At 68.3% G+C, this 224,339-nt stretch carries 217 protein-coding genes and 2 pseudogenes; 107 read left to right on the forward strand and 112 right to left on the reverse strand.

Features of this window, described 5'->3' with window-relative positions:
• Positions 1–781, forward strand: a 781-nt coding sequence (metK, locus tag LR394_RS17540; RefSeq protein ID WP_231443219.1) for a methionine adenosyltransferase, incomplete at its 5' end; no start/stop codon positions are given.
• Between the two features lie 79 nt (positions 782–860).
• Here metK and LR394_RS17545 read toward each other — a convergent pair.
• Positions 861–1,637 (reverse strand): DUF268 domain-containing protein, encoded by a 777-nt coding sequence (locus tag LR394_RS17545; RefSeq protein ID WP_231443221.1) that lies wholly within the window; start codon positions 1,635–1,637, stop codon positions 861–863.
• A gap of 691 nt (positions 1,638–2,328) precedes the next feature.
• Between LR394_RS17545 and LR394_RS43670 the strand changes: the two genes are divergently transcribed.
• Both LR394_RS43670 and LR394_RS17550 read left to right on the forward strand, forming a co-directional pair.
• Positions 2,329–2,970 carry an alpha-1,2-fucosyltransferase gene (locus LR394_RS43670; RefSeq protein ID WP_407937075.1) on the forward strand — a complete coding sequence of 214 codons (642 nt, stop codon included), beginning with the start codon at positions 2,329–2,331 and terminating at the stop codon, positions 2,968–2,970.
• 79 nt (positions 2,971–3,049) lie between these two features.
• Positions 3,050–4,318, forward strand: coding sequence for an MATE family efflux transporter (locus tag LR394_RS17550; RefSeq protein ID WP_231443223.1), 1,269 nt, complete (start codon positions 3,050–3,052; stop codon positions 4,316–4,318).
• Between the two features lie 11 nt (positions 4,319–4,329).
• On the opposite strand, the gene LR394_RS17555 is transcribed toward LR394_RS17550, so the two are convergent.
• Positions 4,330–5,577, reverse strand: a complete 1,248-nt coding sequence (locus LR394_RS17555; protein ID WP_231443226.1) for an acyltransferase family protein — start codon at positions 5,575–5,577, stop codon at positions 4,330–4,332.
• Between the two features lie 160 nt (positions 5,578–5,737).
• On the opposite strand from LR394_RS17555, the gene LR394_RS17560 reads away from it, so the two are divergent.
• Positions 5,738–6,772, forward strand: a complete 1,035-nt coding sequence (locus LR394_RS17560) for an acyltransferase family protein (protein WP_231443228.1) — start codon at positions 5,738–5,740, stop codon at positions 6,770–6,772.
• A 1,454-nt stretch (positions 6,773–8,226) separates the two neighbouring features.
• Positions 8,227–9,018: an O-antigen ligase family protein gene (locus LR394_RS17565; RefSeq protein WP_231443230.1), complete on the forward strand. Its 792-nt coding sequence runs from the start codon at positions 8,227–8,229 to the stop codon at positions 9,016–9,018.
• Positions 9,019–9,666: 648 nt separating this feature from the next.
• Here LR394_RS17565 and LR394_RS17570 read toward each other — a convergent pair.
• Together LR394_RS17570 and LR394_RS17575 are read right to left on the reverse strand one after the other, a co-directional pair.
• A complete protein-coding gene (locus LR394_RS17570) occupies positions 9,667–10,866 on the reverse strand; it encodes an acyltransferase family protein (protein WP_231443232.1) in 1,200 nt (399 codons plus the stop codon).
• A gap of 55 nt (positions 10,867–10,921) precedes the next feature.
• On the reverse strand, positions 10,922–11,818 hold the full coding sequence (locus LR394_RS17575; RefSeq protein WP_231443234.1) for a beta-1,6-N-acetylglucosaminyltransferase: 897 nt from the start codon (positions 11,816–11,818) through the stop codon (positions 10,922–10,924).
• Between the two features lie 951 nt (positions 11,819–12,769).
• Between LR394_RS17575 and LR394_RS17580 the strand changes: the two genes are divergently transcribed.
• The 4 genes from LR394_RS17580 (at position 12,770) to LR394_RS17595 (ending at position 17,645) form a co-directional block, all read left to right on the forward strand.
• Positions 12,770–13,657, forward strand: coding sequence for a glycosyltransferase family 2 protein (locus LR394_RS17580; RefSeq protein ID WP_231443236.1), 888 nt, complete (start codon positions 12,770–12,772; stop codon positions 13,655–13,657).
• Positions 13,654–14,799 (forward strand): glycosyltransferase family 4 protein, encoded by a 1,146-nt coding sequence (locus LR394_RS17585; protein WP_231443238.1) that lies wholly within the window; start codon positions 13,654–13,656, stop codon positions 14,797–14,799. Before LR394_RS17580 ends, LR394_RS17585 begins: the two co-directional genes overlap by 4 nt.
• Positions 14,796–15,914 carry a glycosyltransferase gene (locus LR394_RS17590; protein ID WP_231443240.1) on the forward strand — a complete coding sequence of 373 codons (1,119 nt, stop codon included), beginning with the start codon at positions 14,796–14,798 and terminating at the stop codon, positions 15,912–15,914. The genes LR394_RS17585 and LR394_RS17590 overlap by 4 nt, the downstream gene beginning before the upstream one ends.
• Positions 15,915–16,322: 408 nt before the next feature.
• Positions 16,323–17,645 carry a hypothetical protein gene (locus LR394_RS17595; protein WP_231443242.1) on the forward strand — a complete coding sequence of 441 codons (1,323 nt, stop codon included), beginning with the start codon at positions 16,323–16,325 and terminating at the stop codon, positions 17,643–17,645.
• Here the strand turns inward: LR394_RS17595 and LR394_RS17600 are convergent.
• From LR394_RS17600 to LR394_RS17625, 6 genes are all read right to left on the reverse strand, one after another.
• Positions 17,634–18,068 carry a hypothetical protein gene (locus tag LR394_RS17600; RefSeq protein WP_231443243.1) on the reverse strand — a complete coding sequence of 145 codons (435 nt, stop codon included), beginning with the start codon at positions 18,066–18,068 and terminating at the stop codon, positions 17,634–17,636. The genes LR394_RS17595 and LR394_RS17600 overlap by 12 nt on opposite strands.
• A gap of 2 nt (positions 18,069–18,070) precedes the next feature.
• The gene (locus LR394_RS17605; RefSeq protein WP_231443244.1) at positions 18,071–18,496 is read right to left on the reverse strand and encodes a hypothetical protein; all 426 of its coding nucleotides are present in this window, start codon (positions 18,494–18,496) and stop codon (positions 18,071–18,073) included.
• A gap of 35 nt (positions 18,497–18,531) precedes the next feature.
• Positions 18,532–19,260: a hypothetical protein gene (locus LR394_RS17610; protein ID WP_231443245.1), complete on the reverse strand. Its 729-nt coding sequence runs from the start codon at positions 19,258–19,260 to the stop codon at positions 18,532–18,534.
• Positions 19,261–19,289: 29 nt separating this feature from the next.
• Entirely contained in the window at positions 19,290–19,550 is a 261-nt protein-coding gene (locus LR394_RS17615; RefSeq protein WP_231443246.1) for a hypothetical protein, read from the reverse strand.
• A gap of 270 nt (positions 19,551–19,820) precedes the next feature.
• On the reverse strand, positions 19,821–20,024 hold the full coding sequence (locus LR394_RS17620; RefSeq protein ID WP_231443247.1) for a DUF397 domain-containing protein: 204 nt from the start codon (positions 20,022–20,024) through the stop codon (positions 19,821–19,823).
• Positions 20,021–20,869 carry a helix-turn-helix domain-containing protein gene (locus tag LR394_RS17625; RefSeq protein ID WP_231443249.1) on the reverse strand — a complete coding sequence of 283 codons (849 nt, stop codon included), beginning with the start codon at positions 20,867–20,869 and terminating at the stop codon, positions 20,021–20,023. The genes LR394_RS17620 and LR394_RS17625 overlap by 4 nt, the downstream gene beginning before the upstream one ends.
• Before the next feature lie 318 nt (positions 20,870–21,187).
• Between LR394_RS17625 and LR394_RS17630 the strand changes: the two genes are divergently transcribed.
• Entirely contained in the window at positions 21,188–21,514 is a 327-nt protein-coding gene (locus LR394_RS17630; protein ID WP_231443251.1) for a hypothetical protein, read from the forward strand.
• Positions 21,515–21,519: 5 nt separating this feature from the next.
• Here LR394_RS17630 and LR394_RS17635 read toward each other — a convergent pair whose 3' ends face one another.
• On the reverse strand, positions 21,520–22,065 hold the full coding sequence (locus LR394_RS17635; RefSeq protein WP_231443253.1) for a TetR/AcrR family transcriptional regulator: 546 nt from the start codon (positions 22,063–22,065) through the stop codon (positions 21,520–21,522).
• Between the two features lie 80 nt (positions 22,066–22,145).
• On the opposite strand from LR394_RS17635, the gene LR394_RS17640 reads away from it, so the two are divergent.
• From LR394_RS17640 to LR394_RS17655, 4 genes are all read left to right on the forward strand, one after another.
• Entirely contained in the window at positions 22,146–22,880 is a 735-nt protein-coding gene (locus tag LR394_RS17640) for an SDR family oxidoreductase (protein ID WP_407937076.1), read from the forward strand.
• A gap of 82 nt (positions 22,881–22,962) precedes the next feature.
• Entirely contained in the window at positions 22,963–23,655 is a 693-nt protein-coding gene (locus LR394_RS17645) for a hypothetical protein (protein ID WP_231443256.1), read from the forward strand.
• Between the two features lie 400 nt (positions 23,656–24,055).
• A complete protein-coding gene (locus LR394_RS17650; RefSeq protein WP_231443258.1) occupies positions 24,056–25,213 on the forward strand; it encodes a hypothetical protein in 1,158 nt (385 codons plus the stop codon).
• A gap of 154 nt (positions 25,214–25,367) precedes the next feature.
• Positions 25,368–25,796: a hypothetical protein gene (locus LR394_RS17655; RefSeq protein ID WP_231443260.1), complete on the forward strand. Its 429-nt coding sequence runs from the start codon at positions 25,368–25,370 to the stop codon at positions 25,794–25,796.
• A gap of 95 nt (positions 25,797–25,891) precedes the next feature.
• On the opposite strand, the gene LR394_RS17660 is transcribed toward LR394_RS17655, so the two are convergent.
• Positions 25,892–26,044: a hypothetical protein gene (locus tag LR394_RS17660; RefSeq protein ID WP_231443262.1), complete on the reverse strand. Its 153-nt coding sequence runs from the start codon at positions 26,042–26,044 to the stop codon at positions 25,892–25,894.
• Between the two features lie 15 nt (positions 26,045–26,059).
• Between LR394_RS17660 and LR394_RS17665 the strand changes: the two genes are divergently transcribed.
• Complete coding sequence (locus LR394_RS17665) at positions 26,060–26,224, forward strand: hypothetical protein (protein WP_231443265.1); 165 nt, start codon at positions 26,060–26,062, stop codon at positions 26,222–26,224.
• Between the two features lie 57 nt (positions 26,225–26,281).
• On the opposite strand, the gene LR394_RS17670 is transcribed toward LR394_RS17665, so the two are convergent.
• Together LR394_RS17670 and LR394_RS17675 are read right to left on the reverse strand one after the other, a co-directional pair.
• A complete protein-coding gene (locus tag LR394_RS17670) occupies positions 26,282–27,541 on the reverse strand; it encodes an ATP-binding protein (protein WP_231443267.1) in 1,260 nt (419 codons plus the stop codon).
• 359 nt (positions 27,542–27,900) lie between these two features.
• On the reverse strand, positions 27,901–28,344 hold the full coding sequence (locus tag LR394_RS17675; RefSeq protein WP_231443269.1) for a pyridoxamine 5'-phosphate oxidase family protein: 444 nt from the start codon (positions 28,342–28,344) through the stop codon (positions 27,901–27,903).
• A gap of 81 nt (positions 28,345–28,425) precedes the next feature.
• Here LR394_RS17675 and LR394_RS17680 point away from each other — a divergent pair, with 81 nt between their 5' ends.
• A complete protein-coding gene (locus LR394_RS17680) occupies positions 28,426–29,409 on the forward strand; it encodes an AraC family transcriptional regulator (RefSeq protein WP_231443270.1) in 984 nt (327 codons plus the stop codon).
• A 26-nt stretch (positions 29,410–29,435) separates the two neighbouring features.
• Here the strand turns inward: LR394_RS17680 and LR394_RS17685 are convergent, their stop codons facing one another.
• The gene (locus tag LR394_RS17685; protein ID WP_231443272.1) at positions 29,436–30,242 is read right to left on the reverse strand and encodes a fibronectin type III domain-containing protein; all 807 of its coding nucleotides are present in this window, start codon (positions 30,240–30,242) and stop codon (positions 29,436–29,438) included.
• 225 nt (positions 30,243–30,467) lie between these two features.
• Positions 30,468–30,686, reverse strand: a complete 219-nt coding sequence (locus LR394_RS17690) for a helix-turn-helix domain-containing protein (RefSeq protein WP_231443274.1) — start codon at positions 30,684–30,686, stop codon at positions 30,468–30,470.
• 111 nt (positions 30,687–30,797) lie between these two features.
• On the opposite strand from LR394_RS17690, the gene LR394_RS17695 reads away from it, so the two are divergent.
• Positions 30,798–31,259 (forward strand): DUF6924 domain-containing protein, encoded by a 462-nt coding sequence (locus LR394_RS17695; RefSeq protein ID WP_231443276.1) that lies wholly within the window; start codon positions 30,798–30,800, stop codon positions 31,257–31,259.
• A 6-nt stretch (positions 31,260–31,265) separates the two neighbouring features.
• Here LR394_RS17695 and LR394_RS17700 read toward each other — a convergent pair whose 3' ends face one another.
• From LR394_RS17700 to LR394_RS17740, 9 genes are all read right to left on the reverse strand, one after another.
• Positions 31,266–31,730: a hypothetical protein gene (locus LR394_RS17700; RefSeq protein ID WP_231443278.1), complete on the reverse strand. Its 465-nt coding sequence runs from the start codon at positions 31,728–31,730 to the stop codon at positions 31,266–31,268.
• 9 nt (positions 31,731–31,739) lie between these two features.
• Complete coding sequence (locus tag LR394_RS17705; protein WP_231443280.1) at positions 31,740–32,354, reverse strand: hypothetical protein; 615 nt, start codon at positions 32,352–32,354, stop codon at positions 31,740–31,742.
• 126 nt (positions 32,355–32,480) lie between these two features.
• The gene (locus tag LR394_RS17710; RefSeq protein ID WP_231443282.1) at positions 32,481–32,909 is read right to left on the reverse strand and encodes a hypothetical protein; all 429 of its coding nucleotides are present in this window, start codon (positions 32,907–32,909) and stop codon (positions 32,481–32,483) included.
• A gap of 2 nt (positions 32,910–32,911) precedes the next feature.
• Positions 32,912–33,334: a hypothetical protein gene (locus LR394_RS17715; protein ID WP_231443284.1), complete on the reverse strand. Its 423-nt coding sequence runs from the start codon at positions 33,332–33,334 to the stop codon at positions 32,912–32,914.
• Between the two features lie 38 nt (positions 33,335–33,372).
• Positions 33,373–34,092 (reverse strand): hypothetical protein, encoded by a 720-nt coding sequence (locus LR394_RS17720; protein WP_231443286.1) that lies wholly within the window; start codon positions 34,090–34,092, stop codon positions 33,373–33,375.
• 33 nt (positions 34,093–34,125) lie between these two features.
• On the reverse strand, positions 34,126–34,386 hold the full coding sequence (locus LR394_RS17725; RefSeq protein WP_231443288.1) for a hypothetical protein: 261 nt from the start codon (positions 34,384–34,386) through the stop codon (positions 34,126–34,128).
• A 112-nt stretch (positions 34,387–34,498) separates the two neighbouring features.
• Positions 34,499–34,840 carry a hypothetical protein gene (locus LR394_RS17730; protein WP_231443290.1) on the reverse strand — a complete coding sequence of 114 codons (342 nt, stop codon included), beginning with the start codon at positions 34,838–34,840 and terminating at the stop codon, positions 34,499–34,501.
• A 437-nt stretch (positions 34,841–35,277) separates the two neighbouring features.
• Positions 35,278–35,637, reverse strand: coding sequence for a hypothetical protein (locus tag LR394_RS17735; protein WP_231443292.1), 360 nt, complete (start codon positions 35,635–35,637; stop codon positions 35,278–35,280).
• A gap of 184 nt (positions 35,638–35,821) precedes the next feature.
• The gene (locus LR394_RS17740) at positions 35,822–38,056 is read right to left on the reverse strand and encodes a choice-of-anchor J domain-containing protein (RefSeq protein ID WP_231443294.1); all 2,235 of its coding nucleotides are present in this window, start codon (positions 38,054–38,056) and stop codon (positions 35,822–35,824) included.
• Positions 38,057–38,306: 250 nt separating this feature from the next.
• Between LR394_RS17740 and LR394_RS17745 the strand changes: the two genes are divergently transcribed.
• The 5 genes from LR394_RS17745 to LR394_RS17765 all read left to right on the forward strand — a co-directional run bounded on the left by LR394_RS17745 (position 38,307) and on the right by LR394_RS17765 (position 41,268).
• Positions 38,307–39,338, forward strand: a complete 1,032-nt coding sequence (locus LR394_RS17745) for a hypothetical protein (protein WP_231443295.1) — start codon at positions 38,307–38,309, stop codon at positions 39,336–39,338.
• A gap of 43 nt (positions 39,339–39,381) precedes the next feature.
• Positions 39,382–39,948, forward strand: a complete 567-nt coding sequence (locus LR394_RS17750; RefSeq protein WP_231443297.1) for a hypothetical protein — start codon at positions 39,382–39,384, stop codon at positions 39,946–39,948.
• Positions 39,949–39,961: 13 nt separating this feature from the next.
• Positions 39,962–40,153: a hypothetical protein gene (locus LR394_RS17755; RefSeq protein WP_231443299.1), complete on the forward strand. Its 192-nt coding sequence runs from the start codon at positions 39,962–39,964 to the stop codon at positions 40,151–40,153.
• 41 nt (positions 40,154–40,194) lie between these two features.
• Positions 40,195–40,842 (forward strand): TVP38/TMEM64 family protein, encoded by a 648-nt coding sequence (locus LR394_RS17760; RefSeq protein ID WP_231443301.1) that lies wholly within the window; start codon positions 40,195–40,197, stop codon positions 40,840–40,842.
• A gap of 96 nt (positions 40,843–40,938) precedes the next feature.
• A complete protein-coding gene (locus LR394_RS17765; RefSeq protein WP_231443303.1) occupies positions 40,939–41,268 on the forward strand; it encodes a hypothetical protein in 330 nt (109 codons plus the stop codon).
• Here LR394_RS17765 and LR394_RS17770 read toward each other — a convergent pair whose 3' ends face one another.
• A complete protein-coding gene (locus tag LR394_RS17770) occupies positions 41,269–41,919 on the reverse strand; it encodes an NUDIX hydrolase (RefSeq protein ID WP_231443305.1) in 651 nt (216 codons plus the stop codon). It lies immediately after the preceding gene.
• Positions 41,920–42,065: 146 nt separating this feature from the next.
• Here LR394_RS17770 and LR394_RS17775 point away from each other — a divergent pair, with 146 nt between their 5' ends.
• Positions 42,066–42,884 (forward strand): sulfite exporter TauE/SafE family protein, encoded by an 819-nt coding sequence (locus tag LR394_RS17775; RefSeq protein ID WP_231443308.1) that lies wholly within the window; start codon positions 42,066–42,068, stop codon positions 42,882–42,884.
• 4 nt (positions 42,885–42,888) lie between these two features.
• Here the strand turns inward: LR394_RS17775 and LR394_RS17780 are convergent, their stop codons facing one another.
• The 3 genes from LR394_RS17780 to LR394_RS17790 form a co-directional block, all read right to left on the reverse strand.
• Positions 42,889–44,022, reverse strand: coding sequence for a GGDEF domain-containing protein (locus LR394_RS17780; RefSeq protein WP_231443310.1), 1,134 nt, complete (start codon positions 44,020–44,022; stop codon positions 42,889–42,891).
• A 280-nt stretch (positions 44,023–44,302) separates the two neighbouring features.
• Complete coding sequence (locus LR394_RS17785; RefSeq protein WP_231443312.1) at positions 44,303–44,641, reverse strand: tetratricopeptide repeat protein; 339 nt, start codon at positions 44,639–44,641, stop codon at positions 44,303–44,305.
• A gap of 35 nt (positions 44,642–44,676) precedes the next feature.
• Positions 44,677–45,450, reverse strand: a complete 774-nt coding sequence (locus LR394_RS17790) for a hypothetical protein (RefSeq protein WP_231443314.1) — start codon at positions 45,448–45,450, stop codon at positions 44,677–44,679.
• A gap of 412 nt (positions 45,451–45,862) precedes the next feature.
• On the opposite strand from LR394_RS17790, the gene LR394_RS17795 reads away from it, so the two are divergent.
• From LR394_RS17795 to LR394_RS17815, 5 genes are all read left to right on the forward strand, one after another.
• The gene (locus LR394_RS17795; RefSeq protein ID WP_231443316.1) at positions 45,863–48,181 is read left to right on the forward strand and encodes a putative bifunctional diguanylate cyclase/phosphodiesterase; all 2,319 of its coding nucleotides are present in this window, start codon (positions 45,863–45,865) and stop codon (positions 48,179–48,181) included.
• A gap of 9 nt (positions 48,182–48,190) precedes the next feature.
• Positions 48,191–51,304 (forward strand): ATP-binding protein, encoded by a 3,114-nt coding sequence (locus LR394_RS17800; RefSeq protein WP_231443318.1) that lies wholly within the window; start codon positions 48,191–48,193, stop codon positions 51,302–51,304.
• A gap of 189 nt (positions 51,305–51,493) precedes the next feature.
• Positions 51,494–52,690, forward strand: a complete 1,197-nt coding sequence (locus LR394_RS43025; protein WP_231443320.1) for a glycosyl hydrolase — start codon at positions 51,494–51,496, stop codon at positions 52,688–52,690.
• A gap of 52 nt (positions 52,691–52,742) precedes the next feature.
• Complete coding sequence (locus tag LR394_RS17810; RefSeq protein WP_231443322.1) at positions 52,743–53,852, forward strand: DUF2235 domain-containing protein; 1,110 nt, start codon at positions 52,743–52,745, stop codon at positions 53,850–53,852.
• Positions 53,853–53,883: 31 nt separating this feature from the next.
• Positions 53,884–55,203, forward strand: coding sequence for an ATP-binding protein (locus LR394_RS17815; RefSeq protein WP_231443324.1), 1,320 nt, complete (start codon positions 53,884–53,886; stop codon positions 55,201–55,203).
• Here the strand turns inward: LR394_RS17815 and LR394_RS17820 are convergent, their stop codons facing one another.
• From LR394_RS17820 to mmsA, 3 genes are read right to left on the reverse strand one after another with little or no spacing between them, the layout of a single operon-like run.
• Positions 55,204–56,307: a substrate-binding domain-containing protein gene (locus tag LR394_RS17820; protein ID WP_231443325.1), complete on the reverse strand. Its 1,104-nt coding sequence runs from the start codon at positions 56,305–56,307 to the stop codon at positions 55,204–55,206.
• A gap of 60 nt (positions 56,308–56,367) precedes the next feature.
• Positions 56,368–57,654 carry a multiple monosaccharide ABC transporter permease gene (gene mmsB, locus LR394_RS17825; protein WP_231443327.1) on the reverse strand — a complete coding sequence of 429 codons (1,287 nt, stop codon included), beginning with the start codon at positions 57,652–57,654 and terminating at the stop codon, positions 56,368–56,370.
• Positions 57,651–59,198 (reverse strand): multiple monosaccharide ABC transporter ATP-binding protein, encoded by a 1,548-nt coding sequence (gene mmsA / locus LR394_RS17830; protein WP_231443330.1) that lies wholly within the window; start codon positions 59,196–59,198, stop codon positions 57,651–57,653. The genes mmsB and mmsA overlap by 4 nt, the downstream gene beginning before the upstream one ends.
• A gap of 191 nt (positions 59,199–59,389) precedes the next feature.
• Between mmsA and LR394_RS17835 the strand changes: the two genes are divergently transcribed.
• Positions 59,390–60,616, forward strand: coding sequence for an ROK family transcriptional regulator (locus LR394_RS17835; RefSeq protein WP_231443331.1), 1,227 nt, complete (start codon positions 59,390–59,392; stop codon positions 60,614–60,616).
• Between the two features lie 9 nt (positions 60,617–60,625).
• On the opposite strand, the gene LR394_RS17840 is transcribed toward LR394_RS17835, so the two are convergent.
• The gene (locus tag LR394_RS17840) at positions 60,626–61,087 is read right to left on the reverse strand and encodes a hypothetical protein (protein ID WP_231443333.1); all 462 of its coding nucleotides are present in this window, start codon (positions 61,085–61,087) and stop codon (positions 60,626–60,628) included.
• A gap of 19 nt (positions 61,088–61,106) precedes the next feature.
• Between LR394_RS17840 and LR394_RS17845 the strand changes: the two genes are divergently transcribed.
• From LR394_RS17845 to LR394_RS17865, 5 genes are all read left to right on the forward strand, one after another.
• Positions 61,107–61,529, forward strand: a complete 423-nt coding sequence (locus LR394_RS17845) for a barstar family protein (RefSeq protein ID WP_231443335.1) — start codon at positions 61,107–61,109, stop codon at positions 61,527–61,529.
• 41 nt (positions 61,530–61,570) lie between these two features.
• Positions 61,571–62,776, forward strand: a complete 1,206-nt coding sequence (locus LR394_RS17850; protein ID WP_231443337.1) for an MFS transporter — start codon at positions 61,571–61,573, stop codon at positions 62,774–62,776.
• Positions 62,777–62,821: 45 nt separating this feature from the next.
• A complete protein-coding gene (locus tag LR394_RS17855; RefSeq protein ID WP_231443339.1) occupies positions 62,822–63,580 on the forward strand; it encodes an isocitrate lyase/PEP mutase family protein in 759 nt (252 codons plus the stop codon).
• Between the two features lie 56 nt (positions 63,581–63,636).
• The gene (locus LR394_RS17860; protein WP_231443341.1) at positions 63,637–64,809 is read left to right on the forward strand and encodes a GGDEF domain-containing protein; all 1,173 of its coding nucleotides are present in this window, start codon (positions 63,637–63,639) and stop codon (positions 64,807–64,809) included.
• A gap of 274 nt (positions 64,810–65,083) precedes the next feature.
• Positions 65,084–65,392: a DUF7455 domain-containing protein gene (locus LR394_RS17865; protein WP_231443343.1), complete on the forward strand. Its 309-nt coding sequence runs from the start codon at positions 65,084–65,086 to the stop codon at positions 65,390–65,392.
• Positions 65,393–65,463: 71 nt separating this feature from the next.
• Here the strand turns inward: LR394_RS17865 and LR394_RS17870 are convergent, their stop codons facing one another.
• On the reverse strand, positions 65,464–66,246 hold the full coding sequence (locus LR394_RS17870) for a hypothetical protein (RefSeq protein WP_231443345.1): 783 nt from the start codon (positions 66,244–66,246) through the stop codon (positions 65,464–65,466).
• Between the two features lie 94 nt (positions 66,247–66,340).
• Positions 66,341–67,186 (reverse strand): class I SAM-dependent methyltransferase, encoded by an 846-nt coding sequence (locus LR394_RS17875; RefSeq protein WP_231443347.1) that lies wholly within the window; start codon positions 67,184–67,186, stop codon positions 66,341–66,343.
• An 81-nt stretch (positions 67,187–67,267) separates the two neighbouring features.
• On the opposite strand from LR394_RS17875, the gene LR394_RS17880 reads away from it, so the two are divergent.
• Positions 67,268–67,840, forward strand: a complete 573-nt coding sequence (locus LR394_RS17880) for a dihydrofolate reductase family protein (RefSeq protein ID WP_231443350.1) — start codon at positions 67,268–67,270, stop codon at positions 67,838–67,840.
• On the opposite strand, the gene LR394_RS17885 is transcribed toward LR394_RS17880, so the two are convergent.
• A complete protein-coding gene (locus LR394_RS17885) occupies positions 67,837–68,565 on the reverse strand; it encodes a class I SAM-dependent methyltransferase (RefSeq protein ID WP_231443351.1) in 729 nt (242 codons plus the stop codon). The two genes, LR394_RS17880 and LR394_RS17885, sit on opposite strands and share 4 nt — an antisense overlap.
• A 101-nt stretch (positions 68,566–68,666) precedes the next feature.
• A complete protein-coding gene (locus tag LR394_RS17890; RefSeq protein WP_231443353.1) occupies positions 68,667–69,035 on the reverse strand; it encodes a hypothetical protein in 369 nt (122 codons plus the stop codon).
• A gap of 184 nt (positions 69,036–69,219) precedes the next feature.
• Here LR394_RS17890 and mprF point away from each other — a divergent pair, with 184 nt between their 5' ends.
• A complete protein-coding gene (mprF, locus tag LR394_RS17895; protein ID WP_231443355.1) occupies positions 69,220–71,859 on the forward strand; it encodes a bifunctional lysylphosphatidylglycerol flippase/synthetase MprF in 2,640 nt (879 codons plus the stop codon).
• Positions 71,860–71,884: 25 nt separating this feature from the next.
• Positions 71,885–73,102, forward strand: a complete 1,218-nt coding sequence (locus LR394_RS17900) for an alpha/beta fold hydrolase (protein ID WP_231443357.1) — start codon at positions 71,885–71,887, stop codon at positions 73,100–73,102.
• On the opposite strand, the gene LR394_RS17905 is transcribed toward LR394_RS17900, so the two are convergent.
• A complete protein-coding gene (locus tag LR394_RS17905; protein ID WP_231443359.1) occupies positions 73,089–73,487 on the reverse strand; it encodes a DoxX family protein in 399 nt (132 codons plus the stop codon). The two genes, LR394_RS17900 and LR394_RS17905, sit on opposite strands and share 14 nt — an antisense overlap.
• 186 nt (positions 73,488–73,673) lie before the next feature.
• On the opposite strand from LR394_RS17905, the gene LR394_RS17910 reads away from it, so the two are divergent.
• Positions 73,674–73,910 carry a hypothetical protein gene (locus tag LR394_RS17910; RefSeq protein ID WP_231443361.1) on the forward strand — a complete coding sequence of 79 codons (237 nt, stop codon included), beginning with the start codon at positions 73,674–73,676 and terminating at the stop codon, positions 73,908–73,910.
• A 340-nt stretch (positions 73,911–74,250) separates the two neighbouring features.
• On the forward strand, positions 74,251–75,282 hold the full coding sequence (locus LR394_RS17915) for a TerC family protein (protein WP_231443363.1): 1,032 nt from the start codon (positions 74,251–74,253) through the stop codon (positions 75,280–75,282).
• Positions 75,283–75,359: 77 nt separating this feature from the next.
• Here LR394_RS17915 and LR394_RS17920 read toward each other — a convergent pair whose 3' ends face one another.
• The 3 genes from LR394_RS17920 to LR394_RS17930 all read right to left on the reverse strand — a co-directional run bounded on the left by LR394_RS17920 (position 75,360) and on the right by LR394_RS17930 (position 80,028).
• Positions 75,360–75,962, reverse strand: a complete 603-nt coding sequence (locus LR394_RS17920; protein WP_231443365.1) for an HD domain-containing protein — start codon at positions 75,960–75,962, stop codon at positions 75,360–75,362.
• Between the two features lie 63 nt (positions 75,963–76,025).
• The gene (locus LR394_RS17925) at positions 76,026–77,573 is read right to left on the reverse strand and encodes an LCP family protein (protein ID WP_231443367.1); all 1,548 of its coding nucleotides are present in this window, start codon (positions 77,571–77,573) and stop codon (positions 76,026–76,028) included.
• 109 nt (positions 77,574–77,682) lie between these two features.
• Positions 77,683–80,028 (reverse strand): transglycosylase domain-containing protein, encoded by a 2,346-nt coding sequence (locus LR394_RS17930; protein WP_231443370.1) that lies wholly within the window; start codon positions 80,026–80,028, stop codon positions 77,683–77,685.
• Positions 80,029–80,350: 322 nt separating this feature from the next.
• On the opposite strand from LR394_RS17930, the gene LR394_RS17935 reads away from it, so the two are divergent.
• From LR394_RS17935 to LR394_RS17955, 5 genes are all read left to right on the forward strand, one after another.
• Positions 80,351–81,325 (forward strand): ABC transporter ATP-binding protein, encoded by a 975-nt coding sequence (locus LR394_RS17935; protein WP_231443372.1) that lies wholly within the window; start codon positions 80,351–80,353, stop codon positions 81,323–81,325.
• Complete coding sequence (locus LR394_RS17940; protein ID WP_231443374.1) at positions 81,322–82,119, forward strand: ABC transporter permease; 798 nt, start codon at positions 81,322–81,324, stop codon at positions 82,117–82,119. The genes LR394_RS17935 and LR394_RS17940 overlap by 4 nt, the downstream gene beginning before the upstream one ends.
• A 24-nt stretch (positions 82,120–82,143) precedes the next feature.
• Positions 82,144–83,358, forward strand: coding sequence for a sensor histidine kinase (locus tag LR394_RS17945; RefSeq protein ID WP_231443376.1), 1,215 nt, complete (start codon positions 82,144–82,146; stop codon positions 83,356–83,358).
• Positions 83,355–83,969, forward strand: a complete 615-nt coding sequence (locus LR394_RS17950; protein ID WP_231443378.1) for a response regulator transcription factor — start codon at positions 83,355–83,357, stop codon at positions 83,967–83,969. Before LR394_RS17945 ends, LR394_RS17950 begins: the two co-directional genes overlap by 4 nt.
• Positions 83,970–84,056: 87 nt before the next feature.
• Entirely contained in the window at positions 84,057–84,497 is a 441-nt protein-coding gene (locus tag LR394_RS17955) for a response regulator (protein WP_231443380.1), read from the forward strand.
• 56 nt (positions 84,498–84,553) lie between these two features.
• Here LR394_RS17955 and LR394_RS17960 read toward each other — a convergent pair whose 3' ends face one another.
• Positions 84,554–84,760 carry a cold-shock protein gene (locus LR394_RS17960; protein ID WP_231443382.1) on the reverse strand — a complete coding sequence of 69 codons (207 nt, stop codon included), beginning with the start codon at positions 84,758–84,760 and terminating at the stop codon, positions 84,554–84,556.
• Between the two features lie 184 nt (positions 84,761–84,944).
• Here LR394_RS17960 and LR394_RS17965 point away from each other — a divergent pair, with 184 nt between their 5' ends.
• From LR394_RS17965 to LR394_RS17980, 4 genes are all read left to right on the forward strand, one after another.
• Positions 84,945–87,686 carry a helix-turn-helix transcriptional regulator gene (locus LR394_RS17965; protein ID WP_231443384.1) on the forward strand — a complete coding sequence of 914 codons (2,742 nt, stop codon included), beginning with the start codon at positions 84,945–84,947 and terminating at the stop codon, positions 87,684–87,686.
• 91 nt (positions 87,687–87,777) lie between these two features.
• A complete protein-coding gene (locus LR394_RS17970) occupies positions 87,778–88,602 on the forward strand; it encodes an alpha/beta fold hydrolase (RefSeq protein ID WP_231443387.1) in 825 nt (274 codons plus the stop codon).
• Between the two features lie 30 nt (positions 88,603–88,632).
• A complete protein-coding gene (locus LR394_RS17975; RefSeq protein ID WP_231443389.1) occupies positions 88,633–89,433 on the forward strand; it encodes an alpha/beta hydrolase in 801 nt (266 codons plus the stop codon).
• A gap of 155 nt (positions 89,434–89,588) precedes the next feature.
• Positions 89,589–90,164: a hypothetical protein gene (locus LR394_RS17980; protein ID WP_231443391.1), complete on the forward strand. Its 576-nt coding sequence runs from the start codon at positions 89,589–89,591 to the stop codon at positions 90,162–90,164.
• Here the strand turns inward: LR394_RS17980 and LR394_RS17985 are convergent.
• Complete coding sequence (locus tag LR394_RS17985) at positions 90,132–90,914, reverse strand: helix-turn-helix domain-containing protein (RefSeq protein WP_231443393.1); 783 nt, start codon at positions 90,912–90,914, stop codon at positions 90,132–90,134. The two genes, LR394_RS17980 and LR394_RS17985, sit on opposite strands and share 33 nt — an antisense overlap.
• Positions 90,915–91,122: 208 nt before the next feature.
• Here LR394_RS17985 and cynS point away from each other — a divergent pair, with 208 nt between their 5' ends.
• The 3 genes from cynS to LR394_RS18000 all read left to right on the forward strand — a co-directional run bounded on the left by cynS (position 91,123) and on the right by LR394_RS18000 (position 94,681).
• On the forward strand, positions 91,123–91,581 hold the full coding sequence (gene cynS, locus LR394_RS17990) for a cyanase (protein ID WP_231443395.1): 459 nt from the start codon (positions 91,123–91,125) through the stop codon (positions 91,579–91,581).
• Positions 91,581–92,405 carry a formate/nitrite transporter family protein gene (locus LR394_RS17995; RefSeq protein ID WP_231443398.1) on the forward strand — a complete coding sequence of 275 codons (825 nt, stop codon included), beginning with the start codon at positions 91,581–91,583 and terminating at the stop codon, positions 92,403–92,405. The genes cynS and LR394_RS17995 overlap by 1 nt, the downstream gene beginning before the upstream one ends.
• 74 nt (positions 92,406–92,479) lie before the next feature.
• Positions 92,480–94,681 (forward strand): hypothetical protein, encoded by a 2,202-nt coding sequence (locus LR394_RS18000; protein WP_231443400.1) that lies wholly within the window; start codon positions 92,480–92,482, stop codon positions 94,679–94,681.
• 229 nt (positions 94,682–94,910) lie between these two features.
• On the opposite strand, the gene LR394_RS43030 is transcribed toward LR394_RS18000, so the two are convergent.
• On the reverse strand, positions 94,911–96,692 hold the full coding sequence (locus LR394_RS43030) for a sensor histidine kinase (protein WP_231443402.1): 1,782 nt from the start codon (positions 96,690–96,692) through the stop codon (positions 94,911–94,913).
• A gap of 121 nt (positions 96,693–96,813) precedes the next feature.
• Here LR394_RS43030 and LR394_RS18010 point away from each other — a divergent pair, with 121 nt between their 5' ends.
• Positions 96,814–97,677, forward strand: coding sequence for an ATP-grasp domain-containing protein (locus tag LR394_RS18010; RefSeq protein ID WP_231443404.1), 864 nt, complete (start codon positions 96,814–96,816; stop codon positions 97,675–97,677).
• On the opposite strand, the gene LR394_RS18015 is transcribed toward LR394_RS18010, so the two are convergent.
• A complete protein-coding gene (locus LR394_RS18015; RefSeq protein ID WP_231443406.1) occupies positions 97,665–98,681 on the reverse strand; it encodes a discoidin domain-containing protein in 1,017 nt (338 codons plus the stop codon). The two genes, LR394_RS18010 and LR394_RS18015, sit on opposite strands and share 13 nt — an antisense overlap.
• A gap of 159 nt (positions 98,682–98,840) precedes the next feature.
• Positions 98,841–100,661 (reverse strand): elongation factor G, encoded by a 1,821-nt coding sequence (locus LR394_RS18020; protein WP_231443408.1) that lies wholly within the window; start codon positions 100,659–100,661, stop codon positions 98,841–98,843.
• 252 nt (positions 100,662–100,913) lie between these two features.
• Between LR394_RS18020 and LR394_RS18025 the strand changes: the two genes are divergently transcribed.
• Positions 100,914–101,462: a QsdR family transcriptional regulator gene (locus LR394_RS18025; RefSeq protein ID WP_231443410.1), complete on the forward strand. Its 549-nt coding sequence runs from the start codon at positions 100,914–100,916 to the stop codon at positions 101,460–101,462.
• Positions 101,463–101,470: 8 nt separating this feature from the next.
• Here LR394_RS18025 and bdeA read toward each other — a convergent pair whose 3' ends face one another.
• The gene (gene bdeA / locus LR394_RS18030) at positions 101,471–102,397 is read right to left on the reverse strand and encodes a bis(hydroxyethyl) terephthalate hydrolase (RefSeq protein ID WP_231443412.1); all 927 of its coding nucleotides are present in this window, start codon (positions 102,395–102,397) and stop codon (positions 101,471–101,473) included.
• A 271-nt stretch (positions 102,398–102,668) separates the two neighbouring features.
• On the opposite strand from bdeA, the gene LR394_RS18035 reads away from it, so the two are divergent.
• A complete protein-coding gene (locus LR394_RS18035; protein ID WP_231443414.1) occupies positions 102,669–103,874 on the forward strand; it encodes a TolB family protein in 1,206 nt (401 codons plus the stop codon).
• Here LR394_RS18035 and LR394_RS18040 read toward each other — a convergent pair.
• Positions 103,871–105,949 carry an acyltransferase family protein gene (locus LR394_RS18040; RefSeq protein ID WP_231443416.1) on the reverse strand — a complete coding sequence of 693 codons (2,079 nt, stop codon included), beginning with the start codon at positions 105,947–105,949 and terminating at the stop codon, positions 103,871–103,873. The genes LR394_RS18035 and LR394_RS18040 overlap by 4 nt on opposite strands.
• Positions 105,950–106,253: 304 nt before the next feature.
• On the opposite strand from LR394_RS18040, the gene LR394_RS18045 reads away from it, so the two are divergent.
• On the forward strand, positions 106,254–106,850 hold the full coding sequence (locus LR394_RS18045; protein ID WP_231443419.1) for an adenylyltransferase/cytidyltransferase family protein: 597 nt from the start codon (positions 106,254–106,256) through the stop codon (positions 106,848–106,850).
• Positions 106,847–107,701, forward strand: a complete 855-nt coding sequence (locus LR394_RS18050; RefSeq protein WP_231443420.1) for a deoxycytidylate deaminase — start codon at positions 106,847–106,849, stop codon at positions 107,699–107,701. Before LR394_RS18045 ends, LR394_RS18050 begins: the two co-directional genes overlap by 4 nt.
• On the opposite strand, the gene LR394_RS18055 is transcribed toward LR394_RS18050, so the two are convergent.
• Positions 107,676–108,128: an HIT family protein gene (locus LR394_RS18055; protein ID WP_231443422.1), complete on the reverse strand. Its 453-nt coding sequence runs from the start codon at positions 108,126–108,128 to the stop codon at positions 107,676–107,678. The genes LR394_RS18050 and LR394_RS18055 overlap by 26 nt on opposite strands.
• A gap of 44 nt (positions 108,129–108,172) precedes the next feature.
• Positions 108,173–109,174 carry an alpha/beta hydrolase gene (locus tag LR394_RS18060; protein ID WP_231443424.1) on the reverse strand — a complete coding sequence of 334 codons (1,002 nt, stop codon included), beginning with the start codon at positions 109,172–109,174 and terminating at the stop codon, positions 108,173–108,175.
• 60 nt (positions 109,175–109,234) lie between these two features.
• Here LR394_RS18060 and LR394_RS18065 point away from each other — a divergent pair, with 60 nt between their 5' ends.
• Together LR394_RS18065 and LR394_RS18070 are read left to right on the forward strand one after the other, a co-directional pair.
• The gene (locus LR394_RS18065; RefSeq protein ID WP_231443425.1) at positions 109,235–110,854 is read left to right on the forward strand and encodes a sensor histidine kinase; all 1,620 of its coding nucleotides are present in this window, start codon (positions 109,235–109,237) and stop codon (positions 110,852–110,854) included.
• A 22-nt stretch (positions 110,855–110,876) separates the two neighbouring features.
• Positions 110,877–111,584, forward strand: coding sequence for a DNA alkylation repair protein (locus LR394_RS18070; RefSeq protein ID WP_231443427.1), 708 nt, complete (start codon positions 110,877–110,879; stop codon positions 111,582–111,584).
• 23 nt (positions 111,585–111,607) lie between these two features.
• On the opposite strand, the gene LR394_RS18075 is transcribed toward LR394_RS18070, so the two are convergent.
• The gene (locus LR394_RS18075; RefSeq protein ID WP_231443429.1) at positions 111,608–114,451 is read right to left on the reverse strand and encodes a methyl-accepting chemotaxis protein; all 2,844 of its coding nucleotides are present in this window, start codon (positions 114,449–114,451) and stop codon (positions 111,608–111,610) included.
• Positions 114,452–114,590: 139 nt separating this feature from the next.
• Here LR394_RS18075 and LR394_RS18080 point away from each other — a divergent pair, with 139 nt between their 5' ends.
• From LR394_RS18080 to LR394_RS18090, 3 genes are read left to right on the forward strand one after another with little or no spacing between them, the layout of a single operon-like run.
• Complete coding sequence (locus LR394_RS18080) at positions 114,591–115,118, forward strand: flavin reductase family protein (RefSeq protein WP_231443431.1); 528 nt, start codon at positions 114,591–114,593, stop codon at positions 115,116–115,118.
• Between the two features lie 41 nt (positions 115,119–115,159).
• Positions 115,160–115,546, forward strand: coding sequence for a superoxide dismutase, Ni (gene sodN / locus LR394_RS18085; protein ID WP_231443433.1), 387 nt, complete (start codon positions 115,160–115,162; stop codon positions 115,544–115,546).
• A 1-nt stretch (position 115,547) separates the two neighbouring features.
• Positions 115,548–116,135, forward strand: coding sequence for a hypothetical protein (locus LR394_RS18090; protein ID WP_231443436.1), 588 nt, complete (start codon positions 115,548–115,550; stop codon positions 116,133–116,135).
• 31 nt (positions 116,136–116,166) lie between these two features.
• On the opposite strand, the gene LR394_RS18095 is transcribed toward LR394_RS18090, so the two are convergent.
• Positions 116,167–116,532, reverse strand: coding sequence for a VOC family protein (locus LR394_RS18095; protein ID WP_231443438.1), 366 nt, complete (start codon positions 116,530–116,532; stop codon positions 116,167–116,169).
• A 249-nt stretch (positions 116,533–116,781) separates the two neighbouring features.
• Positions 116,782–117,807 (reverse strand): Clp protease N-terminal domain-containing protein, encoded by a 1,026-nt coding sequence (locus LR394_RS18100; RefSeq protein ID WP_231443439.1) that lies wholly within the window; start codon positions 117,805–117,807, stop codon positions 116,782–116,784.
• A 139-nt stretch (positions 117,808–117,946) separates the two neighbouring features.
• Between LR394_RS18100 and LR394_RS18105 the strand changes: the two genes are divergently transcribed.
• A complete protein-coding gene (locus LR394_RS18105; RefSeq protein WP_231443441.1) occupies positions 117,947–119,560 on the forward strand; it encodes a sensor histidine kinase in 1,614 nt (537 codons plus the stop codon).
• 39 nt (positions 119,561–119,599) lie between these two features.
• Here LR394_RS18105 and LR394_RS18110 read toward each other — a convergent pair whose 3' ends face one another.
• Positions 119,600–121,414: a glycosyl hydrolase family 28-related protein gene (locus tag LR394_RS18110; protein ID WP_231443444.1), complete on the reverse strand. Its 1,815-nt coding sequence runs from the start codon at positions 121,412–121,414 to the stop codon at positions 119,600–119,602.
• 237 nt (positions 121,415–121,651) lie between these two features.
• Here LR394_RS18110 and LR394_RS18115 point away from each other — a divergent pair, with 237 nt between their 5' ends.
• Positions 121,652–122,032, forward strand: a complete 381-nt coding sequence (locus LR394_RS18115; RefSeq protein WP_231443446.1) for a tetratricopeptide repeat protein — start codon at positions 121,652–121,654, stop codon at positions 122,030–122,032.
• A gap of 56 nt (positions 122,033–122,088) precedes the next feature.
• On the opposite strand, the gene LR394_RS18120 is transcribed toward LR394_RS18115, so the two are convergent.
• The gene (locus LR394_RS18120) at positions 122,089–123,066 is read right to left on the reverse strand and encodes a TerC/Alx family metal homeostasis membrane protein (RefSeq protein WP_231443447.1); all 978 of its coding nucleotides are present in this window, start codon (positions 123,064–123,066) and stop codon (positions 122,089–122,091) included.
• A gap of 135 nt (positions 123,067–123,201) precedes the next feature.
• On the opposite strand from LR394_RS18120, the gene LR394_RS18125 reads away from it, so the two are divergent.
• Positions 123,202–124,188 carry a Clp protease N-terminal domain-containing protein gene (locus tag LR394_RS18125; protein WP_231443448.1) on the forward strand — a complete coding sequence of 329 codons (987 nt, stop codon included), beginning with the start codon at positions 123,202–123,204 and terminating at the stop codon, positions 124,186–124,188.
• A 42-nt stretch (positions 124,189–124,230) separates the two neighbouring features.
• Here LR394_RS18125 and LR394_RS18130 read toward each other — a convergent pair whose 3' ends face one another.
• From LR394_RS18130 to LR394_RS18140, 3 genes are all read right to left on the reverse strand, one after another.
• A complete protein-coding gene (locus LR394_RS18130) occupies positions 124,231–124,950 on the reverse strand; it encodes a response regulator (RefSeq protein WP_231443449.1) in 720 nt (239 codons plus the stop codon).
• A complete protein-coding gene (locus tag LR394_RS18135; protein ID WP_231443450.1) occupies positions 124,947–126,566 on the reverse strand; it encodes a sensor histidine kinase in 1,620 nt (539 codons plus the stop codon). Before LR394_RS18135 ends, LR394_RS18130 begins: the two co-directional genes overlap by 4 nt.
• Before the next feature lie 113 nt (positions 126,567–126,679).
• Positions 126,680–128,692 carry a beta-galactosidase gene (locus LR394_RS18140; RefSeq protein WP_231443452.1) on the reverse strand — a complete coding sequence of 671 codons (2,013 nt, stop codon included), beginning with the start codon at positions 128,690–128,692 and terminating at the stop codon, positions 126,680–126,682.
• A gap of 282 nt (positions 128,693–128,974) precedes the next feature.
• On the opposite strand from LR394_RS18140, the gene LR394_RS18145 reads away from it, so the two are divergent.
• From LR394_RS18145 to LR394_RS18160, 4 genes are read left to right on the forward strand one after another with little or no spacing between them, the layout of a single operon-like run.
• Complete coding sequence (locus LR394_RS18145; RefSeq protein ID WP_231443454.1) at positions 128,975–130,300, forward strand: ABC transporter substrate-binding protein; 1,326 nt, start codon at positions 128,975–128,977, stop codon at positions 130,298–130,300.
• Between the two features lie 40 nt (positions 130,301–130,340).
• Positions 130,341–131,309: a carbohydrate ABC transporter permease gene (locus LR394_RS18150; protein ID WP_231443456.1), complete on the forward strand. Its 969-nt coding sequence runs from the start codon at positions 130,341–130,343 to the stop codon at positions 131,307–131,309.
• On the forward strand, positions 131,306–132,148 hold the full coding sequence (locus LR394_RS18155; RefSeq protein ID WP_231443459.1) for a carbohydrate ABC transporter permease: 843 nt from the start codon (positions 131,306–131,308) through the stop codon (positions 132,146–132,148). Before LR394_RS18150 ends, LR394_RS18155 begins: the two co-directional genes overlap by 4 nt.
• A gap of 14 nt (positions 132,149–132,162) precedes the next feature.
• The gene (locus tag LR394_RS18160; RefSeq protein WP_231443461.1) at positions 132,163–133,185 is read left to right on the forward strand and encodes a LacI family DNA-binding transcriptional regulator; all 1,023 of its coding nucleotides are present in this window, start codon (positions 132,163–132,165) and stop codon (positions 133,183–133,185) included.
• Positions 133,186–133,246: 61 nt separating this feature from the next.
• On the opposite strand, the gene LR394_RS18165 is transcribed toward LR394_RS18160, so the two are convergent.
• Positions 133,247–134,092: a YhjD/YihY/BrkB family envelope integrity protein gene (locus LR394_RS18165; RefSeq protein ID WP_231443463.1), complete on the reverse strand. Its 846-nt coding sequence runs from the start codon at positions 134,090–134,092 to the stop codon at positions 133,247–133,249.
• Between the two features lie 30 nt (positions 134,093–134,122).
• Positions 134,123–135,148: a LacI family DNA-binding transcriptional regulator gene (locus tag LR394_RS18170; RefSeq protein WP_231443464.1), complete on the reverse strand. Its 1,026-nt coding sequence runs from the start codon at positions 135,146–135,148 to the stop codon at positions 134,123–134,125.
• A gap of 31 nt (positions 135,149–135,179) precedes the next feature.
• On the opposite strand from LR394_RS18170, the gene LR394_RS18175 reads away from it, so the two are divergent.
• On the forward strand, positions 135,180–136,670 hold the full coding sequence (locus tag LR394_RS18175) for an MFS transporter (protein WP_231443466.1): 1,491 nt from the start codon (positions 135,180–135,182) through the stop codon (positions 136,668–136,670).
• 3 nt (positions 136,671–136,673) lie between these two features.
• Here LR394_RS18175 and LR394_RS18180 read toward each other — a convergent pair whose 3' ends face one another.
• A complete protein-coding gene (locus LR394_RS18180; RefSeq protein WP_231443469.1) occupies positions 136,674–137,834 on the reverse strand; it encodes a Fic family protein in 1,161 nt (386 codons plus the stop codon).
• Positions 137,835–138,537: 703 nt separating this feature from the next.
• Here LR394_RS18180 and LR394_RS18185 point away from each other — a divergent pair.
• Positions 138,538–139,386, forward strand: a complete 849-nt coding sequence (locus tag LR394_RS18185) for a pectate lyase (protein WP_231443471.1) — start codon at positions 138,538–138,540, stop codon at positions 139,384–139,386.
• Between the two features lie 37 nt (positions 139,387–139,423).
• Here LR394_RS18185 and LR394_RS18190 read toward each other — a convergent pair whose 3' ends face one another.
• Complete coding sequence (locus tag LR394_RS18190) at positions 139,424–140,434, reverse strand: helix-turn-helix transcriptional regulator (RefSeq protein WP_231443473.1); 1,011 nt, start codon at positions 140,432–140,434, stop codon at positions 139,424–139,426.
• Between the two features lie 83 nt (positions 140,435–140,517).
• Here LR394_RS18190 and LR394_RS18195 point away from each other — a divergent pair, with 83 nt between their 5' ends.
• From LR394_RS18195 to LR394_RS18205, 3 genes are all read left to right on the forward strand, one after another.
• Positions 140,518–141,081, forward strand: coding sequence for a DinB family protein (locus tag LR394_RS18195; protein ID WP_231443474.1), 564 nt, complete (start codon positions 140,518–140,520; stop codon positions 141,079–141,081).
• Positions 141,081–141,542: a VOC family protein gene (locus LR394_RS18200; protein ID WP_231443476.1), complete on the forward strand. Its 462-nt coding sequence runs from the start codon at positions 141,081–141,083 to the stop codon at positions 141,540–141,542. The genes LR394_RS18195 and LR394_RS18200 overlap by 1 nt, the downstream gene beginning before the upstream one ends.
• Before the next feature lie 603 nt (positions 141,543–142,145).
• A complete protein-coding gene (locus tag LR394_RS18205; RefSeq protein WP_231443479.1) occupies positions 142,146–143,369 on the forward strand; it encodes a hypothetical protein in 1,224 nt (407 codons plus the stop codon).
• Here the strand turns inward: LR394_RS18205 and LR394_RS43035 are convergent.
• Together LR394_RS43035 and LR394_RS18215 are read right to left on the reverse strand one after the other, a co-directional pair.
• Positions 143,360–145,294 (reverse strand): ABC transporter ATP-binding protein, encoded by a 1,935-nt coding sequence (locus tag LR394_RS43035; protein ID WP_231443481.1) that lies wholly within the window; start codon positions 145,292–145,294, stop codon positions 143,360–143,362. The genes LR394_RS18205 and LR394_RS43035 overlap by 10 nt on opposite strands.
• 92 nt (positions 145,295–145,386) lie before the next feature.
• Positions 145,387–146,010, reverse strand: a complete 624-nt coding sequence (locus tag LR394_RS18215; protein WP_231443483.1) for a hypothetical protein — start codon at positions 146,008–146,010, stop codon at positions 145,387–145,389.
• Between the two features lie 116 nt (positions 146,011–146,126).
• Between LR394_RS18215 and LR394_RS18220 the strand changes: the two genes are divergently transcribed.
• Complete coding sequence (locus tag LR394_RS18220) at positions 146,127–146,387, forward strand: hypothetical protein (protein WP_231443485.1); 261 nt, start codon at positions 146,127–146,129, stop codon at positions 146,385–146,387.
• A gap of 94 nt (positions 146,388–146,481) precedes the next feature.
• Here LR394_RS18220 and LR394_RS18225 read toward each other — a convergent pair whose 3' ends face one another.
• Both LR394_RS18225 and LR394_RS18230 read right to left on the reverse strand, forming a co-directional pair.
• The gene (locus LR394_RS18225) at positions 146,482–147,318 is read right to left on the reverse strand and encodes an SDR family oxidoreductase (protein ID WP_231443488.1); all 837 of its coding nucleotides are present in this window, start codon (positions 147,316–147,318) and stop codon (positions 146,482–146,484) included.
• 119 nt (positions 147,319–147,437) lie between these two features.
• Complete coding sequence (locus tag LR394_RS18230; protein WP_231443490.1) at positions 147,438–147,935, reverse strand: Dps family protein; 498 nt, start codon at positions 147,933–147,935, stop codon at positions 147,438–147,440.
• Between the two features lie 468 nt (positions 147,936–148,403).
• Between LR394_RS18230 and LR394_RS18235 the strand changes: the two genes are divergently transcribed.
• Complete coding sequence (locus LR394_RS18235; RefSeq protein ID WP_231443492.1) at positions 148,404–150,620, forward strand: EAL domain-containing protein; 2,217 nt, start codon at positions 148,404–148,406, stop codon at positions 150,618–150,620.
• On the opposite strand, the gene LR394_RS18240 is transcribed toward LR394_RS18235, so the two are convergent.
• The 5 genes from LR394_RS18240 to LR394_RS18260 form a co-directional block, all read right to left on the reverse strand.
• Positions 150,574–151,704 carry a hypothetical protein gene (locus LR394_RS18240; protein WP_231443495.1) on the reverse strand — a complete coding sequence of 377 codons (1,131 nt, stop codon included), beginning with the start codon at positions 151,702–151,704 and terminating at the stop codon, positions 150,574–150,576. The genes LR394_RS18235 and LR394_RS18240 overlap by 47 nt on opposite strands.
• Positions 151,697–152,848 carry a sensor histidine kinase gene (locus LR394_RS43040; RefSeq protein WP_231443497.1) on the reverse strand — a complete coding sequence of 384 codons (1,152 nt, stop codon included), beginning with the start codon at positions 152,846–152,848 and terminating at the stop codon, positions 151,697–151,699. Before LR394_RS43040 ends, LR394_RS18240 begins: the two co-directional genes overlap by 8 nt.
• A gap of 57 nt (positions 152,849–152,905) precedes the next feature.
• Positions 152,906–153,187 carry a hypothetical protein gene (locus tag LR394_RS18250; RefSeq protein WP_231443499.1) on the reverse strand — a complete coding sequence of 94 codons (282 nt, stop codon included), beginning with the start codon at positions 153,185–153,187 and terminating at the stop codon, positions 152,906–152,908.
• A 65-nt stretch (positions 153,188–153,252) separates the two neighbouring features.
• Entirely contained in the window at positions 153,253–154,173 is a 921-nt protein-coding gene (locus LR394_RS18255) for an NAD(P)-dependent oxidoreductase (RefSeq protein WP_231443501.1), read from the reverse strand.
• Positions 154,170–155,024, reverse strand: coding sequence for an NAD(P)-dependent oxidoreductase (locus tag LR394_RS18260; RefSeq protein ID WP_231443503.1), 855 nt, complete (start codon positions 155,022–155,024; stop codon positions 154,170–154,172). The genes LR394_RS18255 and LR394_RS18260 overlap by 4 nt, the downstream gene beginning before the upstream one ends.
• Before the next feature lie 128 nt (positions 155,025–155,152).
• Between LR394_RS18260 and LR394_RS18265 the strand changes: the two genes are divergently transcribed.
• Positions 155,153–155,497 (forward strand): winged helix-turn-helix transcriptional regulator, encoded by a 345-nt coding sequence (locus LR394_RS18265; protein ID WP_231443505.1) that lies wholly within the window; start codon positions 155,153–155,155, stop codon positions 155,495–155,497.
• Here the strand turns inward: LR394_RS18265 and LR394_RS18270 are convergent, their stop codons facing one another.
• From LR394_RS18270 to LR394_RS18280, 3 genes are read right to left on the reverse strand one after another with little or no spacing between them, the layout of a single operon-like run.
• The gene (locus LR394_RS18270; RefSeq protein ID WP_231443508.1) at positions 155,498–156,088 is read right to left on the reverse strand and encodes a hypothetical protein; all 591 of its coding nucleotides are present in this window, start codon (positions 156,086–156,088) and stop codon (positions 155,498–155,500) included.
• Positions 156,085–157,230 carry a PEP/pyruvate-binding domain-containing protein gene (locus LR394_RS18275; RefSeq protein WP_231443511.1) on the reverse strand — a complete coding sequence of 382 codons (1,146 nt, stop codon included), beginning with the start codon at positions 157,228–157,230 and terminating at the stop codon, positions 156,085–156,087. Before LR394_RS18275 ends, LR394_RS18270 begins: the two co-directional genes overlap by 4 nt.
• Positions 157,227–157,595: a hypothetical protein gene (locus LR394_RS18280; RefSeq protein WP_231443513.1), complete on the reverse strand. Its 369-nt coding sequence runs from the start codon at positions 157,593–157,595 to the stop codon at positions 157,227–157,229. Before LR394_RS18280 ends, LR394_RS18275 begins: the two co-directional genes overlap by 4 nt.
• Before the next feature lie 199 nt (positions 157,596–157,794).
• Here LR394_RS18280 and LR394_RS18285 point away from each other — a divergent pair, with 199 nt between their 5' ends.
• Positions 157,795–159,804 (forward strand): PhoX family protein, encoded by a 2,010-nt coding sequence (locus LR394_RS18285; RefSeq protein WP_231443515.1) that lies wholly within the window; start codon positions 157,795–157,797, stop codon positions 159,802–159,804.
• 55 nt (positions 159,805–159,859) lie between these two features.
• Here LR394_RS18285 and LR394_RS18290 read toward each other — a convergent pair whose 3' ends face one another.
• On the reverse strand, positions 159,860–160,303 hold the full coding sequence (locus tag LR394_RS18290; RefSeq protein ID WP_231443518.1) for a MarR family winged helix-turn-helix transcriptional regulator: 444 nt from the start codon (positions 160,301–160,303) through the stop codon (positions 159,860–159,862).
• On the opposite strand from LR394_RS18290, the gene LR394_RS18295 reads away from it, so the two are divergent.
• Positions 160,275–160,784, forward strand: a complete 510-nt coding sequence (locus LR394_RS18295; RefSeq protein ID WP_231443520.1) for a hypothetical protein — start codon at positions 160,275–160,277, stop codon at positions 160,782–160,784. The genes LR394_RS18290 and LR394_RS18295 overlap by 29 nt on opposite strands.
• Before the next feature lie 256 nt (positions 160,785–161,040).
• Here LR394_RS18295 and LR394_RS18300 read toward each other — a convergent pair whose 3' ends face one another.
• Positions 161,041–161,766 carry a DUF6461 domain-containing protein gene (locus LR394_RS18300; protein ID WP_231443522.1) on the reverse strand — a complete coding sequence of 242 codons (726 nt, stop codon included), beginning with the start codon at positions 161,764–161,766 and terminating at the stop codon, positions 161,041–161,043.
• A gap of 81 nt (positions 161,767–161,847) precedes the next feature.
• Between LR394_RS18300 and LR394_RS18305 the strand changes: the two genes are divergently transcribed.
• The 6 genes from LR394_RS18305 to LR394_RS18330 all read left to right on the forward strand — a co-directional run bounded on the left by LR394_RS18305 (position 161,848) and on the right by LR394_RS18330 (position 167,419).
• Positions 161,848–162,027, forward strand: coding sequence for a hypothetical protein (locus LR394_RS18305; protein ID WP_231443525.1), 180 nt, complete (start codon positions 161,848–161,850; stop codon positions 162,025–162,027).
• A 203-nt stretch (positions 162,028–162,230) separates the two neighbouring features.
• Positions 162,231–163,331 (forward strand): FecCD family ABC transporter permease, encoded by a 1,101-nt coding sequence (locus LR394_RS18310; RefSeq protein WP_407937073.1) that lies wholly within the window; start codon positions 162,231–162,233, stop codon positions 163,329–163,331.
• Positions 163,328–164,374: a FecCD family ABC transporter permease gene (locus LR394_RS18315; RefSeq protein WP_231443529.1), complete on the forward strand. Its 1,047-nt coding sequence runs from the start codon at positions 163,328–163,330 to the stop codon at positions 164,372–164,374. The genes LR394_RS18310 and LR394_RS18315 overlap by 4 nt, the downstream gene beginning before the upstream one ends.
• Positions 164,375–164,380: 6 nt before the next feature.
• Positions 164,381–165,190, forward strand: a complete 810-nt coding sequence (locus LR394_RS18320; RefSeq protein WP_231443531.1) for an ABC transporter ATP-binding protein — start codon at positions 164,381–164,383, stop codon at positions 165,188–165,190.
• Between the two features lie 57 nt (positions 165,191–165,247).
• Positions 165,248–166,267 (forward strand): iron-siderophore ABC transporter substrate-binding protein, encoded by a 1,020-nt coding sequence (locus tag LR394_RS18325; RefSeq protein ID WP_231443533.1) that lies wholly within the window; start codon positions 165,248–165,250, stop codon positions 166,265–166,267.
• Positions 166,268–166,420: 153 nt separating this feature from the next.
• Complete coding sequence (locus LR394_RS18330) at positions 166,421–167,419, forward strand: iron-siderophore ABC transporter substrate-binding protein (RefSeq protein WP_231443535.1); 999 nt, start codon at positions 166,421–166,423, stop codon at positions 167,417–167,419.
• A 61-nt stretch (positions 167,420–167,480) separates the two neighbouring features.
• Here LR394_RS18330 and LR394_RS18335 read toward each other — a convergent pair whose 3' ends face one another.
• Complete coding sequence (locus LR394_RS18335) at positions 167,481–169,112, reverse strand: MinD/ParA family ATP-binding protein (protein WP_231443537.1); 1,632 nt, start codon at positions 169,110–169,112, stop codon at positions 167,481–167,483.
• Positions 169,113–169,385: 273 nt separating this feature from the next.
• On the opposite strand from LR394_RS18335, the gene LR394_RS18340 reads away from it, so the two are divergent.
• Positions 169,386–170,471, forward strand: coding sequence for a PQQ-dependent sugar dehydrogenase (locus tag LR394_RS18340; RefSeq protein WP_231443540.1), 1,086 nt, complete (start codon positions 169,386–169,388; stop codon positions 170,469–170,471).
• A gap of 28 nt (positions 170,472–170,499) precedes the next feature.
• On the opposite strand, the gene LR394_RS18345 is transcribed toward LR394_RS18340, so the two are convergent.
• The gene (locus LR394_RS18345; protein ID WP_231443542.1) at positions 170,500–171,093 is read right to left on the reverse strand and encodes a TetR/AcrR family transcriptional regulator; all 594 of its coding nucleotides are present in this window, start codon (positions 171,091–171,093) and stop codon (positions 170,500–170,502) included.
• A 14-nt stretch (positions 171,094–171,107) separates the two neighbouring features.
• Between LR394_RS18345 and LR394_RS18350 the strand changes: the two genes are divergently transcribed.
• Positions 171,108–172,043 carry a pirin family protein gene (locus LR394_RS18350; RefSeq protein WP_407937074.1) on the forward strand — a complete coding sequence of 312 codons (936 nt, stop codon included), beginning with the start codon at positions 171,108–171,110 and terminating at the stop codon, positions 172,041–172,043.
• Here the strand turns inward: LR394_RS18350 and LR394_RS18355 are convergent.
• Positions 171,946–172,845 (reverse strand): annotated as a pseudogene (locus LR394_RS18355) (helix-turn-helix transcriptional regulator); the annotation flags it as partial. The gene LR394_RS18350 and the pseudogene LR394_RS18355 overlap by 98 nt on opposite strands.
• A gap of 150 nt (positions 172,846–172,995) precedes the next feature.
• Here LR394_RS18355 and LR394_RS18360 point away from each other — a divergent pair.
• Positions 172,996–173,808, forward strand: coding sequence for an SDR family NAD(P)-dependent oxidoreductase (locus tag LR394_RS18360; RefSeq protein ID WP_231443547.1), 813 nt, complete (start codon positions 172,996–172,998; stop codon positions 173,806–173,808).
• 61 nt (positions 173,809–173,869) lie between these two features.
• Here LR394_RS18360 and LR394_RS18365 read toward each other — a convergent pair whose 3' ends face one another.
• Positions 173,870–175,372, reverse strand: coding sequence for a flotillin family protein (locus tag LR394_RS18365; protein ID WP_231443549.1), 1,503 nt, complete (start codon positions 175,370–175,372; stop codon positions 173,870–173,872).
• A 48-nt stretch (positions 175,373–175,420) separates the two neighbouring features.
• Positions 175,421–176,092 (reverse strand): NfeD family protein, encoded by a 672-nt coding sequence (locus LR394_RS18370; RefSeq protein WP_231443550.1) that lies wholly within the window; start codon positions 176,090–176,092, stop codon positions 175,421–175,423.
• A gap of 365 nt (positions 176,093–176,457) precedes the next feature.
• On the opposite strand from LR394_RS18370, the gene LR394_RS18375 reads away from it, so the two are divergent.
• Genes LR394_RS18375 through LR394_RS18390 form a run of 4 tightly spaced genes read left to right on the forward strand, consistent with a single transcriptional unit; the run spans position 176,458 to position 179,408 of the window.
• The gene (locus tag LR394_RS18375; RefSeq protein ID WP_231443552.1) at positions 176,458–177,201 is read left to right on the forward strand and encodes a glycoside hydrolase family 16 protein; all 744 of its coding nucleotides are present in this window, start codon (positions 176,458–176,460) and stop codon (positions 177,199–177,201) included.
• 34 nt (positions 177,202–177,235) lie between these two features.
• The gene (locus LR394_RS18380; protein WP_231443554.1) at positions 177,236–178,174 is read left to right on the forward strand and encodes a 1-phosphofructokinase family hexose kinase; all 939 of its coding nucleotides are present in this window, start codon (positions 177,236–177,238) and stop codon (positions 178,172–178,174) included.
• 20 nt (positions 178,175–178,194) lie between these two features.
• Positions 178,195–178,947 carry a 5'/3'-nucleotidase SurE gene (gene surE, locus LR394_RS18385; protein ID WP_231443556.1) on the forward strand — a complete coding sequence of 251 codons (753 nt, stop codon included), beginning with the start codon at positions 178,195–178,197 and terminating at the stop codon, positions 178,945–178,947.
• Entirely contained in the window at positions 178,944–179,408 is a 465-nt protein-coding gene (locus LR394_RS18390) for a VOC family protein (protein ID WP_231443559.1), read from the forward strand. Before surE ends, LR394_RS18390 begins: the two co-directional genes overlap by 4 nt.
• Before the next feature lie 6 nt (positions 179,409–179,414).
• On the opposite strand, the gene LR394_RS18395 is transcribed toward LR394_RS18390, so the two are convergent.
• The 4 genes from LR394_RS18395 to LR394_RS18410 all read right to left on the reverse strand — a co-directional run bounded on the left by LR394_RS18395 (position 179,415) and on the right by LR394_RS18410 (position 182,705).
• Positions 179,415–179,942, reverse strand: coding sequence for a hypothetical protein (locus LR394_RS18395; protein WP_231443560.1), 528 nt, complete (start codon positions 179,940–179,942; stop codon positions 179,415–179,417).
• Between the two features lie 114 nt (positions 179,943–180,056).
• The gene (locus LR394_RS18400) at positions 180,057–180,503 is read right to left on the reverse strand and encodes a YdeI/OmpD-associated family protein (RefSeq protein WP_231443562.1); all 447 of its coding nucleotides are present in this window, start codon (positions 180,501–180,503) and stop codon (positions 180,057–180,059) included.
• Entirely contained in the window at positions 180,500–182,059 is a 1,560-nt protein-coding gene (locus LR394_RS18405; RefSeq protein ID WP_231443564.1) for a methyl-accepting chemotaxis protein, read from the reverse strand. Before LR394_RS18405 ends, LR394_RS18400 begins: the two co-directional genes overlap by 4 nt.
• A gap of 79 nt (positions 182,060–182,138) precedes the next feature.
• A complete protein-coding gene (locus LR394_RS18410; RefSeq protein WP_231443566.1) occupies positions 182,139–182,705 on the reverse strand; it encodes a GNAT family N-acetyltransferase in 567 nt (188 codons plus the stop codon).
• A gap of 70 nt (positions 182,706–182,775) precedes the next feature.
• Here LR394_RS18410 and LR394_RS18415 point away from each other — a divergent pair, with 70 nt between their 5' ends.
• From LR394_RS18415 to LR394_RS18425, 3 genes are read left to right on the forward strand one after another with little or no spacing between them, the layout of a single operon-like run.
• On the forward strand, positions 182,776–183,360 hold the full coding sequence (locus tag LR394_RS18415) for a (2Fe-2S)-binding protein (RefSeq protein WP_231443568.1): 585 nt from the start codon (positions 182,776–182,778) through the stop codon (positions 183,358–183,360).
• Positions 183,357–184,355 (forward strand): FAD binding domain-containing protein, encoded by a 999-nt coding sequence (locus tag LR394_RS18420; protein WP_231443570.1) that lies wholly within the window; start codon positions 183,357–183,359, stop codon positions 184,353–184,355. The genes LR394_RS18415 and LR394_RS18420 overlap by 4 nt, the downstream gene beginning before the upstream one ends.
• The gene (locus LR394_RS18425; RefSeq protein WP_231443571.1) at positions 184,352–186,415 is read left to right on the forward strand and encodes a xanthine dehydrogenase family protein molybdopterin-binding subunit; all 2,064 of its coding nucleotides are present in this window, start codon (positions 184,352–184,354) and stop codon (positions 186,413–186,415) included. The genes LR394_RS18420 and LR394_RS18425 overlap by 4 nt, the downstream gene beginning before the upstream one ends.
• Positions 186,416–186,500: 85 nt before the next feature.
• Here LR394_RS18425 and LR394_RS18430 read toward each other — a convergent pair whose 3' ends face one another.
• From LR394_RS18430 to LR394_RS18460, 7 genes are all read right to left on the reverse strand, one after another.
• Positions 186,501–186,872 (reverse strand): hypothetical protein, encoded by a 372-nt coding sequence (locus tag LR394_RS18430; protein ID WP_231443572.1) that lies wholly within the window; start codon positions 186,870–186,872, stop codon positions 186,501–186,503.
• Between the two features lie 197 nt (positions 186,873–187,069).
• Entirely contained in the window at positions 187,070–187,438 is a 369-nt protein-coding gene (locus LR394_RS18435) for a hypothetical protein (protein WP_231443573.1), read from the reverse strand.
• A gap of 430 nt (positions 187,439–187,868) precedes the next feature.
• The gene (locus LR394_RS18440; RefSeq protein WP_231443574.1) at positions 187,869–188,936 is read right to left on the reverse strand and encodes an NADH:flavin oxidoreductase/NADH oxidase; all 1,068 of its coding nucleotides are present in this window, start codon (positions 188,934–188,936) and stop codon (positions 187,869–187,871) included.
• Positions 188,937–189,042: 106 nt separating this feature from the next.
• A complete protein-coding gene (locus LR394_RS18445) occupies positions 189,043–190,665 on the reverse strand; it encodes a methyl-accepting chemotaxis protein (protein WP_231443575.1) in 1,623 nt (540 codons plus the stop codon).
• A gap of 219 nt (positions 190,666–190,884) precedes the next feature.
• On the reverse strand, positions 190,885–191,934 hold the full coding sequence (locus LR394_RS18450; RefSeq protein ID WP_231443576.1) for a YihY/virulence factor BrkB family protein: 1,050 nt from the start codon (positions 191,932–191,934) through the stop codon (positions 190,885–190,887).
• A gap of 121 nt (positions 191,935–192,055) precedes the next feature.
• Entirely contained in the window at positions 192,056–192,565 is a 510-nt protein-coding gene (locus LR394_RS18455; protein ID WP_231443577.1) for a DUF3618 domain-containing protein, read from the reverse strand.
• Positions 192,562–192,987 (reverse strand): phage holin family protein, encoded by a 426-nt coding sequence (locus LR394_RS18460; protein WP_231443578.1) that lies wholly within the window; start codon positions 192,985–192,987, stop codon positions 192,562–192,564. Before LR394_RS18460 ends, LR394_RS18455 begins: the two co-directional genes overlap by 4 nt.
• A gap of 146 nt (positions 192,988–193,133) precedes the next feature.
• Here LR394_RS18460 and LR394_RS18465 point away from each other — a divergent pair, with 146 nt between their 5' ends.
• Positions 193,134–193,736 carry a hypothetical protein gene (locus LR394_RS18465; RefSeq protein WP_231443579.1) on the forward strand — a complete coding sequence of 201 codons (603 nt, stop codon included), beginning with the start codon at positions 193,134–193,136 and terminating at the stop codon, positions 193,734–193,736.
• Here LR394_RS18465 and LR394_RS18470 read toward each other — a convergent pair whose 3' ends face one another.
• The 3 genes from LR394_RS18470 to cls form a co-directional block, all read right to left on the reverse strand.
• Positions 193,737–194,177, reverse strand: a complete 441-nt coding sequence (locus tag LR394_RS18470) for an SRPBCC family protein (protein ID WP_231443580.1) — start codon at positions 194,175–194,177, stop codon at positions 193,737–193,739.
• Between the two features lie 77 nt (positions 194,178–194,254).
• Entirely contained in the window at positions 194,255–194,677 is a 423-nt protein-coding gene (locus LR394_RS18475; RefSeq protein ID WP_231443581.1) for a ChaB family protein, read from the reverse strand.
• 75 nt (positions 194,678–194,752) lie between these two features.
• On the reverse strand, positions 194,753–196,204 hold the full coding sequence (gene cls, locus LR394_RS18480; RefSeq protein WP_231443582.1) for a cardiolipin synthase: 1,452 nt from the start codon (positions 196,202–196,204) through the stop codon (positions 194,753–194,755).
• A 244-nt stretch (positions 196,205–196,448) separates the two neighbouring features.
• On the opposite strand from cls, the gene phoU reads away from it, so the two are divergent.
• A complete protein-coding gene (gene phoU / locus LR394_RS18485) occupies positions 196,449–197,153 on the forward strand; it encodes a phosphate signaling complex protein PhoU (RefSeq protein WP_231443583.1) in 705 nt (234 codons plus the stop codon).
• 45 nt (positions 197,154–197,198) lie between these two features.
• Here phoU and LR394_RS18490 read toward each other — a convergent pair.
• Positions 197,199–198,178, reverse strand: a pseudogene (locus tag LR394_RS18490) (enolase C-terminal domain-like protein).
• A gap of 197 nt (positions 198,179–198,375) precedes the next feature.
• On the opposite strand from LR394_RS18490, the gene LR394_RS18495 reads away from it, so the two are divergent.
• Entirely contained in the window at positions 198,376–199,509 is a 1,134-nt protein-coding gene (locus LR394_RS18495) for a GGDEF domain-containing protein (protein WP_231443584.1), read from the forward strand.
• Here LR394_RS18495 and LR394_RS18500 read toward each other — a convergent pair.
• The 5 genes from LR394_RS18500 to LR394_RS18520 all read right to left on the reverse strand — a co-directional run bounded on the left by LR394_RS18500 (position 199,457) and on the right by LR394_RS18520 (position 203,052).
• Positions 199,457–199,978: a hypothetical protein gene (locus tag LR394_RS18500; protein WP_231443586.1), complete on the reverse strand. Its 522-nt coding sequence runs from the start codon at positions 199,976–199,978 to the stop codon at positions 199,457–199,459. The two genes, LR394_RS18495 and LR394_RS18500, sit on opposite strands and share 53 nt — an antisense overlap.
• The gene (locus LR394_RS18505; RefSeq protein WP_231443588.1) at positions 199,975–201,120 is read right to left on the reverse strand and encodes a hypothetical protein; all 1,146 of its coding nucleotides are present in this window, start codon (positions 201,118–201,120) and stop codon (positions 199,975–199,977) included. The genes LR394_RS18500 and LR394_RS18505 overlap by 4 nt, the downstream gene beginning before the upstream one ends.
• Positions 201,121–201,393: 273 nt before the next feature.
• Positions 201,394–201,741, reverse strand: coding sequence for an MmcQ/YjbR family DNA-binding protein (locus tag LR394_RS18510; protein WP_231443590.1), 348 nt, complete (start codon positions 201,739–201,741; stop codon positions 201,394–201,396).
• A gap of 262 nt (positions 201,742–202,003) precedes the next feature.
• The gene (locus LR394_RS18515) at positions 202,004–202,216 is read right to left on the reverse strand and encodes a DUF397 domain-containing protein (RefSeq protein WP_231443592.1); all 213 of its coding nucleotides are present in this window, start codon (positions 202,214–202,216) and stop codon (positions 202,004–202,006) included.
• Complete coding sequence (locus LR394_RS18520; protein WP_231443594.1) at positions 202,213–203,052, reverse strand: helix-turn-helix domain-containing protein; 840 nt, start codon at positions 203,050–203,052, stop codon at positions 202,213–202,215. Before LR394_RS18520 ends, LR394_RS18515 begins: the two co-directional genes overlap by 4 nt.
• A gap of 146 nt (positions 203,053–203,198) precedes the next feature.
• On the opposite strand from LR394_RS18520, the gene LR394_RS18525 reads away from it, so the two are divergent.
• The 3 genes from LR394_RS18525 (at position 203,199) to LR394_RS18535 (ending at position 205,093) form a co-directional block, all read left to right on the forward strand.
• Positions 203,199–203,651, forward strand: a complete 453-nt coding sequence (locus tag LR394_RS18525) for a hypothetical protein (protein WP_231443596.1) — start codon at positions 203,199–203,201, stop codon at positions 203,649–203,651.
• 2 nt (positions 203,652–203,653) lie between these two features.
• The gene (locus LR394_RS18530; protein WP_231443598.1) at positions 203,654–204,007 is read left to right on the forward strand and encodes a hypothetical protein; all 354 of its coding nucleotides are present in this window, start codon (positions 203,654–203,656) and stop codon (positions 204,005–204,007) included.
• 474 nt (positions 204,008–204,481) lie between these two features.
• Positions 204,482–205,093, forward strand: a complete 612-nt coding sequence (locus LR394_RS18535; RefSeq protein ID WP_231443600.1) for a dihydrofolate reductase family protein — start codon at positions 204,482–204,484, stop codon at positions 205,091–205,093.
• A 12-nt stretch (positions 205,094–205,105) separates the two neighbouring features.
• Here the strand turns inward: LR394_RS18535 and LR394_RS18540 are convergent, their stop codons facing one another.
• Positions 205,106–205,318 (reverse strand): hypothetical protein, encoded by a 213-nt coding sequence (locus LR394_RS18540; RefSeq protein WP_231443602.1) that lies wholly within the window; start codon positions 205,316–205,318, stop codon positions 205,106–205,108.
• Positions 205,319–205,428: 110 nt separating this feature from the next.
• Between LR394_RS18540 and LR394_RS18545 the strand changes: the two genes are divergently transcribed.
• On the forward strand, positions 205,429–205,737 hold the full coding sequence (locus LR394_RS18545) for a hypothetical protein (protein ID WP_231443604.1): 309 nt from the start codon (positions 205,429–205,431) through the stop codon (positions 205,735–205,737).
• On the opposite strand, the gene LR394_RS43045 is transcribed toward LR394_RS18545, so the two are convergent.
• Together LR394_RS43045 and LR394_RS18555 are read right to left on the reverse strand one after the other, a co-directional pair.
• Positions 205,738–207,399, reverse strand: coding sequence for a GMC family oxidoreductase (locus tag LR394_RS43045; protein ID WP_231443606.1), 1,662 nt, complete (start codon positions 207,397–207,399; stop codon positions 205,738–205,740). It lies immediately after the preceding gene.
• A gap of 91 nt (positions 207,400–207,490) precedes the next feature.
• Positions 207,491–208,909, reverse strand: a complete 1,419-nt coding sequence (locus LR394_RS18555; RefSeq protein ID WP_231443608.1) for an MFS transporter — start codon at positions 208,907–208,909, stop codon at positions 207,491–207,493.
• A 462-nt stretch (positions 208,910–209,371) separates the two neighbouring features.
• Between LR394_RS18555 and LR394_RS18560 the strand changes: the two genes are divergently transcribed.
• The 3 genes from LR394_RS18560 (at position 209,372) to LR394_RS18570 (ending at position 211,851) form a co-directional block, all read left to right on the forward strand.
• Positions 209,372–210,619, forward strand: a complete 1,248-nt coding sequence (locus LR394_RS18560) for a hypothetical protein (protein ID WP_231443611.1) — start codon at positions 209,372–209,374, stop codon at positions 210,617–210,619.
• A 132-nt stretch (positions 210,620–210,751) separates the two neighbouring features.
• Positions 210,752–211,342, forward strand: a complete 591-nt coding sequence (locus LR394_RS18565; RefSeq protein ID WP_231443613.1) for a TIGR03086 family metal-binding protein — start codon at positions 210,752–210,754, stop codon at positions 211,340–211,342.
• A 41-nt stretch (positions 211,343–211,383) separates the two neighbouring features.
• Positions 211,384–211,851 (forward strand): group II truncated hemoglobin, encoded by a 468-nt coding sequence (locus LR394_RS18570; RefSeq protein ID WP_231443615.1) that lies wholly within the window; start codon positions 211,384–211,386, stop codon positions 211,849–211,851.
• Positions 211,852–211,977: 126 nt separating this feature from the next.
• Here the strand turns inward: LR394_RS18570 and LR394_RS18575 are convergent, their stop codons facing one another.
• The 5 genes from LR394_RS18575 to dhaK all read right to left on the reverse strand — a co-directional run bounded on the left by LR394_RS18575 (position 211,978) and on the right by dhaK (position 217,738).
• Complete coding sequence (locus LR394_RS18575) at positions 211,978–212,262, reverse strand: hypothetical protein (RefSeq protein WP_231443617.1); 285 nt, start codon at positions 212,260–212,262, stop codon at positions 211,978–211,980.
• A gap of 10 nt (positions 212,263–212,272) precedes the next feature.
• Complete coding sequence (locus tag LR394_RS18580; RefSeq protein WP_231443620.1) at positions 212,273–213,517, reverse strand: inorganic phosphate transporter; 1,245 nt, start codon at positions 213,515–213,517, stop codon at positions 212,273–212,275.
• 107 nt (positions 213,518–213,624) lie between these two features.
• Positions 213,625–216,075 carry a phosphoenolpyruvate--protein phosphotransferase gene (gene ptsP, locus LR394_RS18585; RefSeq protein WP_231443622.1) on the reverse strand — a complete coding sequence of 817 codons (2,451 nt, stop codon included), beginning with the start codon at positions 216,073–216,075 and terminating at the stop codon, positions 213,625–213,627.
• 4 nt (positions 216,076–216,079) lie between these two features.
• Positions 216,080–216,736 (reverse strand): dihydroxyacetone kinase subunit DhaL, encoded by a 657-nt coding sequence (gene dhaL, locus LR394_RS18590; protein ID WP_231443624.1) that lies wholly within the window; start codon positions 216,734–216,736, stop codon positions 216,080–216,082.
• The gene (gene dhaK / locus LR394_RS18595; protein ID WP_231443627.1) at positions 216,737–217,738 is read right to left on the reverse strand and encodes a dihydroxyacetone kinase subunit DhaK; all 1,002 of its coding nucleotides are present in this window, start codon (positions 217,736–217,738) and stop codon (positions 216,737–216,739) included.
• A gap of 171 nt (positions 217,739–217,909) precedes the next feature.
• Here dhaK and LR394_RS18600 point away from each other — a divergent pair, with 171 nt between their 5' ends.
• From LR394_RS18600 to LR394_RS18610, 3 genes are all read left to right on the forward strand, one after another.
• Entirely contained in the window at positions 217,910–218,728 is an 819-nt protein-coding gene (locus LR394_RS18600) for a mycofactocin-coupled SDR family oxidoreductase (protein WP_231443724.1), read from the forward strand.
• 67 nt (positions 218,729–218,795) lie between these two features.
• Complete coding sequence (locus LR394_RS18605; RefSeq protein ID WP_231443629.1) at positions 218,796–219,998, forward strand: MFS transporter; 1,203 nt, start codon at positions 218,796–218,798, stop codon at positions 219,996–219,998.
• 60 nt (positions 219,999–220,058) lie between these two features.
• Positions 220,059–220,637: a TetR/AcrR family transcriptional regulator gene (locus LR394_RS18610; protein WP_231443631.1), complete on the forward strand. Its 579-nt coding sequence runs from the start codon at positions 220,059–220,061 to the stop codon at positions 220,635–220,637.
• On the opposite strand, the gene LR394_RS18615 is transcribed toward LR394_RS18610, so the two are convergent.
• Genes LR394_RS18615 through LR394_RS18625 form a run of 3 tightly spaced genes read right to left on the reverse strand, consistent with a single transcriptional unit; the run spans position 220,620 to position 224,190 of the window.
• Entirely contained in the window at positions 220,620–221,225 is a 606-nt protein-coding gene (locus LR394_RS18615; protein WP_231443633.1) for an LbetaH domain-containing protein, read from the reverse strand. The genes LR394_RS18610 and LR394_RS18615 overlap by 18 nt on opposite strands.
• Positions 221,222–222,604 carry a glycosyltransferase gene (locus tag LR394_RS18620; protein ID WP_231443635.1) on the reverse strand — a complete coding sequence of 461 codons (1,383 nt, stop codon included), beginning with the start codon at positions 222,602–222,604 and terminating at the stop codon, positions 221,222–221,224. The genes LR394_RS18615 and LR394_RS18620 overlap by 4 nt, the downstream gene beginning before the upstream one ends.
• A gap of 2 nt (positions 222,605–222,606) precedes the next feature.
• Entirely contained in the window at positions 222,607–224,190 is a 1,584-nt protein-coding gene (locus LR394_RS18625; protein ID WP_231443637.1) for a sugar transferase, read from the reverse strand.
• Positions 224,191–224,339: the final 149 nt, after the last annotated feature.

The raw sequence follows: 224,339 nt of genomic DNA on the forward strand, positions 1-224,339 counted from the left end.
TGAGAGGCTGACCGAGGTCCGTAAGAGCGGTGAGGTCCCGTACCTGCGCCCGGACGGTAAGACCCAGGTCACGATCGCCTACGACGGTGACCGGGCGGTGCGGCTGGACACGGTGGTGGTGTCGTCGCAGCATGCGGCGGATATTTCGCTGGAGAATCTGCTGCAGCCGGATGTGGTGGATCACGTGATCAAGCCGGTCCTGGACCGGGTGGAGATTGACACGTCGAACTACCGGCTGCTGGTGAATCCGACGGGCCGGTTCGAGGTGGGTGGCCCGATGGGTGATGCCGGCCTGACCGGGCGGAAGATCATCGTGGACACGTACGGTGGTTTCGCCCGCCACGGTGGCGGCGCGTTCTCCGGCAAGGACCCCTCAAAGGTCGACCGTTCGGCTGCGTATGCGATGCGCTGGGTCGCGAAGAACGTTGTTGCGGCGGGCCTGGCCAAGCGGTGCGAGGTCCAGATCGCCTACGCCATTGGTAAGGCGCAGCCGGTGGGTCTGTATGTGGAGACGTTCGGGACGGAGACTGCTCCGGTGGATCGGATTACCGCTGCGATCAAGGAGGTCTTTGACCTGCGTCCGGCTGCGATCATTCGGGATCTGGATCTGCTGAAGCCGAAGTATCACCAGACTGCTGCGTATGGTCACTTCGGCCGGAACCTGGACGGGATGACCTGGGAGCAGACCGACCGGGTCGACGCCCTGCGCTCGATCATCGGTGGTACCTCGATCGACCTCAGTGCAACTGAGCGTCTTGCACCCGGCCAGCGGTTGCTGTAAAACGCAAACGTCGAGGTCGGGAAGGCAGGATCCTGCCTTCCCGACCTCGACGTCTGCCGGTCTGGCAGCATGCGTGGGATCAGAGCTTCTCCAGAACAAAAATGATGCAACCACGGTCCACATCGAAAGACCTGAGTCCTGCTGCGGAATGCACATTCATGTCGCGGTGAAGTTCGCCGCTGTCGTCCACGACGGCGGCACTGAGGATGTTGTAGTGCGGTTCGATCATTTCCAGCAGATGCGGAACGCCGAAGAGTCGGTGCGCGTCGAACTCGATCCGCTGGTTCCGGCTCATTGGAACTGAGAAATAGAAGCGGCCACCGGCCTTCAGCATCCGGGTCAGGCTTTCCCAGCCCTTGAGATAGCCGTCGTAGTCGATCGGGTCGCCGTACCTACCTAGCCCAAAATGCTCCAAGGTATGCAGGCAGGAAAGTGAGTCCGTGCAGGCATCAAACGACGGATCCTCCAGCATGAGGTCCCGCTGTGTGAAACTGATGTTGGCGGCTGTGGTGGACAGTGGGCGGATATCCAGGATGTCGATCGGCCGGAAAGTTGCGACGTGGGCAACGAAACCATCCACTCGGGAGCCGACGTCCAGGTGCCGGACGGGACCGTGTTCATGGATTTTCTGAGCGACATACAAATCCTGGTGAAAGTATTGGCCGTTGGCTACACCACTATTATCGTAACGATCGGCCGGCCGGGGCCAGTCGCTACCGATCTCCCATTCCTTTCGGCCCCGGGCCTGGCGAGAGAATTCACGCCGATTGGCATAGAACTGGCCGAGTCCGCGAACGCTGTGGACAATTATTCGTGGATTAATGCCTAGGGCTCGCGCCGGGAACTTCAGATTCATGTCTTTGAGTTTGCCGTAACTGCCGCCCCGTTTCGCCCCGCGAAACTAGAATCGTCTGTTTGGCCGAGCATGCAGCATAAGCTACTGAACTGTTCGAACCGATCAAGGCTATTGCGGACTGGAGCGATCTTCTGGCCAGGACTGTCTCTGTCGGAAACCTGCGGTGCGGGGACACATTGTCGGAGCCAGAGGTGCGATCGGAGTTCGTGTGCAGGGTGAATCCAGGCCCGACTGCGCACGCCTGGGGTGAAAGTGCCATCTGTTGTCGTCCGAATGTCCGATGGGCAGCAAATGTTGCGACTTCTGCTGGACGGCGTGGTTAGACTCTCGGTTTCCGCGGCTGATCTGCGAACGGTGTCTGTCGGCTGTGACCTGACCGGAGCACTCGGTCCGCGAATCAACTCGGTGAGTGTCCATGGGGAGCGTCTGGCATCCCTGGAGCCGTCAGAAGGATGTCATGGGTAGCACTGAAGAAAAGTATGGTCAGGTTCAGATCGGCAGGGCAGGTCTGGGCAACGAACTGCTTCCCTTCGCAAGATGCGCCTCGTGGTGCGACTCGGAGTTGGGGACGATGCTTCCGGTCGGCTGGCGCAAGCTCCACGTCGGCCCATACTTGCGGCGCGAGAGTGACAAGCGCCAGTATCACCGTGAATTGCGAAGCCGGGTGTCGGGCCCGAACCCGGTACAGGCAATGCGGATAAAGCGGCGTTTGCCGTTGGTTTCGGAGGATCACGCATCTGAAGCTGGCTCGCATGTGCGGGTCTTCTCCGGCCTCGGCAGGTACTTTCAAGATCTTCTAGGTGCTGAGTCCGCAGTCCGAAGTGCGCTCCGGAGCCACTCGAAAGTGCGGCTCCCGTCCAAAGACGCGTGCCAGAGTCATGTCGCGGTACATGTACGTCGTGGCGACTTCGGCGCAGGGTCCCAGCAGTCGGCGCTTTCCGGAGTCAACAACACGGCAACACCGCTGTCGGTGTTCACCGAGGTCGTTCAGCAGGTGCGGGCGCATAGAGCGAAACAGAGGTTTTTGCTCTTCACTGATGAGCCGGACTCGGCTGAGATCCAGCAGTGGGCCGAGGAACACGTAGTCGAGTTCGCTCCCCGGGGAACAGCGCTTCAGCACATCTTTCTGATGGCGAGTTGCAGCGGTGTGGTCACGTCCAACTCGACTTTCAGCGGCTGGGGCGCGTACCTAGGTGAAGGACCTGCCTTGTGGTCGTCGAGTGAGACGAAGTATGCCCGCGGCAATGAGCAGGACTTCTTCTTGAACAGATCAGGTGCTGAGGAATTCTCTCGAGCACTTTCAGCCCGGGCGCGATCGTCCGAAGTTCGGTAGGTACGCAACCCTGATGTGGTGTCTTCAAAGACTTCGTGGTTCGTTCGGCTGGCACCTTCTGCGTAATACCGGCCTCATGATGGCAGCTGCCGTTCTTGGTCAGGCAGCCTTCGCCCTTCTCTTCGTGGTCATGTCGCGGGCGAGTAGTCCGGCCGCGCTCGGGACCGCAACCGCGTTCTACGGGTTGGCCCTGATTGTCACCGATGTGGTGGATTTCGGGACCTCTCCAAGAACGTTCCGGGATGCAGCTGCGCAGAAGATCGATGATGCCGGTATCCAAGCGATCTTTGACGGCCGGAATCTTATTGCGCTAGTCGTCGGCCTCGCCTGGATTCTCTCCAGCTACTGGACACCGCTGAACCTTTGGGAAAGTACCGCTGTCGCCAGCTTCATTCTGCTAAGGGTCAACGAGGTGGCGACCTTCGGACTGATTCAGGCTAATGAGCAGTTCGCCGATGCCTCTTGGGCCAGCGTCGCCGAGCGGGTAGCCACCTTGGCCGTTGGGTCGCTCTTTATCGGTGTTGGCGTGCCCGTCGTGCCGTCGTTCTTCTGGGCCCTGGCGATCGGCGCGCTCACGGGCCTTTTGCTCGCTCGCAGAAAGTGCCTGCGAGCGGTTAGGCTCCGCTGCTCGATCACAGCATTCAGAACCCTGAAGGACTACGGCAAGTATGGCAAGGTCTTTGCCTTCTCGGGGCTGGTTACCGACTTCTACATGCTCGACGGATTGCTGATCTCTTCGGTGGCCAGTTCGTCCCAGGCCGGCTACTTCGCGGTCGGATCACGTCTTACCGGGCCCTTCGCCGTGGTGGCAACCAGTCTCGGCTCGGCACTGACGCCACGGGTAGCCGCCGCCAAGGATCGGCGCAGCTTACTCAAGGGATTGTGGATCGCTTCGGGCATCACCTTGGCAGTCACAGCCGTGGCTCTGGGAATCGTCTTCGTCACGGCTCCTTGGATGGTAATAGCTGTGTTTGGGCAGGAGTACGAGGCTTCCATCGCTGTCGTCCAGGCGTACGCTCTGGCCGGGATCGTGGTCGCCGTGACGTATCCACTGATCAGCTATCTGCAGGCGTCCGGGCGAGCCACTGGCGTTGCCTGGGTGTTGGCTACCGGGGTCACCACGCATCTCGCGCTGGTGACGCACGGGGCTGCGGTCGGTGGCGCTTCAGGCGCCGCGAAGGGCTACTTGATCGCCAACTGTCTGGTCCTAGTCCTGCTGTTGATCCTTCTTCGCAGCAAGGAGAAGCCTTCAGAGCCGGTGAAGCCCATGCTCGCCATCTCTGCGACGAGAGAAGTGATCCTGGCATCGGTTGAGCAGACTGAGGACGCCAAGCCTTCGGCAACCTGACGGTTCGAGAGCTACCTGCGGGGTGCAGGGCGTTCGGCTGACTTCTCGGGGTCGATGACGATCGGGTTCTTCGGGGCAGGGCGATCCGGAAGATCGCGCTCTGACCTCTTCGAGAGGTTGAGCTTCGATAGGACGAGCCGAACCCAGCGACCGACAACGGCGGTATGCCGCTCGGTGCACGAGGCGAAGAGCCAGCCGGCTGCCATCAGAGCGATCGTGACGCCCAGCACAGCCGACCAGCCCACGAGATCAGCCGTCAGGGGGCCGTCGTCCACGGTCAGCATGGTGACGAGCAAGGTCATGAGCGGCGCGTGAACGGCGTACAGGGAGTACGAACTGTGCGCGTACGAGTTGGCCGACCAGGTGAAACCACGAGTGATCCGCCGCCGCGGCTGGACATCGCGTAGGTAGAGCACCACGAGGAGAGTGGTAACAGCAGCGACAATGAACGTGGAAGGCGGTGTCTTCTCAGGAGTTCCGTCTTGAAGCTTGTCCAGCACCATCGCACCTAGCAGGATGACCAGCGTAACGACACGAGCGATGTTCAAGGTCATCGGACGCAATTGGCTGAGCCAGGGAACGAGCCGAGGTTGTACATGGGCAACGGCTGCGCCAGCCAGCCAGGCCGGAAACAGCAAGACAGCGTTCGGGCCGGCCACGAACAACACGAGAGCCGCAAGTGCCAGATACCCGAGTCGGACTGATACCGATGTCGATCCGCTGCGGAAAGCGAGAACCAGCATCGGAAATACCAGGTAATAGCCGAACTCGTAAGCTAGAGACCAGAAAGGGCCGTTGGAGCCGAGAGCTTCTACAGTGTTTGACTGCAAGAAGAAGATGTTGCCCACGATATGGGCCAGCGAAGCACGTTCTGCGGCGTGGCTTCCTGGTCCGTAGTGCAAGCTGTCAGGCCACAGCATCTGGCCCACCTGATCCGCGACCAAAGTGATTGCGACCGCGGGGATGAGTACGAGCCAGAGGCGGGTGAGTCGGGCGCTCAGATAGGGAGCCCAACTGAATTCACTTCTGCTGAGAACGCTACCGCCTACCAGATAGCCGGAGAGCACGAAGAAGACGATGACAGCGCTGTGCCCGAAGGTCGTGCCGAGATAGACGATCTGGGTGATGGCCCCGCCACCGGTCTCGTCGAGCGGTACCAGCAGGTTGCCGCGAACGTGACCGATACACACCACGACTGCGGCGACAGTGCGCATGACATTCAGGGCTCGGTTCTCATGGCGATGGGACACCAGCGTCATTTTGGCGGATCGGTTGCTAGAAGGCCCTGATTACCGGAAGTTTTGGGGCGATCGGGGGATGCCAAGCACGCGCGATCAGTCCTCCTTTTCCATACCCGCCGGTTCGAGTCGCGGGTCTATCTAACTTGTGCTTGTGAATCCAAGGGGAGACCTCCCGTCGTTGACGGCCGTCCGAGCTTTCGCCGCCGGAGCCGTTCTGCTCTGGCATATGCGCTCCTTGCACCTGGGCGGTGTCTTGCACCCGCTGTTCAATGCCACGCAGGCGGGAGTCACCGTATTCTTTGTGCTTTCGGGGTTCATCCTGGCTTGGACCGCCCGGGAGAACGAGTCCGCATGGACCTTCTGGCAGCGTCGCGCTGCTCGCATCCTGCCGGCGCACTGGGTGGCCATGACGGTCTGTCTGAGCATTGCCCTTGTGATGGGACAACGGTCTGAACTGTGGCGTGCCGTTCCCGCTTGGTTCCTCGTGCAGTCGTGGGTCCCGGACATGGACTGGTTCTACGCTGGAAACTCGGTCGCCTGGTCACTGTCCTGCGAAGCGCTCTTCTATCTTTTCTTTCCGTTTCTGTTCCCCATCATTGCTCGTATGGGTGCGGTGTCGCGCACCAATCTGATGATCGCCGGGACAGTCCTGGCAGGTGCGCTGCAACTCGGCACCTATCAGATCGTCGGGCCGGCTGAGACGGCAGTAGATGGAACATTTGCCCACTGGCTGATCTACACGCTGCCCCTTGCGCGGCTTCCCGAATTCCTTGCAGGAATCTGCGTCGGCATCGCACTGCGCCGAGCGGAGTTCCCGCAGATACCGCTCAGCCTTTCGCTGGGAGTCTTGGCGGTAGCTGTCTACGGCGCCGGTTCATTGACAACGAGCGTGGCCGGGAACTGGCTATTGATTCTGCCGATCGCGGCTGTCCTGGTCGGCCTTGCCCAACGTGATGCCCGCGGCTGTAAATCCTGGTTGCACAGTGGACCTGTGCAGTACGCGGGTCGTGTGTCGTTCTGCGTCTACCTGACTCAGCTCATGTTCTTAGGAATCGTGAGTCGCGCGCTCGGGGAGACCATTGTGGCGAACGTTGTCTCCATAGTTCTCGGTCTTGGCTTCGCCGTCGCCCTGCACCACGCGGTGGAGGTTCCTTGTGCCAAGCTCTTTCGTCCTCGAAAGCGAATTGTGGTTGCAGTGGCACCTGCCGCGTAGCGGACCACTGCGAGCAGGATGTGGCTTCAGAGAGAACAGCGCCTGAGGCCGAGCGTCCATTCGATTGGCCGTATCGTAGTGGTGTCTCGTTGCCGCTTCAGCGTCCGAAATTATTCGAGAACTGCCAGGCCACGGTCTATCTGACTTATCCTCACCAGCGCAGCCTCTTCCTGCTTGAAGCGTCCCGAACGACATCGGAGTCGAGACCGAACCTGCCATGGTCGGAACCTTGACCGAGTAAGCTCTAGTCGCAGGCGCTCCAGCCGCGTCAGTGGGCGGTGACAGGGGCCCATACCAACGAACCCGACCTGCGCAGGCGGGAGTATTGACTACGTCCTGGCCGTGGCCAAACCACATCGGATCACCACCGGCATCGGCACCCGTAGGGCCATCGAAAAGGAAGCAAGCCTGAAGCCAAGCCATTGGAACAGCTTTCCGCTGGCGGAAGCGTCAAGGGCGGCCGCTGGTACGACTGTGCGTCGTCGGCAGCACCGACTCCGACGCTGCGCAACCTGACAGCACTGGGCTCTTTGCTCGGCCAACTCCTTATTCGATGCCATGCACGAATCTTCTCCGGCAAGCGATGGAAGAGGCCACTGGTTCTCGTCATGGTCCAAGCAGTTCATAAACTGAACAACAGTCCCCCGCGACGCAGGCTTCTCCCATTCAATCGAACGCGGGGGACCGAGTCGGTTAATCGTCGCGGATTCAACTAGGCGAATTAAACTGTAACATTAGGACCAGCTCTTCAGCTGATGACGAAACTCGGCTGTAAGGCGTATCTGGTCCCATATTCCAGCCGCGGGAACCGTATAACGGCAACACTCGGTCAAGTGTTCATGGGCAGCTCGCGCTCCATCCGGCAGCAGCGTACGGCGGAGACCGAAGTACTTGGCAAGCAGGCCACGCCGAGGGGGAGAGTCACTGTTGCTTTGATCCTATGCTTCTGTACCACGGTGCAGTGGTCAGGCGTTATGCTGGGGCCAGTTCAGGTCAGTGACATCGCTCTTGCCTTAGCCTTGGTCAGTATCGGCGTGGGCTCTCGAGTTGGATTCCGTCGCGCAGTGCCCACCGGGGCATGGATCCTCCTACTGGCCTTCTGTGCCGCAAACATTATTTCTCAAGTGGCGCCCCCAGATCCGAGTTGGCTCACGATGCGCCTTCACGGCGGTGGTGACGGCGACCGTGTTTCGGCCTCTACTAGGTCCGGGTTGGGCCAAGCTGGACTCGGCGCCTGGGCTGTGCCAGTGAAACTTGCCATCTCTACGGTGGGTGCCTGGGTGGCGATGAGTAGTCTGCATAACCTGCGCCCCCACAGAGCCAGATCACTCTTCGCGAGTGCGTGGCTGTTCGGAGCTACCGTCTCTGGCGCGGTGGCGTACGCCGAAACAAGAGGGCTGAATCTGTCTGACCACCTCGCACGGCCCCTTGGAGAGCAGACACGAGCCTCGGGTTTGGCTTTCTATCCCAATAGCCTCGCGCTCTACCTTGGTTCGGCAGTTCCGGTAGCTGCTTTCCTCCTGCGCCGCAAGCGCCTAATCATTCTTGCGGCTCCTTGTCTGGTCTCGATTTGGGCGGGGTTACTAGCCTCGGACTCTCGCATCGGAATTGCTAGTGCCGTGATCGCTACTGTGCTGATCCCGTTTTTGGCCGGCAAGAAGGCTAGTGGTACAACAATAGTTATTGGATTTATTGGAGTTTGCTTGACCGCGCCCCTGATTGTCCAGGCCATAGCATGGGTAGCGGCGAATACTCGTCTGGCGCCAGGGGCTGGTTCGGGCAGCGACTTTGGTCGCCAAAGGGTGAATGAGCAGTCCATGCTAGATTTTCTGCACTCCCCGGTATTTGGTATTGGTTTCGAGTTCGGTGGAGGGGGAATTTCCGTTCCGCTCGGCATTCTTTCCGCTTCTGGGTTGTTGGGTGCAGCAGGCGTGTTCTGTTTCCTGGCTTGGTGGGCCGGCAGCGCTCGTGCTGGGTGGGCAGATCCGGATATTCGGATTGTGGTGGTCATGACCCTCGTCATTCTTGCAGTGATGTGTTACCAGAACAATCTCGTTGACCGTGGTCAGTACCTGCCATTACTCCTGACGGTTCTGTGGGCCCGCCACTTTCGAGCGCCTAGCCTCGATTCGGTTCCAGCACCGCCGACCAGATCGTCCCGGACGGACGAAGCCCTGAGTCTCAGCGACCATCGGTCAAGGCCGCCGTTGACGGCAGCATCGCCGAGGCAGTCCACGTCGACCTGATGTCGTTGCGGACGACAGGTGTGGGCCATCACTTGGAGCTCGGGTCACCTGTACCTGCATCGAAGGCAGATCGAACACCTGAGCGCTGGAGGCCATCCGCCCCGGCCCCCGGTCAGACTCTCTCAGGCCCGCCGCCGCACCCCTCACGCTGCCCGGGCTTCAACCGCATCACCCGGTCCGGATCCACCACCCGGGCCAGGCCAGAATCCGTATGACAAGGCTGCCCGCCCCCGCCCTGTGCGTGCTTCTTGTCCGCCGCGATCGTCGTCGAATGCGCCTTCGTCCTGGCCTTCGCTTGGGCAATCGGGGGATCCCTGCTCAGCGATCACCTTCGCCTGCGCCGACACCTGAGCAGCAAGCTGCCCATACGACGGTTGCGAGGCATCGGACACCCCGCAGCAAAACAAAAGACAGACCATGCAAGCACCGACACGACCCGGAATACCTCAGCTCACAGCGGTGCCCGACTGGTCACCAGCAAGGATCGCACTCCTTGACAGTCAGGTGTCGGCCAAACTGGGGGCAGTCCCGAAGGCCTACCCTTCGTGTCTTCCCTCTCTGCTCGCTGCTCTGCGAGTACGGGTGCCGTAACAAGCAAGCGCAACCGCGCGGATCGTCTTTTCGACAACACGGCGACCAGCAGCTACGTCACCTCTGCCCGGATGCCCAGGTCACGATTCGTCGCACCAGCTCGGTCATGGAGTTGCTCGGCATGTAGAGAATGCGCGCCGGTGTCTTGATAGCCACGCCGTACAACAGGATCGAGGCGAGCACAGCCGGCGGTGTCAGGAGAACCGGCAGGACCCAGGCTGTTCCAGGGAGCGAGAGGTATCCGCTCACCGCGAGAGCGGGCGGGAGCAGCAGCGTCAGGAAGGTGCCGTGCGCGAGGTAGATGGGTAAAGTTCGAGCTCCGAGGTAGCGGATGAACCGCAGGTTCTGGGCCAGGGTGGCGAGCCCTACGCCTGCGACCAGGCCCATAATCCGAACGGTCACACCGATGCCTGGTAGGTAGATCGCCCCAGTGAGGTTCGTGGCGATTGCAATGACCAGCCATCCGGCCATCACCAGGAAGATCTTCGCGGTGTTGAGTTGCTCGGCCAGATGGATCAGAGCCGACCGGCAGTACACGCCAATCGTGAAGAACAGATAGTACTTCATCGCGCCCTCCCAGCCCAGGTTCGTGTGGGGCGCAAGGCTCGAGAACGCATAAATCCCCAGAGCGAAGCCCAGAGCGAGCTGTGCTTTGACCGGGACCCTTGAGAGCAGGCGGGAGACCAGAAAGAAGAGCGTCAGCGCCCAGAGGAACCAGAGCTCGAACTGCGGTACCACCGGTGTGTGAGCAAGGAGCACAAGTCGTTCCAGCACGGGGTTGCCCTGGACCGGACCGCCGACGAACACTTCTCTGATGTTGAAGATTGTCTGCCACAGCAGGAAGACCCAGAACAAGAAGAATGCCTTCTGGGCCACGAGGTCCGGCCAGGCAGCCCGGACCCATTTGGCCCCGAGGATGCCTGAGCACATAAAGAAGAGCGGCATCCGGAGCGTGCTGACCACCTCGTTGATCAGGTACCAAGGTGAATCGGTCGAAACCCGTTCTGTGGCATGCAGGAATACGACGAGAAAAATCGCCAAACCTCGAGCAGCGTCGATCCATTTGTGACGCTGCTTGGTAGTACCGCTGACTACTCGCCGAGCCTCTTGCCTGCTGCTCAGAGACTGCGTCTCGGCATTGCTCTTCAAGAGCGTCCGATCGTCCGATCGAAGTACATCCAACCCGTCGGAGACTGGTGGGAGCAGCTTCTGGCTGTCATGCGCTTGAGAGCCAAGGGAATGACGATCGTTCGGCATCGGGTTACTCCTGGATCTCGGTTCTTCGGGGCGCGCTTAACTCAGAAAGCGGACCTCAGCGAAGAAGCTCGGCATCGATACGGTCGGCAAGATCCGCGCTCTGGCTGGTGAATTTCCGGGCGAAGTGATGCGGGGACTCGGCTAGAAAATCGAAGTCCGACAGCTCGAAGATCTTGTTGAGCGAAGGATCAATCACATGGAAGTTCGCCATTCGGTACGTGCCGTTCCCGGCGAACGGTTCTGGAATTCCGCCCGGGATCTGGCTTGCGAAAGGAGAATTGGCCACCATGCTGTGTATGGTCTTCTCATCCGGCGCGAATGACCGGGAGGTGAAGCGTGCGGCCGGCGAGGTGGGAAAATTTTCCACGATCCAGGCCACGCAGGCGCCGGTCAGGGCAACCCACTGAGAGCCGAAGGTGAAGCGTGTGGCTGGTGGCGGTGTGCGCTTGCGTCGGCCGAGAGAATCCCGGACGAGGCGTAGGGCGATACGACGTATCCGGGGATGGTCCAGCGGACCCGGTAGATGCAGATCCTGAAGGTAGTGGCCAACCAGATGCCGGTGATACCTGGTCTGGTCGGGAGTGATCTCGAACATTCTGATGTGCTGCTGGTGTTCGGCCGTCTTCAGGTACCTGGCGAAGTCGGCTATCGGCTTGATTGGGTAGTCCTGACCGGACAGAAGCACCACATGATCATCGGCCGGAGTCCGGGGGAGAGCATGCCGGAATGCATTAACGGTGGCTTGCAGCATGCTGAACCCTGCCCAGTTCACAGCCACGCGATCGGTGTCGGACAGAAGGGTCAATTCAGGGATGCCGTGAAGCCCTCGTTGGAAGGACGATATCTGGGTTTTTCGGTCGACATGCACAACGACGGGAAAAGGGGAGAGGTGCCGTGCGAGCCGGGCGACTAGTTCCGGATCACGATGCGCCAGAATAACAAACGTTGGCATACAAGGTTCCTACGGTTTCGTTAAGTGTCTGCAGTCACACCCGAGTTCAGGGAGCGTCCAGAACGGGGTTGAGGCCGGCGTCATGAGATTCTTGGAAGAATCTTGCTGTCGACTGTGAGCGCGGTCAAAGCCACTTCTCGAGCAGTTCTTGAACAGCTGCGGCAGCATATACACGCAGAACATGGAGATGGCCTTCTGGGTAATAAGGCCATCCAAGGAAGTGTACACACTCAACGGGTTGCGATGATGCCGACGCATATGAAGAGCAGCAGCATACTCAGCGTCCCCGCTGTTGTCATTGACTCCTGCCCAGTTCGTGATTCGTAGTCACCGTTCGTTGTGCAGCGGCGCTACTAACGGAATGGCCAGGTCGGGAGTCGCATCCATCCAGGCGCAACGCACGTCGGCTGGCCTGTTCACAAGCGTTGCCGGGCTCCAGCAGTGTCATTCTTCTCCCGAATCGCAACCATCTGGCTCGGCGCCAGAAGCTACAGGTCAGAGTTTCAGATTGGCGTGCCCTCGACTGGCGACTTCGTTCACAGCGGACCGAAGAGCGGATGGGGCGGCGGGCCGAAGAGTTGGGCTCAAAGGCCTCACGCATCATCAACTGCCCTTGGCACCACATGCGCAGCATGGAAATAAATCACGACCAGGGGAAGCATGTTGCGGTGAGCGAAGAAAGTTCTGCGCTGGGCTTGGGTTGGAGCGCTGCAGAGGCAGGAAGTCATCCGTTTGGGGGACGATTGAACCGAGTATGGCCCATGAAGGCGCTGCGTCCGGTGCGCTTTCGCTCCACGAACAGCAGTCGATGCACTGCATCGAATGGCTTGCAGTAGTGTTCGAGCTATATTGAGTTGCTGTCGTAAATCGTCGTGACCGGTTCGAGAAGACGCCGCTGTCGTCGTCAGGTTCGGACGCTGTGTCTGACTTCCGAGGAGCAGGTGAACTCTGGTGAAGGCGCTTCCCCCTGGCTCCATCCCGATCTCAGTGATCATCATGACCATCAACGAAGAACGAGTTCTGGAGCACACGCTGCGAAGCGTGCTCCCGTTCGGGCAGGTCTTCGTGGCGGACAGTCACAGCACCGATCGCACTCTCGCAATCGCCGAGCAGTATGATTGCGAAGTCGTCCAGTTCACCTGGGACGGTGGTTATCCCAAGAAGAAGGAATGGGCCCTCCTTACTCTCCCGTTCAAGTTCGACTGGGTTCTCTACCTGGATGCTGACGAGATGGTCACGCCGGAGCTCGCCATGGAGCTCGCGAGTCTTATGCAGCGGCCGGAGCATGTCGCTTACGATGTGGAACTCGACTACTGGTTCATGGGCCGGATGCTCCGCCATGGTCATCGGGTGACAAAGCGGGTTTTGCTGGATCGCACACGCGCGGCTTGGCCGCACGTGGACGACTTAGGTGTGAAGAACATGTGGGAGGTTGAGGGACACTATCAGCCGACCATCAACGGTAGTATCGGTCGGCTCAACGGCACTCTTCACCACAACGATCGGGACCCGCTGTTCGACTACTTCGCTCGGCACAATCGATATAGCGACTGGGAAGCGCATCTGGCTGAACGGGACGCCTTGGCAACTTCTGTACAGGATTCGAGAACGAAACGGGGCAAGCGCTATGCCAAGCTCCCGTTCAAACCGCTGGTCTTCTTCCTCTATTCTTATGTCGCGCGCAGGGGCTTCCTCGACGGCAAGGCCGGCTTTCATTATGCCGTCGCTCATGCCTTTTATTTTTGGCAGATCGGTGTGAAGCGAACGGAAATCTCTTTGACCGAGCGCCAGCGAACAGTCGACCTGGCCAGCGTCGAGGCGCGGGAGCGGCATCAATGAAAATCGCTGTGATCACCACTCTCGCCGGACCGGGCTCGGTTGCTGGCGGAGTCTGGGAAGTGGTTGTCAACCAGGTCAGGTCGCTGCGCGAAGCCGGCCACGAGGTAACGTTACTGGCCGGCTGGCTGGGCAGCGATCCACCCGCTGAGCTGCGTGGGCTTCCGGTGAGATTGATCCAGGTCAGGCCTGTGGTCAAGTCGATGGGTCTTCGCTTCTTGGTGGGCTCAGGCTGGATTCGAGCAGTTCGGGAAACTCTGCGGGGAGTGGACCTGGTCCACGTGCACGTCTGCCGTGACTACCTCTCGCTGAGTGCGGTTCTGGTCGCACATCGTTCCAGGGTCCCCGTCGTTGCTCAGTCGCATGGAATGCTTTCCTACCCAAGGACTCTCACGTTTCTGGTCTTTGACCGTATCCTGACCCGACCTGCTCTGCACCGGGTAGCCCGGTTCATCACGCTGACCGACGACGAGGCCCCACACCTGACCAGCTTCGGCGCGAGGGACGCGGGTAGTACTACCGTGCACAATACGGTTCCTTTCCCAAAGGCAACGTGGTCACCACCAGCGGGGCCGGCGAGGCTGCTCTTTGCATCGCGTCTGCATCCTCGCAAGCAGGTCATGGTGTTCGCTCGGGCGGTGCTCCGGCTTCGCAGCGAAGGACACGATGTCGAGGGCATCATTGCCGGAACGGATCAGGGCGATCTGGCCGAGCTCAGGATGCTCTGTTCACAGTCACCGGACGGTCATGCGCTCCGGTACATGGGGGAACTCGGGCGCATTGAACTCGACACCGAGTTCGCCAAGGCGACTGCTTTCGTCTTTCCCGCTCGGAGAGAGCCTTACGGGCTTGTACTGGTAGAGGCGTTCTCGATCGGGACGCCTGTGGTTTCCACAACCGAGACACCTCTGCTGGAGGTGATCTCCGAGGCAGAGGCTGCTCGGTTCGCGGAACCGACGGTGGACGACTTCACGGCTGTTCTAGCGGACCTGATCTGTGACCGAGACGAACAGATCAGACTGTCCGAGCGCGGACATAGCCTCTTTCTAGACCAATGGACCAACGAAGTCATGGTCCGGCGCTTGACCGGCGTCTACGAGGAAGTTCTCGCTGAGCGTGAACTTGCTGTGCCAGGCAGGCCATGAGCATGCAGGTGTTGTATGTCCAACCGTATGTCCCGCACTATCGGGTTCCGTTGTTCAACAGCCTGGCCCAGCGTTTGGCGGAACGAGGGGATAGCCTCGTCGTAGCGGCAGGGCACGCTTCTGGCGCTCAGGCCAAGCGGTCTGACGAAATTTCAGACCTGCCCTGGCTTGTTCCGGTCGAGTCCTCGGTGTGGAATACGCCGGTAGGTGAGTTCAAGTACCGAGCCAAGCTGAACTCCCTGATGGGCCAGAGCCAGGTATGTGTCATGGAGTTGGACGTAGGAAACGTGAACGCTTGGCATTCGCTGTTCCTCAAACGCCAGTCTTCGATGGTGCTCTGGGGGCACGGCAAATCATACACCAAGCCACCGCGCCCTGCGGTCGAGCGGATCAAGTACCGGCTCGCCAGACGTGCGGACCACATCATGACATACACCGAGTCTGGACGGAAACATCTTGTCATCGGTGGAATTCCCGCCGATCGCATCACCGCTGTGGGAAATTCCACTGATACAAAAGTTTTGATCAAGGAGTTCCGCAGTCGTCAGAGACGAGACCTCAGATTCTCCGAAGCGTTCGGTGTGACAACGCATCAGCGACCAGTGGCTATGTATGCCGGGGGGCTGGACGGCGATAAAAGAGTCGATTTCCTTTGTGCAGCCGGTGCGGTTGCGCACCGTATGGATCCCGATTTTCTCTTGCTGGTGGCGGGATCTGGCGAGGATGAGGGCCTTCTGGAGCCCGGTATTCGGGCAGGGTACGTCCGGCATCTGCGGCACGCCGATGCCAAGAGCCTCGCTGATATGGCGACCGTCGCTCAGGCTCTCTGGATGCCAGGAAGAGTAGGCCTGGTTGCTGTCGATGCGATGGCTCTTCAGATACCGATCTTCAGTACGAACTTTCCTTTCCATGCCCCGGAGTACGAGTTCCTGACACCCGGCGTGAACCTCCAGGTTCTTGTTAATGATCCTGAAATGTTTGCGAAGCAGGCTTTTTCGTTCATGAAATCTGGCGCACGAGCCAAGATTTCTGTGGGAGACCCAGGGCTGCCTACCATCGATTCGGTGGTGAGCAGCATGGTGAACGTCATTGACCTTGTTGTGGGCCGGACCTGACCTGTTGCATGAGTACCCTCCAAACCGAGCCGAAGAGTGGACGTCCGGTTGATCGGATTTTCCCTCGGGCAGGCACAATGAACTAATTTATCCAGAAGTGGAAGTCAAACGTAATCTGAGAACGGCCGACGCATCGCATCTCTCAGAGAATCGATTCCCGGTTCAGTGATCGGATCCGTGTGATTGACCTGGCCAAACCTGAGAGGCCAAACCTTCGGTTACTGCCGGTCGGCGGACAAAGGAGGCAATCCCGACCCAGAGCATCGCGTAGTCGAGCGTGATTCCTCCCGTGATCAGGCATCGGCCAAACACCCCATAACTGGTCGGTAGTCAGAACTGGCTAGCTCTTGCCAGGCATTCTTGGTGGTTGCGGTCATAGGGATCGCACGCGGTCTCTGGGGGATATACATGCCTGAGCACCAACTGCGTACTCTCCCTGATAAGAATCAGCAGCCGGATCTGAATAAGACAGGACCTGACGCAGAGACGGTCGCTGACCACCTTCTACGCTGGACTGCTGTCGGTGCAGCCCTGGCTGGATGGACCAACATCACGGGCTGGTCCTGGCTGCCGATGAGCGCGATCTGGTACACGTTGGTGTTGCTGATCATCGTCAGCACCATTCTTGCGCCTCATATTGGGGCGGTGGAATATCGTCCGACTTTGACTATTCTGGCCCTGGCCTTCATTGGCTGGCGAGCTGCTGCTGGCGTTCTCGGATCTACCCTGGTCGCCTTCCCAGACTGGATACAGGCCCACAAGGCATTCATCTTCCTGATTGTCATTGGCTTCTTTGTCGGTCGGAGATGCTTCACAGGACCCGCCCTTGCGCGCACTATGAAGTTGCTGCTGCCGATTACACTTATCGACTACATAGTGACCACAGTCTCCACAGATGCCGGTGGAGGAAGAGGCGCAATTTGGACTGAGAACAATTTTGAACTCATGACAATCATTGGCCTCACCTACTTGGCCTGGCCACACCTAGGACGTAACCGCGCCTGGTGGATGGTCCTACTCGGTGTGATCGTCATCGGACTGTCCGGCTCGCGCTCGTCCATCGCCGAGTATGGAGTCATGCTTGCGGTCCTTCTGTGGAAGCCGCGAGACCCCAAGTTCTTGCTGTACCTTGCCAGCGGCGTGGTCGTCTTCTGGGCCTCTGGGCGGGCCTTCGCCGAGCGATCTACCGGTAAGAGGTCCGACCGGGAACTGTTCTTTGAGGTCTTCAGGCACGAGACTTACGACTTCACCGTGATTCAGTGGCTCTTCGGTCAGCCGGTTCTCACTCCCTTGAACTTCAGTTCGTGTGAGACACTTTCAGCCTGGTCAGGGCTCTTTTCCTCGGTGCATTCAGGTCAGTGCTACTCCGTGATCTTACACATGTATAGCGCCCGTCTGGTGCTCGACTTCGGGATCGCCGGCGGGATATTTCTGATTGTCTTCCTGTGGGCTGCGCTGGGGCAATCCGGAGCCTCCGCTCGTGAACGCCTAGCATTGATCGGTATTGCATCGGCTAACGCGCTGTCCGTTTCCTCGTTCAACAGCGAGTACATGCTGATCCCGCTGATAGTGGCCGCTGGTATGTCGTATCGAGATTCGCCTGAAGTCGTTTCGTCACAGCCGCGAAGTTTCAAGCGCCGTGTTCTAGGGGATAGACAAAATCAAACGGTGACCAACTCGGTAACCGGCCGCGGCGAAGTCCTTGGCAATAAGTGGCGGCTAACTCCGTGACGCTGCTGCCTGCATCGCAGGCAGCATCTCGAGAGCAATCTCCGTTGCTCGGCTGCGAAGCGCCTTGGCTTCGTCCTCGTTCAGGAAGTCGGCGCAGAGTATGGCGAGCGTGTGAGAGGGGATGGACGCGGCCATCTCAGGATCGGCAGCAACCATGGCCTCGTCGTCGCCTTCCGCGCTGCGGAACATGGCCTCGACCATCCAGACCGGAAACTCACCGGGATCTCTGGCGGCTATTCGTTGGCAGAGGTGGTAGCGGTCGCCCCAGTTCAAGGGCGTGACCGCATGATTGACCGCGGCGCCGAAGGCGCCCAGGATCGCCGCGACGACTTCAGGGCCAGGCTCCTGGGCGAACACGTCGTCGTACTTCAGCGGTAGGAGAAGGTTGACGAGGGCTGGCACGTCCTGCGAGAGCTCGGGCATGATCAGGTGTTCGCCGGGTCGTTCATAATCTCGATGACCTCATCCAAGAACGCTTCGAGTTCGGGGCCGTCCTTGATGCTCAGCTCACGCCGAATGCCGTACGCGAGAATGTTCTCCACCCGGGCCACTTCGACTGCCGGCACATCGGCCATGAGGTCGTCATCGGCGTAGGCGTTGAGGATGACCTGCTCGGCGAGCACCGGGTTCAGTGTCTCAGGCTGAGCAGACATGCTCCTGACTTTGGTAACCAGCGCCGCAGCCTCGGCCGGCGTGGGTACCTCTTCGGGGAAGTATCGGTCGAGAGCAGCTGTGAACAACGAAATTCCCGCTGCAGTAAGAGTTTTAAGGTCGTATTCTTCCGCGTTGTACTTGGGTGCCCCTTCGGCTCCCAGCAGCCACCGGAGGTAGGACTTCACGTGCTCAGACATTGAGATAGCTCCTTAGGGAATCGTGCAGTGCAGGATTATCGCCGGGTGTTTGGGGGCGGCTCATCTTCCCACGGGTAGCGGTGGCGAGGCGGAGGAGGAGCCTCCTCCGGTACTTGCTCCTCCATGAATATGCCGCGGAAGAAGCGTGTAGTGGCGTACTTTGCGCCGAAGAGCAGTATGCCTGCGGTGGTTAACCCGCTGGCTGCGGTAGGAATATCCGCTCCTGATGAAGCCGCTTGCGACGCGATCGGAGGCGATTCCGGGGTGCGCGTCCCAGCGCCGGTGATCTGAGGTGGTTCCGGAGGTCCGTCGAAGAAGGTCTTCGCGCCTTCGACGGCTTTCTCCCCGTACTCGGCCAGGTCGCTGGCGTCCTCGGACCTCTCGGTCGCAGACTTGAGTCGCTTGCTCGCCTTCTGGCGTGCTGGCGGCAATTTCTTCGCCGGTGGCTTAGGTAGATTCGCGGGATTGGTGCTCAGCCCACTGGGAGACGAAGCATCGCCGCTTCCGGAACCCGCACCCACCTTCTTTGCCAAGGCCTGGATGCTGCTGGCCTTGGCCGAAGCGCTTGTTAGGGCTGCTGACAGCGCTTTGAGTTCGTCTTTGACCTGGTCAAGCTTCTTAGCGATCGAACCGGCTCCGAGCGTATCGGCCGCGTTCGCCGCGTCCTCGGCATCCTGAGCCGTCGCCGCCGCTTCAGTGGCGGCAGCGTCAATCATGTCGCCCGTGCCCTTGATGCTCTCTGCAACCTTGTCTATGTCACCCACTCAACCGCCCCCGTGAACGTGTGCTGAGATCAGCCGTTTTCGGCCACGCTCAGGGCCAATGCCTTGATCTCTCGGGCCTTCTGTGAGGCTCCCTGGAGCAGGTCTGAAAGCGCGTCGAGTTGGGTCTTGACCTCGCTCATCCCCTCGACCACGCTTTCGGCTCCGAGCGCAGCGGCGGTGGAGCCCACTTGCTCGGCTTCCTGGGCAGAATCTCCACTGGCCGATGTGGCCTCGTCGATCTTGTCGGCGATGCCGACGATCAGCTCCGCGAGCTCATCAATCTTGGACACCAGACGCCCCTCCGCTGCGATCGATGTCGTGTAAGCCGCGAACGCTACCGAAACGTACGTCTTGGGACTACCTGATGTGGCGAAGTCTGACCTCTCGTGAACAGCTGCTTGCGGTAAGGCGGACTTAATCGGCTTCTACAGGATCTGGTCGTGGAAAGGGGGAATGCATCTGGTGGGTGCGAAGGACGCTCGAACCGGCCAGGAGGGGCCTTGGCCGGACGCAGCGGAACCCCCGGGCAAGGCGCTACGCCCGGGGGTTCCGCTAAGGAGTCAGTCTGAGAGGCGGTCGAACTCGTTGCGCTTCGCGCCATGAATCCAGGCCGCGACGCCTGCTGGCGCGCAGGTCAGGACCGGCCCCTGCTGATTCTTGCTGTCGCGCAGGTAGACCGCCGAAGCGTCGGCACCCAACTCGACACAGTTGCCCTCGTCGGCGGACTTGGTGGATTTGATCCAGGTGATGCTGTCGGTGCTCATGGGGTGTACTCCTTGAGTTGGATCGCCTGAGTCAACAGGCTCGCACACCTGACCCTCAGTTCGACCAGCATCGATGGCTTCACCGAGTAGTGCCCGGACAGGTAGGTCTCGACGTAGGCGATGTCGGGCTCCTTGGAGTCGTTGAACTCGAGGATAGTGACGCCGCCCTTGTGCGCGGCCGTGGCCCCGGAGGCGAAGGGTAGAACATGGATGGACACGTTCGGCTTGGTATCCAGTTCGCGCAGGTGAGCGACTTGCTCGGCCATGACTTTGGGCCCGCCGACTTGCCGCAGTAGTGCTGCCTCGTCGAGGAGCAACGTGACGCAGTTTTCGGTACGTCCAAAGACGTTCTGTGCGCGCTGCCCACGGATCGCGGCCAGACGGCGGGCGTAGTCCGGATCGTCGACGCGCTTCGGACTCTTGACAGCCAGGGCAGCGGCGTAAGCAGGGGTTTGGCACACGCCGGGTACAAGCGACTCGACGATGTGGATCCGGTCAGCCACAGCCTCCAGGTCGAGCAGCTGGACCAGCCACGGAGCGATGTCCTGACCGTACTTCTCGTGCCACTCGTCCTCGTCGGCCTGGTCGACCATCTCCAGAATGCGAGCGGTCTTCTCCGGCGCGAGCCCGTAGAGCCGACAAGCGCTTTCGACCAGCGTGTAATTGGGTTTGACCTCGCCGTTCTCCAAGCGGCGAATGGTGCGGGGATTGACGCGGAGGGCCGCGGCAGCGTCGGCGACGGGAAGTTCTTTGTCGGCGCGATCGGAGAAGCACTCTTCCCGGGCTGCCCTGAGCTGTCGCCCGACCGACCTGCGCTGTGTAGCAGCGCTTGCCTTCTGCGTCATGGCGGAATGATAAGCCCAATTGCAGAGGACATTTCACGGGCGACTTCGTGTCCAGGTCAGGCTGTCCAGGACTGAAAGCTTCGTTGTGCTGGCGTTTTTCCCGGTTGATTCTGGTCTCAGTTCTTCGAACGCGAAGGACTCAGAGGCCCGTCCACCGCGTCGTGAATCCCTCCCCGGCGCGGTGGACGGCTCCAGCGGCCGGATTCGTCTGACGGGGGACGGCCCGGCTGTAGGTAAGACGGGGCCGGTGTCCTGGCGGAGGTCGGGCACCGGCCCCAGCGAATTCTTGGAGGGGACAAGCGCAACGGGGGTAGGCGAATGCGCGAGGTACAGCATCCCGAGGGGCATCCCTGGGTGAAGACGTCCGTGGTGGACGAGGAGGCCATCGACCATGAGCGGGTGGTCGGCATGGTGGCCGCTACCGGCGAACTGATCAGCGTTCGAGTGGCTCAACGGGTTGATTTCGACCTGCTGACGGATCCGGTCGGCGTACGCACGAGTCCGGTCCGCATCACGGTGGGTGGGATGTTCGAGTTGAGCGCGACGCAGGCCGCTGAACTGGCCGAATGCCTGAGCGAGGCGGTGTCGCGCGCCGATGCGTTGCCCGGAAAGGATCTTCGGCCGAAGCTGGTGGTCGAAGGGTAAGAAGTTCAGGTAGTGGCGCGGAGGCCGTCCATCACCAGGTCCAGCAGGTGGGCCGTACGGCTCTTCCAGTTCTCGTTCGGCACACGCCAGAGGAAGCCGACCATCAGCAGAACGTCCTCGGCATCGACGTCGGGTCGTAGCAGGCCGGCCGTCTGGCCAGCCTTTAGCAGTTTGCCGATGGTGTCGACGGTTTCGGCGTAGTACTCCGCCGACAGGTCGGAGCGGGTCGCGGCGCGGACGGCCTGGGCGGCGCCGTGCTTGATCCGGCCGTAGGCGGCGAGGCGGTCGAGCCACGCGCGCAGGGCCTGGTCTGGAGGTTGTTGCTCCAGCAGGAGGTCGGCGGAGTCGAGTAGGTCTCGCAGGTCGGCGCGGTAGACCTCGACGAGCAAAGCCTCACGGGTGGGAAAGTGCCGGTAGAGCGTGCCCTGCCCGACGCCGGCTTCCTTGGCGATCGACTTGAGAGTGGCGTCGCTGCTGCGGGTCAGGGCTTCGCGCCCGGCCTCGACGATCCGGGCCCGATTCTGCTCGGCGTCCGCCCTGCGTTCCTTCACGCCGCCATCTTCGCTTGCTAAGCGGACACGCGTCCACTTATGGTCTTCATGGCTAACCGGACACGTGTCCACTTGGAGGTCTGATGAGCATCCAGAACAAGGTCGTGATCGTCACCGGGGCAAGCAGCGGGATCGGAGAAGCCACCGCATCTCTGCTCGCTGCGCGAGGCGCCCGAGTGATGCTGGCGGGACGCCGCGCCGATCGGCTCGAGCAGGTCGCATCTGCGATCGGTGGGGACGTTGCCTGGACGGTCACCGATGTAAGGCGACATACGGACGTCCGTGCTTTGGTTTCCGGGACGGTCGAACGTTTCGGACGCCTGGACGTCCTGGTCGCGAACGCCGGCGTCGCCACTGTGGCTCCGTTGGACGACCTGACCGACGAGCAGATCGACGACATGGTGAGCGTGAACCTCAACGGTGTCCTGCACGGAATCGCCGCTGCACTGCCAGTCTTCCGCAGTCAGGGTAGTGGCCACTTCGTGCAGACGGTCTCGACTTCCGGCCTACGGATCGTGGCCGGCCAGACGGTGTACGCCGGGGTGAAGAACGCGGTCCGCACGATCAGCGAGGGCCTGCGGCAGGAGGTGGGCCCGTCGATCCGAGTGACCGCGGTGTCGCCCGGCATGGTGCGCACCGAATTCGTCGGCGAGCGCCCGCCCGCGTCCAACCCCACTGCCCTGGCCACTTGGGAGCAGGTGCAGAAGGTTGCGATCGCACCGGACGCGATTGCCCGGGCCATCGCGTTCGCGATCGAGCAGCCAAAGGACGTGGACGTGAACGAGATCGTGGTGCGGCCCACGGCGCAGGGGTGACTTTCCTCAGCTCGTAGGTTCGAGACGGGCGCTTCTTGGGTGTAGGTCGGTGGCCGAGGCTGGGAGGTGAAATCATGATGGTGTGTCTCTCGCGGCTTACCTCTCGTCCTTCGCTCCGCCCGTCGATGCATCGGTTCTTGCCGACGCCAACGATCGCCTTCGGGATGCGGAGTTCTGGCCGGCGTTCCTGCTCAACACCCAAAGTTCCGAGACCGCGGTAGAGGCTTTCGGCGTAGATCCGGCCGATGTCGAGGAGTATGCCGAGGCGCTGGTCCAGGACGAGAACGTCTGGCCGGTCATCACGGTTGAACTGGCTCAGGGGCATACGTTGCTGATTCTGTTCCGGGTGTTTCCCGACGACGCGGGCATCGACTACCTGATCCAGCCCAAGGGCTCGGACGAGATGATTGCCTTGGCCCAGCTCGACGGCCACTTCTGCGGTCCGGGCCTGCGCTGGAGCGAAGTTCTTTCTGCGGCAGCGCAGGTCTCGACTTTGAGCCGGGCCGAACGGCTCTTGCTCTTGCTTCCTGCCTTGGGCGACGACGAGTTGCCAGCGGACGCAGAGGACGTGGTGGCAGCTGCCCTGGGCGAGGTCGGCGTTGTGCAGGTGGAGGATTGCTTGACGATTGCTCAGGAGATTCTGGAGGCGCCGGACTGGGGTGCGCAACCTTGGGGCGAATGGAAAGGCCTGACCGTATGTTTCGGGAGCCACAGCCTGCGCAGTACCGATACGCCGCCCGAGCGTCTTGCGTTGTTCTCTGAAGCGCTTGCCTAGCGCGCCCTGACCCACTTGTCGGTGTACTTCAGCCCGGGGCGGTGAGAGTCGATTCAGGCCGGGAACCGCTTGACTTGGTCCCGGTCGTGACCCTGACAGCGGGCACCGCGTGAGAACCGATCGATCGGTGCCGGGGCGTCTTCTACCGTTCGCCGCGGACGTCGGCTGCTGGTGCCGAGGCGAAGGCCGCAACCAGGAGGGGTTTTCATTCATGCACGGGTGTCGCCCAAGCATGACTTACGCCACAGCAAGTCCGTGTGATTCACTTCGGCCACGCACAGAATTTCGTAGGAGCGGATAGGTCCTGCCCCAGAGTGACTATCGGCGGCTCTCGATTGCTTGACCAGTCGATGTGAGGTTCCCCTACGCTGCCGTCCATTCAGGCGGAGGCGGAGGAAGAATGCGAACGAAGCTCAAGACCCTGACCTTGGGTACAGTCGCCGGACTGGTTGCGGGAGTGTGCTTTCCTGCGGCGGCGTCCGCGGCCGGTGATACTGATCCGCTGTTCTACAGCGGAGTGATTCGCGTGGAAGCCGATGGAGCGCAGTTGCGTGCCGCTGCGGTTCCGGAAACTCCCGTGAGCGTGGAGTATTGGCCGGACGCGAAAATCGGTGAAGCCATCGAGCCGCAGGTCCTCGCCACGACCACAACCGACGGGAGCGGAAAGTACAACCTTCGCCTGGACCCTGATGACACAAAGGTGCAGAAGGCTCTGGCCAAGAACGGCGACTGGCTGAATGTCGTGCTTCGCTACGGGGAGGGGACCTCCGGAGACTTCACGAATATTGCTCAGCGCTGGAACGGCAAGACGTGGGGCGATCCCAAGCGTCCCGATACTGCACCCGGTAAGCAGCATGTCTCCACGATCGAGAACGCTCCCGGCACGTCGCGGATCAGTGCGGCGGCGCGGCCGAAGTGCTACTGGTACGTGACTGGAAAGCCCAAGGCGTACACGAAGATCGCCGAGTACCACAGCTCTGCTAAGACTTCTGGTAGCTGGGAGTACGGTCAGACGGCTGACAGCAATGTCGAGGTGGGCCTGAAGCCCAGCGGTAAGGGCTGGGAGATCAACGGGACCTCCCAGGTTGCCACCGTCAAGGGTGCCTCGGTCAGGGTCGACGAGGGCCGCGGACGGAAGGGCTACTACGCCACCACCCGCATGCAGTACCAAGAGGTGCGTCTGGACACGAAGCCGGCCGGCTCGTCCACCAGCACCACCTGTGGCGCACCGTGGTTCGGCCTGAAAGTCGGAACCAAGATGGTGACGGCCAAGCAGTGGCTGGGCGGCACCGCCAAGACCGGCGACGTGAAAAAGTACACCTGCGCCCAGGCCCCGCAGAAGTACAACGACGTCAACATGTTGAAGGGGACGACCTTCGTCACCACGGACGCCAAGGCGAGCAAACTCGGAGGTGCCGCCGTGGTCGGTGGGGCAAGTCTGGGTGCTACCAGCGGATACTCGAACAATGTGAAACTGACGTTGACCTGGCACAAGAAGGGCAAGGTATGCGGTGGGAATGCCGCTCCGGTTGATGCCAACACGATCTATGTCGACTGAACAAGTTTCAGCGCCCAGCCGACGTAGACGGTTTGTCCTGTTGGCTTCGGCCGTGGTCCTCATGATCGGCCTGGCGTCTGCGCTGGGGTACCTCGCAGTCCGTCCGTCCCACGCGCTAGAAGGTCCGACGAGTAAGACGACTACGGGGCTGCTCATGGACGTCGACGACTCGGCAACATGGGGCTTGCTTCTACTCCGGAACTCTGGTGATGAAGCGATCAGGTTGGAGAGCCTGACCCTGAACCCCGTTCAGAGCACCAGTAAGGTTCAGGACCCGATCGAAGTTCAGCGCGTGCAGGTCGTACCGACCGAGCTGACGAAGGGCGAGACAACGATCGGTACGTCAGCCGGCCGAGGCGACGATGTTATCCCCGAAGCGAAGCGCTCGCCGTTGGCCGGATACGAACTGGCCCCTGGCGTCGAAGTTCATGTCTTGGTTCAGTACCGGGCGCTGAAAGAGGGCGATTGGAAGTACGACACGGTGACGGTTGATTACAAGGACGGCCGTCGACCCGGGAGCTTGACGTTGAACCAGGGACTTGTGGTCTGCGCTCCGGCGGGCGCAATCCGCGCCTGTAGTTGAGTGCCGGTCGGGACCTGAAAACCAACCACAGGACGGGGTGCTCGCCGACAACGCCGGCGAGCACCCCGTCCTCAATTACCGGCCCTTAAAGCAGTTCAGCAACCAGACTCCCGGAACCCCAGGTCCGGCGCCGAGCCGCAGTAGCTCTCTCCCGAGGTGATCAAGGCGCGATCCCGGGCCGGCGATCCGGTCTGGGTGAAGTAGTCGTTGGTGGCAGGATTCGCGATCCACTGGGGATTGTTGATCACGTTGGCCTGACGGTCGTGGCCATCAGCGAATGCGGCACCCACGCGTTCGTCGCCGCCGAGGTCGAGGCCTGCTCGGTCGGTGAAAGAACCATGACCAGGCGCCTGTTCGCACGCGTGCGCCCGGACGAGCTGCTCACCGCGGACCGCGGTTTCTACTCCTTCGGCGGAGTACTCCGCTGACCCTGAGCTTGGGCACTGCGGGCGAAAAGTCTTTTCGTCCTCGAAACTGATCGGGTGTCAGCCGGCCCAGAGCACTGAGATGGGCAGCGCCACGATGCGCTCGCCGAATGGCGCACTTGTTGGCCCGGTATGCAGAACGATCCCGGCCACGAACTGATCACCGAGGCGATCTCGCATCCGAGTCAGCCATTTCACGTCTCGGCCGCCGATCGTGGAGGCGGCCTTGACCTCGATCCCGATCACGCGACCGTCCTTTGCCTCGAGCACCAGGTCGACTTCGGCGCCGTCTCGATCTCGATAGTGGTAGAGCCGGGCATCAACGTCTGCCCAGGAGAGCTGGCGCTTCAGCTCTGCGGCGATGAAGCCTTCCAAGAGCTGCCCGGCGATCTGAGGGTTGGCACCAGGCCCGGCTCCGACGGGCGAGACATTCACCAGGTCTGCAGCGACCCCGGAGTCCAGCAGCGCCATTTTCGGCCTGGACACAACCCGGTTCGACAAGTTGGTGGACCACGCCGGTAGCCGGTGGATCAGGAACAAAGTCTCCAGAAGGTCCAGGTAGGGAGCCAAGCTTCTCACGGGAATCCCTGAATCGGATGCGAGTTGGGCAGCCGTGAGCTCGGTGGCGTTTCTGGCAGCGAGAAGCTTGAGCAGCTCTGGGAGCTCGGCCAGTCGCTGCAGTGCGGAGATGTCAGCAGCATCTCGTTCCACGATCCGGCGGACATAGTTCTCGAACCAGGCTGAGCGCCGTCTGCCGGACGGACGGGAGACTGCCTCGGGATATCCACCCGCGCAGGCAATTTCCAGGTAGTCGGCTCGAGTGAGGGTGCTTGAGTATCCGAGAAAAAGCTCGCCGGTCATCGCGCGGTCGATGAACTTCTCCAGCACTCCGGACAGTTCGCCTTGGCTGAACCCGTACAGGTCGATGTTCTCGGCGCGTCCGGCCAAACTGTCCTGCATCGCGGGCATCCGCAACAAGTTGGCCGAACCCGTCAGCAGGAACCGGCCGGGACGCCGATCTCGGTCAACGATCAGCTTGAGAGCGGGGATGAGCGTCGGTGCCCGCTGTACCTCGTCCACGACCAGAAGACCGCCGGGGTTCTGAAGCAGAAAGCCCGTCGGATCGAGTTCGGCCGAGGTGCGGCTCAGGTCATCGTCCAGCGTGACCAGCCGACCGCCGCCGAGCTGCTCGGCCACTTGCGTGACGAGCGTGGTCTTACCGACTTGGCGGGCGCCCTGGACGACAACGACCCGAGTATCGGTCAGGGCCTCCAGTACCCGGCCCGTTGCATGCCGCGTTCGTGCGTAGCCGTCGATCACAGCGCCAGGCTACCGCTGCCTCGCCGGTTCGCGGAACATTCGGCGCCGGTTCGCGGCACTTTGCTCGCCGTTTCGCGGTATCCAGTATCGTCCTGACGTGCACTTTTGCTTTTTTGCCGACAGGTTCGCAATGGGAAGGCCGGTCCGGTGGCAGAGCGCACTCGCCAGGGCCCGAATGACCCGGGCACACCGTTGACCAGGGGCATGCTGTGCTGGCGGACGTCCAAAGGGTTAAGCGTCTCGGCCTTCGTGCCGGCCAATCCTCCTCCGCCCGAAGATTTGGCCCTGGCGGTCGACTCGTTGTGGGACTCCTTGCGCTGACGCCTACTTTAGTGAGCAGATACTGGTGGTGGCGCAGGTCAGGCCGAGAACCGCTTGACCTGATCCGGGTGGATCACCACGCGCACGTGCGGCTGGGTCAGCATCGACTTCAGCGCAGCCTCGGCCGAATCGGTCATGTCCCAGTAGCGCTCGGCCAGGCGTTGCGCCAGATCAGGGACGCCGTCGGTCTCGATGGTGGTGGGCCCGGCGACCGATACCCAATGCTCGGGCTCGCCGACCGGAGCCGAAACGACGAGCGAGGCGCGTGGATCCTGTTCCAGGCGCCGGAGTTTGGCGCTGGGGGAGAAGGTGAAGAACTGTATCTTGCCGTCGGCGGTGACCTCGTACCAGAGCGGGCGGGGTTGCGGCGGGGTCGGGCCGGCCGCTGTGGTCAGAAAGCCGAACAATGGACGGTTGAGCAGGCTCAGATCCGCGGGCGTGAGCAGGCCGGTGGTCGGCTTTTCGTCGGTGCGGTTCGTCATGCTCCCCATTTCAAGGCACGAAGCCGGACGATTCCATGGGTGATACTCCACAACGCATGTCTGATCGTCTAGCGTGTGTGGATGGATGTGCTCGCTGATCTGATGCGCGGGGTGCGGGCGCAGGGTTCGCTGTTCGGCAGCCAGACCCTGACGGCGCCCTGGCGGCTGGAGTTCATCGACGGTGCGCCGCTCACATTGTGCACGGTTCTCACCGGCGGCGGCTGGATCGTGCCGGAGAATGGGGCGCCCGAGCAGCTTCGGGCCCGCGAAACGCTGATCGTTCGTGGGCCGGGCACGTTCAGTTTCGTCGATGCGCTGGACACCGATGCCGAATCCGTTGCCTGCGGCGAGTTCTGCGCTACACCTGAGCAGGGCGGCGCCAGGTACCGGAACGGCTGGAGTGATGAGCAGCCGGCGTCCGACGACCAGACCACGCTGATCGTGGGCGCATATTCAGCGCAAGGTGAGCTGAGTCGTCCATTGTTGGAAGCTCTGCCGGTTGTTCTGCGATGTACCGAAAGTCCTTCGAGCAGCGGCGGAACCGCGGCCGTGGTGGAGAGTCTCGCCGCCGAGGTGGCGATTGACGCGCCAGGTCAGCAGGTCGTCCTCGATCGGCTGCTGGACTGGATGCTGGTCTGTACGCTGCGCGAGTGGTTCGACGATCCGGGCAATCAGCCGCCGGCCTGGTGGTCTGCGCAGCGCGATCCGGTGATCGGCAGAGCACTTCGCCTGTTGCACGCCGACCCGGCGGCGCCCTGGACAGTTGCCCTGCTGGCCGAGCAGACCGGTGTTTCCCGGGCGACGTTGGCCAAGAGGTTCAACGAGCTCGTGGGTGAGCCGCCGCTGACGTACTTGACGAACTGGCGGATGACGCTGGCGGCCGATCTGCTGGCAAGCTCGGCAACCAGCACGGTGGCCGATGTGGCTCGAAAGGTCGGTTATTCCGATCCATTTGGGTTCAGCGCGGCGTTCAAGCGGGTGCGGGGCAGCAACCCCAGCGACTTCCGGCGGGTGGGGCGAACGAGCGCTGCAGGTGCTTCAGCCGCTCGTCCGCCTGGCAGATAGAGGACCAGAACGCCGACTGCGGCTGGCTACCTGACCGTGACCCGGACCTTGCTCGCCGGGCCCTTCAGGTAGGTGAAGGATTTGCCCACCCGGGTAAGTGGCGCAACGCTGAAGGTGTAGGTCTTGCCCCGCTTCAGGTTGCCGAGCACGAGCTTGTTCTTCCAGACCTTGGTCTCGCGGGTGGTCTTGTTGCCGCTGCGGCTGTACGTGACTCCGGCGAGCTTGCCCTCGCGCAGGTTCGCCGGGTTCTTCCAGGTCAGCGTGACTTTGCCGGTCCCGGCCTTGGCCTTGAGCGAGCGCACCGCCGTGGGCTTGCCCACCGGTGTCGCCTTGACCGCATCCGAGACCGGTGACTTGCCCGCCGGGTTGGTGGCGACCGCGGTGAGCTTGTAGGTCTTGCCGCCGGTCAGGCCCTTGATCGAGCAGATCTTGAGCCTGGGCTGGGTCGGCTTCTGCTTGACCACGCAGCGGTGGTTGCCGGGGTTGGCCGTGATCGTCATCGAGGAGTAGACGGAAGAGTCGGCCACCGCGTCGAGCCGGTTGTGGAGGGAGTGGACCTTGTAGAAGCTCGGGATGCTGGGCGGGTAGAGACCGCCAACATACTTACTGGCCCAGTTCGACCGTCCGGCAGCATTTTCGGCGGCCAGCCGGAACCGGTACTCAGTTGAGTGCTTGAGCTTGGTCAGGCGCATCTCGGTAGCCTTCGGCCCAGCGCTCTGCTGGCTGAATGTCCTGAACCCGTCGTCGGAGTACTGGGCCACATAGCCGGTGACCGGGCTGCCCCCGTCGCTCGCCCCTGGCTTCCAGAAGATCGTCGACCCCTCGAGGTCCACTCCGACACCCCACTCCAGCACGGGAGCGTCGGGTGCTGATGCCGCCATCGAACTGGCGGGCAGGCCGATGCCGGCACTTACGACGAGAGCGATGACTGCTGCAGTCCGACCCAGGTCACGCCTGCGGACAAGGGGAAAAGAGAGTGGCACGTAAGAATAGTAGAGGCCTCAAATCCGACGTATAACCATTTAAGGGACAAGCTTTGGCCTCGGGGCGCCCGTTCGTCATGGGGCTTCTCGGACCCGGTCCCTCGGGAACTCTCGCTGGGGCATCGAGCTTCGTCGCTCGGCGGTCGGGGACTCGCTGAACTGTCGCTTGTACGCCTTGGCGAAGTGGCTGCTGTCGGCGAAGTGCCACTGTCCGGCTGCTTCGGTGGCCGTGAGCCCGGCGGAGATCAGGTCGGCCCGGGCCTGATCCAGGCGACGGCGGCGGACGTAGGCCATCACCGAGGAATCCTTCTAGTGGGCGAAGGCGCGGTAGAGGGTGCGGACCGAGACGTGTAGTCGCACGCAGTTATTGTCCGATTTGGATGGAGCGTTGGGTATCGTGACCGGATGCCGGCCAACGTGAACCCTCGCTCACGACCCCCGATCGATCCGGCCGGCTTCGACCTGAGCTTCTTTCCCGCCTTGCTGTTTCGGACCGATCATTCGAATGACGATGCCTGGGACGAGATCCTGGACGAGCTGGCCGAGACCGAGTACGGCACGGTCGACGTCCACGCCATCACCGGACCGGCCTGGGAAGGGGCGACGGTCGACGAGATCCTGGCCGCCATGCCGCCGCGAGCCCAGTCGCCGGTCGTCGTGTATGTCGCCGACCGCACCACCGTGACCACCGCCGGGTGTCCACTGCTGGTGGTCGACTTACGCGCCCAGGCTGAAGGGCCTAGGGAGGTCCGGATGGAGGCTGGTTCGGTTTCGCTCTTCCACGGCAACCTGGCGATCAGCAACATCGGGTTCTGGGACCTGCTGGAGAAGGCCGCGCTCGAACCGGACGGGATCATCCGGGACTGAGGAAGGTCAGCTGGGGCGATGTAGTTGAAGGACGTGGCCCATCGCAGCCGCCCGGGCCGCCGCTCGCCCGGTGAGTTGCTCCAGTTCAGACGCAGGAACAGCCTTGCTCGCGGTCTCCAGAACGGCCAGCGAGATCTCCAGCTTCTCGTCCTCGGTCACGCCCTCGAACGCGGCAGTGACACCTTCCAATCCTGCGAGAACCGCTTCCACCTTCCACAGCGACGCCTTCTCCACCCGCAGGGAACGCGCTACCTCCCTGCGGAACTGGCTTCGGTCAAGCGGCTCTTCGGTGTCGATGAACAGGTGGAACATGAGGGTGCTGCTGGCCGCGGACACCGCGAGCGGCAGGTCGTGCTCGGCCTGCTCCTCCGAGAGGCCGGCCAGCACTGCGCCCAGTTGCTGACGGCGCATCGGCAGGAACGCCGAGATCAGGGCCTGCACGTTCTGCTGGTTCACGGACATGGCGGTCATCCCGGTAACTTAACCCGCCTGCCGCTCCTGGCCCAGCACCCGCCAAGCGAGCTCCTGAGCCAGCTCGCGGTGAACGGGCAGGCTGTAGCCCGAGTCCAGTTCCATGACCGTGATGGAGAAGAAGCGGCCGTCATCAACAACCTGGACCTCAGCCCAGTGCTCGGCCAGAACCGCATGGTCACCCAGGCCCGCCACAAACGTCCATTCGCCCTGCTCGACTTGCCTCTCCATAAGGGCGATCTCGTCCTGCCGGGGGGTCATCGTCCCGTCACCGACCGCCAGAATCTTGAGGTCCGTGCCTTCCCTGGTCCTCGTCGCGCGGTACTGGCAACTGTCCGCCGACCACTCGTCGTACCCGACCCGGCCACCCACCACCGAGACGATCTTCTCGCTGGTCAGCGCCTCGCACAGGTAGCTCTCGGACGAGGCCTCCTCAGCCCGGCCACCGAAGATGAGAGCCACCGCGAGAATTACCACCATGGTCAGGAGGAAGAACCGGAAACGCTCCTTCAGCGTCGGCCCGAAGCTCATGCCCTCGAACTCACGGTTCGGCGGGGGAGCGTAGCCAGGCAGATCGCGCCGAACCCCCAGGTGAGGAAGCGGCGGCCAATTCTCCTTGCCCACGATCCGCCCTCCTCACATCGCCGGTGCTTGCTGTCCCGACAAGGAGAGGCTGCTCAGGCCACTGGCGTTGCATGGGGTGACGGGAAGTGGCGCAGACCTCGCTGAGGCGGCGGAGACTCGCCGCCCTTACCTGGGGATGTTTTCCAGGGCGGGGCGAAGTGCTCGGGCGTGCTCCACCGCCGGCGCTCGCAACGCCTCGGCCTCGTCGCGGGACAAACTCTCGGTGCCGAGGACCGCGAGCGTTTCGACGGGGATGCCGGCAAGCTTCTGTGGATCGGCGCCGACCAGCGCTTCTTGGTCTCCCTCGGCGCTGCGGAACGCTGCCTCAACCATCCAGGCAGCGAACTCCCCGTCTACTCGGGCCGCTACTCGTCGGCAGAGATCGGTTCTCTCGGACCAGCTCATCGGGGTGATCTTGGTGGTGACAGCCGCGGTGAAGGCGCCGAGGGACGCCGCCAGAACATCGAGTTCATTTTCGTGTGAGAGGTCCTCGCCGAACTTGACCGGCAGGAAAAGGCTGACCAGTTCAGCAAGGTCACGAGGCGGGTTGGACATGGCTAGCCCTTCACCTGACCGTTCATGACGGCTATCACCTCGTCCAGGAGAGCTTCCAGGGCAGGACCGTCTTCGATCTTCAGTTCACGGCGGATGCCGTAGGACAGAATGTGCTCGATCCGCGCAACTTCGGTGCGCGGAACATCGTCCACAAGATCTTCGTCGCCGTAGGCGTTGAGGATGACCCGTTCGGCCAGGACGGGGTTGAGACCCTCGGGCTGTACCCACGTCTGACGCACTTTGGTTGCCAGCTCGGCTGCTTGGGCAGGCGTCGGATCGTCGTCGAAGTACTTGTCGAGAGTGACCGCGAACAATGAAATGCCCGCGGCCATAAGAGTCTTGACATCTTCGGCGGTCGGCTCGAACTTCGGCGCGCCCTCGACACCTAGCGTCCATCGAAGGAATTTCTTCACGGAATCTGACATCGAGAACTCTCCTCAAGGCTGCTGCGTGACTGAAGGTTTCATCGGTCGTCGGGCTCTGGGGCATCTTCCCATGGGTAGCGTGTCCGCGGCGGCGGAGGGACTTCCTCAGGTATTTGCTCCTGGGCCCGGAACCCTCGAATTGTTCGTCGGACGACGTACTTGACGCCGAAGATGAAGATACCGACAGTGGTGATTCCACTTGCGGCGCTACCCACATCGGGCCCTGCCGTTGCTGCGGGCGAAGCGATGGGTGGCGAATCAGGGGTGCGCGTGCCGGCCCCGGTGATCTCGGGCGGCTTGGGCGGTCCCTTGATGATGTCCACTACGCCCTTGGTCAGCTTCTCGGTGTACGAAGCCAGGTCTCCGACGTCTCCAGGCTTCTCGGTGAGCTCAGCCAGGCGTCGATTGGTGCGACCGAAGGGACCTTTGGACTTCTTCTTGGGTGATGTTGGTACCCCGGCAGGATCACTACTGGCCGCGGGAGGAAACGAAGGAGCGCCGTTGCCCTTGCTCAAATTCGAGGCCAGGGCTTCGATGCTGGCGGCCTGGACGGAGATCGCCTTCAAGTTGGCGGCCAGATCGTCGAGCTCGCTCTTGACCTGGTCGAGTGTCGTAGCAGCCTGTTCAGCGCCCAGAGCGTCCATCAAGTTCGCCGCGTCCTCGGCATCCTGGGCGGTTGCTGATGCCTCGGACGCGGCAGTGCCGATCTTGGTGCCCACAGCGTTGATGCTCTGGGCGAGGTCGTCGATGTCGGACACTGGCTCTACCCCCGTGAGATGCCGTGTCCTCGGTCAGCTGTTCTCGGCCACGCTCAGAGCTAAGGCCTTGATCTCGTCAGCTCGTTCAGAGGCGCTTTGGAGCAGCTCCGAGAGCGCGTCGAGCTGGCTCTTGACCTCGGCCATTCCTTCGATCACGCCTTCCGCGCCGAGTGCTGCGGCCGTGGCGCCGACCTGCTCGGCCTCCTGGGCCGAGGCGCCGCTGGCGGCGGTGGCCTCGTTGATCTGCTCGGTCACGCCGCCGATGAGTTCCGCGAGTTCGTCGATCTTCGACATCCGGCTTGCCCCTCCGCTGCAACGATGTCTCGTAAGCCGCGAACATTACTGAACCGTACGTCTGATTGCTACCGTACGTGGTGAAGTCTGACCTTTTGTGAAGAGGGCGGGATCAGAGGAGGATGATCGTCATCGCGATGGTGCCGGTGGCGAAGACGGCGAGCAGCGCCAGCATCGCCATCACCCAGGTCGCGTTGCTCAGGGCGGCATCGCCGGAGCGCCGCAGGGCTGCGTAGGAAATCGCACTACGCATGAGCAGCAGTACGCCGCCGATCATTCCGCCGATCCAGGCGCTTCCTTGCCCTTCTCCGGATGCGGCCCTCATCACCGATCCCGCCCCGATCAGGAACACCACGACGCCGACCCAGAAGAAGAGGGCCAGGCCGCGACGCTGGCGTTGCTGCACTTCATCGAGCTGGTCGCGCAGTTGCTCGGACAAGAGCGCCTCGGCCACTGCGGGCGCCTGGGCTGCGCGAATCGCATCTACGTCCGCCGGCGGTGAACCGGCGGCCAGCGAACTGCGCCTACCTGGCACGGGAGTGGTTGCCGCGTAGTGCACGGACTGGTCGTCAGGGGCCTCGGCGAAGAATCCGGATCGCAATGGCGCGTCGTCCGTGAGTGCGTCTGGCAGCCACAGTTGCCAGCCTTCGGGCGGCGGGGGCCAGGACGGATCGGGCTGCCAGCCTGCCGGAGGCTTCCAGCCGATGGGTGCGGCGGGCCAGTTCGGTGGGGGATTGAAGCGCACGGCTGATCTTGCTCTTCAACTGTCGGTCTTGTCCAATTCATGGGGATTTTGGCGTTGGCGTCCGACGATGCCGGAGCCGTGTTTAGAGACACTGTTAGGCCCTTAAAAGTGTTTCTGAGCGAGGTTCGGGTGGCCGGGCGGCGGGATCAGGCACCCACGATGCTGCTCTTCTCGACGAGGGCGCCGTCGCTGAAGCAGAAGCGGTAGTAGAGGGTGCCTGACTCGTTGCTGACGTCGCTGGACAGGTAGTGGTCGCAGGTCGCGCCCTTGGGGCTGGGCTCGCGCTCGGTGTTGTCCGCGCCGTACACCTCGTTCTCGGTGAACTCCATCCCTTCGGGCAGTTGGGCGGTGACCGCGTCGGTGGTGTCGCCCACCTTGATGGCCGCGTAGGTGGCCTCCGAGACGGTGTTGTCCTTGAACAGCTTCCAGAGGAAGAAGCCACCGCCGGCCAGCAGGGCGACGCCCAGGACGCCGACGACCAGGAGGGTGATCAGGACCTTCTTCATGACGATGGCTCCCTTGCGTAGATCCGGTTCTTCTTGACGTGAAGATCCTGGCAAGGGGTGCCGGGCGGGCTCGACCACATTAGGGCTGATCCGCGTTCACCGCCGGTGGTACGAAAGTTGCATCGAACCGGACCAAAAGACGAAGGTGCCCGCCGTCCACGACGGCGGGCACCCACGTCCTCAATTACTTCTCGGCACCACCGCCGGGCTGCAGCACGCCGTTCACGCTCAGGGTGTACGACGCGTACTGCTGCACCTGCTCGGTGGGTTCGTCGTAGGCCACGACCGCGACCACCTCGTCGGCCTTGCGCAGCTGACGCACCTCAGGGCTCTTACGGTCGAGCTGGATGCCGGCCCGGCCGTCGAAGCTGACCTGGACGGCGCGCTGGCGGCGGGTGTCCAGGCCGATCAGCCGCACGTTCCAGTTGTGCACCACGACGGGGACGATCTCGGTGGGGGAGTCGAACGGCTCCAGGCTCGAGCCGTCGCTGATCTTCACCGAACCCACCGCGAGGTCGTCGATCAGCAGGCCGCCCTCGTTGACCCCGCCGTCGCTGACGTAGCGGATGCTGAGCAGAACGTCCTTACCGGCGTAGGCCGACAGGTCGAACTCCTCGGCCTGGAAGCCCTTTGTGGTGCCGTTCAGACCCGGGCCGAGTGGGCCGTCGAGCGTTCTTGTGCCGGGAATCGGCTCGCTGTAGGTCTTTCCGCCGTCGGTGGAGACGCTGACGTAGCCGTAGTCGTACGTGGACTCGGCGCCGTACTTGGCCTGGAACCGCAGCGTCGGGTCGTTCTTGGGCACACTGACCGGGGTGACCAGGGCGGCATCGGTGTTGTTCGCGTTCCCGGAGAACAGCACCGGGTTGCCGGGCCGGTCCGCGTCGTCGTCCACGATCGTCCAGGCCAGCGGCAGGGCCGGCAGCGTCTCGGCACCGCTGAAGGCGAGCGAGTCGATGTCCTTGCCGCGGATCGCCTTACCCTCGGCCCGCACCGGTACGTAGTCCGCACCGTTCGGCGAAACCCCCGGCTTGACATACGATTCCGGGTTCTCCAGGTTGACCGCCGCGAGGAGGCTCTTGCTGGTCACATCGGCTTTGGCGGCGCCGGTGATCCGCGACTTGGGGTTGCTGTCGAGGAACTTGTCCAGCACCAGCGCGGACTGGAAGTCGTGCAGCACGTCCTCCAGGCTGTCCACGCCGATCGCCTTCAGCTGGGCCCGCACACTGTCCAGGCCCTGGTGCTCGCCGTCGCGGTGCAGCGCGGAGATGAAGTCGGTGCCGTAGCGATCGTGCAGGAACAGCAAGAACGCGTACGCGTGGCCGTAGTCGGCCAGTACCGCGTTCGGGTTGTCGGTGTCCTCACCCCAGAGGTTCAGCGAGTTCTGGGCACCGCCGCAGTTGCGCGGGTTGGGGTTGGCCGGTGTCTTGACCGTCCCGTAGCCCAGGAAACAGTTGAGGTGGTTGTCGAAGCCGGACTCGTTGATCGAGGCGGTGGTGTTCGAGTAGCCGGTCAGCGCGATGGCGATGTCGGACAGGCCCTCGTTGAGCCAGACGCTCTCGTCCGGGTCGGCGTAGTACTGCAGCAGGTGCTGCCACTCGTGGCCGAAAACGCCCTCGTACAACCAGGGACGAGCGGGTCGGCTGGTGCACAGGTCGTCGGTTGCGGCGTCCGGTGGGTTGGCGGTGGTGCGATGCGCCCAGTCGAAGGCGTCGATCGTCATCACGTTCCGGTCGAGGATCTCGTTCAGGTACGAGGAGAAGAAACCGGCGATGTAGGTGGGCTGGGCGGGGAAGTTGTAATAGTTGCCGTCGCGCACGTTGTCGATCAGAGTGACGGTCCGGGCGCCGCCACCGGTGTAGTCACCACCGTTGCCGTTGGCGTCCGGGCCCAGCAGGGCGTTGCTGCCGTCGCGGTCGGGCGGGGTGCTGAACGCCGCCGTCTCGGTCGGGTACATGTTGGTCTCGAATTCCTCGACCAGGCCGGCGACCTGCTCGTCGGTGACCGTGGTGGAACCCTCGACGGCGTTGCGGCAGTCGCCCTCGGGGAAGGCGATGTCGTTGGCCACCCACACCTCGATGTGCTCGCCCACCCCGCGCAGCGTGTAGTCCTTGCGGTAGTAGTAGCCCTCCTGGTCGTCGTTGGCCACCCACTGCCGGACGGTGCCGACCTCGGGCGTTTCTCCGGCCTGGGCCTGGGCCTTCAGCCGCGACTGCTTCTCGGCCTGGTAGCTGCGCGGCGCCTTCAGGGCCTGGCCGTCGACCACCTGCGGCGTCTTGGTGCCCATGGTGATGTCCGAGACGACCTCGGCCGGAGTGGGCTCGGCCGGGGCGGCGGCACTGGGGCCGACGGGCAGGACCAGAGTGACGAGCGGGACTGCGAGAGCGAGGGCGACAGGCGCCGCCAGGCGTTTCCGGACCATCAAATCTCCTTGAGACGTGGACGGAGCACGGTGCGCATCGGGGCGGGCGGGCTTTCGGCGCCGGCCCCGCCGGATGCGTGAACGCACCCGAAGCGGGACTGACGGTAGCTGAAGCGTCACTGAAAGTCATGGCAGTTGAGTAGTCCGGACCCTTTGGGCGCTCCGGGTACCGGCTGGCACTTCCGCTCCTGGGCAACCGGTTTCGCGCGGCCGATTGGTCGGCCGATCGTTCGCTGTTCTAACGTGCACCGTGCCAAACCAAGTAACTGCCCCGCCGATGCGCCAGGCCCAGCACGCGCTGCGCCTGGATCTGGTCCGCTCGGAGAAGGCGTCCGTGCACCTGATCACCTTCGTGGTCGCCGCGGTCTCGACCATCCTGATCACCCGCGCCTACCTGGCCCTGACCGGGTACCCGAAGATCGGCGGGGACAGTGGGCTGCACGTGGCCCACGTGCTGCCCGGCGGGCTGCTGATGCTGGCCTCGATCGTGCTCAGCTTCTCCTACGTGGGGCGCGGGCCGCGGCCGATCGCGGCGCTGCTCGGCGGAGTGGGCTTCGGGCTGTTCATCGACGAGGTGGGCAAGTTCGTCACGGCCGACAACAACTACTTCTTCGAGCCTGCCGCCGCGATCATCTACGTGGTCTTCGCCGCCCTGGTGGTGGGGGCGCACGCCTGGCGTCGGCACCGTCCGCTGACCGATGAGGAGAAGGTGGCCAACGCCGCGCACGTTCTGGTCGACGGGTTGGCGGGGCGACTGCCGGACCGGCGCCGGCAGGAGATGCTGGCCACGCTGGAGTCAATGGGAGACGTGCGTGGTGCCCGTCAGTTGCACGAGTTGCTTTTGTCGGTGGAGCCGCGTACCCCGGCCTTGCCGCAGCATCTGGAACGACTGTGGCAGCGCGTGCCCGAGGGCTTCGACCGGATCGCGGAATCCCGCTTCGCGGCGCCGGTACTGGGCGCGTTGTTCGCCCTGCAGGCGCTCGGTGCGCTGATCGTGGCCGTGGGTCTGTGGCGCACCGGCACCTCGTACGCGGTGATCATGTCGGGCGTGCTGGCCGGGACCGCCACCTCGCTGGTCTTCGTGGTGCTGGGGCTGCGTCGCGGGCGGGCGGGAGATCGCCGCAGCGCCCTGGACTGGTTCCAGCGGGCCGCCCTGACCAGCCTCCTGCTCACCCAGGTCTTCCTGTTCACTGCCTCCCAGTTCGCCGCCACCGCCGGTCTGGTGGTCGACCTGATGCTGCTGGGCCTGGTCGCCACCAGCCGGGCCCGGGTCCGGCGCTGAACCCGGTTTGGGGTCTGGCCAGCCGGGTTGCCAAGATGACGGCGTGACTCTGAAGCCCTCGTCGAACCTGCCGGCCGCGTCGTGGATCACCGACGCCGAGGAGGAAGAGGACTGGACCCAGCTGGCCGGGTTCGGGCCGGCCGGCCTGCCCGGGTACCTGCGGGTGCGCATCCTCCCCGACCCCGAGCGTCCGTTCATGAGCGAGAACGACGTCACCGGCGAACACGACGAGCAGCAGCTGATGCGCCTGGTGCTCGACGTGCTCAGTCGCCACACCGGCACCGCGGAGGGCTGCTACTTCGGCCTCTGGGACGGCTGGGGCACCCACATCCCCGGCTTCAAGCCGATGATGCGCATCCCCAACCGCGCCTACTACCTGTTCGAGGGCCCGCTCGCCGAGGCCGGGCAGTGGAGCATCGAGGGGCACGACGAGCCGCTGCTGCCCGCCTTCGTCTGGCCCTCGGACCAGGCCTGGTGCGTGGCCAAGGACGTGGACCAGCACTGGATCGGGATCGGCGCCCCGGAAGCGGCGATCCAGGAACTGCTGGCCGTGCCCCAGCTCGACGCGGTCCCGGCCGACCCGGCCGAGCAGCAGCCGTTCTACCTCTGAGGGGTGGTACGGGATGGACCCGGAATGGATCCCCCCACGTCTGCGCGGCCCGCTCGGGGTGGTGTTCGGGGTGATCGCGGTGGGCGTGCTCGGAGTCTCGGTCTACCGCACGTTCTGGCAGGGCGAGGTGATCTCCGGCAGCTTCATCGGGCTGATGGCCGGGGCCTGGCTCGGGTACGGAATCCACTTCTGGCGGCACCGGTGACCAGGTAGTTCAGGGCCGGCGGGATGTGCGAGGCTCGGCGCGTGCAGCGCCCGGGTCTTCGTCTGATCAGCTTCGTCCTTGCGCTGGTGGTGATCGGGGTTGTGGTCTGGCTCTTCCTGCCGGTCTCGGCCGAGGGCCTGCGCTCCGGTCTGGAAGGCTTCGGCTGGGTCGCCGGGCCGGTCTTCGTCGTGGTCAGCGCCCTGCTCGGCCTGGTGTTCGTGCCCGGTCCGCTGCTGGCCGCCGCCACCGGAGCGTTGTTCGGCACCTGGCTCGGTTTCGGGCTCGGCCTGTGCAGTTCCGTGCTGACCTCGGTCCTGGCCCTGCTGATCGCCCGCCGGGCCGGGGCTCCGGCGGTCGAAGAACTCAGCAACGAGAAGGTTCAGGCGCTGACCGACCTGGCCCGTGAGCACGGCATCGTCGCGGTCACGTTGCAGCGCCTGATCCCCGGCATCCCCGACACCCCGGTCTCCTACGCCTTCGGCCTGATCGGGCTACGCGCCCACCAGATCGCCCTCGGCACCCTGATCGGCTCGGCGCCCCGCGGGTTCGCCTACGTGGCGCTGGGCGATGCCGCGGCCTCGGGTGATCAGCGGCTGGCCGTCGTGGCGGCGGTGATCGGCACGGTGCTCAGCCTGGTGGGTGTGCTGGCCGGGAGCCTGCTGGTTCGCCGACGCCGTTCGTCGTCCTGATTGACAGACGTCAAATATGCGGGGTTGGGCCTGGGCGTCCTGGGCCCTCGTGCCGGGGCATTGCCTCGGACGAGGGTGCCTGTCTTCCATGATCTGATGGGCAACTGGCCGGTCGTCGTCACCAATCGATGTGCGGACGCCTGCGCCGCCCAGTTCCAGCTGGGCAGCCGTGCCGAGGCCAGAGACTGGCTGGAGTCCGAGATCGTGCTCGAGGGCCGGATCACCGACCGGCTGCCCCCCGAAGCGGCCGGCCTGCACAGCCGCACCGGCTGGTTCCTGGTGTTCGACGACCTCCTGGTGCTGTCGCTGGGCAACGACTGGCTGGGCCGTCAGGTCTGGGTCGCCACCAACTGTTTCGCCTGGCCCAAGGGTCCAGAACCGCCTCACTCCAGCTTTTTTCGGCGCCTTCGAGGCCGCCGGCCGTGATCAGGACCAGAGTTCGAACGGCTCATCGACCTCTTCGCCGCGCAGTAGGGGATCGATCAGCTCGGGAAGTCTTCCGGGGTAGAAGCGCTCGCTGCTGGCGCTCAGCTCGGCCAGCGGCCACCAGCGAAAACTGAAGTAGTCCTCCAGCTCTTCCGCCAGCCGGTGCGAAACATCCAGTTCTGGGCCGGGAATCGGCAGTCGCAGCAGCACCACCACCTCGTCCTGCACATGCCGGCGCTGCCGATACGCAAAGGTCGCCCTGCGTCGCCAGGTCGGCGGCCCCACCTGGGTGGGCGTCACCACGATGCCGGTCTCCTCGTAGAGTTCCCGCACCGCCGCATCCGCCATCGATTCCCCCGCCTCGATCCCGCCGCCGGGCAGCTCCCACCAGTGGCCCACCTCCGGCCGATCCGGATCCTGCGTGTGCAACAACAACGCCCGGTCTTTGGAATCAACCACCACCACCCGCACCGCCCTGCGCTCCACCACCGGCAGATCGTCCGGCAATTCATCCATGCCTCGCACCGTACCCGGGTGCTGCTGCCCGCGATCGGGAAGACAAAACACGCTATGAGGTGGCTTTGTCTCCCCGATCAGGGTTGGAAGGGCGATAACAGGCTGTGCCGGGTTGAGGGTGGACGTGCCGGTCATGGCGATAGCAGGCTGTGCCCGGTGTGGAAGGCACTGGTGCCTTTTGGCGGCCAGGGCGGTCGAGCTCGGGGAGTCAGGAGCGCGGCGGGGGAGACTTCTAGATGGGTAAGGTGACGGCCCAAGCTGAACCTGGAGATCCTGCGTTGATGTTCGCTCCTGCCGCCGAAGCCGGTCTGTTCTTCCCGCCCGAACTCGGTACCACTGCGCTCGTTCTGCTTCTGCTGGCCGCCTTCGCCGCGGGGTGGGTGGATGCCGTGGTCGGGGGCGGCGGGCTGCTGCAACTGCCGGCGCTGTTGCTGGTACCGGGGTTGACGCCGGTGCAGGTGCTGGCGACGAACAAGCTGGGGTCGATCTTCGGGACGGCGACGAGCGCGCTGACTTTCTACCGCCGGGCCAAGCCCGACCTCAGAACCGCGCTGCCGATGGCCGGGGTGGCGCTGGGCGGGAGCTTCGCCGGGGCGTCGATCGCCTCGGCCCTGCCGGTTGCGGTGTTCAAGCCGGTGATCGTGGTGGCGCTGATCGTGGTCGCGAGCATCACGCTGGCCAAGCCGGCGCTGGGGCAGAGCACGGCGTTGCGGTACTCGGGGCACGCGCATCTGCGGGCCGCGGTGGCGGTGGGGCTGGCGATCGGGGTCTACGACGGCGTGCTCGGGCCGGGCACCGGGACGTTCCTGGTGATGGCCATGGTCAGCCTGATCGGTTACGACTTTCTGCAGGCCAGCGCCAAGGCCAAGATCGTCAACTTCGCCACCAACCTGGGCGCGCTGCTGTTCTTCGTCCCGACCGGCTCGGTGGTGTGGGGCCTGGGCATCCTGCTCGGCCTGGCCAATCTGAGCGGCGGCTACCTCGGTGCCCGGATGGCGATCTCCAGCGGGGCCAAGTTCATCCGGGTGGTCTTCCTGGTCGTGGTGCTGGCCCTGATCGTCAAGGTGAGTCACGACATCTACGTGGAGAACTGGGGCTGAGGCCTCAGGCCAGCGCGGAGCCTTCCCGGCGGGGCGCAGGTGGCTGAACCCGGTCGGTCCGGCGCCGGCGCACCCGCAACTGGGAAGAGCGCTTGTTCTCGTACATGCCCATGTCGGCCTCGCGCATCAGGGCCTCGGGGTCGGCGGCGGGCTCGGCGCTCCACGACATGCCGGCGCTGACTCCCACCGAAACCACGACTGCACAGTCGCCGGAGGGAATCTCCAGCGGCACGTTCAGGCAGTCCTGGAGCTGATCGGCCAGCGAAGAAGCAGCCTCGGCCGAGGGCATCTGCGGGACCACGACCACGAACTCGTCGCCGCCCATCCGGGCCAGCACACCCTCGCCGGGCACCGCCTCGGCGAAGCGTTCCGCGACCTTGACCAGCAGGGCATCACCGGCGCCGTGCCCGTGCTCGTCGTTGATCGCTTTGAAACCGTCGAGGTCCAGGTAGATCACGGCCAGACCGGGGGAGCGGCCGACCGGACCGGCCAGGACACCGCCGAGTCCGCCCCGGCTGAGCGTGCCGGTGAGAGCGTCGTGGGTGGCGGCGTGGTGGAGTTCGGCATCGCGACGAGACTGAGCTTCGGCCAGCTCATTACGCAGGGCCACGGCCACCCGGGCCCGGCCGACTCCACGCACGATCAGCACGCAGCCCATCAGCGCCAGCAGCACGGTGAGGTGCACGTTGGTGGCGGACGAGAAGGCACTCGGCACCTGGCCGGTGGCGACGAACCAGCTCATCGTCGCCGCCCCGGCCAGCGTCATGAACACGCCGAGGCCGGCGGTCCGCCAGGAGCTGTCCCGCTCGGTGAGCTCCAGCGCGGCGATGCCCATCACCAGCGGGAACATCGCGGGCAGATGGGTGGTGGCGGTCGCTCCCCAGATCACCAGGCCGACCAGGAACAGGTACAGAGTGAGGCTCTGGCCGCTGCGCGAGCGCGCCGCGATGGCGGCCTGGACCGGTGCCGCGTAGAGCACCAGAAGCAGGCTCCAGGTCGTCATCGTCACCGTGAAGGAGGCCCGCGGTTGCCCCAGCCAGCCAAGGACGAACCAGGTCACCGCGACCAGCAGCACCTCGATCAGGAGAACGACCGTGGCATGCAGCAGCGGTCGCCCCGCGGCCCGTTCCGGTTCCATCCCAGCCTTCCTGACAACGTGAGCACTTGCGTCTTCACGTAGAGTCGGCGCTGGAGCCGGGGACCTGAGCGCATTCACCCGGTTGCCATCCCCCGAACGGGCTAATCCCCGCTGCGGACAGTGAGTTTCGGTGGGTGGTGGCGACCAGAGAAAATGATGGACGTCGGCGCGCGGTTCGGCCGGAAAGGCACCTTCGGGATGTCGACGGGCAGTGAACCCCGAGAGCACGTACGGCGCTGCCTTGAAGACCCTGGTCTTCAAGGCAGCGCCGTAAACGCGACTACTCCACGCCGAAGCCGTCGGCGATCCGGTGGTACTGGGCCGCCTCGATGTCGGCCTTGCGCCGGGCGCAGGTGCGGGCCAGCGTGCGGTAGGCCCAGCCGTTGCTCGGGCTCTGCTCGATCAGCCGGCGCAGCACCCGCTCGGCGTTGTTCAGCTGGGCGGAGTTGAAGTAGGCCCGGGCCAGCAGCTCGAGGAACGAATCGGGTAGGGCCGGAAGCTTTTCCAGCGGGGCGGCGATCTGGGCGGCCTCGATCGGCATGCTCATCTCAAGCATGCTCTGGGCGCGCAGGTAGAGGTCGTGCGACCTCTCGTCGATGGTCATCTCGGGCTCGCTCACGGCCTGCACAACCAAGTCCGGGAGCGGGACATTCCTCACCACTTGCCGGCGGCGAGGTCCTCCATCGACAGGACGTTCTTGGGCGGCTGGATCTTCAGCTTCTGGTTGAAGTCGGTGAGGACCACGCTGGCGCCCGGGCCGGTGTAGGCCACCAGCTCGCCGGAGCCGTCGGCGGCTACGTAGGCCACCCCCTTGGCCTTGGCCCGCTTGATCCCGATGGTCTCGCGGCCCTGGAAGGTCTTGCCCTCGACCTGCTGCAGGTTGCTCTGCGAGCTGTGGACGCCGACGATGTCCTCCAGCAGGGCGTCGATCTCCAGGATGTCGAACATCGCGTCCAGGTCCTTGTCGCTGCCCTTCTCGTAGGACAGCCAGCGGCCCTGCATCGCGTCCAGGAAGCCCTGGTCGCCCTCGGCCATCTCCACCAGGTCCTTCTTGCTGAACTGCATGTAGCCGGTCTTGCCCACCCCGATGATCTTCATCGTGCCGGTCTCTTTGTCGTGCACCGTGCCCTTGATCCGGCCCTTGCGGCTGATCTGCAGCTGGTAGGTGAACTTTTCGCCGCCGTCGACATAGGTGGCCTTGGCCTTGACCGTCTTGGTCTTGGCGGTGGTGTCCTCGGCCAGCTGCAGGATCTCGGCCGGCTCCATGTCCGCGTAGGGCGCCTTCTCGCCGGCCACCGCGTCGTCCTTGATCTGCGCCGGCGGGCTGTCCCCGCCGGCCGGCTCGTCCTCGAGCAGGCTGCAACCGGTGAGAACGACGGCCGCCGCAAGCGCGACGGCCAGGGATCTGACAGGCAGGGCGGTAGACATGGCGACTTCCGTTCGCAGAGTCGGTTGCTCCAGGTGCGGGCTCCTGAGCTTAAAGTTCTCTGTGGGGAATCCGCCGACTTTTTGGCAAATCTGTCATTTGTCTGCTTCTCAGCCATCGCTCAGGATCAGCCGGCCCGACCAGAGCGACCCCCGGCAGCGGGCGCCCAAGGTCTGCGCGGTATCGGGGCAACAAAGTTTGTCGGGAGCAAACATTGTTGCCCCGATCTGCTTTCGCGCACTGGGGCCGGGGCCCACTACCGGCCGTGACCGGCTGGCCCGAACGGATTAGACCTTCTGGCGGGCCTCATATCCGCGCGGTGAGTGCCGAACGAAGCACACGGTCTGCTTCGCCGTGCTGTCGCGGTGGCGGACCGGCGTCAGCACCACTGGTTTCGGCGGAAGAAGCGACCACATGGCTCAGGCAACGGGATCGCTGCTGGCGCGCACCCGCGTCCTCTGGTCTCGTTCGGCCTTTTCGGTGACCCTGTGGCTGGCCCTGAGCATCGTCGGTCTCGTGGTCGGGCTTTCGCTGACTCTGGTCTCGTGGTCGCAGGCCGCCTCCAGCGCCCGTTTCGCCGTGCTCGCTGCCGCCACCGCCGTGCTGGTGGCGCGGGTGGCGCGTAGCGAGCCGGGCGTGGTGAAGGTGTGGGCCTGGTTCACCCGCGCAGGGATGGTCTCCACTCTGGCGGCCGGTGCCGACCTGGTGGTCCGACTGGTCACCGGCACGGGAGAGCTTGGCCCGTACGTGTTCTCGGTGGGTGTGCTGGTGGCCTGCCTGATGCTGCACCAGGGCATGACGCTGTGGAACCGCAGCCGGACCAGCACCGCCGACCCGAGCGATCTGCTGAACGGGCTGGGCGCCACCCTGGCCGTGGCCGCCTTCGGCAACCTGGCGCTGATCGCGCAGCACGGCGAGAACTGGCCCGGATCCTGGCTTTCGGCTCAGCTGCACCTGCTCGGCCTGGGCGCGATCTTCGTGCTGACCGGTACCGCGGTGACGGTGTCGCTGCTGAACCCGGGCGCCCGCGACGTCCGGATCCGGCTGGGGCTCGGGGCGATGCTGCTGGCTCTGGCCGGCACCCTGCTCTCGCCCTCGACCGGCCTGCTCCCCGAGAGCGTGACCACGTCGGTCCTGACCGCCGGACGGTTCTCGTTCAGCCTCGGCTGGATGCTGCTGATCGTCACGCTGGCCGGCTGCGCGCTGATCCCGGAGCGGCAGGCCGTGGCCAAACCGGCCACCACCAAGGAGATCAGCCACGGCGCGCTGCTGGTGATGACGGGCGGCCTGGCGGTGCTGCTGCTGGCCACCCGCCTGGACCCGGAACTCACCACCGCCGCGGTGGTGCTCGGCGCCCTGGCCATCCTGATCGCCGGCACCCGCTCGCTGCACCTGATCCGGGACCTGACCGACCTGGCGATCCGCAAGCAGGAGGCGCTCACCGACGACCTGACCGGCCTGGCCAACCGCCGCGCCTTCACCCGGGCGCTGGCCGGTAGGCCGGCCGGGCGGTCCCGGGCCATGCTGATCATCGACCTGAACGACTTCAAGATCATCAACGACCGGCACGGGCACGCCGTGGGTGATCAGGTGCTGGCGTTCACGGCCGAATGCCTGCGCCGGGGCACACCTCCCGGAGGGATGACCGCGCGGCTCGGCGGCGACGAGTTCGCCGTGCTGCTACCGGGGACCAGCAGTGCCGATGCCCTGGCGGTGGCCTGGCGGCTGGCCGAATCGGTGGAGCGCTCGGACTTCGACTTCTCGGTCGGGCTGAGCATCGGGGTGGCCTCGGGCGATCAGACGTTCGGGGTGGGCCCGAGCATCGACGACGACGAGCTGCTGCGCCGGGCCGACGCCGCCATGTACGTGGCCAAGACCTCCCGGGTCCAGGTCAGCCTGTACGACCAGGACCTGGACCGGCGCCGGCGCGAGCACAACCAGCTCACCCTGGATCTGATTGCGGCCTTCGAGAACGCCGAGGCCGACGGTGGGCTGCCCTTCGAGGTGTACTACCAGCCGCAGGTCTCGATGCGCACCGGCCGGGTGGCCGGGGTGGAGGCACTGGTGCGCTGGCAGCATCCCGAGCGCGGCCTACTGCCCCCGAGCGACTTCCTGGACCTCCTCGAGCGCAACGGCCGGATGGGTGAGCTCACCGAGTTCGTGGTCTGGAGCGCCCTGCGGGACACCGCCACCTGGGAACGCACCGGCCTGGCGCCGCTGCGGGTCTCGGTAAACCTCTCGCCGGTCTGCCTGACCGACCCGGCCTTCCCGGTGATGCTGCAGCAGATCGTCGGCGCGGGCATCGACCCCTCGGTGATCACCTTCGAGGTCACCGAGACCACGCTGATGAAGGACCCGGAACGCTCGATGCAGATGTGCGGGCTGATCGTGGAGGCCGGGTTCGGCCTGAGTATCGACGACTACGGCACCGGCTACTCCTCGCTGGCCTACCTCAGCGACCTGCCGGCCACCGAGCTGAAGATCGACCGGGCCTTCGTCTCCCGGATCCAGCACGACACCCGGGTGCGGGCCATCGTCTCCGGCACCGTGGACCTGGCCCATCAGCTGGGCCTGCGGATCGTGGCGGAGGGCGCCGAGCAGTCCGGGACGCTGGGCCTGCTGCGCGAGCTGGGGTGCGACGAGGTGCAGGGCTATGTGTACAGCCCACCGTTGCCGGCGGTGCAGCTGTACGCCTGGGTGATGAACCAGGAGACGGTCTTCAACTCGCGCTAGCCCGGGTGAGTGACCCCCTTCAGGGCGGCTGGCCGGGCGGTCGATGCCTTCACCGTGAGCTCGGTGCGGGGTAGGCGGCGGATCAGTGCTCCGGCGGTCGGGTTGCTGCTGATCGTGCTGCTGGTGGGCCTGACCGTGACCGGGGCACTGGTGCGCACGGTCTGGGGCTGGCAGGAGCAGACCGCGCAGGACGAACTGGAGCAGCGGACCCAGATCGCGCGGTGGTCGGTGGTGAACGCGACCCAGCGCTACGTCTCCACCGCGCAGCAGGTGGCGGCCGCGGTGGGCGCCCGCCCGGGGATCGACCGGCAGGAGCTGGACCGGATCGTCGCCCCGCTGTTCTCCGAGAGCCTGGCCGGGGCAGCCGGGATCACGCTGGCGGCCTCGGCCACCGATGCCGAACTGGCCGAGACCCAGGCGCTGTGGCGTAAGCGCGGAATGACCGAGCTGACCCTGGACCCGGCCTCCGGGGTGCAGGAACACGTGTTCGGCATGGTCGGCATCTCACTGGACGGGCACCCGGGGGTGATCGGCCGCGACCTGATGCCCGAGCCCCAGCTGCGCGAGGCGCTGGAGACCGCCCGGCTGACCAACGAGACCACCGTCTCCGACCAGTACGTGCTGCTGAAGGACCGGAACCTGCCCAAGGACCGGCAGCAGCTGTCGCTGACCATCGTGACGCCGGTGCCGGACCCGGACAACGACCAGCCGACCGAGTGGATCCTGCTCGGCATGCGGGTGCAGGACCTGGCCCGCGAGGTGATCCCGCCGGCCGTGCAGGGCCAGGCCAACGTGACGATCAGCAGCACCAGTTCGGGTAAGCCGACGGCCGAGCTGGCCCAGGTGCCGACCGGCGAGAAATGGTCCGGGGCGCCGGTGCAGGAGGCCGAGCTCAGCGTGGGCCAGCAGCGGTGGGTCCTGACCGCGCACGGTACGCAGGCGTTGTCCGACGCGGTGAGCAGTCCGCTGGCGGGCTCGCTCGGCGCCTCCGGCCTGGTGATCACCGGGCTGGTGCTGCTGCTGATCTACGGCCTGTTCGCGGCCCGGCGGCACGCGCTGGACGCAGCCGAGGCGGCGGTGGAACGCCGGCGCAAGGCCGAGAGCAACTCCCAGCGGGACGCCGCACTGCTCTCCGCAGTGCTGGACAGCATCGCGGACGGGGTGGGGGTGGTCGACCGTAAGGGGGCCTTCCTGCTGCACAACCGGGCGGCCAAGGCGATGCTCGGGGTGGCCGAGGACGTGGACCGGCCGGGCGACTGGCAGGAGCATTACGGGATCTACCGCACCGACGGGATCACCCCGTTCCCCACGGCCGAGCTGCCCCTGGTCCGGGCGCTCGCCGGCGAGACCACCGACCTGGTGGATCTGGTGATCCGCAACCCCGATCGTCCGCAGGGTCTGATGATCAGTGTCAGCGGACGTCCGCTGGACGCCACGGATTCGGGGGTGCCCGGGGGAGGGGCGGTGGCCGTCTTCCACGACGTCACCGAGCGGCGGCGGCTGGAGGCGAAGGTCCGGTCCGAGCACGAGCGCTACGAACGCCTGCTGAAGCTGCTCAGCGACCTGGGTGAGGGCGTGCTGGTCACCAACGGGTACGGCATCGACTACGCCAACGAGGCCTACGCCGGGCTGGTCGGGTACCAGGTGTCCGAGCTGCTGGAACTGCCCTCCACCGCGGCCCTCGCCGGCGACGAGGAGGCACTGGAGGTCTTCACCGAGGTGCGCCACCAGGTCGGCGTGGACGGCCGGTTCGGCAGCCACGTCACCCAGTTGCGGCACAAACAGGGGCATCTCGTGCCGGTCGAGGCCGCGGCCCTGTACGTGCGCGACGACGACACGATCTTCGGCGTCTCGCAACGGGTCTACGTGGTGCGTGACCTGACCGAGCGGCGGCGCTGGGAGATCGACCTGGCCGAACGGGCCGAGCAGCTGCAGGAGGCGAACCGGCGGCTGCAACTGGCGCAGGAGGCGGCCGAGGCCGCGTCCGCGGCGAAGTCGCAGTTCCTGCAGTCGATGAGCCACGAGATCCGGACTCCGCTGAACGGCGTGCTGGGGTTCACCACGCTGCTGGCCCAGACCCCGAACCATCCGGAGGCCGCGCAGTGGGCGCGCTGGGCCGACACCTCCGGGCGGGTGCTGCTCGACCTGGTGAACAACGGCCTGGACCTGGCCAAGATCGAGGCCGGCGGGGTGGACCTGGAGGAGGTCGAGTTCGACCTGCGCGAGCTGGCCGAGGAGTCGCTGCTGCCCTCCCGGATGAGCGCCCGCGAGGTGGGCCTGGAACTGCGGCTGGAGGTGAGCCCGGCGCTGACCTCGATCCGCCGGGGCGACCCGACCCGGGTCCGGCAGGTGATGACCAACCTGATCGCCAACGCCACCAAGTTCACCCCCACCGGCTCGGTGACCCTGAAGCTGGACGAGTCCGGCGAGGACGTCCGGCTGCAGGTGATCGACACCGGGATCGGGATGACCCGGGAGCAGCAGGACCGGTTGTTCCAGCCGTTCCAGCAGGCCAGCGCCGACACCACCCGGCGCTACGGCGGCACCGGCCTGGGCCTGTTCATCACCCGCGGGCTGGTCGAGGCGATGACCGGCAGCATCTCGGTGACCTCCGAACCCGGCCAGGGCAGCACCTTCGCGGTGATCCTGCCGCTGCCGGCGGTACGCCGCAGCCACGAGCGCAGGATTCCCCGGCAGGCCGAGGCCGACCGCGGCCGCCCGTCGGTGGAAGCTGAGGCGCTGCGCGTTCTGGTGGCCGAGGACAACCCGACCAACCAGCTGGTGGCCCGGGCCATGCTGCAGGCCCGGGGGATGGCCGTGGACGTGGTCGAGGACGGTGAGCAGGCGGTCGCCGCCGCCCTTTCCAGCCATTACGACGCAATCTTCATGGACTGCCAGATGCCGAACGTGGACGGTTTCGAGGCCACCCGCCGGATCCGCGCCGCCGAAGCGGCCGAAAAGGGTGATCCGGTAAAGATCATCGCGATGACGGCCAATGCGTTCGACGAGGACCGGCGTGCCTGCCTGGACGCCGGAATGGATGATTTCCTGCCCAAACCCTGGAAAGCGGCTCAGCTCACCGAGGTTCTGGAACGGCTGGTGGCCGATCGCGTGGGTTCCTGAAGGCCGTGTGAAGCGCCCGTTTTCGTGCATTCGTGAAATGCCGGGTTGCCCTTGGGCCAGTTAAATCCCTGTAACACTTGGGCGTTTCTGTGACGGGCGCGACGGGATTGAACGGTCTTTTCAAACTTGTTCTGCGGATCGCAGGCAGCATTGCCCGGATGAGGCGGCCGCGGCTGGCAAGGTGTTCCGGTGATTTACGATGATCGGCCGACCAAGACCGATTTCCGTCCGGCCGAAGAATGGCGGCCGACCCCCAAGACGTTGCGCCTGAGACTACGCGAATGGGGCGTCTGGACCGGAAGACATCGCACCCCGATCATCACTGTGCTGCTGGTGACGGCGCTGGCCGTTGTGGTCGTTCTCGGCGCGGTGCGCAGCGCCCGGATCCCGGCCGGCCCGGGCCTGCACCCGGCTGCCCTGCCGACCGCGATGTCCGAGCCGCCCCGGAAACCGGCCAAGGCGAAGGCCGCGCGGCTCGGGGTCTTCGCCGGCACCGATCACCAGGGCGCTCGCCGGTTCGAGAAGTGGGCCGGGCACAAGCTCACCTACGTCACCGACTTCGGCCCGCGCCAGACCTGGTCCGACATCGCCGACCCGGTGCAGCTGCTGGCCGAGTGGGAGGACAGCGACTACACCCTGGTCTACGCCGTGCCGATGCTGCCCAGCACGCTGAACCCGGACAACGGGATGAAGCTGAAGAATCGCCTGATGCGCCAGGGCGGGCGCGGCGAGTACAACGAGCACTTCGTCGAGCTGGCCGAGAACCTGGTGGCCGGCGGCCAGAGCACGGCGATCCTGCGGGTGGGCTGGGAGTTCAACCTGCGCTCGTGGGCCTGGGGCACCGACGACGAGAAGCTCTTCATCCGGTACTACCGCGAGATCGTGGACGCGATGCGCTCGGTCCCGGGGCAGAAGTTCGAATTCGACTGGAACCCCAACAACGGTTTCAACCCGAACCCGGGGGAGAAGTACTACCCCGGTGACAATTACGTGGACTACGTGGGCATCGACGTCTACGACCTGCACAGCGGGGTGTACCCGTACCCGAAGAAGTGCAGCGCCGCGTGCCGGGAAGAACGCCAGACCCGGGCCTGGACCGAGGCGATCTACGGCGGTCCGCACGGCCTGGCCTTCTGGACCGATTTCGCCGCCCAGCGCGACAAGCCGGTGTCCCTGCCGGAATGGGGCCTGTGGGACCGCTTCGACGACACCGGCGGCGGTGACAACCCGAAGTTCGTCGAGTACATGCACGACTACATCAGCCGTCCGCAGAACAACGTCGCCTACGCCAACTACTTCAATCTGAACTCCGAGCAGGGCAGGCACAGCCTCACCAAGTCCTTCCCGGCCGGCGGAAAGACCTTCCGTAAGCTGTTCGGGTCCTGAGCCCGGCGGCCGCGCAGTATCCTGTTTGACCTTCTCGTCCAAGGGGGTCGCGGTGAAGCGGCTGGCATTGTTCTTCGACGGAACCTGGAACCGGCCCGCCGCGCGCAGCAACGTCTCGCGGATGTTCGCCGTGACCCCGGGGACCGGCAGCGACGGTATCGAGCAGCGCAGCAACTACCTGCCCGGGGTCGGCACCGAACGGTTCGAGCGGCTGCGCGGCGGGATCTTCGGCTTCGGCACCGCCCGCAACATCCACCAGGCCTACCGCTGGCTGGTGGACAACTACGACGACGGCGACCAGATCTTCCTGTTCGGCTTCAGCCGGGGGGCCTTCACCGCCCGGTCGCTGGCCGGCCTGATCGCCTGCTGCGGTCTGCTCGAACGCGGCTCGGCCACCGGTGTGCCCGAGGTCTACGAGCAGTACCGGCAGGGCAAACGCCAACTCGCCCCGGGCGCCCGGCAGGTCGACATCCACTTCCTCGGCGTCTGGGACACCGTCGGTGCGCTCGGGGTGCCCTGGGGCCGGATCCGCGGGATCAGCCGCAGCACCACCCGGTTCCACAACACCAACCCCAGTGTGCGCTACCGCAACATGTTTCACGCGCTCGCGATCGACGAGCACCGCGAGGCCTACCAGGCCACCCTCTGGACCGCATTCCGCCCCGAAGGGCAGCCGCTGCGCCCGCTGCGGGCCGACCAGCAGCTGGAGCAGCGCTGGTTCGTCGGTGCGCACTCCGACGTCGGCGGCAATCGCGACGACCCCAGCCTGGCCCGGATCCCGCTGGCCTGGCTCTGGGCCAAGGCCGAGCAGTGCGGTCTGGACCTGGCCGGGCCGGTGCCCGCCGATCCGGGCGATCACCTGCTGCCGATCCAGGACAGCTTCGGCACCTTCCTGCTCGGCTTCTACCGGCTCACCCGCCTGGGCCGGCCGTTCCACCGGCCGATCGGGCGCCCGCCGCTGGCCACCCGCACCCGCAGCGGCTGGTCGCACAACCTGAACGAGACCATCGACGGTTCGGTGTTCGAGCGCTGGCGCACCGATGCGAACTACCGCCCGGCCAATCTGGTCTCGTGGGCCGGGCGGCTGCAGGTGGACCCGGGTGAGCTGGCCGGGGCCCGGTCTGCCGAGTCCGCCGCCGAACCGGCGGACCAGAGCGGATGAGAGCCGCCCGGACCCGGGCTATCGTGACGAGATGGACAGCTTCGAGGCCGCCGGCGCCCGCTTCGACCTGAGCGCGGCCGAGGGCGCGCTCGCTCAGGCGCAGCAGCCCGGCCTGCGCCCGGTGCTGGCCGGCCCGGGCAAGGAACTGGCACTGCTGCTGGGGACGGTGGACGGCCAGATCCGGATCGAGGGCCGGGTGACCACCCGCGAGCCCGGCTTCGACGGCCCGCTGCACCAGTTCATGATCGGAACCGATTACGTGGCGCCGGTGTTCGAGGCGCTGGGCCGGCTGTTCGAGGGCGAGAGCCGCACCGGGGAGCCGACCACCACCGCAACCGGCATCGAGGTGCGAACGGTGACCGGACGTCCTCTGCTCGACGGGCGGGTCACCGACCGCCTTCTGGCCACCGTCGCGTCCGGTTCCCTGACCGCGCAAGGGCTGCGGGACGTCCTTGATCTGCTGGTGGCTCTCGGGATTCGCCGTACCGGGAACGAACGTTTCCTGCAGGGCAAGGCCTTCCGGATTGCGGACTCGGTGGCACCTGCGAAAGACGATGTACGACTGGATGATCTGGGTGGGCTGGACGCAGTCGTGAGCCAGTTGCGCGACGTGGCCGACTCTTTCCGCCATCCCGAGGTGATGGCCCGCTGGGGTGCCCGCCGCCCGCAGGGCATCCTGATGTGGGGGCCTCCCGGCACCGGCAAGACCACGCTGGCCCGGGCGCTGGCCAACGAGATCGGCGGCACGCTGCGCGAGATCCGCAGCAACGAGATCCTGGACCGCTGGATGGGCGCCTCGGAACGCAACATCGCCAAGGTGTTCGCCGAGGCCCGCGGCTACCGCGAGCCCACCGTGCTGCTGTTCGACGAGTTCGACAGCATCGTCAGCTACGCCGGGCGTCCGCAGGGCTCGGCCGACCAGGCGATCAACTCGGTGGCCGGCATCTTCAAGCAGGAGATGAACACCCTGATCGAGGCCAACCCCCAGGTGATCGTGGTGGCCACCACCAACTTCCCCGACCGGGTGGACGAATCCCTGATCCGTTCGGGCCGTTTCGACATCAAGCTCGCCGTGCCCCTGCCCGGCCGGGCCGCCCGCGCCGACATCCTGACCAAGCAGCTCGACGCCCTGCGCCGGCACCATCCCACTTTCCAGCTCCTGGCCGAAGACATCTCGGTCGCGGAACTGGCCGAGCGGGCGGCCGGCCTGTCCGGGGCCGACCTCGCCGAGGTCCTGCGCCGCGCCCAGCTGGAGAAGGCGATGACGGAGGCCCGCGGCGGGCAGGCCGGTCCGATCACTCAGGCCGACCTGCTGCACGCCATCAGCCGCCTCAGCGGCGCCCAGACCTGATCACTTGGTGAGCGGGCCCAGCTTGGGGTCGTCGGCGTAGGCCTCGGCGGCGTTCTCCTTGGTCACGATCACCGGGTCGAGCAGGTAGGAGGGGATGACCTTCTCACCGTTGTCGTAGGAGTCGGTGTCGTTGATCTCCGGCTCGTCGCCCGCCTGCAGCGCCTTCACCATGGTGATGGTCTGGGCCACCAGCTTGCGGGTGTCCTTGTTGATCGTGGAGTACTGCTGACCGGCCATGATCGACTTCACCGACTCCACCTCGGAGTCCTGCCCGGTGACCACCGGCACCGGCTTGCCCGCGCCCTCCACCGAGGTGATGATCGCCCGGGCCAGGTTGTCGTTCGGCGACAGCACCCCGTCCGGTGCCTTCGAGCCGGTGTAGGCCGAGTTCAGCAGGGTGTCCATCCGGGACTGGGCGTTCTCGGCCTCCCAGCCCTGGGTGGCGGTCTGCTTGATGCTGGTCTGCTTCGAGCCGACCACCACGTCGCCGGAGTCGATGGCCGGCTGCAGGATGCTCATCGCGCCGTCGAAGAACACCTTGGAGTTGTTGTCGTCGGGCGAGCCGGAGAACAGCTCGATCGTGTACGGGCCGTTCGGCTTCTTCTCCTTCATTCCGTCCAGCAGCGCCTGGCCCTGCAGCTCACCGACCTTGAAGTTGTCGAACGCCACGTAGTAGTCCAGGTCGCCGGTGTTGGTGATCAGCCGGTCGTAGGCGATCACCGTGGCCCCGGACTGCTTGGCCTGGGAGACCTGGGTGGCCAGCTGGGCCGCGTCGGTCGCGCCGATCACGATCACCTTGGCGCCCTTGGTGACCATGGCGTTGATCTGCGACTGCTGGTCGGCCACGGTGGTCGAGGCCCCGGCGTACTGCACGTCGGCCTGGAAACCGGCTTCCTTCAGGCCGTTCGTGAACAGGTCACCGGCCAGCACCCAGTTCTCCGAGGTCTTGGCGGGCAGGGCCACGCCGATCAGCGAGTCCTGGGCGAAACCCGCTTCCGGCTCGGCCGGGTCGTCACTGGAGGCATCTCGTTCGGAACCGCAGGCGGTCAGGGCGAGCAGGGTTGCGGCGCCGACGACGACGCTCTTGGTCAGGAAAGTGCGCATGCTGGAACAGCCCTCCATTGGGTTGGGATCAGCATCGGGAGTGATTCGCGGGCAGGTGAATCATTTGGCCGTATAGGCTTTCGGTGGTTCGTAGGCGGGATCCGGGCTGCCGGAACCCCGCTGGAAGGGACGGCTGAGAGTCCCGAGGATCGAGAAGCGTCCCTGATTCTTGTTGTAGACGTCCAGAGCCACGGCGGCGAGCAGGAACAGGCCCTTGATGATCTGGACCATGTCCGAGCCGGTGCCGATCAGCTGCAGGCCGTTGCTCAGCACGGCCATCACCAGGCCACCGACGATGGCCCCGCTGATCGTGCCCAGGCCGCCGGAAACCGCGGCGCCGCCGATGAAAACGGCTGCGATGGCGTCGAGTTCCCAGCTCAGTCCGTCCTGCGGGCCGGAGGCCGAGGAGCGGGCCACGTAGATCATGCCGGCCAGAGCGGCGAGCACCGACATGTTCATCATGACCATGAAGTTGACCCGCCGCAGCTTCACCCCGGACAGTTCGGCGGCCCGGGAGTTGCCGCCGACCGCGTAGATGTACCTGCCCCCGGCCGTGTTTCGGGTGTAGAACGAGTAAGCCACGGCCAATGCCAGCAGGATGATGCCGGAGATGGGGAAGCTGGTGCCCACTCGCCCCCCGGCGTAGCGCAGGGTCACGTAGACCACCAGGGCCACCAGGACGGCGATCCGCACCCCGGCGATCCACAGTGGGGCAGGGGTGGCGCCCTCCATCTGCTGACGTACCCGCCGGGCCCGCAGTTCTCGCACCACGACCGCCACACAGATCACCAAACCCAGGAGCAGAGTGGGATTGTTGTAGCCGGTGTTCGGCCCGATCTCCGGCAGGTAGCCGGCCCCGATCTGGCGGAAACCCTCGGGCACCGGGATGGTGTCGGCGTTGCCGATGTACTGGTTGCCGCCGCGGAACAGCAGCATCCCGGCCAGGGTGACGATGAACGCGGGCACCCCGATGTAGGCCACCCAGAAGCCCTGCCAGGCCCCGATCGCGGCTCCCACCAGCAGCCCGAGCAGGATGCCGAGCGGCCAGGGCAGGTCCTGCTCGGCCATCACCTTGGCCACCACGATCCCGGTGAACGCGGCCACCGAACCGACCGACAGGTCGATGTGCCCGGCCACGATCACCATCAGCATGCCGATGCTCAGGATCGAGATGTAGGCGTAGCCCTGGATCAGCGCCATCAGGTTGCCGGAGGTCAGCAGCAGGCCGTCGGTGCGGATCTGGAAGAAGAGGATGATCGCCACCAGGGTGAAGATCATCCCGAACTGGCGGGCGTTCGAGGTGCCCCCGCCGAAGAGGAAACGCTGCAGGTCCTTCACGTAGGTCATCGGCTCGGGGTCCGCTTCGTCGAGGTCATCTTCTTCATCAGGGTCTCGGGATCGGCGTCCCGGCGGGCGGTCACACCGGTCACCTGGCCCTCGGCCACGGTGTAGATCCGGTCGCACAGGCCGATCAGCTCGGGCAGCTCGGAGGAGATCACCACGACCCCCTTACCCTGGCCGGCCAGCTGCTGGATGATCCCGTAGATCTCGTACTTGGCCCCGACGTCGATGCCCCGGGTGGGCTCGTCCAGGATCAGCAGGTCCGGATCGGTGAACATCCACTTGGCCAGCACCACCTTCTGCTGGTTGCCGCCGGAGAGCTTGACCACCCCCTCGTCCACGCTCGGGGTCTTGATCCGCAGGCTCCGGCGGTAGGTCTCGGCCTGGTGGTACTGAGCGGCCTTGTCCAGCACCCCGTTCCGGGTGATCTTGCTCAGCTTGGCCGCCACCACCGAGGTCTTGATGTCGTCGAGCAGGTTCAGCCCGATCGCCTTGCGGTCCTCGCTGACGTAGGCCAGGCCGTGACCGATCGCCTCGGCCACCGACCGCAGCTCGATCGGGCGGCCGTCCTTGTACACCTGCCCGCCCAGGTAGACCCCGTACGAGCGGCCGAACAGGCTCATCGCCAGCTCGGTCCGCCCGGCCCCCATCAGCCCGGCGAAACCGACGATCTCGCCGTGCCGCACGGTGAAGCTGGAGCCTTTGCAGACCAGCCGCTCGGTGGAGATCGGGTGGCGCACCGTCCAGTCCCGGACCTCGAAGAACACCTCGCCGATCTCCGGCCGGTGCTCCGGGAAACGGCTGCTCAGCTCGCGGCCGACCATGCCCCGCACGATCCGGTCCTCGTCGGCGCCGCTGCGGCGCACGTCGATGGTCTCGATCGTGTGCCCGTCGCGCAGGATGGTGATCGAGTCGGCGATCGCCTCGATCTCGTTCAGCTTGTGCGAGATCATGATCGAGGTGATCCCGCGCTCCCGGAACCCGCGCAGCAGGTCCAGCAGGTGCCGCGAGTCGGTCTCGTTCAGCGCCGCGGTGGGCTCGTCCAGGATCAGCAGCCGGACGTCCTTGGCGAACGCCTTGGCGATCTCGACCAGCTGCTGCTTGCCCACCCCGATGTCCTTGACCAGGGTGTCCGGGTCGTCCCGGAGCCCCACCATCGACATCAGTTCCCGGGCCCGGCGGTTGGCGGCCTGCCAGTCGATCCGGCCGAAGCGCCGGGGTTCGTTGCCCAGGAAGATGTTCTCGGTGATCGACATCCCCGGCACCAGAGCCAGTTCCTGGTGGATGATCACGATGCCGGCGCGTTCACTGCTGCGGATGTCGGAGAACCTGGTCTCGGCCCCCTGGTAGACGATCGACCCGTGGTACGAGCCGTACGGATACACCCCGCTGAGCACCTTCATCAGGGTGGACTTGCCGGCGCCGTTCTCGCCGCAGATCGCATGGATCTCGCCCTGGTGAACGAGCAGGTTCACATCCTCGAGCGCCTTGACGCCGGGGAACTCCTTGGTGATCGAGCGCATCTCAAGGAGCGGTGGAGCAGCGTCCATGCCTCCTCCAAAACTGGCTTCGCACAGCTGTTCAGGGGCTGTGCCAGGGACCTCGTCGTCCGGTGGTGAAAGCTGCGACCGTTCCCCGCATCGCAGCTTCAGCCACTCGCCGAACGCTAAATTCAATTGTTTTACTAAGTCAACGGCGTCGCGAACTTGTGTCGACGAACGGTGAGACGAAGGGGCTGACTGTGCGCCAGACCGGAACCAACCTCCCCCGGGTCGGGCAGTACAACCGGGCCGTGGTCCTGGACAAGATCCAGTTCGCCGACGGGATCAGCCGGGTGGAGATCGCGGCGCTGACCGGGTTGACACCGCAGACCGTCTCCGGAATCGTGCGTCGTCTGATCGCCGAGGGCATCGTGCGGGAAGACGGGACGGGCTCCTCCAGCGGGGGCAAGCCCCGAATGCGCCTGCGGGTGAACGCTTCTGCCGGGCGGGCCGTCGGTGTGCACTTCGACCCGGTCGAGTTGTCCTGCGTGGTGGTGGATCTGCTGGGTACCCCGCTGGGCAGTATGCGCCGCCCGACTCCGCCCGACGCCACGCCCGAGAGCATCGCCCGGTCGGTGGCCGATCTGGTCGAGAAGGTACTGGCCGGCGCGAACGTGGCCCGACAGGACGTGCTGGGGCTGGGTTTCGTCACGCCCGGCCCGATCGATCACGGCAACGGCCTGCTGATGAGCCCGCCGCAACTGTCCAGCTGGAACCGGGTGCCGCTGAAACGCCTGGTTGCCGAGGCCACCGGCCTGCCGGTCACGCTGGACAACGACGCCACCGCCGCGGCGATCGGGGAACGCTGGGCGGGAGCCGGCCGGGGCGTGGCCAACTTCGCCTACTTCTTCCTCGGCACCGGGATCGGCGGCGGGCTGATCCTGAGTCACCAGGTGCATCGCGGTGGTTCGAAGAACGCCGCCGAATTCGGCCACACCTCGGTGCATCCCGACGGTGCGCGCTGCTACTGCGGCAACAACGGCTGCTTGGAGACGCTGATCAGCCCGACCGCGATCGTGGCGGACGTGCGTAGGCGGCTGGCTTCCGGAGAAGGAGCGGGTTCGACGCTGAACGGGCTCACCACCCTCGACCACGACGCGGTGTACCGGGCCGCGGCCGAGGGGGACTCCTTCGCCGGCTCAGTGGTGGATCAGGCCGCCGAGCACCTGGCGACGGTGGTGATCAACGTGGTGAACATCGTCGACGTGGACCTGGTGGTGCTGGGCGGGCACGGGATCCGCCACGTGGAGGAGCGTTTCCGGCTCATCGTGGAACGGGCGCTGCAGACCCGGCTGATGGCCCGGGAGATCCACACCACCCGGGTCGTGCTCTCGCCGCTGGCCCGGGACGCCGTGGCGATCGGCGGCGCCGCGCTGGTGCTCTACGCCAACTACTCACCCCAGGTCTCGGACCTGCTCTCGCTTTGAGTCATGCTTTCAACGGCGCCGCGCCACACTCAGTGAGACGACGAACTGCCCACCGCCGGTGTCCACCGCCGCGGAGACCGGCAGTTCCGGAGCCAGCCGGGAGAACCGGTCCTGGAGCCACTGAGCGGTCACCGACGCGTCCTTCTTGTCGGGGCAGCGGGCCACCACTTCCCGGCCTCCCTTGCGGTGCAGGCGTTCTGCCACCGCCAGCAGCGGCGCCGGGTCGGCGATCATCGGGCCGTCCAGCCACGGAATCACCGGCGTGACGGCACCCTTCTTGGTGTTGCAGGCCCGGTGCGCCAGCCGCTCGGCCCCGGCGAAGTCCCGGCCGACCTTGGCCCGCGGCTTGTTGGTGCGGGCATCCACGCTGGGACCCCGGTCGTCGTTCACCGAGGCATCGGGATCGACCGGTTCGTCACAGACCCAGCAGCGCCAGCCGTCCTGCTCACCGACGTCTTCAAGTTGGCTCATGGGGCTATACCGTAGCCGGGTGGGAAACCAGCAGGACGTGTGGCAGCAGGGCATCCCGCAACAGCGCGGCCTGTGGACGCCCTACGACAGCACACAGCGGCGCCGATGGCTGGCCGCCGCGCTGCAACACCAGCACCTCACCACCGGCCCGGACCGGCCGCCCGGCGCGACGTTTCGCCTCGACGGTGCCCACATCACCGACATCGAGGGCTTCTACTGCGATCTGGGTGAGGCGGTCAACGGCCCGGGCGGCTACTTCGGGCACAACGGCGATGCCCTGAACGACTGCACGCTCGGCGGTTTCGGTGCGCTGGCACCCTTCGAACTGGTCTGGCCCCACGCCGGGGTGGTTCGGGCCGCCCTGCCCGGCTTCGAGGCCGTGCTGCGCTGGCTGGCCGAGAGCCAGGTGCAGGTGCGCCTGGAGGACCAGGACGGACAGTAAACGGTTTGCCTCCGCCCGTCCGGATCGCCTTGGCTGTGCGGATGGGGGAGAGAAGAACCTTCGGGGTGTTCCTCGGCGCGGTGCTGATGCTGGGGATCGCTGATTCGCTGTCCAGTCCGTACCTGGCGCTGTTCGCGGCGGACGAGGCCGGTCTGGATCCGCTCCGGGTAGGGGCGCTGGCCTCGGCGAGCGGTTTGAGCGGCATCGTGATCAGTGCCTGGCTGGGGCGTCGCTTCGACCGGGCGCCCCGCCGGATCTATGCCGTGTTCGCCTGTGTGGGTGGGGCGCTGGGCTATGCGCTGCTGACCGTCAGCCGAAGTTTCGAGGTGCTCCTGCTGCTCTCGCTCAGTCTGCTCGGTGTGGTGGCGGTGGCCTTTCCGCAGCTGTTCGCGCTGGCCCAGGTCTCGCTGGGAAAGACACCGCAGGCTCGCCGGGCGGCCCCGGTGCTGCGTTCGGGGTGGTCGCTGGCCTGGGCGCTGGGACCGTTGGTGGGTGCCTTGGTGATGACCCGATCCGGCTTCGTCGGGGTGTTCTGGGCGACCGCGGGAACGCTGCTGGTCACCGCGCTGCTGCTGTTGTTCGTGCCGGTGCGGCGGTTCGCGGCCGGTGCCGTGACCGGTGAACAGTCGAAGCGGGCGCCCCTGTCGTGGGGCACCACGGCGTTGCTGGTGCTCGGGGTGATGCTGTTCTTCACCTCGATGCTGGCCGGGTCGCTGGTGCTGCCCTTCTACGTCACCCGGGAGCTGGATCTGCCGGCCGCATCGCTGGGCCCGCTGTTCAGCGCCTGCGCCGCGGTGGAGGTGGTGGTGGCGCTGGCACTGGCGTTCCTGCCCACCTGGAAGTGGCTGGTGCCCGGCGGGATGCTGCTCATGGTGGGCTATTTCGCGATCACCATGGTCTCTCGCGACCTGACCGGGCTGCTGCTGGCGCAGGTGGCCCGGGGTGCGGCGATCGCGGTGGTCGGGGCGGCCGGGATCGTCTACTTCCAGGAGTGGATGGCCCCCGCGACCGGACGTGCCACCACGCTGTTCTCCAATGCCACCACAGCGGGGGTGGTGATCGCCGGGCTCCTGGCCGGGTTCTGGCTGGAGGCGTTCAGCTACCGGACGGCTCTGGCCCTGTGCGCTCTGACCGCCCTGCTCGGGGCGGTGGCCTTCGCCGGTGCGGGGACCCGGCCGGATGTGCGCTTGCGCCCTGCGGCCGACGTGCCAGCGTCGGTCCTTTCAGCAGAGGACGCCGAGGGCTAGGTTGCGTCGGTGTCGGCACCTTTTTGAATCGGAGGACCGTAACGGATGAGCGCATCACTGACCGCCCGCGCCCAGAAGCTCGGTGAACTGCACGCCACCCGCCGCCCCCTGGTACTGCCCACGGTCTGGGACGCCTGGTCGGCCCGGACCGCGGTGGCGGCCGGCTTCGAGGCGCTGACCATCGGCAGCCACCCCCTGGCGGACTCGCGGGGCGCGGCCGACCAGGAGGGCCAGAGCTTCGCCGAGGTGGTGGCGGCCACCCGGACGATCGTGGCCTCGGTCGAGGTGCCGGTGTCGATCGACCTGGAGTCCGGCTACGGCCAGAGCCCGGCCGAGCTGATCGCGGGGTTGCTCGAGGCCGGGGGAGTGGGCCTGAACGTCGAGGACACCGTGCACTCCGAAGGCGGGCGGCTGCGGACCACCCAGGAGCACGCCGACTACATCGCCGGTCTGCGCGAGGCCGCCGAATCGGCCGGCGTCCCGGTGTGGATCAACGGCCGCACCGACCTTTTCGCCCGCGCCCAGGATCCGGCGGCGGTGCTGGAGGAGGCGATCGAGCGGATGCAGGCGCTGGTCCAGGCCGGGGCCAGCAGCGTGTACCCGGTCAAGATCCAGGACAACGACGAGTTGCTCACCGCCGTGGTCAAGGCCGTGCCGGTGCCGGTCAACTCCACCGCCCACCCGGTCCGGCACGACCTGGCCCGGTTCGCCCGGCTCGGCGTCGGCCGGGTGACCAACGGCCCGCTGCTGCAGGCCGCCCTCACCGAGGCGATCACCGGCCTGCTCGGGCCCTGGAAGGGCTGAGCGGCTTTTCCTCCTCGTCACTACAGCGCATTCTCTGAAGTGACGAACTTCTGGGCATGGGAATGCGCGGCTGGACCCGCTGGATGCCGAAAGGCTCGCCGGTTTCGGACGAATCGTGGCAGGCACGGCACCGGATCATCCGGATCGCGCTGTGGCTGAGCGTTCCCGTGCTGCTGGTCACCGGCCTGCTCGGGCCGATGCCGGCGGCCGAGACCCTGATCCTGAGCGCGCTGGTGGCCGGGATCGGGGCCTCGGCCCGGCTCGCCACCTCCCGCGACATCAAGGCCGAGATCACCAGCTTCGCCCTGATCCTGGCCTCCTTCGCCGGGGTGGAGCTGTCCGGCGGGCAGATCCACGCGCACCTGTTCATCCTTTCCGCGGTGGCTCTGGTGGCCCTGTACCAGCGCTGGCTGCCGCTGCTGGGCACGATCGCGGCGGTCGGGGTGCACCACTTCGTCTTCGGCCTGATCGCTCCCGAGCGGGTGTTCAGCGTGACGATGGGCGCGATGCCCTCGGGCCACCACATCCCGATGGACATGCTGATCGTGATGGTGCTGGTGCACGTGGCCGCGATCGCCGTGGAGGTGTTCGCCATCCTGGCCTTCTGGCGGTTCAACGAGCAGCTCAGCGACCAGCTGCAGGACACCGTCGACCAGTTGCGGGGCCGTGAGGAAGAGCTGCACCACCAGGCCACCCACGACGCGCTGACCGGCCTGCCCAACCGCTCCTGCTTCGGCAGCGCGGTGATGGAGCAGCTGCACGAGGGCCACACCTTCGCGGTGCTGATGCTCGACCTGGACGACTTCAAGCCGGTGAACGACACCTACGGTCACCACGCCGGCGACCAGCTGCTGATCTCGGTGGCCGACCGCCTGGCCGGCTGCCTGAGCGGCGCCGATCTGCCGGCCCGTCTGGGTGGGGACGAGTTCGCCGTGCTGCTGAAGGAGCACACCGACCTGCACGGCATCCAGCACGTGGCCGACCGGATCGTGGCGGCCATGCACCAGCCGTTCCACCTCGAGGAGTGCGAGGTGACGGTGAAGGTGAGCATGAGCATCGGGATCGCCCGGGCCGACGAGTCGCTGACCGCCGACGACCTGCTGCGCCGGGCCGACTCGGCGATGTACTCGGCCAAGCGGGCGGGCAAGGGGCAGTGGGTGCTGCGCGACGGTGAGCTGCCGGAGCAGGAGCGGCCCCGGGAGGAACCGGCACCCGAGCACCACATCTGAGCCGGACGTCCGTTGCCGATGACGCCGCTCACACCTGATCGGCGCAGGCTGTGGTCTGCGCCACCTGTCCGGATCCGTCCCAACGGGTGAGGTCGGCCACTCTGGCGTGCATAACGGCCCCCAACCGGGGCATGGTCGCTTCAGGAGTCAGTTCTCCGGCCGATCGAGGGTGACGTTCGGTGCTGACCCCGCTCTTGCCGTCACGGTGCTCGTCACACCCGGTCCTTCCAGACCTGGTAGAAACGATCACCCGAAGGAAATGAGGTACCCCCGCGTGACCGCCATCGCTCCCGAGATGCTGACCCCTTCGACGTCTGCGTTCGACTCCATCCCGGCCCTGACGGCGGCCGACCGCTGCGATGCGACGACCACGACCATCCGCGAGGGTTCCGGAACCGCGAACCCCCGGGTGGCCTGCGGCGCCCAGGCCTACGTCACGGCCCTGCTGCCCAGCGGCAACACCCTGCTGTTCTGCGCCCACCACGGTCACAACCTGGAGGCCACGCTGGTCCAGCAGGGCGCGGTGATCCGCGACGACTCCGCGGTGCTGCAGCAGAACACCAAGCCGGGGGCCTCGGCCTGATCTGATCGTCCAGCGCTGCGGTTCCCGGTCACGGACGGGGAGCCGCAGCGCTGTCGTTTGCCCGGACTACCTCAGGCCTTGATCCCGGGCCCAGGCTGACCCCAGTCCATCTCCTGCTCCGGCATCAGCTCAGTCGGCGCCTTGACTGGCACCTTCTTGTTCCAGTGGGTGAAGACGGCGTGGTAGCCGCGCTCGCGTACCCCGATCAGCCGGCCCGAGCCGTCCGCGTCCACGTAGATGGTTCCGGTGCCACGGGCGGTGCGCAGCCCGACGGTCTTGCGTCCGCCCATCTCCTTGCCCTTGACCCGCTTCAGGCCGCGCTGCGGGCGTTCCAGGTCGAGAAGGTTGTCGAGCAGGATGTCCATGTCGGTGAGGTCGAAGAAGAACCGGGTGTCGGTGCTCTCGGGGATCCGGATCCACAGCCCGGTCATCCGCTCGGCCCAGACCCGGTCGCCGTAGGCGATGTCGTCCAGCAGTTGCCGGTCGGGCAGGAAGTAGAACTCGCCACCGACGAAACGCACCTGCATGGTGCCCTCCGGCAGGGTGATCGTGCCCCGGGCCCGGCCGGCCCGGCTCACCTGCAGATTGATCTTGACCTCGATGTCGTCCTCGACCTGGGTGGCCTTCACCTGGACCGAGAGGGCGTCCTGGGTGGTCTCGGCGAGCAGGGCGTAGATCTGGGCCGGCGACATCCCGGTGTAGGGCTTGGCCTTCTGGATCGGCCCACTGGTGTCCTGGGGCAGCGGCTGGACGACGTTGCGGCTTTCCAGTTCGCAACCGCTCAGCAGCGCGGCGACGCACAGGACGGCGGTGAGCAGCCCGAGGCCACGAGTGGGAAAGCGGCCCCCGGGCATGGCGAATCCGTTCGCGCAGACAGGACGGGACGGACCCGCCCCACCGCAGGAGCTTAAGTGTTCCGGTGCGCCTTATGTGGGCTTTTGCGACGTTCTAGCGGGCGGTGACCAGGAAGGCCGGGGACGACCAGTACGGGTACAGCGGCCGGAATTCGATCTCACCGAAACCCGCCTCGAGAAGCTGCGCCTGCCAGCGTCCTTTGGTCTGCTCGAAGGTGACCCGCGGCGCTCCCGGGCGCAACTGACCCACCAGCACCGGCATCAGGAAACCCTGGGCCACCAGGTCGCGATCGGTGTCGTACTCGGCCAGGCCCCGTTCGTACGTCTCGGCCAGGAACGCCAGGTTCTCGGCCGGGGCGAGCGCAGGCACGTCGAACTCCACGACGGCCAGCCGGCCCACGTGCGGGCGCAGTCTGGTCAGGGCCTGGGTGCGCTCCTGGTGCGGAAGGTTGTGCAGAGCGAAGGTGGACTGCGCCAGATCCCAGTGGGTTTCCGGCTCGACGGCCTCGAGCATGGTCTGCAGCGAGCACGGCCAGACGCGACGGGCGGCGACCGCCTGCTGGACACCGGCGAGCAGCGCCTCGGACGGCTCGAGCAGGTCGATCTGCGGCGGGGCGTGCTCGGCGGACCGAAGCGCGGGAAGCAGGGCCCGGCCGTTGCCGCAGCCGATGTCGAGCAGTGAGGCAGGCCGGTGCTCGTCGTACAGTTCGGCCAGGGCGGCGCTGGTGGCCTGGTACAGCGGAATGTTGCCGCCGCCCTCGATGAACGCCTCGAACCCCTCTGGAGTGGCGTAGACGCCCTCGGCAGAACCGTTTCCGAGGAACTTGGCCAGGGCCGGCCCGAGGAGGCCGGGTGCGGCGGCGGCCAGCTCGCGAGCGGATTCGGTATCGCCTTCGGTCATCGCCTGCAGGGCCTGGAGCACGCCACGTTCCGGATTCACGAACCTGATTATGCGAGAACCGTCCCGGGGCCCGGTAGCGTCGTGGCCGGATTGTCGCTACGAGCCGCTGAGGATGTCCGCATGCGCACTCTGATCAGTACTGCTTTCGTCTCGCTGGACGGCGTGATGGAAGCCCCGGGTGGGGAGGCCGGCTACCGCAATGCCGGCTGGACGTTCAAAGACATCGAATTCGTCCCCGAGGCGTACGAGATCAAGGGACAGGAGCAGACCGAGGCCGCGGCGATGCTGCTGGGCCGGGTGAGCTACCAGGCGTTCAGCCCTGTCTGGCCGACGATGGACGACTTCGCCGAGTACAACCGGATGCCCAAGCACGTGGTCTCCACCACCCTCGGCGAAGCGGACCTGGTGGCGGGCTGGGGCCCGACCAGCATCCTGCGCTCGCTCGAGGAGGTGGCCGCGCTGAAGCAGACCGAGGGCGGGCCGATCATTCTGCAGGGGAGCGCCACCCTCAACCAGGCGCTGTCCGACGCCGGCCTGATCGACCGCTACCACCTGCTGGTGTTCCCGCTGCTGCTGGGCGCGGGCAAGCGGCTGTTCAGCCAGAGCGACAAGGACGCCCAGAAGCTGAAGCTGGTGGAGCACGCGGCCTACCGCAACGGCGTGCAGAAGAACGTGTTCGACGTGGTGCGTTAGGGCCTGGTGGCCACGATCAGGAAGCGGTGGGACCGCACCACGATCGGCTCGCCGCGCCGGTGCAGCTCGCGCAATGCCGGGGCGTAGGTGGCCGGGCTGAAGTCCGGGATCTGCCAGGCCACCTTCTGCAGCTGGAACACCACCGCGCCGATGTCGTGAAAGACGATCTCCGGGAACTCTTCCCGGGCATCACTTACCTGCAGGCCGGCGGTTTCCAGCTGAGCCACGGCGAGCTCGAGCGTCCATGAGCCCGGAGGGTGCGCAGGGGGCGCTCCGAGCAGCCGGTTCAGTTCCGTGCAGTCCTCGCTGCCCACCTGCTGAGTCACCAGGTTCCCGCCTGGGCTCAGCAGGCGGGCGACCTCCAAAGCCTCCAGCCGGCCATGACGATTCAGCACCAGGTCGATCGAGGCATCGGGTAACGGGACGGTGCGCGCCTGCGTCGCGAACACCTCCACCCCGAGCCGTTCCCGGGCCAGCGGAAGGTTCGGAGCCCAGCTCTCGGTCGCGTAGACCACCGGCGGCAGCGGGGCCAGCGCGGACAGCAGTTCGCCGCCCCCGGTGTCGATGTCCAGCAGCGAACCGGCCCCGGGGATCAGCGCCCGGGCGATCTGGGGGTACGACCACGAAGGATCGCCGCCCTCGGCCCGGCCGTCCAGCCAGCCGAAGTCCCAGCCGTCCCGGTGCGCTGCCTCGGCCTCACCCACCAATCGCGCGAAACTTGTCATCCGTTCATGGTTCATCGGCGGATCGGCCGGAAGCACCTGCTTTTTCACCAACTGTCAGATTGAGGACGGGGTGGTCACCGCATGCGGCGAGGACCCCGTCCTCAATCAGTGCAGTTCTCCTTCTCGAACTCGTCGTACCGCAGTGAGTCCGAGTCCAGCCAGCGTTCGTAGCAGTCGGTGGACTCGTCCACCGGGGGACCGGTGTCCTCGGTGATCGGGAGGTTCGACAGGTCCGAGGAGCTGGACTCGCCGGTCAGGCTGTTGTCCTCGAACCGGTCCCCGAAGACCGCCGGCAGCCCGAACGCGAACAGTGCGAGCACCAGCCCCCACATCACCAGCGTGCCCAGCATCATGCCCAGCGCGACGGCGAACACGGTCTTCCAGAAGGTCAGGGGATCTCGCGGGCGCCGCTGGTGCGGACGGCTGTGGGCCGGCTGCTGCTGTTGTTGCCAGGAGTTCTGATAGCTCACTTCGATCCTCACTGTCGCGGCCGCCAGGGGCTCAGGGAACCGGCATGGGATGAAGTGTCCTACTTGAGGGTATTTCTGTGCAGGGGTTTGGTGGTGCGGACGTCACAGACAGCCGGGTGAACCGCGGCAGGCTCCCCGGACGCCGTATCAAGCGGTTCCGGAGGGTCGTCGATGACACCGAGCGATGACAGAGAAGAGTGATTCTCCGGTGACCGACCACGTGGAGCGCCGTCCCCGGCCCCGTGGCCGGTGGATTGCTCAGTTGGCGATCCTGGGTGCGATGGTGGCCGCGGTCACCGTGCTTCAGCAGCGGCTGTCCGGGTATCCCTGGCACCGGCTGACTGAGGATCTGGCCTCGATCGGGGTGGGCGCGCTGGCGCTGGCCGTGCTGGCCACCACGCTGTCGTACGCCACGATGGTGGTCTACGACGCGATGGCCTTGTCGTACGTGGAGCACGAGATGCCGCCCCGGCGTTACGCCGCCGCGTCTTTCGTGGCCACGGCGTTCGGCAACACGCTGGGCGCGTCGGCGGTGGTCGGTGCTGCCCTGCGGGCCCGGATGTACTCGGCCTGGGGGCTGCCGGCGTTCGCGATCACCCGGGTCACCGTGTTCAACCTGGTCACGCTGAGCCTGGGTAGTTCGGTGCTGATCGCTGCGGGCCTGGCCTGGGCTCCTTCCGGGGTGCTGGCCTGGCTGCCGTTCGGGCATGCGGTGGGGCTGCTGCTGGCGGCCGTGCTGCTGGCCGGGGTGGTGGCCTACCTGGCCTGGTGCGGCAGCGGCCGGCAGCCGGTGATGGTGAAGAGCTGGCGGATCGACCGGCCCACCCGCACGATGGCGAGCACTCAGATCGTGGTGTCGGTGATCGAGTGGCTGACCATGGCCTGGGTGCTCTACGTGCTGCTGCCGGACGGGCACGGCCTGGGCTTCCTGCCGTTCGCGGTGCTGTTCGTCATCGCCACCACCCTGGGCCTGCTCAGCAACGTGCCCGGCGGGCTCGGCGTGGTCGAGGCCGTGCTGGTGGTCGCCCTGCACGACAGCACCTCCGCGACCGGCCTGGTCACCGCGCTGGTGGCCTACCGCCTGATCTACTACCTGCTGCCGCTCGGGGTGGCGGCCGTGGTGCTGGCCGTGCTCGAGGCCCGGCGCTCGCCGGAGCGGACCGGGGCGCTGGTGCGGGTGGCCGACATCCTCACACCCTCGCTCTTCGCCGTGCTGCTGGTGGTGCTCGGAGCGCTGATGATCATCACCGGGCAGCTGCCGGGCGGGCCGCGCACGATCATCAGCGCCTTCACCACCAGCCTGGCCGGGGTGGGCGTGCTGGTGCTGGCTCGCGGTCTGCACCGGCGGCTGCGCGGGGCGTGGCAGCTCACCTTGGTGGCCCTGCTGCTGTTCGCGGCCACGCACGCCACCATGCTGTCCTTCTTCGCGGTGGCCTTCGCCGTGCTGCTGCTGGTGGCCCGCCCCGCTTTCCGGCGCAGCACATCGATCTTCAACGATCCGCGGGGCTGGGCCTGGCCGCTGACGGTGACCGGGATCGCCGTGGCGCTGGTCTGGTGGCACAACGCCCGGCTGGCCGACGCCAACGGCGACCGCTCGGTGCCGGCCACGGTGACCGGTGAAGGTTCCGGCCTGGCCCGGGCGGTGCTGGCGTTGGTCCTCCTGGCCCTGATCGTCACCGGACTCCGGCTGACCAGAGCACAGATCGGGCCGCCGGTGGCGTCGGAGGAGGACCTGATCCGGGCGGTGCCGGTGATGGCCCGGGCCAGCCACGGGAACGCGAGTCTGCTGTGGACCGGCGACAAGCGGGTGCTGTTCTCGAACGAGGGCAACGCCTTGCTGATGTTCCGGGTGGAGAACCGCAGCTGGGTGGTGATGGGCGACCCGGTCGGCGAGGAGTCGGAGTTCGACGAGCTGATCTGGAAGTTCCTGGACCTGTGCCACAGCCGCGCCGGCCGCCCGGTGTTCTACTGCGTGCGCGACGATCTGGCCACCCTTTACCAGGAGCACGGGCTCTCGCTGGTGAAACTGGGTGAGGAGGCGATGATTCCGCTCGGCAACTTCACCATGGAGGGCTCGAAGCGGTCCAAGCTGCGCAGCGAGTGCCGGGCCAGCACCAAGGCCGGGGTCACGATCGAGGTGCTGGAGGGCGAGGCCCTGCGGGCGGTGATGCCGCAGCTGCGGGAGGTCTCGGACGTCTGGCTGAGCAAGCACAACACCACCGAGAAGTCCTTCTCACTGGGTGCGTTCGAGGAGGAGTACGTGGCCCGGTTCCCGGTGGCGGTGGCCCGGATCGAGAACGAGGTGGTCGCCTTCGCGTCGTTGTGGGCCAGTGGTGCCCGGCACGAGGTGAAGGTGGACCTGATGCGCCGGCGGCTGGAGGCGCCGCGGACGGTGATGACCCATCTGTTCGTGGAGTCGATGCTGTGGTCGAAGGAGCACGGGTACCACACGTTCAACATCGGGATGGCACCGCTGTACGGCCTGAACACCGATGGCACGGGCTCGTTCTGGGAGCGGGTGGGCAACCTGCTGTGGACCCACGGCGAGCACTTCTACAACTTCCAGGGCCTGCGCCAGTTCAAGGAACGTTTCTCGCCGGAGTGGGAGACCCGTTACGTGGCCTCGTTCGGTGGGCCCGCGCTGCCGGTGATGATGCTGGACGTGGCGATTCTGGTGGCCGGAGGCCTGCGCGGGATGGTGCCGCACCTGCACCGGATCCCGGCGGGGATAGCGTCGCCGGCCAAGCGCAAGCAGGCGCTGGAAAGCGTTCCGGCGCAGCGCAGCGAGGCTCCGGAGAAGGCCGGCAGCGGGCGTCCGGGGTGACTTCGAGGAACTGTGGACGTCGGCGGTGAGCCCGGCCGGTGTCGACACGGTTGCGGCGGGGTTGGCTCAGTGGCATTTCCGGCGTGACGGTTTCGTGGTCCAGCGCCCGGTGTTTCCGGGGGAGAGCACGACTTTCCCGCTGGTCGCGGTGCGCACCGGCCGGCGTAGTGATCTGCCGGTGCTGTTCATCCCGGGCGGGCCCGGCATGGGATCGGTTCTGCCGTACGCCGGTCTGCGGGCGGCGGCCGCCCGGCGCGGTCTGGACTCGATCATGGTGGAGCATCGCGGGGTGGGTCTGTCCCGCCACGACCGTTACGGCCGGGATCTACCCGTGCCGGCGATCACTCTGGTGAGCGCCGCCGACGACCTCGCCGCCGTCGTCCGTCATTGTGGGGTTTCGCAGGTGGTGGTCTACGGGAGCTCGTACGGAAGCTGCCTGGCCCAGGTCTTCGCCGCCCGGCACCCGGAACTGGTGGCGGCGATGGCGCTCGACTCGCCGCTGCTGTCGGTGGAGGAAGATCTGGCCATGGTGCGCGCGCACCGGCGAAGTCTGCTGTGGCACGGCGAGGATCCGGGCCTGGTGGCGGTGGCCTCGGCCGTGCACGACCTGGCCGACCTCGGGGTGCCGATGGCGGAGATCAGCCACGTGGTGGAGGTGGTCTACGAGTTCGCCGGGGCCCGCACGCTGTTACGGCTGCTGCGGGCCCGCCGGCTGGACCGTCTGCTGCCGATCTGGCACCAGATCAGCCGACTGGGCAAGCACTACCTCGAAGGCCCCGGCCTGCGCTTCGTGACGGAACCGGATCTGGTGGCCGGGATCGCTTACGGTGAGCTGGGTTTCGGCCTGCCGCCGGACGGTCAGCCGCTGGATCCGCAGCTGCACTTCGCCGCAGTCGCCGACCGGCAGCCCAGCTACCGCGGGCAGCCGCTCGACCTGCCCGCACGCCTGGCCGAGTTCAAGCGTCCGCTGGCGGTGGTCTCCGGGCAGCGTGATCTGCGCACGCCGAGGCCGGTCGCCGAACGAGCAGTGGCCCTGGCCCCGGAGGCGGTGCTGGTGCGGCTGCCCAAGGTGGGTCACAGCGCGCTGGACACGCATCAGCTGGCGGCGGTGGGTGTTGCCCGGGCCCTGACCATCGGCGCGGCCCAGCATCTGCCGATGGAGGCCTTCCGGTTCGCTGCGCTGCCCCGGCGGGGAACCTCGCACCGGCTCGGGCCGGTGCTCAATGCGGTCACTCGTCTTTAGGCTTGTTGGTGGCCTTCAGCGCCCAGAGCATGAGCAGCGGCTGGAAGAGCAGGCGGACAGCCCGCTTGGTGTCGGTGTCCAGGCCGAACGCGTCGCGGCCCTCGGCGAACTGGGCGATGTTCCCCGGGAAGACGGCCAGGAAGAACAACGCGGCGATCTTGCCCAGCCGGGAACGGTGCGGCTGCCGCCAGGTGGCCAGCAACGCCGCGCCCAGACCGATCTCGACCACCCCGGACGCCAGCACGACGGCATCCGGGTCGGCCGGGAACCAGGACGGCACCTGGGCCTGGAACTCCTCGCGGGCGGACGTCAGGTGCGCGACTCCGGCGAACGCCAGCGCTCCGCCCAGAGCCACCTGTGCCACTGCCTTACCTGCTCCACCCACGGATCCTCCTCGTTCGCAGCTTCGACGGTGAGTGCATCAGGGGCGGCCACGGGGTGCAAACGCACAGTCGTGATCCGCTCGGCGCAACCGGCTGACCAGCGCCGATCTGGTGATCTTCGGGTGATGTTCCGGACGCGAACGGCCGTTCTGGTCAGCGCGGCCTCCGCGCGGACGCATACTGAAAGCGTGAACTCTCGCCCTAAGCCAGCACGACGTGTCTTGGCCGGCAGTCCTTTCGCCCCGCCCACCCGGGTCCCGACCGCCTCGGAGCACCTCGCCGACGGTGACCGGATCACCCACGACCGCTACGGCCTCGGGAAGGTGGTGAGCATCGTCGACGACCACGAGGTGCTGTGCTCCTTCAAGGCCGACGCCGAAGGCTCCACCCGGGTCGTGTCCCACCTGAAGCTGACCAAGCTCTGAGTCCGGTCACCACCGGGCCGGGCCGGAGCGCCTGAGCCGCGGCGGCGGTTCGCACGCACTGGCGGACCGCTGCCGTTGCGCGCCGCCGGATCAAGGCCAGGCGTCCGACGAAGCCCGGAAGTGGCAGGGAGTGACTTCCTGCTCTCCCCTTGCGACCGAACGATGTTTCATGAATCCTGGTCGCAGTTCGAAGGGGAGTACCCGAGCAATCGCGTCGTCGTCATTACGGGCCTGGTCATCCGGGCCCCGGCGGCGCAGCCACGTCCCGCGTGGTCCGGGGAGACTTTCGTCCAGCTGAGCCGCCCTGTGTGACGGAGGCGGCTGGACGAAGGGTGCGTTCTTGGACGTCTCAGTCTGGGCCTGGGTAGCAGTCATGGTCGCGGTCGGCGCCATGCTGGCCGTGGACCTCTTCCTGCATCGCGACAACCACGTCATCGGCTTCCGTGAAGCAGCCACCTGGTCGGCCGTCTGGGTGGCCGCCGGTCTGCTGTTCGGCGTGCTGCTGTGGTTCTGGCAAGGCGGCGACATCGCCGGGGAGTACTTCGCCGGCTACCTGATCGAGAAGGCACTCTCGATCGACAACGTGTTCGTCTTCGCGCTGATCTTCACCCATTTCGCCGTGCCGGACGCGTTCCAGCACAAGGTGCTCTTCTGGGGCGTGCTCAGCGCGCTGGTGCTGCGCTTCGCCTTCATCTTCGTCGGGGCCGGCCTGCTCGAGACCTTCTTCTGGACCGCCTACGTCTTCGGTGCGTTCCTGATCTACACCGGCTACAAGATGGCGTTCAGTCACGGCGGGACGACCTCGCCGGAGAAGAACCCGGTGGTCCGGCTGGTGCGCAGGGTGGTGCCGACCGACCCGAACTACCACGGCGCCGCGTTCTTCACCAAGATCGACGGCAGGCGGGTGGCCACCCTGCTGTTCGTGGTGCTGATCGCGATCGAGGCCACCGACATCATCTTCGCGATCGACTCGGTGGCGGCGATCCTGGCCATCACCACCAGCACCTTCATCGTCTGGACGGCCAACGCGTTCGCCATCCTGGGCCTGCGCAGCCTGTACTTCTGCCTGGCCGGGCTGCTGCGCCGGTTCGTGCACCTGCACTACGGCCTGGCGGTGCTGCTGGCCTTCGCCGGGGTGAAGCTGATCCTGTCCGAGACCCCGGTGGGCAAGCTGCCGATCCCGCTGACCCTGGGCGTGATCGTGGTGGTGATCACCGTCTCGATCGTCTGGAGCCTGCGCAGTACCCGAAACCAGCTTGCGGACGATGTGCGCACCGACGCGGTCACCGGCACCGAGGAGTCGAGCCCGGTTGCGGACGAGCACGACTCGGCCTCCTCGGATCCTGGCGGCGTGGCTCCCCGCCGCCGCTGAGGCTTTGGCCTGATCGGGAAGACAAAGCACGCTATGAGGTGGCTTTGTCTTCCCGATGTGGCTTGTGGCGTGCGCGATCAGGGGCGCTCGTGCGGGTGGTGGCTGAGTTTGGCGGCCAGGCCGTTGCTGATCAGGCGGTGGGCGGAGGTGCTGGGCTTGCGGGTGGCCTGGTCGGCGACGCAGGTGGTGAACTCGTCGGCCAGGGCCAGGCGGGGATGGGCCGCGAGTACCTCGGCAACGAAGTCCGAGGGCAGGACGTCGGCCCGGGAGCCGGAAATGTCCAGACCGGTGGCAATCTCGAGAAGGTAACCCTCCACGTCCATTGCCGGGTCTACTGAAGGCCAGTTGTGCCGGATGATGACGTCCAAAGCCCGCTGCCGCCTCGGCGCCGCCCAGCCCGCCCCGGCCGTGAGCGCGACCGCGACGTGCCCACCCGCCTCCTCGTAGGACAACGCCACGTTGTCGTAGGCCGGGGCCAGACCCATGTCGTGCAGCAGCGCCGACACGTAGAGCAGCTCGTGATCGATGCCGGTGCGGTCCTCCGCGATGGCGAAAGCCTCCGCCCAGAGCCAGGAACGCACTGAATGGTTCAGCAGCGTGGGCGAGAGGTAGGCGGCGGCCAGTTCATGGGCGGCCGCGGCCGCGCCGGTGGCGGGCGGCGTGAGATCAGCTAGATGCACAGCGGCATCCTGCAGCAGAAAAGCGGCGGGGGCACCGGAATTCCGGTACCCCCGCCCGAAGCCTCAGCAGAGTTCGCTGACGTCCTCAGCGGTACTGGAGTCGGGCTCGTCCTCTGCTTCCTGCTCTTGCTCCTGGGCCTGCTTCTTGCGCTTGGGAGTCTCGGTGGCGCTCGGGGTCGGGCTCGCCGTAGTGGTGGAAACCGCGGTGGGAGTGTCCTGCACGGACTTCTGGATCGCCTCGCGCACCTGCTTGCGGATCAGGTCGTAGTCCGGGTTGCTGCGGCTGGCGACCACGTCGTCGGTGAAGGCCAGGCTGGTCACCTTCGCGCTCTGCACCCGGGTGGCCAGCTCCACCCAGGCCTGCAGCTGCGACTGCGGGATGCCGGTGGACATGTTGCTCTTCAGCGCCGCGGCGATGGCCGGGAAGTTCTTGGCCAGGTTCACCGGGTTGGCCTGCTCGGTGACCGCGGCGATCACGCAGCGCTGCCGCCGCATCCGGTCGTAGTCGCTGGTGCTCCAGCGGGAACGGGCGAACCAGAGGGCGTGCCAGCCGTCCATCTTCTGGTTCAGCCCGGCCTCGATGTACCCGATCGTCTCCTCCGGATGGCTGGAGTCGCCGCCGATCGGCAGGCGCTCGTGCACGTCCAGGGTGACGCCGCCCATCGCGTCGATGAAGTCCTCGAAGCCCTCGAGGTTCAGCATCAGGTAGGTGTCGATCTCCAGGCCGGTGATGCCGGTGACCGCGTCCTCGGTGGCCTTCAGGCCCGGGTTGGCGTTGCCGGCGTAACCCTCGGCGTCCAGCGCCCACGTCCACACCGCGTTGAGCAGGCACTCGCCGCCGGGGCAGTAGTAGCCGTTCGGCCAGGCCGCAGCACCCGGGCTGCCCTTCTTGAACGGCACCCGCTCCAGGTTGCGGGGCAGGCTGAACAGCACGGTGTTGCCGTTCTCGGGGCGGATGCTGGCCACGATCAGGGTGTCCGGGCGGATGCCCTCGCGGGTGTCGCCGGCGTCGGAACCGATCAGCAGGACGTTGATCCGCTTGGTGTCGGCCCAGGGGTCGTCGGCGGCGGTGTCCGGGGTGGCGTCCTCGGCATCCTTGTCCGCGTCGTCGCCGTCCTGGAAGACGCTGGTCACCAGATCGCGCTGCACCAGGGAGTATTCGGTGACCGCGTAGGCGGGGACGCAGGCGCCGACCACCAGCCCCAGCGCCACGCCCCAGCTCAGGACCTTCTGGAGGGTGCCGAGCCGGGCCCGGCGCTGCAGCTGGGCGTTGGTGAGCAGGATCAGCAGGGCCCACAGGACGCCGGCGGTCACCGCGGCGATCGCCAGGATGAGCAGCCGCTGCGGGTCCAGGGCGAACGACAGCCCGCTGCGCAGGATGTCCGCGGTAAAGGCCCAGATCGCGAACGCGCTAAGGGCGATCGTGATCAGGCCCATGATGACGGCGCCGGTCCGGCGCCGTCCCGCGGCGATCAGGCCCAGTCCGGGCAGCACCGAACCCACCACGGTCCAGGAGAGCACCCAGGGCAGACCATGGGGCCGGACCTTGGGGATCGGGTTGGTGACGGCCTGGGCGGAGCCCTCAGTCTTGCCGCCGGGCGACGTACTCACCCTCGACTCCTGTCCTGTCAACTCATCCATGACTACCCGCGGTGCGCCACAGGTAGCGCACCGCGGGTAGGAAGTTCAGCTTTCGGGTCAGGATAGATCGACTTCCTGTCTACCCCTGCCCGGGCCCCTGTGAATCGTTGCCCGGGCCACCGTTGTTGCCCGGATTGCCACCCGGACCGCCCTGGTTTCCGCCACCGTCGCCCAGGCCGCCACCATTGCCCTGGCCGCCGCCGTTACCGCCACGGCCCTTGTTCTTGTCCTTCTCCGGCTCGGGCGGCGGCGGGGGCGTGCCGATCAGGCTGCTGTCCGGGCTGCCGAACTGCTTCACCGGTTCGCCCTCGAGGGCCTCGCTGGTGACGTCCTTCCAGATCTTCGCCGCGAAGGTGGCGCCGTAGACCGCGCCGTACCACTGGTTGTTGATCCGGATGCCCTGCATGGTGCGGCGATCGCCGTTGACCGTCTCCGGCCCGACCCACACCGCGGTGGCCAGCTGCGGCGTGTAGCCGACGAACCAGGTGTCCTGCGAGCTGTTGGTGGTACCGGTCTTGCCCGAGGCCGGCTGGCCGTTCGGCAGGGTGCCCACGCTGCCCGCCGTACCGGTGGTGAACACCTTGCTCAGGCCGGTGGTGGTGGTGTTGGCCACCTTCTCCGAGATGGTCTGCTTGCACTTGGCGCCGGGGATCTTGACCTTCTTCTGGTTACGGTCCTTGATCGAGGTGACCACGATCGGGTTGCAGCGGATACCACCGGAGGCGAACGTGGCGTAGGCGCTGGCCATCGTCATCGGCGACTGGCTGGCGGTACCCAGGATCACCGAGGGCTCGCACTGCGGGACCTTGGTGGTGGTCTTCGGCTTCTTCTTGTCGTAGTTGCCGGGGATGCACGGGTCGGTCACCGCCTGGGCGCGGTGCATGCCCAGGTTGCCCGCCATCTTCTGGATGTCGCACAGGTCCAGCCGCTGGGCCATCCGCACGAAGGCACCGTTGACCGAGTCCTTGGTGGCGTTCCAGACGCTCATGCTGCCCTGACCTGCGCCGTCGGCCGAGTTCTTGAACGGCCAGGGGCTGCCGCCCAGGCTGCCTCCGCAGGAGCGGAACGAGCTCATCGCCGCGGTGCCGGGCGAACCGTCCACCGAGTCGTACAGCGAGTGCCCGGCGTCCAGCCAGGAGGCCAGCACCACGGGCTTGAAGGTGGAGCCGGTCTGGAAGCCGGACGAGCCGCCGTACCGGTAGTCGGTGGAGTAGTTCACCGTGGTGTTCTGCCGGGCCTGCTTGGGGTTGTAGAACTTGTTCTGGGTGATCGAGAGCACCTTGCCGGTGCCCGGCTCCACGGTGACCGTGGCGGTGGCCACCCGGCTGTCGTCCTTCGGCGGGATCCGGGTCTTCACCGAGTTCCAGGCCGCCTTGAGGATCTTCGGCTCGAGCGTGGTGGTGATCGTGTAACCGCCGCGCATGAAGGCGTTCTCGCGGTCCTCCTGGGTCTCACCGAGCGCCTTGAAGTCGTCGCTCTTGGTGATCACGTTGTAGACGTAGTCGCAGAAGTAGGCCTTGGTCCTGGCGTTCGCGCAGCCGGCCCGGGTGGGGGTGATCTTCATCTTGAGCGGCGCCTTGACCGCCTCGTCGTGCGCGGCCTGGTCGATCTTGCCCAGTGAGAGCATCTTGGCCAGCACCCGGTTGCGCCGGCCGAGTGCCCGGTCCTCGTCGGCCTGGTCGGTCAGCTCGTCCAGGTCGTACATGGCCGGGGCGTGGATCATCCCGGCCAGCATCGCCGCCTGCGGCAGGGTGACCTTCTCGGCGGTGGTGCCGAAGTAGTACTTGGAGGCCGCCTGCACCCCGCTGGTCTGCCCGCCGAACCAGGCGATGTTGAGGTAGCGCTCCAGGATCTCCTGCTTGCTCAGCCGCTGCTCCAGGGCGGTGGCCAGGCGGATCTCGCGCAGCTTGCGGTCGGACGACTTCTCCCCGGCCGCGGCCTGCTTCTCCTTGTCGCCGCTGACGAAGCCCTCCTGCGCGAGGGTGTTCTTGACCAGCTGTTGGGTGAGCGTGGAGGCGCCCTGCGAGCCCGTCCCCAGCATCGTCACCGCCGCCGCGCGGATCAGGCCCTCGGTGTCCACCCCGCTGTGCTCGAAGAACCGCTCGTCCTCGATCGAGACCACCGCGTCCTGCAGGAACGGCGAGACCTGGTCCAGCTTGACCGGCACCCGGTTCTCGTCGTAGAAGGTCGCGATCGGCGAACCGTCGGCCGCCAGGATCTGGGTGTTGGACGCGACCGGGGTGTCCGCCAGCTCGCTGGGCAGGTCCAGGAACGCGTTCACCGCGTCGTTCGAGGCCAGTCCGGTGGCGCTGACCGCCGGGGCGGCCAGGCCGGCCACCAGCAGGCCCCCCACCAGGCTGGCGGCCGCGAAGGCGCCGATCAGGCGGGGCAGGGACTTGCGGCCGGGCGTGTGCGATTCGCTCAAAGCTCTTCCAGCGTCCTTGGTTTGCCGTCCGCATCCGCACAGGGGAAACGGACGGCGTTCAGTAGAAGGAGGAGAGCCGGACCCGCGTTCCGGCGCGGTCCGTGCTTCCTACGCGAGAGTACTGCGCGGCGGCGGTTTCTACTCTCGTTCTGAAGGATGAAACGTCACGATTCGAATGTCATCCTGCAGGATGACAACCTTCCGGCGATCGCAACGTGTGTGATCGGGGACACGGCCCGGATCGGCTCCATGACAGATGTCATCGGAGGTTGGTGAGGAACGGGACCGGCCGACGGCCGGAACCGGCGCCAGGCTGGTTCTCATGAACAGCGACCTGCACAACGAGTTCGCGGTCCGGGTGCGGGGACTGCGGCGCACCTACGGCACGGGCGCCTCGGCCTTCGAGGCGGTCCGCGGCGTCGACCTGGACGTCCCGGTCGGCTCGATCACGGCCCTGCTCGGCACCAACGGGGCGGGCAAGACGTCCACGCTCGAGATCATCGAAGGTCTGGCCGAGCCGAGCGCGGGCAGCGTCGAGGTGCTCGGCCGCAACCCGGTCACCGACCGTGCCGCGGTGCGCCGGCGCACCGGAGTTCTGCTGCAGCGCAGCGGCTTCTCCGGCGACCTGACCGTGCGGGAAACGCTGAAGCTCTGGGGCGGAACGCTTTCGGCGCCGCGCCCGGTCGAGGAGATGATCGATCTGCTCGACCTGCGCGGGCGGGCCGACACCCGGGTGCTGTCGCTGTCCGGCGGTGAGACCCGTCGCGTCGACCTGGCCTGCACGTTGATGGGCGGCCCGGAGCTGGTGGTGCTGGACGAGCCCACCACCGGCCTGGACCCGGAGAGCCGGCGCGAGGTGTGGGCGCTGATCTCCGGCCTGCGCGAGGCCGGCGCCACGGTGCTGGTGACCACGCACTACCTGGACGAGGCGGAGACCCTGGCCGACCGGCTGGAGATCATGCACGCCGGGCAGATCGTGCGCTCGGGCACACCTACCCAGATCGCCGCCGGGCACCCGTCCACGATCAGCTTCTCTCGCCTGGAGCAGCTGCCGGAGGGCATCTCGGGGGTGACCCACCGCCGCGAGGAGTACGGGCGCACGATTCTCCAGACGCAGGACCTGCAGACCTCTTTGGCGCACCTGCTGGCCTGGGCCGGCGGCAACGGGGTGCGCCTGGACAGCCTGGACGCCCGCAGCCCGAGCCTGGAGTCGGTGTTCCTCGCGATCGCCGACGGCCGCGACCCGATCTCTCCCGAATCCTCCGAAACCGAGCTGCTGGAAGGAAGCCTGCGATGAGCACCGCCACGATGGAACGGTTTTCGGTGTCCCGCACCCTGCACCTGGCCCGCTGGAACACCGTGCTGCTGGTCCGCAACCGGCTGGCCCTGAGCTACGCCCTGGTCTTCCCCCTGGTCCCGCTGCCGATGCTGCTGCTGGGCGATCGGGGCAGCTCCACCCTGGGCATCTCCGCGATCGGCGGGGTCCTGCTGCTGGCCGGGCTGTTCCCGGTCTTCTACAACGTCCTTTCGCAGTTCGTCAGCCGCCGCGACGAGCTGGTGCTGAAGCGGATGCGCACCGGCGAGACCAAGGACGGCGAGCTGCTGGCCGGCATCGCCCTGCCGGGCATCCTCTGCGCGCTGCTGACCTGCGCGGTGGCCGTGCCGATCGCGATCGCCGGCGGGCAGATGGTGCCGGTGAACATCCTGCTGTTCGCGCTCGGCGCCGTGCTGGCCACGGTGATGTTCGCCGCCTTCGCCTACTGGACCGCGGCCTGGACCCGCAGCGCCGAGGCCGCCCAGCTGACCAGCCTGCCGGTGATCGTCCTGGCCTCGGTCGGCCCGTTCGTCGGCGGTCTGCCCGCCCTCTCCGAGAACGTGCGGGAGGCCATCTCGCTCACTCCCGGGGCGGCGATGACCGAGCTGGTGCGGGTGGGCTGGTTCGGCTTCGACGGGTTCGAGGCCACCACCTCCACCCTGAGCTTCGCCGAGACCTGGGGCCTGGCCGGGCAGCCGCTGCTGGTCATGCTGGTCTGGACCGTCATCGCCCTGGACCTGGCCCGGCGCTCGATGCGCTGGGAACCCCGGGCCTGAACCTTGATCGTTACCCTGACCAGGGTGAAGCTGCGTAGACCCCGTCGTTGGTCGGAGCTGAGCCGGGTGGAGAGGGTGGGCCTCTACACCCGGCAATCGCTCTATCTGGTGCTGTGGGGGATGTGCGGCGGGTTCGTGCTGTCGGCGGCGCCCAGCAACGGGCGAGGAACGGCGATCGCGGCCGGCGCCGTCGTGATCACGGCGCTGGGGTCGATCGCGCTCAAGGCCGTGATGGAGATCTACCCCCAGACGCAGCCGTTCCCCTGGCGGGAGACGGTTGCGTTGTCGGTGGCCTGCGCGGTGTATCTGGGCGCGGTCGGGCTGACCGCCGAGGGAGTCGACCGGGCGACGGTAGCGATCCTGATTGTCGCCAACCTCGCCGCCGGCCTGGGCGGACTGCCCGATCGCCGGTACACCGCCGCCGTGACTTTGGCCTGCGCCGTGGTGGTCGGGCTCAGCGGAGACCCGATGTTCGGCCCGGTGATCGGGGCCGTCGTGGCCGCGTTCGTCATCTTCACCGTGCGGGCCTCGCTGTGGTTGTACGGCATCGTCGCCGAGTTGGACGCCGCCCGGCACACCCAGGCCCGGCTGGCGGTGGCCGAAGAACGGCTGCGCTTCTCCCGCGATGTGCACGACGTGCTCGGCCGCCGCCTCTCAACCATCGCCGTGCAGGCCGAACTCGCCGCCACTCTGGCCGGGCGTGGTGACGAGCGGGCGGCCACGCAGATGATGGAGGTGCGCCAGGTTGCCCACGACGCCCTCACCGAAGCCCGCGAGCTGGCCCGCGGCTACCGCCCGACCAGCCTGAGCCAGGAACTCGAGGGAGCCCGCTCGTTGCTGCGCTCGGCCGGGATCGAGGTCGGCCTGGAGATCGACGTGGTGCCCCGGGCCTGGCACGAGGCGGCCGGCTGGGTGGTCCGCGAGGGCGTGACCAACGTGCTGCGGCACTCCTCGGCCGATCTGGTGCGGATCTCCTATCAGGACCACGAGCTGCGGATCGAGAACGACGGCCTGGCCGAGAACCCGCCCGGTGCAACCGAAGGCTCCGGTCTGCGCGGCCTGGGCGAGCGGCTGCTCCCGCTGGGCGCCGAGGTGGAAGCCGGCCGGGACGGCGAGAACTGGGTACTGGTGGCCCGCCTGCCCGGAACCGGGCCGCTCAGCGCAACCGTCACGCCGAGTACCGAAGGTGCGCACAACGTCCCAAGTCTGAGCTCTTCCGAACCAAGGAGAATCCCGTGAGCACCCCGGTCCGCATCCTGCTCGCCGACGACGAGAACCTGATCCGCACCGCGCTGGCCCAGATGCTCAGCCTGGAGGACGATCTCGACGTGGTCGCCGAGGCCGCGACCGGCGACGAGGCGGTCGCGATGGCGGTGAAGCACCAGGTCGACGTGGCCGTGCTGGACCTGCAGATGCCGGTCCTGGACGGGATCGGGGCGGCCGAGCAGCTGGGCCGGCAGCTGCCCGGCTGCGCCTGCGTGATCGTCACCAGCCACGGACGACCTGGTCACCTCAAGCGCGCCCTGGCCGTCGGGGTGCGGGGTTTCCTCCCGAAAACCACTTCGGCGACAACCCTCGCGAACGTGGTGCGAACCGTCCACCAGGGCGGGCGTCACGTCGATCCGGAACTGGCGGCCGAAGCCATCGCGGCCGGCGACAGCCCGCTCACCCCACGCGAGTCCGACGTCCTCGAACTGGCCGCGAGCGGCGCCCCGATCGACGAGATCGCCGCCCGGGCCTCACTTTCGCCCGGAACCGTGCGCAACTACCTGTCCAACGCGATGACCAAACTGGACGCGGCCAACCGGCACGACGCCTGCGCGATCGCCCGGCGGATGGGCTGGATCTGACCGTTGGGCGATGCTCGGGTGGCGCCGGGCGATCTGGATGTCACGATGAGCCGCTGGACCGAACGGCAACGATTGACGAGGTGGGGCATGCAGTCTCGGGTGCCGGTGGTGCTGCTGGTGGAGGACGATCCGGGTGACGTCCTGATGATCACCGAGACGTTCGAGCGGGCGGCCCGGCCGCCGGTGCTGCACCGGGTCGAGGACGGGCAGGAAGGGCTGGATTTCCTGTACCGCAAGGGCAGGTACGCCACCGTGCCGCGGCCCGACCTGATCCTGCTGGACCTGAACATGCCCCGGCTGGACGGCCGCCAGTTGCTGGACGTGATCAAGGCGGACACCGCGCTGCGGGCGATCCCGGTGGTGGTGTTCACCACCTCGGACGCCGAGGCGGACGTGCTGAGCAGCTACCAGCGGCACGCCAACGCCTACGTGACCAAGCCGATCGACCTGGCCGGCTTCGAGACCGTGATCGACCGGATCGAGCGCTTCTACACGGCCACCAGTGCCCTGCTGCCTCTGGAGAGGTAGCAAAATGCGGATGGTGGGCAACTCGCACGCAGCGACTTGCCCACCATCACGTGCGACTACTGAGCGAGGCGCACAGCCTCGGCCTGCGGGCCCTTCTGGCCCTGGCCCAGCTCGAACTCCACACGCTGACCCTCGTCGAGCGCACGGTAGCCGTCCATCTGGATCGCAGACCAGTGAACGAAGACGTCAGCGCCGCCCCCGTCGATGCTGATGAAGCCGAAACCCTTTTCGGCGTTGAACCACTTGACCGTACCCTGTGCCATGTTTGTCCTAAGTTCAGGAGGCTCACCAAGTCGTTTACCTGGTGTAGCCGGACCAAGCTTAGGCCAGAACGGTGCACTGATGCACTCCTCTCCGAAAGTAGGCCTCGGAATCGCCCGGTTGCCGGATGGAAAAACTCTGGTCAACACCATGATCACGTCGTGAAAAGTCCCTAGAATCCGACATATGGGACATCGGGACGCCGATGGTGTCGACGGGGCTGGTGTGGTAGTTGGCCGGGACAACGAAGTCCGGCAGGTCAGAAAGGTGCTGGCCGAGGCCCGGCACGGGCGGGGCGGGGCGCTGCTGGTCCAGGGCGAACCCGGGATCGGCAAGACCACGCTGCTGGCGGCGGCCACCGCGGCGCCGGCCGGGATGCAGCTGGTGGCGCTGAGCGGATTCGAGGCGGAATCGCAACTTCCGTTCGCCGCGGTGCAGCGCCTGGTGATCCCGTTACGCGAGTTTCTGCCCGCTCTGCCGCCGCGGCATCTGCGCGCGCTGGAGGTGGCTTCCGGGGCCGCCGCCGGTCCGCCGCCCGACCGGTTCCTGATCGGCCTGGGCGTGCTCGGGCTGCTGGCCGCGGCCGGAGCGGTCCGGCCGGTGGCGTGCGTGGTGGACGATGCGCATCTGCTGGATCCGGAGTCGCTCGACGTCCTGGGGTTCGTGGCCCGGCGGCTGGAGGCGGAGGCAGCGGCCGTGGTGCTGGCGGCCCGCGCCGGCGCCGGCCTGGAGCAGCAGTTGGCCGGAGTACCGCAGCTGCCGCTGAGCGGCCTGGCGCTGGAGCCTGCGGTGCGCTTGCTTACCCAGTCGATGAACGAGCCGATCGACCCGGCCGTGGCCGCGCAGATCGCCGTGGCCACCGGTGGCAACCCGCTGGCGCTGACCGACCTGGCCGGCGAGCTGACCGTGCGCCAGCTCACCGAGTCCAGCCTGGGCGACGAGCCGTTCCCGGTTGGCCGCCGGCTGGAGGCGTTCTACGTGCGTCAGGTGCGGGCGCTGGACCCCGCCGGGCAGGTCTGGCTGCTGGTGGCGGCGGCCGATGCCACCGGAGACCACGATCTGATCGCCGAGGCCGCCGCCAAGCTGGGGCTGCCGGACGCAGCGGCCGAGGGCGCGGAGGAGGCCGGGCTGGTCGAGCTCCGGGCCACCGTCCGGTTCCGCCACCCGCTGGTGCGCTCGGCCGCCTACAACGCGCCGGTGGGGCGGGAACGGCGGCGGGTGCATCGGGCGCTGGCCGAGGTCGCCGAGTCGATGGGACTGTCCGACCGCGCGGCCTGGCATGCGGCCAAGGCCACGCTGGGCACCGACGAGGCCGTGGCCCAACGGGTGGAGCAGGCCGCCGACCGGGCCGGTGAACGCGGTGGGTTCGCTTCCCGGGCCAGCGTTCTGACCCAGGCGGCGGCGCTGACCCCGCCGGGCGGGGACCGGTACCGCCGGCTGGTCGCGGCGGCCGAGGCGGCGTTGGCGGCCGGTACGTCGCAGCTGGCCAAGGATCTGCTGGACGACGTGGACGAGGACGACCTGGACGACCTCACCCGCGGGCGGATGCTGGCCCTGCGGGCGCAGTGGGCGCTGTTCACGGCGGATCCGGCGCTGCGGCACACCGGTGCCGACCTGCTGGAGGCGGCCGACCTGTTCGAGGGGCACGACGACGAGCTCGAACAGAAGACGTTGTTGCTGGCCTGGGAGCTGGCGTTACCGGCCGAGCGGCTGGCCACCGGGATGAGCTGGCAGCACCTGGGTCGGCGGATGGCCCAGGCCGCGCAGCGAAGACCAGGCCCGCCGGCGGTGCTGCTGGAGGCCCTGAGCGCGCACCTGCTGCTGCCCTTCGAGCAGGCCGTGCCCGCCCTGCGCCGCGCCGCCGAGGTGCTGGCCGACCTGCCGCCGGAGGAGATGCTGCTCTACGGCCACTGCAGCGCGGCGCTCTGCTCGGCGCTGTGGGACGAGCAGCTGCGCCGGCTCTGCCTGGAACGCTGGGCCCAGGCCGCCCGCGACGCCGGATCGCTGCAGCAGCTGGACACCGCGCTGTGGGTGCAGTCGCTGTACGAGATCACCCTGGGCAACCCGCGCGGGGCCACCGACTTCATCGAGCAGGTCCGTGAACTGCGCCGGGCGATCGGGTACGAGGCCGAGCACGTGATCAACGTGGCCCTGCTGGCCTGGACCGGGGTGCCGCGGGCCCAGGTGCAGGCGATGGCCCAGGCCACGTACGACACCGGGTTCGGCGGGGTGCACTCCAGCGCGGTGCGTGGGCTGGCCGCGATCGAGCTGGCCGACTCCCGCTTCGAGTCCGCGTACGACCTGCTGGTCCCGTTCTACGAGGAGCCGTTCTTCCACACCTCGCCGATCGGCTACCCCGACCTGATCGAGGCCGCGGTGCGCAGCGGCCGGCGAGCCCAGGCCGAGGCGGTGCTCGAGCTGCTGCAGGCGCGGGCCGAGGCCTGCGGCACACCGTGGATCGTCGGGGCCACGGCTCGCTCGCGGGCGCTGCTGAGCCGGGGTGCGGCCGCGGAGAAACACTTCCAGGAGGCGATCGAGGTCTCCACGGTGGAGGCGGAGCTGGGCCGGGCACACCTGCTGTACGGGGAGTGGCTGCGGCGGGCGCGTCGGCGGCGAGAAGCCCGGGAGCAGCTGCAGAAGGCGTCGCAGCTGTTCACCCGGGTGGGGGCGGAGGCCTTCCGGGGCCGGGCCCAGCGGGAGCTGGAGGCGATGGGGGAGGCGACGGCCGCGCCGGATCCGGCCGAAGGCCCGGCGCTGACGGCGCAGGAGGCCACGGTGGCCAGGCTGGCGGCCGCGGGCCGGACCAACGCCGAGATCGCCGCCACGATGTTCCTGAGCAGCAACACCGTGGACTACCACCTGCGCAAGGTCTTCTCGAAGCTGGGCATCTCCTCCCGCCGGCAGCTCCACGATCGGCTACAGCCGTAAAGGACTACGAACGTCACGTGGTCCGGGGATCCGTACGAAAGGTGAGGCTCGAGCCGTCCCCACATCGCCCTGATCCACCGGGAGGCCACCCATGCCCTTCGTCACCGCGGACGACGGCGCCGAGATCTTCTACAAGGACTACGGAACCGAGGGCACCCCGGTCGTGCTCAGCCACGGCTGGCCGCTGAACTCGGACGCCTGGGAGGCCGCCGCGCGCTTCCTGGCCGAGAACGGTCACCGGGCGATCGCCCACGACCGGCGCGGGCACGGCCGCTCCAGCCAGACCTGGCACGGCAACGAGATGGACACCTACGCCGACGACCTGGCCGTGCTGCTGGACACCCTCGACCTGCAGGAGGCCACCCTGGTCGGGCACTCCACCGGGGGTGGCGAGATCGTGCACTACGTGGGCCGGCACGGCACCGCCCGAGTGGCCAAACTCGTGCTGGTCTCCGCCGTACCCCCGCTGATGCTGCACACCGAGGACAACCCGCAGGGCCTGCCCCTGGAGGTCTTCGACGGGATCCGGGCGGGCGAGGCGGCCAACCGGGCCCAGCTGTACCGCGACCTGGCCGACGGCCCGTTCTTCGGGCACAACCGCCGCCAGGACGTGGCCCAGGGCTTCCGCGACGCGTTCTGGCTGCAGAGCATGGCCTGCGGGCACCGGGCCGCCTACGAGTGCATCGCCGCGTTCTCGGCCACCGACTTCCGCCCCGACCTGGCCAAGATCGACGTGCCCACGCTGGTGGTGCACGGCGACGACGACCAGATCGTGCCGTTCGAGGTGGGCGGGAAGCGCTCGGCCGAGGCCGTCACCGGCGCCGAGCTCAAGGTCTACGAGGGTGCTCCGCACGCCCTGCCCGACACCGACCGCGATCGTCTGCACGCCGACCTCCTCGCCTTCATCGACGCCTGATTCTCCCACCTAGGAAAGGCTTTCGCCGCCATGAGCAGACCCGACACCGTCGTCCTCGTCCACGGCCTCTGGGTCACTCCCCGCAGCTGGGAGGAATGGATCCCCTACTACCAGGCCAAGGGCCTGAACGTGATCGCCCCGGCCTACCCGGGCTTCGACATCGAGGTCGAGGCGCTGCGTGAGAACCCGGACGTGATCGCCGGTCTCACCGTCCCGGACACCCTGGACCACCTGGAGTCGGTGATCCGCGGGGTGGAGAACCCGCCGATCATCATGGGGCACTCCTTCGGCGGCACCCTCACCCAGCTGCTGCTGGCGCGCGGGCTGGGAGCGGCCGGAGTGGTGATCGACTCGGCGCCCACCGAAGGCGTGCGGGTGGTGCCGGTCTCCCAGACCCGTTCGTTGTTCCCTGCTCTGAAGAACCCGGCCAACCGCAAGCGGGCCTTCGCCTTCACCGCCGAGCAGTGGCACTACGCCTTCGCCAACACCCTCACCGCCGAGGAGTCGAAGGTCACCCATGACCGGTACGCGATCGCCGCGCCGGGGCACTGGATCTTCGAGTACGGCCTGTTCGCCAACTTCAAGCCCGGCCACCAGGACACCTGGGTGGACTACTCGGCCGACCGGGCGCCGCTGCTGTTCATCGCGGGGGAGAAGGACCACATCATGCCGCCCTCGGTGAACCGTTCCAACGCCGAGCACTACAAGAAGTCCCCGGCGGTGACCGAGTACTTCGAGTTCCCCGGCCGCGACCACTGGACCTGCGGTGCTCCCGGCTGGGAAGGCGTCGCCGATCACGCCCTGGAGTGGGCGCTGAAGAACGCGCGCTGAGTTCGTGACCGTCGCCCGGCCCGCGCTGCTGCGGGCCGGGCGGCTGCCTTTTGGGGCAGTCCAGCCGGCCGTCCCGCTGCTACGGCTACCCTGACCGGGGAGGAACGACTCGGGGGGTCGGGCCGGTGGAAACCCTTGAAGTGCCGAGCAGATCATTGAGGACGTGGTTGCTGGCCGCCGTCGTGGTGCTCGCCTTGGTGTTCACCGGGCAGACGCTCGCCAACCGGGGCGCCACCGACCGCCGGCGCTTCGACCAGCTGGAAGCCCAGTTCGAGGAACACCGGGAAGCTTTCGTCGCCGGCCGGGCCCGGATGCGGCAGCTGGTAGCCGCCAACCCCCGGGCCGAGCAGATCGTCTGGAGCCGTACTCAGATCTGTGTTCACCGGGCACCGCCCCCGCCCGACGGCCCGCAGCCGGATCCGCCTGCGCGGGGCGAGCCGTGCCGTCCCGCAGCTCTGGAGCAGCTGCCTGGCATTGCCACCGTCACCTACCAGGCCAAGGATCCGGGCCGCACGTACTTTCGGTTCACCGCCGCCCGCTACACCCTGATGTACTCGGCCGCCGGTGATTCCAGCGGTTTCGCGCGGGCGCGCGGGTTCCGTTCCAGCCGGGATCTGGAACACGGATGGACGTTGCTGGGCCCGATCGCCCACCCCGAACAGGAACGCTCGCAGTGGACCCAAGCGGTGATCCAGGCGTCAGCTTCGCTGTCCGACAAACCCGGTCGGTGAATCGCCGAACCGACGCCGGAAAGCCCGGGTGAACGTCCCCTGGTCGTTGAAACCACTTTCGTAGCAGGCCGAACGCACGCTCACCCCGCGCTCCAGCAACCGTCGGGCGAATTCCAGCCTGGCCGCCCGGATCTCGTCGCCCGGAGTGCGGCCCACTTCGGCGAAGAGCACCTGAACCGAGCGCACCGACATGTGCTGCGCCCGGGCCAGCCGGGCCACCCCGAACTCAGGGTCGCGAAACTGCTCGTGCACCTGGCGGAACAACTCGTCGCGCACCTGCGCCCGAGTACGCCCACCCAGCGTGTCGGCCGCCTGGGCCGCCTGGCGCCCGTTCCAGATCGAACGCTGCTTCTCGCCGGTGCCGCGATCGCTGGCGTCCTCGAACGAGAGCAGCGTGGCCCCGGTCGAGCCCAGCGAGCGGGTGGACCAGACCACCGGAACCGGCCGCCCCGAACGGGTGGTGAACCATTCGGTACCGCCCCGCGGACCCGATCCGGAACGTCCGACAATTGGGCAGTTCTCCTGGGGGTACTGCGAGCCGTCGGGGTGAGTCTCGTGCAGGGTGCAGTGGCTGGGACGGCCCAGCAGTTCGCCCGGGTCGGTGTATCCGAGCAGGAACACGGCGGCCTGGTTGACCAGCTGCACGTGGCCCTGGGCGGCGATCACCCACAGTGGGGTGGGGGCCTGCTCGATCACCGCTTCGAGCAGGGCGTTGTCCTGATGGGGGACGAGTGTGGGCGTCGCGGTCATGGTGGCTCACCTCTCGTCGGGTCGGCACAGGACAGGGCCCTAGAGGCTCACACGCGGTCGTGTCACGGCGGTTGCCGGAGTGTCGCGGCTGTGTGACAGGGGCGTCCGCCTGCGCTTTTTGCCGCAAGGTCTGCGTGCAGGGCCTGCGCGGGGACGGGGGTGGTGCGGTGATCTGGAAGCCCACCGGTGCCGACGAAGGAAGCAGGCCATGGCATACAACCCCGCGCTACGAGAGCACGCGGCGAACGAGGTCGACGAGCAGCGGATCGCCAAGGGGCTGACCTGGCGGGCCCTGGCCGAGCACATCGGCCGCCCGCCGGCCTGGGCCACCGCCGCCCTGCTGGGCTCGCACCCGATGAGCGCCGAGGACGCCGAGAAGGTCGGCGAGCTGCTGGAACTCAGCCCGGAGACGATCCGGGCCCTGCAGCGTCAGCCGTACCGCACCGCCGACGCAGCGATGGCCAGCGATCCGACGATCTACCGCTTCCACGAACTGCTGGCGGTCTACGGCCCGGCGTTCAAGGCCCTGATCCACGAGCAGTTCGGCGACGGGATCATGAGCGCGATCAACTGCAACGTGGACGTGTCGCGGCGCGAGCACCCGGACGGCGCCCGGGTCGTGGTCAGCATCGACGGCAAGTTCCTGCCCTACCAGTGGGGTGCCTGATGTCCTACGTGCCGCCCAAGGAACTGGCCACCCGGATTCTGGACGCCGGTGAGGCCAAGGTCTTCATGTCCACCCGGGACACCCTGATCCGCGCCTTCATGGCCGGTGCCCTGCTGGGCCTGGCCGCGGCGTTCGCGGTCACGATCACCGTGCGCACCGGGGAGCCGCTGCTCGGGGCGCTGCTGTTCCCGGTCGGTTTCTGCCTGCTCTACCTGCTCGGGTTCGACCTGCTGACCGGCGTGTTCACCCTGGTCCCGCTGGCCCTGCTGGACAAGCGGCCGGGGGTGACGGTCGGCGGGATGCTGCGCAACTGGGGTCTGGTGTTCGTCGGCAACTTCGCCGGGGCGCTGACCACCGCGCTGCTGATGGCGATCTACTTCACCTACGGCTTCAGCGTGGAACCGGATGCGGTGGCCCAGCAGATCGGCACGATCGGCGAAGGCCGCACGCTGGGTTACGCCGAGCACGGGGCGGCCGGGATGCTGACTCTCTTCGTCCGCGGGGTGCTGTGCAACTGGATGGTCTCGACCGCGGTGGTCGGGGCGATGATGTCGGACAGCGTGCCCGGCAAGGTGATCGTGATGTGGATGCCGATCCTGGTGTTCTTCTACCTGGGCTTCGAGCACTCGGTGGTGAACATGTTCCTCTTCCCCTCCGGCCTGCTGCTGGGCGGCGACTTCACCCTGGGCGACTACCTGGTCTGGAACGAGATCCCGACACTGCTGGGCAATCTGGTGGGTGGGCTGAGCTTCGTCGGGCTGATCATCTACGCCACGCACGCCCGGACCGCACCGGCCCGGCCGCGCAAGGTGCCGGCGGCCTGACCTGTTCGGGTGGTCCGGGTTCAGCTCGGTGAAGGTTGTGCCGAAGAGGCGGCATCTCTTCAGGGAGGCTCGAGATGCCGCTCTCTTCGGTACGTTTCAAATACCTGATCGCCGGGCTGGTGACCGCGACGGTGGTGCTCGGCGCCGGAACTGCGGGGGAGCGAGTGGTGATCCCGCATCCGAGTCCTCCGCAGAACCAGGTGCTGTACTGGCTGGACGCCGACGCAGGCCGCTGGGCGGTCGGTCTGGAGGGTGATCGGCTGGGAATCGGCACGCTCGGGAATCCGGTGGAGGACACCGGAGTTGCCTATCGGGCCTCGGTCTCCGGTCGTCTTCCCAAAGATCTTTCCGGCGAACGATTTCGCTGGGCCGAGGCCGGCGACGGCGCATTTGTGTTGCGTAGTGTGGACCTGAGCACCGGGGCCGAGACCAGCCGCGAGGTCGGGTACCGGCCGCTGGCCTGGACCCCGAACGGGTGGATCGGTGTGCTCGGCAACCAGCTGGTCCGGCATCTGGACGGGCAGCCCGACGAGGTCATCCTCAGCGGCTTCGTCCAGGAATTCCCCGGCTACCTGCCCGAGGTGCGCGCCGACGACACCGGCGCCCTGGTCCGGTACCAGGATGCGACCGCCGAACGGCTGGTCCTGATCGAGGGGGGTCAGACCCGTGAACTGGCTGTCTCGAGCGCTGATCCGATCGGCGGAGAGCACCTGCGCGCCCTTACGTTGACCCCGAACTCCGTGGTGTGGTCCACGGTCACCTGGCCCGAACTCCGGGTCGGGCACGTGCATCGGCAGGCCCGCTCGGGCGGGGCGGTGAGCCGGTACCAGTCCGAGCCGGTGGCCGGCCTGGCGGCCACCGACGATGCCATCGCGATCTCGTCCAACCAGCGCCAGCTGATCAACACCAGTCCCCGGTACCTGTACCGCGTCTACGCTCACGACGGCACTGCCTGGCGGCCGATCACCCTGCCGGACAGCTACCCCGGCTACACCGGCAACGACCTCCTCTACGGCCTGGGTACCGACGGCTCGAGGTTCCTGGCGGCGCTCGGCGCCTCCAACGGGAACGACGCCGCGGTCTACGGTTTCGACACCGGAGACGCCACGGTGGTCTCGACCGTCCCGACCGAACACCCGACGGTGGAAGACGTGGTGCTCAACCAGGGCTGGCACTTCACCATCGGCAACGCGGAGGTCTACCGGCGCAAGGTCTCATCCGCTCTGGAGCTGGGACCATTGCAGCGCCTGAGCATGCCGGTCCAGCCCGGCCCCGGCGCGATCTCGGTCTCCGGGCCCTACGTGTTGCGCCGCGACGTCGTGGACGAGCAGTCCCGCTTCGTCCTGATCGAGTTCCCCAACTTCGACAACAAGCCACGCATCCTGCAGGGCCAGGCTCTGGAAGGTGGCCCCGGGGCCACGATCTCCGGCTCGTACTTCCTGGCCGACCATGACGTGTACCGCGTGGACCAGCCCTCGGACGCGCAGCCGCTGGCCTCGCTGGACGCTGTCGACGCTGACCTGTACGGCTCCCGCGTGGTGTGGTCTACCCCGCAGGGCGCGGTGCAGGTGCACGAGCTGGGCCGTCCGAGCCTCGGAGCCCGCACTCTGCTGGCGAGCGGCGCGGCCGGGCCGGTGGCGATCTACGGCAACTCGGTGGCCTGGGCGCGGTCGGGCGGCCGGATCACGGTCGTCGACCAGAACACCGAAAAGCGGCGACAGGTAAAGATTTCTAAGGATGTGAAGTGGATCGGCCTGGGGGAATCGACGCTGGCCTGGGCGGATCAGGACGATGAGGTCTGGGTGCTGAACCTGCGCGCAGGCGACAGCCAACCGGTGAAGACCGGACTGGGTACGCCGGTCGCGCTGGACGCCCATCAGATCGCCGGCTCCGCGGGGAACGGCCGGACCGCCGTCGAGCCGCTGCCGTACGGGCAGGACCAGAAGTATCGGCCCCGGCTGATCTCGGCCCAGACGCCGAGTGCGGTGAACCCCGGCGAGGCGCCGTGGAGCCCGCAGTTCGATTTCACGGCAGACGTCACCGATGCCCAGCTCAAGATCTTCCGCAACGGCCAGTTGGTACGCACCCTGCCGGGCGAATCCGTGTACGGCCGAGTCCGCATCCTGTGGTGGCACGGCGACTATTCCGACGGCAGACCTGCCCCCGCGGGCAATTACACCTGGACGTTCAGCGCCGAGTCCACCACCGGGCAAGGCTCTGCGGTGGGGATCGACGGCAAAAGCGTGGTCGCCGGATCGCTACGCCTGACTCGCTAGGGCCAGCACTTTGTTTACGCGTTGTCTGGGATCGCCCGCACAGAGCTTGGCCAGCGATCGCTCACGATGTGTCAAGGTGGTCCATCCGGTACCAGGTGTACACATCATTTGAGTGTCCCCGCCCACCGCCCACCGCTCACGGTCCGGGACGGCTTTTCCGGTGCGGTGAGCGCCAACCTTGACCAGGCCAACTCCGCCCCGCAGTAGACATGGACTTCCAAAACACGCGCTAGACGCAGGGGATGGCGGCCACCATCAGGGAGCCGCCGCGGGCCAGCGCCGAGAAGATCACGTCGCCGCCGAGCGCTCGCACCCGGTCGAGCATGCCCGGTAGTTCGGCTCCCAGGCGCAGCTGCGCCGGGCGCACCGCGTCGTCCTCGATCTCGATGGTGAGCACGCCGTCGGCCTCGTGACCGCGGATCTCCACCCGCACCCGCTCGCCGTTCTGGGCGCTCGCCGCCTCCAGTACGGCACAGATCAGCGAGTACGCGGTTTCCTCGGTGGCCGCCGGATAACGGCCTTCGGGCAGGCGGACATCTACCGGCACCGACACGCGCTGGGCGACCGCCTCGACCGCAGCGCTCAGGCCGGCCTGGCTGAGTACGGCGGGGTGGATGCCGCGGGCCAGGTCGCGCAGTTCGTCCAGGGCCCGGGAGATTTCCTTGCTGATGCTGCGCAGACGCTGACGGGCGGTGTCGGACAGCTCCTGGGAGTCGGAGGCCGCCAGGAAGAGCTTCAGCGCCAGGAGGCGTTGCTGGGCGCCGTCGTGCAGATCGCGCTCCACCCGGCGGCGTTCGGCGGTTCCGGCCTGGACCGCCTGCATCCGGATCGAGCGCACCTGGCTCAGCCGGGCCAGCACGGCCGCCTGGAGCTGGGCGTTCTCCAGGGCCAGGCCGCTGGCGGCCACGGCGTTGGTGACCACGTTGGGGTGGCGGCGCAGGGCCGGGTCGGTGTCGATGACCGCCAGCGGCGTGCCGGAGGCCGACGCGACCGGAAGCAGCAAACGTCCGTCGTTCTGGTCGTTCTCCGCGTCCGGGATACCCGAGACGTCGACGTAGGTGTTCAGCTCGGGGGCCCAGTACCGGACCCGCAACGACTCGTCGAGCAGAGCAGTGCGTAGGGACGACTGCACGGCCTCCGGGGTCGGGCGCCGCTGGACCTGTCGCACCAGGGTGAGAACCGCGTGGTCGGCCAGCCGCCGGCGCACCACACTGACCAGGAACGCCATCGGGACCAGGGCGAACAGCGCGGCCTGGAGGGCGAACGTGATGTCCTTGGCGGTGCCGTGCACCCCCAGCAGCTGGACGATCGGCACGGTGATCGCGGCCAGCGTGGTGGCCGGCGCGGCGATCGCCATCGGGGTCAGCAACTGCCGGTCCAGGCCGTGCAGCCGCCGGATCCGCAGCATCCAGAGCACGCTGAACAGGACGGCCAGCACCAGCTGCAGCGCGCTGACGGCCTGGATCACGGCGTTGTTCAGCGCCTCGTCCGGGTACAGGGTGATCCACCAGGAACCCGGGTCGTAGTCCTTCCACTCCGGGCGCATGGTGACGTCCTGGGCCAGGATGCCGCCGACCAGCACCACGGCCAGCGCCTTTACGAACATCCGCTCGGGCCCGGTGAAGAGGGACGGGTCGGGGTAACGGAACATCGCCCAGACCGCCAGCGAGAGCGCGACGAAGCTGGAGATGCCGGAGATCAGCGGCAGCGGGCCGAGCGCCCACTCCTCGCTCCAGCCCAGGGCCCACAGCTGGGCCGCGGTGATCAGCAGCGCGCCGGTGGTGCGGTGGCCGGCCTCTTCCCACAGAATCACCCCGGCACCGGTGAGCATGGCCCCGAACAGCAGGCTGCCGATCGCGACGACCGGGTACTCGCGCCAGAGCGGGCCCATCAGCACGGCCCCGAACGCGGACAGCGCAAGGGTGACGGCGAGGGTGCGGGACCACTGCCGGGTGACGGATGGCGGCGCGGACGACGGGGGCGACGTCACGACCAGAGACGTCGAGCTCACCGGATTCAGCGTGGTTGGCCCGGCGAATCTGGACAAGAGGGAAAACTCCCGACCAGTAGTCCCGGATCTTCGGCGCCGGCTGCTAGAGGTTGGGACTTCGGCTCGTGAACGAGGGGGAGAGATGATCGAACGGCTGGCCTGGGTCTCGGCGCTGGACGCGCGGGGGTACGACGAGGACGAGGAGCCGGCCCTGGCGGCGCTGCGCTCGGCGGGGGTGGACGTCGAGGTTGTGTCGTGGGACGACCCGCAGGTGCAGTGGGACCGCTACCAGCGCGCGGTGCTGCGCTCGACCTGGGACTACGCGCGCCGGCTGGAGGATTTCCGAGCCTGGCTGGAACGGGTTTCGCAGCTGACCGACCTGCGCAACCCGCTGCCGATGGTGCGCTGGAGCCTGGACAAGCACTACCTGGCCGAGCTGGAACAGAACGGAGTTCCGGTGACGCCCACCGGGTTCGCCGAGCCGGGGCAGACAGCGGTGTTCCCCGAGGGCGAGTTCGTGGTCAAACCGGCGATCGGGGCCGGCAGCCGGGACGCCGCGTCCTACGGGCCGGACGAGCACGAGCTGGCGACCGCCCACGTGCGCAAGCTGCACGATCTGGACACGAGCGTGCTGGTGCAGCCCCTGCTGAAGTCGGTGGCGGCCGAGGGCGAGTGGGCGCTGGTGTTCTTCGGCGGTGCGTACAGCCATGCCGCCGGCAAGCGGGTCTCACTGCCGCGCGCCAGCGTGATCCAGACCCTGATCGCGCCGACCACCATCGTGCCGCACCAGGCCGATGCCGAGCAGCTGGCCGTGGCGCAGCGGGCCGTCGATCAGGTGGCAGCGCGTTTCGGGGTGCCGGTGTATGCCCGGGTCGACCTGGTACGCGACGACCAGGGCCGGTCGGTGGTCATGGAACTGGAGCTGGTCGAGCCCTCGCTGTTCCTGCCGCACGCGTCCTCGCTGGAGCTTTTCGTGGCCGCGCTGACCCGCAGCTACGAGGAGTGAAGCGACAGACCGCCGAGCTGGGCCGCAGTCCAGCCGTTGGCCCCGGTGAACCGCAGCTGCACGTAACGTACCGGGGTCTGGGAGAAGCTGGCCGAGGCCTGGTTGTCCGTGCTGCTGCGGAACTGGTATGCGGCTGAGCCCTTGAGGGTGCTGTAGGAGCTGCCGTCGACGCTGCCCAGGATGGTGATGGTCTGCGTGCGCCCGTGCCAGCTCGCGGGCAGCGACAGCGCCACCCGGCCGACAGTGGTCACCCGGCCGAGGTCGACGGTGACGGTCTGCGGGAAGCCGGGACCGGCCTCCCAGTAGCTGCCCAGGACACCGTCGAGGATGTTGCCTATCGACAGTCCGCCCCAGGCCTGGCTGCTGGCCTCCACCGAGGCACCGGCGGCCAGGTTCACCCCCGGGTCGGCCACGTCCGGCTCGTCCTCCTCGACCGGGGCCTCCTCCTCGGGCTCGTCCTCCGGCGCCGGACCGGAATCTCCCTCGTCGTCGTTGGTGGGGTCGGTCTGGGGCTGCCCGCCCGCGTTGCCGGAGCCGGGCCCCTGCGTGGTCTGCTGCGGGTTCGAAGGCTGCTGGCCGCCGGACGGGGCGCCTTCCTGCTCGGTGGCCGGGTTCGACGCCGACGCGGAGGCGGAGGGTGTGGCCGTGGCCTTGGGCGACTTCGTGGCGGTGGGCTCGGCGGACTCGGACGGGCTGGGCTCACCGGGATTGTTCGAGTCGTCTGAGTCGGGCACCACGATGTCGAGGCCGGACAGCGACGACTCCTGCGCCGTCTCGGCCGAGCGGGTGACCCACTGCACGGCCATCACGCCACCGGCCATCACCGCGATCACGGCCACGATCGCCCAGATCGTGCGCCGGAGGCCGAACAGGCCGGAGCGCGGTTCGTCGTCCAGGGCGCGCCGACGCATCGCCGGGCTGCGATCCGGCGAGACCACGTCCTGTGGCTCGTCCAGCTCGAACTCTTCGGTGTGCCACTGCGGCGTCGGGTTGCTGCCGTTCACGCGTTCTGCTCCCAGGACGTCAGGCGTGACCCGGCAAATCGTCACGCGCCGAGACATTCTGACAGGCCCGGCTGTGCTCGTGCGGACTTCCGGCCTCAAGTGAGGCACGCCAATTCCCACAGTGACGGCGACGTTTCGGGCTGTAGTGATAAGAGATCGTCAACGAGGGTGGGCACGGAACCAGGTGAGGCGGTCGGCCGGATCGGGGCCGCGCCGGGTGCGGACGGGCGGCTGCGGGGTGTGGTCGGGGTCGTAGCGGTCGAAGCGGGCGGTCAGGATGCCGTGGCCGGAGGTGAGGTCGGGCAGAGCGCGGCTGAGCTTCTGCACCCGGGCGGACTGGACGCTGCCCTGGAGCACGACGGCCCGCCCGGCCTGGGTGGAGCCGTCTACCTGGGCGCCTAGCCTTCCCAGGATGGTCAGGATCGGGGGTAGGGCGGATTCGGGGACCTCTAGCTCGAAGCGGTCTACCGGGTGGCAGACCTGGGTGCCGGCCCGGGCCAGCGCGGTGTGCAGGACGCTGGGGGCCAGATGCCGGAAGTCGTTGGCCACGGTGGAGATGGCCTTGTTGAACTTCTGGTGCACCTTGCTCTGGCGTGGACAGTAGGCCGAGCTCGTCATGATGACCCGGCAGTTCTGCACTTCCCAGCCGAACCGGCCGGCGAGCAGGGCTTTACGTACTCCCTCCTCGGTCGCGGCGATGAATGCGGTCGGCAGACGGCCGCGTTCGATGCCGGGGGAGAAGGCGAAGCCGGTGCCGGGCTCCACCCGCAGCCCGATCCCGGCCAGGTACGGGTTGTCGTTCACTCGGATCTCTTCCGAGGCCTCGCCGGTCCCGAGCACGCGTTCGATGTAGAGGACCGACTGTTCGGCGAAGCGCACCTGCACGCCGAAGCGCTCGGCCAGGACGGCGGCGATCACCTCCTGCTGCACCTCGCCGTACAGGCTCACCGCCGCCTCCTGGTCGGCGTCGCTGAGTTCCAGGTTGATCAGCGGGTCTTCCTCGGCCATCTCCTGCAGTGCCTGGAACGCCCGGGTGCGCTGCGAGGCCTGGACCGGCTGCACCAGCGCGCGCACGGTTGCCGGAGGAAAGTGTTGCGGCGGGCGGGGTGAACCGGCACCCACCTGGTCGCCGATCCGGGAGTCGGCCAGCCCGATCACGGCCCCCACCTGGCCGGCGCGGATCTGCTGGGCCGGGCGCAGCCCGTCGCCGGAACTGAGCCAGACCGACGTCACCACTTGGGGTTTGCGGTTGTCCAGAGCCAGCCGTGAGCGGTAGGCGACGCATCCGCGCCACAGCCGCAGCCACGTCCGTCGGTGGCCCTGCTCGTCGCGGTCGATCGCGAAAACCGTTGCCGAAGCGTCCCCTTGATCGTCCTGCGCGGCGGGCGGCAGCTGAGCCAGTGCCTTGAGCAAGGTTTTCACGCCGGCGCCGGTCAGGGCTGAGCCGAACAGCACGGGCAGTGCCTCGGCGCGGGCGATCAGCGGCTGCATCTGGCTTTTCGAGGGCAGCACCAGGGCGTCGGTGAGATGGTCGCGCAACTGCCTGAGGACGCGGGTGGTGTCGGCTCCGGCGCGGTCGGTCTTGTTGACGAAGACCAGGGTGGGGATGCGGGCCCGGCTGAGCGCGCGCCAGATCTGGACGGTCTGCGACTGGACCCCCTCGACCGCGGAGACCACCAGCACGGCCGCGTCGAGAACCCCGATGGAACGCTCCACCTCGGCGATGAAGTCCGGATGGCCCGGGGTGTCGACGATCGTGACGGTGGTGGTGCCCAGGGTGAAGGCGGCGACCGAGGCCCGGATCGTGATGCCGCGACGGCGTTCCAGATCCATCGAGTCGGTGCGGGTGGTGCCGGCGTCCACGCTGCCGAGCGTGGTGGCGGCTCCGGTGGTGAACAGCAGCCGTTCGGTCAGGCTGGTCTTGCCGGCGTCAACATGGGCGACGATGCCCAGGGTGAGCGAGTGGGTGGGCGAGGGCATGCAGCATCTCCACGGTCGAACCGGTGACGGGTCGGGGCGTGGTAGCTGCTCGCATGGTCATTTCTCCTCGATCGGCGAGGTTCCAGCATCCTCAGGGCTGGTGACCCGGCGCAACCGAATTTCGCGGACTGTGTCATCGGCACCTCAAGGTAAGTGAAAACCCCTGCTTAGAAGGCCATACGGTGCCGATGGGGGAGGGTTGCCCTGGTGCGGGCGGGATGTGAGAGTTACCTCTTCTAGGTAGGAGGGGTCTTGTTCACCAGCCGCACGGTCCTGGCGCCCGAGGTGGTGCTGCGCGGCGCGGCGCTGCACTTCGGCCGGCACTCCACCCTCGACATGGACCTGCTGGCCGGGGAGCTCGCGGTCAGCCGGGCCACCCTGTACCGGGCCGTGGGCAGCCGCGACAAGCTGCTGGGCGAGGTGTTCGGGATGATCAGCCGGCGCCTGTTCGCCAGTGCCCGGGCCCGGGTCGGCCCGATCACCGGGCCGGCGGACGTGCTGGCGCTCACCCGGGCCTACATCGGCCTGCTCGACGCTGCCCATCAGCTGCGCACTTTCATGGCCGCGGATCCGCAGATCGCCAGCCGGGTGCTGTTCACCACCGCCGGCGAGACGCAGCGCACGTCGGTGACGGAGCAGGCCCAGGTCTTTCGCGAGGCCGGGCTGAAGGGCGAGGACCTGGAGCGCCGGGCCTTTCTCTACGTGCGCATCGTGGAGTCGGTGATCTTTGCAGAACTGCTCGGCGCCGGTCCGCTGAAGCTGACCGACGCCGAGCCTGCGCTGCGAGCTCTCCTCGATTAGGACAGGACCTAGGGGGTAAAGCTCGAGCAGGTGTTCTGGTAGTCGGAGACGGCGCGGTCCGAGGTCGGGCCGGGGCAGACGAACTGGCGGTACCGCTCGTCGTTGTCCACGAACAACTTCAGCCAGGCGATGCTGTGCTTGGCGATCGTGGTGTTGGAGGTGTTCGGCGCGAAGTGCGAGGCGCCGGCCAGCTCCAGGTAGGCCTTGCCCGGGGCGCTTGGCAGGCTCCGGTAGAACGGCTCGGCGTGCGAGCGGACCGAGGCCACGGTGTCGCGCTCGGCGCCGACCACCAGGGTGGGCACCTGGTTGCCGGAGAACGACTTGGTGGTGTTCCAGGGTGTCAGCGGGATGGCCGCCTGCAACGAGGGACGGCTGCGGGAGGCTTCCAGAGCGCCCCCGCCACCCATCGAGTGGCCGACCACGGCCAGACGGGTCGGGTCGATCCGGTTGGCCACCCGGCTGTCCTTGGTGACCTGGTCCAGGGCGGCCAGCAACTGACGCCCGCGGCTGGCGGGCTGGTCGCTGGTGGTGTTCGTGTCGATGTTGATCACCACGAAGCCCTGCGAGGCCAGCCGGGAGGCCAGCCAGGCCATGCTGGACTTGCGCGCGGTGTACCCGGGGGAGATCGCCACTGCACCGAAGGTGCCCTGCGACGTATCGGTCGGGTAGTAGACGTCGGCGCCGCCGAAACCGTTGGCGCTGAGGCCGGAGATCGACACCTGCGAGGTGCTGAACGGTCCCCGCGAGGACTCGATCGAGGATGTGGTCGGGGCCGGGCCGCGCTGGTAGCCGGAGGCCGGTTCCTCGGCGTGGGCGCTCGGGCCGAGCAGGAAGCCGGCTGACACCAGGGTGGCTGTCGCCATGGCGGCGATCAGGGTCCGGGGCCGCCGAAGCAGGGCGGTCGGGCTCTTCGATCCGGACGGCTGCGTTTTCACAGTCCGCTTCCTTTCGGCGAAAACGATCGGGACGCAGTGATCCTCACCAAGAGGGCGCTTCGGTTCAATGGGGGCCGGACAACGTGAGACGCAGGTCCGGGCATTTCGGTCCCGAGCACCCCGGATCCGGGCGGGGTTTCGAACGGGGGTTCAGCCGGGGCTTGCGGCAGGGGGTTCAGCAGGGTGGTTTCGGCGGAGGGGTGAAGAACCGGTAACGCCTGGCGCGCGGTGGCGATGAGCCCCATATCGGCACGGACGTCAGGAGGTCATCATGTCCGTTCGAAATCCGATCCGCATCATTCCGATGCTGGCTCTGCTCACCGGCCTGAGCCTGGGAATCCTCGGGATCCCCGCCAGTGCCTCCGCCGCCTCAGCGCCCGCCCGGGCTTCCGGGGTGTGCCCGCCGGACTGGCTGGGCACCTCGCACAACCAGACCCCGCAGGTCAGCGCCAACGGCCGGTTCGTGGTCTTCGTCGGCTTCGGCGACGGGGAACTCGGAGAACGGGTCATCTTCCTGCGCGACCTGAAGCGGGGTCGCACCACCGTGGTCAGCGACCCGGACATTCATCTGTTCAACTTCCTGCCCAGCATCAGCGCCGACGGCAACCGGATCAGCTACCTCAGCCGGGATCCGCTGGCCCACGGCAACGAGGCCGAGATCTGGGTGTACGACCGCGACACCAAAGAGCACAGTTTCGAAGGAATCTCGTTCACCCAAGATGTGCCGGCTCTGGACAAGGACGGATCCCGGCTGACCTTCACCCGGCTGCTCGGCGAATCGACCAACCGGCCGCTGGTCTTCGCCCGTGACGTGGACGCCGACCTCGAGTGGCCGGTCAGCGTGAGCACCGAGGGCGAACCGGCCGATGCCTGGGCCGCCGAGCCGGAGATCAGCGGGAACGGCCGATGGGTCGTGTTCCGTTCCTACGCCACGAATCTCACCGAGGATTCTCCCGGAGCCGACAACAAAGGTGCGATCTATCTGCGCGACCTGCGCACCGGCGTCACCAGTTTGATCCCCGACCGCAACGGGCAGGCGTCCTCACTTGAACGTTCTGGTCAGGACATCAGCCCGGACGGCCGGTACATCTCCTACGGCGACGGCGAGGGCTCGTGGGTGTACGACCGCCGCACCGGCAAGGTGAAGCTGGCCTCGGCGGACATGGGAGTGGCCGACCTGGGCTTCAAGGCCCGCAAGGCCATGCTGCTTTCGGGTAACGGCGTGTATCTGCGCGACCTGCGCACCGAACGGCAGGTGCGCCTGGACGTGCGCCGCAACGGCAGCTCGGACCCGGTCAATCCCGGCTGGCCGGGCGCGATGACTCCGAACGGCCGCTACGCGGTGTTCTACAGCCAGGCCCGCGACCTGGATCCGAGCGAGACCGCGCCGGAATGGAACGGCAACATCTACCTGCGCGACGTGAAGGCCAAGAAGACGCACCTGGTCAGCACCCGGGACGCGGGCGGCAGCTGCTAATCCCTCGTCAGGACTTTGAACACCAGATCGGGATCGAGTGCCTGGGTGAGCTTTTCGTCGAAGAATGGGGTGAGGGAGCGGGCGAAGGTGGCGGTGAGGTGGTGGTCGTCGCGGTAGACCAGCACGTCACCGATCACCGGGTTGCACAGGTCGGCGGCGCAGACCTTCTCGGTCAGGTCCACGACGGGGGTGTCGGTCTGCTCCGAGGCCTCGCCGACCACCAGGCCCTTCAGACCCGAGTCGCGGGGCCGGGCGCAGGCGCTGAGGTCGTCCAGGTGCATGCTCACGCAGTCGGCGATGTCCTCCTTCATCCGCGGGGTCTCGTAGATCGTCACCGCCGGGATGTCCAGGCTCTTGAGCAGCTCCAGCCGCTGGGCCAGGCCGCGGATCATCTCCTGGCGGTTCTCCTCCGGGTCGGTCAGCTCCTGCCCGTCCTTGCTGGCCTGGTAGAACTGGAACTGCGAGGTGATCACCAGGTCGGGACGGGCGGTCTCGACGGCCTGGAGGAGCTGCTGGTTCCACTCGGTGCAGGAGGTGTACTCGGTGGCCGGGTTGCCGCGCATCCGGCGCAGGTCGGAGAACGGGCAGCCGGACTTGGTGATCGAGACCAGCTTCCAGCCGTACTTGCGGCCGAGTTCCTGCAGAGTCGGCACCCACTGGCCGAGCTTGGAGTCGCCGACCGCGTAGACCACCGGCGCGTCCGCGCCCCGGCTGTAGTCGAACTCGCAGGGGCGCAGCGCGGTGGACTCGTAGCTGGAGACGCAGTCGCGCTTGTAGATGTCGCCGTTGTCCTCCTTGGCCTCCTCGGGCGGGGGCGCCAGGGCGGTGGCGGTCTCCTGCTCGGGAACGGCGGCGGTGGCGCCCAGCGGCCGCTCCGGTGCCTCGACGGACTTGGAGTTGGCCAGTGCGGTGCCCGAACCGGCCGCGATCAGGGCCAGGGTCAGACCACCGGCGATGCCCAGGCTGGAGGGCGCCCAGAACCGGGCCTTCCGGGCGGGCTGCTCGACGAGGTAGTAGGTCAGCGCCGCGAGCACGATGCTGACCCCGGCGACGATCAGGCCCTCCGGCACCGTGAGCTCACCGTCGACCTTGAAGATCACCACCAGCGGCCAGTGCCAGAGGTAGAGCGAGTACGAGATGTCGCCGATCCAGGTCATCGGCTTGCGGGCCAGGACGGTCCGCACCCCGTAGGCCGCCTCGCCGTAGCGCAGGATCAGCATGGTCCCGGCCACCACCAGCACGGTCAGCGGGCCCGGCCACATGGTGGTGGGTCTGACCACGAACAACGCGGCCCCGATCGCCGCCAGCCCGGCCCAGCCCAGCCCGGCGTTGAGAGCGGCCTGGGATTTGCTCACGTCCTGCGGCAGCGGGCGGCGGGCGAAGGCCATCGCGCACAGGGCCCCGGCGGCCAGTTCCCAGATCCGGGTGTGCGTGGTGAAGTAGGTCTGCGGGCTGTAGGTGGTCAGCGCCAGGGTCAGCGAGGCGGCGGCGACCACGGCGATCCCGCCGACCGCGACCTTACGGCTGCGGGCCAGCAGCAGCGCGCTGATCAGCAGCGGCCAGACGACGTAGAACTGCTCCTCGATGGCCAGCGACCAGAAGTGCTGCAGCGGGCTGGCCAGCGAACCCTCGGCCAGGTAGTCGACCGACTCGGCGGCCAGGCGCCAGTTGACGAAGTAGCCGGCCGCGGCGATCGCGTCGCCCCCGATGCTCGGCCACTGTGAGGCCGGCAGGTACCAGCGCGCGGCCAGGCAGGTCACCAGCAGCACCAGGGCGCTGGCCGGGATCAGGCGGCGGGCCCGGCGGGCCCAGAACCGCGGCAGCGAGATCCGGCCGGTCTTCTCGTGCTCGCGGATCAGCAGACCGGTGATCAGGAATCCGGACAGGACGAAGAAGACGTCCACGCCGAGAAAGCCGCCGCTGGGGCCGAGTTCGGTGTGGTAGAGCAGAACGACGAGGACGGCGACCGCGCGCAGGCCCTGGATGTCTCCCCGGAACGACGCCGCGTGCGCCGTCTGCGTCCGGTCAGGAGACTGTGGTGTCTCAGGGGGTTCGTCGCGGGGTGCCCGTTTCATGACCTCTGGGGTTAGGAGGATGCTGTCCGGAAAGTGCCGTCCTGGCCACCTTCCTATCAGTGGACGCTCCTCGCAATCCGGGGAATCGGGCAGCTTGTGCCCCTAGGGACTGTCGCCGGCCGGTCGCTTGAACAAAGGCTGAACGCTGCATGGATTTTGGAGAATCAGGCGAGGCTCGACGATCAGTGTGAATCGTGACAAGAAGGGATGAATTACGCAGGCGTCCGAGCAGGGCGTAACGCTTGGTAAGCTCCTTGGTCGCAAAGAATGCGTGCGAACGGCAGAACACATCAGGAGCCCCACGGTGGACATCGACGGACTGGTCACGCTCCTGAAGGAAGACCGCTCCAACTTCGAGCACCGGTACGTGAAGGAGCTCGGGGAGGTCAAGCAGGTCGTCGAGGCGGTGCGGGCCCAGGGCCTGCGGATCGTGCTGACCAGCGGATCGTTCGACGTGATCCACGAGGGCCACTCGATGTACCTGGAGGAGGCCCGGTCCAAGGGCGACTTCCTGGTGGTCGGGGTGGACAGCGACAGCAAGGTGCGCGAGCGCAAGGGCCCGGCCCGGCCGGCCGTGCCCGAGCTGGAGCGCCTGCGGATGGTCACCCACCAGCGCGGCGTCGGCATCGTCACGCTGAAGTACCCCGAGCACGAGCGCTGGGCGCTGATCCACGCGGTGCGGCCCGACGTGCTGATCGCCACCGAGGAGACGTACTCGGCCGAGGCGATCGCCGAGCTGGAGCGCACCTGCTGCGGCAAGGTGGAGGTGCTGCCCCGGATGGCCACCGTGAGCACCTCGGCCCGGCTGCGCAAGACCTACTTCGAGATCGCCAACGTGGTGGCCGAGCGGCTGCCCACGTTCATCAACAACATCGTCAAAGAGATCGCCGGCGAGCGATGACGCAGCTGCTGGCCTTCGTGCCGGTGCTGCACGCCGGGTACGAGCGGTTCCTGGCCGAGCACTGCGGCCCGGAGGACGAACTGCTGCTGATCGGGCGCAGTTTCGCGGCCGAGCACGCGGTGGTGCGCAAGGAGATCCGGGCGCTGGACCCGGAGAAGCTGCTCGGCTGGCTGCTCACCCTCGGGCTGATCGAGCGCGGCCGGGTGCTGGAGATCGATGATCTGCCCAGCGCCGTCACCGGGCCGGTGCTCAAGGCGCCGGACGAGGATCTGATCCGCACCCTGATCGCCGAGCACGACCTGGCCCAGCGCGCCGAGGTGGAGCTGATCCCGACCTTCCTGCGCTGGGACAAGGTATGGAGCCGGGCCGGTTTCCTGCCCGACTGGGACGGCACGGTGACTGCCGACGAGTACGCCCGCTCGATGCAGTCGCTGGCGGCCGCAGCGGCCGGGCGTAGCTCGGACTGGTGGCGGCAGGTGGGCGCGGTGGCGGTGCGGGACGGTGAGGTGCTGCTGGTCGAGCACAACCGGCACCTGCCCAACGAGTACTCGCCCTACCTGGACGGCGATCCGCGCAACGACTTCAAGCGCGGCGTCGAGATGGAGCGCACCACGGCGATTCACGCCGAGGCAGCGATCGTGGCCCGGGCAGCCCGCGAGGGGATCAGCCTGCGCGGCGCCGAACTGCACGTGACCACGTTCCCGTGCCCCGGCTGCGCTCGGCTGGTGGCCGAGGCCCGGTTCTCCCGCTGCTACTTCGCCGGTGGGTACTCGGTGCTCAACGGTGGTGAAGTGTTGCAGCAGGCCGGAGTTGAGCTGATCTACATTACTCCGGCGCCGGGCGAGAGCTGAGTTTCAGCCGTACCGGGTGCTCGGATTCCGGGTCGCCGGCGATCAGGTGCGCGTGTACGTGGGCGATTGTGCCACCGGTGTAGGCATTGTCGCCGCAGCGCACGCCCAGCCCGTAGTACGTCAGATCGAACTGCTTACGGACGGTGCGGATCACCTTCCAGTAGTCGGCGAGGGCGTCGTCGGGCAGGTCGGCCAGATCGGTGACGTGCCGGCGCGGCACGCACAGCAGGTGCAGACGAGCACCCTTGTAGGGAAAGCCGTTGTGCCGCACCACCCAGTGCTCGGTGGCCAGCACCAGGCCCTCGGCCGGCTCCTGGTCGATGGTGGGCGAGCAGAACAGGCAGACGCCCGCCGCCTCCAACTGCCGCATCCGCTCGGCCTGCTCTTCGGTGCGCGCGTTGCCCAGGTAGTAGAGCCCGTGAAGCATGCTGTTCCTGATCTCCGGTGGCGATCTTTGGTGAGGTGAGCGCGTCAGCCGGCGACGACGTCTTCAAGCAGTACTGATTGGTGACGTCCGAGCCAGTCTTCCAGGACCGCGTACGCCTTTGCGCGTACTTCCGGAACCGACAAGAGGACGTCGTGGCGGGCGTCCGTAATCGGCACCACTGTGGTCTCGCCACCCAGACAGCCCGCCCAGCGGGCGATCTGACGTACGTCCAGCACGCCGTCGCCACGGTCGGGATCGCCGTCGTCCTTGGTGAAGACCGACTTGTCCGAGCGCAGAATCAGTGAGGGTACGCCGATGTCGAGCCCCCGGTGCAGTTCTGCATGACCCCGGCGCACCGCGTTCAGCCAGCCCGCGGTGACCGGAAAACCGTTCAGCGGCTTCAGCACCACGTCGAAGTCCCACTCGCCCCGGCCACTGATGTGCAGCGTCTCTCCGTAAATGCTCGGGGGTAGCTTGAACTCGCGGAAGGGCGACGTCTTGCTCAGCCCTCGCAGCATCCATGTCCCCGGCCCGCGCAGCACCGGCTTCCCCTGCAGGTCGAACCACGGACTGTTCAGTACCAGCCCGGCCACCGGCAGAACTGCTCCCGCCCGGCGCTTGCGGTCCAGGTAGAGCGGAACGATCAACCCGCCGGTGGAATGTGCGACCACGGTGACCGGCCGTCCGGGCTGGTCCTGCTCGATCAGGCTCAGCGCCGCGTCCAGGTCCGCGTCGTACTGGCGCAGGTCGGCGGCGAAGTGCGCGGTCTGCCCCGGACGCCTGGCCCGGCCACATTTGCGCAGGTCCAGGCCGTAGAAGGCGAAGCCCTGGGCGGCGAAGAAATCAGCCATCTGGGTCTGGAAGAAGTAGTCCGAGAAGCCGTGCACGTAAAGGACGGCCCCGCGCACCTGCTCCTCGGCCCGCGGTTTGCGGCGGACCACCACCGTGGCCACCTCGCCCTCACCGTCCGGATCGGTCCCGAGGTCGATCGTGCACTGCTCGTAGCCCTCACCGAGGACGTCGCCGGTCCAGATCGCAGAAGTCACCGCACCATTTTCCCATCGGTACCCTGGAGTCTCTCACCGGGACAAAAGGGCCAGGCAATCATGCGAACACTGACGGGTCTGCTGCGGCGGGCGGGCTGGCCGCGGCTGGCCTACGAGGTCCTGCTGACCCTGTTCTGCGCCTTCACCACGCTGATCCTCTACCTGATGTACGCGCCGGTGGACTACTCGCTCGCGCTGGCCGGGGTGCTCGCGGTGGCTGTGCTGGGCACGGTGCTGGTGGTGCCGCTGCGGGTGTTCCGGCCGATGACCGCGCTGGCCCTGGGCTCGCTGATCAGCCTGGTCTCCGGTGGCGCCAGCTTCGTGCTGATCGTGCTCAGCGCCTCGGCCGGCTACCGCGCCCGGCAGACCCGGCCCGTCGTCATCGGGTTCGGCCTGGTGCTGCTCGGCTGCGTCACCGGCATGTCGCTGCGCTCGGACCAAGGCGTGGTCTTCGGCGCCTTCGCCGGGGTGATGCTGTTCTGCGGCACCTCGGTGTTTCCGGCCGCCGTCGCCGCGATGATCGCCCAGCGCCGCCTGCTGGTGATGACCATGCACCAGCGCAACCTCGAACTGCACGAGCAGCAGCAGGTGGTGGCCGGTCAGGCTCAGGTCCGCGAGCGCAACCGGATCGCCGCCGAACTGCACGACTCGCTGGGCCACCGGCTCACCCTGATGTCGCTCTACACCGGTGGGCTTGCCCAGTCCTTGAGCCAGCCACAGGCTGTCGGTGCCGGATCCTCCCCGACGGGCGGGCCGGCGTCTGCCATCACTGCCGAAGCCCAGCCGTCCCAGCCGCCGCAGGTGCAGGAAGCCCTCGGCATGCTGCGCGAGGCCTCCGCACAGGCCATGGCCGAACTGCGGCAGATCCTGAAGATCCTGCACCAGGACGGCCCTTCGGCAGGCCACTCGCTCAACGACGTCGAAGAACCGGTCGCCGCGGCGCGCGGCACCGGCACCGTGGTCGAACTCGAGCGCACGGGCGAGCCGCGGCCGCTGAACCTGCTGGCCGAGCACGCCGGTTTCCGGGTGGTGCAGGAAGGCCTGACCAACGCGCTACGGCACGCCGGCGGCGCTCCCGTCCGGGTCGAGGTCCGCTACGAGGACGACGCGCTGTTCGTCGAGGTGCGCAACCGTCCGGGCCGCCCGTACGAAGGCACCAGCACTGGTCAGGGTCTGCACGGCCTGGCCGAGCGGGTGCGCCTGGCCGGCGGGGTGCTCTCGTCCGGTCCCGTGGACGGCGGCGGCTTCCGGCTCGGCGCCGTGCTGCCCTACGACGCCGAGGTGCCCTCGTCCGCTGCTGACCAGCCGGTCGGTGACTTCCGCCAGACCATCCGCAGCAACAGCCGACGTCAGCGGATCGGGCTGATCACGGTGGGGGTGGCGCTGGTGGTCTCCGTCCTGGCCGGGATCGGCGCCGCGGTCACCGCCAACGCCACCGAGCCGGTGCCGGAAAAGGTGTTCGCCTCGTTCCGCCCGGGTGACGACGAGGCCCGGGCCCGCGAACTGCTGCCCGCCACCAGCATGCTCACCTCCACCGGCTCGTCCGGCGAGGTGTGCGAGATGTACCTGGCCGACCTGTACCTGCAGCCGGAGAACGGTGGCGAGATCCGCTACGAGGTCTGCTTCCGCGACGGCGCCGTGCACAGCAAACGGCAGTTCCAGGACCGTGGCGGGGAGTAGGCGGGGAGTAGCCTCGCCGGCTGTGGAGACCGAGTTGAGCGTCGAGCTGGTGGCGGACGTCGAGGCGGCGGGGGATCCGCAGGAGGCGGTGGGCAAGGCGGCCTTCTTCAAGACCGGGCCGGGGGAGTACGGGGAGGGCGACGAGTTCGTCGGGGTGCGGGTGCCTGCCCTGCGCAAGATGGCGCGGCAGGCCTACAAGGTGGCCGACCTGGCCGATGTGGAGGCGTTGCTGGCGCATCGCTGGCACGAGGTGCGGCTGCTGGGCGGCTTCATCCTGGTCGAGCTGTACCAGCGGGGGGATCGGCCGGCGGCGGTCGAGGTGATGCTGCGCAACCTGGACCGCCTCAACAACTGGGACCTGGTCGACTCGGTCGCGCCGTACGTCCTTGGGCACTGGCTCCTGGAGAACCCCGAGCAGAGGACGCTTCTGGGCCGGCTGGCCGGGTCGGAGTCCCTTTGGGAGCGGCGAACCGCGGTGGTGGCCACGTTCGCGCTGATCCGGGCCGGGCAGTTCGACGACCTGCTGCGCCTGGCCGGGCGGCTGCTGGATGATCGGCAGGACCTGATGCACAAGGCCACCGGGTGGATGCTGCGCGAGGTGGGGCAGCGGGACCGGGCCGTGCTGAACCGGTTTCTGGATGCGCACGCCCACGAGATGCCGCGCACCATGCTGCGTTACGCCCTGGAGAAGCACCCGCAGGACGAGCGCCGGGCCTACCTTTCCAGGTAGGGCCTGGCCTGCGGATCCTTTGCCTACTGCGGGGCGTCGGAGGCAGGCGGTGCTTCGGGCTGCTCGCCCTCCTCGTCCTCGGCCTCCACGACCGGGGTGCCCGAGTAGTCCAGGTCGGCGATCAGCCGGACCTCGTCGGCGACCAGGACCTGCTGGTTGCGCACGAGTTCGGCGGCCGTGGCCACGTTCTCGCGGCAGCGCTCGACCAGGCCGCTGACCCGTCCGAACGCGCTCTCCGCCCGCCGGGTGGCGTCGTAGCCCTGGTTGACCTCCAGTTTGATGTCCTCGACCAGGCGGGCGATCTCCATCGCGGCCTGACTGGACCGGTCGGCCAGACGCCGGCCCTCCTCGACGATCACCCCCACGCTGTCCTTGTCCACCCGCTCGCGGCCCAGTTCCACCTGCAGGGTGAAGGCCGTGGAGTTGGACGAGCGGGCCAGGTCGGCGAGGATCTGCGAGACCTCGCCGACGTGGTTGGAGGTGCGCTGGATCTGGGAGAAGGCGTTCAGTGCGGCCGGGGCCGCCTGGCCGCCGCTGACCACCTCGTCGTGCACCTGGCTGAGCATCATGTCCGAGCGGGTGCAGCGGGTGGCGACGGTACCGGTGACCTCGGAAAGGCGTTGCGCGGTGTCCGACATCGCCCGGCTCTTGACCTGCAGCCGGTTCTGCAGGCTGACGAAGCTGCTCACGTCGTAGGCGTACTTGATCACCCGCAGCGGGTTGCCGTCCAGGTCGAGGATCGGGTTGTAGCTGGCCTGGATCCACACGTCCCGGCCGAACTTGCCCTTGCGGTGGAAGCGGCCGGAGATCAGCTCGCCCCTGCGCAGCCGGGCCCAGAAGTCGCGGTACACCGGGGAAGTGACGTACTCGCGGGTGCAGAGCATGCTGTGCGGCTGGCCGATCAGCTCCTCGGCGCTGTAACCCATCGTCTGCAGGAAGTTCTCGTTCGCCCCGACCACCCGGCCGGTGAGGTCGAACTCGACCACCGCCTGGGCCCGGTCGATCGCCTCCAGCCGGCCCGCCAGCTCCACGCTGGCCAGTTTCTCGCCGGTCACGTCGACCGCGAACTTGACGATCTTGTAGGGGTTGCCGTCGGGGTCCAGCACCGGGTTGTAGGTCGCCCGGATCCAGACCTCGCGGCCGTCCTTGGTGATCCGGCGGTACTCGCCGCTGTGGTACTGACCGCGGGCCAGCCGGTCCCAGAACAGCTGGTACTCCGGTGATTCCGCCTCGTCGCTGCGGACCAGCACCCGGTGGTGCCGGCCGACCAGCTCTTCCTGGGTGTACCCGAGCACGTCGAGCATGTTCTGGTTGGCCTCCAGCACCACGCCGTCGGTGCCGAACTCGATCATCAGCTGGGACCGGTCGATCGCGGCCATCTTCCCGGCGTAGTCGGCGCTGCGGATCTTCTCCTCGGTGACGTCGAGGGCGTACTTGATCACCTTCCAGGGCCGGCCGTCCGGGTCCAGCAGCGGGTTGTAGGTGGCCCGCAGCCAGACGTCCGAACCGTCGCGGGAGCGACGCCGGAACTCACCGGTGACGAACTCGCCGCGGCGCAGCCGACGCCAGAACTCCTCGTACTCGGCGACGTCGCTGCCGTGCGCCAGGAACATCCGGTGGTGCTGGCCGAGCACGTCGTCCAGGTCGTAGCCCATGGTCCGCAGGAAGTTCTCGTTGGCGTTGAGCACCGTGCCGTCCAGGCCGAACTCGATCACCGCCTGGGACCGGTCGATCGCCGCCACCTTGCCCTCGAACTCGGCCGTGCGGTTCTTCTCGGCGGTGATGTCCAGGGCGTACTTGATCACCTTCCAGGGCCGGCCGTCCGGGTCCAGCACCGGGTTGTAGGTGGCCTGCAGCCAGATGTCGCGCCCGTCGCGGCCCAGCCGGTGGAACTCCCCGGAGACGAACTCGCCCTGGCGCAGGCGTTCCCAGAACTCGTGGTACGCGGCCGAGGCGGCGTACTCGGGTTCGACGAAGATCTGGTGGTGGAAGCCGACCACCTCGGAACGGTCGTAGTCCATGATCGCCAGGAAGTTCTCGTTCGCCGCGGTCACGGTGCCGTCGAGAGCGAACTCGATCACCGCCTGAGACCGGTCGATCGCGGCGACCCGGCCCTCCAGATCGGTCTGCTTGCGCATCTCGCCGTCGATGTCCCGGGCGATCAGCACGATCCGGCTGATGTTCCCGTCCGGGCCGGGGATCGGCACGTAGTGCCCGCGCAGCCAGACCGCCGCGCCGGTGCTGTCGCGGCGCCGGAACACCCCGCTGACGCTGTTGCCGTTGCTGACGTGGTTCCACATGTTGTGCAGGGCGACGCTGTCGGCCTCTTCGGCGGCGCAGAGCATCTGGTGCGGGCGGCCGGTGAGCTCCTGCTCGGTGTAGCCGAACCGGCTCAGGGCGCGGGCGTCGGCCTGGATCACCTCGCCGGCGGTGGTGAACTCGATCTGCAGGGTGTCCTCGGTCAGCGCCTGCAGTTCGGCCTGCCACTCGGCCATCGCCGCGACCGTCTCGCTGAGGTCGCGCAGGAACAGCAGAGTACGCCCGCCGGCCTCGGCGCGGTGGGCCAGTCGGACCGCGCGTACGGTGCTCTCGGTGCGCAGCGCCAGGGGATGATCGACCGAGGCCCAGCCCGGCCGGGGCTGCGGTTCGGGCAGCTCGGCCAGTGGACGGCCGAGCAGGTCCTCCACGCTCAGGCCGACGAGCGTCTGCGGATCACCGCCGAGCGCCTCGGCCGTCTGCGGGGTCACCGAGACGATCCGCTCGCTCCCGGTGTCCACCGCGAGCACCAGAAAACCGGACAGGACGGTCTCGAGGCACGCCGCGTTCAGCGTGCCCTCGTCCACCTCGAGAACCTCGGTACCCCGCACCCGTGTTCTCTCGACCCGGCGGGGCGCCGGGTTGAGCGCTCGGAGTGATGCCGGGCACTCCGGCTTGACCTCAACTTGAGTTCAGGTTCTAGCGTTCTGTCCGGTAACGCGCACCAGCCCGATGCAAGAGGATCCGTAGATGACGTCAGCAAGTCCGCTTTCCTCGCTCAACGAGCGTTTCCGGGCGGGTTTCCGCCGGCATGCGGCGGGCGTCAGCCTGGTCACCTGCGCGAGTGCGGACGGGCCGGTCGGCCTGACCGCCTCCAGCGTGGCCTCGGTCAGCGCCAGCCCGCCGATGCTGTCGTTCTCGGTGGCCCGCACCAGTTCGGCCGGGGCGGTGCTGGTCGCCAGCGACCGGCTGAGCGTGAGCATCCTGGGTGAGGACGACGCGCCGGTGGCGGACGCGTTCGCCCGGCGTGGGGCCGAGCGGTTCAGCGCGGCCCAGGGCTGGGTGGACGGCGAGGACGGGCTGCCGACGCTCTCGAGCGCGCCGGTGGTCATGTGGGGACGTCCGGAGCGGGTGATCCCGGCCGGCGAGTCGTGGCTGGTGCTGGTCGAGGTGACGCGGGTCGAGTTCGGCCCGGACTGCGGCCCGCTCGTGTACTGGAACCGCGATTACCACTGGCTCGAGGGCACCGGCGGGCTGGAGTCCGCCGCCAGCGCCTGATCCCTGCCTGTACAAGACCGCGTTTTGAGGAGAAGGACGTCATGACCCTGGAAGTTTCTGCGCACTGCGACCTGCCCTGCGGGGTCTACGACCCGGCCCAGGCCCGGCTCGAGGCCGAGTCGGTGAAGGCCGCGATCACCAAGGCCCTGGCCTCCGAGGACGACGTGTTCAGGGCTCGTGCCCTGGCGGTCAAGGAAGAGCGCTCGGATCTGGTCAAGCACCACCTGTGGGTGCTGTGGACCGACTACTTCAAGCCGCCTCACTTCGAGAAGCACCCGCAGCTGCACGGCCTGTTCAACGAGGCCACCAAGCTGGCCGGGGCGGGCGGCACCAAGGGCTCCTGGGACCCGGCGGTGGCCGATCAGCTGCTGGCCAGGATCGACGAGATCGCCGAGGTGTTCTGGGAGACCAAGAAGGCCGCAGCCTGAGATGAACTACGACAACCCCATCGCCACGCTGTTTCCCGGCGCCGCCGGGCGGACGGTGGCGGAGCTGGCGCGGCGCCATGCGCTGGGGGAGAACGTGGTCGAGGTGAAGGCGGCGGCCGGTACGGCCGCCGTCGTCCCCGACCAGTTCGTGAAGGTAGCCACCCGCCTGGCCTTGATGGGGCTGGTCCGCTTCCCGGTCACCGAACAGGTCCGGCTGGTGCGCGAGAACATCATGTGGCCGGCGCTGAACGACCTGGCGGACACCCAGTTCCGGCTGGACGCGCTGCTGCGCGACGTGGCCGCGACCTGCCCGCCGGTGACCCGGATCGCGGTGGCCGGACCGGTTGCCGCCGGCACGGCCAGAACGTTCCCGGAACGCCTGGAGGTAGCGCTGATCGCTCCGGCTGACGCGGTGAGTGACGAGCAGCGCGAGGAGATCGCGGAGCACCTGTCACGGGCACTGGGCAACGCTTGCGTAGTGACCGTGGCGCAGGACGAGCACGAAGCCGCGCAACTGCTGGCGGACGAGGGTTTCCGGGTGATCAGCTCCGCGACTGGCTGGGCAACAAGACTTTCGGCGCGGCCCTGATCCACAGTGCAGGTCCCCGCCAGATCAGTCCCTAGTCCAGCGGCGAGACCCTGATCAGGTTGCCGTCCGGGTCAGCGACCACGAAGGTGCGCCCGAACACCTCGTCGTACGGTTCCTCCAGCACGGTGACCCCTTTCGCCTTCCATTTCTCGTAGATCCCGTCGACGGCGGCGGCTGAGCCGGGCAGCATCAGCCCGACCTCCGAGGTACGTGGGACCTGGGGACTGACCTGCTCGGAGCGCCCGCTCCAGAGGGAGAACAGCACGCCGGGGGCGACCTCGAACGGGACGTAGCGTGGGGTGGTCATCACCGGTTCGAGCTCGAACAGGTCTCGGTAGAAGGCGGTGGCCCGCTCGACGTCGGTGACGTAGATCAGGAACAGGTTCGGTGCGGCCATGGGGGCACTCTCCTTTCCGGACGACCGTGGTCCGGCCGTTGGGAAGAGCATGGCGCAGGGGTACGACAATCTTGACTCGGTCGCGGCGTGCGGTTGCGGAGCGCAGGTTCGGCGCAAGGGCGGGCGAAGAGAGCACCTTCTCGATTTTGTGTACACGCGGTACCAGGTGCCCTGAAAGTACACATCGCGCGATGGGCTTTGCCGGGGTAAAAATCACGGTGGGTTGCCGGAACGCCGGATTCGTGACGCTCAGGTGAGCTGGGCTCGCAGTGCGACCGGATCGACGTTCAGGGTCTGCAGCAGGCGCACGGCGCGGTTGCCGGGCTCGTCCAGCAGCCGGCGCAGCAGTTCGGTGGTGCCGCGGGGGTAGTTCTTCATCTGCTTCTTCAGTGGCACAGCGTCTTTGCCCAGATCGCTGCTGTCCATGGCTGCTCGCAGCCGGTGGTGGTCCAGCCCGGCGCCGAGCAGGATCCGGGCGGCCCTGGAGTCGTCGTTCTCGTCCATCGGGACGGCCATGTGCGGGTAGTACGCGGCCACGGTATGGGTGCGCAGGATCGCCAGCAGCAGGTCGTCGCTGCGGACCTTGCCGCCGTGGGCCTGAGCCACCTCGCCGGCTTCGAGCCGGGCCCAGAGGTCGGGGAACTGGCCGGGATTCATCGGGAAGATCCGCATCATGACAGACGTCCAGAACTGGCCCAGCTCGATCGGCTTGTACTTGCGCCGGCCCAGCAGGGCATCACGGGTGGAGCGCAGTTCGGTGGGCACTAGGTCCTCGCGGACGGCCGGCTGGCCGGAGGTGAGGGCGGCGCGCAACTCGGTGACGTCCACGCCGAGCTTGGTCAGATTGCTTACGGCCAGGCACTCTTCGTCGTCGAGGATCGCCGCGAGCAGGTCGACGGGGGAGCGTTCGGTGCTGGTGGCGGTCATGAGGTCGGCAGCGGTAGCGGGGGCGGCCTGGGGGTTCGGGTAAGTGAGGGAGGGGCGGGTCTGGGCTCGGTCGAGGGCGGCGACCATGGGGGTGGTGAAGCGGATCTGGTCTTCGTCGCCCCAGCTGTCCAGGACCGTCAGTTCGGTGAGGCCGGGCTCCGTGGTCTCTCGGTCGTAGTCCTGGATCAGGACCAGGAAGGTGATGTCGTAGGGGGCCAGGAAGCGGGCCACCGCGTCCCTCTTCGCCAGGCTGCACAGCATCTCGTGGGTGCTGATCGGGGGGACCGAGGCGTAGAACGGGCCGAAGGCCGAGATCAGTTCCTGGTCGGCGGCGAAGTCCGTGGTCATGGGGAAGATCGTGGTGCAGTGGGGATGCTCTGCGCGTCGTGCTGCAGGCGTAGATGACGAAGATCGACAGTGCGACGAAAGTGGCATTCGCCGGTGCTGGTGCGGGCCTTACGCTGACCTCCTGATGGGGAGATTCTGGATGAGAGCGGCGCTGGCCGTTCGTGCTGCGCGCCGGGCCGGCTGGCAACGCCTCACCTACGAGGTCGGCCTGGCCTTGTTCTGCGGGCTGGGTACGGCGTTCTTCCACCTGCTGCTGACCTACGACCCGCCGCAGGATCCGCTGGCCGAGGCCGTTGCCTACGCGGTCCTGGGGTTCGGGGTCTCGGTGCTGCTGGTGCCGCTTCGGCTGATCCGGCCGCTGACCGCGCTGATGATCTGCGGTCTGCTGGCGATCCCGATGGGCGGGGTGAGCCTGGCCCTGGTGCCGCTGAGTGCTTCGGTGGGGTACCGGGCCTGGCAGGCGGGGCCGATCGTGGTGGCCTACCTGACCGTGCTGGTGGGCTGTGTCGGCGGGATCCACCGGGTCAGTGGCCTGCCGTTGCTGACCTCGTTCCTGGTGGGCCTGATGGAGTTCAGCGCCTTCGTGCTGCTGCCCGGGGCGATCGCGGCGATGGCGGCCCAGCGGCGGGTGCTGGTGATGACCATGCATCAGCGCAATCTCGAGCTGCACACCGAGCGCAAGCTGGCGGTCGGTCAGGCCCAGACCCGGGAGCGCAACCGGATCGCGGCCGAGCTGCACGACTCGCTGGGGCACCGGCTCACGCTCCTCTCGTTGTACGCGGGCGGGCTGGCCCAGGCCTCACCCCCGCTCGAGGTGGGCGGTGACGCGTCCTCTGCTGGAAACGCCCTTGCTCAGGTGAACGATGCGCAGCGGCAGCAGGCGCTCGGGCTGTTGCGGGACACCTCGGCGCAGGCGATGGGGGAGTTGCGGCAGATTCTCAAGATCCTGCATCAGGACAGCGCCGAGGACGCCGGCGGCCGGTCGTTGTCGGAGGTCGAGGACACGGTTGCGTCGGCGCAGGGGACCGGTACCCGGGTGGAGCTGGTGCGGGCCGGTGAGCCACGCCCGCTGAACCTGCTGGCCGAGCACGCAGGCTACCGGGTGGTTCAGGAAGGGCTGACCAATGCGCTGAAACACGCTGCGGGTGCCGCGATCCGGGTTGAGGTGCGGTACGAGGACGACGCCTTGTTCGTGGAGGTGCGCAACGGGGCGGGCCGGCCGTACGAGGGGCAGAGCACCGGGCAGGGGCTGGCCGGGCTGGCCGAGCGGGTGCGCCTGGCCGGTGGGGTGCTCTCGTCCGGGCCGATGCCGGGCGGCGGTTTCCGGATCGGCGCGATCCTGCCCTACGACGCCGAGGTGCCGGGTACGGCCGCACCGGAGCCCGAGGGCGACTTCCCGGAGCAGATCGCCCGGAACACCCGGCGGCAGCAGATCGGTGGGGTGGCCGTGGTCGCGTCCATCGTGCTCTCGCTCGGCTCGTGCATCGGCTCGATCGCGGCGCCCTACCCTCCGGAGATCGTGACTCAGGAGACCTTTGACGCGGTCAGCCTGGGCGAGGACGAGGCCGAGGTGCGGGAGTGGCTGCCGGACACCGCCTTCACCTACACCAGCCGGCTGGACATGGACTGCGAGGAGTTCGTCGCCGAGGACGACGTCGAGCCCAAGGCCGCCGACGCGTCGGTGGTGCACTTCGAGTTCTGTTTCAAGGACGGCAAGCTGGTCGGCAAGGAAGCCCTGGACCGGTTCGACTGAGTAGAGTCCCCGCCACCGTGGGCGGCGGGGACGCGTGCCTCAGTTCTTCGGCTCGGGCCACTGCCCGCAGTACGGCCGGTCGGTCAGCCAGCCGGAATTGCCGCCGCCGTCGGTGATCCGGAAACCGCTCTGGCAGTCGTAGATCCCGTTCGGCTGGCCCAGCCCGGTGGCCTTGACGTTCTTGAAACTCGCCGCCCCGGGAGCCTGCGCCTGCACCGCGAAGGTGCCCACCCCGTCCATAGTTACGTTCTCGAAGGTGACTCCCGAGACGCTGCCCTCGATGAACTGCACCGCGGCGTAGGAACTGTCGATGATGTCGGTGTCGCGCACGGTGATCCGGGCGCCCTTGATCGGCTCGTTCAGCCCGTCGAACCAGATCGCGCCGATCCCGAACTTCCAGTTGTAGTCCGAGTTCCCGGCCCGCAGCAGGGTGTTGCCGCTGATCTCGAACGTGCCCTGCACGGCGGTCTCGCCCTGCACGTCGGGGTAGCGGTTGCCGACGTGGATCCCGCCGCCGTTGGTGACTGTGTCGGCCACCACGTTGTCGCTGATCGTGATGTCCTGGCCGCCGTAGACCGCGATGTTGTTGGCCAGAACCGGCGCCACCACGGTGTTGCCGGTGAACGTGTTGCCGGCGTTGTCGTGCTTCTGCGCCCACATCGCCAGGCCGTCGTCGCCGGTGTTGCGCACGAAGGTGTTCTTCACCGTGGAGTTGGTGACCCCGCCGTGGAAGTTCACCCCGTCGGCGGTCTGGTCCACGATCCGGGAGTCGGCGATGGTGAAGTTGTCCATCGGCCCGCTCATCCAGGCGCCGACCTTGGTGTGCTGGATCCACAGGTTCTCGACCAGCGAATCGCTCATCGCACCGCCGATCGCGTTGGACGGCACGTCGTCCTGCCGGTCGGTGACATCGCCGATGATGGCGAAGTCTTTCAGGGTGACGTTCTTGCTCGGCCCGCCGTCCGGCCCGTACTTGCCGAACACCCCCACGCCCTTGCCCTCGAGCGCGCTGTGCCAGGGACCGGCGCCGGTGAGCTCCACACCGTCCACAATGATGTGGTCGGTGACCTTGAACGTGCCCGGCGGCAGCCACACCGGGTTGCCCTGCGCAGCACCGTCGTTCACGGCCTGCTGAACGGCCTTGGTGGCATCCGCCCGACCGCTCGGATCGGCGCCGTAGTCCTGCACCACGTCCAGCGCTCCGGCCGGGGCCTGCCCGGGTGCGTCGACCAGCTCGAAATCGGCCAGGTCAAAAGTGAAGTCAGGGGATTCGGCCACCGAAGTGACCTTGACCTTCACCTTGGTACCGGCGCTGAGCGTGCGGTCGAAAAGGGTGCGGGCCTCGTCGTAGAAGTGGTGCGGGTCGGCGCCTGGGGTGTTGGTGAACGGGTACTCGCCGTAGAACCAGCTGTAGCGCGAGGTCAGGTCGAGTTTACCGAGCTGTTCGCCGTCGGCCTCGATCGCGACCGAGGCGTGCCGGCCGGTACCGGCCTCGTTGTCGGGCAGGCTGTGCCGCAGCACGATCGAGTTCGCCGCGGCGGGCAGGGTGAATTCGACGTACTCGTCCACCGCGTCCAGCGTGACCGCCTGGCGGCCGGAGGCTTCCGAGGCGAGCGTGCCGTACTTCCGGTCGGGGCCGATGACCGTGCCGTTGGTCTGCGCGTGCTCGGCCTCGATCTCGTGGAACGGCACGTCGGCACCGCGCCCTTCGATCCCGATCGGGGAGAGCCCGGTGGATGCGGGGCTCGCCGTCTCGGTTTCTTCCGCAGCGGTCGCGCTCATCGCGGCCACTGCGGCGGTGAGCAGACCCGCGGCCGTCAGGGCGGCCACGAGACGCTTGTTGATTCGGGACATGCCAGGAACGCTAGGCGGCCGTGCGCTAAGCCGGCCGGAAGTTCCGGTCAGCAGAGCGTGCGGATTCTGGCCTTCGGTGAATTCCCGGCCGACGAGTCATCCGGGTTACCTGATGCACCTGAGGGCAAGCCGCGATGAACCGTAACCCGGGGGCACCTTGCAATACCCGGGCGTCGATGGCAATTGGGCCGAGGGGACGATTCAGCAAAGCGCCAAGAATTTATTACCCTTCATCAGATGGATCCGACGTCGCACGGAGTCCTCAGTTCCGGTGGGCCGGTCAGGGCCGGCTCCGCCGGGGGTGCTTGGACGGTGAACGATCTGGACCGGGCCGCCGCCGGGCGGCTCGAGGACTACCGCACGGCCAGCGACCGCTCGGACCGCGCGCTGGCATTGGCGCAGGTCGGGCGCTACGACGAGGCCGACCGGAAGATGGCCGAGGCGCTCGCCGTGACGCCGGACAGCGCCTGGGCGCACCTGCGCAAGGCCCGGCTGGAACTGCTGCGGGGAGATATCGCGGGGATGGCCCTGGCCCTGCGCCGGGCGATGGAGACGAGTGAGCCGCCACTGACCGAACGGCAGCGGGCGTTGGCCGAGGCACTCCTGCGGCTGGGTTAGGGCCTTAAATCTTTCCTAGGGCGGGGTGAAAGCTACCCGTTATCAATTCGTTGTGCTCATTCCGGGCCGGCATTCCGGGACGAGGCGGCCAGGCTGGCCACGGTGGTGATCGCCAGGGTGCCGACGATGACACTGAGCGAGAGCCAGATCGGGATGTCGCCATCGAACGGGGCCCAGCCCGCCCAGTGGTACTCGTGCAGGGCGTGGAAGATCAGCTTCAGCCCGATGAAGGCCAGGATGAAGGACAGGCCGAGCGAGAGGTAGATCAGCTTCTGCAGCAGGCCACCGATCAGGAAGTAGAGCTGGCGCAGGCCCATCAGGGCGAAGACATTGGCGGTGAAGACCAGGTACGGCTCTTCGGTCAGGCCGTAGATGGCCGGGATCGAGTCCAGCGCGAACAGCAGGTCGGTGCTGCCCAGGGCGATGATCACGAACAGCATCGGGGTGATGTGGCGCCGGCCCTCCCGCACCACGGTCAGCGCCCGGCCCTCGAAGGCGTGGGTCGAGGGGAAACGCCGGTTCACGAACCGGGTCAGCGCGTTGTCGGCCACCGGCTCGTCCTCCTCGGAGCCGTGGCTGCGGTAGTCCAGCACCAGCTTCCCGGCGGTGTAGACCAGGAACGCCCCGAAGATGAAGAAGACCCAGGAGAACTTGCTGATCGCGGCCGCGCCGACGGCGATGAACACGGCCCGGAAGACCAGCGCCAGGATGATCCCGACGGTCAGGGCGTACTGCTGCAGGGGCCGGGGCACGCCGAGCTTGCCCATGATGATCAGGAAGATGAACAGGTTGTCGACCGACAGGCTGTACTCGGTCAGCCACCCGGCGAAGAACTCACCGGCGTAACGGCCGCCCGCCGTGGCCCACACCCCCAGACCGAACACCACCGCCGCGGCCACCACGACGGCGACCAGGGTGCCGGCCTCCTTCATCGACGGTTCGTGCACGTTGCGGCCGATCCAGAACACGTCGAGCGCCAGCACGGCGACCAGTACCGCCCCGGTGATCGCCCAGGTGTACAGATGCACGTCCACGTTCGGCTCAATCGGCAGGCCGCCCGGGACCCTTCACCTCACCCACGGGTACGACTTCCGTCGCATCGCCGCCCGCAGCTGCTTGCGACCGATGGCCGACGCGCCACCGGGCCGCCCGGCCGCAGGATCTGAGGCATGACGACGACACCTTTTCCTGGCAGCGACGGCTTCACCCGAGTCTGGTTCTGGGCCGTGCTGAACACCGATGAGAAGGACAAGAACGATGTCGTCGGCACCCAGCACCTGCTGCGCGGAATGGTCCACGTGGCGCAGATCAAGGCCGCACTGGAGGCCTACGACCTGACCGAAGCAGTGGTGGCGCGGATGGTGCGGGACGAGGTGCCGGAGACCGGTCTGGTGCCCCGGATACTGAAGGGGTCCGTGGAGCCGGTGAACTTCTCCACCGCCGCGGCGGCCGCGCTGCACCGCTGTCAGGTCCAGCCCGCGCTGGGCGGGGGCGAGGAGCGCAGTGCGGTGGACGTGTTCCTGGCGATCCTCGGTGACTCCCAGTGCCGGGCGGTCGGCATCCTCGCCGAGTGCGGCGTGGACATCGAGGAGCTGAGGGAGTCTCTACGGGAAGGCCGTTTGCCCGCGCGCCGCGACCCGCTGCCGGTAGACCTGCACCGCACCCGGGACGCACTGCTCGGCCGCCGCAGTTACCGCCCGCAGACCCGGGGCGTGATGGGCTGGCTCCAGCGGCTGGCTCTGCGCATCTCCAACGAAGACTACGCCGCCCAGCCGGTGTTCTGGGTCCGGCTGGAGGCCGACGAACTGGCCCGGGAGCGGGGCAGCCGGAAGATCGGCTCGGACGACGTGCTGCTGGCCCTGCTGACCACCTACGAGGTGGCGCTGGCATACCCCCACCTGGCCCGCTCGGTCCAGCACAAGTACCGCGGGGGCCAGGCCCTGCTCGCCGCCGGCGTGGATCACGCCCGGGTGCGGGCGGCGATGGCGAGCCTGGACCTGGGCCGCGACGAAGTGCCCCTGCCCACCGGGATGGGCGACTGGCCGCAGGACACCGGCCAGGTGCTGGAGCGACTGGCCGGGGTGAAAGGCAACCGGGGTGCCCGACTGCTCGAGGCGCTCGGAGTCTCCCAAGCCGACCTCAACGTTCTCTGCTGAATCAGAGGGTGACGCCGAAAGCGCCACCCGGCAACGACGTCCCTAGTTCTGAACCAGACCCAGCCGATGTGCGATCAGGGCTGCCTGAACCCGGTTCTCGCAGCCCAGCTTCGTGAGCACCCGGCTGACATGGGTTTTCACGGTGGCCTCGCTGATCCACAGCTGCGAGCTGATCGTGGCGTTGGACAGCCCTTGCGCAACCAGCACCAGCACCTCCCGCTCCCGCGCGCTGAGCTCCTCCAGCCCCTTGGCCGCGAACTCCGGAATCTCGATACCGGGGGCGGGCGAACTCCCCGGCGAGGCCGGCTTGGAGGGGGTGCTCATCCCGTCGAGCAGTTGCCGGGTGACCGCGGGGGACAAGAACGCGTCCCCGTTGGCGGCGGCCTTGATCGCCCGGGCCAGGTCGTCGGCCGCCGCGTCCTTCAGGAGGAACCCGGCGGCACCCCCGGCCAGCGCCCGCGTCACGTAATCGCTTTCCCCGAACGTGGTCAGGATGATGACCACCGCCTCGGGCCACGCCGCGCGCAGCTTCACCAGCGCCGTGAGCCCGTCCGTGCCGGGCATCTGCACGTCCATCAGCACCACGTCCGGCCGCTGCTTCAGCGCCACGTTCACCGCCTCGGCGCCGTCCCCGGCCTCCCACAGCACGTCGATGCCCTGCACCATCGACAGCACGAACCGGATGCCGCCCCGCACCAGGGCGTCGTCGTCGGCGATGAGTACCCGGATCGGCCCTTCGGGGGCGGGCGTCGGGTCGGTCATGGCGTTAGCTCCGTTTCCACTGTGCGTTTGCTGACCAGGACTTCGTCCTTGAAGCAGAGTTCGTAGTCGATGGTGGTGTTGCTGTCGCCGGTTTCTTCCTCACCGCTGCCGGAGTACATGCGGCAGATGTCCCCGGCGGTGTTCGTGCGCTCGGACATCGGCTGCGCGGGCAGCAGGTGCCGCATCCGGTCCATGCTGTCGCCCGGTTGCAGGTAGAGGTACACCCCGCGGTCGACCGGCTCGTCGATCCCCAGGGCGAAGAACGAGCCGACGCACGAGGACATCCCGACCAGGACGGTGACGACGATCCCGGCCACCCCGAGTTTCTGCCGCCGGCTGACCTTGCTGATCTGCTGCCGGAAATCCCCGTTGGCCACCGGCTTCGGCTCGGGCACCTCGGCGTCGTACGGCAGCACCGCGCCGAGCCGGAAGTCGCCGTCCTCCAGGGGACCGTGCGAGAGCACCCCGCCGGCCAGACGCACGCGCTCGGTCAGCCCGTGCAGCCCCTGGCCGGTACTCGAGCCGGGGTAGGGCAGTCCCGGGCGGTTGCGTACCTCGACGAACAACGCATCTTCGTCGTAGCGCACCTCGACCCGGATCGGGGCCCCACGCGCGTGCTTCAGGGCGTTGGTAATGCCTTCCTGGACGACCCGATACGCGGCGTGCTCGGCCAGCATCGGCAGGGGACGCGGTTGCCCGGCGCGGACGAGTTCGATCGGGGTACCGGTCTGCCGGGCCGAGGCGACGGTCGGCTCGACCTCCTGCAGCGTGCGGGCGCCATCAGCCGGGCCGTCCTGATGCAGCACCTTGAGGATCTGCCGCAGTTCGCCCATCGCCTGCGCCGAGGTGTCCCGCAGCAGCCCTACCGCCTGGCTACGAGCATTTTCGGTGCTTGCGGACGAGGTGCTCACCAGAGCGCTCGTCTCACCGGCCGCGGGAGCGGGGGTTGCGCTCTGGGCCAGACCACCGGCGTACAGCGAGATCAGGGTGAGCCGGTGGCCCAGCGAGTCGTGCAGTTCGGCGGCGATCCGGTTGCGCTCGCGGGCCTGAGCCTGGCCGGCCACCACCTGCTGCTGCTCGTGCAGTTCGATGTTGCGCTGGTTCATGGTCATCACCAGCAGCCGGCGCTGGGCCAGGATCGCCGCGATCGCGCCCGGCAGAATGGTCATGAAACAGAAGATCACCACCGCGATCAGGACGATGAACAGCGGGTCGCTCGCGTCCTGGACGAAGATCCCGGCGATGCTGCACAGCAGGGCGACCAGGAAGCCGAAAGCCACGGCCCAGGCCTTCTTCGACCGGTAGCCGACGGCGAAGGCGAACACCGAGACGGCCAGCGAACTACCGCCGCCCGGGATACTCACCAGCGCGGCCAGGACCATCGCGGTCACCGGGCGGGTGAGCCGCAGCGGGGTGAGGACCAGGGTGATCAGGGCGGTGAGCACCGCCACGGTCAGCTGCAGCGAGTCCGAGGTCCAGGGCATCAGGCCGACCACCGACCAGGCGGTGGTCAGCGCGCAGAACAGGGCCAGGCAGCACTCGTAGACGAGGCGGCCACGGCTGGCCCGGCGGGCCGCTTGCCACCACGTCTGAACTGATCGGGTCAGAGTAGGCATCAGGCGATCAGCCTATCGGTGCGCCGGGCGATGCCGGTCCGGGCAAAGGTGAGCGCTGTTGCCCCCGGAGGCTGCCGGGGGCAACAGCGCGCCTTTCCCGTCGCTGAGAGGGGTCAGCGACGGAAGATCCGGACACCCCCGGCGGGGATCTTGGCGCTGCCGTCGGTGGATTCACCGGTCTGCAGGTCGCTGCCCGCGATCGGCAGGTCGACCGGCGCGGCGCCGTGGTTGATCGCGAAAACGTACTCGCTGCCGTCGTTCCCGTGGCGGGAGACAAGTTCCAGGTCCCAGGGCAGGTCGCGCTCGGCGGTGATCCCGGCCAGGGCCAGCACCGGATCGAGCACACCGGTCAGGGTCTGGTGGTCCAGCACGGTCGAAACGTAGGTGGCGGTACCGCTTCCCAGACTACGGCGAGTGACCGCAGCCTTACCGGCGGCCGGGCCGTCCAGATACTCCAGCACCGTGTCGGCGCCCAGTGAGAGCAGATCCTCGGTCCACACGCTGCCCTTCGCGTCGCCGGTCAGCGCGACCTTCTGCTCGGCCGCCAGCGGCAGCACCTCTTCGACGCTGACCTGCAGCAGGTCGCGCAGGGCGCCGTTCCAGCCGTTGGGGTAAACCGCGTCGTCCGCGTCCACCACACCGGAGAACGGGCCCACCACCAGATGCCCGCCTGCCTCGACGTAGGCCGTCAGGTTGGCTACCGCCTCGGGGGTGAGTAGGTAGGAAGCCGGGGCCAGCACCACCGGGTAGGCGCTGAGATCGGCCGTGGGATGGGCGAAATCGACGGTGATCTTGTCCCGCCAGAGCCGCTCGTAGTATTCGCGGACCTGGGCCCGGGGGAGCAGGTCTACGGTGGGCCGCCACTCCAGGTCCTGCGCCCACAGCGACTCCCAGTCCCACAGAATCGCGGCCTGCGCCTGGACTTTCGAGCCCATCAGGGCAGTGGCGTCGCCGAGCGTGGCGCCCAGTTGCTCGATCTCGCGGAACACCCGGCTGTCGGCGCCGGCGTGCGGCAGCATGGCCGAATGGAACTTCTCGGCACCGCGCCGGGAGGCCCGCCACTGGAAGAACAGGATCGCGTCGGCGCCGCGGGCCAGGTGGCTCAGCGAGTTCCGGGCTATCTCGCCCGGAGCCTTGGCCAGGTTACGCGGCTGCCAGTTCACCGCCGAGGACGAGTGTTCCATCAGGATCCACGGACGATTGCCGGCCAGTGAGCGGGTCAGGTCGGCATCCAGCGCCAGACCCACCTGACTGCGCGGGTCGGCCGCGGTCAGGTAATGGTCGTTGGCCACCACGTCGACCTCGCGGGCCCACTTCCACAGGTCCATCGAGGGGCAGTTGGTGGCCATGAAGTTCGTGGTCACCGGGATGCCGGGGGACAGCTCACGCAGCACGTCGCGCTCGCGGGTGAAGCAGCCGAGCAGTTCGTCGCTGGTGAACCGGGCGAAGTCCAGGCGGTGGGCGGGGTTCGAGGTGGTGGCCGAGATCGCCGGGGCGCTGATCTGGGCCCAGTCCCCGTAGGTCTGGCCCCAGAACGCCGTGCCCCAGGCCTCGTTCAGTGCGTCCAGGCTCTGGTACTTGTGCTGCAGCCACTGCCGGAAGGCCGCGCTGCTGACCTCGCAGTAGCACTCGGAGATCGGGGCGCCGTACTCGTTGTGCACGTGCCACAGCGAGACCGCCGGGTGCTGGCCGTAACGCTGGGCCAGCTCGGTGGTGATCCGGACCGCGGCCGCGGCGTACTCGGGCGAGGAGGGGCAGGCAATACCGCGGGAGTTCGGCGTGATCACCGTGCCGTCGCGCATCACCGGGCGCACGTGCGGGTTCTGCTGCCAGAACCACTGCGGCGGAACGACGGTCGGGGTGCCCAGGTCGACCCGGATGCCGGCGCCGTGCAGGCCGTCGATCACCCGGTCCAGCCAGCCGAAGTCGAACTCGCCCGGGCGCGGCTCGAGCAGACCCCAGGAGAAGATGCCGATGCTGACCAGGTTCACGCCCGCGCGCCGCATCAGCTCGAGGTCTTCGGCCCAGACCTCCTCCGGCCACTGCTCGGGGTTGTAGTCACCGCCGAACGACAGTGCCTGCACCCCGGGCAGCCAGCCTTCGCGCAGCAGGCTCTGGTTGGTCATGAATCCACACCCTCAGTCGCAGATGACGTGCCGACGAGCCTCGTCAGGCGCGTCATCGGCACGGCGCCGACCTGGTTTGTCGGCGAGACGTGTGCACGGTCCCACACTCTGTGTCTCCTGCAAAGCCCCAGTTGGCGGGACCGGAAGCGATCGGGTTGTGACCTTTGGAAGCGTTGACAAGTGCGTATCCAGGTGTCACGTTGTGACCGGTCACACGCGGCGTCGCAGGATCGGCGTCGTCTCGCTTCAACGACGAAGCTGATGCTTCGCAAGGAGGACGTCATGCGGCGAACGCTGCGCGGCAGCCTGGTCACCCTCACCGTCTCGGCCCTGCTGCTGAGCGCCTGCGGCGGTTCCTCGGACTCCGACGCCGCGGCCGGTGACGAGCCCCGCAAGCCCGGCGAGAAGGTCGAGCTGAACTTCTGGTCCTGGGCGCCCGAGATGGACAAGACCGTCGAGGTCTTCAACGAGGCGCACCCGGACATCCACGTCACCGTCAACAAGCAGGACGGCGGCGACCCGGCAGTCACCAAGCTGCTCACCGCGATCAAGGCCGGCAGCGGTGCGCCGGACCTGATGCAGGCCGAGTACCAGGCGCTGCCGACCATGGTCGGGGCCGGTGCCCTGGCCGACATCAAGGGCCAGCTGGGTGACGACGTGCAGGGGCACTTCGCCGAAGGCACCTGGAACGCGGTCACTCTGGGCACCGACGCGGTCTACGCCGTGCCGCAGGACGCCGCTCCGCTGATGTTCTACTACCGCGCCGACGTGCTCGAGAAGCTCAAGATCGAGGTGCCGACCACCTGGGACGAGTACGCCGCGGCCGCCCGCAAGATCAACGAGGACGACCCGAAGAAGTTCCTGGGCACGTTCTCCTCCAACGACGCGGGCCTGTTCGCCGGGCTCACCCAGCAGGCCGGGGCCAGCTGGTGGGGCATCGACGGTGACGCCTGGAACGTGGCGATCGACTCCGAGCCGTCGCAGAAGGTGGCCCAGTACTGGGGCGGCCTGGTCGAGGAGGGCGTCATCGACAACACCCCGATGTACACCCCGTCCTGGAACGCCGCCCTGAACGACGGTTCTCAGGTCGGCTGGGTCAGCGCGGTCTGGGCGCCGGGCGTGCTGGCCGGTAACGCTGCCGACACCGAGGGCAAGTGGAAAGTCGCCCCGATCCCGCAGTGGAACGCCGGTGAGAGCGTGACCGGGGCCTGGGGCGGTTCGGCCACGGCGGTCACCTCGCAGTCCAAGAACAAGGCCGCCGCAGCGGAGTTCGCCGCCTGGCTGAACACCAGCGCCGAGGGCGTGAAGGCGCTGGCCAGCATCTCCAACGTCTACCCGGCCGACACCCAGAACTCCGCGGCCGCGCTCAGCGAGCCCCCGGCGTTCTTCAAGGACCAGCCCGACTTCTACGAGATCGCGGCCGGGGTCAGCGGCACGGTGAACAGCTTCACCTACGGCCCGAACACCAACGTCGCCTACAGCGCGTTCAACGACGCCTTCGGCAAGGCCGCCACCGCCAAGAAGGCCGCCGCCTTCGGCGAGGCGCTGAGCACGATGCAGACCCAGACGCTGGAAGACCTGAAGGCCAACGGGTTCAACGTCAAGTAGTCCACCGATCAACCCCGGGCCCGAAGACCAGGAGTCGACGATGACCAGCGTGACCAACGACCTCGTGAGCGCCACCGCGCAGAAGGACCCGCCGTCGGGCAGTCGGCGGGCCCGGATTCCCCGGGCGCCTTACGTGTTCATGGTTCCCGCCGTCGCCCTGTTCGTGTTCTCGATCGCCATCCCCATCCTGTACACGGCCTATCTGAGCCTGCGCACGGTGAAGGTGGAAGGTCTGGGACTCGGGCCCGGGGCCCGCACCGAGGTCTGGGCCGGCCTGTCCAACTACGGCCGCACCCTCAGCGACCCGGACTTCCTGTCCAGCGTGCTGCGGGTGCTGGGCTACGGCCTGGTCGTCATCCCCGTGATGCTGGGCCTGGCGCTGCTGTTCGCCCTGCTGCTGGACTCGGTCCGGGTCCGCGCCACCCGGTTCTCCCGCCTGGTCATCTTCATGCCCTACGCGGTGCCGGCGGTGATCTCCTCGCTGCTGTGGGGTTTCCTCTACCTGCCCGCGGTGAGCCCCTTCACCCACGCCGCCGAGCAGGTCGGGATCACCCTGCCGCAGCCGATGGCTCCTGGCCTGGTGCTGTTCGCGATCGCCAACATCGCGGTCTGGGGCGGCGTCGGCTTCAACATGATCGTGCTCTACACCGCGCTGAAGGCGATCCCCTCCGACCTGTACGAGGCGGCCCGGATCGACGGCTGCTCCGAACTGCAGATCGCCTGGCGGATCAAGATCCCGATCATCGTGCCCTCGCTGATCATGACCTCGGTCTTCGGGATGATCACCACCCTGCAGGTGTTCGCCGAGCCGACCGTGCTGCGGCCGCTGACCAACAACATCTCCACCAGCTGGAGCCCGCTGATGATGATCTACCGGGACGCGTTCACCCGCAACGACATCTACGCCGCCTCGGCCACCTCGGTGGTCCTGGCCGTGGCCACCTTCGTGCTGTCCTTCGGGTTCCTGCGCCTGGTGCAGAACCGAGCCTTCGCCCAGGAGAACCGATGAAAACCGCTCAGCAGAAGCCCAGCCTGGTCGGCACCGGGGTACTCCTGGTCGGCGCCGTCTACTGCCTGATCCCGGTGGTCTGGGTGCTGATGGCCTCCAGCAAGACCTCCAGCGAGCTGTTCACCACCTTCACCTACGCCCCCGGCACCAGCCTGTTCAGCAACATCGCCGACCTGACGGCCTACCGCGACGGGCTGTTCTGGCGCTGGATGGCCAACACCGGTCTGTACGCCGGGGCCGGGGCCGCGTTGTCCACCCTGGTCTCCGCGATGGCCGGGTACGCGATGGCCAAGTACCGCTTCCCGGGCCGCGGCGCGCTGTTCAACATCCTGCTGGCCGGCGTGCTCGTGCCGGGCGTGATCCTGGCCGTGCCGCAGTACCTGCTGTTCGCCGAACTCGGCATGACCAACACCTACTGGGCCGTCCTGCTGCCCAGCATCATCAGCCCCTACGGCATCTACCTGGCCCGGATCTACGTCTCCGCCTCGGTGCCGGACGAGGTGATCGAGGCGGCCCGCACCGACGGCGCCCAGGACTGGCGGATCTTCCGTTCGGTGGTGCTCCCGATGATGGTGCCCGGCCTGGTCACGGTGTTCCTGTTCCAGTTCGTGGCGATCTGGAACAACTTCCTGCTGCCCTACGTGATGCTCGGTGACGACAAGTTGTTCCCGGTCACCGTGGGCCTGTCCGGTCTGCTGAACCAGGGCGCCCAGCAGCCGGCCATGTACTCGCTCGTGATCCCCGGGGCGCTGCTGTCGATCCTGCCCCTGCTGGCGCTGTTCCTGCTGCTCCAGCGGTTCTGGCAGGTGGATCTGGCGGCCGGCGCGGTGAAGAGCTGAAGTAGCCTTCCGCCGTGCACCTCAGACCGGGCGACAAGCGCCCCACCATCCGCGACGTCGCCGTCGTCGCCGGAGTCTCGAGAGGCACCGTCTCGCGCGTGCTCAACGGGGGCGACCGGGTCAGCCCTCAGGCCCAGGACGCGGTCGCCCGGGCGATCGCCGAGACCGGGTACACCGCCAACCACGCCGCCCGCACCCTGGCCCTCGGCCGCTCGAACACGATCGCGTTCCTGCTCAGCGAGCCCCAGCACATCCTGTTCGAGGACCCGACCTTCGCCCGGCTGATGAGCGGCTGCACCCGGGCCCTGGCCGAGCACGGCTTGCTGCTCACCCTGGTCACCGCCGGCACCCCGGCGATGCGGGAGCGGGCGGTCGGCTACATCTCGGCCCGGCACGTCGACGGCGTCCTGCTGGTCTCCAGCCACGCCGTCGACCCGGTGGCCGAGGAACTGATCGCCACCGGGGTGCCGACCGTGGTCTGCGGCCGGTTCCCCGGCCTGGAGGCCCGGATCAGCATGGTCGGGGCCGACGACCTCGACGGCGGCCGGCAGATGACCAGCCACCTGATCGCGCGGGGGGCAACGAAGATCGCGCACATCACCGGCCAGATGGACACCCCCGGCGGGTTCCAGCGGCTGGAGGGCTACAAGCAGGCCCTGAGCGCGGCCGGGCTGCCGGTGCAACCCGAGCTGATCGTGCACGGCGACTACTCCCGGGCCAGCGGTGAGGCCGGGATGCGGACGCTGCTGGAGGCAGTGCCCGACCTGGACGGGGTGTTCGTGGCCTCCGACCTGATGGCGGCCGGAGCCTGCGCGGTGCTGCGCGAAACCGGCCGGCGGATCCCGGACGACGTGCGGGTCGGCGGGTTCGACGACGCCGGGATGGCCGAGCACCTCGACCCCGGCCTGACCACCATGCGGCAGCCCTTCGAGCGAATCAGCCGGGAAATGGTGCGACTGCTGCTGGCCCGGATCGAGGGGGAGGGAGACGCCTCGGTGTTCCTGCCCTCCACCCTGATCCAGCGGGGATCCACTTGATCGGGGTGCCGCTCGCCGGAGTGCTCTCCGGCGAAACCCGTTCCCGCCCGGGGGGCCGGGGTCAGGAGGAGCCGGCCGAGTCCAGCGCCCAGCAGAGCGCGTAGCCAGTACAGACCACCGCGTGCAGCACCCACTGCCACAGCAGCAGGCTGGTGGTGACGCCGATGATGCTCAGCCCGCCGAACGGCCGTCCCAGGTCGACCGGTAGCGCCAGGAACAGCGTGAACCCCTGCAGGAAACCGGAAATGAACGCGGCGGTGACGATCGCCGAGATCCACGCCGCCCGCCAGCTCGGCCGGCCCGGCGCCACCACCCGGAACATCCAGGCCAGCGGCGCCCAGAGAATCACCCAGATCAGATTCAGCCCCAGGTAGGACGCCGCCAGAGCCCCGGGCAGGCCGCGCTGATTCACCAGATGCTCCACCGTGGGCGTGATCATCAGCAGGGCCAGCAGCATCAGCGGGGCCAGGCCGAGCAGCGGCAGCGTCAGGATCCGGGCCTTGAGCGAAGGCGGCGGCGCCGAACGATGCTGCTCAGGCACCAGCCGGACCAGCGCCCGGCTCAGACCCCGCCCGTAGGCCGAGGCCATGAACACCGCGAAGAGGACCGGCAGCAGGGACAGCGACAACCCGGCGTCGAACAGCGCATTCACCCAGCCGTCGGCCCCCTGCTCATCGGGGATGGCCGCGGCCAGGCTGTCGCCGTAGCCGGCGATCCGTTCGCGGCCGAACATCAGCCCGGCCGTGGCGATCGCGACCAGGAAGGCGGGGATCGCGGCCAGCGTGCCGAACAGGGCGGACCCGGCCGAGAGCAACGCCATGTCGGTCTTCACCAGCCCGGCCCGGGTGCCGGAGATCGCCTGGGTCACGGCTCGTCGGGCCCGTGGCCACCAATGCTGCACCGTCACAGCATCACGCAAACTGCCGAACCCGGCAGCTCAGACCCGTGGATCGGCAATCGCCCAGGGCACCTCCGTCGTGCCGTCGCCCGCCCCCAACGCCGCCCGCGCACACAACCGCCCCTGATCTCGCAGCGGATTCGTCACCGACACGATCCCGGCCTCCAGAGCAGCAAAGGACGCGTCCCAGCCAGTGATCACCGCTCCCTCACCGACCACGGCCCGAGCCCCCAGCGCCAGTTCGTCACTCATCGCCAGCACCACCAGCGGATCCCCACCCAACCGGGCAACCACGTCTCCCATTGCCTTTTCGCCCTGCCCCCGCAGATTCTGCGGCACCACGGCGATCAACGTGGTGTCCCAGCGCGCCCCCAGCGCGGCGCGATACCCCAGCAGTCGGTTGCGGGTCACTGGAAAAGGTATGTCCAGTGGGAGTTCTCGCCCCCAAATTTGAGACGGTTGTCGCGCCCGGTCGAGCGGGAAGCTGAGAATGACGGGAGTCCGGCCGTCTTCCAGTACGGCACGGGCAACTGCGGTGGCGGCCGCCGTGTCGTCCGGCGAGATCTGCCTGATTCCAGGGTATTGCGGACCGCCCTGGATCGCGGCCGGGCGTCCGCTGCCGGCCACCGCGGGGAGCACCGGATCGCCGTCGGTAGTGGTCCACAGCACGTACGCGTCCACCGCGGCACCGAGCACGCGATCGGTGTCGCCGGCATCGCCCCGGGTCGGGATCAGCACCATGCCCAGGCCTTCCTCCACACAGATCTCGGCCACCCCGGCCAGGAACTGCGCGGCCTGCGGATCATCGAAGGCGTAGGAAAGGTGCTCACCCAGGACCACCCCGATCTGCCCGGTCCGCCCGGAACGCAGTGCCCTCGCAGTGCCGTCCGGACGCCGGTAGCCGAGCTCCTCGGCGGCATCCAGCACCTTCTGCCGGGTCGCCGCCGCCACCCGACTGGGCTGGTTGAACGTGTACGACACGGTCATCACGCCCACCCCGGCCGCCGCGGCCACATCCTTGACGGTGGGGCGCCGACTGCTCCCTTTGCGCGCTCGCTCTGGCACGGGCCCACACTAGCTGTGTAACGTTACACAGATGAATCCGTCGCGATCGCACCCCAGCGCTCTCGCCGCGTACGCAGCCTTCGCCGGGATGGGAGTCTTCTGGGGAACCTGGGGCGCCGCGCTGCCCGCTCTCCGCTCCCAGGCCGGGCTCACCGAGGCCCAGCTGGGCACTGCGCTGCTCTTCGTCGGCGTCGGCGCCCTACCTGCCATGTTCCTCACCGGCCGCCTGATCGACCGCCTTGGCCTACGCCTGACCGCTGTGCTTCTGGGCCTACTCGGAGCCGCGGGCACGGTCATCGCCGTCGGTGCCCAGGGCTACGCCGCCGTAGTGGCCTGCATGCTCCTGGTCGGCGCCACCTCCGGCGCCACCGACGTAGCCATCAACACCCTCGCCGGCCAGGTAGAACACCACACCGCGCAGCCCCTGGTAACCCGTGCCCACGGCACTTTCTCGCTGGCCGTCGTCGTCTCCAGCCTCAGCGCCGGTGCCCTCCTCGGCGGCCCCGGCCTGACCACCACCTTCACGGCTGCCCTCATCGCCGTCCTGGCGCTCTGTGCCTTCGTCTGGTCCGGCACCACCTTCACCACCCCAGCCCCGAACCCAGCCACTCGCCCCAATTTGCCCGCCGCCAGCTCATCCACCCCGCTGGCCGATCCCCGGCCAACCACCCGCTCCCAGGCACCCGCGGCCGCAAACCCAGCCGCCCCGTCTCCAGTTCCCGAGCCAGCCGCCCACTTGGATGCGCCCGCGGCTGCAAACCCAGCTACCCCGTCTCTAGTTCCCGAGCCAGCCGCCCACTTGGATGCGCCCGCGGCTGCAAACCCAGCTACCCCGTCCTCGGTTCCTGAGCCAGCCACCCGCTCCGATGCATCCACCGCCGCAATCCCAGCCACAACGTCCGTTGATCCAGGCCCCGCCACCATCATCCCGAAACCCCTGACCCTCGCCGCGCCCCTCCTGCTCCTCGGATTCATCGGCGCTCTGGCCTACGCCACCGAGAACGCCCACCAGAGTTGGGGCGCAGTCCTGATCACCGAGTCCTTCACCGCATCCCCCCAACTCGCCTCCACCGCCCCCGCCACCTTCGCCGCCGCCGCAGCTCTCGCCCGCCTGACCCTCGCCCCGCTTTCCCGCAGCCACCCCGTCCAACTGCTCATAGCCGGCGGGGCCGCGGCCACCGTCGGCAGCATCGTCCTGGCCACCGCCCCGTCCATCCCCGTGGCGCTCCTCGGCCTGGCCATTGCCGCCCTCGGCACCGCCACCCTTTTCCCCACCCTGATCAGCTATGGCCTACGCACCATCGACCCCGCCCGCCGGGGCCGCGCCACCTCCACCGTGGCCACCACCGCATACCTGGGCTTCCTGCTCGGCCCCGCCTACGTAGGCCTGATCGCCCACGCGGCCACCCTTCGCTGGGCCATCATCGGTATCGCCGCCCTCGCCCTGATCTTCACCGCCGTCGCCGCCCCCGCCAGTCGCTGGGCCGGAAGGCGTGTGCAGGCGCCGGCGCGGCAAAGGTGATGATCAGTGCTGATGATCGGCGAACGGGTTGCTGTCGTCTCGGGGGTCGCGTTGCTCAACGATCCGGCGTCGCAGCAGAAGTAGCTCCTGGCCAGCGGTGTAGGCACGAGTGCGGCGTTCGCCGGTCGGAACCAGAAGATCCGCATCGGCCATCTGCTTCAGATCCCGGCCGGCGGTCTGGAAGCTGATCTCTTCCTCCCCGCTCTCGCGAAGGCTGCTGCGGTAGGTGGCATTACGTACCCGCAGCCCGGACACCGCGTCGAAGAGCGCGGTGAGGCAACGCTCGGGCAGATGGTGTCCGGCGGCGAGATCCTCCAGCCCGATCCACAGTTTCGCGCTCTCGTCGACCCGGCGAAGCATGGTGCTCGCCTGTCGTAGATGTGCCAGCAGGGCGAACTGCACCCAGGGGCGGGCGTCGGCGGTGGGGTTCCAGCAGCCCTGCCCTACCTTCGCCAGAACCTCGTAATAGTCCTGGGTGTTCTTGCCCAGGTACTCCTCGATGCTGAGGAACACCGGGCTGAGCAGGCCGCTGCGAGCCAGTACCAGGCTCTGCAGACAGCGGGCCATGCGCCCGTTTCCGTCCTTGAACGGGTGGACCATAACCAGGTTGAGGTGGGCCATCGCCCCGTTCAGAAGGGGATGCTCTCCCGCTGTGGATCGCTTGTTGAGTTCTGCGGCGAATTCCTTCATCAGCGCGGGGACGTCATCGGGCGTGGCGCCTTCGTAGACGATCTGGCCGTTGTCCTCCTTCTGGACGTAGACCGGGCCGGTCCGCCAGAGCCCAGGCCGATTCGCGAGGCTGTAGCTGGTCATCATGAAGTGCAGCGACTTGATCAGTTGGGTCGAGTGCTCGAACTCGTCGTCCTGGCGCAATTGCAGCACATGTGTCATTGCGTCCCGATAACCGGCCAGAGCCCGCTGCGTCTCGTCTCCGGCGTCGATCGGCTCCTCGCCCAACGCGACTGCCGCAGCATCGTCCAGGCGGGCGTCGTAGCCCTCGATGCTGTTCGACCCCTGGATCGCTCGGGCCAGGGCGAGACGGCGCAGGGAACCGCTCCACCGGCGGGGCTCGTGCAACTGCCAACGAAGGCGTTCGCGCAGGTCGTCGATCTGCTGCAGGACGTTCTGCTCGATGTTCCGGGGCGGTGGGGAGGCGATCAGCATGGGTGACCCGTCATGAGGTAATGATGGATGCTATCCATCGCCATGATGATAGCTATCCATCATTACATCATCTCGTTCGGTTCGGCGGTGCGCGCCCGGCTCCGAGGAGGCGCCCGAGGGGGCCTGCGAACCGAGCGCGCACCTGCACCACGCCCGCGACGGAGGGATTGTCTGCGGGGCAGTGCCTTCCGACCGCGGCGCCATTGGTGGGTAGCGCACGCGGCGGGTCTGGAGCGTGTTCCGCCGGTCCCTGCCTTCTTCAGGCGCCCCGTTGCGGGACCAGCGGAGCACACCCTGCCGTGCCTTCAGTTAGCCCTGCCGACCGGGCGCAGGCCAATCACCAGGAAGCGGACAGCCGGATTGTCTCCTTGATCGCAAGTGTGGCCGGGTGTCAGCGGGGAGTGATCCGGGCAGGTGGGCGGCCGGACCGGTGGGCCCAGCGAAAAAAGTTCCCGGGGCGGGGCAACCTTTCGGTCTCGAGGACGGACTTATCGGCGTCAGAAGCGCGGGGCACCGGTGAGTGCGCCCAGGCCGTCCTCCAACGGTCCGGGCGCCGGATCAGGCCTGTTCAGGGCAGGCCTGCCGATGGGCCAGATGCTGGATCCGTTCAGGGCGGAACCGGCGGCCTCACCGGCCCCGCGCGGCCAATCCATGCAGGCCTCGCGGCCCGTCGTGGCCCTTTCACGTCCTGGGAAGGAACCGAATGAACAGCCCCAAGCGCAGGTTGAGCGGCAGGCGCAGGCTCTGGGCCGGTCTGGTCGCCGGGGTCGCACTGGCGGCGGTGGCCGGTTCGATGGCCACCGCGGCGAACCAGTCCTCCTCGGGTTCGGCTGCCAAGAGCGCGGTTTCGGCCGCTGCCGAGACGCCGAAGGCGCTGAGCAAGACCTGGCCGACGCCGACCGGCACCACCAACCTGACCAAGACCCAGTCGGTGAGCAGCTTCGACGGCAAGGGCAAGCGGTTCCAGGGCTGGGGCGGCGACCAGGGCGAGAGCCAGGACCCGCTGTTCAAGGTGGCCGACGGCGGCACGATCAAGAACGTGATCATCGGCAACAAGGCCGGCGACGGCATCCACTGCGAGGGCACCTGCACCCTCTCCAACGTCTGGTGGGAGGACGTGGGCGAGGACGCCGCCACCCAGAAGGGCAAGAAGTCCGGCCAGGTGATGACCGTGGTCGGCGGCGGGGCGAAGAAGGCCAGCGACAAGGTCTTTCAGCACAACGGCCCGGGCAAGCTGGTGATCAAGGACTTCGTGGTCCAGGACTTCGGCAAGCTGTACCGTTCCTGCGGCAACTGCTCCAGCCAGTACCAGCGCTCGGTCGAGCTGAACAACATCCTGGTGGTCGAGCCGGGCAAGTCGCTGGTCGGGATCAACACGAACTACAAGGACACCGCCACGTTCAAGAACGTGCGGCTGTACGACAAGAACAAGAAGATCTCGATCTGCGACAAGTTCACCGGTAACAGCAGTGGCAAGGAGCCGACCAAGACCGGTTCCGGCGCCGACGGCACGTACTGCAAGTACTCCTCCTCGGACATCACCTACAAATAGGGGACGTCCTTGGTCGCCACCGAACGGCGGCTGCGGTTCAAGGGGAAGCGAGTCGGTCCGGTCCCGGGCAGGGGCCGGACCGGCCTGCGTTCAGCAGCCTTTGGCCCAGAACGGTGGCCCGCTCGGCCAGTTCGGCGGGTTCGAGGATCTGGAAGTCGTGGCCCAGCAGCAGGACGTGGGCCAGGATCACGTCCGCCGTGGCCGCGCCGCTGAACACTTCACAGGTGGTGGAGGAGATTTCGCGGACCGAGGCGGCCGAGGGGGAGATCTGCGCGCTGACCGTGGCGGCCGGTGCGTGCACCAAGAACCGGGCCTGATGGGGATAGGCGTTGCCGGTGACTCCTTCCTGCACGTATCGCGCGGCGTCGGGGGCCGTTCGCGGGGCGAAACGCCAGGTGCGGGCCCGGATCGCGGACATCCGGTCGACCCGGAAGGTGCGCCAGTCGTCCCGGTCGAGGTCGAAAGCGAACAGGTACCAGCGTCGTTCGGAAGCGACCAGGCGGTACGGCTCCACCCGCCGGGTCTGCGCCGCATCGTCGCGAGGGTAGTCGAAACCGGCCTCGACCTGATCCCGGCAGGCCCGGGCCAGGGTGAGCAGCGCCTGCGGATCGACCGCGGCCCGCCCTCGGCCGAACGATTCCACCGCTTCGGACAGCGCCTGCACCTCCGGCCGCAGTCGGGCCGGTAGCACCTGATCCAGCTTGCTCAGCGCCCGCAACGCAGCGTCGCCGGACCCGGCCCCCGCCAGCAGGGCAGTGGCCGTAGCGATGGCTTCTTCGTCGTCGAGCAGCAGCGGAGGCAGGACCTGGCCGGGCCCGAGCTGGTACCCGCCGCCGGCTCCCGGTGTCGCATGCACCGGGTAACCCAGGGCCCGAAGCCGGTCCACGTCCCGCCGCACCGTGCGCGTGGTGGTCCCGAGCCGCGAAGCCAGCTCCGGCCCCGTCCACACCTGACGCTGCTGGAGCAGGCCGAGCAGCGTCAGCACCCGCTCGGTGGTGCGCAGATCGCCGGTGCCGTCCGCGACCGAGCCGGCCACCTCGTCCCTCATTCGAACACCCCACCCTCAATCTCAGCCCACTGTCCCAGAGAATGCGGACCGGATCTGTCCGCCATGCCTGCCAGGCTGCGGTCATGGACTGGACCAAGACCCTGCTCTTCCAGTGGGAGTTCCACTGGGACAACCAACTGCGCGCCCGGCTGCAAGGTCTGAGCGACGAGGAGTACCGCTGGGAGCCGGTGCCGGACGCCTGGAACGTGCGCCCCCGGGGCAGTAACCCGGTCGAGTTCGGCACCGGCGACTTCGTGATCGACTACGCGTTCCCCACCCCGGAACCGGAACCGTTCACCACCATCGCCTGGCGGCTGGGCCACGTCATCGTCGGGGTGCTGGCGATGCGCAACGCCACCCACTTCGGGGCTCCGGAGGCCGCCTACGACACCTGGGAGTACCCGGGCGACGCCAAGACCGCCCTGCAGCAACTGGAGGCCCAGCTCGCTCTCTGGGTGGCGGGTGTCGGGCAGCTCAGCGCCGAGGAGCTGAGCACCCCGGTCGGGTCGAAAGAGCCGGCTTTTCCCGAACTGAGCATGGCCGACCTGGTCCTGCACATCCACCGCGAGCTGATCCACCACCTGTCCGAGGTGTGCCTGCTGCGCGACCTCTATCTGCACATCCACCGCTCCGAAGGAGCTCACTGATGAGCCGCGAGTTCCAGGTCACCGTCGACGCCCACGACCCGGCCGCGCTGTCCCGGTTCTGGGCCGAGGTACTGGACTACGTCATCCCCGGCCCGCCCGGCGTGCAGCTCGAGGCCGGGGCCGACCCGCTCGCGGCCTGGCAGGAGTTCCTGGCCGGTATCGGGGTGCCACCGGAGCAGCGCAACACCCGCTCGGCCGTGGAGGACCCGGAGGGCAAGGGGCCGCGCGTCTTCTTCCAGCAGGTGCCGGAGTCCAAGACCACCAAGAACCGTCTGCACCTGGATGTGCGGGTGGCTCCGGAACTGCGCGGCGACGAACGGATGGCGGCGCTGGAGGCGGAGTGCGAACGGCTGATCCAGCTCGGCGCTCAGCGGTTGTACCGGGTGGAGCCCGAGCCGCCGATGGGCTTCGGGTTCATCACCATGGCCGATCCGGAGGGTAACGAGTTCTGCCTCGACTGAGGTCTCACTTCTCGGGAAACCCCACCGACGCCCTGACTGCCCGCTTGGTGGGGTGGCTCGGCCTGGTCAAGGTTCGTGGCCACCGCACCGGGTAAGGAGAAGCAGCCCTCGGACCGCGAGTTGTCAGGTGGCGGATGGGGGCATCTCGACAATGTGTACACCCGGTACCGGATGGACCACCTTTACACATTACGAGCCGTCGTCCGCCGGGCTCTGTGTCATAGCACTGGGGTAGCAGTGGCTTTGGGAGGTCCTGGTGGGGCGGCTTAGGGAGTGTTCTGGAAGTCGCTGCTGTAGCGAGGAGGTGCCTGGTGGTCCGTCTGGCAAGCCGTTGGGGCGCCCTCGTAGCGGCCACCGGGTGCCCCGCAGTAAGCATGGACCCCAAAACACGACCTAGAAGTGCGCGGATCCGGACCAACCCGCAGGATGGGCGCGGAGCGGACGACGCCGGGTCGAGGCCCGGACCGACGCCGGCAGCTCTGCGTCTGTCCGAGCGAGCCGGAGGAGTCGCGCCGCGTGTCCACTCCAGCAACCGAACCAGGCCGCCCAGCTGAACCAGGCCGTCCAAGCGAACCGGGCCGCCCAGCTCAACCGGGTCCTCACGTGCGCCGGTTGTTCACCACGGTGGGGCTGTGCGTGCTGATCTCCCTGCCCGCCGTGGTGATCCGGCTGGGCGGCCTGCACGTCGAGCCGGTGGTGGCGATGCTGGTCTTCGGCGCCGCGGTCTTCGCCGCCTCGTTCGTGCTGGCCTGGGCGGCGGAGGCGGCGCAGGTGGACATCTCCGGCGGCCTGGCGATCGCCATCCTGGCCCTGATCGCGGTGCTGCCCGAGTACGCCGTGGACCTGACCTACGCCTATCAGGCCGGTAGCAACCCGGACTACGTGCAGTACGCGGCGGCGAACATGACCGGCTCGAACCGGCTGCTGCTGGGCCTGGGCTGGCCCTTGGTGGTGCTGGTCGGGCTCTGGGGCCTCAAGCGCGTGCACCAGCGCCGGGGCCACGTGCTCCCGTTGGACGCGGGCAACCGGCTGGAGCTCGGATTCCTGCTGATCGCCGGGATCTTCGCGTTCGTCATGCCGCTCACCGCGCAGATCCACGTCTGGATGGGCGGCCTGCTGTTCATCTGGTTCGGCTACTACGCCTACCGGCTCAGCCGCGGTGGGGTGGAGGAGCCGACCCTGCGCGGAACCTCGGCGGTGATCGGGGCGCTGCCGCAGACCACCCGCCGCTGGACGCTTTTCGGGCTGTTCGTCTTCGCCGCGGCGATCGTTCTGGTCTCGGCCGAGCCGTTCGCGCACAGCCTGGTCGAGGGCGGCCAGGACCTCGGGATCGACGAGTTCCTGCTGGTGCAGTGGGTGGCGCCGCTGGCCTCGGAGGCCCCGGAGTTCATCATCGCGATCATGTTCGCCGCCCGCGGCAACGCGACCGCGGCGATCGGCACGCTGATCTCGGCCAAGGTCAATCAATGGACGCTTCTGGTCGGCTCGCTGCCGATGGCCTACTGGGCGGGTGGCGGCTCGGCGGCCCTGCCGCTGGACGACCGGCAGGTGGAGGAGATGCTGCTGACCGCGGCGCAGACCATGCTCGGCATCGCGCTGATCCTCGGCCTGCACTTCCACCGCCGTTCGGCCTGGCTGCTGCTGGTGCTGTTCCTGGTGCAGTTCCCGGTCACCAGCACCGAAGGGCGGCTGATTCTGTGCGGTGTCTACGCCCTGGCCGCGATCGTCGCCCTGGCTTTCAACTTCCGCCATCTGCTGCCCACCCTGCGCGCCCCCTTCACCCAGGACCTGATCCCCGAGTCCGAGTACGCCGGGCATCAACCCTGATAACCGGCCGCCTGCAGGGTGAACAGGTCGGCGTACCGGCCGGGCACCCGCAGCAGCTCGTCATGGGTGCCGCTCTCGACCAGCGCTCCTTCGTGCATGACGTAGATCTGATCGGCGTGGCGGACGTTGGCCAGGCGGTGGGTGATCAGGATCGTCGTGCCCACCCCCTGCCGGGCCCGCAGGTCCTGGAACAGCGCATCCTCGGCCCGCGGATCCAGCGCCGATGAGGGCTCGTCCATGATCAGCAGATCAGCGTCCCGGTAGAAGCCGCGGGCCGCGGTGATCCGCTGCCACTGCCCACCGGAAAGATCCTGCCCTTCCTTGAAAGTGCGGTCGAGCAGCGTCTGGTAGCCCTTGGGAAGCTCGTTGATGGTCTCGTGCGCGGTGGCCCGCCGGGCGGCCTGTTCGATCCGCGGCCGGCTCGGCTCGGTCTCGATGTCGCCCATCGCGATGTTGGTCGCCGCCGTGTACGGCCACTTGTGATGTTCCTGCAGCACCACGCAGATCCGGGCGGTCAGCGCGCTCTGGTCCAGCTGCTCGTAGGGCGTCTGGTTCCAGCAGAGGACGCCCGCGGTCGGGCTGCGCAGGCCCGCGATCATCGCTGCCAAAGTGGATTTACCAGAGCCGTTTTCACCGACCAGCGCCACGGTCTGCCCGGCGGTGATGCTGAGCGAGACGTGATCGACGGCGGCGGACTCACGGTCGGGGTACAACAGCGTCGCGTCGCGCACCTCGAGCCGGCTCAGTGGCCCGGTCGGCAGCCGATCCGGACGCTCAGCCGTGGCCGGTGAGTAGTCCTTGGCCCGCTCCAGGAAGCCCAGATGCTCACGGACGAAGTGACCGCTCTCGAAAATGCCCTCCAGCTGGTAGGTCAGGGTGGACAGCGCATTCTGGGCCGCCTGCACAGCCACCACGCAGGTCACCGCCGCCGACAGCGGGATCCGGCCGGACAGCAGCAGCGTGCCGAGCAGGACCCAGACCCCGACCAGGGCAAGCCCACCCAGCGCGGCCCCGAAGGCGGTGGTGAGGGTGACCCGCCGGGCCAGGCGCAGCTCTTCGGCGGTCTGCGCGGTCATCACCATGTCGTACTGGCCGAGCAGGAACCGGCGCAGGCCGTAGGAACGCAGTTCCGGAGCCGAGTTACGGTCGGCGAGCTGACTGCGCAGGATCCACAGCCGCCGGTTGCGCACCGAACTGGCCAGCCAGCTGCTGAATTCCAGGTTCCCGGAGCGCAGGGCGGCATAGGCCGGCGGCAGCGTGGCCACCAGCAGGGCCAGCAGGAGCAGCGGGTTGATCACCAGCACGGCCACCGCCACCGCGGTCAGGTTGACCAGCCCGGCCAGGGCGTCGGCGGTACTGCGCACCATGGCATTCATGTTCGGGCCGCCGTGACTGGCCCGTTCCATGTCGTCGGAGAAAGCCTCGGCGTCGAAGGCCTCCAGCCGCACCGCCGACGTGGCCTCGAAGAATTCCCGCTGGGTGGACTGCCGGACCCGCGGCGCCAGCCCGGACTGGGCGTGCCCGACCACGATCGCCAGCACCCCGCGCACCGTCGCGATCAGGGCGAGCATCAGGAGAGCGGGCGCGGCGGCCCGGACCCGATCGGGGGTGGGGCCGCTGCCGAACAGCTCGACCAGCACCTGCTGGGTGGACAGCAGGCCGAAGGTGGACATCACCCCACCGGCCACCGTTGCTCCGCCGACCAGCAGCGTGCGCAGCCGATCGGCTCGCCAGGCCACCGCTACGGCGTGACCGGTCAGGTAAGGAAGTTCGGCGAGGATCCCGGTGATCTTGGCCTCGGCCCGCCGGGTGGCCCCGGTCTCCCACCAGGCGGCGCGCAACTCGGGAAGTACCGTCTGCGGCGGTGTTTCGTCACTTGAAGGGCCGGAGGCCGCGGGCTCGGGCTTGACCGTTGTCGTGTCCACCGGCCCACTGTCTGTGCGTACCGCCAGGTAGTCGACGTCGGGTGCAGTGGGCGGTCCGAACAAGCGTTCGAAGAATCGGGTGTAGGGCCAGTTCAGTCCCCGTCGTCACCCGAATCGTCGTCGGAGTCGTCCGAATCGTCAGAACCCGCAGCCTCGCCCTGATTCCACTGATCCGGTCGGCGCCCGGGCTCCACCACCAGCCGCCGCACCTCGGACACCAGCGGAATCAGCTCGATCCGCATCCCGGGCACTGCGTACTCCTCGGGCCAGGGCCGAAGGCGCTGATTCAGGTTGCGGTACACCGCCATCCAGTCGGCGGTCTCGCCCAGCGGTGCCACCGAGCGCAGCACCCCGGTCAGATGCCGGGGCAGATCCATCCCCAGCGACCGGTGGCAAGCGGTGACCAGGGCGACCGGGTCGGGCACCGCACACCGCAGATGCACGATGACCGAAGCGGCCGGACGCCGCCCGAACTGGCTGAGCACGTGCTTGAGCGACAGATCGACGTTCTCCCGCACGTCCACCATCGTGATCGCGGCCGAACGACGGCGAAACGGCTGAGCATGCGTCAACTCGTGGTGCTCGCCGTCACGGTCGCGTTCGACGAACGTTGCCTCCGGCGGACGTTGCAGCGGGCTGAGCAGTTGAAGGGCGGCGCCTGGGCGGACCCAGGGGCGCAGTTCGCGATGGGCGAGTACCGGATACCGACTCCGCACGAGGACCTCCGTTCCCCACGTGGATTGTCCGCCTTGATCGGGTTCCCGGGCCCGGGCTCGCCTCAAAGGGCGGCGTGCGCATGCGGCGAACGGGCTCCGGTGCCAGGGTCGGCCTTATGGCGAACGACAAGACGGAAGGCCTGATCGATCCGCAGGGGGTCAACGAAGGCACCCAGGACGAGGGCGCCACGAAGAACCCAACAGAGGACGTGCGGTGCGGCGGCGACGTCAGCAAGGCGCCGGATCGACGTCAAGGGATGATCGGTTATCCGGACGAGAAGTCCGACGAGGAACTGACCGGTGGCCCACTCGGCGAGGAACCGGCCCCGCACCGCAAGGACGGCACCTCGAACCAGGACGTCGGGCTGATGGACTGAGCCCGCTAGTCGCCGGTCCGGACCAGGCCGGCCACATGTGGCGGTCGTCGGGAAACGGAGTGGCCGGGGGACATCGCCCGGTCCGGATCGTACGTCAGCCGCGCTTCAGCAAGGTGGCCAGGCTGGTTGCCGGGTGCCCGGTGATGTCTTCGACGGCCGTGCTCACTCCGGCCAGTTCGCCGGCGGCGATGGCCGTGTAGGTGGAGATCCAGGCCTCGAGCAGCCAGTCGGGCGCACCGTAACCAGCTCGGGAAGCGCGGGCTTCGTCGAGGGTTTCGTTCAGATAGTGGACGCTGCGACCGGTCACCTCAGTGATGGTCTCGGCCACCTCGCTCAGCGAAAGCGCCTCCGGCCCGGTCAGATCCCAGGTGCGGCCGGCGTGTGCGGCCGGATCCCGCAGCACCGCGAGGGCGACCTCGGCGATGTCGTCCTGGGCAACCGCAGCGACTCGGCCTGCCCCGGCCGGTCCCCGGATCACGCCGTCCTCCCCGGCCAGGCCCGGCAGGAAGTCGGCGTACAGGCTGTCGCGCAGGAAGGTGAACGGCACCCCGCAGGCGCGCAGATGCTGCTCGGTGTGCCAGTGATCGCGGGCGTGCGTGAAGGTGGCGTCGGGCGCGGCGCCGAAGAACGAGACGTAGACGATGTGCTGCACCCCGGCGGCGACCGCGGCATCGATGAAGGCGCGGTGCTCTTCCCGGCGGGTGAGCGATTCGGTGCCGGAAACCATGAACAGCGTCTCCAGCCCGGCCAGCGAATCCCGCACGGCCGGGGTGTCGGCGTAGGTGACGATGCTGGTCTCGGCGTGCGGCAGTTCTGGGGCCCGGCTCGGGTCGCGGACCAGAAGGCGTTGCGGCACAGCGGCCTCGGCGAGGAGGCGGGCCACGCGTCCGCCCAGGTTTCCGGTCGAGCCGGTGATACCGATCGAGGTCATGGCGCTCAGCCTAGGACCGCCCGGACCGTCTCACCGTGGAGGTGGCGGCAGCCAGGCCCGCCGACCGTGCTGGTGGTCGGCGGGCCTGCAGCTGCGCGAAAGGTGCCTCAGTGCGTGGATCAGGCCTTGCGGGGGGAACGGTTCTCCGAGGAGACCATCCAGGCCTGCTTCTCCAGGTCGTGGATGATCGAGTGCAGGAGGTCGGCCGTGGTCGGGTCCTCGTTGTCCACGTCGTCGTGAACGGCGCGGGCGGTGGCCGCGGTCTCGCGCAGCATCAGGGTGATCTTGTCGACGGCCTCGGCGGTGTCGACCTCGTCGGCGCCGAAGTCGGTCAGCGAGCTCTGCGCGGCGACGGCCTTGGGGCCGGCGTCGGGCACCACGTCCAGGGCGCGCATCCGCTCGGCGATGGTGTCGCTGTGGTCGCGGGCCAGGTCCACGATCTCGTCGAGCTGCAGGTGCAGGTCGCGGAAGTTCTTCCCGACGATGTTCCAGTGCGCCTGCTTGCCCAGCAGGTGCAGGGCGACCAGGTCGACCAGGACGCGCTGCAGGTTGGCGCCCAGGATCGGCGAGGCGTGGAAGCCGGCGCCGGCGGTGTTCTTGGAAGCGAGGGTGGTCATTGCTTGGCTCCTTCGTTCGGGCTGCTGATGACTACCCTGAACCCTTCTTTTGAATCTGTCAAAACTAGTAGGTGAGCCTAACCTTGGTTGATTACTGCAGGTCAGGGGCGCAATCGGAGGGTGGGTGAACCTTTCGCAGGTCCCGTGCGTGACTTAGGTAGGGCTAACAGTCACGCGCCGTGGCGGTCGCCCGAAGTGCGTATCCAGGAGTGAAAGTCCGGCGAGGTCGTTCACCCGGTGTCCACCGGCTGGTCGTCCTGGTGTCTGTATCGGGGCACCAGGATGCGTGATCTGACCAGATCCGGGCTGCGGGGGAAGCGGATCGGCGGCGGGTCGGCCGGAGCAGGGGCCGGCCGGGCGTCGTCCGGTCCCCGCGCCCGGGACCGGGCTCAGGCAGGATTGGCGGCACCGCCGACCGGCGAGCCACCAGGTCAGGTGCAGCACGTGCTCGAGAGGACGCCTGAGCGCATGACCGCGACGAGTGCCGAGAACGAGACGCTCGCCCACTACGCCGAGCCGGCCATCCAGCTCGACGGCCGGGCCGGGGTCCTGGAGCTGGACGGGGTGTTCCGCCGCCGCCCCGCGCTGGCCTGCGTGGTGGTGCACACCGAGCACGGTCCCAAGGTGGTCGACCGCAGCTGGTTCGAGGCCTGGGTGACCGGCCGGCTGGGCTACGGCCGGGCCGTGCACTCGCGGACCCGGCTGCAGGACATCGCCTTTCCCGAGTCGCTGGTGCTCGGTGCCGACACCACGGTCGAGGCCGCGGCGCTGGCGATCATCGACGGCCAGGGCCGGGTGATCGCCAACAACATCGGGGTGAGCGGCCCGCAGAACGCGATCAGCACGGTCCGCACCACGGCGGTGATCGCCGGGCTCTACCAGCGCTACGCCTTCCAGGCCGTGCACGACCCGCTCACCGGCCTGCACAACCGGATGTTCCTGACCGAGCACCTGCGCCGGCACGGCAGCGCCGCGGTGCCGGCCGCGCTCTACATCGACCTGGACCGGTTCAAGGACGTGAACGACCGGTTCGGGCACGCGGCCGGCGACCAGGTGCTGGTCGAGTTCGCCCGGCGGCTGCAGGCTTTGGCCGGCCCGGGCGACCTGGTGATCCGGCTCGGCGGCGACGAGTTCGTGGTGCTGCTGGCCGGCGGCCACGACCCGGCCCTCACCCGCGCCAGCGCCGAGCGTGTGGTGGCCGAGGCGGCCCGGCCGTTCGTGATCAGCGTGGAGCAGGTCGGGGTCACCGTGCAGCTGGGCGCCAGCGTCGGCGTGGCCAGCGCGGGCCGGGCCCGGCACTGCGCGGTGGCACCGGACCAGCTGCTGACCGAGGCGGACATGGCCATGTACCAGGCCAAGTCGATGGGCCGGGGCCGGCTGTTCCACTACGACGAGCAGATCCTGGCCGAGCGCGAGGCCCCGGCCACCACCCACGCCCGGCACGACCTGGAGCGGCGGCTGCGCCAGGCGCTGGCCGAGCAGGCGCTGGAGCTGCACTACCAGCCGCTGCTGGAGCTCGGTTCCGGCCGGGTCGGCGCGGTGGAGGCACTGGCCCGCTGGCACGACCCGGTGCTCGGCCCGGTCACCCCGGGCGAGTTCATCGCCGTGGCCGAGGAGAGCGGCCTGATCGTCGACCTGGGCCGGTGGGCGCTGGCCCAGGCCTGTCACGACGCGGCGGGCTGGGCCGCGGGGCCGAGCGTGGCGGTGAACGTCTCGGCGGTGCAGCTGGCTCAGCGCTCGTTCATCACCGACGTGACCGATGCGCTGGCCGGCTCCGGCCTGCCGCCGAGCCGGCTGTGCCTGGAGATCACCGAGACCGCCGCCATCGCCGACCTGTGCGAGACCGCGCGCCGGCTCAACGAGCTGCGGGCGATGGGCGTCACCGTGGCGCTGGACGACTTCGGCACCGGGCACTCGTCGCTGACCATGCTGCGCCGCCTGCCGGTCTCGGTGGTCAAGATCGACAAGAGCTTCACCGGCCGGATCACCGACGACGCGGCCGACGCCACCCTGGTCCGCCTGGTCACCGACGCGGCCCACGTCCTGGGGATGACCGTGTGCGCCGAGGGGATCGAGACCGCCGAGCAGGCCGCCCAGCTCGCCGCCATGGGCTGCGACCTGGTGCAGGGCTGGCTCATCGCCCCGGCCCAGCCCGGCCCGCAGGCACTGGCCGCCTGGCTGCGCCGGCACGACGCCGGGGAGGGCCACCCCCAGCCGGCCCCGCTGCCTCTGGGCGCCAGCGACGAACTGGTGCTGGTGGCCGACTCCGAGGGCCGGCTCAGCTACGTGGGCGGGGCCAGCCTGAGCGTGCTCGGCCGCCGCGCCGAGGAGATGCTGGGCACCTCGGTGCTGGCCATGATCCACCCCGACGACCTGGACCGGATCCGGGCCAAAGGCCTTCCGGCGCACGACCGCAACGGCACCACCTACCGGTTCCGGGCCCGGGACGGCTCCTACCGCTGGCTGCTGTGCCGCACCCGCCGGGTCGCCTCCGGCTCCGAGGGCCGCTGGCAGCTGATGCTGGCCTGCCGCGACGTGACCCGCTCGGCCGAGGCCGAGCAGGCCCTGGCCGACCTGCGCTCGCACCTGCACACCATCGGCGTGGACGAGGAGCTCAGCCGCACCGCGTGGGTACCGGTCATCCCTGCTTCCAGGTCACGTCGAGCCACAAACGATCACCGCTGACCAGCTGGCTCGACTCCACCAGAGCCCCCGGGGCACCCGGTGCGCTCACCGGCCCGGCCTCGGCCAGCGTCTCGGCGCCGTCCACCACCACGCTCAGGGTGACCTGGTCGTCCCGCGCCACCACCGCCACCCGGGCACTGGAACGGGCCCCGGCCAGCACCGAGATCACCGGCTCGGTCAGCGCCCGGCGGGCCGCCAGCGGCACGGCCGGCAGGGCCCCGCGCATCGAGGCCTGCACCGAGATGCCCTGCCGCTCGGCCACGTCGATGCAGGCGTAGATCTCGTGCTCCAGCGGATCGGCCACGTCGTCGCTCTCGGCGAACAGCCGCCGCATCCGGGCCGCCTCCACCGAGCAGGCCCGCTGGACCAGTGGGTCGGCCGGGTCGTGCTGCCCGGTGGCGATCCCCTCCAGCAACGGCACGGTGGTGGCGACCAGACCGTCGTAGCGGATCTGGCGGTCGGCGTGCACCTGCTCGGCCACCCGCTCGGACAACCGCAGCCGTTCCTCCTCCTCCATCGTGCGCCGGGCCATCGCCCCGGACTGCTGCGAGGTGATCGCGGCCACCGCCACCGCGCCCTGCCAGGCGGCCACCAGCAGACTGGTCACCCCCATCTCGACCAGCTTGGCCTCGTTGCCCATCCCGGCCCCCAGCACCTGCACCAGGCTGATCACCTGCTGCAGGCCGAGCGCGCCGAAGAACCAGCGCAGCTTCAGGTCCATCAGCAGCAGCACCGCGAACCAGCCGAAGATCTTCCAGGACCAGTGGGCCGGCAGCAGCAGCTGCTCGGGCTCGACCGCGGTGGTGGCCAGCACGCTCGCCACCATGGCGATCCCCACCATCGGCCAGCGGGCCCGGCCCCAGGGCCGGTCCAGCGCCACCATGACGGTCGCGGCGACCAGCACCGCCACCAGCACCGCCAGGCAGGCGTACTCCAGCACCGGCAGGCTGTAGGCGTGCGGGGTGGCGATCGCGGTCGGCAGGAACCAGGCGCACAGCACCACCGCGGTGATGAACAGGACGGCGATCCGCAGCCCCCGCAGGAACTCGTCGGCGATCACCACCGGGGCACTCGACTCAGGCATCGGCCCACTCCAGACGCACCACGGTGCCCCGGCCCGGGCTCGAGCTGACCGTGCCCAGACCCCCGGCCCGGCTCATCCGCGAGACGATCGACTCGGAGATCCCGCGCCGGTGCGAGGGCACCTCGGCCGGATCAAAACCCCGGCCCTGGTCGCGGATCTCGACCACCAGCCGTCCCCGGTCGTGCTGGACCGACAGATCCGCCTCGGACACCGAGGCGTGCCGGGCCACGTTGGTCAGCGCCTCGCGCACGCTGTCTCTGATCGCGATCGCCGGGGTGGAGGGCAGCATCAGCGTCTGCAACGGCGAATACGAGACGGCCACCCCACCGGCCGCCGTCGTCTCGGCGAGCATGGTGGCCAGGTCGAGGGTCTGGGCCGGAGGCGCCGCCCGGGCGTCGGGCGTCAGCATCTCCAGATCCCGGCGGGCCTGTTGCTGCAGCCACTCGCTGCCCCGGGGTACCGCGCCCTGCCCGATCATCAGCAGCGTGGCCGCGGCGGTGTCGTGCAGCGTGGCCAGGTGCTCACGTTCGTCGGCCCGCCGGGCCCGGCTGACCTCGGCCGCGGCCCGCTCGCGGTCACCGGCGGCCAGGTAGGCGTCGGCCCGCCGGCCACCGCGCCGCAGCAACACGTACAGGCCACGCGAGAGCACTCCGTCGGTGGGCAGCCAGATCGCCGGCGCGGGCCAGGTGCCGCCCTCGCCGCCGGTGGCCCCCTCGATCCCGACCACGTAGGCGGCCACCAGCAGCACCGTGGCCAGCGCCCCGACCTTCGGCGAGGTGTGCCACTGATAGGTCACGATCGTCATCGCCACCAGGGCGTTCATCCAGCCGCTGCCGTCCGGCACGCTGTCCGGCGGGATCGTCCAGTACTGGGTGGCCAGCACCGCGCAGACGATGCTCAGGTCGGCGGCCAGCCACCCGGGCCCGAGCCGGCCGCCGTCCTTCATCTGCAGGATCCGCCAGCTGAAGATCACCGTCCAGATCATCAGCACCACGGTCACCAGCGCGGCGGTGACCAGCCGGCTTCCGTCGAGCAGCAGCAGGCCCAGGCTGCCGCAGCCGATGGTGACGACCAGGCGGCTGTACGCGGCCCATTGCAGGCTGAGTCGCAGCATCGCCCGTTCGACCGGCTGTGGTTCTGGCACGGGTGGAGTATTACAGAACGGACTCTCTGCGCCCGGCCGCTCAGTTCGGGTGCCGGTTCACCCGCCGACAACGTGTTCGGCGGTGAAGGTTTCCGGCCCGGCCTGGGTGACCCGCCAGACCCGCAGGTCCTTGCCGGTGCCACGGTTGTCCTTCTCGTAGAACTTCACCGTGGCGTGGTCCCAGCGGGAACAGCCGTGCACCACGTAGCCGGTGCCGTGGTCGATGGTGAACTCGGCGATGCTGCCGACCAGGTCGTTGAGGTCCTGGACCGGGTTCCCGGCCACGCCCAGGATGCGATAGGCGCGGCCCGAGACGATCGGGGCGGGAGGTACGGACATGGTGGTCCTCCGGAACGGCCGGGGTGGGTGTCAACCGTGTCTACTCACCCGTCATGATCGCCCGTTCACCGGCCGGGCGCCAGACCCGGACCCCGATCGTCGGCTGACGGAAAAGGCGTTCGGCGCAGGATTTCGTACAGCGCCGTCCAGTTCTGCCCGCCCAGCCCGGCCGCGATCGTCCGTTGATAGTGCGACAGAACAGCTTCCGGAAGTTCGCTGTCCACTCCGGAACTTTGCGCGGTGCGCACGATGTGCTCGGCGGTGGCGCCCATCATGACGGCGTTGCTCAGGTCGCCGGGGTGCTCGGCGGTCTCCAGTTGCGTGGACAGCTCCTCGCCGGTGCCGATCATCGCCGGGATACCGGTGAGCAGCTGCAGGGCATCCGGCAGAAAGTCTCTCGTCGGCGCGCCCGCCGCGCTGATCAGGGCGGCCGCGTTGAGCAGACCGGACAACGAGGTCAGGAACACCAGCAGACTGGCCTGGTAGAACAGCTGGGCCAGACCGGGATCGGCGCCCAGATAGCGAGCTTCACCGATCGGCTCGAGCAGCGGCGCCAGGTCGTCGAACACCTGACCGGAGCCGCTGTAGTACACGAACGCGCCCGGTCGGCCGATCATCGGCGCAGGCACCATCACCCCGCCGGTCAGGAACTGGGCACCCACCCCGGCCGCCCGGCGGGCGCTCCGACGAGACCGGTCCGGAGTATCGGAACTGAGGTTGACCAGCACCTTTCCACGCAGGGCGGGCGCTGGCACCTGGTCCAGAACGGCATCCCCGGCGGCATGGTCGGTCAGGCTCAGAACGATAACGGGAGACGCTTGCACCGCCTCGGCCGGTGAGGTCGCCAGGGTGGCTCCCGCGGTGCGGAGGGGGTCCGCGCGAGATGCCGTGCGGTTCCACACCGTCACGGTGTTTCCGCCGGACAACAGGGCCCACGTCATCGCCTGACCCATCGGGCCCAGACCGATCATCGTGACATCACTCATCGTCTGCTCCTGAATTCCTCGTAGATCCGGGCAGTTCCGTGCTCGCCGTGGCCGGACTCGATCTGGTTGCGCACCAGCCGCCGCACCGGATGCAGGGTCTGTGTGCCCACCCCGGCCTCCCCGGAGGCCTGTTCCAGGGCCGCCAGAGCGGTCTCGGTGAAGCGCAGGCTCTGCTGACCCGGCGCGGTGTAGTCCCGGGCGTCCACGGTCTGCGCGTAATCGGCCAGGCCCTGCGTCATGGTGGCCAGAAAGGGAGCCTGCAACTGGGCGAACTCGACCGCCGGAACCTGGGCGTCGGCCACCATCGCCGCACCGTGCAGGAAGCCGGCGAACATCTGGTACATCCCGCTCAGCATGGCCAGGTCGTACAGCGAGGCCAGGCCGGCGTCGGCCCCGAAGTACCGGGCCTCACCCCACAGCTGCAGCAGATCGCGGTGCTGCTCGAAGACCTCGGCCCGGCCGCTGTAGAGCACCACCGCGCCGGGCCCGCCGATCATCTCGGGCACGGCCATGATCGCCCCGTCCAGATAGGCGATGCCGTGGCGGGCGGCCCAGGCCGCCAGCTCGCGGGCCTGGCCGGGGGTGGTGGTGGTCAGGTTGATCAGCACGTGCCCACGCAGGTCATCGGCGATCGGATCCAGACTCTCGTGCACCGAGAGGTGATCGAAGAGACAGGCGACGAGTGGACCGTCCGTCGGTGGTTCGATCTTGGGTAGCACCTGGGCCCCGCGGTCGGCCAAAGGTGCTGTGCGGTCGGGGTTCCGGTTCCAGACGCGGACGTTGCGCCGGTTGCTCAGGGTGGCACCGGCGAGGGCGGAACCCATCGCCCCGGTGCCCAGGAAGGTGGTCATCTGCGGCAGGGCCTTTCGATCGGTCGGCTGCTGACGACCATGGTTCGCGGGCCGGGAAACCTCTGGCTAGTACCCACTATTTTGTTCGATACTCACGTGTTGGTAAGCATCGAGGTCAGGGGCGGGCAATGACGGTCAACCACCGGCGCGGGCCGTACGTCTGCGGGATCGACGCGGCGATGGACGTGGTCTCGGGCAAGTGGAAGTCGCTGATCCTGTGGGAACTGAACAGCCACGGCACCCGCCGGTTCGGTGAACTCAAGCGCGGCCTGCCCGGAGTGAGCGAGAAGATGCTGGTGCAGCACCTGCGCGAGATGGAGGAGGACGGGCTGATCCATCGTGAGGTCTACCGCGAGGTGCCGCCCAAGGTCGAGTACTCCCTCACCGAGCAGGGCAGTTCGCTGAACCAGGCACTGGGTGCGCTGGGGGAGTGGGGCACCGGACGGCTGGCCCGGATCGCCGCGGAGGACTGATCAGCGAGTCAGGCCCAGCGTGGCGATCAGGTCCTCGTGCAGCTCGAACCACACCCGGTGGCAGGAGTCGCGGTCGGTTGCGGTGATCCACTCCGGGCTCTGCGCGGCCTGTTCCAGAGCGCCGGCGAATCGGGCGTGGTAGCCGCAGAAGCGCCGCAGCACCGTGGTCAGCCGGGCTTCGAGGTGGCGCAAGGCATCGGCGGGCCCGGCCAGCTGGGCCAAGGTGCTGCTCAGGGTCTGCTCGCCCAGGCCCAGCTCGGTCAGCTGCCGGCCCGAGCAGGCCGCGGCCACGATCCGGTTGAGCGGCAGAAAGTCCTGATGCACCTGCTCGAGCAGCTCCCGGGCGCCCGCCGCATCCAGCTCCGCCGCCAGAAGCGTTTCACCATGGGCCTTTCCGGATTCGGTCAGCGACCATCCGCCGTCGCCCCCGAACTCCGACCAGCTCACCTGACCGAAGGCCTGGGCATCGAGCAAGTATTCCTGGGCTTCGGCCGGCATCAGGTGGGCGCGCTCGGCGATCCGGTCGATGTCGGCATAGCCCAGGGTGCGAACGGCATGCAGCACGCGCAGGTCGGGGGCGGTGGTGATCATGGCTGCTCCTCGATCGTGATGACGCCGTTGGTGCCGTCCACGGTCAGCGACTGCCCGGGCCGAATTCGGCTGGTTGCGTCGGGTACCTCGGTGATGGCCGGGATACCGAACTCGCGGGCGACGATGGCGGCGTGGGAGAGGATGCCTCCGACCTCGGTGACGACGGCTGCGGCCTGGGCGATCAGCGGGGTCCAGGCCGGGGAAGTGGTGCGGCAGACCAGGACCTGGCCGGGGCCGAACTTCTGGAAGTCGTTCAGCGAGAGAATGACTGCGGCCGGAGCGCAGATGCGTCCCGGGCTGGAAGCGGTGCCGAGCAAGCTGGTCGATGGCCGATCAGTGGTGGGCTGTGAGTTGCTCGATCCGCCGGGCTCGTGGGTGGCATCGGGACTGTGGTGCGGCCGGGTCCTCGCAGCGCTGAAGGCAGAACCGGTGATCGGGCGGGCCTGCAGAATCCAGATTTGTCCAGCTTGGACGGCCCACTCGACGTCCTGCGCCGGGCCGAGCACGGCCTCGATCCGGCGGCCCAGTTCGGTCAGCTCCTGTATTTGAGCTGCAGCGAGTACTGCCTTCTGCGAAAAGTTTTCGGGTTCTCGGGGTGAGGCCCGGGAGCGCCCCGCGGTCTCTGCGTCGGAGCGTTGGCCCCCGGTCCAGCGTTGCGGAGTGACTCGCCCTTCTCCTATCTGGTCGCCCAACCCGGGCGCGGCCTCGATGACGGTCTCGGCTGCGCCGGTGACCGGATGCCGGGTGAACATCACTCCCGAAACCTCGGCGGCCAGCATCGGCATGACCAGCACCGGCACTGATGCCGAGCCTGCGTGATTCAACCGCTTCGCATAGGCCTGAGTACCTTGCCCCGAGCCGGCCACCCGCAGCACGCTTTCGGCCAGGTCCGCGTGAGAAACGTTCAGTTCGGTCAGCAGTTGTCCCGCGAACGAGGCCTGTTCGCCATCCTCTTCCCGGCCCGACGAACGCACCGCGAACGGACCGGGCCAGCTGGCCGCGCCGGCCGGCCAACCCGCGTCCGTTGCTGGATCGACGACCACCCACCCAAGGGGGACCGGGAATCCCCGCCGGGCAAGCACACCCAGCGTGCGGGCCTTGCCTCCGCACTCCGGGCCGGCCCCGGCGAGCGGCACGATCATGTCTCGTCCAGCTTGGCCTGCACCCGGCTGAGCCGCTGCTGAGCCGCCTGGGGCGAACTCAGGTCCAGGGCCCCGGCGATCTGCGGCCAGGTCATTCCCTCGGCGCGAGCGGCGAACAGCAGCCCGGCCTCGCACTGGTCCAGCTCGGCCCGGGCTGAGGCGAGCAGGCGCAGCCCGGCTTCCAGCAGGTGCGGATCCGGGTGCCTGTCGCCGGCGGACCAGGCAGCGAAACGCACCAGGTCGGTGTCCGAGGCCGGCTGGTTTCGGTGCTGCCACGGGCGGCGGGCCAGGTCGGCCGCCCCGGCCTGGTTCACCGCGGCGCGGGCACGCTCGAGTTCGCCGGCCTGGGACTGCTCGGGGTTCATGGCGACCAGTGCAGGGCATCAACGTGATGTTGTCAACACGATGTTGATGTGCGTCGGTATTAGGTGAGCGAACGATGACTAAATTGTCCGTTCACCGACTGTACTCATCGAGCCGGGTGTTCGTCCGGGCCCACGCCCGTAGCGTCCGATGGGCCTACGGCTGACCAGCACCCGTGGATATGAAGTGTGGGAGACCTTGATGAGAAACTTGCCGATGCTCGGGCTGACGCACGGCAATCGCAGCGCTGTCACCTGCAATCTCAAGTGTGACAACGCCTGCGCGCGGCCGGCCCCCAATGCCAGCTGCGAGCCCAGTTTCCAGGACGTCGCCTCGGCCGCCCTGAGCCGTCGCACCCTGCTGGCCGGAGGCGGGGCCCTGGCCGCCGCCCTGGCCATGCCGGTCGTGCACGCCGAGGGCGCGGAGGCTGCCGCCTCCGGCACCTGGGCCACCAAGTCGCCGCTGAAGTTCACCCCGATCAAGTCGGTCGAGGCCACCAAGGACACCTTCACGGTGCCCAAGGGTTTCCGGTGGGACCCGATCATCCGCTGGGGCGACCCGCTGTTCAAGAACTCCCCGGCGTTCGACCCGACCAAGCCGAACGCCAAGGCCCAGGCCCTGCAGTTCGGTTACAACAACGACTACCTGGACATCATCGTCACCAACCGGGCCGGCACCGAGGCCCTGCTGGTGTGCAACCACGAGTACACCAACCGGGCGATCATGTTCCCGCCGAGCGCCTCGGACGCGGACGAGCTCGAGGTGCTGCGCACCCTGAAGGCCGCGCACGGGATGGCCGTGGTCGAGCTGAAGCGCCGCCGCCGGGGCGGTAAGTGGACGTACGTGCAGGGCGCCCGGCACAACCGGCGGATCACCGCCGACACGCCGTTCCGGTTCGACGGCCCGGCCGCCGGCTCGAAGTTCCTGAAGACCAAGGCCGACAAGGACGGCGTGCTCGCGCTGGGTACGTTCGGCAACTGCGCCGGCGGCACCACCCCCTGGGGCACCGTGCTTTCCGGCGAGGAGAACTTCAACGGCTACTTCAAGGCCGACCCGAACGCCCGCGGCAGCAAGCGTTACGGCCTGACCGACGCGGACAGCAGCTACGGCTGGGAGAAGGTCGACCCGCGCTTCGACGCCACCAAGGACGGCTACCAGAACGAGCCCAACCGGTTCGGCTGGATCGTCGAGATCGACCCCACCGACCCCAAGTCCACCCCGGTCAAGCACACCGCGATGGGCCGGATGAAGCACGAGGGCGCCAACATCCGGGTGGACTCCGACGGCACCGTGGTCGCCTACATGGGTGACGACGAGCGGTTCGACTACCTGTACAAGTTCGTGGCCAAGAACAAGTACCGCAAGGGCGACTCCCGCGCCGCCCGCAAGCACAACCTCAAGCTGCTCAGCGAGGGCGACCTGTTCGTCGCCAAGTTCACCGGCGAGATGCAGGAGGACAACGCCAACCTGGGCTCCGGCACCTGGATTCCGCTGACCAAGAACGGTAAGTCCGCGGTCAAGGGCTTCAGCCACGAAGAGGTCCTGGTGTTCACCCGCGAGGCGGCCGACGCGGTCAAGGCCACCCCGATGGACCGCTGCGAGGACGTGGAGCCGTCGCTGAAGACCGGCAAGGTCTACGTGGCGTGCACCAACAACACCAACCGGGGCGCCGACGGCAAGCCCGGCCCGGACGCCGCGAACCCGGTGAAGGGCAACAAGAACGGCCACATCATCGAGATCACCGAGCGCCGGAACCAGGCCGACGCCACCCGGTTCGAGTGGAACCTGTTCATGGTCTGCGGCGACAACGGCGAGGCGGGAACCTATTTCGCGGGCTGGGACGGACCGGTCGCGCCGATCTCCTGCCCGGACAACGTGGCGTTCGACTCGGCCGGAAACCTGTGGATCTCGACCGACGGCCAGCCGGGCACGATCAGCAAGAACGACGGCCTGTTCCGGGTGCCGGTGGCCGGTAAGGAGCGTGGTCACCTGGTGCAGTTCCTGGCCGTGCCGGTCGAGGCCGAGACCTGCGGCCCGGTCGTGCACGACAAGGACGGCTCGGTCTTCGTGGCGGTGCAGCACCCGGGTGAGGACGGCACCTGGGAGGAGCAGCACTCCTACTTCCCGGACTACCTGAGCAAGGCCGGCAAGCCGGTCAAGGGCAACTGGCGGGGCCCGCGCCCGTCGGTGGTCCAGGTGACGCGCAAGTAGTACTGCTGGTTCTCCGGACTCCGGCCCCCGCATCGTTCCGGTGCGGGGGCCGGTTTCACTTTGCCTGCGTCCATGAATCGACGAAACGCTGCAGCAGCGCAGCCAGATTCGCTGCCTCTTCGTCGGAAAACTCGGCCAGCGCCTGGCTTACGGCTTGGCGACGGGTCGTGTGCATGGCTTCGACGATCGTGCGGCCTCGGCCGGTGAGGCGGACGAGGGTGGTCCGGGCGTCGGTGGGGTGCGGCTCACGCCGGATCAGCTTCTCGGTGACGAGGTCGGTGGTGAGCCTGCTGGCCCGCGGACGGTCCACCCCGATTGCCTCGGCCACTTCGGATATGGGACGTCCGTGGGGGCTTTCGTCGAGGGCATCGAGATAGCGGTAGCGGGCTGCATCGGCTTTCGCCCCTTCGGCCCGCACCTGAAGACGATTGGCCTGCTGCTCGCGCCGTAGCCGGGTAAGGGCCTGCTCGATGCTGGCCTCGGCGCTCTGGTCCGACATGGATGCGAGATTACAACAGTTGTGCCTTGACAACCTTCTGCCCGGCGCGCATTTTGGTTGCATGATGACAACTACTGGGCGAGGAGGTCTGCCGCCGATCGGCTGGGCGGCCCGGCGGCTGGACGGCTTGATCGACGAGCAGTTCCAGCGGACGGTTGCACAGTTCGGCTTGGATCGGCGGCGGTGGCAGATCTTGAATGTGCTGGCTGCGCGGCCGGCGAGCCGGGCTCAGGTGGAGGCCGAACTGGCTCCGTTCCTGACCATGGGGGAAAGCCTGGCCGAGGTGATCGATTCGCTGGCCGGGCTGGTGGAGGTCGGCGAGGTGCTGACCCTGACCACCCTCGGGCAGGCCCGGCTGGAAGAGGCAGGCCGAGCGGTGGTGCTCACCCGTGGGCTGCTGGTGCAAGGCCTCGCGGAGGGTGAGTACGAGCAGGCGGTGGCCACTCTGCTCAAGATGATCCGGAACTTGGAAACGGGCTGACTGCTATCGGCGCTTTGTTTACGCACTCTCGGATCGCCTTCGAATCGCCCGGCCGGCGGGCCCACCCCACGCGGCCCGGACGGTCGGGGGCCACTTCTCCGCGGATCGTGAGGCGTGGCGGAGGTAATGAGGGCTGGCGGGGATGGCGAGACGTGGTGGGTGGTGTGGCGTGGCAGGGCGGCGTGGCAGGGGGTGATGAGGCGCGGCGAGGGTGGTGGAGTGCGGCAGGTGGTGAGGTCTGGCGGGAACGGGGTGGTCAGGAGCTGGAGAGTTGGCCCAGGGTGTCGGGGGCGTCGGGCAGGTGGGTCGGGTTGGAGATTGCCGGGGGCCTGGTCACGGTGAGGGTGGCTGAGGAGGGAGTGGCTGAGGTAGGAGGCTGGACGAGGCGTAAGGGCTTGCGGTGCTTGGGCTGCCGGGGCGGGGGAGCGAGGTGGTCCGGGGCGGGGGTGGTGAGCAGGAGGGTGAGCAGGGGTCCGGTGAGCAGGGTTTCGGTGAGATCGGCGCGGATGTGCTGCTCGATCAGGGCGAGGGCGGTGTGGTCGCGGCGGGTGCCGGGGGCGAGCCGGGCCTGCATCTGGTTCCAGAACGGGCGGGGCTCCCACTTGGGCCGGGTGTAGAGCGCGCCGGGCTCGAACCGTTCCAGCCGCTCGCCGTCGCGCCAGTGACTGAAGAAGACCTTGCCGCCGAAGGTGTACAGGCTCAGCGTGTCGGTGCCGTCGGAAAGGGCCTGCAGCACCACGTCTCGGGTTCCGTCCCAGCCGACCTCTTCGTAGCCGAAGGCCCAGTGGTTGCAGACACCGGCCTGCAGAACGTCGTGGCCCCCGTCCGCCCTCAGGTCCAGCGCCTGCGCGCGGGACCGGAGGGTTGCCTGCGCGGGATCGGCGCCGTAGCCGGCCAGTACCGAGGCCGGGCTGATGCCGCGGGTGAAGGTGATGGTGAAGCCCAGGTCGTTCAGGGTCCATGGTGCGCGCTCGGCGGCCATGCCGAAATGATAAACAAGTCCGGCTTGGAGGGAACGGGTTTCTGCACTGGCGTCCTGGAGTCGTTTTGGCATGCTGTCCGGATGTCTCAGCCTGATCCGGAACTCGACCCCGAGGTGTACCCGCCGATCGATCCGAGCGAGCCGGTGCCCGACGATCCCGGCGAACTGCTGCCGGACACCCCCGAGACCCTGCCACCGGCCCCGGCCGAGCCCGGTCCGGGCGATCCGGAGGATCCGGACGGCGTGCCCGAGCCGACCTGATCCCGATCCGAACCACTCGGCTCGCTCCGGTACCACTGCCGACCCCACCCCACCCCACCCGCCCCGCGACCGCCCGGCAGCCGAGGGCGGCCGGTGCGCACAACGTCCCCAAATCGGCGGTTGTGACCCCGGGGGGAAGCTCTTGATCAGCTCAGGGATACTTGCCACGGCGATTAGGTGAGCCTTACCTTTCGTCGCGGCGTGTGTACAAACCCCCTGACAGGAGAGCTGAGCCGGTGACGCCTGCGATCGACGCGCCCCCAGGCGATCCCGTCGCGCGTACCCAGCGCCGGATCAGCCAGGTGCGGCTGGGCACCGGGCTGGCCGGGATCGTCGGCCTGCTGGTGCTGCTGCTCGTGTCGATCGTCCTGAGCCTGTGCATCGGCTCCGGCACGGTGCCGCTGAGCGATGTCTGGCAGGGCGTGTTCAGCCCCGACCGCGCGGTCGAGGGGCAGCTGATCATGCAGGAGCTACGGATCCCGCGGACCGTGGCCGGGCTGCTCGCCGGTACCGCACTCGGCCTGGCCGGCGCCGTGATCCAGGGCGTGACCCGCAACCCGCTGGCCGATCCGGGTCTGCTCGGGATCAACGCCGGGGCCGCGGCCGCGGTGGTCTTCGCGCTCGGCTGGCTCGGGCTCACCTCGCCCAACGTCTACATCTGGTTCGGCTTCGTGGGCGCCGCGCTGGCCGCGACCGTGGTCTACGGAATCGGCTCGCTCGGCCGGGAGGGTGCCACGCCGGTGAAGCTGGCGCTGGCCGGGCAGGCCACCTCGGCCGCTCTGCTGGCCCTGACCACGGCGATGCTGCTGAAGGACACCGAGACCTACGACCGTTACCGGTTCTGGCAGGTCGGCTCGCTGATCGGCCGCGACACCACGGTGCTGTGGCAGGCCGCCCCCTTCGTCGGCGCCGGGGTGCTGCTCGCCCTGGCCCTCGGTCCGCAGCTCAACGCCCTGGCGCTGGGCGACGACGTGGCCCGCGGCCTGGGGCAGAAGGTCGGCACGATCCGGGTGGTCAGCGCGGTCGCGGTGGTGCTGCTGACCGGCGGGGCCACCGTCATCGCCGGACCGATCGCCTTCGTCGGGCTGGTCGTGCCGCACGCCGCCCGGATGCTGGCCGGGGCCGACTACCGCTGGCTGATCCCGTACAGCCTGCTGCTGGCGCCCTCGCTGCTGCTGATCTCCGACGTGATCGGCCGGCTGCTCGCCCGCCCGGCCGAGCTGCAGGTCGGCATCGTCACCGCGGCGGTCGGCGCGATCCCGTTCATCCTCCTGGTCCGGCGGCGGAAGATGGCTGAGCTGTGAGTACTGCTCTGAGCGAGGACATCGCGGTGCTGGCCCGGGCCCGGCGCACCGGCCTGGGCCGCCAGATCGGGGTCACCCTCGCGCTGGTCGTGGGCATCCTCGGGATGCTGGTGCTGAGCCTGTCCAAGGGCGACTTCGCGATCCCGTTCACCGACGTGATCCGCACCCTGCTCGGCTCCGGCGACGCGGGCAACCACTTCATCGTGATCGAGCTGCGCCTGCCCCGGGCGATCACCGGCCTGTGCGTGGGCCTGGCCCTCGGCCTGGCCGGGGCGCTGTTCCAGTCGCTGCTGCGCAACCCGCTGGCCAGTCCGGACATGATCGGTGTGACCCAGGGCGCGGGCGTCGGCGCGGTGGTGGCCGCGGTCGGGTTCGGGGTGAGCGGCTTCGCCCTGTCGGCCTCGGCCCTGTTCGGGGCGCTGGCCACCTCGACCCTGATCTACCTGCTGGCCTGGCGCCGCGGGGTGGCCGGCTACCGGCTGATCCTGATCGGGATCGGCGTGGCCGGGGCCTCCGCCTCGGTGATCTCCTACCTGCTGACCAGTTCCGAGGTGACGGTGGCGCAGGAGGCCTTGGTCTGGCTGACCGGCTCGCTGAACGGCTCCTCGCTGGAGGCCTTCTACCCGCTGCTGATCGCCCTGCTGGTGCTCTTCCCGCTCACCATGATCGCGGTCCGCCCGCTGTCCGCGCTGCAGATGGGCGACGACACCGCGGCCGGGCTGGGCGTGCCGGTCGAGCGCAGCCGGCGCTTCCTGCTGCTGTGCGCGGTCGGGCTGACCGGGGTGGCGGTGGCCGCGGCCGGGCCGGTCTCGTTCGTGGCCTTCGTCTGCGGACCGGTGGCCCGCCAGCTGGTCCCCGGCAAGGGCGCCGCGCTGGTGCAGGCCTCGCTGATCGGCGCGCTGCTGATGCTGGTGGCGGACTTCGCCGCGCAGCACCTGCTCTGGTCCACGCAGTTCCCGGTCGGGGTGGTCACCAGCCTGATCGGCGCCCCGTACCTGCTGTACCTGCTCGCACGGGCCAACCGGATCGGCAAGGGTGGATAAGCGACGATGACGGCCGAACACACGCTCAGCACGCAGGATCTGCATCTGGGCTACGACGGGCGCAAGGTGGTCGAGGGGCTGAACCTGGCCGTCCCGCCGGGCAAGGTCACGATGATCGTGGGCCCCAACGCCTGCGGCAAGTCCACCACCCTGCGCGCGATGGCCCGGCTGCTGAACCCCACCGCCGGCGCGATCCTGCTGGACGGCAAGGACATCCAGAAGATGCCGACCAAGGAGGTGGCCGGCGTGCTGGGCATCCTGCCGCAGACACCGGTGGCCCCGGACGGCATCATCGTCAGCGACCTGGTCGGCCGCGGCCGCTACCCGCACCAGGGCTGGCTGCGCAAGTGGACGGCCGAGGACGACGAGGCGGTGGCCGAGGCGATGCGCTCGACCAGCGTGCTGGAGCTGGCTTCCCGCCCGGTGGACGCGCTTTCGGGCGGTCAGCGGCAACGGGTCTGGATCGCGATGGCCCTGGCCCAGCGCACCGATCTGCTGCTGCTCGACGAGCCGACCACCTACCTGGACGTCACGCACCAGCTCGAGGTGCTGGACCTGCTGATCGACCTGAACGAAAAACGCGGCACCACCGTGGTGGTGGTGCTGCACGACCTGAACCTGGCCTGCCGCTACGCCGACCACCTGGTCGCCCTGCGGGCCGGAAAGGTGCTGGCCGAGGGCAATCCCGGCGAAGTGGTCACCGCCGAGCTGATCGGCGAGATCTTCGGGATGCGGTGTTCGGTTGTGCCTGACCCGATTTCGGGTACCCCGATGATCGTGCCGATCGGCCGGCACCGCTCCGGAGCCCCGGCTTGAGCTTTTCCAGAGCAACGAAAAGTCTTGCTACCGGTTAGGAAATGCTAACCTAACCACATGCGTTCCTTGATGCCCCGGCGCTCCTCGCGAGCTGCCGTTGTCGCCGTCGCCGCTGCGGCGATGCTCGCCCTGTCCGCGTGCGGCGGTGGCTCGGACTCCGACGCCGACGCGGCTCCCGCGGATGCGGAAACCAGTGCCGGCGGCGCTTTCCCGGCCACCGTGGAGACCAAGTTCGGCCCGGTCGAGGTCGAGAAGAAGCCCGAACGGGTGGTCGCGCTCGGCTGGTCCGACGCCGAGATCGCGCTCGCCCTGGGCGTGCAGCCGGTCGGGGCCAGTGACTGGCTGGCCTTCGGCGGCGAGGGTGTCGGCCCCTGGTCGGAGGGTCAGTACACCACCGCGCCGGAGATTCTCGGCACGATGGAGCTGGAGTACGAGAAGGTGGCGGCGCTCAAGCCCGACCTGATCCTGGACACCAAGTCCAGCGGCGACCAGACCCGTTACGACACGCTGGCGAAGATCGCCCCCACCGTGGGCATCCCGACCGGCGGCGAGAACTGGATCACCACGCCGGACGAGCAGATCACCATGATCTCCACCGCGCTCGGCGTGCCGGAGCAGGGCGAGAAGCTGATCTCCGACACCGCGGCCGAATTCGCCAAGTACGCCGAGGAGAACCCCGAGTTCGCCGGCAAGACGATCACGGTCGGCTCGAAGACCTCCGAGGGCTACGGCGCCTACGTGGACGGTGACACCCGGGTCGACTTCGCCACCAAGCTCGGCTTCAAGAACAACCCCACCATCCAGGAGCAGGCCACCGAGGCGTTCTCGGTCAACCTCTCGGCCGAGAACCTGAAGCAGCTGGACGCGGATCTGGTGGTGATGATGCCGATCGGCCTGGACGCCAAGGACATCACCGGCGACCCGCTGTTCGAGGCGGTTCCCGCGGTGAAGAGCGGCCACAGCGTGGTTCTCGACGACCTGGACATCAGCAACGCCTTCTCCTCCGGTTCCCCGGCGGCCACGTCGTACGCGCTCGAGAAGGTCGTCCCGATGTTCAAGGAAACCCTGGCCAAGTAAGTCTCGGCCGCAACAGTCACGCCCCCGGTGCCGGTGCAGCGGGGGCGTAACTGCTTTGCCGGACAGGTGCTTTCCCGACGCCAAGTCGTAACTTAGGTAATGCTAACCTTCCGGAGAGGCTGTACTGCTGTTCCAGGAAGGACCTACCAAGCAATGAGTTCCAAGCGTTTCTCCGTGGTGGCCGTCGCTGCCGCCGCTGTGCTGGCACTGGCGGCGTGCGGCGGTGGCTCGGAGGCCGAGGACGTCACCCCGGCCGCCGAATCCGGTGCGGAGCAGGCCTTCCCGGCTACCGTGGCCACCAAGTTCGGCGATGTGACGATCGAGGAGAAGCCCGAACGAGTGGTCGCGCTCGGCTGGTCGGACGCCGAGGTGGCGCTCGCCCTGGGCGTGCAGCCGGTCGGCTCCAGCGACTGGCTGGCCTTCGGCGGCAAGGGCGTCGGCCCCTGGGCGGAAGACCTGTACACCGAGGCCCCGGAGGTCATCGGCACGCTCGAGCCGGAGTACGAGAAGATCGCGGCGCTCCAGCCCGACCTGATCCTCGACGTGAAGTCCAGCGGTGACCAGACCCGTTACGACACACTGAAGAAGATCGCCCCGACCGTCGGCATCCCCGAGGGTGCCGAGCAGTACCTGACCTCGTGGACCGACCAGACCACGATGATCGGCCAGGCCCTCGGCGAGCCGGAGAAGGCCGGCGAGCTGATCGCCGGGATCGAGGCCGAGTACGCGAAGTACGCTGCCGAGAACCCGGACTTCAAGGGCAAGACCATCACCGTCGGCTCCCGCACCAGCCAGGGCTGGGGTGCCTACGTGAAGGGCACCGGCCGGGTGAACTTCGTCGAGAACCTCGGTTTCGAGGCCAACCCGAAGATCGAGGCGCTGCGCGAGGAGGGCTCGTTCTCGGTCAAGCTCTCGTCGGAGAACCTGAAGACGCTGGACGCCGATCTGGTGGTGATGTCGCCGATCGGACTGGAACCGGCCGACATCAGCGAGGACCCGCTGTTCCAGGCGATTCCCGCGGTCGAGGCCGGGCACAGCCTGGTGATCGAGGACGCGCTGGTGCGCCAGGCGTTCGCCACCGAGTCGCCGCTGTCGATCAGCTACGCGCTGGAGAAGGTCGTCCCGCTGTTCCAGGAAACCCTTTCCAAGTAAGCACAAAACAAATGGGGGACGTCCGTGGCCGGTTGGCCACGGACGTCCCCCATTCGCGTTTCTAGAGTCCGTCGGCGATCGCCGCGGTCACCCGCAGCCAGGCGGCGCGGCTGCTCGGGGAGAGCGCGTCGTAGGTGATCGGCCCGCCGGAGACCAGCGCCGGATCGTGCGGAACGTCCAGCACCGTGCGGGTCAGGCTGCTGAAGTGGGCGTGCAGCCGGTCGTGCAGGGCCGGATCCGGGTGCCGGGCCGGGGAACTCAGCACGGTGACCGCGTTGTGCACGACGTCGGCCTTGCCCGCCGCAGTTAGCCCGTCGGCCAGCCAGGCCGCCGACGCCGCGGTGTCCTCGCGGATGGTCGAGACGATCACCAGCTGGTCGGCCGCGTTGATCGCCGCCTGCCAGTTCGAGGCCCGCATGTTGTTGCCGGTGTCGACCACCAGCACCCGGTAGAACCGGGCCAGTGCCTTGTGCAGCTGGTCGAAGGCGACATCGTCGATGCTCGCCGCCGAGGCCGCGTCCTCGTCACTGGCCAGCACGTCGAACTGGGCGCTGCCCTGCGAGCGCACGTAGTTGTCCAGGTCGCCCACCCGTGAGGACCGCACGTCGGTGAACCGGTCGAGGTCGCGCAGCAGGTCGACCGCGGTGTTGGTGTGCCGGGCCGGGTTCGCCCGCCAGCCCAGCGTGCCCCGGGTCTCGTTGTTGTCCCAGGCCAGCGTGTAGCCGCCGCGGTGCATGCCGAACGTGGCGGCGATCAGCAGCGCGGCCGTGGTCTTGTGCGCCCCGCCCTTGGGGTTCACCACCACCACGGTCTTGGGCCCGCGCAGGCTGCGCTGCACCGAGGCCACGGCTTCGCGGTACTCCAGCTCACGCGGGCTGGGGGTGGGGGAGATCATGCCGCCGGTGAGCCGGCGAACGGCGCCCTGCCAGCCGTCCTGGGCCGGTCCGTTGGGAGCCGGGGGACGGGTGGCGAGCAGGTCGGGGAGGGTGGGTTTCGGCTGGGGGACGCCGAGTTCCTTGGCCATCTGGTTGGTGGCCGAGGGGACGGGGATGGTTGCGGTCTCGGGGGTGTTGCTGCTCGCGGACGTGGTGGCTCCAGCAGAAGTGGCGGCCGAGGGGGAGGCGGCCGAGGTGGGGCGGATCGGTAGGCCGGCCGCAGTGGTCTGCTCCGGCGAATTGGGCGGCGAGATCGGCAGGGCCGAGGTGCCGTCCGGTTCGGTGGTGCTCAAGGGTGCATCGGCGGTGCCGGCCTCGGGCGGGATCGTCGGGCTCAGGGCCTCGGACCCGGCCGTGCGGGCGCCGAGCGCGTCGCGCAGCGGGCCGTGCTTGGACCGGCCCAGCTTGGTCCGGCGGGCCGAACCCGGCAGCGGGCCCGGGGCGACCTGCTCCCAGGACCGGGCGGTGCTGTTCGGCGGCTGCTCGTCCAGCGGGAGCACCCGGCCGTCCGGGTGCACCACCAGGTGCGAGGGGCCCTCCGGGTCGACGGTCTCGACCCGCAGCGGGCGGCCGAGTCCGGCCGTCTGGACGCTGAGGTGCTCGAGAACGGCGGCCCGGGCCTGGGCGACGTCGCCTCCACCGCTGAGCACGGTCCGCGGCGAGCCGTTGATCGTGACTTCAGCGGTGCCGTCCGCGGTGATGTTCGCGCTGACCTTGGGCCAGTCCGGCACGGCGCCGTACGGGTCGGGGATGCTCACGCGGCTGCCTTTCTCCATGCTCTGCTTCACGGGGGTGAGAGGCCGCCGGATCAAAAGAAGATCAAATAGAAATGAAATGAGCGGCCCGTCACGGAAGATACGGTACGAGTACACGTAAAGTCACCAATCTTCGGAAACGTGACATAAACGTTGGCCACACGCTGCGTCGAGTGGCGCTGAAGTTCTCCGGGAACCAAAGAAATGGATGCAGCGTCTTTATCTGTCGAACGATGTGGACAGGTAGTCCACATGTCCGATGGCTGGAGAGCGTCCATGCGTAAGTCCGTCCCGATCCTGACCAGTGCCGCGCTGCTGCTGACGGCCTGCAGCGCCGACCCGCCGGGCCCGGCTGCGCCGGTGGCGGCCACCGGCCTCGGCGAGATCACCGAGATCACCACCGGCCTGGACATGCCCTGGGGCCTGGCCTTCCTTCCCGACGGCTCCGCGTTGGTCACCGAACGGGCCACTGGCAACATCCGCCGGGTTGCTCCCGACGGGGCCTCGACACAGACCGTCGGCACCGTCGAAGGAGTGGTCAAGACCTCGGAGGGCGGGCTGCACGGCATCGCCGTCTCGCCGGACTTCGCCGACGACCGGACCGTTTTCGCCTTCGTGTCCGGCCAGGACGAGGACTGGGTGGCGAGCTTCGAACTGGCTGCCGACTACTCGTCGCTGCGGCAGGAGGCGGTGATCCTGGACGGGATCGAGACCGCCGACCGGCACCACGGCGGGCGGATCGCCTTCGGCCCTGACGGCAATCTCTGGATCGGTACCGGAGACGCCTTCGAGCCCGAGAACGCCGCCGACGAGGAGGCTCTGAACGGCAAGATCCTGCGGATCGCCCCGGACGGGTCGATCCCCGCCGACAATCCGGGCGACTCGCCGATCTACTCCACCGGGCACCGCAACGTCCAGGGCATCACCTTCGGCCCGGACGGCACGGTCTACGCCTCCGAGCTCGGCCACCGCACCTGGGACGAGGTCAACGTGATCGAGGCCGGGCAGGACTACGGCTGGCCGCAGAGCGAGGGGATCGAGGGGGACGCCGGGACCGAGCCGATCTTCGTGCTGCACCCGGACGACGCCTCACCTTCCGGCGTGGCCTACGCCGATGGGTCGCTGTGGGTGGGGGCTCTGGGCGGGCAACGGCTGTGGCAGCTGCCGGTGGACGGGGCCGAGGCGGCCGGCGAGCCGATCGAGCACCTGGTCGAGGAGTACGGACGCATTCGCACCGTCGAGGTGGCCCCGGACGGCGCGCTGTGGCTGATGACGTCGAACACCGACGAGGCCACCTGGGGCGGTACCGATCCGCGGCCGGGCGACGACCGGATCCTGCGGGTGGAACTGTCCACGCCTTAGCGCAGCTTTGCCTACTGCGGAGCAGGCTCTAGGTAGCAGCTCCGTCCAGGGCGTTGTTCACCAGGGCGACGGCGAAGGCCTCGTCCAGCGGGGCGTCGAGCACCAGCAGCCGGTGGTAGCAGGCGCCCCACAGCTGGTCGACCAGCAGGGCCACATCCAGGTCGGCGCGCAACTGGCCGCGTTGCTGGGCGCGGTCCAGGGCTTCGACGGCCAGATCGCGGCGCGGACCGGAGTAGTCCCGCCGGAAGGCGGCGGCCAGGTCCGGGTCGGTCTGCGCGGTGCCGATCAGGCCCGCGATCACCGGCCCGGCCCCGCCCTCGGTGAGCAGCCGGACGAACGCGGTGAGCTGGGTGGTCAGATCGGCCCGGATGTCGCCGGTGTCGGGGAAGGCGAGAACTGGCCGGCTGCGGGCGAAGTAGGCCTCGGCGGCCAGGGCACCGGCCGAGGGCCACCACTTGTACAACGTCATCTTGCTGGACCCGGCCGCGGCGGCCACCCGCTCGAAGGTGACCGCCTTCATGCCCTCGGCGAAGAGCAGATCGGCGGCGGCTTCCAGGACGCCGGTGCGGACCTCGGCGGCCGGACGGCGGCCGCGGCCCCGTCGGACGGGTTGCTGATTCATCGGGGGCCAGGTTAATGGACGGCTCGTTCTCTTATCCTGGGGAGGTGAGCAAAGTGGAGGTACTGCCGCCGCGAGACGTGCCGCTGGGCGGCCCGCGGGCGATGACCGTGCGCCGCACCCTGCCGCAGCGCGGGCGCAGCCTGATCGGGGCCTGGTGCTTCCTCGACCACTACGGCCCGGACGACGTCGAGATCACCGGGGGGATGCAGGTCGCCCGGCACCCGCACACCGGCCTGGCCACGGTGAGCTGGCTGTTCACCGGCGAGATCGACCACCTGGACTCGGCCGGGTTCGCCGCCCGGGTCCGGCCCGGCGAGGTGAACCTGATGGTGGCCGGGCACGGCATCTCGCACCAGGAGATCTCCACCGCCGAGACCCGCACGCTGCACGGCGCCCAGCTCTGGTACGCCCTGCCTGCGTCCACCCGGGACATGCCCCCGACGTTCCATCACTACGCGCCGTCGCCGGTGACGGTGGACGGCGCCGAGATCCGGGTGTTCATCGGCTCACTGGTGGGCAGTGTCTCGCCAGTGCCCACCTACACCCCACCTCTGCTCGGCGCCGAGATCCTGCTCTCGGGCTCGCTGGAACTGGCTCTGGACAGCCGCTTTGAACACGGGGTGCTCCTGGACGGAGGCTCCGCACGGGTCGACGGCACGCAGGTCCCGGCCGATCACCTGGTCTACCTGCCGCCCGGGCGTGAACAGCTGAGCATCGAAGGCGAAGCCCGGCTGCTGCTGATCGGCGGTGAGCCGCTGGGTGAGCAGATCGTGATGTGGTGGAACTTCGTCGGCCGCAACCACGACGAGATCGCCGAGTTCCGGGCTACCTGGCAGGCCGAGATCGGCGGGACGGCGGATCCCCGGCGGTTCGGGGTGTTTCCGGAAGGTCAGCCGGCTCCGCTGCCGGCTCCGACGCTGCCTCCGCTGCGGCTGCGCCCGCGCGGCTGAGGGCCAGCAGCCGCAGATTGTCGCTGGAGCGGCTGCCCGGGTCGGTGGTATAGAGAAACAGCGTCTGCCCCTCGTCACCGGGCAACTCCAACGCCTCGAAACGTAAAGTGATCGGCCCGACTTCGGGGTGCGTCATCTGCTTCGTGCCGTGCGTGCGCTCGTGGACCCGGTGGTCCTCCCAGGCCGCGCGGAACTCCGGGCTCTTGATCGTCAGCTCGCCCACCAGCTCGTTCAGCATCGGGTCGTCCGGGTGCCGGCCGGCGTCCAGGCGCAGGGTGCCCACCGCATCGGCCGCGACCGTGGCCCAGTCCAGAAAGCGGCTGCGGGCCAACGGGTCGAGCAGCATCCAGCGGGTGTAGTTGCGCTCGCGGGCGGGCAGCCGGCGCCAGTCGGTGAGCAGCGCGTCGGCCAGGGAGTTCGAGGCCAGCACGTCGGTGCGCCGGCCGAGGATCAGGGCCGGGTGATCGACCAGCGAGGCCAGCATCTGCTGGACGGCCGGGCGAACCCGCTGCGTGGTGGGTCTGAAGGCCTGATGGGGCCGGGCCAGGTCGAACAGGTGCAGGCGGGCCGAGGTATCCAGGCGAAGGGTCCGGGCCAGCGACTCGAGCACAGCCTCGGACGGAGTGCTGTGCCGGCCCTGCTCCAGCCGCGTGTAGTAGTCCACGCTGACCCCGGCCAGCTGCGCCACCTCTTCCCGGCGCAGCCCCTGCACCCGCCTCGGCGCATCGCCCGTCTCCAGGCCCACCTCGTGCGGCGTCAGACCGGCCCGGCTGCTGCGCAGGAAGTCACCCAGATCGCTCATACCCTCAATCCTCGGCCCGGACGCCGCGATTGCGAAGGGCCTGGGTGGGCATGCCGTTCCCAGGTTGTGCTGGGCCGGGAAGGTCGTGGTGGCGGACCCGGAAGCGGGCGAACCATGGAGGCAAGTCGTCCTTCTGGAACGGAGAATCACATGTCCACCTGGTTCGTCACCGGCGCCTCCCGTGGTCTCGGCCTCGAGCTGGTCGAGCAACTGCTGGAGCGTGGCGAGAACGTGGCCGCCACCACCCGCTCGGCGGCCCGGATGCCGGAGCACCCGAACCTGCTGGTGCGAGAGGTCGACCTGGCCGACGAGAAGCAGGTTGCCGAGGCGGTGGCCGCCACCCAGGAACGCTTCGGACGCCTGGACGTGGTGGTCAACAACGCCGGTTACGGTCACCTGGCGGCGGTCGAGGAGGTCACCGACGCCGAGGCCCGCACCATGTTCGACGTGCAGATCTTCGGGGCCTGGAACGTGCTGCGGGCCGCCCTGCCGCTGCTGCGGGCCCAGCGCAGCGGGCACATCGTCAATATCTCCTCGATCGTCGGCCTGGTGCCGTTCCCGGGCTGGGGCCTGTACGCGGCCGGCAAGTTCGCGCTCGAGGGCCTGAGCGAGTCACTGGCCGCCGAGGTGGCCGACTTCGGGATCAAGGTCAACCTGATCGAGCCCGGCTACCTGCGCACCGACTTCCTGCGCCCGGTCTCGATCGCCCTGCCCTCGGCGCCGGTCGATGCCTATCCGGCGGTCCGGGAGATGACCAAGCAGCACCTGGCCATGCCCGGCACCCAGCTCGGCGACCCGGTCAAGGCCGCCGCCGCGATCATCCAGGTGGTCGAGGCCGGGAACGCGCCGCTGCACCAGCTGCTCGGCTCGGACTCCTACGCCCTGGCCACCGCCAAGCTGGAGGCCCTGCGGGCCGAGGTGGAGGCAGGCCGGGAACTGGCCGTCACCACCGACATTGCCTAAGTAAACGAAGCGGGCCGCCCCCTTCGCCGAAGGAGGCGGCCCGCTGGTGCTTGCCTCCAGATCAGGCGGTCGGCTTCTGCACCGGCTCGACGACCGACTTGCGCGGTTCCAGCGGGTCGGTGTTGCCACCAAGGAGCTGGCCCAGGTCGATCCCGCCGGCCTTGGCGGTCTCCAGCACCTGCAGCAGCAGGGTCGGCACCGAACCGGCCACCTTCGACAGGGCGTCGTCCGAGTCGTTGCCGCCGTTGCTCAGCACCGTGAGGTTCTTGATGTTGCCCATCGGCGCGGCGACCTCGCGGGCGATCTTCGGCAGCGCCTCGATCAGGTCGGGCAGCACCCGCAGCCGGGCGGCCTCGTCGTTGAACGCGCTCAGCGCGGCGGCCAGTTCCTTCTGACCCTCGGCCTCGGCCAGCAACTGGGCGCGCTGACCCTCGGCGGCGGCCAGCAGCTTGGCCTTCTCGACCTCGGCCTGCGCCGCACCTTCGCGCTGGTAGGCCTCGGCCCCGGCGCTACGGGCCTTCAGGTCGGCCTCACCGGCGAGCTCGCGCTGACGGGCCTGGGCCTCGGCGTTGGCGATGGTGACGGCCTTCTGACCCTCGGCCCGGCGGGCGGCGGCCTGGCGGTCGGCCTCGGCCGGGGCGATCACGTCGGCCTCCAGGGCCTGCTTGCGCTGCGCGGCGCGCTGCTCCTCGACCGCGATCTGCCGCTCGGTGCGCTGCCGTTCGGTGTCCACCGCGGCCAGCACCACGGCGCGCTCGGCCTCGGCCTCGGCCAGCGGACCGGCCTGCGCGGCGCGGGCCTGGGCGGCGTTGACCTCGGTGTCGATCTCGGCCTGCTTCATCGACAGCTGGCGCTGCGCCTCGGCGATCGCCTCCTGCGACTTGGCCTCGGCGGTGCGGCCCTGCTGGTCGGCCTCGGCGGCGGCGATCCGGGCGTCCCGCTTGGCCTGCGCCTCGCCGACCTCGGCGTCCCGGCGGACCTCGGCGATCCGCTTGCGGCCGAGCGACTCGATGTAGCCGTTCTTGTCGCGCACGTCCTGCACGGTCAGGACGTCGAGCTCCATACCGATCGAGGCCAGCGCGGCGCCGGCCTCCTCGGCGACCGAGCGGGTCAGCTGGTCCCGGTTGCTGTTCAGGTCCTCGACGGTCATCTTGGCGCAGATCGCGCGCATGTTACCGGCGATGATCTCGGTGAGCTGGCCGCGCAGTTCCTCCCGGTTGGCGGTCAGGAAGCGCTGGGTGCCGGTCTCGATCGCCTCGTCAGTGGAGCCGAAACGCACCAGGGAGACCACGTCCACCGCGATGCCCACGCCGTTGCTGGAGATCGCCGAGCCCACCGACACCTGGATGTTGAACGGCTCCAGGCTCATGAAGTCGACCCGCTCCAGCACCGGGACCCGGAACCGGGCACCACCGCGGACGATCTTGGGCCGGCCGCGGCCGGTGAACACGGCCACCATGTTCGGCGGCACCTTGACGTAGTTCTTGGCGTACAGCACGGCCAGCAGGAAGAGGGCCAGGACCACTCCGGCCACGGCGAACACGATGGGGGAGACTTCGTTCATCAGGAGCGTTTTCCTTCGTGAGGGTCGGTCGTTCAGGATCGGGGTTACTTAGTCCGAGAAGGAGCTGCGGTGCACCACGACGCCGTCCTTCTTCAGGTCGGTGATGGTGACCGGGGAGCCTTTAGGGATGCCTTCGCCGAGGTCCGAGGTGGCGGTCTGGGTGATCCGCCCGCCGGCGCGGTCGTGGAAGGTCACCTGACCGGTGCCGTGCGGGAGGATGTCGAGGGTGACCACACCGGTCCGCCCGACCCAGCCCCAGCGGCTGGACAGCGAGTTGTACTGCTGGCGGGCAAGGGGTTTCAGGATCCAGCGGTTGGCGCCGGCTCCCACCGCCAGGAAGCCGGCGGCCGCGATCGGCCAGGCGAAAATCGGGTACACGCCGGAATACGAGGCGATGAAACCGGCTGCGCCGAAACCGACCAGAGAGACCGACAGCATGCGGATGCTGAACCAGTGCGGGGCGTCGATCTCGGCCGAGCCCTCGGGGATGTCGTTGCCGGCGTCGAAACCGCTGGCGATCTCGCCCGGAACCCCGGCCGGGCCGTCGATCTCGGGACCCGCGCCGTCGATTCCGGGGCCGTCGATCTCGGGGCCGGGGGCCGCGGCCTCGTGGCCGAGCTCACCGTCGCCACCGCCGAATTCGCCGAGCAGCACGCTCAGCAGCAGGATCAGGAAACCCGTCGCCCCGGCCGCAATGAAAAGGGTCTGCGAATCTGGCATAACGGCGGGCGATCCTCCCTGACACCTGACCGGCAGGCTCGACCGGACCCCTCCCAGAACCCCTCGAGCCGGTGGGCATCCGGCCCACCACCCAGCTGACGCGACGCCGAGCCTATGTGTTGCATGAGCTCGTGTAATTGGGGCGAGGAAAATCGTTTCCGAGATGAGGCCGAAACCGCTTCACCCGTCCGGCCGCTTGCGCCGGCTCCGCCGAATCGGCCTATCTACCATCATTGACGCATTGCCCACGGATGCGGTAGCGCCGCGGCTGTTCGGGTTGCCGTGAGGAGCAAGCGGGCGCCCCGGATCTGCCAGACCCGCTCGATCAAGATCCAGGCCCGGCCGGCCTGATCTATCGTGCTCCGATGGGCCCTCAGGAGATCGACGAGCGATTTGACGGCCGGAACCTCGACGAGCAGGTGTGGACGGCTTCCTACCTGCCCGCCTGGAGCTCCCGGATGGAGGCGGCCGCCACCTACCGGCTGGACGCGGACGGCCTGCATCTGAGCATCCCGCCCGAACAACCGCTCTGGTGCCCCGACCTGCACGACGGTCCGCTGCGGGTCTCCGCGGTGCAGAGCGGAAACTTCTCCGGCCCGGTCGGTAGCTCCCACGGGCAGCAGGCGTTCCGGCCCGGCCTGCTGGTACGTGAACAGCAGCCCACCCGCTGGGGTTTCACTCCGCACTACGGCCGCATCGAGGTGGAGTGCCGGGCCACCCTGACCCCGAGCTCGATGTTCTCGGCCTGGATGGTCGGTCTGGAGCACGAGAACCCCGACGACAACGGCGAGATCACCCTGGTCGAGGTGTTCGGCGACAACCCGGCCGGGCTGGGCCACGGGATCAAGGCGATCCGCGACCCGCGCCTGCACGAGGAGTTCCACGCCGGCCCGCACCCGGTCGACGTGAGCCGCAACCACCGCTACGCCGTGCACTGGCAGCCGGACTCGGTGAGCTTCTACCTGGACGGCGAGCTGCTGCGCACGGTCGAGCAGGCCCCGCAGTACCCGATGCAGTTGATCATCGCCGTGTTCGACTTCCCCGGCCGGGCTCCGGCCACCGAGGTCGTGCCGGAGCTGGTGGTGCGCGCGGTCACGGGTCACTCGTAAGGCGCACCCGGCGCTCCTCGGGCACTATCTGGCCATGGACGCTGCGGAGCAACGGGGAACGGCGGTCGTGTTCACCCCCTCACCACTGCTGACGGTGACGATCGAGGGCCTGCCCGACGGCAGCAGCACCGAACTGCACGTGCACGGCGGTGGGCAGGGCGTCTGGATCGCCCGGATGATGGCCTCGCTGGGCTGCGCCACCCGGCTGGTCGGCCCGTTCGGTGGGGAGAGCGGCGAAATGCTGATCCCGCTGATCGAGCGCGAAGGCATCATTCCCCGGCCGCTGCGCACCACCAACACCAACGGGGCCTACGTGCACGACCGGCGGGAGGGGGAGCGTGCGGAGGTGGCCACTCACAACCCGCCGCCGCTGCCGCGACACGACCACGACGCGCTCTACGACATGACGCTGGTCGAGGGCCTGGACGCAGACGTCGTGGTGCTCGGTGGCCCGGACGGCGAAGGAGTCCTGGAGCCAGAGACGTACCGGCGGCTGGCCGCCGATCTGAGCGCGCACGACGTCCCGGTGGTGGTGGATCTGTCCGGGGACTACCTGACGGCGGCCGTCTCGGGCGGGGTCCGGGTGGTCAAGGTCAGTCATGAAGAGCTTTTGGACGACGGACTCGCCGATTCGAACGAGCCCCGGGTCCTGCTCAAGGCGGCTGAGAAGCTGCGCGAGGCCGGGGCGGCCAACGTGATCGTGTCGCGGGCCGGTGAGCCCGCCCTGGCGCTGATCGGTGAACGGGCGGTGATGGTGCAGACGCCCACGTTCGAGCGGGCCGACCATCGCGGCGCGGGCGACTCGATGACGGCCGGGCTTGCGGTGGGCACCGCGGCGGGCTGGGATCTGGAGGACGCGCTGCTGCTGGGCTCGGCCGCCGGAACGCTGAACACCACCCGCCACGGCCTGGCCACCGGTGAGCGGGAGCTGATCGAGCAGCTGCAGGGACGAGTGACGTTGCGGGATCTGTGATCTGCCGGGAGATTGAGCACATGCGGGCGTTGATCACGAACGACGACGGGGTGGGCAGCGACGGCATCCGGACGCTGACCGAGGCCGCCCTGGCGGCCGGTCTGGAGGTGACGGTCGCGGCCCCCCATGAAGAACGAAGCGGCGCCAGCGCCATGCTCTCGGCGCTGGGCAACGACGGGCGGCTGCTGATCGACCACACCACCGTGGCGGGCGTTCCTGCGCTGGGGGTGCACGCCTCCCCGGCAATGATCGTGTTCGTCGCCGTGCGAGGTGCTTTCGGCGATCCGCCCGACATCGTGCTGTCCGGGGTGAATCACGGGCCCAACGCCGGGCAGGCCGTGCTGCACTCGGGCACGGTCGGAGCTGGGCTGACCGCGGCGTCGCAGGGCTTACCGGCCCTGGCAGTGTCGCTGACCGGGGGCACCCCCACCCACTTCGACACCGCCCGGGCCGTCGCCGATCGGGCCCTGACCTGGTTCCTGGCCGATCTGGGCACCCCCTACGTGCTGAACATCAATGTGCCCGACATTCCGCGAGCGCAGCTGAAGGGCCTGAAACCGGCTGCTCTGGCCGCTTTCGGCGCGGTCCAGGCCGACATCGGCGAGGCCGGAGAAGGTTTCGTCACCACCACGTTCCACGAGATCGCCGACGACGCCGAGCCCGGAACCGATGTGGCCCTCCTGCGCGAGGGCTGGGCCACGGCCACGGCGCTGCGCCCACCGATCGCCTCCGACGCGGTGGATCTGACCGGTATCGACAAGGAGCAGGTGTGAGCGAACCGGAAGAGCGACTGGCCCGGCGGCTGACCGAGCGCACCGAGACCTCGGACGACGCCGTTCAGGGCACCCTCGACGACGTCGGCGATCTGCGGATCGGCACGGTCGTGGTGAACACCCAGGACATGGGCCGGGCGACCCGGTTCTGGATGCGGGCCCTGGGCTACCGGCTGCGGGACGAGGACATCGACCCGGAGTTCACCACCCTGGTCCATCACTCCGGCGCCGGCCCCCGGATCTCCCTGCAGTACACCGACCACGCATCGGCCGAGCCGGCCCGGGTGCACCTGGACCTGTACACCACCGAGCAGGAACGGCACGTGGAACGGCTGGTCGGGCTCGGGGCCACTCGGGTGGCGGCCTGGAACTACCCGGAAGAGCCGGATTTCGTGGTGCTGCGTGATCCGGACGGCAACGAGTTCTGCGTGATCGACCAGGCGAAGTACGACCAGGCCTGAGGCTGCTCAGGCCCGGAGCATGGAACGGGCCACGGCGGCGACCAGCAGGGCCGGAATGGTCCGGAAGCGGCGCTTCGGCGGCGCCGGCGCCGCGGTCTCCAGCTGCACGGCGGTGGCCAGATCCAGGGTGATGACGGTGTGCTCGCCGGAGAAGCCACCGGCCCCGCCGACCTCCAGTTGCCATTCGGGGCGTTCCATCTGCTTGGTCAGCCACTGCACGTCCTGGTCCAGGGCCAGGGCGACGTCGTGGATGCTGGCGCTGCCGCCCATCTCGAGCAGGGCGTTGTGCACGTCGGCGGCGGCGCAGACCTTGCTGAGCTGCACTGCCTTACGCGCGTTGGGGGCACGATCGTGTGCGCTCGCCTCGGTCTCGGTGAGATACTCGACCAGGCAGAGGGTCTCACCCCCTTCGTGCTTCCAGCCGATGTGCGAGATCAGGACGTCCTGACCCAGTTGCCGTTTCGCTCGGGCGCGGGCCTGGTCGTTGTTCTTGACCGAATTCTTGCCTGCGTACGGGTAGGTCACCGTTTCCATGACGGCTCCTCCGCTCTCCGCTGAGGGAAAAGATTTGACCCCCCGTCGGCACCCCTGCGGCAGGTGTTAGCGGCTTCAAGTAGGGGTTCGGCGGCAATCACCCGGCCGGGCCAGTCAGCCGCCGAGTTCCTCGGCAATTGCGGTGATCCGGCGCTCGCGGGTCTCCGCTTTCTTCGCTGCGTTCACCGCCTCGACGTGGGCGCGGCGGCGGGAGAACGAGAGCGCGTCGAACGCCGCCCGGGCACCCGGCTGCGCGGTCAGGGCTTCGGCCAGATCGTCCGGTACCTCCACGGTGCGCTCGGCCAGATCCGGTTCCAGCTGCACCTCGACGATCTCGCCCGCGGCAACCCCGGCGGCTTTGCGGTTCTCACCGTTCAGCGGCAGGAAGAAGTCACCCTCGTACACCGCGACCGTGCTGCGGTAGGCGTGGCCGTTGATCGTGACCGTCACCTTGGGCTTCTTGCCCTGCCCGAGCGCCTCCACCACCGCGGCCGGGACCCGCAGGCCGGTGGCGGTCCTGCCGTGCAACTCGACCTCGGTGCGGAAGCGGTGCGTCGTCATCCGCTCATCCTGGCGTAACCCGGCCGGCCCGATCCGGCGAAAACATCGCCCGAGCCGTCCGGCGGGGAGGACTGCACCAAGGTGCCGAGCTGGTACGACAGGCTGACCAGTTCGTCGGCGGTGGCCTGGGTGCCGCCGGCCGAGTTCTGGTGCTCACGGGTGGCGTCGGCCATCGCGGTGATCGCCACGTCGGTCTGTTCCACCGCCATCGACTGCTGGCTGGTGGAGAGCTGGATCTGGCGGGCCGACTCCATCGTGTCGGCCACCAGCGCCACGATCTCCTCGAAACTGGCCACCGCCTGCCCGGCCATCGAGGCCCCGTCGCCGATCGCCTCGGAGGCGTCCCGGCTGACCCGCCGGGTGTCCTCCACCGCGGTCGAGACCGAGGCCACCAGGTCGCTGATCTCCCGGGCCGAGCCACCCACCCGGTCGGCCAGGGCCCGGATCTCGTCGGCCAGCGCCGCGAAGCGCGCTGCCTCCGAGCCCGCCCCGGCCGCCTCGATGCTCGCATTGATCGCCACGATGTTGGTCAGCTCGGACAGTTCCGCGACGATCTCCACGACCCCGCTGATCTGCCGCGCCTTCTTGGTCAGGTCGTCCATGTGGGTGTCCAGCGAACCCGAGTGCTCCCGGATCCGGTCCATCGACGAGGCGGTGGCCAGCACGACGTCCCGGCCGTGGCGCCCCGCGTCCGCAGTCTGCCCGGCCGCCGCGACCACGTCCTGGGCGCCCTGCGCGATCCGCCGGGACTCGGTGAGCATCTCCTTGATCGTGGTCGAGATCTCCGCCGCCGAGGTGGCCTGCTCACCGGCGCCCTCGGCCTGCCGCTGGGCGCTGCGGACCAGGTCGGCCGAGGAGGACTGGACCGACCGGATCACCGTGAAGACCCGCCCGCGCACCTGCTTCACGATCAGGCTGGCGACCAGCGTGGAGCCCACCACGATCGCCAGGAACGCCCCGATCACCAGCTGGATACCGCGCCTCGCGGTGTCCGAGGCAGCCGCCTCCCGATCCTCGATCAGGCTCTGCAGGTAGCTCGACAGCTCGTTCATCGCCAGGTTGGTGGTGATCCGCTGGTCGTCGATCTCGTCCCAGGCCGCGACCACCTGCTTGATCGGGGCGCCCTGCTGCTTCAGCTGGATCGGGCTCTGGTCGAGCCGGACGAAGTTGCTCTGCAGGCTGTCGATCTGCTGCACCAGCTCGCGCCCGCGGGCGGTGTCCACCCGCCCGGCCAGCTCGTCGAGCTGCTGGGTGAACTCCTGGTCGAGGCGGTACTGATCGCCCAGGTACCGGTTCTGCCCGGAGAACAGGTAGGCCCGGTTGGCGGCGGCCCGGGCGTCCCGGATGTCCATCAGGTTGCGGGCCCCGAGCAGCATTTCGGTGTCGTGCCCGATCACCCGGTCCTTGTCCTTCACCACCTGGCCCATCCCGTCCAGGGCGAGCACCGCCATCCCCAGCGTGAGCGCCAGGACGAAGGCCAGCGAGGTGAACACGCTGGCCGTGACCGTCCACGAGCGGTTCTCGCCGGAACGCCATCGGCCCAACTTCAGCCCCACCGTGGTACCCCCGATCGGGCGCGACCGGTGTCACGCCTCCCCGCGGTCGTCGGCAGCCGCCCCGGCGATCTTGAGGTTTCTACTCGAGCAGGAGTGCGTGGTGGTGCATGTCGTGCCAGCCGTCCTCGTGCAGCACCGAGCGCAGCGACGTGCCCTCGTCCCGGAACCCGCAGTGCTGCGCCACCTTGCACGAGGCCAGGTTGAGGGTGGAGTGCATCAGCGTGAGCCGGTGCAGACCCTGGGACCGGGCCCAGCCGATCAATGCGCCGAGCGCACGGGTGGCGACGCGCCGGCCCCGGGCCTGCGGCGCCACCCAGTAGGCCACCTCGGCCTCCCCGCCGGCCAGGTCGAGCATCCGGAACCCGATCCGCCCGAGCAACTGCCCGTCCTCGGTCACCGCCCAGTTGGCCCCCTGCTCCTGCGCCCAGCGCAGGCCCGCGGTCTCGATCCAGGCGGTGGCCTCGGCCCGGTCGCTCAGGGTCATGGCGTGCCAGCGCCGGATGTCCGGGTCGGCGTACGCACTCAGCAGGAAGCCTTCGTCGCCCGGCTGCCAGGGCCGGACCACCAGGCCCGCTCCCGCGAAACCGGGCTGGGCCAGTGAACCCCAGCTGCCGGCCGGCACCACGTCCTTGACCAGATTCACCATGGAATCACCCTAATTCGCGCAGGCGCTGATCAAGAGGCGCGGCACGCTGGGTAGCCGTAGCGTCACCCGCATGACGACGACGGACACCCGTTCCCAGTCAACGACGAGCACGTTGCGTCTGCAGGTGAACGGCCGCGAGCACGAGCTCGCCCTGGACCATCGCACCTCGCTGCTCGACGCCTTGCGTGAGCACCTCGGCCTGACCGGTTCGAAGAAGGGCTGCGACCACGGCCAGTGCGGCGCCTGCACGGTGCTCCTGGACGGCCGCCGGGTCAACGCCTGCCTGATCCTGGCGGTCACCGCCGTGGGCCGGGAGATCACCACGGTCGAGGGCCTGGCCGACGGCGAAGACCTGCACCCGGTCCAGCAGGCGTTCATCGACCGGGACGCGTTCCAGTGCGGCTACTGCACGCCGGGCCAGATCTGCTCGGCCGTGGGCGTGCTCGCCGAGGCCCGCTCGGGCTGGCCCTCGGCGGTGACCCCACCGGAGGGCGGCGTGCAGCTGGACGAGGCCGAGGTGCGGGAGCGGATGAGCGGCAACCTGTGCCGGTGCGGCGCCTACGCCAACATCGTGCCCGCCGTGCTCGATGCTGCCGCCGCCGAACTGCCTGCGCCCGGCATCGAGACCGCCTACCACGAGGGAGAGAGCCGATGAAGCCGTTCGCCTATGCGGTGGCCGAGGCACCGGTCCAGGCCGTGCACCAGCTCTCCGCCCGGCCCGGGGCCAAGTTCCTGGGCGGCGGAACGAATCTCGTCGACCTGATGCGGCTCGGCGTGGAATCTCCGGAACTCCTGGTCGATGTCACCCGCCTGGAGCTCGACCGGATCGAGCCAACCGCAACCGGTGGGATCCTGGTGGGCGCCGGCGTCCGCAATTCCGATCTGGCCGCCGATCCGCGCATCCGGGCCGCTTACCCGATGCTGTCGCAGGCTCTTCTCTCCGGTGCCTCCGGCCAGCTGCGCAACATGGCTACCGTCGGCGGCAACCTGCTGCAGCGCACTCGTTGCGTCTACTTCCAGGACGTGACCAAGCCCTGCAACAAGCGCGAGCCCGGCACCGGCTGCCCGGCCCGCACCGGCGCCCACCGCGACCTGGCCATCCTGGGCGCGAGTGAGCACTGCATCGCCACTCACCCCTCGGACTTCGCGGTGGCCCTGGCCGCGCTCGATGCCCGCGTGCAGATCACCGGCCCGGCTGGGGACCGGGCCCTGGCGCTCGCCGATCTGTACCGGGCTCCGGACGAAGATCCCTCGCGCGACACCGTTCTCGACCCGGCCGACCTGATCACCGCGGTCGAGATCCCGACCTCCCGCGAGGCGCACCGCAACTCGCTCTACCGCAAGGCACGCGACCGGGCCTCGTACGCGTTCGCCGTCGGATCGGTAGCCGCCGGACTGAGCCTGGCTCCGGACGGGACGATCAGCGAGGTGCGCATCGCCCTCGGCGCCGTGGCCCACAAGCCCTGGCGAGCCCGCCGGGCCGAGAGCGCGTTGACCGGCAATCCGGCCACGCCCGAACAGTTCCGCCGCGCGGCCGAACTGGAACTGGCCGCCGCCGAACCACTGCCGGACAACGCCTTCAAGGTCGAGCTGAGCCAGAACCTGATCGTCGCCGCACTGAGCACACTGGCCGGGGTGGAGGAAGCATGACTGTGACCAAGGCGCTCACCGGACCGCCGCTGACCCGCGACGAGGCAATCGAGAAGGTCACCGGCAAGGCCCGTTACGCCTACGAGTACCACTCGCAGCCCGACACGGCCTACGCCTGGATCGTGACCTCCCCGGTGGCCAAGGGCCGGGTGCTCACCGTCGATGCCGACCACGTGCTGCGTTCGGACGACGTGATCGCCGTGCTCTGGCACGAGAACGCCCCGCACCTGGGCGATGTCGGCGACCCCACCCTGGCCGTGCTGCAGAGCCCCGAAATTGCCTACCGCGGGCAGTTGGTGGCGCTGGTGGTGGCCAAGACGCCGGAGGCCGCGCGGGAGGCCGCGGCCCAGTTGCCGGTGGAGTACGAGGAACTGGCGCACGACGTGGTTCTGACCCCCGACCACGCCTCGCTGTACAAGCCGGAGAAGGTGAACCCGGCCTTCGAGACCGATACCGAGCAGGGCGATCCGGACCGTGCGTTCGACGCCAGCCCGGTGCAGCTGGACCAGACCTACAGCACTGTAGCGCTGCACAACAATCCGATGGAACCCCACGCCACCACGGCGATCTGGGGTGAGAACGGATCGCTCACCCTGTACGACTCCAACCAGGGCGGGGGAGTGGTGCAGCAGCTGCTGGCCGGGCTGTTCGAGCTGGAGAAGTCGCAAGTCCACGTGATCAACCCGCACGTGGGTGGAGGTTTCGGCTCCAAGGGCATGCCCCGGCCGAACGTGGTGCTGGCGGCGATGGCCGCCAAGGTCACCGGCCGGCCGGTCAAGCTCGCCGTCACCCGGCAGCAGATGTTCTCTCTGGTCGGCTACCGCACCCCGACGATCCAGCGGATCCGGCTCGGGGCCGAGGCCGACGGCCGGCTGAACGCGATCATGCACGAGGTGGTCGAGCAGACCTCCACGGTCAAGGAATTCGCCGAGCAGACCGCGGTGGCCACTCGGATGATCTACGCGGCGCCGCACCGCCGTACCAGCCACCGCCTGGCCCGGCTGGACGTGCCGGTGCCCTCCTGGATGCGGGCGCCGGGGGAATGCCCGGGTTTCTACGCCTTTGAGTCGGCGATGGACGAGCTGGCCGTAGAACTCGGCGTCGACCCGGTCGAGCTGCGGATCCGGAACGAGCCCGAGGTGGATCCGGAGACCGGAAACCCTTTCTCCAGCCGTAATCTGGTGGCCTGTCTACGGGAAGGTGCCCGTCGCTTCGGCTGGCGCAGCGAGCCTCGCGCGCCCCGCAACCACCGCGAAGGCCGCTGGCTGATCGGGGCCGGGGTGGCCGCGTCCTTCTATCCGACCTACCAGATGCCGGCCAGCGCCACCGCCTCGGTGGACGAGAACGACCACTACACGGTCGATATCAACGCCACCGACATCGGCACCGGCGCCCGGACCGCCCTGCACCAGCTCGCCGCCGAGGCCCTGGAGGTGCCGCTGGAGCAGGTGACCGTCCGGATCGGTGACTCCGACCTGCCCGCGGCCGGGATCGCGGGCGGCTCGATGGGTACCCGTTCCTGGGGCTGGGCGGTCACCAAGGCCTGCCGTCAGCTGCGTGAAGAGGGCGCGAAGTCGGTGACGGCGAACACCAAGAAGGACATCGAGGCGCTCGGGGAGTACACCCGCGGGTCCTACGGCGCCCAGTTCGTCGAGGTCCGGGTGAACCAGGACACCGGAGAGTTACGGGTGCCGCGGATGACCGGCATTTTCGCGGCCGGCCGGATAGTCAACGCCAGTACCGCGCGCTCCCAGTTCATCGGCGGGATGACGATGGGCCTGTCGATGGCGCTGCACGAAGAGGGCCTGATCGACCCGGTCTTCGGTGACTACGCCAATCACGACCTGGCCTCTTACCACGTGGCCGGCTGCGCCGACGTGGGCGCGCTGGACATCGGCTGGATCGAGGAGGCGGACGAGCATCTGGGTGGGGCCGGCACCAAGGGGATCGGCGAGATCGGCATCGTCGGGACCGCGGCCGCGGTGGCCAACGCGGTTTTCGACGCCACCGGTGTGCGGGTGCGCGAGCTGCCCATCCATCTCGAGGACGTCCTCAAGTAGAAACCGCCACCAGCAACGGACGTCGGCGCTCACCTTCGAAGGTGAGCGCCGACGTCCGTTGCTGGTGTTGTTCTTACTGCGCAGCTCAGATCTCGATCGTGCGCTCCAGGTTGGCCAGCTTGTGCCGGGCCAGGGCCAGGTTGGCGCGCCGCTTGTCCAGGGCCATGTACAGGAACAGCCCGTTGCCGTGCGGGCCCTGGATCAGCCGGATCAGGTGGTACTGGGTGTCCAGCGTGATCAGGATGTCCTCGATGTTCTCGCGCAGCCGCAGCGACTCCATGGTGCGCAGCTTGGCCCGGACGATCTCGGTGTTGCCCGCCGCCGCCACCTCGAGGTCCAGCGCCCCGTTGCCGCCGGCCTGCCCCAGGGTCATGCCGCTGGTGTAGTCCACCAGCGCGGCGCCGATGGCGCCGTCGATCTGCATGGCTTCTTTGAGGACGATTTCAATGTTGGACACGAAGCGTTTCCTTCCGCACAGAGCGAACTGAGGTACGACGGGGCGGCGCTGACCGGAGCCGGCCGCGCCCGAGTGCTCTGTGTTCGCTCACTCGGCGCCCGGCCACTGCTCACGGTGATCGCCCGGACGCTGTGTGCGTAGGGACTTTGGTCCCGTCCTCGGTGCAGGCGTGCTGCACCCTCACCCGTTCGCCGCGGTCAGATCTGGATGTTGCGCTCCAGGTTGGCCAGCTTGTGCCGGGCCATGGCCAGGTTGGCGCGGCCCTTGTCGAGCGCCAGGTACAGGAACAGCCCGGCCCCGGCCTGCCCCTGGATCAGCCGGATCAGGTGGTACTGCGTGTTCAGGGTGATCAGGATGTCCTGGATGCCCTCGCGCATGCCCAGTGCTTCCATGGTGCGCAGCTCGGACCGGACCACCTCGGTGTTGCCCGCGGCGGCCACCTCCAGATCCATCACCGCACCGCCGGCCTGGCCGAGGGTCATCCCGCTGGTGTAGTCGACCAGGGCGACGCCGATGGCGCCGTCGATCTGCATGGCTTCCTTGAGGGCGGTGTCCAGGTTGCTCACGGTGCGTTTCCTTCCGGCCACGAGGGCTGAATCTGTCGAGCGAAGATCTTCGGCCCGTTCGGCCGTGGGGCACTGAGCTGCGGCAGCACGTTCTCAACATCCTTGTCGGCGTCCGTAGCCGCCGACTGATGCGGTCTTCAATACCCCGAGTGGTCCTATCCGGCCCCGGCTACTCTAAGCAAGCTGTTCGGGTCGCCTGTGGCACAGAACACTTGCTTTCGTCGACATTCCTGCACTACGCAGCGGCAGGGTCACGCTCTGCCGAGTTCCGCCTGATAGCTATCCGTGATCGGACGTGGTGAGGTCCACACCTGATCGGGCTAACCGGGATTCAAGCAGACGGGCAACGGCGGCACCGGATCGGCTCAGGACCCGGTGCCGCCACAGTGCCGATCATGAGCCTGGCGAGACTGCTGGCAACTGCTGGTGACTACTGGGGAAAGCGGCCGCGGTCGTACTGCGGCGGCCACTCAACGTGATCGCCGAGTTCGTGGGCAGCGCGCAGCGGCCAGCTCGGCTCACGCAGCAGGGCCCGGGCCAGCAGCACCGCGTCGGCGCTGCCCTCGGCCAGCACCTGCTCGGCCTGCCGGGGCTCGGTGATCAGGCCGACCGCGGCGGTGGGCAGGCCGCTGACCTGCTTGATCCGGGCGGCGAAGGGCACCTGGTAGCCGGGGCCGAGGGTGATCTTCTGATCCGGGTGGTTGCCGCCGCTGGAGACGTCGATCAGGTCCACGCCGTGCCCCTTGAGGGTGGCCGCCACCTGGGCCACCTCTTCGACGTCGAGGCCGTTCGGCACCCAGTCGGTGGCGCTGACCCGCACCAGCAGCGGGGCGGAGTCGGGGATCACCGCGCGCACCGCGTCGACGATCTCGACCAGCAGCCGGGAGCGGCCTTCCAGGTCGCCGCCGTAGGCGTCGGTGCGCAGGTTGCTCACCGGCGAGAGGAACTCGTGCAGCAGATAGCCGTGGGCCGCGTGCACCTCGATCACGTCGAAGCCGGCCGCGACCGCGCGCTGCGCCGCCTCGACCCAGGCCTGCACCAGGGCGGGGATGTCACCGGCGGGGATCTCGGCGGGCACGTCGTAACGGCCGAAGGCGGCCGCGGAGGGGGCCACGGTCTTCCAGCCGCCCTCGTCGGCCGGTACCGAGCCCTTGCCCCGGAACGGCGCGTAGGTGGAGCCCTTACGTCCCGCGTGGGCCAGCTGGATCGCGGTGACGGCGCCCTGGTCGTGGATGAACCGGTTGATCCGCGCGTAGCCCTCGGCCTGCGCGTCGTTCCAGATCCCGGCGTCCTCCGGGGAGATCCGGCCCTCCGGCACCACCGCGGTGGCCTCCTGCATCACCAGGCCGGCCCCGCCCCGGGCGAAGCTGCCCAGGTGCACCAGATGCCAGTCGCTTGGCCGGCCCTTCTCGCTGGAGTACATGCACATCGGTGAGACCCAGGCGCGGTTGCGGGCCGTGACCCCGCGCAGGGTGAGCGGGGAGAAGAGAAGACTCATGCCCGGGTGAACCGGGCTTGCCGCCCGCAGCTTCCCGGGGTCGGACGGGAGGGCAAACGGCGAAAGGCGCCGGGGACGGATCCCCGGCGCCTTCACACGTTGCTGGTCAGAGCTTGAAGCGGCCGACCAGCTGGTTGAGCCCACCGGCGACCTGGGCCAGGTCCCCGGCCGCCCGCTCGGCGTCGGCGATGCCCGAGCTGGAGCTCATCGTGGCGTGCGAGACCCCGACGATGTCGGAGGCGATCCGCGAGGCGGCGGTCGCCGTCTCGTCGATGTTGCGGGCGATCTCCGAGGTCACCGCGGTCTGCTCCTCGACCGCCGAGGCGATCGTGGTCTGGTAGGAGTTGACGTCCTCGATGGTGCGGGTGATCCGCTCGATCGCCTCGACCGCGTCGCGGGTGTCGGCCTGGATCGCCTCGACCCGGTGCCCGATGTCCTCGGTGGCCCGGGCGGTCTCCTGAGCCAGCTGCTTGACCTCCTCGGCGACCACCGCGAAGCCCTTGCCGGCCTCCCCGGCCCGGGCCGCCTCGATGGTGGCGTTCAGGGCCAGCAGGTTGGTCTGCTCGGCGATCGAGGTGATCACCTTGACCACGTTGCCGATCTCCTCGCTGGAGGTACCCAGCTTGCCCACGGTGGCGGTGGCGGTGGCGGCCTCGGAGGCGGCACCGGCCGCGACCCGCACGGCCTCGGCCGAGGAGGAGGCGATCTCCCGGATGCTGGCGGTCATCTCCTCGGTGCCGGCGGCGACCGTCTGGACGTTGCCGGAGACCTGCGAGGATGTGGCGCTCAGGCTGGTGGCCTGCGAGGTGGTCTCGCGGGAGTTGGAGGCCAGGGTGGTGGCGATCCCGCTGAGCTCACCGGTGCGCCGGGACAGGGTGCCGGCGCTGGACTGGATGTCCTCGATCGCCTTGTGCAGCGACTCGCTGGCCCGGTTCAGGGCCGCCGCCATCTGGCCGACCTCGTCGTTGCCCTTCACCGGCACGGTGCGGGAGAGGTCACCGTCGGCCAGGGCGACCAGGCCGTCGCGGATCCGGCCGATGCCCCGGGAGACCGAGCGGGCCACCCAGTAGCCGAAGCCGACCATCAGCAGCACACCCAGCACGGTGATGATCCAGGAGCGGACGATCTGCGCGGTGGCCGTGGACTCGGCCTGCTTCGCCTCGGTCTGCATGCCGGTGACCGCGTTGTTCGCGACCGCGTCCAGGGCCTGGCGGACGTCGCCGGCCTGGGTGGCGAAGTCGCCGTTGATCAGGTTGCCGAGGCGGCGGTACTGGGTGCCGGTCAAGCTGTCGCTGCCGGCCACCAGGGCGATCCGCTCGGTGTAGATCTTCTCGATCGCGGCCAGGCCGGTCTGCGCGGCCGCGAGCTGGGCGCTGTCCTCGGAGCTCAGGCCGGAGGCTGCCAGCGCGTCGAACTTCTCGGAGATCGAGCCGAATCTGCTCTGGATCTGCGTGGCCAGGGCCGAGCTGGTGTCCCCGGTGGACAGGCTGCTCAGCACGATGTCGCGGTTCAGCGCAGAGAACTCGGCGCGGGCCTGCAGGGCGGTGGCGACCCGGTCACCCTGGACCGCGACGATCTGCTCGCTGCTCTTGGCGACCGAGTGCACGGCCTGCTGGCTGATCAGGCCGATCCCGATGCTGAGCACGGCGGCGACAGCGACCAGGCTGAAGATCTTCTTCAGCAGGGAGAAGCTGCCGAAGAAGGAGACTAGGGACTTCGCGGCGGGCATTGACGTCCTTTCAGACAAGGTGTCTCGTCCGGCCGCGGCGCTTTCTGCGACGTGATGACGGAACGGACCGGCAACAGTGAGTGCTTCTGACCGAGCCGATCGTCGGATCGCGACTCAGAGTTAGCTCATCGTCACCGGGTCACCCGCCCGGCCCTGTCCGCGGCTCACCCACAGCAAGATCAGGGGTGGCGGTAGCGGTGCAGAACCGGGCAGAGCGGCTCATACGCTGCCCGCGTCGCCGCCCCGATCGGGCCGCAGGTGCCGCCGTGAGCCCTCCACCTCGGCCAGTTCGTCCTCGTCGAGCTTGCTGGTGTCCCGCAGCTGCACGTAGGGCTCGGCCCCGCGCGGCAGCCCGTCCTGCTCGGCCCGGGCCCGGTCCAGCTCGGCGTTGACCTCGGCCCCGAGCAGGATCACCAGGTTCGAGATCCACATCCAGATCAGGAAGATCACGATCCCGGCGAAGGTGCCGTAGGTGGCGTCGTAGCTGGAGAAGTTGGCCACGTAGAAACCGAAGCCGGCCGAGGCGATCAGCCACAGCAGCACCGCGATCGCGCCGCCGGGGGTGACCCAGCGGAAGCCCTGCCTGGCGTTCGGCGCGGCCCAGTACAGGATCGCCAGCTCGAGCATCATGATCAGCAGCAGCACCGGCCATTTCGCGATGCCCCAGACCGTCACCGCGGCATCGCCCAGGCCGAGCAGGTCGCCGGCCTGCTCGGCCACCGGGCCGGTGAAGATCACGATCACCGCGGCCAGCACGATCAGCACCAGCATCACCAGGGTGGTCAGCACCCGGGTGGGCAGGGTCTTCCAGATCGGCCGGCCCTCGGGGATGTCGTAGACGATGTTCGAGGCGCGCATGAACGCGGCGATGTAGCCGCTGGATGACCACAGTGCAGTAGCCAGACCCAGAACGAACGCGAAACCGGCTGAGCCGGGCTTGTTCCCGACCTGTTCGAGGATGCTGTCCAGGGTGCCTTGGAACGAACCGGGAATCACCGGGCGCAGATTGGCCTGCAGTTCGGCGATCGAGTTGCTGGAGAGGAAGCCGAGCAGTGAAAGCAGTACCAGCAGGCCGGGAAACAGGGCCTGGACGCCGTAGTAGGTCAGGGCGGCGGCCGAGTCGGTCAGGTTGTCCTCGGAGAACTCCTTGGCGGCGCCGCGCAGGACCCGCAGCCATGAGCGCCGGGGAAGTTCGGTGGGTGAATCCACCGGGTTCTCGTCCGGTAGATCGTTGCGTTCCTGCTGGTTACGGCGCTTGTTTCCCCACATGTGGCCATGGTGGCGCGATCTGGCGGAGGCTGCCGTTCGAGAGGGTCCCGGAAAGCCGACAACAATGGACGGTGCCCTCACCACGGGGGGTGAGGGCACCGTCCATTGTTGGTAGGGGTTTTCAGCTCCGACGGCGCCGCCAGATCAGGACAGCCGCCAGCAGCCCCGCGGCTCCCCCCAGCGTCGGCAGCAGCCAAGGGCGTTCCTGGCGCTGCTGCTGCACGGTTTCCTGTGCGGTGTGGGCGCGTTCGGCCGCGACCGTGCGCGCCTGCTCGGTCTTGACCTTGGCCTGTTCCGTGGCCACCTTGGCCTGCGCGGCGACCTGCTGGGCGCGTTCGGTGGCCACCGTACGGGCCTGCTCACCGGCGGCCCTGGCCCTGTCCGCCACCTGATGCGCCTGCTCGGCCACCTGGTGGGCCTGCTCGGCGGCCGTGGTCTTGGCGGTCATCGCGTGGACCTTGGCGCTCTCCTTGACCTCGGCGGCCTTCGACCGGGCCGTTTCCTGCAGCTCGTGCGCCTTTTCACCGGCCCGGGCCTTCACGTCGGTCTTGGCGGCCAGCGCCCCGACCGTGTCGGCCAGCTCGTCGCGGGTGTGGTCGATCTCGGCGCGCAGATCCTCGGGATCGCTCATCGGTGGGCACTCTCCTTCACGGCCTCGACATCGTGCTTGGTGCTGTCCACGGCCTGCCTGGGCACCGGCGGGGTGGCCTGCCTGATCTGGCTGCGGCCCAGGAGCGCCATCGCCCCGGCCACCAGCAGCAGCACGGCCGCCACGATCAGTGCGGCGGCCCAGGCGGGCACCGCCTCGGCCAGGCCGAGGACGGCCGCGGCGACCAGGGTGCCCACCCCGAACAGGGCGACCAGGCCGGCGCCACCGAAGGCCCCGGCCCCGATCCCGGCGTGTTTGGCCTTCTCGGCCAGCTCGGCCTTGGCCAGTTCGACCTCTTGCCGGGCCAGCTGGGGGACCAGCCGGGTCAGGTCCTGGACCAGCTCCGGCGTCGACTTCTCGTGACCCGCAGGTACGGGCCCCGGCTTCTCGTGCGTCACGCTCATGGCTTCTCCAATGTGACCTTCGGTGTCTTCCTCGAATCTAGGTGTGCCCAGCTCAGCCGCATCCCGAGCAGGCCCCTAAGTGCGACGAAAGTGCGACGACTTCGGGCTGAAGCCGGCCGCCGCAAGATCACGCAATACTTCCCGTTATGAGCCGAACCGAGGTCACACCGCAGCGCCGGTCCCTTCCGGCCGCCGCCTGGATCAGCGCCGTCCTGCTCGCCCTGACGGTGGGCCAGCTCCTGGTGGCCACCTTCTTCGCCGCCGGGCTGGAACAGTTCGAGGGCAAGGGGTTCGGCGCCCGGCTGGTGCTCTACCCGGCGATGATGCTGGCCGTGCCGGTGATCTGGTGGCTGGTGACCAAGGACCGGCGGGACGTGCCGTGGGCGGCGTTCGCCTGGATCATGCTGCCGTACCTGATCGACGTCACCGGCAACACCCTGAACCTGTACGACACGGTGGGCTGGTGGGACGAGGCCAACCACTTCGTCAACTGGATGTTCCTCGGCCTGGGGGCCGGGCTGCTGATCACCCGTGGAGAGCGCGGCCGGGCCCGGCCGCGCTGGGAGATCGCCCTGCTGGTGGCCGGGATCGGTGCCGTCATGGCGATCTTCTGGGAGGTCGGCGAGTACTACGCGTTCATCCGGGGCGGCACCGAGCTGGCCACCGCGTACACCGACACCCTGAGCGACGAGGTGCTGGGCACGCTCGGCGCCCTGCTGGCCGGCCTGATCATCGCCCGGCGCACCTGATCAGCTCGCCCGGCGGCCTTCGGCGATCAGCTGCAGGCGGCGCAGGCTCTCGTTGTTGCGCGGGGCAATCGTCACCTGCCGCAACGGTTTCGGGGCGAGCTTGCCGGGCCCGGCCGAGGCGTCCTCCTGCATCCGGACCAGGCAGCCGCCGTCCTGCTCCTCCAGTTCAAGAAAGACGGTGGCCTCGCCGATCGGCCAGCCCCGGGCCCTCAGGACCAGGCGGTGGCCGGGCACGCAGTCGAGCACCGAGGTGGAGTCGTTCAGCAGGCCGGGCCAAACTCCCACCGAATGATCGATCTTCGAGCCGGTCGCGGGCCAGTCCGGGTCCACCGAACGGATCCGGGAGGCGCCGACCACCCAGCCGGAGTAGAGCCATCCGTCGGCCAGCACGGAGAACACCTCTTGCGGGGACGCTTTCACGTGCCGCTTCACCTCGATCATGCGGGTCATTCCACCGGGCGCCGGGGCTGCGGGCAAACGCAGAGCACCGCCAGCAGTTGCTACGCCGGCCCGGGCGCTCAGCGCGATCGGGCGCTGGCCCGGTCGTTCGCCTTCTGAATGGCCTCGACCAGCTCGTCCTTGTTCATCGTCGAGCGGCCGGGCACGTCGAGCCGGCGGGCCACCTCCAGCAGGTGCTCCTTGGTGGCGTTGGCGTCGACACCTCCGGCACTGGGCTTGTCGGAGGTGCGCCCACCCTCCTCGGCGCGGGCGTCGGAGGGACCGTTCTCGTCCTTCGGTTCCCAACGGTCGCCGACCTTCTCGTGGGTGTGCTTCAGCGCCGCGAAGGCCACCTGGTGCGCTCGCTGCTCGTCCCCGTCGTACTGCTCGATCGCCGCGTCGTAGGCCTTGGCGAAGGTGCGCTGCGCCTTGTCGTCGGAATGCTGCAGGGTGGAGGGAAGTTCGCTCTGCTTCGGCTCACCGCTCTTGGTGGTCTTGGGCATCTGAGGCTCCAATCGGGGTGCGGTCGGTGATTTGGCAGGACCGAACCACTTCGACCGGTGCTCGGTTTCGGACAGCTACATCAGGGCGGCCGTGAGCCGGCAGACGTTGTCCACGTAGCGCCGCCGCCACGGCTCCTGCAGCCACTCCTGCAGGGTGAGTTCCCGGGAGACCGAGCGGTACCGCTCATCGTTCTCCTGCAGCCGTTTCACCAGGTCGCCGCCGAAACCCAGGAGCATCACCTCGTAGGTCAGGGTGAACGAGCGGAAGTCCATGTTCGAGGAGCCGATCACCGCCACCTCGTCGTCCACCGTGAGGTACTTGGCGTGCAGCACGGCCGGGGCCGGGTAGAGGTGGATGTGCACCCCGGCCTCCAGCAGGGTGCGGTAGTACGAGCGCTGGGCGTGCCCGACCAGGAACTGGTCGGCCTCCTCACCGACGAACAGTTCCACCTTGACCCCACGGTAGGCCGCGGTGGTGATCGCCGCCAGCAGCGACTCGTCCGGGACGAAGTACGGGCTGGTGATCGCCACCCGCTCGGAGGCCATGTGGATCAGGCTGACGAACAGCCGCAGGTTGGGCTCGGTGGGAAAACCCGGGCCGGACGGGACGATCTGCATCGCACTGGTCGCCGGGATGCCCACTTCCAGCACGGTCCGGCGGGGTTCGGCCAGCTGCCCGGTCTCGATGTACCAGTCGGTCGCGAACACCGCCTCGACGGCCAGCACCACGTCCCCACGCACCTGCAGGGACAGGTCCTGCCAGTTGCGGCCCACCCGGCGGTTGCGGTCGCTGCCGTAGTAGGGGGCGATCAGGTTGTGCGAGCCGACGAACGCCACCTCACCGTCGACGACCAGGAGCTTGCGGTGGTTGCGCAGGTCGGGGCGGCGCCAGCGGCGCTCCAGCGGCTTGATCGGCATCATCAGGTGCCAGTCGATCCCGGCGTCGGTCAGCCGCTGCTGGAAGCTGCTCCAGCCCGGGTATTTCCGTGAGCCGATGTGGTCCAGCAGCAGCCGCACGTGCACCCCACGGGCCACCGCCCGGGCCAGCGCGGTGAAGAAGCCGTCGGTCCGGGCGTCCCAGCTCATGATGTAGAACTCGACGTTCACGTAGTGCTCGGCGCCCTCCACCGCGGCGGCCATCGCGGCGAACGTCTCGTCCGGATCGTCGTACAGCGCCTCGGGGGTGCCCTGCACGCAGGGCAGGCCGGTGAGCTGCCGGTTCTGGTGCAGCAGCCCGGCCAGGGCGGCCGACGGCTCGACCCCGCCCGGGTGCAGCGGCAGGTGCGAGGTGCGCTCGGCCAGAATGTGGTTGGCCTGGGCCTGGATCCGCTGCCGGCGGCCGTGCACGTAGGGGCTGCCGATCAGCCAGTACAAGGGAAATCCGACCACCGGCAGGAAAAGAATCAGCAACAGCCAGGCCGAGGACGAGGACGGCCGGCGGTTCTCCGGGACGGTACCGATCGCGAAGAACTTGATCAGGTACTCGCCGACCAGGAATACGTAGGTCACTACCTGTTCCCAGTCCATAGCTGCAGCTTAGGCGCATGATCGGGGGAAACCGGCCGGGAAGAGGGCCGTGAACTCACGGTGGCGGGCAGATTCACTCTCGGCGACTGTCGGGTCCGGTCGCCGATTGACGGATTATGGTTTCCCGGTGATCTGCGAGAATGGTTGGGACGGCAGCTCGAACGGTGCACAGCGCCGCGGGCGGCGAGGTTCCGCCCGCAGTCGGACCACGGCCTGGGCGGCCTGAACGCGGTGACGGGGAGTCATGACCAACAGCCTTGAGAGCGATCTCGCAAAGATCGACGAATTGCTGCTTCGGCTGTGCGAGCACGCGGACGCCACCATGCGGCGCTCCACCACCGCCCTGACGCTGTCCGACGTGGCCCTGGCCCAGGAAGTGATGGACAGCGACCAGGAGGTCGCCGCGGTGCACCTGGAGCTGGAGAACCAGCTGCTGTACTCGATGGCCCGGCGCAACCCGGTGGCCCGCGACCTGCGCCGGCTGCTGGCCGCGCTGCGGGTGGGCGCCGACCTGGAGCGGATGGCCGCCCTGGCCCGGCACGTCTCCAAACTCGCCCGGATGCGCTACCCCCGCTGCGCCACCCCGGGCCCCTCGCGCGCGGTGGTGCTGTCGATGGGCCGGGTGGCGGCCCGCGGCATCCGGCTCACCCACACCCTGCTGGTCGAGCGCGACGTCAGCATCGTGGACGAGATCATCGCGGTGGACGACGAGATGGACCGGCTGCACCGCTCGCTGCTGGCCCTGCTGGTCTCCCCGGAGTGGGAGCGCGAGCAGACGGTCGAGTCGGCGGTCGACCTGACCCTGATCAACCGCTTCTACGAGCGCTACGGCGACCACACCGTCACCATCGCGCACCAGGTGCACTTCATCGTGACCGGGGTCCATCGCGAACCCCGGCCCCGCGTCGTCGTCAGTCCCCGTAGTGCCGCTCTGGCGGTGCCCCGCTGATTTAGGGGCACCTCCTCGCTACGGCAGCGATTTCCAAGACACTCCCTACCAGTCGTGCACGGTGCCGTCGGCCAGCCGGTTGAACGGCAGATAAGCACGCTGGTAGGGGTGTTTCGCGGCCTCGGCCAGGTTCAGCTCCACTCCCAGGCCGGGCTGCTCACCCGGATGCAGCAGGCCGTCGGTGAAGGTGAAGCTCTGCTCGAAGACCTCGTCGGTGCGGGCGCCGTGCTTCATGTACTCCTGGATCCCGAAGTTGTGGATCGCCAGGCCCAGGTGCATCTGCGCGGCCAGGCCGACCGGTGAGATGTCGGTCGGGCCGTGCATTCCCGACTTGATCTGGTACTGGCCGGCGGAGTCGAGGACCTTCTTCGGGTGGGTGATCCCGCCGGTGTGGGTGACCGCGCTGCGCACGTAGTCGATCAGCTGCTCCCGGATGATCAGCTGGTAGTCCCACACGGTGTTGAAGATTTCGCCGATCGCCAGCGGGGTGGTGGTGTGCTGGCGGACCAGCCGCAGCGCCTCCTGGTTCTCGGCCGGGGTGACGTCCTCCAGCCAGAACAGGTCGTACGGCTCCAGCGACTTGCCCAGCTTGGCCGCCTGGATCGGGGTGAGCCGGTGGTGCGAGTCGTGCAGCAGCGGCAGTTCGGCGCCGAACTCGCTGCGTACCGCCTCGAAAACCGTTGGCACACGGCGCAGGTAGGAATGGGTGTCCCAGTCCTCCTCGGCCGGCAGATCGCCCCGCTGGGCTGGCTCGTGGTCGTAACGCCCACCGTCGTAGGGGGCGTTGGAGGCGATGCCGTAGATCGATTTCAGGCCGGGCACTGCCAGGTGTCCTCGATCCGGCTCGCGTCCCGCCCGATCAGCAGCGGCACCACGTGCTCCTCCAGGTACGCCACCACGGCCAGTTCCCGGCCGTTCAGGGTGCCGTCGCCGATCCCCACGATGCCCTCGTCGGTCTCCAGGCGCAGGGTGACGAAAATGCGATCGGGACTGGTGACCACCACGTCGGCCTTGACGAGCTTCACTCGGTTCTTCTCGGGTCCAAGGTCTGCGACTTGTGCCGTGGGGCTGACGCCAAGCCCTGAGGCGCTCGACGATCAGTGACACGGGCCACATGTTCTGACTGTTCTGGCCGTTTCGGCTAGGCCAATAGGGTGATTCCGCCCACGACTCTGGGTGACCGCACCGATACTTAGGAGTTAACCCCTAGTCCGGGAAGGTCATGCTGCTCAATCAGCCGATTGCCCGCTTGCCCCGGTCGCCGGTGCCCGCCCGCGCCGTCCTGGTGGTGGTGGCCGAGCTCGCTGTCACCACCGCCGCCTGGGCCGCGCTCTGGCTGTTCGGCCTGCCCCGCAGCTCGCTGCCGGTCATGTTGCTGGCCTGGGGCGCCTGCTTCGCGCTCTACACCGCCCCGGTCCAGGACCGGCTCACCCGCTGCACCGGCACCACCGGGCAGGCGGCGAACCTGCTGCTCACCGCCACCGCGATCTGGTTCGCGATGATCACCACCGAGGTGCCCAGCATCTATCCGGTGGTGATCGGCGCGCTGGCCACCGAGATCGCCCAGCGCGACTCCTCCACCCGGACCGCGCTGGTCGGGCTGCTGACGATGTTCGGCGGGACCGTCGTCGTCCAGTGGGCGGTGCACCAGGGCCGGGTCTCGAGCATCGTCGACCCGCGCGCGGCCGATCATCTGGCCGTCGTGCTGCTGGCCGTCGGCGCAGTGGTGCTGGTGCGCGGGGTGGCCGTGGCCCGCCGGTCGGCCTCCACCCGCGCCGAACTCCTTCAGGAGCAACGGCTGCGCCATGCGGAACTGCAGTACGCGGCCACCCACGACGCCCTCACCGGGCTGCTCAGCCGGCGCGGCCTGGAACCGGCACTGCACGCGGCCTGTGCGGCGGCCCGGCCCGGGCACGGCGTCGCCCTGATGTTCCTGGACCTGGACGGTTTCAAGGCGATCAACGACAGGCACGGGCACGCAATGGGGGACGAGTTGCTGGCGGCGGCCGCGGTCCGGTTCACCAAGGCGCTGGGTGAGGACGCTTCGCTGGCCCGGATGGGCGGGGACGAGTTCGTGGCCGTGCTGCGGGGCGTCGTCTCGGCGGCCGCGGCCCAGGAGCAGGCTCGGGTGGTGCAGGCCGCGCTGGACGAGCCGTTCCGGCTCGAGGCCGTCGTCCGGGTGGGTGTGAGCGTGGGACTGGCCTGGGCCGACAGTCCGACCAGGGTGACCGAGCTGACCCGGGACGCCGACCTGGCGATGTACCGGGACAAGCGCCGGCGCCGGCAGATCCGGCTGGACGAACTCAGCGACCGGGCACTGGTGGTGGGCTCGGGAACGGCTGGGCCAGAGCGTTGATGATCTGGTGCAGCTTGCGCCGCCGGGGCTCGGCCGGCCCGCGGAGGTCGGACAGTTGCGCATCGACCTGATGCAGCAGCACCCGGGCCTGCATGATGCTGCTGGCCCGGGGCGCACAGTCGTCCTCGGTCATCGACAGCAGCAGCTCGTCCAGCTCGATCAGTGTGGGCAGGGCTCGGCGGGCCGGTTCGTCCAGCCGCTGGACCGGGATCGCCGAGCCGTTGCGGACCGCCTCGGCCCGGGCGTCCTGCAGCAGGTTGCGGGCCTGCCGCAGCAGCGAGGGCCGGTCCTTCAGCCGGGTGTCGTCGATGCTCTGGTGCAGCAGGTGCTCGGCCAGTTCCAGTCGCGGGTCGAAGTGCACCTCCAGGTCCGGATCGGCGTCGCGGCCCCGCCGGGTGCCGCGCGGGCGCCGGCCCGGCCCGTCCTCCAGCTGCTGAGCGCCGACCAGGCCAAGCTCTGGAGACCTCATCGCGTTCTCCTCGGGCTCGTCCGGTCCGGGTGGATCCCACCGGCCCGCAGCAACGGTTCCAGCGATCCCGCGGGGTGTTCCAGGTACTGCTGCAACGCGTCTGCCATCGCCGGGCGACGGGGAGACAGGGCGGTGACCAGTTCGTCCTTGTCGTTCATGGTCAGGCCCCCGTCGTGCACATTGAGCCGGGCGGCCAGCGCGGCCAGCCGGAGCCGGATCGCCCCCACCGCGAGATCCGGATTGCGCTGCGCCCACCAGGAGACGACTTCCTCGGCGTACTGGTGCCCGGTGCGCCGGGCGGGGGAGAGGCCGTCGGTCTGGACCAGACCCGCGAACTTCTGCAGGTCCATCAGCCGGCGGCCGTGCTGCCGCACCAGAGCCTGGGCGCCTGCCAGCACGTGCTGGCAGCTGTCCTCGAAGAAGACCCGGGCCGCCCAGCCCAGGAAGCCTTCGGTGAACACGCTCGGGTCGTGCTCCTCGCGTGGCCGGGCCGGCACGTGGGCGAACACCTCGTGGGTCAGGATCGCGGGCAGCGACAGATAGGCCTCAGGGCCGAAATGCTGGGAGTGGACGAAGATCCGGACGGCCGCGTCCTCGTCCTCGAACACCACGCAGGCCCCGGCGGTGTACGGGTCGGCTGCTTCGAAGGGATGCTGCCGGGTGGGCAGCACCTGCCAGGAGATCCAGGGCCAGTCCTTCCCCAGCGGCCGGCCCGTGGCATCGCGGTAGAAGGCGTGCACCTGGTCGCAGACCCGTTCCAGGAGCAGGCCGATCGGGTCCGGCGGCTGCCGGGTGAGCTGGTCCAGCTCGCGCTGCAGCCCGCGGTAGAACTCCACTCCGGCGGCGTCGAGCTGGCCGTAGCTCACGATCAGGTCGATCTGCCGGCTCAGCGCATCCCGCAGCCGGTCCAGCAGCGCGCTCGGTGGCCCGGACAGATGCCGGGGCGGGCGCGCGCCGAACTGCAGCGTGCGCAACAGGGCCTGCGACTCCGGGTCGTTCCCGCGCCGGTCGGTCAGCTCGCCCAAACTCTCGTGCCACAGCAACAGCACGGCCCCGCGGGCCCGGATGCTCTCCAGCGCCCAGTCCGGCTCGGCACCAGGGGCCGGCTGCGGGCGCAGCCGACTCTGCGCGGGAGCCGTCACCGGTGGTCGTGCTGGGTGCCCGGGCCCATCGCCTGCGCCATCGACCGGTTGCCGCGCACCGACACCCAGCAGGTACGGCCCTCGTCGATCTCCGTCATGGCGTCACAACCCCCGTTTGCCGGCGCCCCAGGGGTGGGAGTTTAGGCCGCCAGCAGCAGCGGGCCCAGCACCCCGGCGCCCGTGCCGCGCCGAGGGGCGACCGGCAAAGGAACTGCGACCGAACGAGATTCACAGCGGTGATGAGAACCGGTACGAAAGCCCGAAACCGGGTGATCAGACTTCGGCGTTCGTCTCCAGCCAGTCGGCCACCAGCTTCTTCGGCGCCTTCTGCCGCCAGGCGGCGATCAGCAGCCAGTTCACCAGCGAAGGATCGGTGCCCGCGAGCTTCACCCGCACTCCGTCGAGTTTCTGCCCCCACCACAGCTCTTCGCAGCTGTCCGGCTGCTCGGCCACGGCGTTGTGCACGTCCTCCTCGGGCACGAACACGTGCACGCTGTCACGCTCGGCGGGCATGGTGGCGAAGATGCTGCCCCGCACCCGGAATGACGTCATTGCGAAGTGCGGCTGCTCGCGAGTCTCGGGCAGGCCGAGCGCGATTGCGCGAACCTCGACTTCGTCCATGGTCGTTTCCCTCTCGACCGACGGAACCGGACGGTCCGTAGCTTCCCGGGGACGGCTGGCTCCCGGATCACCGGTCAGCGTACTCCGCCCCGAATACTGACGGGTGAGTAGGTCGCGACCGGACCGGAACGACGAAGTGCCCGGCCGATGAAGACGGCCGGGCACTCGCCTCGCCTCAACTCCTCGACCCGGAGTTGATGACGTGCAGTGGTTCAGTTTCGGCGTTCTGTCACCGTGCTCGCGTACGCCGGTGCTGTGACCGTCAGCGAATCAGGTGGTCCAGCTCGCCCGACTTCGCGCCGGCCAGCCACGAGGCGAAACCGGCCGGGGCCAGCCGCAGGATCGGGCCGTGGCCGTGCTGCTTCGTGTCGCGCACCTCGACTGCGGCGGCGTGCTGCCGCATTTCGACGCACGAACCGTTCGCGCTGGAGCGGTCGGACTTGATCCACTGAGTCGGGTCGGGGGTGGTGCTCATCTCACGAACTCCTTCACTGGGACGGAAGTGACGTACAGTTCGCCGAAAATCTTCCTGTACTCGGCCAGTTCGCGCGCTGTCTCCATGTAGCGCGAGTCCAAGTGGCTTTCCGTGTAGACCACGGCGGGATCCGCCGCGTCGGGGAACTCCAGCATGGTGAACACGCCGCCCGCGATCCACGGGTGAGGACCGGCGGAGAACGGGCGGATTCGAATGTCGATCTGATTGCTCAGATCTACGAGATGGTCGATCTGATCCCGCATCACGTCTTCCGAGCCCACGACGTACCTCAACGCGGATTCCCCGAGGACAATCCGAATGTCGCAGGCCGGTTCGCTGGACATTAGCACGCGCTGGCGCTCTAACCGGAAATTGAGTCTCTTCCGTCGAACTTCGTCACTTTGATCCCGCAGGGTTCCGAGAATGGCCAGCGCATAAGCCGGAGTTTGCAGCAGCCCGTGCACCAGATCGCCGTCCCAGGCGCGCATTCTGCTGCAGGCCGCCTCCAGATCGGCAAGAAGTCCGAGATCTCCCGAAGCGACGTCTCGGTAACTGTCCACAATGCCCGGTTTGAGGGCACTTCTACTGAGGTGAATCAGCTCTTCGGTCTGGACATCGGGAATCGCATAAATCCGGGACAATTCTCTGATATCACCCGGTTTGGCCAAGGTCCTGCCGGATTCAATGCGATAGATCTTCGTGTGGTGCACCAGGAGTGCAGCAGCCGCGTCTTCCTGAGTCTTGCGCGCCCGTTCGCGCCACGTTTTCAGCCGCTGGCCCACTCTTCGCTGGGCCAGTGACGGTGGTCGTTCGTGCTTACTCGCTTCGGTGGCCATACCCCGCATCCCCTCGTGGTCAGCCTGTCTTTAAACCCATTCCCCGTGGCCGCTGCATTGCACTGCATGCATTCATAACCCTGCATAAGGCGGCCTGTGAGATGCAGGGTTGCACAGAACATGCCCTGTTCGCCACCTTGGGTGACATGTCCGATACGCGCAGTCGCAATGTGGCAGTACCTCGACGCCGCCGTCCGCTGCGCCGGGTCGAGCCGGCCGTAGCGCTCCATCGGGACGACGGTGGTACGTGTGAGGCGTGCGGGGCGATCTGGCCCTGTTCGGGGATCATTTCCACGCTCCGGACCGGCCGGGTCGAACTACCGCTGGTGAACGGGCGGGGTTACCACACCGGGGTCGCCATCACCGCGGCGATCATGGACGACCTCGTCATCATCTGGGCCGGTGACCGCACCCTGGCGGTGCTGCACCGGGCCCCGCTGGCCGACTGGCTGTGGCATCCGGCCGGGCGGCGGCTGATTCAGGACGACATCGTGCTCTATGACCAGGACGGTCGGCTGGGGCTGACCATCGATGAGGAGGCGGCGTACTTCGTGGACGACCAGGCGGTCGAGACGCTTCGTTCGGTGATCATGAGATGAGCGTGATCCCGAGACAGGAGGGCAACTCCGCGGCCGAGCTGATGGCCGCGCTGCGTTCCGAACTGGCCGAGGTGGAAAGGACTCTGGTGGGTCCGGCCGGCCCGGTCCGCTCGGAGGTGGACCGGGAGCGGGCGGTGGCGCGACGGCGGATGCGGCACACGGTCGAGGCACTGACCTTCGTGCTGGACGCTCATCCGGTGGACGGGCAGGGGCGGTGTCATACCTGTGGCCGGCTGCGCCGTTGTCCGGCCTCGGAACTGTTGCGGGCCTGGGTGTCCGGCTGGCTGAACACCGGGGGACTGGCCGACCGGAAGGAAGGGGATCCGGAGCTGGTCTCCAGTCGAAGACTCGATTAGCGGCGGCTTTTCACGAGGGTGAGGGCGGCGGTTGATGGTGCCGCCGCCTGGGTACTCGTTACGAAGATGATCCTGGCAGCAAGTGACTTTGCAGAAACTCCCCGGCTGGTTCACGGGGTCCCGGCCGGGGGGTTTCTGGAAGGCCACTTGGACGACTGAGGAAACGGAGGTGGTTTCTGGCTGCTGACCCGGTCCGGTTCGCTACCGGGCATCACGGTGGGTCGCGGGCGCTGACGCCCGAGTTCGCATGCGGATCATCCCCCCGCGCGTATCCCTCCCTCGCCGGCTGCGCGCCCGCGACCCACCTGATCTTGCGGCCTTGATCGTGGACAAGGCTCCCGGCGGCCTCCGGGCGCTGCGGGGTGAGCCGGCCGCCGGGGGCTTTGCCCACGATCACAGGCGTTCTCCCACGAACCGGGTGGGGGTGGGCGAGGCGCGCGCTCACCCCCACCTGAACTCTTATGATGAGGACCCATGCGCAAGCTCACGGTGATGACATTCCTGACCCTGGACGGCATCATGCAGGCGCCCGGCGGTCCGCAGGAAGATCCCAGCGGTGCTTTCCCGCACGGCGGCTGGTCTTTCGACTACTTCGACGAGATGCTCGGCGAGGTGATGGCCGGCGAGATGGCCGAGCCGTTCGACCTTCTGCTCGGCCGCCGGACGTACGAGATCTTCGCTGCCCACTGGCCGGACGCCACCCCGGAAGAAGGTGGCGAAGGGATCAACGCGGCCACGAAGTACGTGGCCTCGCGCAGTCCGCAGACCTTCCGCTGGGCGAAGTCGGTCCAGCTCGAAGGCGATGCGGCGCAGGCGGTTGCGGCGCTGAAGCAGACCGACGGGCCCGAGCTGCAGGTGCACGGCAGCAGCGACCTGATTCAGACGCTGCTGCGCGCGGGCCTGGTCGACGAGTTCCGGATCAAGATCTTCCCGGTGGTACTGGGCCGGGGCAAGCGGCTTTTCGGCGACGGCACCCTGCCGTCCGCGTTCCGGCTGGTGAGCACCCGGACCTCGGAGCGCGGGGTGATCGTCGCCTACTACCAGCCGGCCGGCGCCGTCACCACCGGGTCGTTCGCCCGGGAGTAGGTGCCGTACAGCTCACTTCGGCGGGTGCGGATGGGCGTGGACGCAGCAGTAGTGCGAGTCCAGCGGCAGGCAGTTGGTGAACGGCCAGAGCACCACCCATCCGGCTCGCCGGGGCCGGGGCTCGGGCAGGTCGCGCAGCAGCGACTCGCGGGCCGAGATCGCGGCGCGCTGGTGCGGCATCCGGGTGTACTCCAGCCGGTCTCCGGCCTGCGTGCTTTCTGACATGGCGCCGTTTCTCCCTGCGGCTCGGCCTGGAACGGGTGTCACTTGCTGTTGACGCTGTGTAATGTACTGATCAATGCGTCGCCAGTGACGGCAAGACACGGGGGAAAGTCATGGCAGAAGTGACGAGTCCGTACGACAGCGAGACCGCGGGCCCGGAGAACGACCCGGTCACCCTCACCCGGGGCCGCGACACGTCGGACATCTCCGAACTGCGCCTGCGGCTGACTCCGGACCTGCACGGCCAGCTTTCGGCGATGTTCGCCGGGTACGGCATCGGCTCGCTGGAGGAAGGGCTGCTGAAGTCGCTGGGTCTGTGGCGCTACGTCGACCGCAGCCTGCGCGAGGGCCGGCAGCTGGTGGTGATCGATCCGCAGCACCCGCAGGGGCCGTTCGACGTGATCGATCTGCAGAGCTGGTGACTACCAGTCCTTGACGCTCTGTTGCTCTTTGACGAAGGCAGCCATCCGCTCACCGATCAGCACGGCGGTGGCGGCCGGGCCGCGCGAGGGTGTGGTCGGCAGGATCGAGGTGTCCGCCACCCGCAGCCCGCTCACGCCGTAGACCCGGCCGTACTGGTCCACCACCGCGTCCGGATCGGTCTCGGGGCCCATCGCGCAACTGCCGCAGGCGTGGATCGCGGTGCCCAGGCGTGAGCGCAGCCAGGCGTCCAGCCGATTGTCGTCGTCCAGGGTGCTCTGGTCCAGCTCACTCAGATCCCGAAAGTACTTCTCGAAAGCTCTGGTTCGTAGCAGGGCCACCGAGACCCGGACAACCTCCCGCATCCGGCGCAGGTCGTCCGGGGTGCTCAGGTAGTTGTAGTCGATGCTCGGTGGCACCTGCGGATCGGCCGAGGTGGTGGTGATGGTGCCGCGGGACTCGGCCTGCTGCACGGCCACCGAGAAGGCCAGGTCGTTCCGGGTCGCGGCCTGCTGCCGGAGCCGGCGCAGCGAAACCCCTTTCAGATCACGGACGATGGCGACCGAACGGCGGACGATCGGCAACAGTCCGCGCAGCCGTACCCGACGCCCGGTGTGCAGGCCCAGGGCCTCGGCGAGCGGGCGTAGCTGAGGCAGGATCTCGAGGTCGCCGTCGTGCGGTGAGCCAGTTGCGCGGAAATTGAGGACGCTCTGGAACATGTCACGCTGATTCCGGCCGGTCAGGCGGCGTTTGGGGGTCCAGGCCAGCGAGATGTCCGGGTGGTCGGAGAAATTCTTGCCCACGCCCGGCGAGTCGTGAATGACTTCGATTCCGGCCGCCTTCAGCTCTTTGGCCGGTCCGATTCCGGAAAGAGCCAGCAGATGAGGAGATTTGATTGCCCCGGCGCTGAGAATCACCTCTCCCGCCGGAATCGTCTCGATCTTGCCGTGGCTCTCCACCTCCACGCCAGTTGCCCGTTTGCCTTCGAAGCAGACGCGGCGCACCGTGGTATTCCCGCGGACGACCAAGTTGGGACGTTTGCGCGCCGGGTTGATGTAGGCGAGGCCGGTGTTGATCCGCACGCCGTCGACCGCATTCACCGGTAGTGCCCCGTATCCGGGTTCGGTCTGGGCGTTCTTGTCCGGCTCGGCGGTAAATCCCAGTTCGGCACAGGCCTGCGCGAAGGCCCGGGTCACCGGGTGAACCTGCTGGGGTGCCCGGGTCACCGGCATCGGGCCGTCGTTGCCGTGGATCTCCGGGTCGGCAAAGTCGTGGTCGTTCTCGAGCTTGCGGTAGTACGGGAGGCATTTCTCGTAAGTCCACTCGTCATTGCCGGCCTGCGCCCAGGCGTCGAAGTCGGCTTTGCGGGCGCGCACGAAATACGTGCCGTTGATCGCGGTGGACCCACCCAGAATCTTGCCTCGCGCCACGAGATAGGTCAGCTCCGGCGTGAGGTGAGCCAGAAAGGCCCAGTTGTTCGGATGCCCCGGCATCGCCGCGCTCAGGCCGCCCGCATCCAGGATCTCGCTGGGAAAGTCTGCGGTGGTGCTCGGATCCGGCCCGGCCTCCAGCAGCAGCACCCGGCGCTGCGGGTCTTCGCTCAGTCGGGCCGCCAGCGGCGCACCTGAAGCTCCGGCGCCGACCACCACCACGTCAAACCTCACCACCCCAAGCTAACCGCCGGTCTCCGCTGGGCGGGCAGCGGGGCCGGGCACTGCGACAACCGGACGCCTGGTACGACTCGCCGCCGGTGTATCAGGTGGTGGACTGGTTGGGGTTCTGGCGGGGCGCAGGAATGGTGAGCAGGACCGTGGCCTGCTCGCGGGAAGCCACGCCCACGGTATGGGCGGTGTTGGTGAGGCGGGTGCGCAGGCCTCCGACGCCCTGTGCAGCCAGCGCAGCGCGAGTCCGGGCCCGGGCGTAGCGGGCGCGCAGGGCAGCGGCGACGCTGAGCGCGGAGGGCACCTGGTCGGCCACGGCCAGCGCGAGGCCGGTGGCCACCAGGACCAGCAGGCTCACCCCGGCCAGGGCGGTGCGCAGCCCGGCCTGGTCCGCGACCACACCGATCAGCGGCGGCCCGGCCAGCGGCCCGATGTAGGCCACCGTGGAGGCCAGGCCCACGCCCTTGGCGCCGTTGATCAGCCCGGCCCGGCCTATGGCCAGCGGGAAGACGTTGGCCAGGCCCAGCCCGACCAGCAGGAAGCCGGCCAGGGCGATCGGCAGGGAGGGGCCCAGGGCGGTGGTGAGGGCCCCGGCCGAGGCCAGCAGGGTGCCGGCCAGCAGCACGTGGGTGTCGCCGAAGCGGGCGATCAGGCGGTGCCCGGCCAGCCGTCCGGCCGCCATGGCCAGGCTGAACAGGGCGTACCCGGCGGCGGCCAGGCTGGGGTGGGCGTGCAGGTTCTCGCGCAGGTGCAGGGCTCCCCAGTCGCCCAGCGCGCCCTCGGCGAACGAGGAGCAGGCGGCGATCGCGCCCAGGGCCACGATCACGCTCAGGTGTGAGGCGAAGCGTGCGGGCATCGCCCGGACCGCGTCCGGCGGCAGCAGATTGACCGAGATGATCGGCCTACCAACGGGTTCGACCGGCATCGCGGTCTTGGCGTGCCGGCCCTGGGTGCCGGCTGGGCGCTCCCGGGCCGGCTCCACCACCTTGCTGATCACCGTGGCCAGCCAGAAGCAGACCGCCAGGCTCAGCGCCGAGATGATTGAAAGGTGAAGCGCTGCCGGGGAAAACCCGGCGAGCAGCCCACCGGTGGCGGCGCCGGCCAGGCCGCCCAGGCTGAACACGGCGTGCAGTGAGGACATCACCGGTCGTTTCGCCCGGGCCTCGACCTCTACGCCCAGGCTGTTCGCGGCGACATTCGCCGCACCGCTGGCCATCCCGAAAAAGATCAGGGCAAGGCACAGTTCGGATAGATTGCCGGCCAGGGCCGGGACCGGGAGGGTGACCGCGAAACTGGCCACGGCGACGATGCCCACGTGTTTGGAGCCGAAACGGGCACACAGGTAACCGGTTACCTGCATGCTGGCCAGGGCGCCGAGGGAGATGCAGAAGAGCGCGGCGCCCAGCGTGCTCGGCGTCAGCTCGAGGTGGCGGGCCACGTCCGGGACCCGGGCGGCCCAGCTTCCGAACGTGATCCCGTTCAGGGCAAAGAAAATCGCGGTGGCGATAAACACAGGAGTGTCCTCAGTGTGCGTCGGCAAGCCTGTGGTCGACGCGGACGGCTACCCGCCGCTGGGACGACCCGGACGTGGAGGAGACCTCGTCACGATCCGCGGGACAGACTTTGATTGGCCCCCGTGGCCAGACACCATCAGCCTGCGGGCTCCTCGCCCGGACGGTCAACCGGAACCGGTGTGGCTAGGTGTTTCCCACCTGACCTGCGGTTTCGTAGGTTACGCGAGCGTAGGGGCATCGTTGTCGTGCGGGGCCCGTGTTACGCCGGAGGCCCATCTTCCCCCTGATGGCCTAATGTCGTGCTCAGGCCGACGGCGCCGGTCCCCGGGGGAGGGGACACCCCGGTGGGCGAGTCGTCCAGGCTTGGTGTGCAGTCGGTGAATTGGCCTCCTGAACGTCACCTTGCGTTTCCTTGCCACAGATTGGCTGGCTGTGTCGACCGACGGGCGAGGATGGGCTTGATGCACCAACTGGTAAGGGCGCGGCGCTCCACGCCCCATCTGCTTCTGGCGGCCGGGGTCGGCGTCCTGGTGATGGCTCTCCTGGCCGGGGTGCTGGGCTGGCAGGGGCTGGTGCAGCGGGCCGACGCGCTGGAACGGGCCCGGGCCGAGACCGCCCAGCAGGTCAAGATCCAGACCGCGCGCACCACGCTGGTGATCGCCGACACCAACGCCGGCAACGACGTCCTCACCGGGGCCGACCCCACCCAGTTCCGCTACAAGCAGTTCGAGTTCAAGGCCCAGCCGGCGCTGCTGGGGCTGGTGGTCGCCGCCCGGGTGGATGCCGACGCGGCCACTCTGGCCACCGCCAACCGATTCCTCACCAGTTACGCCATGCAGGTCCAGAGCGCCCGCACGCTGGCCCGCAACGGGCAGGACAAGGAGGCCACGGCCACCCTCTCGGCCGCCTCGGCCCTGCTGCACGCCGAGGTCCTGCCCCGGCTGGCCGACGTGCAGAACGCCAGCCAGGAACGGCTCGAGGACGATCAGGCCGCCGCCGACCTGGCCCCGATCATCGCCCTGCTGGTCGGGATCGCCGCGGTGCTGGTGATTGCCGGCGTGCACCTGTGGCTCACCCGCCGCACCCGTCGCCTGCTGAACCTCGGTCTGGTGGGCTGCGTGCTGGTGCTGATCGTGGCCACCGGGGCCGGGGCGATCGTGGTCGCGGGCAGCCGGGACAAGGTGGTGGACGCCGAGGAGAACGCTCTTGAGGTGGTCGATTTCCTGGTCGAGGCCCGGTTCTCGGCCTTCGACGCGCGCTCGGGCGAGGCGCTGGCGGTGCTGAACGGCGGCACCGCCGAGAACGAGCAGAAGTGGTCCGAGCAGATGGAGCAGGCGGACTGGTACCTGCAGCGGGCCGGTCAGGGGCAGTCCTCGGCGGTCCGGGCGGACGTGGCCGTGATCACCGAGAAGCTGGCGGCCTACCGGGAGCGGCACCAGGAGCTGCTGGCGCAGGCCCAGGCCGGTAACACCCGCGCAGTGCAGAACATCGCGGCCAACCCGGCGCCCGAGGGCTCGGTCGGCTCGTTCGAGGAGTTCGACACCTACAGCGGCGCGCTGCTGGCCCGCCAGGTGCAGGCTGCGGACGACGCCTGGGAGTCGGCCGGGTCGAACCTGCGTCTGGTCGGCTGGCTCACCCTGGTGATCGGGGTGCTGGCCGCGGTGCTGGCCTGGGCCGGCATCGCCGCCCGGCGCCGGGAGTACCGCTGAGTCCAGATGCTTCAAGCAAAGGACGGTGTGCGCGCCGCGCGCGGTAACGGTCCAGTTCCGTAGCGGGCACCGATGAGAAAACCGGGCCGGCGTAGTCGTACCCACGAATGCGCCGACTCGGAAGGACTCGTCATGTTCGACTTCGCTCCGGCCACCCGGGAAGCCACCCGCCTGCTGCAGGGGATCCGCAGTGAGCACCTCGACGGCCGCACCCCTTGCGAGAAATGGCCGGTCGTCCAGGTTCTCAACCATCTACACGGCCTGAGCCAGGCCTTCACCGCCGGGGCCGAGAAGCGGCCACTGCCCTTCGACGGCCCGCCGCCGGAGCCGGACGCCGGGCTGCCCGAGAACTGGCGTGCCGAACTACCCCAGCTTCTGGACGGGCTGGCGGCCGCCTGGACCCGCCCCGAGGCCTGGGAAGGCATGACCCAGGTGGGCGGCGTGGACATGCCGGGCCAGGTCTGCGCCCTGGTCGCGCTGGACGAGGTGGTGGTGCACAGCTGGGACCTGGCCGTGGCCACCGGCCAGACGATCGCCGTGGACCCGGCGGTGGCCGCGACCCTGCTGGAGTTCTGGTCGGCGCAGGACACCGATCAGGACGACCTGCCGCTGCGCTCGGTGATCTTCGGGGAGGTGGTCCAGGTGGTCGATCAGGCAACGGTTTTCGAGCAGGTTCTGGCGCTCACCGGCCGCGACCCGCAGTGGCGCGCACCGGCGTCCTAAATCCGCTACTGCCCCGAGCGCAACGGTGTAATCATGATTACATGGAAGCTGATGAGCCGAGTCTGTACGACTGGGCGGGTGGGGCAGCGGCCTTCGAGGCGCTGATCAACGCGTTCTACGACCGGGTGGAGCAGGACGAGCTGCTCGCACCTCTCTTTCCGGGTGGGGTCGGCAAGGCCCACCGCGAGCACGTGACCACCTGGTGGATGGAGGTTTTCGGAGGGCCGACGGGCTACACCGACCGGTTCGGCGGCTATCCGGCCATGCTGCGGCACCACATCGGCCTGGGCATCACGCCACCCATGCGGTTCCGCTTCGCCTCGCTGATGAGCCTGGCTGCGGACGACGCGGGACTGCCCGACGATCCGGAGTTCCGGGCGGCGTTCGTGGGTTATGTGGAGTGGGGTACGCGGCTGGCGCTGGGCAACTCACAGCCCGGCGCCGAGGTCGTGCAACAGGCGCCGGTGCCGCGCTGGGGGTGGGGAGTGGCTCCGCCGTATCGGCCCTGAGCGCAAAGGCTTTCAGGCAGATGGGAGACGCTTGGCGCACCGATCGCTCGGATCCGGCCCACCCGCAGATGGTGGGGATTCGAGCAATCGGTGCGACCCGCGTCCTCAGTGTGTCGAGGCAACTACCTACTTCGGCTGGAACGACGGCAGGCCGCCGGAGAACTCCAGTTTCTGGCCGAAGCCGGAGGCCACGATCAGGGCTATGCCGAGCAGGACCACCAGCACCACGACCGCGAAGCAGGTGTAGCCGAGCACCCGGGCGCCCGGGCTCGCCGGGCTGTCCGAACCTTCCGGGGTGAGGGCCAGGGCGCGGATGCCGAGGGCGAACAGGGCCGGCAGGCCGGCGCCGAGCAGCAGACTGATCAGCAGGATGCGCCAGATCGCCTGCAGTTCCAGAGCGAGGGTGTGCACAGTGGTTCTCCTAGGCGAGGGTCGGGCTGGCCGGTGAGTCGGAACGATCGCCGGACGAGCCCGGTTCGCTCTGCGGGTCCCACTCGTCGTTGACGTTGTCCGGGTTCACCGGTTCCCGGCGCGAGCGCAGCCACATCGCCACGGTGGCCACCACCAGCAGCAGGGTGATCGTCACGGCGCCCAGGGTGCCCCCGCCCAGCAGATCGCCGATCACCCACATCAGGGCCCCGACCAGGCCGGCCGCCGGGATGGTGATCAGCCAGGCCGCCATCATCCGGCCCGCCACCCGCCAGCGGACCTCGGCCCCGGGCTTGCCCACTCCGGAACCGAGAATCGAGCCGGTGGCCACGTGGGTGGTGGACAACGCCAGGCCCATGTGGCTGGAGACCAGGATGACCGCGGCGGACGAGCCCTCGGCGGACATGCCCTGCGGCGGGGCGATCTCGACCAGGCCCTTGCCCAGGGTGCGGATGATCCGCCAGCCGCCCAGGTAGGTGCCCAGGGCGATGGCGACGGCACACACGGCTTTCACCCAGAACGGCACGTTCTCGGTGTCGCTCCAGTGCCCGGAGGCGATCAGGGCCAGCGTGATCACGCCCATCGTCTTCTGCGCGTCGTTGGTGCCGTGGGCCAGCGAGACCAGCGAGGCGGAGCCGATCTGGCCCCAGCGGAAGCCCGGGTTGGTGTCCGGGCCGGAGATGCCCCGGGCGATGCGGTACACCAGCCAGGTACCGACGGCGGCGACCAGCCCGGCCACCAGCGGGGCCATCACCGCGGGCAGCATGACCTTGCCGACCACCCCGTCGATCTTGGAGCCGTCCCCGTTCCAGTTCACCCCGCCGAAGCCCAGTCCGACCACGGTGGCGCCGATCAGCCCGCCGAACAGCGCGTGCGAGGAGCTCGAGGGCAGGCCGAGCAGCCAGGTCAGCAGGTTCCAGACGATGCCGCCGATCAGCCCGGCCAGCACGATCAGCAGCAGGCCGCTGCCCCCGTCGGTCAGCAGCTCGGGCCGGGGCGCTCCGCTGGCGTCCTGGATCTTCACCACCGCATTGGTGACCGTCAGCGCGACCTCCACCGAGAGGAAGGCGCCGATCAGGTTCAGGACGGCCGAGAGGGCCACCGCGGTTCGGGGCGTCAGCGCCCCGGTCGCGATGGAGGTGGCCATGGCGTTGGCCGTGTCGTGGAAGCCGTTCGTGAAATCGAAAGCCAGAGCTACCACGACAACCAGAAGGAGAATCACCGTTGCGGTTGTCACAGCGCCAGAATTTCTTCTGGACATGCTCCGGCTCCAGAGCTGACCGAAAGCTGTACGGCAGAGTTTGCCCGACGTTCACCGTGGGTCGCGAGATAATAGGAGGTTGGCTACCGGTCGTGGCTTGCTGTGACCCCCGGTAGTCCCCGGACCTCTTCGGAAGTCGCCCGCAGCAGGGCCTGTTCGGCCGTCGTGCGACTCTGGGCCAGGCTCGCCGACCTGACTCGCTGCTTGGTCTCCGGTACCCGGCGTGAAGTCACGCTGAGCTCGGTGACGCCGAGCCCCAGAAGCAGTGAGACGGCCCGCGGATCGGCCGCGAACTCCCCGCACACCGCCACCTCGGCCTGCCCAGCCGCGCCGTTGCAGGTGGCCCGGATCAGGTGCAGCACGGCCGGGTCGAACGGATCACCCAGGGCCGCGACCGCCTCGTTGCCGCGCTCGGCGGCCAGCGTGTACTGGGTCAGGTCGTTGGTGCCGATGCTGAAGAAGTCCACGTGCGGGGCGAAGCTGGCGGCCTTCAGGGCGGCGGCCGGCACCTCCACCATGATCCCGACCAGCAGCCCGGGCGGGGTGCCCTCGGTGGCGAGAACCTGATCCAGCAGGCTCCGTGCGGCCAGCAGTTCGTCCAGCGTGCTGACCATCGGGAACATGACGCTGACCGGCGTCTGGTGGGCGGTGCGCACGATCGCCCGCAGCTGGTCGGTGAGTAGCTCGGTGCGCAGCAGGCCCAGGCGCAGCCCGCGGACGCCGAGAAACGGGTTGGCCTCGAGTGGCATCGGAAGGTAGCCGAGCGGCTTGTCGCCACCGACGTCCAGAGTTCGCAGGGTGATCCGCTCGCCGCCGAAAGCGTCCGCCAGATCGAGGTAGGCGGACTCCTGCTCGTCCACGTCGGGCGCGGATTCCCGGCCGAGGAAAAGGAATTCGGTACGCACCAGCCCGATCAGATCGGCACCCAGGGCCCGAGCCGCGGTGGCCTCGGCGGGGGTGGAGGCGTTGGCTCCCACCAGGATCCGGAACCCGTCGCGGGTGATGGCCGGCTGGTGGGCGTCGGCCTGAGCGGCTTCCGCTGCTGCGCGGGCGGTTTCGGCCCGGCCGGTGAACGCGGCGATGGTTTCGGGGGAGGGGCTGACGATGAGTTCGCCGGTGGTTGCGTCGAGTGCCACGACAGTACCTTCAGGCCAATTGAGGACGTCGGTGCCCGCCGCGACGATCGCGGGTATCCCTCGCGCTCGGGTCAGGATGGCGGCGTGGCTGGTCGGGCTGCCGTACGCGGTGATGACGGCGAGGGTGGTGTCCGGGTCGAGGGTGGCGGCCTGGGCCGGGGCGAGATCGCGGGCGACCAAGATGGCTTCGCCTGAACGGGTTTCCGCAATCGGGATCTGGGGCAGGAGGGCGGCCAGGACTTGTTCGCCCACGGCGCGCACGTCGGCGCCCCGCGCTGCGAGGTATTCGTCGTCCAGGCTCTCGAACTGGCGGGCGGCTTCCAGTGTGGCGGCTGCCCAGGCCCGGGCCGCCGGCTGGCCGGCCAGGATCGCGGCCTGGGTCTGATTCAGCAGAGCGGGGTCTTCGAGCAGGGCCAGGTGGGCGTCGAAGATCGCCGATTCACCTTGGGCAACCGTGGCTCTCAGCTCGTGGATGTGCTGTCGGGTAGTAGCCAGTGCGCTTTCGAGGCGCTGTTTCTCATCGACGGGAGAAGTAGCGGGCTCAGCCTCGAAGTTCTCCAGGGTGGGGCCGGAGACAGCGTGACGGATCGGGCCGATGGCGATGCCCGGGGAAGCCGGTAGCGCAGCGGTGGGAAAAGGCTGCTGGGCGGGAGAACCGGTCGTGGCTGATGCGCCGGCGCTTTCGTCGAAGTTGCGAGCAGCCAGAGAAGTGAGGCGCTGCAGGGCTTCCTCCGCTGCCGGACCAGAGGCCCGGGCTTCGGCCTCGTGCCCGGTGCGCAGGCCCAGGGTGGCGATCCGGGAGAGGCTGGCGGCGCTGACCCAGGCCGATTCCTTGGTGACGTTACGGATTTCCACGACGGCGTTCAGGCCGCGCAGTTCGGCGACCAGTTTGGCAGCCGGGCGCGCATGAAGGCCGTGGGGCGGCGTGATCGTCAGGCGAGCCGTTGCCCAGGGCTGAGGTTGCTGCTGTTCCACCTCCACGACCTCGCCGCCGTCGGCCAGCTGGGACTGCTTGCCGAGCAAGCCATTACGCGCTTCTTCGGCTACTTCTGCGCGCCCGGCCCCACCAGCGGCCGCCACCACGGCCGCCACCAGGCCCTCCACCAGCGGCGCCGAGCACAACAGCGTTCGCCGGCGGACATCGTCCTCAATGAACTCCAGCGCCATCTCGGCCGACAGCACCGCACTGCCCAGGTCCATCAGCACGACGGAGCCGTCTTCGCCGTCCACCGCGCCGATGGCCTGGGCGATGGCCGCGGCGTCGGTGCCCAGGGTCTCCTCGTCCAGGCCGGCCGCCACGGCGATCGGTACCGGCCGGCCCGGCGTCATCTCCTCGGCCAGCGCGACGGCGGCCCGGGCCAGGGCCCGGCTGTGCGAGACGACGACGATCCCGACCATGCGCCTACTTTCCGTCCTCACCGTCGATCATCGTGTTGGCCGCCGCCCGGAACAGCAGAGCCAGGCTGGTGGCGCCCGGATCCTGGTGTCCCACACTGCGTTCGCCCAGGTAGCTGGCCCGGCCCTTGGTGGCCAGCATCGGGATCGTGGCGTCCCGCCCGGCCTCGGCGGCATCGGCCGCGGCCCGGATCGCATCGTCGAACGGGGTGCCCTCTGCCAGCGCCGACTCCAGCGTGTCGACCGCCGGGATCAGGGCGTCCAGCAGCGTCTTCTCACCCGCGGTGGCCTTGCCCCGGGCCGCCACGCCGTCCAGCCCGGCCCGGAAGGCCTGGGCCAGCGACTGCGGGCCGAGGGCGTCGCAGTCCCCGGCCGAGGCGGCCATCCGCAGGAACAGCGTGCCGTAGAGCGGGCCGCTGGCCCCGCCGACCGTGCTGACCAGAGTCATGCCGGACTGCTTGAGGATCGGGCCGATGCTGTCCGGCGCCTCGTCGTCCACCAGCGCGGTGATCACCGCCTTCATCCCGCGGGCCAGGTTCGACCCGTGGTCGGCGTCCCCGATCGCCGAGTCCAGCTCGGTCAGCTCGGCCGCGTGCTCCTCGACGTCCCCGGCGAACCGGATCAGCCACGACTTCAAGGTGCTGACATCGACGATCTCGCTCACTCAGACTCCCCAGCGCAGTCCCGGCGTTCGCACCGGGGCATCCCACAGACGGACCAGTTCATCGTCCACCTTCAGCAGGGTGAGCGAGCAACCGGCCATGTCCAGACTCGTGATGTACGGCCCGACCAGCGAACGCGCCACCCGCACCCCGGCCTTCTCCAGCACCGCGGCGACCTCGCCGTACATCAGGTAGAGCTCCAGCAGCGGGCTGGCCCCCAGGCCGTTGACGAAAGCGATCACCCCGTCCCCGCCGGTGAAGTCCAGGTCGGCCAGGATCGGCTCGACGAGCATCTCGGCGATCTCTTTCGCCGGGGCCAGGGGCACCCGGCGGCGGCCCGGCTCACCGTGGATCCCGATGCCGATCTCCATGTCGGTCCCGGGCAGGTCGAAGGTGGGCTTACCGGCGGCCGGAACGGTGCAGGAGGTGAGGGCCACGCCCATGCTGCGGCCGTTCTCGTTGACCTTGCGCACGATGTCGGCCACGCCGTTCAGGTCGCGCCCGGCATCGGCCGCGGCCCCGGCGATCTTCTCGGCCAGGACGGTGACCCCGACACCCCGGCGCCCGGCGGTGTAGAGCGAGTCCTGCACGGCCACGTCGTCGTCGGTGACCACCGCGACCACCTCGACACCGGTCTCGGCCGCGGCGATCTCGGCGGCCATCTCGAAGTTCATCACGTCGCCGGTGTAGTTCTTGACGATGTGCACGACTCCGGCCCCGGAGTCCACGTTCTTGGTCGCCTCGACGATCTGGTCGGGCACCGGGGAGGTGAAGACCTCGCCCGCGACGGCCGCGTCGAGCATGCCCGGGCCGACGAAACCGCCGTGCAGCGGCTCGTGCCCGGAGCCGCCGCCGGAGATCAGCGCGACCTTGCCGGGGACCGGGGCGTCGGACCGGTAGACGATTCGGTGATTGAGGTCGACCCGCAGTTCCGGATGGGCCAGGCCCAGCCCGCGCAGCGACTCGACGACGATGTCTGAGGGGGCGTTCAGCAGCTTCTTCATCGAGCGCTCCTGCTCCTCGGTCCTTGATCCACCGGTCGGTGCCAACCTACGCCAGGCCCCGGCGGGCCACCAGGGACCGGGCTGGAGCGGAAGACGGGACAACCGCGGACGAACTACCGTGCCTTCTGCTGACGCAGCATCGCCGCCGTGATCACAAGGGGAGTGTTCGACGTGGGGAAACTTGACGGTCAGGTTGCTTTCATCACCGGGGCCGCCCGGGGGCAGGGGCGCAGCCACGCCCTCCGGCTGGCCCAGGAGGGGGCCGACATCATCGCGGTCGACCTCTGCGCGCAGATCGACACCGTGCAGTATCCGCTGGCGACCCCGGACGATCTGGCCGAGACGGCCCGGCTGGTGGAGGCGCTGGACCGGCGGATCTTCACGCAGATCGCCGATGTCCGGGACCGGCCGGCGCTGCAGGCCGCGTTCGACGCGGGGGTGGCCGAGCTGGGGCCGGTGCGCATCGTGCTGGCCAACGCCGGCATCGCGCCGATCTCGCTGGATCCGCCGGCCGGGGAGTGGCAGGACGTGATCGACGTGAACCTGACCGGGGTCCACAACACCGTCGAGGTGGCCCGCGCGGCGCTGGTCGAGAACGGGCAGGGCGGGGCGATCGTGATCACCAGTTCCACCGCCGGCCTGGTCGGGATCGGCGGCCGGAACCCCGGCAGCCTGGGCTACGCGGCGGCCAAGCACGGCGTGGTCGGGCTGATGCGGCTGTACGCCAACCACCTGGCGCCGCACTCGATCCGGGTGAACACCGTGCACCCGACCGGGGTCAACACCCCGATGATCATGAACGATGCGATGCAGGACTTCCTGAACCGGGCCGAGACCGAGGGGAACAGCCCGCTGCAGAACGCGCTGCCGGTGCCGGTCCTGCAGCCGGAGGACATCTCGAACGCGATCGCCTGGCTGGTCAGCGACGAGGCCCGCTACATCACCGGGGTGACTCTGCCGGTGGACGCGGGTTTCGTGAACAAGAAGTAGCGGTGAGCCGGTCGGTCCGGGTTATTCTCACGCTGAAAAAATCACCCGGACCGAGAGGCACATCGACGTGACCGCCGAACTGGAGCGCATCGAGCGCGCCGAGACCCGGGCCGGAGTGCGGGCCACCTACGCCGCCTTCATCGCCACCGGCTTCATCTTCGCCAGCTGGGCCTCGCGGATCCCGCACTTCCAGCGCCAGCTCGACCTCAGCCCGGGCCAGCTCGGCCTGCTCCTGCTGGCGATTGCGGTGGGCTCGCTGACCGCGCTGCCGATGGCCGGGGCGATCGTCACCCGGTTCGGTTCCCGGCGCACGGTCGCGGTGCTGGCCGCGCTGGACGGGCTGGCGGTGGTCGTGGTGGCCCTGGGCTATCAGGCCGGAGTGCCGCTGGTGGCCTTCGGGCTGGTGCTGTTCGGCTTCGCCCAGGGCGGCTGGGACGTGGCGATGAACGTGCAGGGCGCAGTGGTGGAGCGGCGGCTCGGGCTGGCGATCATGCCGCGCTTCCACGCCGGGTTCAGCCTCGGCACGGTGGCCGGGGCGCTGCTGGGGGCGCTGATGGTGGCGCTGCACGTTTCACCGACCGGGCACCTGCTGGTCGTGGGACTGCTGATAGCCGCCCTGGTGCCCGTCGCCGTCCGTGATTTCGTCCCCGACACCGAACCGGAACCCGAGCTCGAACCCGGGGCGCCGACGTCCTCTGGTTCGAAGGTCTCCGCCCTGGCGGCCTGGACCGAACCGCGCACCCTGCTGATCGGGCTGTTCGTGCTGACCTTCGCCTTCGCCGAGGGGGCGGGCAACGACTGGGCCAGCGTGGCGCTGATCGACGGGCACGGCACCTCGATCGCGCTCGGCACCCTGGGTTTCGCGTTGTTCCTGACCGCGATGACGGTGGGCCGCTGGTTCGGCCCGCACCTGCTGGCCCGGTTCGGCCGGGTGGGCCTGCTGCAGGTGATGGCGGCCACCGCGACCCTCGGCATCCTGCTGTTCGTTCTCGGCCCGAACGCGCCGCTGGCCTTCGTCGGGACGCTGCTGTGGGGGCTGGGTACGGCGCTCGGCTTCCCGGTCGGGATGAGTGCCGCGGCCGACGAGCCCACCCGGGCGCCGGCCCGGGTCAGTGTGGTCGCCTCGATCGGGTACTGCGCCTTCCTGGGCGGCCCGCCGCTGGTCGGGCTGCTCGGCGACACGTTCTCGGTGCTCAGCGCGGTGCTGGCGGTCGCGGTGGCAATGTTCGTCGGCTTCCTGGTGGCGCCCTCGACCCGCGAGCCGGCCTGAGGCTACTATGGCTAGCTCTTGGGCTAGGCAAGTTAGCTCACTGGCCGGAAGGGGCGAGCTGTGCCCAGAGTGGGGCTGACCCCGGAACGAGTGGTGGCCGGGGCCGAGGAACTGGCCGACGAGGTGGGTCTGCCGGCGATGACCCTGGCCGCGCTGGCGGCCCGGCTCGGGGTGAAGCTGCCCAGCCTGTACAAGCACGTCAGCGGGATGGAGGCGCTGCAGCGGGAGATCTCGTTGCGGGCGATGACCGAGCTGGGGCAGGTGATGTCGCGGGCCGCCGCCGGAAAAGCCGGTGATGCGGCGGTGATCGCCCTGATGGCGGCGGCCCGGCAGTGGATCAAGCAGCATCCGGGGCGGTACGCGACCACCGTGCGCGCTGCCTCCGCCACCGACGAGCAGGCGGTCGCGGTCAGCGAAGAGGCCCTGAGCGTGCTGATGGATGTGCTGGCCGGGTACGGCCTTTCCGGCAAAGACGCGGTGGACGGGGCCCGGGCGGTGCGCTCGGTGCTGCACGGCTTCTCCACGCTGGAGATCGCCGGCGGGTTCGGGATGCCGGTGGACGTGGACCGCAGCTACGACCTGCTGGTCCAGGCGTTGTGCCGCAGCCTCGGTTCCTGGGGGTCAGCGACGCCGGCGTGAACGCACGGCATGCGCCGGGACCACTTCGCCCGGATCGACCGTGGCCCCGCGTAACACGGTGGCCCGGGCGGCGACCCAGGCGCCCTGGCCGATGTGGATCGGGGCGTTGTCGAACTCGAACGCCGGGTCGTCGTGCCGGTGACTACCGGTGCACAGCATCGATTCCTGGCTCAGGCAGACGTCGTCCTCGATCGTGATCGGCTCGAGGTTGAGCAGCCACACTCCCTCACCGATCCAGCAGTCGTCGCCGATGCTCAGATTCCACGGCCACTGCACCCGCACCCGGTGCCGGATCAGCACCCGCTCGCCGACCTGGGCCCCGAACGCCCGCAGGATCGCCGGGCGGAAACGGGCCGGCAGCCACCACTTCGAGAACACCAGGTTCATCGTGGCGAACCAGGCGGCCTGCCACAGGGGCGAGCGCTTCTTGTCGTACCCGGCTCCGGTGAAGGCGGAAAGATCACGTACCAGCAACGGACGCGGGGGCGCGGGTGGGTTGTGCGGGCTCAGCAGGGCGTCCAGCGAGGGGACAGCCCGCCGGCCCGGGCTGGGCACCGCGCGGATGGTCTGGTCCACGTGCTCGCTCATCGTTCGGTGCACTCCTCGATCAGCGCGTCCAGACGGGCCGCGGCGGCCTCCCGGCCCAGGTTGGCCTCGGCGTATTTGCGCCCCAGCAGACCCATTTCCAGGCACTGGCCGGGGGCTGCGCGCAGCGCCAGCACGCTCGCGGCCAGTGCCGCGGGATCGCCGGGGGCCACCAGGTGGGCGGCGCCGTTGGTGCGGCGCAGTTCGGTGGCGGTGGCACCCTCCGGCCCGACCGCGGCGAGCACCGCCCGGCCGGCGGTCAGGTACGAGGTGAGCTTGCTGGGCAGCGACATGTCACCCACCCCGGGCCGCTCGTTGACCACCAGCAGATCGGCGGCAGCGAGCGACTGCGGGTACCGGACACCGTCCAAAGGCCCGATGAAATCCAGGTTCTCCAGACCGTGAGCCTGGGCCCGGATCGCCTCGCGCTGGCTGCCGTCGCCGACGATCACGAACCGCACCCCGGCGTCGCGCCGGGCGCAGATCCGGGCCGCCTCGACCAGATTGCCCAGATCCTGCTTCAGGCCGATGTTTCCGGTGTGCACCACGGTGAACTGCTGCTGGGGCCAGCCCAGGGCGGCCCGGGCGTCGGGCTTGGACAGCCCGGAGGCGTGGATGTGAGTCCAGTTCGGCAGCAGCCGGATCCGCTCGTCCGGCACCCCGTAGGCGTGCAGCTGGCTGCGGAAGGAATCGCTGACCACAGCCACCAGATCGGCCCGGCGCAGGGCGTAGCGCTCCACCGCCGCAGTGGCCTGGGCGACCTTGCCGCCGCCCGCGATGCCGCTCTGGCTGGCGGCTTTCGCCATCAGGTCCTGCACCACCACGATCAGCTTGGCCCCGGTGCGCTGCGCCATCTGGGCCGCCGCGACCGCCCCGCCCAGCGCCGGGGTGACCGCCACGACCACGTCGGGGCGCTGCTCGATCCCGGTGGTCAGGCAGTTCAGCAGGAAGGTGAGCTCGTAACCGGCCCGGCGCAGCGCGGTCTGCCGGCCGGGCACGTAGTGGCGCAGCCGCCGGATGGTCAGCCCGTCGTGCTGGCCCAGCCCGGCCACCCCGTCGAACGCGTCCCCGGTCTGGCGGGCCACCTCGCGGCTGCGCAGCCGGAACCGGTACTGCGGGTCGAGCTGCCAGTTCGGGTAGTGCGGCATGCCGGTGAGCACGGTGACGCTGCGGGCGCCGATCGCCAGGTGGTCGGCCATCCCGGTGGTGTACGGCGCGATCCCGGTCGGCTCGGGGGCGTAGTTGATCCCCACCACGAGCACGTGCTTGCCGGCCAGCGGCGAGGTGTGGCGCTGACTGGGGACTGCCGCCGACAACGGTGCTTTCGGCAGGATGACCGGCAGTTCGGCCTGTGGTTCCTGAACGGTCGGGCGTGGATCCATCGTCAGTAGGCTCCCGAGCCATGGGTCACGGCGCGCACGGTGCGCCAGAGAATGGACAGATCGAGCGCCAGTGACCAGTTGTCGACATAGCGCAGGTCGAGCCGCAGCGACTCTTCCCAGGTCAGGTCCGAGCGGCCGGAGACCTGCCAGAGGCCGGTCATGCCCGGACGCACCCGCAGCCGGCGGATCTCGGTGGGGGAGTAGCCGGCCACCTCGCTGGGCAGCGGGGGCCGCGGGCCGACCAGGGACATGTTGCCGCGCAGCACGTTCAGCAGCTGGGGCAGTTCGTCCAGCGAGTACTTGCGCAGCACCCGGCCGATCCGGGTGACCCGGGGGTCGTTGCGGATCTTGAACAGCACCCCGTTGCCCTCGTCGGCCTTGGCCAGCTCCTTCAGCCGGGCCTCGGCGTCGGTGACCATCGAGCGGAACTTGTACACGGTGAACTCGCGGCCGTCGGTGCCCACCCGGGTCTGCCGGAACAGCGCCGGGCCCCGGCTGGTCAGCCGCACGGCCAGGGCCAGGGCCAGCATCAGTGGGCCGAGCAGGACCAGCAGGACCAGGGTGGCGCTGTAGTCGAAGGCCACCTTCATCGCCCGCCGGGTGCCCTTGAGCACCGGGCGTTCCAGGTGCAGCAGCGACATCCCGGCCAGCGGGCGGATCGAGAGCCGGGGCCCGGCCACCTCGACGATGCCGGGCGAGACCAGCAACTCCACCCCGCGGTCCTCCAGGGCCCAGGACAGCCGGCGCAGGGTGTGCCCGGAAAGGTCGGGCTGGGAGACGATGGCCACCGCGTCGGCGGCGGAGTACTCCACGGCCGCGAGCACCTGGGTGGGGGTGCCCAGCACCGGGACGTCGTGCACGTGCGAGAGCGAGACCTCGTCGGCCGGCAGGCAGACCCCGACCGGCACGATGGCGTGGTGCAGCGAGTTCTCGGTGTGCCGCAGCTGCTCGATCAGGGCGATCGCGGCGTGGCTGCGCCCGACCACCAGGGTGCGGTGCAGCCCGCGCCCGGCCGCCCGCGAGCGGCGCAGCCCGATCCGCAGCAGGCAGCGGCCGAAGATGCTGCCCAGCACCGCGAACGGCACCGTCATCAGGGCCAGCGTGCGCGGGAAGTTGCCGTTGAGGATGTAGGCCACGGCGGCCACGGTGGCGAACAGGATCAGCCCGGCCCGGACCAGCCGCTGGAACTCGTCGGCGCCCGCCCCGACGTAGCGGTGCTCGTAGGTGCGGTACAGCCAGGCCAGGGTGACCCAGGTGACCGGCAGCAGCACGGGCAGCAGCAGGTACACGTCGGGAACGGTCCCGAACCGCACCCGTACCGCGAGCGCGGCGCCCAGCGCGGCCACCGTCCCGTCCCAGCCCCGTGCATACCGGCTGTAGCGCTCGAGCAGGTCGCGCGGGCGCTCCGGGCGGCGGGTGATCCGGTGATTGGTCCGCGCCGAGGGCACCAGCAGTTCGTCGAAGGCGACCTCGGCGACGGGCCCCGGGTCGGGGTTCGCCACCAGTTGCTGAGGCACGGTGGCGGTCGTCGACGCGGGGAGCTGGTCGATGGACAGCGCTGCTCCTGAGGCCTCGGAAACGGACATCGCAATTCGCCCCCCACAGCACGGAAAAAGGCCCGACCGGAACTGACCCCCATTGGCCGAAACGGACCCGGGCCCAGGCTAGGGCGAATGATCTTGCAGCGCTGGACTTTCCGGAAACCTCAAGAGTTCAGGCCCGTTCGGGTGGCACA

This window comes from Kineosporia babensis (genome assembly GCF_021129305.1).
Classification (GTDB): domain Bacteria; phylum Actinomycetota; class Actinomycetes; order Actinomycetales; family Kineosporiaceae; genus Kineosporia; species Kineosporia babensis.

Bases quoted from the DNA above. Each gene is read 5' to 3' on its own strand.
- LR394_RS17545 (WP_231443221.1), bottom strand. From the start codon at position 1,637: ATGAATCTGAAGTTCCCGGCGCGAGCCCTAGGCATTAATCCACGAATA.
- LR394_RS43670 (WP_407937075.1), top strand. From the start codon at position 2,329: ATGCGGATAAAGCGGCGTTTGCCGTTGGTTTCGGAGGATCACGCATCT.
- LR394_RS17550 (WP_231443223.1), top strand. From the start codon at position 3,050: ATGGCAGCTGCCGTTCTTGGTCAGGCAGCCTTCGCCCTTCTCTTCGTG.
- LR394_RS17555 (WP_231443226.1), bottom strand. From the start codon at position 5,577: ATGACGCTGGTGTCCCATCGCCATGAGAACCGAGCCCTGAATGTCATG.
- LR394_RS17570 (WP_231443232.1), bottom strand. From the start codon at position 10,866: ATGCCGAACGATCGTCATTCCCTTGGCTCTCAAGCGCATGACAGCCAG.
- LR394_RS17575 (WP_231443234.1), bottom strand. From the start codon at position 11,818: ATGCCAACGTTTGTTATTCTGGCGCATCGTGATCCGGAACTAGTCGCC.
- LR394_RS17585 (WP_231443238.1), top strand. From the start codon at position 13,654: ATGAAAATCGCTGTGATCACCACTCTCGCCGGACCGGGCTCGGTTGCT.
- LR394_RS17590 (WP_231443240.1), top strand. From the start codon at position 14,796: ATGAGCATGCAGGTGTTGTATGTCCAACCGTATGTCCCGCACTATCGG.
- LR394_RS17595 (WP_231443242.1), top strand. From the start codon at position 16,323: ATGCCTGAGCACCAACTGCGTACTCTCCCTGATAAGAATCAGCAGCCG.
- LR394_RS17600 (WP_231443243.1), bottom strand. From the start codon at position 18,068: ATGCCCGAGCTCTCGCAGGACGTGCCAGCCCTCGTCAACCTTCTCCTA.
- LR394_RS17605 (WP_231443244.1), bottom strand. From the start codon at position 18,496: ATGTCTGAGCACGTGAAGTCCTACCTCCGGTGGCTGCTGGGAGCCGAA.
- LR394_RS17620 (WP_231443247.1), bottom strand. From the start codon at position 20,024: ATGAGCACCGACAGCATCACCTGGATCAAATCCACCAAGTCCGCCGAC.
- LR394_RS17625 (WP_231443249.1), bottom strand. From the start codon at position 20,869: ATGACGCAGAAGGCAAGCGCTGCTACACAGCGCAGGTCGGTCGGGCGA.
- LR394_RS17630 (WP_231443251.1), top strand. From the start codon at position 21,188: ATGCGCGAGGTACAGCATCCCGAGGGGCATCCCTGGGTGAAGACGTCC.
- LR394_RS17650 (WP_231443258.1), top strand. From the start codon at position 24,056: ATGCGAACGAAGCTCAAGACCCTGACCTTGGGTACAGTCGCCGGACTG.
- LR394_RS17655 (WP_231443260.1), top strand. From the start codon at position 25,368: ATGGACGTCGACGACTCGGCAACATGGGGCTTGCTTCTACTCCGGAAC.
- LR394_RS17675 (WP_231443269.1), bottom strand. From the start codon at position 28,344: ATGACGAACCGCACCGACGAAAAGCCGACCACCGGCCTGCTCACGCCC.
- LR394_RS17680 (WP_231443270.1), top strand. From the start codon at position 28,426: ATGGATGTGCTCGCTGATCTGATGCGCGGGGTGCGGGCGCAGGGTTCG.
- LR394_RS17690 (WP_231443274.1), bottom strand. From the start codon at position 30,686: ATGGCCTACGTCCGCCGCCGTCGCCTGGATCAGGCCCGGGCCGACCTG.
- LR394_RS17695 (WP_231443276.1), top strand. From the start codon at position 30,798: ATGCCGGCCAACGTGAACCCTCGCTCACGACCCCCGATCGATCCGGCC.
- LR394_RS17700 (WP_231443278.1), bottom strand. From the start codon at position 31,730: ATGACCGCCATGTCCGTGAACCAGCAGAACGTGCAGGCCCTGATCTCG.
- LR394_RS17710 (WP_231443282.1), bottom strand. From the start codon at position 32,909: ATGTCCAACCCGCCTCGTGACCTTGCTGAACTGGTCAGCCTTTTCCTG.
- LR394_RS17715 (WP_231443284.1), bottom strand. From the start codon at position 33,334: ATGTCAGATTCCGTGAAGAAATTCCTTCGATGGACGCTAGGTGTCGAG.
- LR394_RS17725 (WP_231443288.1), bottom strand. From the start codon at position 34,386: ATGTCGAAGATCGACGAACTCGCGGAACTCATCGGCGGCGTGACCGAG.
- LR394_RS17735 (WP_231443292.1), bottom strand. From the start codon at position 35,637: ATGAAGAAGGTCCTGATCACCCTCCTGGTCGTCGGCGTCCTGGGCGTC.
- LR394_RS17740 (WP_231443294.1), bottom strand. From the start codon at position 38,056: ATGGTCCGGAAACGCCTGGCGGCGCCTGTCGCCCTCGCTCTCGCAGTC.
- LR394_RS17755 (WP_231443299.1), top strand. From the start codon at position 39,962: ATGGACCCGGAATGGATCCCCCCACGTCTGCGCGGCCCGCTCGGGGTG.
- LR394_RS17765 (WP_231443303.1), top strand. From the start codon at position 40,939: ATGGGCAACTGGCCGGTCGTCGTCACCAATCGATGTGCGGACGCCTGC.
- LR394_RS17770 (WP_231443305.1), bottom strand. From the start codon at position 41,919: ATGACCGGCACGTCCACCCTCAACCCGGCACAGCCTGTTATCGCCCTT.
- LR394_RS17775 (WP_231443308.1), top strand. From the start codon at position 42,066: ATGTTCGCTCCTGCCGCCGAAGCCGGTCTGTTCTTCCCGCCCGAACTC.
- LR394_RS17780 (WP_231443310.1), bottom strand. From the start codon at position 44,022: ATGGAACCGGAACGGGCCGCGGGGCGACCGCTGCTGCATGCCACGGTC.
- LR394_RS17790 (WP_231443314.1), bottom strand. From the start codon at position 45,450: ATGTCTACCGCCCTGCCTGTCAGATCCCTGGCCGTCGCGCTTGCGGCG.
- LR394_RS17795 (WP_231443316.1), top strand. From the start codon at position 45,863: ATGGCTCAGGCAACGGGATCGCTGCTGGCGCGCACCCGCGTCCTCTGG.
- LR394_RS17815 (WP_231443324.1), top strand. From the start codon at position 53,884: ATGGACAGCTTCGAGGCCGCCGGCGCCCGCTTCGACCTGAGCGCGGCC.
- LR394_RS17820 (WP_231443325.1), bottom strand. From the start codon at position 56,307: ATGCGCACTTTCCTGACCAAGAGCGTCGTCGTCGGCGCCGCAACCCTG.
- mmsB (WP_231443327.1), bottom strand. From the start codon at position 57,654: ATGACCTACGTGAAGGACCTGCAGCGTTTCCTCTTCGGCGGGGGCACC.
- mmsA (WP_231443330.1), bottom strand. From the start codon at position 59,198: ATGGACGCTGCTCCACCGCTCCTTGAGATGCGCTCGATCACCAAGGAG.
- LR394_RS17840 (WP_231443333.1), bottom strand. From the start codon at position 61,087: ATGAGCCAACTTGAAGACGTCGGTGAGCAGGACGGCTGGCGCTGCTGG.
- LR394_RS17850 (WP_231443337.1), top strand. From the start codon at position 61,571: ATGGGGGAGAGAAGAACCTTCGGGGTGTTCCTCGGCGCGGTGCTGATG.
- LR394_RS17855 (WP_231443339.1), top strand. From the start codon at position 62,822: ATGAGCGCATCACTGACCGCCCGCGCCCAGAAGCTCGGTGAACTGCAC.
- LR394_RS17860 (WP_231443341.1), top strand. From the start codon at position 63,637: ATGGGAATGCGCGGCTGGACCCGCTGGATGCCGAAAGGCTCGCCGGTT.
- LR394_RS17870 (WP_231443345.1), bottom strand. From the start codon at position 66,246: ATGCCCGGGGGCCGCTTTCCCACTCGTGGCCTCGGGCTGCTCACCGCC.
- LR394_RS17880 (WP_231443350.1), top strand. From the start codon at position 67,268: ATGCGCACTCTGATCAGTACTGCTTTCGTCTCGCTGGACGGCGTGATG.
- LR394_RS17885 (WP_231443351.1), bottom strand. From the start codon at position 68,565: ATGACAAGTTTCGCGCGATTGGTGGGTGAGGCCGAGGCAGCGCACCGG.
- mprF (WP_231443355.1), top strand. From the start codon at position 69,220: ATGACAGAGAAGAGTGATTCTCCGGTGACCGACCACGTGGAGCGCCGT.
- LR394_RS17935 (WP_231443372.1), top strand. From the start codon at position 80,351: ATGAACAGCGACCTGCACAACGAGTTCGCGGTCCGGGTGCGGGGACTG.
- LR394_RS17940 (WP_231443374.1), top strand. From the start codon at position 81,322: ATGAGCACCGCCACGATGGAACGGTTTTCGGTGTCCCGCACCCTGCAC.
- LR394_RS17955 (WP_231443380.1), top strand. From the start codon at position 84,057: ATGCAGTCTCGGGTGCCGGTGGTGCTGCTGGTGGAGGACGATCCGGGT.
- LR394_RS17960 (WP_231443382.1), bottom strand. From the start codon at position 84,760: ATGGCACAGGGTACGGTCAAGTGGTTCAACGCCGAAAAGGGTTTCGGC.
- LR394_RS17965 (WP_231443384.1), top strand. From the start codon at position 84,945: ATGGGACATCGGGACGCCGATGGTGTCGACGGGGCTGGTGTGGTAGTT.
- LR394_RS17970 (WP_231443387.1), top strand. From the start codon at position 87,778: ATGCCCTTCGTCACCGCGGACGACGGCGCCGAGATCTTCTACAAGGAC.
- LR394_RS17975 (WP_231443389.1), top strand. From the start codon at position 88,633: ATGAGCAGACCCGACACCGTCGTCCTCGTCCACGGCCTCTGGGTCACT.
- LR394_RS17985 (WP_231443393.1), bottom strand. From the start codon at position 90,914: ATGACCGCGACGCCCACACTCGTCCCCCATCAGGACAACGCCCTGCTC.
- cynS (WP_231443395.1), top strand. From the start codon at position 91,123: ATGGCATACAACCCCGCGCTACGAGAGCACGCGGCGAACGAGGTCGAC.
- LR394_RS17995 (WP_231443398.1), top strand. From the start codon at position 91,581: ATGTCCTACGTGCCGCCCAAGGAACTGGCCACCCGGATTCTGGACGCC.
- LR394_RS18000 (WP_231443400.1), top strand. From the start codon at position 92,480: ATGCCGCTCTCTTCGGTACGTTTCAAATACCTGATCGCCGGGCTGGTG.
- LR394_RS18010 (WP_231443404.1), top strand. From the start codon at position 96,814: ATGATCGAACGGCTGGCCTGGGTCTCGGCGCTGGACGCGCGGGGGTAC.
- LR394_RS18020 (WP_231443408.1), bottom strand. From the start codon at position 100,661: ATGCCCTCGCCCACCCACTCGCTCACCCTGGGCATCGTCGCCCATGTT.
- LR394_RS18035 (WP_231443414.1), top strand. From the start codon at position 102,669: ATGTCCGTTCGAAATCCGATCCGCATCATTCCGATGCTGGCTCTGCTC.
- LR394_RS18040 (WP_231443416.1), bottom strand. From the start codon at position 105,949: ATGAAACGGGCACCCCGCGACGAACCCCCTGAGACACCACAGTCTCCT.
- LR394_RS18050 (WP_231443420.1), top strand. From the start codon at position 106,847: ATGACGCAGCTGCTGGCCTTCGTGCCGGTGCTGCACGCCGGGTACGAG.
- LR394_RS18055 (WP_231443422.1), bottom strand. From the start codon at position 108,128: ATGCTTCACGGGCTCTACTACCTGGGCAACGCGCGCACCGAAGAGCAG.
- LR394_RS18065 (WP_231443425.1), top strand. From the start codon at position 109,235: ATGCGAACACTGACGGGTCTGCTGCGGCGGGCGGGCTGGCCGCGGCTG.
- LR394_RS18080 (WP_231443431.1), top strand. From the start codon at position 114,591: ATGACGTCAGCAAGTCCGCTTTCCTCGCTCAACGAGCGTTTCCGGGCG.
- sodN (WP_231443433.1), top strand. From the start codon at position 115,160: ATGACCCTGGAAGTTTCTGCGCACTGCGACCTGCCCTGCGGGGTCTAC.
- LR394_RS18090 (WP_231443436.1), top strand. From the start codon at position 115,548: ATGAACTACGACAACCCCATCGCCACGCTGTTTCCCGGCGCCGCCGGG.
- LR394_RS18095 (WP_231443438.1), bottom strand. From the start codon at position 116,532: ATGGCCGCACCGAACCTGTTCCTGATCTACGTCACCGACGTCGAGCGG.
- LR394_RS18100 (WP_231443439.1), bottom strand. From the start codon at position 117,807: ATGACCACGGACTTCGCCGCCGACCAGGAACTGATCTCGGCCTTCGGC.
- LR394_RS18105 (WP_231443441.1), top strand. From the start codon at position 117,947: ATGAGAGCGGCGCTGGCCGTTCGTGCTGCGCGCCGGGCCGGCTGGCAA.
- LR394_RS18110 (WP_231443444.1), bottom strand. From the start codon at position 121,414: ATGTCCCGAATCAACAAGCGTCTCGTGGCCGCCCTGACGGCCGCGGGT.
- LR394_RS18115 (WP_231443446.1), top strand. From the start codon at position 121,652: ATGGATCCGACGTCGCACGGAGTCCTCAGTTCCGGTGGGCCGGTCAGG.
- LR394_RS18125 (WP_231443448.1), top strand. From the start codon at position 123,202: ATGACGACGACACCTTTTCCTGGCAGCGACGGCTTCACCCGAGTCTGG.
- LR394_RS18130 (WP_231443449.1), bottom strand. From the start codon at position 124,950: ATGACCGACCCGACGCCCGCCCCCGAAGGGCCGATCCGGGTACTCATC.
- LR394_RS18135 (WP_231443450.1), bottom strand. From the start codon at position 126,566: ATGCCTACTCTGACCCGATCAGTTCAGACGTGGTGGCAAGCGGCCCGC.
- LR394_RS18140 (WP_231443452.1), bottom strand. From the start codon at position 128,692: ATGACCAACCAGAGCCTGCTGCGCGAAGGCTGGCTGCCCGGGGTGCAG.
- LR394_RS18145 (WP_231443454.1), top strand. From the start codon at position 128,975: ATGCGGCGAACGCTGCGCGGCAGCCTGGTCACCCTCACCGTCTCGGCC.
- LR394_RS18150 (WP_231443456.1), top strand. From the start codon at position 130,341: ATGACCAGCGTGACCAACGACCTCGTGAGCGCCACCGCGCAGAAGGAC.
- LR394_RS18155 (WP_231443459.1), top strand. From the start codon at position 131,306: ATGAAAACCGCTCAGCAGAAGCCCAGCCTGGTCGGCACCGGGGTACTC.
- LR394_RS18175 (WP_231443466.1), top strand. From the start codon at position 135,180: ATGAATCCGTCGCGATCGCACCCCAGCGCTCTCGCCGCGTACGCAGCC.
- LR394_RS18180 (WP_231443469.1), bottom strand. From the start codon at position 137,834: ATGCTGATCGCCTCCCCACCGCCCCGGAACATCGAGCAGAACGTCCTG.
- LR394_RS18185 (WP_231443471.1), top strand. From the start codon at position 138,538: ATGAACAGCCCCAAGCGCAGGTTGAGCGGCAGGCGCAGGCTCTGGGCC.
- LR394_RS18190 (WP_231443473.1), bottom strand. From the start codon at position 140,434: ATGAGGGACGAGGTGGCCGGCTCGGTCGCGGACGGCACCGGCGATCTG.
- LR394_RS18195 (WP_231443474.1), top strand. From the start codon at position 140,518: ATGGACTGGACCAAGACCCTGCTCTTCCAGTGGGAGTTCCACTGGGAC.
- LR394_RS18200 (WP_231443476.1), top strand. From the start codon at position 141,081: ATGAGCCGCGAGTTCCAGGTCACCGTCGACGCCCACGACCCGGCCGCG.
- LR394_RS18220 (WP_231443485.1), top strand. From the start codon at position 146,127: ATGGCGAACGACAAGACGGAAGGCCTGATCGATCCGCAGGGGGTCAAC.
- LR394_RS18225 (WP_231443488.1), bottom strand. From the start codon at position 147,318: ATGACCTCGATCGGTATCACCGGCTCGACCGGAAACCTGGGCGGACGC.
- LR394_RS18230 (WP_231443490.1), bottom strand. From the start codon at position 147,935: ATGACCACCCTCGCTTCCAAGAACACCGCCGGCGCCGGCTTCCACGCC.
- LR394_RS18235 (WP_231443492.1), top strand. From the start codon at position 148,404: ATGACCGCGACGAGTGCCGAGAACGAGACGCTCGCCCACTACGCCGAG.
- LR394_RS18240 (WP_231443495.1), bottom strand. From the start codon at position 151,704: ATGCCTGAGTCGAGTGCCCCGGTGGTGATCGCCGACGAGTTCCTGCGG.
- LR394_RS18250 (WP_231443499.1), bottom strand. From the start codon at position 153,187: ATGTCCGTACCTCCCGCCCCGATCGTCTCGGGCCGCGCCTATCGCATC.
- LR394_RS18255 (WP_231443501.1), bottom strand. From the start codon at position 154,173: ATGAGTGATGTCACGATGATCGGTCTGGGCCCGATGGGTCAGGCGATG.
- LR394_RS18260 (WP_231443503.1), bottom strand. From the start codon at position 155,024: ATGACCACCTTCCTGGGCACCGGGGCGATGGGTTCCGCCCTCGCCGGT.
- LR394_RS18265 (WP_231443505.1), top strand. From the start codon at position 155,153: ATGACGGTCAACCACCGGCGCGGGCCGTACGTCTGCGGGATCGACGCG.
- LR394_RS18270 (WP_231443508.1), bottom strand. From the start codon at position 156,088: ATGATCACCACCGCCCCCGACCTGCGCGTGCTGCATGCCGTTCGCACC.
- LR394_RS18275 (WP_231443511.1), bottom strand. From the start codon at position 157,230: ATGATCGTGCCGCTCGCCGGGGCCGGCCCGGAGTGCGGAGGCAAGGCC.
- LR394_RS18280 (WP_231443513.1), bottom strand. From the start codon at position 157,595: ATGAACCCCGAGCAGTCCCAGGCCGGCGAACTCGAGCGTGCCCGCGCC.
- LR394_RS18285 (WP_231443515.1), top strand. From the start codon at position 157,795: ATGAGAAACTTGCCGATGCTCGGGCTGACGCACGGCAATCGCAGCGCT.
- LR394_RS18295 (WP_231443520.1), top strand. From the start codon at position 160,275: ATGCTGGCCTCGGCGCTCTGGTCCGACATGGATGCGAGATTACAACAG.
- LR394_RS18290 (WP_231443518.1), bottom strand. From the start codon at position 160,303: ATGTCGGACCAGAGCGCCGAGGCCAGCATCGAGCAGGCCCTTACCCGG.
- LR394_RS18300 (WP_231443522.1), bottom strand. From the start codon at position 161,766: ATGGCCGCCGAGCGCGCACCATGGACCCTGAACGACCTGGGCTTCACC.
- LR394_RS18305 (WP_231443525.1), top strand. From the start codon at position 161,848: ATGTCTCAGCCTGATCCGGAACTCGACCCCGAGGTGTACCCGCCGATC.
- LR394_RS18320 (WP_231443531.1), top strand. From the start codon at position 164,381: ATGACGGCCGAACACACGCTCAGCACGCAGGATCTGCATCTGGGCTAC.
- LR394_RS18325 (WP_231443533.1), top strand. From the start codon at position 165,248: ATGCGTTCCTTGATGCCCCGGCGCTCCTCGCGAGCTGCCGTTGTCGCC.
- LR394_RS18330 (WP_231443535.1), top strand. From the start codon at position 166,421: ATGAGTTCCAAGCGTTTCTCCGTGGTGGCCGTCGCTGCCGCCGCTGTG.
- LR394_RS18340 (WP_231443540.1), top strand. From the start codon at position 169,386: ATGCGTAAGTCCGTCCCGATCCTGACCAGTGCCGCGCTGCTGCTGACG.
- LR394_RS18345 (WP_231443542.1), bottom strand. From the start codon at position 171,093: ATGAATCAGCAACCCGTCCGACGGGGCCGCGGCCGCCGTCCGGCCGCC.
- LR394_RS18350 (WP_407937074.1), top strand. From the start codon at position 171,108: ATGGACGGCTCGTTCTCTTATCCTGGGGAGGTGAGCAAAGTGGAGGTA.
- LR394_RS18360 (WP_231443547.1), top strand. From the start codon at position 172,996: ATGTCCACCTGGTTCGTCACCGGCGCCTCCCGTGGTCTCGGCCTCGAG.
- LR394_RS18365 (WP_231443549.1), bottom strand. From the start codon at position 175,372: ATGAACGAAGTCTCCCCCATCGTGTTCGCCGTGGCCGGAGTGGTCCTG.
- LR394_RS18370 (WP_231443550.1), bottom strand. From the start codon at position 176,092: ATGCCAGATTCGCAGACCCTTTTCATTGCGGCCGGGGCGACGGGTTTC.
- LR394_RS18375 (WP_231443552.1), top strand. From the start codon at position 176,458: ATGGGCCCTCAGGAGATCGACGAGCGATTTGACGGCCGGAACCTCGAC.
- LR394_RS18380 (WP_231443554.1), top strand. From the start codon at position 177,236: ATGGACGCTGCGGAGCAACGGGGAACGGCGGTCGTGTTCACCCCCTCA.
- surE (WP_231443556.1), top strand. From the start codon at position 178,195: ATGCGGGCGTTGATCACGAACGACGACGGGGTGGGCAGCGACGGCATC.
- LR394_RS18395 (WP_231443560.1), bottom strand. From the start codon at position 179,942: ATGGAAACGGTGACCTACCCGTACGCAGGCAAGAATTCGGTCAAGAAC.
- LR394_RS18400 (WP_231443562.1), bottom strand. From the start codon at position 180,503: ATGACGACGCACCGCTTCCGCACCGAGGTCGAGTTGCACGGCAGGACC.
- LR394_RS18410 (WP_231443566.1), bottom strand. From the start codon at position 182,705: ATGGTGAATCTGGTCAAGGACGTGGTGCCGGCCGGCAGCTGGGGTTCA.
- LR394_RS18415 (WP_231443568.1), top strand. From the start codon at position 182,776: ATGACGACGACGGACACCCGTTCCCAGTCAACGACGAGCACGTTGCGT.
- LR394_RS18420 (WP_231443570.1), top strand. From the start codon at position 183,357: ATGAAGCCGTTCGCCTATGCGGTGGCCGAGGCACCGGTCCAGGCCGTG.
- LR394_RS18425 (WP_231443571.1), top strand. From the start codon at position 184,352: ATGACTGTGACCAAGGCGCTCACCGGACCGCCGCTGACCCGCGACGAG.
- LR394_RS18440 (WP_231443574.1), bottom strand. From the start codon at position 188,936: ATGAGTCTTCTCTTCTCCCCGCTCACCCTGCGCGGGGTCACGGCCCGC.
- LR394_RS18445 (WP_231443575.1), bottom strand. From the start codon at position 190,665: ATGCCCGCCGCGAAGTCCCTAGTCTCCTTCTTCGGCAGCTTCTCCCTG.
- LR394_RS18450 (WP_231443576.1), bottom strand. From the start codon at position 191,934: ATGTGGGGAAACAAGCGCCGTAACCAGCAGGAACGCAACGATCTACCG.
- LR394_RS18455 (WP_231443577.1), bottom strand. From the start codon at position 192,565: ATGAGCGATCCCGAGGATCTGCGCGCCGAGATCGACCACACCCGCGAC.
- LR394_RS18460 (WP_231443578.1), bottom strand. From the start codon at position 192,987: ATGAGCGTGACGCACGAGAAGCCGGGGCCCGTACCTGCGGGTCACGAG.
- LR394_RS18465 (WP_231443579.1), top strand. From the start codon at position 193,134: ATGAGCCGAACCGAGGTCACACCGCAGCGCCGGTCCCTTCCGGCCGCC.
- LR394_RS18470 (WP_231443580.1), bottom strand. From the start codon at position 194,177: ATGATCGAGGTGAAGCGGCACGTGAAAGCGTCCCCGCAAGAGGTGTTC.
- LR394_RS18475 (WP_231443581.1), bottom strand. From the start codon at position 194,677: ATGCCCAAGACCACCAAGAGCGGTGAGCCGAAGCAGAGCGAACTTCCC.
- cls (WP_231443582.1), bottom strand. From the start codon at position 196,204: ATGGACTGGGAACAGGTAGTGACCTACGTATTCCTGGTCGGCGAGTAC.
- phoU (WP_231443583.1), top strand. From the start codon at position 196,449: ATGACCAACAGCCTTGAGAGCGATCTCGCAAAGATCGACGAATTGCTG.
- LR394_RS18495 (WP_231443584.1), top strand. From the start codon at position 198,376: ATGCTGCTCAATCAGCCGATTGCCCGCTTGCCCCGGTCGCCGGTGCCC.
- LR394_RS18500 (WP_231443586.1), bottom strand. From the start codon at position 199,978: ATGAGGTCTCCAGAGCTTGGCCTGGTCGGCGCTCAGCAGCTGGAGGAC.
- LR394_RS18510 (WP_231443590.1), bottom strand. From the start codon at position 201,741: ATGGACGAAGTCGAGGTTCGCGCAATCGCGCTCGGCCTGCCCGAGACT.
- LR394_RS18515 (WP_231443592.1), bottom strand. From the start codon at position 202,216: ATGAGCACCACCCCCGACCCGACTCAGTGGATCAAGTCCGACCGCTCC.
- LR394_RS18520 (WP_231443594.1), bottom strand. From the start codon at position 203,052: ATGGCCACCGAAGCGAGTAAGCACGAACGACCACCGTCACTGGCCCAG.
- LR394_RS18525 (WP_231443596.1), top strand. From the start codon at position 203,199: ATGTCCGATACGCGCAGTCGCAATGTGGCAGTACCTCGACGCCGCCGT.
- LR394_RS18535 (WP_231443600.1), top strand. From the start codon at position 204,482: ATGCGCAAGCTCACGGTGATGACATTCCTGACCCTGGACGGCATCATG.
- LR394_RS18540 (WP_231443602.1), bottom strand. From the start codon at position 205,318: ATGTCAGAAAGCACGCAGGCCGGAGACCGGCTGGAGTACACCCGGATG.
- LR394_RS18545 (WP_231443604.1), top strand. From the start codon at position 205,429: ATGGCAGAAGTGACGAGTCCGTACGACAGCGAGACCGCGGGCCCGGAG.
- LR394_RS18560 (WP_231443611.1), top strand. From the start codon at position 209,372: ATGCACCAACTGGTAAGGGCGCGGCGCTCCACGCCCCATCTGCTTCTG.
- LR394_RS18565 (WP_231443613.1), top strand. From the start codon at position 210,752: ATGTTCGACTTCGCTCCGGCCACCCGGGAAGCCACCCGCCTGCTGCAG.
- LR394_RS18570 (WP_231443615.1), top strand. From the start codon at position 211,384: ATGGAAGCTGATGAGCCGAGTCTGTACGACTGGGCGGGTGGGGCAGCG.
- ptsP (WP_231443622.1), bottom strand. From the start codon at position 216,075: ATGGTCGGGATCGTCGTCGTCTCGCACAGCCGGGCCCTGGCCCGGGCC.
- dhaK (WP_231443627.1), bottom strand. From the start codon at position 217,738: ATGAAGAAGCTGCTGAACGCCCCCTCAGACATCGTCGTCGAGTCGCTG.
- LR394_RS18615 (WP_231443633.1), bottom strand. From the start codon at position 221,225: ATGAGCGAGCACGTGGACCAGACCATCCGCGCGGTGCCCAGCCCGGGC.
- LR394_RS18620 (WP_231443635.1), bottom strand. From the start codon at position 222,604: ATGGATCCACGCCCGACCGTTCAGGAACCACAGGCCGAACTGCCGGTC.
- LR394_RS18625 (WP_231443637.1), bottom strand. From the start codon at position 224,190: ATGTCCGTTTCCGAGGCCTCAGGAGCAGCGCTGTCCATCGACCAGCTC.